This is a genomic window from Sphingobacterium sp. 18053 (genome assembly GCF_902706145.1).
Lineage (GTDB): Bacteria > Bacteroidota > Bacteroidia > Sphingobacteriales > Sphingobacteriaceae > Sphingobacterium > Sphingobacterium paramultivorum.
This window is the reverse complement of the sequence record NZ_CACSJW010000004.1, coordinates 230,686-461,371: the sequence shown is the minus strand read 5'-3', so window position 1 is coordinate 461,371 and position 230,686 is coordinate 230,686. Positions and strand designations below refer to the sequence as shown.

Annotated in this window: 172 protein-coding genes, 1 tRNA gene, 1 pseudogene and 1 riboswitch (2 of these 175 running past the window's edge); of the genes and pseudogenes, 99 read left to right on the top strand and 75 right to left on the bottom strand. The window is 41.0% G+C overall.

Going from position 1 to position 230,686, the window contains the following annotated elements; genetic code table 11:
• From GVK91_RS11715 to GVK91_RS11685, 7 genes are all read left to right on the top strand, one after another.
• Positions 1–46: the final stretch of a dihydrodipicolinate synthase family protein gene (locus GVK91_RS11715; protein ID WP_153848567.1), read on the top strand. 854 nt of this gene lie to the left of the window's left edge; only the last 46 of its 900 coding nucleotides appear in the window; the start codon falls outside the window, past its left edge; it ends in the stop codon at positions 44–46.
• Between the two features lie 170 nt (positions 47–216).
• Positions 217–1,674, top strand: a complete 1,458-nt coding sequence (locus tag GVK91_RS11710; protein WP_159728896.1) for an aldehyde dehydrogenase (NADP(+)) — start codon at positions 217–219, stop codon at positions 1,672–1,674.
• A gap of 35 nt (positions 1,675–1,709) precedes the next feature.
• Positions 1,710–2,708, top strand: coding sequence for a 4-hydroxyproline epimerase (locus GVK91_RS11705; RefSeq protein WP_159728893.1), 999 nt, complete (start codon positions 1,710–1,712; stop codon positions 2,706–2,708).
• 40 nt (positions 2,709–2,748) lie between these two features.
• Positions 2,749–4,011, top strand: a complete 1,263-nt coding sequence (locus tag GVK91_RS11700; RefSeq protein WP_159728891.1) for an FAD-binding oxidoreductase — start codon at positions 2,749–2,751, stop codon at positions 4,009–4,011.
• A gap of 31 nt (positions 4,012–4,042) precedes the next feature.
• Positions 4,043–5,815: a DUF885 family protein gene (locus GVK91_RS11695; protein ID WP_200845601.1), complete on the top strand. Its 1,773-nt coding sequence runs from the start codon at positions 4,043–4,045 to the stop codon at positions 5,813–5,815.
• A gap of 6 nt (positions 5,816–5,821) precedes the next feature.
• A complete protein-coding gene (locus GVK91_RS11690; protein WP_159728889.1) occupies positions 5,822–7,246 on the top strand; it encodes an APC family permease in 1,425 nt (474 codons plus the stop codon).
• Positions 7,233–9,464 carry a S9 family peptidase gene (locus tag GVK91_RS11685; protein ID WP_159728887.1) on the top strand — a complete coding sequence of 744 codons (2,232 nt, stop codon included), beginning with the start codon at positions 7,233–7,235 and terminating at the stop codon, positions 9,462–9,464. The genes GVK91_RS11690 and GVK91_RS11685 overlap by 14 nt, the downstream gene beginning before the upstream one ends.
• Before the next feature lie 252 nt (positions 9,465–9,716).
• Here GVK91_RS11685 and GVK91_RS11680 read toward each other — a convergent pair whose 3' ends face one another.
• The 3 genes from GVK91_RS11680 to GVK91_RS11670 all read right to left on the bottom strand — a co-directional run bounded on the left by GVK91_RS11680 (position 9,717) and on the right by GVK91_RS11670 (position 15,058).
• The gene (locus GVK91_RS11680) at positions 9,717–11,390 is read right to left on the bottom strand and encodes a M1 family metallopeptidase (protein ID WP_159728885.1); all 1,674 of its coding nucleotides are present in this window, start codon (positions 11,388–11,390) and stop codon (positions 9,717–9,719) included.
• 22 nt (positions 11,391–11,412) lie between these two features.
• Positions 11,413–13,587, bottom strand: coding sequence for a DPP IV N-terminal domain-containing protein (locus tag GVK91_RS11675; protein ID WP_159728883.1), 2,175 nt, complete (start codon positions 13,585–13,587; stop codon positions 11,413–11,415).
• 82 nt (positions 13,588–13,669) lie between these two features.
• Positions 13,670–15,058: an aminopeptidase P family protein gene (locus GVK91_RS11670; RefSeq protein ID WP_159728881.1), complete on the bottom strand. Its 1,389-nt coding sequence runs from the start codon at positions 15,056–15,058 to the stop codon at positions 13,670–13,672.
• Between the two features lie 504 nt (positions 15,059–15,562).
• On the opposite strand from GVK91_RS11670, the gene GVK91_RS11665 reads away from it, so the two are divergent.
• On the top strand, positions 15,563–16,447 hold the full coding sequence (locus tag GVK91_RS11665; protein WP_120334796.1) for an AraC family transcriptional regulator: 885 nt from the start codon (positions 15,563–15,565) through the stop codon (positions 16,445–16,447).
• Between the two features lie 647 nt (positions 16,448–17,094).
• Here the strand turns inward: GVK91_RS11665 and fabF are convergent.
• The 3 genes from fabF to GVK91_RS11650 all read right to left on the bottom strand — a co-directional run bounded on the left by fabF (position 17,095) and on the right by GVK91_RS11650 (position 19,657).
• Positions 17,095–18,333 (bottom strand): beta-ketoacyl-ACP synthase II, encoded by a 1,239-nt coding sequence (gene fabF, locus GVK91_RS11660; RefSeq protein ID WP_159728879.1) that lies wholly within the window; start codon positions 18,331–18,333, stop codon positions 17,095–17,097.
• A 61-nt stretch (positions 18,334–18,394) separates the two neighbouring features.
• On the bottom strand, positions 18,395–18,988 hold the full coding sequence (locus GVK91_RS11655; protein ID WP_075991866.1) for a TetR/AcrR family transcriptional regulator: 594 nt from the start codon (positions 18,986–18,988) through the stop codon (positions 18,395–18,397).
• Between the two features lie 84 nt (positions 18,989–19,072).
• Positions 19,073–19,657, bottom strand: a complete 585-nt coding sequence (locus GVK91_RS11650; protein WP_200845600.1) for a metalloregulator ArsR/SmtB family transcription factor — start codon at positions 19,655–19,657, stop codon at positions 19,073–19,075.
• 229 nt (positions 19,658–19,886) lie between these two features.
• On the opposite strand from GVK91_RS11650, the gene GVK91_RS11645 reads away from it, so the two are divergent.
• The 5 genes from GVK91_RS11645 to GVK91_RS11625 all read left to right on the top strand — a co-directional run bounded on the left by GVK91_RS11645 (position 19,887) and on the right by GVK91_RS11625 (position 24,527).
• Entirely contained in the window at positions 19,887–20,513 is a 627-nt protein-coding gene (locus GVK91_RS11645) for a superoxide dismutase (RefSeq protein WP_159728875.1), read from the top strand.
• A 1-nt stretch (position 20,514) separates the two neighbouring features.
• Positions 20,515–21,012, top strand: a complete 498-nt coding sequence (locus GVK91_RS11640) for a DUF2480 family protein (protein WP_159728873.1) — start codon at positions 20,515–20,517, stop codon at positions 21,010–21,012.
• Positions 21,012–21,566 carry an NADPH-dependent FMN reductase gene (locus GVK91_RS11635; protein WP_159728871.1) on the top strand — a complete coding sequence of 185 codons (555 nt, stop codon included), beginning with the start codon at positions 21,012–21,014 and terminating at the stop codon, positions 21,564–21,566. The genes GVK91_RS11640 and GVK91_RS11635 overlap by 1 nt, the downstream gene beginning before the upstream one ends.
• Positions 21,567–21,920: 354 nt before the next feature.
• Positions 21,921–23,888 carry a sensor histidine kinase gene (locus GVK91_RS11630; RefSeq protein ID WP_159728869.1) on the top strand — a complete coding sequence of 656 codons (1,968 nt, stop codon included), beginning with the start codon at positions 21,921–21,923 and terminating at the stop codon, positions 23,886–23,888.
• Between the two features lie 12 nt (positions 23,889–23,900).
• Complete coding sequence (locus tag GVK91_RS11625) at positions 23,901–24,527, top strand: response regulator transcription factor (RefSeq protein ID WP_159728867.1); 627 nt, start codon at positions 23,901–23,903, stop codon at positions 24,525–24,527.
• Between the two features lie 9 nt (positions 24,528–24,536).
• Here GVK91_RS11625 and cydB read toward each other — a convergent pair whose 3' ends face one another.
• Positions 24,537–25,613 (bottom strand): cytochrome d ubiquinol oxidase subunit II, encoded by a 1,077-nt coding sequence (gene cydB / locus GVK91_RS11620; protein ID WP_159728864.1) that lies wholly within the window; start codon positions 25,611–25,613, stop codon positions 24,537–24,539.
• A gap of 6 nt (positions 25,614–25,619) precedes the next feature.
• On the bottom strand, positions 25,620–26,957 hold the full coding sequence (locus tag GVK91_RS11615; protein ID WP_075991874.1) for a cytochrome ubiquinol oxidase subunit I: 1,338 nt from the start codon (positions 26,955–26,957) through the stop codon (positions 25,620–25,622).
• Positions 26,958–27,183: 226 nt separating this feature from the next.
• Here GVK91_RS11615 and GVK91_RS11610 point away from each other — a divergent pair, with 226 nt between their 5' ends.
• The 6 genes and pseudogenes from GVK91_RS11610 (at position 27,184) to GVK91_RS11590 (ending at position 35,969) form a co-directional block, all read left to right on the top strand.
• A complete protein-coding gene (locus tag GVK91_RS11610; protein ID WP_159728862.1) occupies positions 27,184–28,170 on the top strand; it encodes a hypothetical protein in 987 nt (328 codons plus the stop codon).
• 438 nt (positions 28,171–28,608) lie between these two features.
• Entirely contained in the window at positions 28,609–31,704 is a 3,096-nt protein-coding gene (locus GVK91_RS11605) for a TonB-dependent receptor (protein WP_159728859.1), read from the top strand.
• Between the two features lie 34 nt (positions 31,705–31,738).
• Positions 31,739–33,349 carry a RagB/SusD family nutrient uptake outer membrane protein gene (locus GVK91_RS11600; protein ID WP_200845599.1) on the top strand — a complete coding sequence of 537 codons (1,611 nt, stop codon included), beginning with the start codon at positions 31,739–31,741 and terminating at the stop codon, positions 33,347–33,349.
• Between the two features lie 43 nt (positions 33,350–33,392).
• A pseudogene (locus GVK91_RS11595) lies at positions 33,393–34,427 on the top strand (sulfatase-like hydrolase/transferase); the annotation flags it as partial.
• 68 nt (positions 34,428–34,495) lie between these two features.
• On the top strand, positions 34,496–34,561 hold the full coding sequence (locus GVK91_RS27750) for a RagB/SusD family nutrient uptake outer membrane protein (RefSeq protein WP_369073910.1): 66 nt from the start codon (positions 34,496–34,498) through the stop codon (positions 34,559–34,561).
• Positions 34,562–34,634: 73 nt separating this feature from the next.
• Complete coding sequence (locus GVK91_RS11590; RefSeq protein ID WP_235032897.1) at positions 34,635–35,969, top strand: sulfatase-like hydrolase/transferase; 1,335 nt, start codon at positions 34,635–34,637, stop codon at positions 35,967–35,969.
• Between the two features lie 85 nt (positions 35,970–36,054).
• Here GVK91_RS11590 and bglX read toward each other — a convergent pair whose 3' ends face one another.
• The 5 genes from bglX to GVK91_RS11565 all read right to left on the bottom strand — a co-directional run bounded on the left by bglX (position 36,055) and on the right by GVK91_RS11565 (position 47,662).
• Positions 36,055–38,331 (bottom strand): beta-glucosidase BglX, encoded by a 2,277-nt coding sequence (bglX, locus tag GVK91_RS11585; RefSeq protein WP_159728855.1) that lies wholly within the window; start codon positions 38,329–38,331, stop codon positions 36,055–36,057.
• 164 nt (positions 38,332–38,495) lie between these two features.
• A complete protein-coding gene (locus tag GVK91_RS11580; protein WP_159728853.1) occupies positions 38,496–39,881 on the bottom strand; it encodes a glucoamylase family protein in 1,386 nt (461 codons plus the stop codon).
• A gap of 76 nt (positions 39,882–39,957) precedes the next feature.
• Positions 39,958–41,388, bottom strand: coding sequence for a RagB/SusD family nutrient uptake outer membrane protein (locus GVK91_RS11575; protein WP_159728851.1), 1,431 nt, complete (start codon positions 41,386–41,388; stop codon positions 39,958–39,960).
• A gap of 20 nt (positions 41,389–41,408) precedes the next feature.
• Entirely contained in the window at positions 41,409–44,510 is a 3,102-nt protein-coding gene (locus tag GVK91_RS11570) for a TonB-dependent receptor (RefSeq protein ID WP_159728849.1), read from the bottom strand.
• 266 nt (positions 44,511–44,776) lie between these two features.
• Positions 44,777–47,662, bottom strand: a complete 2,886-nt coding sequence (locus GVK91_RS11565; protein WP_159728847.1) for a triple tyrosine motif-containing protein — start codon at positions 47,660–47,662, stop codon at positions 44,777–44,779.
• 327 nt (positions 47,663–47,989) lie between these two features.
• On the opposite strand from GVK91_RS11565, the gene GVK91_RS11560 reads away from it, so the two are divergent.
• From GVK91_RS11560 to GVK91_RS11525, 8 genes are all read left to right on the top strand, one after another.
• Positions 47,990–51,079 carry a TonB-dependent receptor gene (locus GVK91_RS11560; protein ID WP_228280304.1) on the top strand — a complete coding sequence of 1,030 codons (3,090 nt, stop codon included), beginning with the start codon at positions 47,990–47,992 and terminating at the stop codon, positions 51,077–51,079.
• 27 nt (positions 51,080–51,106) lie between these two features.
• The gene (locus GVK91_RS11555) at positions 51,107–52,675 is read left to right on the top strand and encodes a RagB/SusD family nutrient uptake outer membrane protein (protein WP_159728845.1); all 1,569 of its coding nucleotides are present in this window, start codon (positions 51,107–51,109) and stop codon (positions 52,673–52,675) included.
• A 25-nt stretch (positions 52,676–52,700) separates the two neighbouring features.
• Positions 52,701–54,146 (top strand): alpha-L-fucosidase, encoded by a 1,446-nt coding sequence (locus GVK91_RS11550; protein ID WP_317164622.1) that lies wholly within the window; start codon positions 52,701–52,703, stop codon positions 54,144–54,146.
• 35 nt (positions 54,147–54,181) lie between these two features.
• Positions 54,182–56,653, top strand: a complete 2,472-nt coding sequence (locus GVK91_RS11545) for a glycoside hydrolase family 2 TIM barrel-domain containing protein (protein WP_159728843.1) — start codon at positions 54,182–54,184, stop codon at positions 56,651–56,653.
• Positions 56,654–56,659: 6 nt separating this feature from the next.
• The gene (locus tag GVK91_RS11540; protein WP_159728841.1) at positions 56,660–59,230 is read left to right on the top strand and encodes a glycoside hydrolase N-terminal domain-containing protein; all 2,571 of its coding nucleotides are present in this window, start codon (positions 56,660–56,662) and stop codon (positions 59,228–59,230) included.
• A 17-nt stretch (positions 59,231–59,247) separates the two neighbouring features.
• The gene (locus tag GVK91_RS11535) at positions 59,248–60,435 is read left to right on the top strand and encodes an alginate lyase family protein (RefSeq protein WP_235032893.1); all 1,188 of its coding nucleotides are present in this window, start codon (positions 59,248–59,250) and stop codon (positions 60,433–60,435) included.
• 59 nt (positions 60,436–60,494) lie between these two features.
• On the top strand, positions 60,495–63,194 hold the full coding sequence (locus tag GVK91_RS27705; RefSeq protein WP_159728838.1) for a glycoside hydrolase family 88 protein: 2,700 nt from the start codon (positions 60,495–60,497) through the stop codon (positions 63,192–63,194).
• 62 nt (positions 63,195–63,256) lie between these two features.
• Positions 63,257–67,432 (top strand): two-component regulator propeller domain-containing protein, encoded by a 4,176-nt coding sequence (locus GVK91_RS11525; protein ID WP_159728836.1) that lies wholly within the window; start codon positions 63,257–63,259, stop codon positions 67,430–67,432.
• 262 nt (positions 67,433–67,694) lie between these two features.
• Here the strand turns inward: GVK91_RS11525 and GVK91_RS11520 are convergent, their stop codons facing one another.
• The 6 genes from GVK91_RS11520 to GVK91_RS11495 form a co-directional block, all read right to left on the bottom strand.
• Positions 67,695–68,888, bottom strand: a complete 1,194-nt coding sequence (locus GVK91_RS11520; RefSeq protein ID WP_159728833.1) for an MFS transporter — start codon at positions 68,886–68,888, stop codon at positions 67,695–67,697.
• A gap of 146 nt (positions 68,889–69,034) precedes the next feature.
• Positions 69,035–69,943 (bottom strand): AraC family transcriptional regulator, encoded by a 909-nt coding sequence (locus GVK91_RS11515; RefSeq protein WP_159728831.1) that lies wholly within the window; start codon positions 69,941–69,943, stop codon positions 69,035–69,037.
• A 172-nt stretch (positions 69,944–70,115) separates the two neighbouring features.
• Positions 70,116–71,177: a dihydrodipicolinate synthase family protein gene (locus GVK91_RS11510; RefSeq protein WP_159728829.1), complete on the bottom strand. Its 1,062-nt coding sequence runs from the start codon at positions 71,175–71,177 to the stop codon at positions 70,116–70,118.
• On the bottom strand, positions 71,177–72,199 hold the full coding sequence (locus tag GVK91_RS11505) for an NAD(P)-dependent oxidoreductase (RefSeq protein WP_088160970.1): 1,023 nt from the start codon (positions 72,197–72,199) through the stop codon (positions 71,177–71,179). Before GVK91_RS11505 ends, GVK91_RS11510 begins: the two co-directional genes overlap by 1 nt.
• A 7-nt stretch (positions 72,200–72,206) precedes the next feature.
• The gene (locus GVK91_RS11500) at positions 72,207–73,439 is read right to left on the bottom strand and encodes an Nramp family divalent metal transporter (protein ID WP_159728827.1); all 1,233 of its coding nucleotides are present in this window, start codon (positions 73,437–73,439) and stop codon (positions 72,207–72,209) included.
• 5 nt (positions 73,440–73,444) lie between these two features.
• Positions 73,445–74,965 (bottom strand): PQQ-dependent sugar dehydrogenase, encoded by a 1,521-nt coding sequence (locus GVK91_RS11495; protein ID WP_159728825.1) that lies wholly within the window; start codon positions 74,963–74,965, stop codon positions 73,445–73,447.
• A 376-nt stretch (positions 74,966–75,341) separates the two neighbouring features.
• Between GVK91_RS11495 and GVK91_RS11490 the strand changes: the two genes are divergently transcribed.
• The 6 genes from GVK91_RS11490 (at position 75,342) to GVK91_RS11465 (ending at position 85,151) form a co-directional block, all read left to right on the top strand.
• On the top strand, positions 75,342–78,527 hold the full coding sequence (locus GVK91_RS11490) for a TonB-dependent receptor (protein WP_159728822.1): 3,186 nt from the start codon (positions 75,342–75,344) through the stop codon (positions 78,525–78,527).
• A gap of 11 nt (positions 78,528–78,538) precedes the next feature.
• Positions 78,539–80,371, top strand: a complete 1,833-nt coding sequence (locus GVK91_RS11485) for a RagB/SusD family nutrient uptake outer membrane protein (protein ID WP_159728820.1) — start codon at positions 78,539–78,541, stop codon at positions 80,369–80,371.
• Positions 80,372–80,396: 25 nt separating this feature from the next.
• On the top strand, positions 80,397–80,792 hold the full coding sequence (locus tag GVK91_RS11480; RefSeq protein ID WP_046676362.1) for a hypothetical protein: 396 nt from the start codon (positions 80,397–80,399) through the stop codon (positions 80,790–80,792).
• Between the two features lie 8 nt (positions 80,793–80,800).
• The gene (locus GVK91_RS11475) at positions 80,801–81,793 is read left to right on the top strand and encodes a DUF4466 family protein (protein ID WP_159728818.1); all 993 of its coding nucleotides are present in this window, start codon (positions 80,801–80,803) and stop codon (positions 81,791–81,793) included.
• Between the two features lie 4 nt (positions 81,794–81,797).
• On the top strand, positions 81,798–84,446 hold the full coding sequence (locus GVK91_RS11470) for a hypothetical protein (protein ID WP_159728816.1): 2,649 nt from the start codon (positions 81,798–81,800) through the stop codon (positions 84,444–84,446).
• Positions 84,447–84,512: 66 nt separating this feature from the next.
• Positions 84,513–85,151, top strand: coding sequence for a GntR family transcriptional regulator (locus GVK91_RS11465; RefSeq protein ID WP_153848019.1), 639 nt, complete (start codon positions 84,513–84,515; stop codon positions 85,149–85,151).
• 33 nt (positions 85,152–85,184) lie between these two features.
• On the opposite strand, the gene GVK91_RS11460 is transcribed toward GVK91_RS11465, so the two are convergent.
• Positions 85,185–85,982, bottom strand: coding sequence for an SMP-30/gluconolactonase/LRE family protein (locus tag GVK91_RS11460; protein ID WP_159728814.1), 798 nt, complete (start codon positions 85,980–85,982; stop codon positions 85,185–85,187).
• Between the two features lie 160 nt (positions 85,983–86,142).
• On the opposite strand from GVK91_RS11460, the gene GVK91_RS11455 reads away from it, so the two are divergent.
• From GVK91_RS11455 to GVK91_RS11425, 7 genes are read left to right on the top strand one after another with little or no spacing between them, the layout of a single operon-like run.
• Positions 86,143–87,465, top strand: a complete 1,323-nt coding sequence (locus GVK91_RS11455; RefSeq protein WP_159728812.1) for an aspartate aminotransferase family protein — start codon at positions 86,143–86,145, stop codon at positions 87,463–87,465.
• 9 nt (positions 87,466–87,474) lie between these two features.
• Complete coding sequence (gene dgoD, locus GVK91_RS11450; protein ID WP_159728810.1) at positions 87,475–88,653, top strand: galactonate dehydratase; 1,179 nt, start codon at positions 87,475–87,477, stop codon at positions 88,651–88,653.
• A 16-nt stretch (positions 88,654–88,669) separates the two neighbouring features.
• Positions 88,670–89,437, top strand: a complete 768-nt coding sequence (locus GVK91_RS11445) for an SDR family NAD(P)-dependent oxidoreductase (RefSeq protein ID WP_228280296.1) — start codon at positions 88,670–88,672, stop codon at positions 89,435–89,437.
• A 3-nt stretch (positions 89,438–89,440) separates the two neighbouring features.
• Positions 89,441–90,832 (top strand): hypothetical protein, encoded by a 1,392-nt coding sequence (locus GVK91_RS11440; RefSeq protein ID WP_159728807.1) that lies wholly within the window; start codon positions 89,441–89,443, stop codon positions 90,830–90,832.
• Positions 90,813–92,378, top strand: a complete 1,566-nt coding sequence (locus tag GVK91_RS11435) for an SLC5 family protein (RefSeq protein ID WP_159728805.1) — start codon at positions 90,813–90,815, stop codon at positions 92,376–92,378. The genes GVK91_RS11440 and GVK91_RS11435 overlap by 20 nt, the downstream gene beginning before the upstream one ends.
• Positions 92,379–92,418: 40 nt before the next feature.
• Complete coding sequence (locus GVK91_RS11430) at positions 92,419–93,630, top strand: M20 family metallopeptidase (protein WP_227550279.1); 1,212 nt, start codon at positions 92,419–92,421, stop codon at positions 93,628–93,630.
• Complete coding sequence (locus GVK91_RS11425) at positions 93,623–94,594, top strand: Gfo/Idh/MocA family oxidoreductase (RefSeq protein WP_235032891.1); 972 nt, start codon at positions 93,623–93,625, stop codon at positions 94,592–94,594. The genes GVK91_RS11430 and GVK91_RS11425 overlap by 8 nt, the downstream gene beginning before the upstream one ends.
• Positions 94,595–94,607: 13 nt before the next feature.
• Here GVK91_RS11425 and GVK91_RS11420 read toward each other — a convergent pair whose 3' ends face one another.
• The 3 genes from GVK91_RS11420 to GVK91_RS11410 are packed head-to-tail and all read right to left on the bottom strand — an operon-like array spanning position 94,608 to position 96,751.
• The gene (locus tag GVK91_RS11420; protein WP_159728801.1) at positions 94,608–95,285 is read right to left on the bottom strand and encodes a YiiX family permuted papain-like enzyme; all 678 of its coding nucleotides are present in this window, start codon (positions 95,283–95,285) and stop codon (positions 94,608–94,610) included.
• A 15-nt stretch (positions 95,286–95,300) separates the two neighbouring features.
• Positions 95,301–96,239 (bottom strand): hypothetical protein, encoded by a 939-nt coding sequence (locus GVK91_RS11415; protein ID WP_159728799.1) that lies wholly within the window; start codon positions 96,237–96,239, stop codon positions 95,301–95,303.
• A gap of 20 nt (positions 96,240–96,259) precedes the next feature.
• Positions 96,260–96,751 (bottom strand): hypothetical protein, encoded by a 492-nt coding sequence (locus GVK91_RS11410; protein WP_159728797.1) that lies wholly within the window; start codon positions 96,749–96,751, stop codon positions 96,260–96,262.
• A 681-nt stretch (positions 96,752–97,432) separates the two neighbouring features.
• On the opposite strand from GVK91_RS11410, the gene GVK91_RS11405 reads away from it, so the two are divergent.
• The 5 genes from GVK91_RS11405 (at position 97,433) to GVK91_RS11385 (ending at position 102,324) form a co-directional block, all read left to right on the top strand.
• The gene (locus tag GVK91_RS11405) at positions 97,433–98,245 is read left to right on the top strand and encodes a ribose-phosphate pyrophosphokinase (RefSeq protein WP_159728795.1); all 813 of its coding nucleotides are present in this window, start codon (positions 97,433–97,435) and stop codon (positions 98,243–98,245) included.
• Positions 98,246–98,255: 10 nt separating this feature from the next.
• Positions 98,256–99,746 (top strand): nicotinate phosphoribosyltransferase, encoded by a 1,491-nt coding sequence (locus GVK91_RS11400; RefSeq protein WP_200845598.1) that lies wholly within the window; start codon positions 98,256–98,258, stop codon positions 99,744–99,746.
• The gene (nadE, locus tag GVK91_RS11395; RefSeq protein WP_075991911.1) at positions 99,736–100,518 is read left to right on the top strand and encodes an NAD(+) synthase; all 783 of its coding nucleotides are present in this window, start codon (positions 99,736–99,738) and stop codon (positions 100,516–100,518) included. Before GVK91_RS11400 ends, nadE begins: the two co-directional genes overlap by 11 nt.
• Before the next feature lie 186 nt (positions 100,519–100,704).
• Positions 100,705–101,616, top strand: coding sequence for a hypothetical protein (locus GVK91_RS11390; RefSeq protein WP_159728791.1), 912 nt, complete (start codon positions 100,705–100,707; stop codon positions 101,614–101,616).
• 3 nt (positions 101,617–101,619) lie between these two features.
• Positions 101,620–102,324 (top strand): NUDIX domain-containing protein, encoded by a 705-nt coding sequence (locus GVK91_RS11385; protein ID WP_153847393.1) that lies wholly within the window; start codon positions 101,620–101,622, stop codon positions 102,322–102,324.
• Positions 102,325–102,445: 121 nt separating this feature from the next.
• Here GVK91_RS11385 and GVK91_RS11380 read toward each other — a convergent pair whose 3' ends face one another.
• The gene (locus GVK91_RS11380) at positions 102,446–103,006 is read right to left on the bottom strand and encodes a hypothetical protein (protein ID WP_159728789.1); all 561 of its coding nucleotides are present in this window, start codon (positions 103,004–103,006) and stop codon (positions 102,446–102,448) included.
• A 48-nt stretch (positions 103,007–103,054) separates the two neighbouring features.
• Positions 103,055–103,612 (bottom strand): hypothetical protein, encoded by a 558-nt coding sequence (locus tag GVK91_RS11375; protein WP_159728787.1) that lies wholly within the window; start codon positions 103,610–103,612, stop codon positions 103,055–103,057.
• 174 nt (positions 103,613–103,786) lie between these two features.
• On the opposite strand from GVK91_RS11375, the gene GVK91_RS11370 reads away from it, so the two are divergent.
• From GVK91_RS11370 to GVK91_RS11360, 3 genes are read left to right on the top strand one after another with little or no spacing between them, the layout of a single operon-like run.
• Positions 103,787–106,264, top strand: coding sequence for an SEL1-like repeat protein (locus GVK91_RS11370; protein WP_159728785.1), 2,478 nt, complete (start codon positions 103,787–103,789; stop codon positions 106,262–106,264).
• A 25-nt stretch (positions 106,265–106,289) separates the two neighbouring features.
• Positions 106,290–108,839, top strand: coding sequence for an SEL1-like repeat protein (locus tag GVK91_RS11365; protein WP_159728783.1), 2,550 nt, complete (start codon positions 106,290–106,292; stop codon positions 108,837–108,839).
• Positions 108,840–108,842: 3 nt separating this feature from the next.
• On the top strand, positions 108,843–109,070 hold the full coding sequence (locus tag GVK91_RS11360; protein ID WP_159728781.1) for a hypothetical protein: 228 nt from the start codon (positions 108,843–108,845) through the stop codon (positions 109,068–109,070).
• 77 nt (positions 109,071–109,147) lie between these two features.
• On the opposite strand, the gene GVK91_RS11355 is transcribed toward GVK91_RS11360, so the two are convergent.
• Positions 109,148–109,678: a YfiT family bacillithiol transferase gene (locus GVK91_RS11355; protein WP_159728779.1), complete on the bottom strand. Its 531-nt coding sequence runs from the start codon at positions 109,676–109,678 to the stop codon at positions 109,148–109,150.
• A 203-nt stretch (positions 109,679–109,881) separates the two neighbouring features.
• Here GVK91_RS11355 and GVK91_RS11350 point away from each other — a divergent pair, with 203 nt between their 5' ends.
• Positions 109,882–110,547 (top strand): DUF2625 domain-containing protein, encoded by a 666-nt coding sequence (locus tag GVK91_RS11350; RefSeq protein WP_159728777.1) that lies wholly within the window; start codon positions 109,882–109,884, stop codon positions 110,545–110,547.
• A 112-nt stretch (positions 110,548–110,659) separates the two neighbouring features.
• On the opposite strand, the gene GVK91_RS11345 is transcribed toward GVK91_RS11350, so the two are convergent.
• Both GVK91_RS11345 and GVK91_RS11340 read right to left on the bottom strand, forming a co-directional pair.
• The gene (locus tag GVK91_RS11345; RefSeq protein ID WP_159728775.1) at positions 110,660–111,982 is read right to left on the bottom strand and encodes an NYN domain-containing protein; all 1,323 of its coding nucleotides are present in this window, start codon (positions 111,980–111,982) and stop codon (positions 110,660–110,662) included.
• A 407-nt stretch (positions 111,983–112,389) separates the two neighbouring features.
• The gene (locus GVK91_RS11340) at positions 112,390–113,184 is read right to left on the bottom strand and encodes an AraC family transcriptional regulator (protein WP_159728773.1); all 795 of its coding nucleotides are present in this window, start codon (positions 113,182–113,184) and stop codon (positions 112,390–112,392) included.
• An 89-nt stretch (positions 113,185–113,273) separates the two neighbouring features.
• On the opposite strand from GVK91_RS11340, the gene GVK91_RS11335 reads away from it, so the two are divergent.
• Entirely contained in the window at positions 113,274–114,482 is a 1,209-nt protein-coding gene (locus GVK91_RS11335) for an MFS transporter (RefSeq protein WP_159728771.1), read from the top strand.
• 84 nt (positions 114,483–114,566) lie between these two features.
• On the opposite strand, the gene GVK91_RS11330 is transcribed toward GVK91_RS11335, so the two are convergent.
• The gene (locus GVK91_RS11330) at positions 114,567–116,426 is read right to left on the bottom strand and encodes a CocE/NonD family hydrolase (protein WP_159728769.1); all 1,860 of its coding nucleotides are present in this window, start codon (positions 116,424–116,426) and stop codon (positions 114,567–114,569) included.
• Between the two features lie 637 nt (positions 116,427–117,063).
• Between GVK91_RS11330 and GVK91_RS11325 the strand changes: the two genes are divergently transcribed.
• The 6 genes from GVK91_RS11325 (at position 117,064) to GVK91_RS11300 (ending at position 122,805) form a co-directional block, all read left to right on the top strand.
• Entirely contained in the window at positions 117,064–118,392 is a 1,329-nt protein-coding gene (locus GVK91_RS11325; protein ID WP_153847405.1) for an inositol-3-phosphate synthase, read from the top strand.
• Between the two features lie 182 nt (positions 118,393–118,574).
• On the top strand, positions 118,575–119,285 hold the full coding sequence (locus tag GVK91_RS11320; RefSeq protein WP_153847406.1) for a sugar phosphate nucleotidyltransferase: 711 nt from the start codon (positions 118,575–118,577) through the stop codon (positions 119,283–119,285).
• Between the two features lie 13 nt (positions 119,286–119,298).
• Positions 119,299–120,183: a hypothetical protein gene (locus tag GVK91_RS11315; protein ID WP_227550282.1), complete on the top strand. Its 885-nt coding sequence runs from the start codon at positions 119,299–119,301 to the stop codon at positions 120,181–120,183.
• Positions 120,164–121,114 (top strand): CDP-alcohol phosphatidyltransferase family protein, encoded by a 951-nt coding sequence (locus GVK91_RS11310; RefSeq protein ID WP_153847407.1) that lies wholly within the window; start codon positions 120,164–120,166, stop codon positions 121,112–121,114. Before GVK91_RS11315 ends, GVK91_RS11310 begins: the two co-directional genes overlap by 20 nt.
• The gene (locus GVK91_RS11305; protein ID WP_153847408.1) at positions 121,107–122,096 is read left to right on the top strand and encodes a lysylphosphatidylglycerol synthase transmembrane domain-containing protein; all 990 of its coding nucleotides are present in this window, start codon (positions 121,107–121,109) and stop codon (positions 122,094–122,096) included. The genes GVK91_RS11310 and GVK91_RS11305 overlap by 8 nt, the downstream gene beginning before the upstream one ends.
• A 1-nt stretch (position 122,097) precedes the next feature.
• Positions 122,098–122,805 carry an HAD family hydrolase gene (locus GVK91_RS11300; protein WP_153847409.1) on the top strand — a complete coding sequence of 236 codons (708 nt, stop codon included), beginning with the start codon at positions 122,098–122,100 and terminating at the stop codon, positions 122,803–122,805.
• Here GVK91_RS11300 and GVK91_RS11295 read toward each other — a convergent pair.
• The 7 genes from GVK91_RS11295 to GVK91_RS11265 form a co-directional block, all read right to left on the bottom strand.
• Entirely contained in the window at positions 122,788–123,669 is an 882-nt protein-coding gene (locus GVK91_RS11295; protein WP_159728767.1) for a helix-turn-helix domain-containing protein, read from the bottom strand. The genes GVK91_RS11300 and GVK91_RS11295 overlap by 18 nt on opposite strands.
• 11 nt (positions 123,670–123,680) lie before the next feature.
• On the bottom strand, positions 123,681–124,361 hold the full coding sequence (locus tag GVK91_RS11290; protein WP_200845597.1) for a M15 family metallopeptidase: 681 nt from the start codon (positions 124,359–124,361) through the stop codon (positions 123,681–123,683).
• A gap of 124 nt (positions 124,362–124,485) precedes the next feature.
• Complete coding sequence (gene ppk1 / locus GVK91_RS11285; RefSeq protein WP_153847411.1) at positions 124,486–126,555, bottom strand: polyphosphate kinase 1; 2,070 nt, start codon at positions 126,553–126,555, stop codon at positions 124,486–124,488.
• 247 nt (positions 126,556–126,802) lie between these two features.
• The gene (locus tag GVK91_RS11280; RefSeq protein ID WP_153847412.1) at positions 126,803–127,180 is read right to left on the bottom strand and encodes a hypothetical protein; all 378 of its coding nucleotides are present in this window, start codon (positions 127,178–127,180) and stop codon (positions 126,803–126,805) included.
• Positions 127,181–127,189: 9 nt separating this feature from the next.
• Positions 127,190–127,768: a DJ-1/PfpI family protein gene (locus GVK91_RS11275; RefSeq protein WP_153847413.1), complete on the bottom strand. Its 579-nt coding sequence runs from the start codon at positions 127,766–127,768 to the stop codon at positions 127,190–127,192.
• A 78-nt stretch (positions 127,769–127,846) separates the two neighbouring features.
• A complete protein-coding gene (locus tag GVK91_RS11270) occupies positions 127,847–128,410 on the bottom strand; it encodes an NADPH-dependent FMN reductase (RefSeq protein WP_153847414.1) in 564 nt (187 codons plus the stop codon).
• Between the two features lie 188 nt (positions 128,411–128,598).
• Positions 128,599–129,546, bottom strand: a complete 948-nt coding sequence (locus GVK91_RS11265; protein ID WP_227550283.1) for a 1-aminocyclopropane-1-carboxylate deaminase/D-cysteine desulfhydrase — start codon at positions 129,544–129,546, stop codon at positions 128,599–128,601.
• 18 nt (positions 129,547–129,564) lie between these two features.
• On the opposite strand from GVK91_RS11265, the gene GVK91_RS11260 reads away from it, so the two are divergent.
• Together GVK91_RS11260 and GVK91_RS11255 are read left to right on the top strand one after the other, a co-directional pair.
• Positions 129,565–130,611 carry an RluA family pseudouridine synthase gene (locus tag GVK91_RS11260; protein WP_159728765.1) on the top strand — a complete coding sequence of 349 codons (1,047 nt, stop codon included), beginning with the start codon at positions 129,565–129,567 and terminating at the stop codon, positions 130,609–130,611.
• A 19-nt stretch (positions 130,612–130,630) separates the two neighbouring features.
• Positions 130,631–131,497 (top strand): aminotransferase class IV, encoded by an 867-nt coding sequence (locus GVK91_RS11255; RefSeq protein ID WP_159728763.1) that lies wholly within the window; start codon positions 130,631–130,633, stop codon positions 131,495–131,497.
• A gap of 33 nt (positions 131,498–131,530) precedes the next feature.
• On the opposite strand, the gene GVK91_RS11250 is transcribed toward GVK91_RS11255, so the two are convergent.
• The gene (locus tag GVK91_RS11250; protein ID WP_153847417.1) at positions 131,531–132,106 is read right to left on the bottom strand and encodes an NADPH-dependent FMN reductase; all 576 of its coding nucleotides are present in this window, start codon (positions 132,104–132,106) and stop codon (positions 131,531–131,533) included.
• Positions 132,107–132,319: 213 nt separating this feature from the next.
• Here GVK91_RS11250 and GVK91_RS11245 point away from each other — a divergent pair, with 213 nt between their 5' ends.
• Together GVK91_RS11245 and GVK91_RS11240 are read left to right on the top strand one after the other, a co-directional pair.
• Positions 132,320–132,862, top strand: a complete 543-nt coding sequence (locus GVK91_RS11245) for a hypothetical protein (protein ID WP_153847418.1) — start codon at positions 132,320–132,322, stop codon at positions 132,860–132,862.
• A gap of 270 nt (positions 132,863–133,132) precedes the next feature.
• Entirely contained in the window at positions 133,133–134,059 is a 927-nt protein-coding gene (locus GVK91_RS11240) for a polysaccharide deacetylase family protein (protein ID WP_153847419.1), read from the top strand.
• Positions 134,060–134,143: 84 nt separating this feature from the next.
• Here the strand turns inward: GVK91_RS11240 and GVK91_RS11235 are convergent, their stop codons facing one another.
• Complete coding sequence (locus GVK91_RS11235) at positions 134,144–134,725, bottom strand: alkylphosphonate utilization protein (protein WP_075991939.1); 582 nt, start codon at positions 134,723–134,725, stop codon at positions 134,144–134,146.
• A gap of 280 nt (positions 134,726–135,005) precedes the next feature.
• Between GVK91_RS11235 and GVK91_RS11230 the strand changes: the two genes are divergently transcribed.
• A complete protein-coding gene (locus tag GVK91_RS11230) occupies positions 135,006–135,875 on the top strand; it encodes a neutral zinc metallopeptidase (protein ID WP_153847420.1) in 870 nt (289 codons plus the stop codon).
• Between the two features lie 128 nt (positions 135,876–136,003).
• On the opposite strand, the gene GVK91_RS11225 is transcribed toward GVK91_RS11230, so the two are convergent.
• Positions 136,004–136,984 (bottom strand): acyl transferase, encoded by a 981-nt coding sequence (locus GVK91_RS11225; RefSeq protein ID WP_159728761.1) that lies wholly within the window; start codon positions 136,982–136,984, stop codon positions 136,004–136,006.
• 166 nt (positions 136,985–137,150) lie between these two features.
• Complete coding sequence (fabG, locus tag GVK91_RS11220) at positions 137,151–137,894, bottom strand: 3-oxoacyl-[acyl-carrier-protein] reductase (protein ID WP_075991942.1); 744 nt, start codon at positions 137,892–137,894, stop codon at positions 137,151–137,153.
• Positions 137,895–138,406: 512 nt separating this feature from the next.
• Between fabG (GVK91_RS11220) and GVK91_RS11215 the strand changes: the two genes are divergently transcribed.
• The 3 genes from GVK91_RS11215 (at position 138,407) to GVK91_RS11205 (ending at position 141,804) form a co-directional block, all read left to right on the top strand.
• Positions 138,407–139,906 (top strand): malate:quinone oxidoreductase, encoded by a 1,500-nt coding sequence (locus GVK91_RS11215; RefSeq protein WP_120334729.1) that lies wholly within the window; start codon positions 138,407–138,409, stop codon positions 139,904–139,906.
• Positions 139,907–139,920: 14 nt separating this feature from the next.
• Positions 139,921–140,065: riboswitch (TPP riboswitch) on the top strand.
• A 55-nt stretch (positions 140,066–140,120) separates the two neighbouring features.
• Entirely contained in the window at positions 140,121–140,738 is a 618-nt protein-coding gene (gene pnuC / locus GVK91_RS11210) for a nicotinamide riboside transporter PnuC (protein ID WP_159728759.1), read from the top strand.
• Entirely contained in the window at positions 140,725–141,804 is a 1,080-nt protein-coding gene (locus GVK91_RS11205; RefSeq protein ID WP_159728757.1) for an acyl-CoA dehydrogenase, read from the top strand. Before pnuC ends, GVK91_RS11205 begins: the two co-directional genes overlap by 14 nt.
• Before the next feature lie 212 nt (positions 141,805–142,016).
• On the opposite strand, the gene GVK91_RS11200 is transcribed toward GVK91_RS11205, so the two are convergent.
• A complete protein-coding gene (locus GVK91_RS11200) occupies positions 142,017–142,745 on the bottom strand; it encodes a DUF6796 family protein (protein WP_159728754.1) in 729 nt (242 codons plus the stop codon).
• Positions 142,746–143,484: 739 nt separating this feature from the next.
• Between GVK91_RS11200 and GVK91_RS11195 the strand changes: the two genes are divergently transcribed.
• Together GVK91_RS11195 and GVK91_RS11190 are read left to right on the top strand one after the other, a co-directional pair.
• Entirely contained in the window at positions 143,485–146,643 is a 3,159-nt protein-coding gene (locus GVK91_RS11195) for a SusC/RagA family TonB-linked outer membrane protein (RefSeq protein ID WP_159728752.1), read from the top strand.
• A 63-nt stretch (positions 146,644–146,706) separates the two neighbouring features.
• On the top strand, positions 146,707–148,269 hold the full coding sequence (locus GVK91_RS11190) for a SusD/RagB family nutrient-binding outer membrane lipoprotein (protein ID WP_159728750.1): 1,563 nt from the start codon (positions 146,707–146,709) through the stop codon (positions 148,267–148,269).
• A gap of 350 nt (positions 148,270–148,619) precedes the next feature.
• Here GVK91_RS11190 and GVK91_RS11185 read toward each other — a convergent pair.
• The 23 genes from GVK91_RS11185 to hutH form a co-directional block, all read right to left on the bottom strand.
• Positions 148,620–148,691: transfer RNA gene (locus GVK91_RS11185), tRNA-Arg, on the bottom strand.
• 201 nt (positions 148,692–148,892) lie between these two features.
• A complete protein-coding gene (locus GVK91_RS11180; RefSeq protein WP_159728748.1) occupies positions 148,893–150,182 on the bottom strand; it encodes a phenylacetate--CoA ligase family protein in 1,290 nt (429 codons plus the stop codon).
• Positions 150,179–151,846, bottom strand: coding sequence for a C45 family autoproteolytic acyltransferase/hydolase (locus tag GVK91_RS11175; protein WP_200845596.1), 1,668 nt, complete (start codon positions 151,844–151,846; stop codon positions 150,179–150,181). Before GVK91_RS11175 ends, GVK91_RS11180 begins: the two co-directional genes overlap by 4 nt.
• On the bottom strand, positions 151,800–153,341 hold the full coding sequence (locus GVK91_RS11170; protein WP_159728744.1) for an NAD(P)/FAD-dependent oxidoreductase: 1,542 nt from the start codon (positions 153,339–153,341) through the stop codon (positions 151,800–151,802). The genes GVK91_RS11175 and GVK91_RS11170 overlap by 47 nt, the downstream gene beginning before the upstream one ends.
• Positions 153,334–156,960 carry a 1-acyl-sn-glycerol-3-phosphate acyltransferase gene (locus GVK91_RS11165; RefSeq protein WP_159728742.1) on the bottom strand — a complete coding sequence of 1,209 codons (3,627 nt, stop codon included), beginning with the start codon at positions 156,958–156,960 and terminating at the stop codon, positions 153,334–153,336. The genes GVK91_RS11170 and GVK91_RS11165 overlap by 8 nt, the downstream gene beginning before the upstream one ends.
• A 1-nt stretch (position 156,961) precedes the next feature.
• The gene (locus GVK91_RS11160; RefSeq protein WP_159728740.1) at positions 156,962–158,134 is read right to left on the bottom strand and encodes a DUF2062 domain-containing protein; all 1,173 of its coding nucleotides are present in this window, start codon (positions 158,132–158,134) and stop codon (positions 156,962–156,964) included.
• A gap of 2 nt (positions 158,135–158,136) precedes the next feature.
• Positions 158,137–158,514, bottom strand: a complete 378-nt coding sequence (locus GVK91_RS11155; protein ID WP_159728738.1) for a 3-hydroxyacyl-ACP dehydratase — start codon at positions 158,512–158,514, stop codon at positions 158,137–158,139.
• A gap of 132 nt (positions 158,515–158,646) precedes the next feature.
• Positions 158,647–159,258 (bottom strand): hypothetical protein, encoded by a 612-nt coding sequence (locus tag GVK91_RS11150; RefSeq protein ID WP_159728736.1) that lies wholly within the window; start codon positions 159,256–159,258, stop codon positions 158,647–158,649.
• Positions 159,239–159,871, bottom strand: a complete 633-nt coding sequence (locus tag GVK91_RS11145) for an outer membrane lipoprotein carrier protein LolA (protein ID WP_075991961.1) — start codon at positions 159,869–159,871, stop codon at positions 159,239–159,241. Before GVK91_RS11145 ends, GVK91_RS11150 begins: the two co-directional genes overlap by 20 nt.
• Positions 159,861–160,631 carry a polysaccharide deacetylase family protein gene (locus GVK91_RS11140; protein ID WP_153847432.1) on the bottom strand — a complete coding sequence of 257 codons (771 nt, stop codon included), beginning with the start codon at positions 160,629–160,631 and terminating at the stop codon, positions 159,861–159,863. Before GVK91_RS11140 ends, GVK91_RS11145 begins: the two co-directional genes overlap by 11 nt.
• A complete protein-coding gene (locus GVK91_RS11135) occupies positions 160,625–161,620 on the bottom strand; it encodes a beta-ketoacyl synthase chain length factor (protein WP_159728734.1) in 996 nt (331 codons plus the stop codon). The genes GVK91_RS11140 and GVK91_RS11135 overlap by 7 nt, the downstream gene beginning before the upstream one ends.
• A complete protein-coding gene (locus GVK91_RS11130; protein ID WP_159728731.1) occupies positions 161,613–162,794 on the bottom strand; it encodes a beta-ketoacyl-[acyl-carrier-protein] synthase family protein in 1,182 nt (393 codons plus the stop codon). The genes GVK91_RS11135 and GVK91_RS11130 overlap by 8 nt, the downstream gene beginning before the upstream one ends.
• 3 nt (positions 162,795–162,797) lie before the next feature.
• Positions 162,798–163,055: a phosphopantetheine-binding protein gene (locus GVK91_RS11125; protein WP_075991965.1), complete on the bottom strand. Its 258-nt coding sequence runs from the start codon at positions 163,053–163,055 to the stop codon at positions 162,798–162,800.
• A gap of 3 nt (positions 163,056–163,058) precedes the next feature.
• On the bottom strand, positions 163,059–163,658 hold the full coding sequence (locus GVK91_RS11120) for a 3-oxoacyl-ACP synthase (RefSeq protein ID WP_145328533.1): 600 nt from the start codon (positions 163,656–163,658) through the stop codon (positions 163,059–163,061).
• A gap of 2 nt (positions 163,659–163,660) precedes the next feature.
• A complete protein-coding gene (locus tag GVK91_RS11115) occupies positions 163,661–164,815 on the bottom strand; it encodes a beta-ketoacyl synthase N-terminal-like domain-containing protein (RefSeq protein WP_159728729.1) in 1,155 nt (384 codons plus the stop codon).
• Positions 164,812–165,261, bottom strand: coding sequence for a thioesterase family protein (locus GVK91_RS11110; RefSeq protein ID WP_200845595.1), 450 nt, complete (start codon positions 165,259–165,261; stop codon positions 164,812–164,814). The genes GVK91_RS11115 and GVK91_RS11110 overlap by 4 nt, the downstream gene beginning before the upstream one ends.
• A 2-nt stretch (positions 165,262–165,263) precedes the next feature.
• Positions 165,264–165,704 carry a hypothetical protein gene (locus GVK91_RS11105; RefSeq protein ID WP_159728725.1) on the bottom strand — a complete coding sequence of 147 codons (441 nt, stop codon included), beginning with the start codon at positions 165,702–165,704 and terminating at the stop codon, positions 165,264–165,266.
• 155 nt (positions 165,705–165,859) lie between these two features.
• Entirely contained in the window at positions 165,860–166,741 is an 882-nt protein-coding gene (locus tag GVK91_RS11100; protein WP_159728723.1) for a lipid A biosynthesis acyltransferase, read from the bottom strand.
• Between the two features lie 14 nt (positions 166,742–166,755).
• Positions 166,756–166,992, bottom strand: coding sequence for an acyl carrier protein (locus GVK91_RS11095; RefSeq protein ID WP_159728721.1), 237 nt, complete (start codon positions 166,990–166,992; stop codon positions 166,756–166,758).
• Positions 166,993–167,001: 9 nt separating this feature from the next.
• Entirely contained in the window at positions 167,002–168,228 is a 1,227-nt protein-coding gene (locus GVK91_RS11090; protein ID WP_159728719.1) for a beta-ketoacyl synthase, read from the bottom strand.
• Between the two features lie 4 nt (positions 168,229–168,232).
• Entirely contained in the window at positions 168,233–168,964 is a 732-nt protein-coding gene (gene fabG, locus GVK91_RS11085) for a 3-oxoacyl-ACP reductase FabG (protein ID WP_159728717.1), read from the bottom strand.
• A 15-nt stretch (positions 168,965–168,979) separates the two neighbouring features.
• On the bottom strand, positions 168,980–170,095 hold the full coding sequence (locus GVK91_RS11080) for a WG repeat-containing protein (protein ID WP_159728715.1): 1,116 nt from the start codon (positions 170,093–170,095) through the stop codon (positions 168,980–168,982).
• On the bottom strand, positions 170,088–171,617 hold the full coding sequence (hutH, locus tag GVK91_RS11075; protein ID WP_159728713.1) for a histidine ammonia-lyase: 1,530 nt from the start codon (positions 171,615–171,617) through the stop codon (positions 170,088–170,090). Before hutH ends, GVK91_RS11080 begins: the two co-directional genes overlap by 8 nt.
• Before the next feature lie 127 nt (positions 171,618–171,744).
• Here hutH and GVK91_RS11070 point away from each other — a divergent pair, with 127 nt between their 5' ends.
• Positions 171,745–172,989: an NAD(P)/FAD-dependent oxidoreductase gene (locus GVK91_RS11070; RefSeq protein WP_159728711.1), complete on the top strand. Its 1,245-nt coding sequence runs from the start codon at positions 171,745–171,747 to the stop codon at positions 172,987–172,989.
• Here GVK91_RS11070 and xerD read toward each other — a convergent pair whose 3' ends face one another.
• Positions 172,990–173,892, bottom strand: a complete 903-nt coding sequence (xerD, locus tag GVK91_RS11065; RefSeq protein ID WP_159728709.1) for a site-specific tyrosine recombinase XerD — start codon at positions 173,890–173,892, stop codon at positions 172,990–172,992. It abuts the gene before it with no gap.
• A gap of 248 nt (positions 173,893–174,140) precedes the next feature.
• On the opposite strand from xerD, the gene GVK91_RS11060 reads away from it, so the two are divergent.
• Entirely contained in the window at positions 174,141–176,996 is a 2,856-nt protein-coding gene (locus tag GVK91_RS11060) for a pitrilysin family protein (RefSeq protein ID WP_153847447.1), read from the top strand.
• Positions 176,997–177,132: 136 nt separating this feature from the next.
• On the opposite strand, the gene GVK91_RS11055 is transcribed toward GVK91_RS11060, so the two are convergent.
• Positions 177,133–177,993: an RNA polymerase sigma factor RpoD/SigA gene (locus GVK91_RS11055; protein ID WP_028068906.1), complete on the bottom strand. Its 861-nt coding sequence runs from the start codon at positions 177,991–177,993 to the stop codon at positions 177,133–177,135.
• 390 nt (positions 177,994–178,383) lie between these two features.
• Between GVK91_RS11055 and GVK91_RS11050 the strand changes: the two genes are divergently transcribed.
• Positions 178,384–178,605, top strand: a complete 222-nt coding sequence (locus tag GVK91_RS11050; RefSeq protein WP_046675813.1) for a helix-turn-helix transcriptional regulator — start codon at positions 178,384–178,386, stop codon at positions 178,603–178,605.
• Here GVK91_RS11050 and fmt read toward each other — a convergent pair.
• Positions 178,602–179,519: a methionyl-tRNA formyltransferase gene (gene fmt, locus GVK91_RS11045; RefSeq protein ID WP_153847448.1), complete on the bottom strand. Its 918-nt coding sequence runs from the start codon at positions 179,517–179,519 to the stop codon at positions 178,602–178,604. The genes GVK91_RS11050 and fmt overlap by 4 nt on opposite strands.
• A gap of 150 nt (positions 179,520–179,669) precedes the next feature.
• Between fmt and GVK91_RS11040 the strand changes: the two genes are divergently transcribed.
• The 12 genes from GVK91_RS11040 to GVK91_RS10985 all read left to right on the top strand — a co-directional run bounded on the left by GVK91_RS11040 (position 179,670) and on the right by GVK91_RS10985 (position 194,693).
• Positions 179,670–180,887, top strand: coding sequence for an ABC transporter permease (locus tag GVK91_RS11040; RefSeq protein WP_159728707.1), 1,218 nt, complete (start codon positions 179,670–179,672; stop codon positions 180,885–180,887).
• A gap of 115 nt (positions 180,888–181,002) precedes the next feature.
• Complete coding sequence (locus GVK91_RS11035; protein ID WP_153847450.1) at positions 181,003–183,126, top strand: cation:proton antiporter; 2,124 nt, start codon at positions 181,003–181,005, stop codon at positions 183,124–183,126.
• Between the two features lie 25 nt (positions 183,127–183,151).
• A complete protein-coding gene (gene icd, locus GVK91_RS11030) occupies positions 183,152–184,414 on the top strand; it encodes an NADP-dependent isocitrate dehydrogenase (protein WP_153847451.1) in 1,263 nt (420 codons plus the stop codon).
• 55 nt (positions 184,415–184,469) lie between these two features.
• On the top strand, positions 184,470–184,727 hold the full coding sequence (locus GVK91_RS11025; protein WP_153847452.1) for a hypothetical protein: 258 nt from the start codon (positions 184,470–184,472) through the stop codon (positions 184,725–184,727).
• 186 nt (positions 184,728–184,913) lie between these two features.
• Entirely contained in the window at positions 184,914–185,984 is a 1,071-nt protein-coding gene (serC, locus tag GVK91_RS11020; protein WP_153847453.1) for a 3-phosphoserine/phosphohydroxythreonine transaminase, read from the top strand.
• Between the two features lie 144 nt (positions 185,985–186,128).
• Positions 186,129–187,076, top strand: a complete 948-nt coding sequence (locus tag GVK91_RS11015; RefSeq protein ID WP_159728705.1) for a D-2-hydroxyacid dehydrogenase — start codon at positions 186,129–186,131, stop codon at positions 187,074–187,076.
• Between the two features lie 125 nt (positions 187,077–187,201).
• Entirely contained in the window at positions 187,202–188,515 is a 1,314-nt protein-coding gene (locus tag GVK91_RS11010) for an aspartate kinase (protein ID WP_153847454.1), read from the top strand.
• Positions 188,516–188,530: 15 nt separating this feature from the next.
• On the top strand, positions 188,531–189,691 hold the full coding sequence (lysA, locus tag GVK91_RS11005; RefSeq protein ID WP_159728703.1) for a diaminopimelate decarboxylase: 1,161 nt from the start codon (positions 188,531–188,533) through the stop codon (positions 189,689–189,691).
• A gap of 137 nt (positions 189,692–189,828) precedes the next feature.
• A complete protein-coding gene (locus tag GVK91_RS11000) occupies positions 189,829–190,581 on the top strand; it encodes a prolipoprotein diacylglyceryl transferase (RefSeq protein ID WP_153847455.1) in 753 nt (250 codons plus the stop codon).
• 5 nt (positions 190,582–190,586) lie between these two features.
• A complete protein-coding gene (locus GVK91_RS10995) occupies positions 190,587–190,826 on the top strand; it encodes a hypothetical protein (RefSeq protein ID WP_046675824.1) in 240 nt (79 codons plus the stop codon).
• A gap of 11 nt (positions 190,827–190,837) precedes the next feature.
• A complete protein-coding gene (locus GVK91_RS10990; RefSeq protein WP_159728700.1) occupies positions 190,838–192,241 on the top strand; it encodes a radical SAM protein in 1,404 nt (467 codons plus the stop codon).
• Between the two features lie 115 nt (positions 192,242–192,356).
• Complete coding sequence (locus GVK91_RS10985) at positions 192,357–194,693, top strand: mechanosensitive ion channel family protein (protein WP_153847457.1); 2,337 nt, start codon at positions 192,357–192,359, stop codon at positions 194,691–194,693.
• Between the two features lie 55 nt (positions 194,694–194,748).
• Here the strand turns inward: GVK91_RS10985 and GVK91_RS10980 are convergent, their stop codons facing one another.
• Positions 194,749–195,579, bottom strand: a complete 831-nt coding sequence (locus tag GVK91_RS10980) for an AraC family transcriptional regulator (RefSeq protein WP_153847458.1) — start codon at positions 195,577–195,579, stop codon at positions 194,749–194,751.
• Between the two features lie 107 nt (positions 195,580–195,686).
• Between GVK91_RS10980 and GVK91_RS10975 the strand changes: the two genes are divergently transcribed.
• Positions 195,687–196,601: an AEC family transporter gene (locus tag GVK91_RS10975; protein ID WP_153847459.1), complete on the top strand. Its 915-nt coding sequence runs from the start codon at positions 195,687–195,689 to the stop codon at positions 196,599–196,601.
• A gap of 234 nt (positions 196,602–196,835) precedes the next feature.
• The gene (locus GVK91_RS10970; protein ID WP_075991990.1) at positions 196,836–197,282 is read left to right on the top strand and encodes a DoxX family protein; all 447 of its coding nucleotides are present in this window, start codon (positions 196,836–196,838) and stop codon (positions 197,280–197,282) included.
• A 38-nt stretch (positions 197,283–197,320) separates the two neighbouring features.
• On the opposite strand, the gene purL is transcribed toward GVK91_RS10970, so the two are convergent.
• Complete coding sequence (purL, locus tag GVK91_RS10965; RefSeq protein WP_159728698.1) at positions 197,321–201,052, bottom strand: phosphoribosylformylglycinamidine synthase; 3,732 nt, start codon at positions 201,050–201,052, stop codon at positions 197,321–197,323.
• A 510-nt stretch (positions 201,053–201,562) separates the two neighbouring features.
• Here purL and pheT point away from each other — a divergent pair.
• The 4 genes from pheT to rny all read left to right on the top strand — a co-directional run bounded on the left by pheT (position 201,563) and on the right by rny (position 206,558).
• Complete coding sequence (pheT, locus tag GVK91_RS10960; RefSeq protein WP_159728696.1) at positions 201,563–203,959, top strand: phenylalanine--tRNA ligase subunit beta; 2,397 nt, start codon at positions 201,563–201,565, stop codon at positions 203,957–203,959.
• 40 nt (positions 203,960–203,999) lie between these two features.
• Entirely contained in the window at positions 204,000–204,305 is a 306-nt protein-coding gene (locus GVK91_RS10955; protein ID WP_153846877.1) for a hypothetical protein, read from the top strand.
• Positions 204,306–204,359: 54 nt separating this feature from the next.
• Positions 204,360–204,650, top strand: coding sequence for a cell division protein ZapA (locus GVK91_RS10950; protein ID WP_046675831.1), 291 nt, complete (start codon positions 204,360–204,362; stop codon positions 204,648–204,650).
• 354 nt (positions 204,651–205,004) lie between these two features.
• Positions 205,005–206,558 (top strand): ribonuclease Y, encoded by a 1,554-nt coding sequence (gene rny, locus GVK91_RS10945; RefSeq protein WP_088161054.1) that lies wholly within the window; start codon positions 205,005–205,007, stop codon positions 206,556–206,558.
• Positions 206,559–206,853: 295 nt separating this feature from the next.
• Here rny and GVK91_RS10940 read toward each other — a convergent pair whose 3' ends face one another.
• Positions 206,854–207,504, bottom strand: a complete 651-nt coding sequence (locus GVK91_RS10940) for an HAD-IA family hydrolase (RefSeq protein WP_159728694.1) — start codon at positions 207,502–207,504, stop codon at positions 206,854–206,856.
• 141 nt (positions 207,505–207,645) lie between these two features.
• Between GVK91_RS10940 and GVK91_RS10935 the strand changes: the two genes are divergently transcribed.
• Entirely contained in the window at positions 207,646–208,173 is a 528-nt protein-coding gene (locus GVK91_RS10935) for an Mpo1-like protein (protein WP_159728692.1), read from the top strand.
• Positions 208,174–208,316: 143 nt separating this feature from the next.
• On the opposite strand, the gene GVK91_RS10930 is transcribed toward GVK91_RS10935, so the two are convergent.
• Both GVK91_RS10930 and GVK91_RS10925 read right to left on the bottom strand, forming a co-directional pair.
• Positions 208,317–209,642 carry an ABC transporter permease gene (locus tag GVK91_RS10930; RefSeq protein WP_159728690.1) on the bottom strand — a complete coding sequence of 442 codons (1,326 nt, stop codon included), beginning with the start codon at positions 209,640–209,642 and terminating at the stop codon, positions 208,317–208,319.
• Complete coding sequence (locus GVK91_RS10925; RefSeq protein ID WP_159728687.1) at positions 209,635–210,570, bottom strand: ABC transporter ATP-binding protein; 936 nt, start codon at positions 210,568–210,570, stop codon at positions 209,635–209,637. The genes GVK91_RS10930 and GVK91_RS10925 overlap by 8 nt, the downstream gene beginning before the upstream one ends.
• 306 nt (positions 210,571–210,876) lie before the next feature.
• Between GVK91_RS10925 and yihA the strand changes: the two genes are divergently transcribed.
• From yihA to GVK91_RS10910, 3 genes are all read left to right on the top strand, one after another.
• Positions 210,877–211,506, top strand: coding sequence for a ribosome biogenesis GTP-binding protein YihA/YsxC (yihA, locus tag GVK91_RS10920; RefSeq protein WP_159728685.1), 630 nt, complete (start codon positions 210,877–210,879; stop codon positions 211,504–211,506).
• Between the two features lie 16 nt (positions 211,507–211,522).
• On the top strand, positions 211,523–212,377 hold the full coding sequence (locus GVK91_RS10915) for a UbiA-like polyprenyltransferase (RefSeq protein ID WP_159728683.1): 855 nt from the start codon (positions 211,523–211,525) through the stop codon (positions 212,375–212,377).
• A gap of 80 nt (positions 212,378–212,457) precedes the next feature.
• Positions 212,458–214,134 (top strand): PNGase F N-terminal domain-containing protein, encoded by a 1,677-nt coding sequence (locus tag GVK91_RS10910; RefSeq protein ID WP_159728681.1) that lies wholly within the window; start codon positions 212,458–212,460, stop codon positions 214,132–214,134.
• Between the two features lie 93 nt (positions 214,135–214,227).
• Here the strand turns inward: GVK91_RS10910 and GVK91_RS10905 are convergent, their stop codons facing one another.
• Entirely contained in the window at positions 214,228–214,689 is a 462-nt protein-coding gene (locus GVK91_RS10905; protein ID WP_088163513.1) for an Lrp/AsnC family transcriptional regulator, read from the bottom strand.
• Positions 214,690–214,846: 157 nt separating this feature from the next.
• On the opposite strand from GVK91_RS10905, the gene GVK91_RS10900 reads away from it, so the two are divergent.
• The 3 genes from GVK91_RS10900 to GVK91_RS10890 all read left to right on the top strand — a co-directional run bounded on the left by GVK91_RS10900 (position 214,847) and on the right by GVK91_RS10890 (position 218,153).
• Complete coding sequence (locus GVK91_RS10900; protein WP_159728679.1) at positions 214,847–215,914, top strand: PLP-dependent cysteine synthase family protein; 1,068 nt, start codon at positions 214,847–214,849, stop codon at positions 215,912–215,914.
• A 99-nt stretch (positions 215,915–216,013) separates the two neighbouring features.
• Positions 216,014–217,699: a protein-disulfide reductase DsbD gene (locus GVK91_RS10895; RefSeq protein ID WP_159728677.1), complete on the top strand. Its 1,686-nt coding sequence runs from the start codon at positions 216,014–216,016 to the stop codon at positions 217,697–217,699.
• A gap of 310 nt (positions 217,700–218,009) precedes the next feature.
• Entirely contained in the window at positions 218,010–218,153 is a 144-nt protein-coding gene (locus GVK91_RS10890; protein ID WP_159728675.1) for a hypothetical protein, read from the top strand.
• A 69-nt stretch (positions 218,154–218,222) separates the two neighbouring features.
• Here GVK91_RS10890 and GVK91_RS10885 read toward each other — a convergent pair whose 3' ends face one another.
• Both GVK91_RS10885 and GVK91_RS10880 read right to left on the bottom strand, forming a co-directional pair.
• Positions 218,223–220,820, bottom strand: coding sequence for a DUF5686 and carboxypeptidase-like regulatory domain-containing protein (locus GVK91_RS10885; RefSeq protein WP_227550239.1), 2,598 nt, complete (start codon positions 220,818–220,820; stop codon positions 218,223–218,225).
• A gap of 301 nt (positions 220,821–221,121) precedes the next feature.
• A complete protein-coding gene (locus GVK91_RS10880) occupies positions 221,122–222,801 on the bottom strand; it encodes an RluA family pseudouridine synthase (protein WP_159728673.1) in 1,680 nt (559 codons plus the stop codon).
• A gap of 339 nt (positions 222,802–223,140) precedes the next feature.
• Here GVK91_RS10880 and GVK91_RS10875 point away from each other — a divergent pair, with 339 nt between their 5' ends.
• From GVK91_RS10875 to GVK91_RS10855, 5 genes are all read left to right on the top strand, one after another.
• Positions 223,141–223,614: a Dps family protein gene (locus tag GVK91_RS10875; protein ID WP_153846887.1), complete on the top strand. Its 474-nt coding sequence runs from the start codon at positions 223,141–223,143 to the stop codon at positions 223,612–223,614.
• Positions 223,615–223,831: 217 nt separating this feature from the next.
• Positions 223,832–226,222: a glycoside hydrolase family 31 protein gene (locus tag GVK91_RS10870; RefSeq protein ID WP_235032910.1), complete on the top strand. Its 2,391-nt coding sequence runs from the start codon at positions 223,832–223,834 to the stop codon at positions 226,220–226,222.
• 2 nt (positions 226,223–226,224) lie between these two features.
• Positions 226,225–228,183, top strand: a complete 1,959-nt coding sequence (gene glgB / locus GVK91_RS10865; RefSeq protein WP_159728669.1) for a 1,4-alpha-glucan branching protein GlgB — start codon at positions 226,225–226,227, stop codon at positions 228,181–228,183.
• Positions 228,184–228,218: 35 nt separating this feature from the next.
• The gene (locus GVK91_RS10860) at positions 228,219–229,631 is read left to right on the top strand and encodes a glycogen synthase (protein ID WP_159728667.1); all 1,413 of its coding nucleotides are present in this window, start codon (positions 228,219–228,221) and stop codon (positions 229,629–229,631) included.
• A 6-nt stretch (positions 229,632–229,637) separates the two neighbouring features.
• Positions 229,638–230,686: the 5' portion of a glucose-1-phosphate adenylyltransferase gene (locus tag GVK91_RS10855; protein ID WP_075992008.1), read on the top strand. Its footprint extends 235 nt past the window's final position; the window shows 1,049 of its 1,284 coding nt (coding positions 1–1,049); it begins with the start codon at positions 229,638–229,640; its stop codon lies beyond the right edge, outside the window.

The window sequence follows — 230,686 nt, the reverse complement described above, 5'->3', positions numbered from 1 at the left end:
TAAAAAAATTATTGCAGATTCAATCGCAACTAGACCACAATTATAGGAAATTTTCTGAACTTTCTGGACGAAGGTTCAGAAAATTTCCTTTTTAGGACCGGGTAAAAATAGGCGAAAAGGACCTTCTTATTATATTTAATGCCGCAAGGAATGAAGATATCGGGAAGGTTTTTTATTGATTTTTGAAGATAGATACTTACAATAAAAACAAAAGGAATGGATAGAGACGAAAATGAGATTGATTACGTCGTAAAACAGGCGGAGGCTGGATTTCAGTTTCTTCAAAAAACTGATGTAATTGAAAGGGCGGAATTGATGTATGCCATTGCCGCTGAAATTGAGGCATTGGGAGACATCTTGATTGAAACGGCCCATCTGGAAACGGCCCTTCCTTTGGGTAGACTGCAAGGTGAAAAAGCGAGAACGGTCAATCAATGGCGTCGATATGCCGATGCTGTGCGAACTGGTTTATACAGTGAAGTACGGATAGATCGTGACCCAAATGGCCAATTTGATTTACGGAAGTATAATAAAGGGCTTGGTCCTGTTGTGGTTTTTGGCGCAAGCAACTTTCCTTTTGCTTTTTCAACAGCAGGTGGGGATACGGCCAGTGCCATTGGTGCCGGCTGTTCGGTTATCGTAAAAGCACATCCCGCTCATCTTAAAACTTCGCAATTAATGGCTGACGCTATTGATCGGGCGATTTCAAAACAAGGAGCCCCAAGTGGCATTTTTAATCATGTGCTGTCGGATTCATTTGCTGCTGGACAACAATTGGTCCGCCACAGATTCGTAAAAGCAGTCGCATTTACAGGTTCTTTCCGTGGTGGGAAAGCTTTATTTGACCTGGGCCAGTCAAGACCTGATCCTATTCCTGTATTTGCCGAAATGGGGAGCGTAAATCCGGTTTTTCTTTTACCGGACTACTTAGGGAACAATCTGGAACCTTTTGCTAAGCAGTATATTGCCTCACTGCTTTTAGGTGTTGGCCAATTTTGTACCAATCCAGGTGTTTTAGTAAGTGTCGGCGGCGAACAACTAGATCGATTTAAAGCGGAGTTGAAGAAGGAACTTCAAGCTGCCGCTACCGGCAAAATGCTGCACGCAGGAATATTGGATAGCTACAACCGTTTAAAAGGGGAAATGGTTCAATACGATGGTGTCAGTATATTGGAAGAAGGGCAGGATAATACAGCGCAAGATTTTGCTCAGGCCCTGCTTGCTGAGGCGGAAGCAAGCCAAGTTTTGGCTAATCCTAAGTTATTGGAAGAGGTTTTTGGACCTTTTGGGCTAATTATATCCTGTGCGGACCTCAATGAAATGAAAAATGTAATGGAGCAGCTCGAAGGACAGATAACCATCACTTTTGCGGCATCGGCGCAGGACATCCACGAATGCCAGGCACTGTTTTCAATTGCACAGGACAAATGCGGAAGGCTTTTGTTTCAGGGTATGCCAACTGGGGTTGAAGTACAGTATGCTATGCATCATGGCGGACCTTATCCGGCAACCACAGATGCGCGTTTTACTTCTGTAGGGCCCGATGCGGTAAAGCGCTTTATTCGCCCCATTAGTTTTCAAAATTGGCCAAATGAATTTTTGCCTAAAGAACTACAAGACGGAAACCCACTACAAATTGACCGCTTGGTCAATCAGCAATGGACTAAAGCATAATAGAAACAAATGACCATATAAACAAGTGATCAGAAATGAAGAAGACTTTTTTTTGTATTGATTCGCATACCTGTGGTTGTCCCGTGCGATTGGTGGCAGGAGGAGCCCCATTATTACAGGGGAATTCCATGATGGAGCGCAGGTTGCATTTTATACGTGAGTACGATTGGATCCGTATGGGATTGATGTTTGAACCAAGAGGGCACGACATGATGAGCGGCAGTATGCTTTATCCGCCCTTTGATCCGCAAAATGATATTGGTGTCCTTTACATTGAAACCAGCGGCTGTCTGCCGATGTGTGGACATGGAACGATCGGTACGGTGACGATTGCCATTGAGGAGGGGCTCGTTCAACCTAAAATTCCCGGAAAATTAAGGCTGGAAACTCCGGCTGGACTTGTACATATCGATTATGTTCAAGAGGGACCTAAGGTGAAAAGTGTAAAGCTTACGAACGTCAAGTCCTTTTTATATGCTGAAGCCTTAACGGTCGATTGCCCGGATCTAGGCAACATCAGCGTCGATGTTGCTTACGGTGGAAACTTCTACGGCATTATTGATCCGCAGACTAATTTTCAAGATATCAGTTCCTATTCAGCCAGCCAGCTCATTCATTACGGAAAAATAATCCGTCAGCTGCTGAACGAAAAATATTCTTTTGTTCATCCTGAAGATGCTAATATACATGGATTGACTCACATCCAATGGACAGGGGATCCTAAACTCCCCAACTCGTCGGGACGCAATGCGGTACTGGTTGGCGACAATGCATTGGACCGTTCACCATGTGGTACAGGTACATCAGCCCGTATGGCGCAATGGTATGCTAAAGGGAAACTCAAGAAAGGGATGGAGTTTATACATGAAAGTTATATCGGTTCACAATTTACTGGTAAAATTGAGGCTGAAACAACCGTGGATGGCAAACCGGCCATTGTCCCATCCATCGAAGGCTGGGCACGGATAACAGGCTATAATACCATTTTTTTGGATGATGAGGATCCTTATTTTGGCGGTTTTCAGGTGATTTAATAGTTCAGGTGATTTAAAAAATTAATAAGACAAGAGCAACGTGAAAGAAAATAATAGAGGTACGGTTGTCGTCGTTGGTGCAGGAATTGCAGGACTTGCTTCCGCCTATTACCTTGTAAGAGACGGATGGGATGTGAAAATCCTTGAAAAAAACACCTTGGACAATAACTGTTCTTATGGCAATGCAGGCATGATTGTCCCCAGTCATTTTACGCCCTTGGCTGCCCCCGGTATTGTAGCGCAGGGGATAAAGTGGATGTTCAATAGTAAAAGCCCTTTTTATGTACGGCCTTCGCTAAATCCACGAATGATCAATTGGGGATTGAAGTTTTTAAAACATGCTAATCGCTCACACGTAGAACAGCATGCGACTGCAATACGTGATTTGAATCTCTACAGCAGCAGATTATATGATGAATTGGCGCAGGAGGAGGGGTTTGATTTTGAACTGAAGCAGAACGGGATCCTGATGATGTATAAATCCAAGGAAATGCAGCATGAAGAAATTGAATTGGCTCATCGTGCCCAGGATCTTGGACTTGATGTCGATATTCTGGAGGGGAATGCCGTTGAAGAACTGGAGCCTAATCTGAAGCTAGATGTTTTAGGTGCTATACTTTATCGCTGTGACGGAAAATTATATCCACCAAAGTTAATGCGGCAATTGATTCAATATTTGAAAGCCGCAGGCGTAGCTTTTTTCGAAGAAACTGAAGTCAATAAATTTATAACGGTCGGAAGTAAGGTGAAAGAGGCGATCAGCAACAAAGGAAGTTTTCAGGCGGATGCTTTTGTCTTGACTGGTGGCGCTTATTTGCCGCAGCTGACATCAAAGTTGCACGTAAATACACCGCTTATGCCAGGAAAAGGGTATTCTTTTATGTATCAGCCCGAGAAAGAGAATACATTGAATCATGCGGCATTATTATTGGAGGCTCGTGTTGCTGTAACACCCATGAATGGCCAGATCCGATTCAGCGGTACGATGGAATTGGGACCAGCAAATGACAAAATTTATGAAAATCGTGTCCGCGGAATTGTGGAATCCATTCCTAAATATTATCCGGAATTGAAGGTTGATTACCCAAGCGAAAAAATATGGTATGGTTACAGACCCTGCTCGCCTGACGGATTGCCCTATCTGGGAAGATTGAAAAAATTTGATAATGTCCTAGTTGCCGGCGGGGGTGGTATGATGGGCTTGAGCTTGGGCCCTGCCTATGGGAAAGTTGTTGCAGATTTATTGGCAGGACAGAAAATAGAGTCTGAAATCGCTGGTTTTAGGCCTGATCGTTTCGACTGATAAAATTATGATATAAACCAACACCCGAATTATGAATCGTTCTTTTTCTTTTAAAGCTCCCAAAACATTGTTTTATGGACTGCTCTTTCTATTCCCGGTCTCCATGCATGCACAAAAGATGAAATTATACGACCATACAACACCTATAGAGCCTTATATTGTACAATATGGGCATGATGTTGAGGCGATCAACTATTTTTATGGCCCTATGCCCAAAGGCTGGGGCAACCAGCAGGCTGCCGCTTCGCCCGAACAGTTAGCACGTCTTCAACGTTTGGATAACGAATATTTGAACAAGCTGGACAAGTTCCCCTATGAAGAACTCGAAACATCGGGGCAGGTAGATTTTATCTTACTGAAGCGCAAACTAAAAAGTGATCTCCTTTCATTGAAAGAAGATGAGTCGAATTACAACCGGTTATCCGTGTATTTACCTTTCGCACAGCGAATTTTTGCACTTGAAAAGGAACGCCGTAGGGGGAAGCGTCTGGCAGGAGAAGATGTCGCAAAAGAGCTGACGCTGGTTGCCGGTGAAATCGATCGGTCAATAGCTGCGCTGCAGGAAAAGACCAATATTCCTTATTCAGATGTTAACTTTCTGGTTGCCTTATTAAATTCGCTCGACTTAAGGCTTACCAGCACCTTCGATTTCTATAATGGATATGACCCTGAATTTACCTGGTGGGTACCCTCCATATTTCAGCAAGTGAAAAGCAAGCTGTCGGATTATAAGGAGAAATTGGCTGCAAAAAGTGATTGGAAAGTGTTTGATGACGGTAGTCAGATTGCTGGTTGGCCTATCGGGGAAAAAGAGATAAACCGAAGACTCAAAGCAGAAATGATCAGCTATACCGCTGCCGATCTTTTAAAATTGGCTGATCAAGAGTTTAAATGGTGTGAAGCGGAGTTATTGAAAGCGAGCCGTGAAATGGGGTTCGGCGATGACTGGCGGGCTGCACAGGAAAAGGTTAAAAACTCCTACGTACCCATTGGAGAACAGCCGGAGCTCATCATGAGATTGTATAACGATGCGCAGCAATTTATTGAACAAAATAAACTCATGACTATTCCTGAGCTGGCAGATGAGACTTGGGGCATGATCATGATGACACCTGAACGGCAACGAGTCAACCCCTTTTTTACAGGCGGACGGGAAATTAGCATATCTTATCCGACAAACACGATGGATCAGCAGGCGAAATTGATGAGTATGCGTGGCAATAATCCTTATTTCTCCCGTGGCACAGTCCAACATGAATTGATTCCTGGTCATCATCTGCAATATTTTATGAATAGGCGTTACAAGCCTTACCGCGAAGAGGCATTTAACACGCCATTTTGGACGGAAGGATGGACATTGTACTGGGAATTGCTGCTGTATAGCAAGGGATTTGCAAAAACTCCGGAGGAGCGAATCGGGATGTTATTTTGGCGCATGCATCGCTGTGCAAGAATAACCTTTAGTATTAAATTTCATTTAGGTGAGTGGACGCCGCAGCAATGCATCGATTATCTGGTAAACCGCGTGGGATTTGAGTCGGCTAATGCGCACGGTGAAGTAAAGAGATCGTTTGAAGGTTCCTATGATCCTTTATATCAGCTGGCCTATCTCGTAGGCGGCTTGCAATTGATGCGCATCAAAGAGGAGGTCGTAGATCAAGGGAAAATGTCATTTGCTGCATTCCACGACCGTGTGATCAAAGAAAATTATCTACCGATGGAAATGTTGAGAGCGATTATCAAGGGCGAGAGGTTAAAGCCCGATTACGAGACAAACTGGAAGTTTTATCATTTTAATAACTAGGTGTTTATGAGTGAGTCGAAACAAGATTTTCAAAAGTCTCTCGGGTTACTGGATGCCACTATGCTGGTGGTTGGAAGTATGATCGGTTCTGGGATTTTTATTGTATCTGCGGATATTGCGCGCAACACGGGGTCTGCAGGCTGGATGATGGTGGTATGGCTGATCTGTGGTTTTATGACATTGACTGCAGCGTTGAGTTATGGTGAATTGAGTGCGATGTTTCCAAAGGCAGGAGGACAATACATCTACCTTCGGGAGGCTTATGGGCCGGTATTGAGTTTTGTATTTGGCTGGACATTTTTTGCCGTTATACAAACTGCGACAATAGCTGCTGTGGGGGTAGCTTTTGCGAAATTTACAGCCTATCTCTTCCCTTTTATGGATGAAGATGTTTATTTGCTCGAATGGTCAGATTACCGGGTATCTGCAGCGCAGCTGCTGGCAATTGCCGTCATTATTGTATTAACCTATATTAATTCAAGAGGCGTAAATAGTGGAAAGCGCGTACAGACATCCATCACATTGATCAAGATCGGGAGTCTGTTGCTCTTGTTACTCTTTGGCTTCCTTGCTTTGAAACATGAAGTTTGGACTTGGAACTGGGACAATATATCTCTTTGGTCAATGCGTCGTTTAAATACGGATGGAACGTATGCATCTTATGACGGATTTTCAGCAATGGGCGCTTTCTCTGCGGCTATGGTCGGTGCGCTCTTCAGCAGCGATTCCTGGCACTCATCTTCCGCTGTAGCTGGCGAAATTAAAAATCCACAACGTAATATCGGGTTGAGTCTTGCATTAGGGACTTTACTGGTTACCGTAATCTATCTCCTGACTAATTTGATGTACACCGGCATATTGCCTTTAGAAGCTATGGTCAATGCACCAAAAGATCGTGTAGCCATGAGTGTCGCACAAGAGGTTTTTGGTCCTTTTGGGATTACTATTATAGCCATTATGATCATGATAAGCACCTTTGGTTGTAATAATGGGATTATCCTGGCAGGAGCGAGGGTGTATTATTCTATGGCCAAAGATGGTTTGTTTTTTAAAAGGGCGGGTAAGCTCAATGCGCATGCGGTACCTGCCTGGGCACTCTGGATACAATGTGTTGCTGCGTCAATATGGTGTTTAAGCGGAAAATATGGTGATTTATTGGACATGATTACCTGTGTGGTCGTTATATTTTATGTACTCGCGATTGCGGGTATTATTCGTCTCCGTATCACACGTCCAGATTTGAACAGACCCTATAAGGCATTTGGGTATCCTTTTCTTCCCATTCTTTATATTCTGATGGGACTTGCCTTTATTGGGTTGATGGTTATTTTTAAACCCAACTATACCTGGCCAGGCATTATCATTGCACTATTGGGTATCCCGATCTATTATTTAATCAATCCTAAGCGAAGAAAGTATGAAGTTTCTTAGTACAGCGGTTTTGTTGTTGTCGGCACAGTTTCTGTTTGGTCAAGGAACTTTGGCAGATTATACACGTGCACAAAACCTAAAAAAACAATTGACCAACAAAATTGAAAATCTGCCCGGCCAATTTTATTGGAATGATAAGGGGGATCTCTTTTGGTATGATCGAAATACGTTGCAGGGAAAAGAGTATATTTTGGTCAATCCCCAGGCAAAAACAAAAGAACAGCTGTTTGATCTGACGAAAGTATTTTCGTTAGTGGATGAAAAATTGGGAAAGAAAATCGAAAATCGTGTTATTTCCAATGATCAGATAAAATTGCTGGACGAGGATCAAGTGTCGCTCGATATCGCGGGCTACCTGTGGATCTGGAACCGCGGTTCCTCGCAATTGAGCCAGGGCGCTGCAAGTAGAAACAAAGATCGAAATACGCGATATTGGGGGCAGCGTGAACAGGGAAATGCCTATAGGGAAGTTGAGTCTCCAGATAAAAAACATGTGGCATTTATCCGCAATAATAATGTATTCCTGGCAAAAAAAGGAAACACAAACGAGGCGCGACAAATTACCTTTGATGGCAACACGGCAAATTATTATAGCAATGATATTCAATGGGCACCAGATAGCCGTAAGCTGGCTACAGTAAAAACTCAAAAAATAGAGATCAGGCAACTGACGCTTATTGAATCTTCTCCGAAAGATCAGCTGCAGCCTAAAATTCAGACACGCGATTACGTGAAGCCCGGAGATGAGTTGGCGCAAAAACTACCCATCTTATATGATCTTGAAAAAGATCGACTGTCGGTGTTTGGTGCCGCGCTCATACCAAATCAATTTTACCTTTCGGATCTTTCCTGGCGCGATGACAGCAGAGCATTTACCTTCGAGTATAACAAACGGGGGCATCAAGTCTATGGCGTTATGCAGATGGATGCAAATAGCGGTACCTCGAGTTTTCTGATTCAGGAGCAGAATAAGACCTTTATTGATTATAGCGGCAAGAAATACCGGGAGGATCTGGCCGATGGAAAGGAGATTGTATGGACCTCTGAACGTGATGGTTGGAACCACCTGTATCTCTATGATGGAATTACTGGGAAAATAAAGAACCAGATAACGAAAGGCAACTGGGTTGTTCGGAAAGTTGTGCATGTTGATACTGAAAAACGAACGGTTATTTTCGAAGGCAGCGGAATGAATGCCGCAGAAGATCCCTATTTGGTCCACTATTACGCTATCGGTTTAGACGGAAAGGGCTTAAAACTGCTGACCGAAGAAAATGCAAATCATCAAGCTTTTTTCAATAAAGACTATTCGCAATTTGTGGATACGTATTCCCGGGTCGATCAGCCGCCAATTTCAGTATTGCGCGACAAAAATGGCCGTCTTATCATGGAGCTGGAGAAAACAAACAGTAGTCTGTTAGAAACTGCAGGGTGGCGTGCACCGGAGGTTTTTAAAGCCAAGGGACGTGATGGCGCAACGGATATCTGGGGGATTATTATTCGGCCGACGAATTTTGATCCTGCTAAAAGCTACCCTGTCATCGAATACATTTATGCGGGACCGCATAGTTCTTTCGTACCCAAATCATTTTATAGCAACCCGAGCGGGATGTACGAACTCTCCGAATTGGGCTTTATTGTGGTACAGATCGACGGCATGGGGACGTCAAATCGTTCCAAGGCTTTCCATGATGTCTGTTGGAAAAATCTGAAAGATGCAGGCTTTCCGGATCGAATTGCTTGGATGCAGGCCGCGTCAAAACAATATAAATACATGGATATCGGCAGGGTAGGGATCTATGGCACATCTGCCGGGGGCCAAAGTTCAACCGGCGCGTTGTTATTCCATCCCGAGTTTTACAAAGTTGGCGTTTCCTCCTGTGGCTGTCACGATAACCGAATGGATAAAATATGGTGGAACGAGCAATGGATGGGCTGGCCTGTAGGTCCTGAATATGCGGCTAGCTCTAATATTGAAAATGCCGCTAAGCTGGAAGGAAATCTTCTACTGATTGTTGGAGAACTTGATGATAATGTGGATCCTTCATCCACTTTCCAATTGGTTGATGCTTTAATCAAAGCGCGTAAGAATCATGATTTTATCATGGTTCCTGGAATGGGGCATTCTTCCGGGGGAGATTATGGTGAACGGAAAAGAAGGGACTATTTTGTAAAACATCTTCTTGGCGTAGATCCGCCTGCCTGGAATCAGTATTGATCTTTCATCAGGACAATAATCCGCTAATGCAGACCTATTTCCTGTTTTTTCTGAACGAGTCTGATCTTATTGGCCAGAAAGGACCTTCGGTATGCTTTTTATTCCTGTTGGTGTCTGCGAAGTCATGAAGATTTTATTCGAATTTGGAAGAGGTATGAAGCTATAAGAGTGGCTCAGAAATACAGCGCCCCGGAAAGTAAATTGCTTTCGGGGCGCTGTGTTTATTTCATGTTGGTAACGTTGAAGCTGTTTTTATTCGACCAATACGCCGACATAATAGTTAAACGTATCAATATCGATATTCTCTTTCGTTAAACCGGCCACTTTAATCGGTCTGAAACGTTGGTCCAACTGGATAAGTTCTCTTTTTTGACCTTTTACGCCAATATGTATGGGCATATGGAAGCCTTTGACTTCGCTGATCCAGCGGCCCAATATTCTGCCTGAAGGATCTTGTTTGATTTCCAGTGTAGGAATGGCAGTATGCTTTACATACTGTTCAAATACTTTTAACAGGTCTAGACCGGACTGCTGGCTTACGTAGTTGACAACATCATTATAATCGACTTGTTGGTGATAAAACTTGCTGTTTAATCCCCGGAGAATATTCCGCCACTTTTCATCATTGTCGATCATCGTACGGATCATGTTAAGCATAACACCGCCTTTGGGATACATATCCCCAGATCCTTCTTTATTTACGTGGTAGGGGCCCTGGATGGGGCTATCATTTTGGATCCCGCTCCGGATACCATGGGCGTAAGCCTGGCTGGCTTCCTTACCATAGAAATAATTGATAAATAAGCCTTCGGAATAATTAGTGAAGCTTTCGTGAATCCACATATCGGCCAGATCAGCTGAAGTAATATTGTTGCCAAACCATTCATGACCAGATTCGTGGACCACAATAAAATCCCATTTATGTCCCCAGCCGGTTCCAGACGCATCCCCGCCGCGATAGCCATTCTGGTAATGGTTACCATAGGCGATGGCACTCTGGTGTTCCATGCCGGTATGGTAGGTTTCAACAAGTTTATAGCCATCTTCATAGAATGGATATGGACCAAACCAATGTTCAAAGGCTTCTAAGGTCTGGTTGGCGTTTTTTTGAAGATGGGCTTTTTTTTCTGCCGTATCATTTTCGCGCAAAATATAAAAGTCTATATCCAATGGTCCTTTTTCACCTTTGTATTTTTCCTTAAAATGAACGTAGTCGCCGATGTTGATGGCGACATTGTAGTTGTTGATTGGATTGGCAACTTTCCAGTGGTATTTGGTGTAACCATCCTTCATCTTTTCTACCTTGACCAAACGTCCATTGGATACATTCATCACCTCTTTTGGGACAGCGATGGAAATCAGCATACTATCCACTTCATCGGATTGATGGTCTTTGTTTGGCCACCAGACACTCGCGCCCATACCCTGGCAGGCCGTGGCCACCCATGGCTTTCCATTGCTATCTTTTTTCCAGTCAAAGCCGCCGTCCCAGGGAGCTTTGACCGCTTCTGTAGGATGGCCTTCGTAATACACCGTAAACTCTTCCTGTGTTCCTTTCTTGATAGCCACAGGAAATTCGACAAAGACAGCATTGTGTTCTCTGGTAAAGGAAAGTTCTTTCCCCTTATATACGACTTTGTCTACTTTGAGATTTGCAAAAAGGTCAAATTGCAGGCGATTAAAATCAGTTGTGGCCTTGAAACGGAAAAGGTTTGAACCCGAAATAAACTTATTGTCTATATCTACCTTAACATCCAAATGATAGTATTGGATATCGTAGCAGGTTCGCAGCGGTGACAGGTATCCGCGCAGTGAATCCGCTCTTGTGAATTCATTTTTTTCTTTCATCAGCTGCGCCGCTGATTGCTGTATGCCTGCGGTCAGTAGACCGCAGGTTCCCAATGCATATAATAGTATTCTTTTCATCTGTAAATGATAACTATTCGGTCTATCTTCCACCCGGAGGGCAATGTAATTTTAGATAGTTTGTAAATAATGTTTTTAAATGCTCATGTGTACCTTGTCCCTCGCTGATCGAATGGCTGCGGTTGGGGTAAGACATCAACTGGAACTGCACGTTATTTTTGATCAGTTCATTGATCAGGACTTCTGCATTTTGATAATGCACATTGTCGTCTCCGGTTCCATGGATATAGAGTAAATTACCTTTGATGTTTTTTGCATATTTCAGCGGAGAGCCGTTTTCAAAGTCTGCAAGATTTTCTTGGGGGAGGCCCATGTAGCGTTCCTGGTATACGTTGTCGTAAAGGAGCTGATTTGCTACAGCTGCAATGGCGATACCCGTTTTATAGATTTGAGGATATTGTCCCAGTAGGTTAAGCGTGCTTGATCCGCCACCGCTCCAGCCCCAGACGGCCACACGTGTATTGTCGACAAAAGGCCATTTCAGGATTTCTTGTGTTGCTAAAGCCTGGTCGCGAATATTGAGCTGTCCGATATTGCGGTAGATGCTTTTTCGCCACAAGCTGCCTTTAGGAGCAGGCGTTCCGCGATTATCCAAAGAAATATAAATGTAGCCATCCTGCGCCATATTTCCTTTATATAAACTGTTATAACCTGCACCAAAATTGTCTAATACAGTTTGTGATGCTGGTTCGCCGTAGACCATAAAGACGACAGGATACTTTTTATTGGGATCGAAATCAAGGGGTTTTACCATCCAGCCGTCTAAGTCAATACCGTCGGTTGTTTTAACTTTAAAAAACTCGGCAATACCATCGCTGACTTTCTTTTCACGCTTAAAATCAAAGTCTACGAGTACTTTGTGTGTCGGTAACTCAATAACGGCATTGTGTTTTAATGTTGCCCGGTTGCTAAAGCTGAAGATGGCAATTTTACCGTCTTTTGAAATATCATAATCGCAGGTGCCTTCGTATGAGGCCGGGGTCAGTCTTTTTGGAATTCCGCCTTTCGTCGATACACTATACAGATACTTCTGCGTTGCATTGCTTGGAGAGGCGGTAAAATAAATCGTTTCATTTTTCGGATCGAAAAAGTCAAGATTGATCATATCGTAGTCCGCTTTCATAACCAGCTTCTCGTTGCCCGATAAATCAATCTGATAGATTTTGCGCCAGCCGTCCTTTTCCGAGACCCAGATGAAGGCCTTGCCACCTTGAACCCAGTCCCATCCCGAAGGATCGTTGTTGTTCCATCGTGCTTTGATATCAATCCACGAGTCGCTTTGCTCCTGATGTATATTTTGCGCTTTATTATCGGAGAGAGCGACGGTATAGATTTTGCTCTCATTTTGTTTTCTGTTGAGCTGCTCTAGGATAACCTGCTTGCTATCAAGACACCATTCCATGCGGGGAATATAGTGCTGGTTGGGATCTCCCGGGATATTCAGCATGGTATTTTTTCCAGTGGCGATTTCATAGGTCCATATCGAACAGGCACTCGGCGATTGTCCAACTTTAGGATACTCCACGGGAATGGTATAGGAGTAGAGGCTATCCGTATTGTTGATCATCAGAAAATTACGGATGTTGCGGGCATCAAGCTTCCAATAAGCAATGGAAGCACCGTCCGGCGACCAGCGGAAACCATCTTTACAGCCAAATTCTTCCTCGTATACCCAGTCGAAAGTACCATTGATTAAACGGTCTGTTCCATCTTTGGTAACGGAAACGATGCTGCCATTGGCGAGATCTTCCACGTAAACATTATGGTCGGCTTTATTAACGTAGGCAACTTTATCTGCTTGTGGGTTAAACTTCGCAAACATCAGTTGTGAGGCCGGGAATTTTTGGCCTAGTTGCTGCAACTGATTGGTCTTCTTGTTGTAAACCCAATAATCGCCTCTTGTATTCTCGCGCCAAACTCTTTTGCTATTGGTATAGATCAAAATAAGCTCTTTGTTTTTGGAAATGGAAAAATTTTCGACTTTCAAGGCGACCGTTGCGCCTTTCGGAATAAGCGATTGCTGTGAAAGGAAGATGGAGCGCAGCCCATTTTTTGGGTTGACCATTTCTATTCCTTTGTCGGAAAATTCATAATATTGATCACCATGATCTGTCCAGAGTCGCTGCGCAAAAAGGGAAGCTGGAACCTGAAAAATCAGTATTAGAATAATAAAGATCGACTGTTTAATGCTGTTCATTTGTTTATCTGTTTGAGTTGACCCCAAAAGAATTTAAGTTTACTTTTTGGGTTTATCATTATGTTAGTTGTTCGTTAATTAATCAATCAATTGGATTGTCTTTTAGCTGATAGATCTCCTGGATTTCACGTTCAAGGTATTTTCCTAAACGACGGTATCCATCTGTTTCAATAAGATAATTATCTTCAATACGGACCCCGCCGAAATCGAGATGTTTTTTTAAGAAATCATAATTGATAAAGTCCTTGTGTAAATTTTGCTGTTCCCAAAGCTGCGTTAATTCCGGGATAATATAGATGCCGGGTTCAACGGTTAGTACATTGCCAGCCTCCAATTTCTTACCTAGCCGCAGCGATTTGATTCCAAAAGTCTTGGTATCTTTTGGCTCAGCTTCGGTATAGCCTACATATTGTTCCCCAAGATCTTCCATATCATGCACATCAAGACCGAGCATATGGCCTAGTCCGCATTGAAAGAAAAGCGCATGCGCGTGATTCATGACCGCATCTTGTGCGTTGCCTTTCATGAAGCCGGTTTGTATAAGTCCATCTACAAGCGCTTCACAGGCTTTTAAATGTATTTCTTTAAAACGTATTCCGGATGTCAGCAGCTGCTCTGCAGATTTAAACGCATGTAAGACAATTTGGTAAATTTCCTCTTGTAAAGCCGTAAAACGTTTTCCTACGGGAAAGGTTCTGGTCAGGTCCGAAGCATAGCCCATGGCCGTTTCTACGCCCGAATCATTGAGCAGGAGATCACCTTCATAAAGCTGGTGAAATTGCATGTGATTGTGCAGAATTTCACCTCGTTTTGTGACTATCGGTGGATAGGAGAAGGACGTTCCCTGATCTTGCGCAAAATGTTGCATGGCATTGCTGATCTGATATTCGTAAAGATCAGATTTTGTCATTCGCATAGCAATGCGGTGCATATCAACAGCAATATCTACGGCTTTCTCTAATTCGATAATTTCTTCTGCCGTTTTGATACTTCTCTGGGCAACGATAGCTTTAATCAAAGCCACAGATGGCTGGAGCTGATTTGCGGAACGGCCAGTTAGCTGCTCAAGTAATAACTTATTATGCGACTGATAAGGAGGAAGGTAGTGAATATCTTCCTGCTTTCCTTTGCTAAGGTAGTCGAAGAGTTGATTGAAAGGAAGGACCTTGCTGATACCAGAAAGATCTGCTTTTTCAGCTAAAGTCTGTTGTTGGCCCATCCACACAATATCGTCAATGGTCATTTCATCGCCGAATAGGATGGTCTCGTTTTTTTCAGTGTCAAGTACAGCCGCCAAACGTGGACTTTTGACACCGATATAATATAAAAAGCTACTGTCTTGACGGAAGGGATAGGTATTGTGCTCAAAATTGATTGGATTTTCAATGTTGCCTAACAAAAGAATTTTGCCAGTTGTGAACTTTGATAACAGATTATTTCGGCGATTAAGATATATTTCTTTTTTGAACATAAGTTTGGAAATTAAAGGAAGTACTGTTTTTGTTGTGCTAGAATCATGAATTGTTTGTAATCTGCTTCGGCTTGAAGTAGAATTGTCTACCTAGCGGGTTATTGTATAATACGAATATCGTAAAATTTATGTGCTTCAAAATGATTTATTTAAAAGGTCTCTCTTTAATGTGTAGTGTTTGTTCTTGTTACAAATGATATGCTCTCCGTTTTTATACTAACGAGAATCAAAAACGAAATTTAATAAAGTTCAATCTTTCTATTGAATAATAATTATCACAATTTATCAAAGTCTAATTGTATTTTAACCCATTTTTTTACTATTAAAGCGTTTTTATTATGAATTCTCAGTTTTGTGTGGAGTATTATTAAAGGATTATTAAATATTGTCGGATTCTAAACATATTTTAGTATAGTATTTTTATGTTTTATTTGAAAGTAGTGTTGTTGCTTTGGAGTTGTTATATTTATGTTAACTAAGCAGTAACATAAACTAAACAAACCTATGAAAACGCTCCAATTTAATGTGCCGACCATGCGAGGACAAAGTCTAACAATACAAGAAGATGTTTTGGAAACTTTTTATCCTCATTTTCATCGACATCAAGAAGCTCAATTAATGTGGATAAAAAAAGGTAAGGGAGTTTTGATTGTGGAAGATACCTTACATCCTTTTAAAGAAAATGATATTTTCTTTTTAGGGGCGAATCAACCGCATGTATTTAAGTCGGCCTCTCAGGACGGGTTTTCAAATGAATCTCGCTCTGTTTCCATTTTTTTCGACCCAAATGGAAAGCTTAAATCCCTATTTTCTCTGGAGGAATTTGAATCGCTGAATCAGTTTATTTATAACAACGCAAGGGGGTTTAAGGTCCCCGATTCATATTTTTCCCAAATTGCAGAACGGGTTTGTTTATTAAAATCTGCAGACCAAATGGACAAATTGATGCATTTTTTCTATCTATTGAGATCTTTGGCAAATATATCCCGGGAAACAGAAGCACTCTGTAATGAAAGAGTAGAAGTGATTTTTGATGGAATTCATGCTTCAAATCGAATTAATATTATCTGTAACTATATCCGGGAGCATTATCGGGACGAACTTACCCTGGAAGATGTTGCTGATCACGCTAATCTTACGCCTCAGGCATTCTGCCGATATTTCAAAAAACATTGTGGGGTTACCTTTGTCACCTACCTCAATAGAATAAGAGTCAAAGAAGTTTGCAACCAGTTAAATGAGGATCACTTGGATAGTGTTTCTTTTATTGCCTATAACTGTGGATTCAACAGCATCACTAATTTTAATCGGGTTTTTAAACAAATCGTAGGCTGCAACCCAAAGGAATATGTGCAGCAGTATAAACAGACACTCTACTCTGTTATTTAGCATAGGATTTCCGTAAATATGCTGGCTGCTTGGTCGATATAACAAAGGGGGCGCTCTTAATTCAAAGTTAAGAGCGGCTTCCCTATTGTGCCCTCTTAAAGCTGTTCCTTAGAGCTGCTTTACAGCTCCAGTACAGATAAAGCACACATTAAGCACGGATATAGCACTAAAGTTCTAGTAAGGGTAGGTGCATAACAGTGCTTTAAACGAGCTTGATGTGTCTCTGAAAACGGTATAAAATGACCGGCTTTAACTAAGGTGAACGATTTGTTTTATTTAACTTTTGGGAAATAATCTGTTTAATTAGCACTGCCTCGAACATAAGGTCAAATACTTCTTTTGCACAACGTATACTACACCTAAAAATAACGAATTGAATAATAGCTCGTTGGAACGATCAATTGGGCGTAGGATGGGAATGAATCAATAGAAGCGATGTTTCCGTAAGTGCCGGAACTGATTTGGATGCTGATAAATTGAATAAGTGGATTGGTATGTAGGTTTCCGTCAATTGGAATAAGGAAGCAAAAAAAAAGGTTTTCAAACGGGGAGAATGAAAACCTTAAATAACCAATTATAAACCTAAATTATGATACAACAAAGATAGTGTGTTTATTACACTTTGTCAAGAATTATTTCAAAAAAAATTAAATCTTTTTGAAAACGATGCTCGAATTGTGCCCGCCGAAACCAAAAGCATTGCTCATCGCAGTCTGAACAGTTTTTTCTAGGGGCTGATTGATCACAATATGAATTCCCTCGGGAATATCGGGATCGATATTTTCGATATTAATTGTTGCCGGAATTACATTATTATTGATGGATTTTATGGCAATGATTGCTTCGATAGCGCCGGCTGCCCCAAGTAAATGTCCTGTCATTGATTTGGTGGAACTGACCCATAGATTATTTTGGTTTCCAAAGGCACGTTGTACGGCTTTAAGTTCGGCAATATCTCCAACTGGCGTTGAAGTCGCGTGGAGATTTAAATAGTCGAGCTCACTGGTATTAATTTTAGCCTCCTCCAAAGCCAGAGACATGGCTTTTGCTGCCGCTATCCCTTCGGGATGGGGAGAGGTCATATGATAAGCATCTGCGGTCATCGAAGCTCCGACAAGCTCTGCGTAAATTTTTGCACCTCTTTGCTTGGCATGTTCGTATTCTTCCAAGATGAGAGCTCCGGCTCCCTCACCCATGACAAAACCATCACGATCCCGATCAAAGGGTCTGCTTGCAGTCTGTGGGCTATCATGCCGGCTTGACATGGCTTTCATGGCAGAAAAACCGCCAACGGAAGCGGGGGTAATGGGGGCTTCGGAACCGCCGCTTATAAAGACTTTGGCTTTGCCGAGCCTAATGTAATTAAAAGCGTCCATAAAGGCCGTATTGGATGTGGCGCAAGCCGATACGGTAGTGTAATTGATTCCTTTTAAGCCATACTTCATTGAAATCATGCCTGAAGCCATATTGACGATAAGTCTAGGAACAAAGAAAGGGCTGAATCGTGGTTTATAATCTCCTGTCACATATCCTTCTACTTCTTTTTCGAAAGTTTCCATTCCACCCTGACCAACACCCCAGATGACACCGATATCAAATGGATCCATGGCATCGAGATCTAGTCCCGAATCTTCCATTGCCTGCGCTGCACTGTATAAAGCATATTGCGTAAAGAGATCACTCCGTTTAATCTCATTTCTATCTAAATATTTTTCAGGTTGAAAGTGTTTAATTTCACTTGCAATCTGTGTTCGAAACAACGAAGCATCAAAACGGCTAATGAGCGTTGTGTGGTTTTCGCCCCGCAAAATGTTATCCCAGAATATATCTATGTTTTCTCCCAGCGGGTTAATTGTTCCCATGCCAGTTATTACAACTCTTTTCATCTCTTTTTATTTTAATATAAACCTGTAAATATACCAAATGGTATTTGTTTTTGTAAGAAAATTAAGCCTTAATCTCCCGATCCACCATTTCCTTCATTTTATCCAATACAATGGCAAGATCTTTTCCTCGGCCGGAAATCTTGGAAAGCAAGATTCCGCCTTCGACCATCGCCATAAAGGTGATGGCATAATTTTCAGCAGAAATATGCTGTTTAAATTCACCGCTGGCAACTCCTTCTTCAAGAATTAGAATTAACCGCTGTCTCCAAAGGTCAAAGGAACGTCTGACTTTGGGGGTTAAAAAAGATAGCGAATCATCGGCCTCCACGGCCGCATTCATCATGGGACAACCTCCTGAAGCTGCGATATTTTTGAAATTGTCCTTGTAGAAATCTAGAAAAGACAAAAGCTTCTTTAGCGATGTTTTTTGCTGTATAATCTGCTGATTAACAGCTTCTGAAATTTTTCTACTCTGATAGGTATAGACATGGGTAGCTAGGTCATCCTTGTCCTTGAAATTACCGTAGATACTTCCTTTTGTTAAACCTGTCGCTGTCGTAATGTCCGAGAGTGAAGTTGCAAAGTAGCCTTTTTTATTAAAGATGGGCGCAGTCTTTTCAATGATATATTGTCGTGTCTGTTCTGCTTTTGACATGTTACTCCTGTTCTTTTAATGCAAATATAAAAAATACTTTTTGGTATATTAATAATTTGTGCAGGAATGCCTTAGAAATTGGTTTTATTTCGCCTTTGAAATACGATAGGTACAGCGGGGGGCATTTTCGATGATGTATTCTGTTCTGCAGATACGATATGCCGGACCGATGAGTTGCTGAAAATTATTCAGTTCTGAACGGCAAAATCCCTGACATTCGGTTGCTGCTGCACATATGGGACAATGATTTTCAATGAGAAGATAATCGTCAGCCTCTTTTTTCCATTCTGCCATATAGCCTTCCTCCGTTCTTTTTGTGGCTATAACTTCAAGTTTTTTTTCGATGGATTCAATGTCCGATAATGCGTCAGTATATTTTTGATATACTTTAGACTCCCGATCACTGATAAGTAGATCCAAAGCATTCTCGCCAAGAACTTGTTTAATCGACTGCAACAATTGTACTGTAATGTCGGCGTGACTATCTGGAAATCTTGCCATGCCCTGTGGTGACAGACTGTAATAAGTCGAGGGGCGGCCTATACCTTCGCTCCTGGCATTGGAGACGATCAGGTTTTGATTCGCGAGGTTCAATAAATGTTTACGGGCCCCTTCTTTTGTTATAGCCAACTCGGTTGCAATCAAAGCAGCAGTGGCTTCTCGGCGCATTTTTAATAACATTAATATTCGATCAGCTGGATTCTTCTGCATTTGACAATAAAAAAGTTGTTTTATAGACTATCAGCAAAGATAGTATTTTTATTTTTTGTTCTAAAATGTGGTTCAAACGCAGGTATATTCTTTTTTATTTAGTTTTATGACTTTAATAAAACAACTATTTAGTTGTTTTATTAAGATTGATTCTCTAGTTTTGACTTATCATAAAAACAATAAAACTATGTACAAATTTCAATTACCCCAGTTACAATATGCCTATTCGGCGCTTGAACCATATTTTGATCGCGAGACCATGACGATTCATCATCAAAAGCATCATCAAGCTTATGTTGACAATCTAAATAAGGCATTGGAAGGAACAGCAAGCGAAGCTGATGATCTATTGGATATATTAACAAGCGTAAGTAAATATAGCCCAGCAGTCCGCAATAACGGCGGCGGTCACTTTAACCATACGCTATTTTGGGAAATTTTATCGCCCAATCCAAAAACGGTACCCACAGGGAAGTTAGCCGATGAAATAAACGCTGCTTTTGGTTCTTTGGAAGAGCTCAAAGCCAAGATCAAAAATGCGGGTCTTGGGCAATTTGGTTCGGGCTGGTCTTGGCTCTATGTAAAACATTCTGGCGCTTTAGATATCGTAGCTACTCCCAATCAGGATAATCCGTTGATGGATACACAATCGATCGGCAGAGGTTTCCCTATTTTGGGAGTCGATGTTTGGGAGCATGCGTATTATTTGAAATATCAAAATAAAAGAGCCGATTATTTGGATGCATTTTGGTCGCTTTTGGATTGGTCTGTTGTTGAACAAAAATACGATGCTGTGATTGTAGGCTTGGTTTGATATGTTTATAAATAAAGTTGAAAACACGGGTATATTGGCTTTAGATCTAATTGATTTTAAAACCGATCTTGCTATCCTAAGTTTTGACATCAAAACATTGTTGTATCAGGAAGCAATCGTTAAAGAAAAAGAATTCAGAGAAGCTTTGGCGGCGGTAGACTGGTCTGCTTTTCGAAATAAGACGGTTGCCATTAGCTGTTCTGTGGACGCAATTATCCCGCCTTGGGTCTATATGGCCCTGGCGGAAAAACTTCATCCTGTTGCAGCGTATTACGATTTTAAGGCGATGGAGGATTTAGAAATAGACCTATGGATGCAGGCTTTACAAGCGATGGATTTGTCGCATTTTCAGCAGCAAAAAGTTGTCATACGGGCCCGTCCTAATATTCCGGCGTCACTTTATATGTTAGCGACAGAACGTTTGATTCCTATTGTCCAGACGTTGATGTATGGTGAGGTTGGTATGCCAAAAGTTATTTTTAAAAAAGGGAAAGTATAATGAAAGCATTAATATTCAATGGCGCCTTGGAAAGAAGGCAAGAATCTACATCGGGAAAATTGTCACACTATTTTTCCGACCAACTGAACCAAAAGGGCGTTGAAAGTACTATTTTTAATTTGGCTGATAGCGGAATACCCTTATTTGATTTGAGCCTCAATCGGGTGCCCAATGCTGTCAAGATTATGAATAATTTATTTCTTGAGGCAGATATACATTTTTGGTTGTCTCCACTTTATCATGGAAGTATTCCCGGTGTCATGAAAAACTGTTTGGATTGGCTTGAAGTCAGCGCTAAAAATAAACCGGCTTACCTGACGGATAAACATATCGGACTGGTTTGTTGGGCCGATGGTGTGCATGCACTACAGGGCATTAATGCAATGGATGCTATCGCGAAGTCGCTCCGCGCCTGGACATTGCCCTTTAGTGTGCCCATCATGAAATCTGCGCTTTTTGAGTCCGACAATCCAAATGTGCTGTCTTCGGCTTACCAGTGTAAGCTGGACTTGATGATCGATATAGCTACGAAAAAGAGTAGTGAATCTCGTTGATAAAAAGGCCTCTCGGTAATTCGAGAGGCTTTTTTATCAACGAGAGATGTTTTAGCCTATATTTAAATAGATTAGCCAAACCCTATATGGAAAATTAATTTCAAAAAAGTAGAAGAATATCTTTAGCAATTCATCGCGGAGATATATCTTTGTTTTTTGGACCCGCCATTTGATTACGCGGTTTTCCGATCTATATTTTCTATTGTCGACTTTGAAGAAGCCTCATCGACGGCAAATTTAGAGGTAGAGAGAAGTCTTTAACCACCATAAGACTTTCTTATTACATATTATGAAACCATTGGCTGAAAAGGCCCCATTTAGTTTAATTGTTTAAATGATTAAGATATTGGATTAATGATGTTTCAGTTGAGAGAGTTAACGAAGATAATTGCCTTTTTTATAGTATACTTTACTGTACATGCTGTAGCTGCACAGAGTTTTTTGCCATTGGATGAAAATAAATATCGATCTGACGCGGAAAAATTATTGCTGTCGAGTTCGGAGGACAGTGTGAAAGCAATGCAGCATTTCTATTTGGCAGATTACTATAGATTTAGAGATACAACCAAATTTTGGGATCATATGCAACAGGGGGAGCGGTTAGCCAAACCGTTCCGGAGCTTACAGGCGATGGGGGCACTTTACAAAAGCTTTTATTATGGGCAATTTCTGGATAGTAAAAATGCAGGAGTTGAAGCGCAACGATGTGTAGACCTCCTTGGAAATGCACAAAAGCCTTTTCAGCAGGGGCTTTTGGCCAAAGCTTGGTATAATCTGGGCTTAATTCGATTTCCTAAAAAAGGATTTGCTGATTTTCTGGATATCCTTAACGGGAAGTGTCTGCCTTATGCGAAAGCACATGATCCCATCATGGAAGGTAGTATAAATACGATGATCGGCATGACGTTTATGTCGTCCAATCAGCTTGCAAAAGCTGATGAATACCATCAATTGGCCATAAAACAGCTCGAGCAGCAACCGCCGAGTGCTGCACTTGTGGTGGCTTATCTCAATACAGTCAGTAATTATTGTTATCAGGTGAAATCCAAAGAAGCAAGAGTACTGTTGGACAAAGTCAAACAGCTCCTGAACGATTACCCGAATTCTTCTCAATTACCCAACTACTATTACAATGAAGCGCTTTATTTTACCACAAAGCAACAAACTGATGAAGCCCTTCGCCTGTTGGATATCGGTTTGGATTGGGCGGTGAAAATGAACAATTGGAAATTATTTCAGATGATGCGGTTCAGAAAGTTTAATGTGTATCTCTTGCAGAAAAAGTATGCTGATGCTAAACTGCAGTTGGAGGAAATCGTGAAAAATGGATTATTAACGCGAGATCTCTACAACAGTAAAATTGTGTACAGTCAACTGGCGGGTGTGAATGAGCTGATGGGTAATTATCAGGATGCGCTGAAGATGTCCAATATGGCAAATAAACTATCCGATAGTATTCAGAAGGTCCAATTGCTGGAAAAAATGAATGAGATGGAGACGAAATATAAGACCGTTGAAAAAGAAAAAGAAATTTTGAATCTACGCGCAGAAAAGGACCGTAACCAATTTCGGATTTTTCTCGTTTTGGGTATTGCCGTTTTGCTTTTTTGTATTGTGCTTTTTGTTGCTTTTTTCTATCGAAAGCAACGGAATCTCAATACACAGATTCAGCTCAACCACGAAATCGTGTTGGACAAATTGGAAAAGGAAAAACAGCTGCAAATTTCGGAATCTATGCTCAAGGGGGAGCAGCAGGAGCGTCAGCGTATAGCCCAAGATCTGCATGATAGCATAGGAGGTATGTTAACAGGTCTAAAATTTAAGATTGCCGGCGATGTAGCAAGTGGTACACTCTTGACTGATGAAGTGCCGCAGAAGTTGAACGACATCTTAGGCGAAGTAAGACGGATATCCCATAATCTAATGCCCGAATCGTTGCGTCAGTTTGGATTAATAGCAGCATTGGAGCAATTGTGTATAACAATGAAAAATAGTCATGTTTCGATCCAATTTGAAAACTATGAACCTGAATTGAATGTGGATTTTCAAAAAGGATTGGCCATATATCGAATTGTTCAAGAGGCTATTTCAAATGCATTAAAGTATGCAAACGCAGATGCAATTATCGTTCAGGTAAGTAAATCGGACGAAGTACTGCATATCCTCGTTGAGGATAATGGCAAAGGCTTTGATTCCGCTGTGTTAAATTATGGATTGGGTTTAAATAATATGGTCAATAGGGTTAAATGGATCAATGGATCAATTGATATTCAGAGTAAGCTTGGATCCGGAACTCAAATCGAAATTGGTGTAACTGTTTAAATAGGCTGAGTCATGAAGATAATTGCAGTGTTAGACGATCATCCTTTATTGTTGGAAGGTGTTGCCTCTTTTCTTAATAATCAGGATGGGTATCTCGTATATCCCTTTTTGGAAGAGATTGCGTTAATTGAATTTTTAAAGGTCACGAAAGCGGATCTCATACTTATGGATATGCAACTGTTGCAGACAAATGGAGTAGATGTCTGTACTCAGGTGAGGAAACTGTTTCCTATGATTCCTATTGTTGCATTGAGCAATTTGGCCGATGGTAACCTTATTTTTCAGTTTATGCAGGCTGGTGGAAATGGCTATATCTTAAAGGATGTTACCAACGATGAATTCTTGGGCTGTGTACAGCTCGGGCTGGACGGCAAAGAAGCAATTTGTGATCGGGCAAACGAACTTTATCGTGGTGCAATTTCTACGATCGGCAATCTACCCAGGCTTACACAGCGTGAAAAAGAGATTTTGACTTTGATCTCCAATGGACTTACCACCAACCAGATTGCCGAGCAGTTATTTTTAAGTCCAGTTACTGTGGAAACGCATCGGCGCAATCTCCTGACTAAATTTAAAGTTAAAAATATGATTGAACTTGTACAGTTTGCGATGAAACATAAGTTGTTGGGATTCGAATAGAGACCGCTCTTAGTGTTCACCGTAACCGACGTCATCAAGCTTACCTTTGAAGACCCTAAATTGGATAATAAAATAAGCAACCACCAGAATTGCTGCAAATATAAACCAGCCTAAACCTACTGAAAGGCCATATTCGTGCGCTGCGGCATTTTGAACAGTCAAGGAAGGATTTATGTCATTCGTTGAAGGTAATAATATAGGGAACATGGAAGCAACGGTGGTGGCAAAGCTCCCCAGTATAAACAGGGATGAAAATAGGAAGCCAATACCATCTTTCTTAAAGGTCTTGATCCAAAATTGCCCAAGTAATCCAACGGCTGCAATCAAAGGGAATATCCACAGCCAATAATGATTTTGAAGATTGTTTAAGGAGATGGGTTTCACATAATGCCATACATAGGCCGATAGTATGACGAGAATAAGCAAGACAAAGTTGAGTTTAAAAACAATATTCTTTAATCTAGTATTTAGTGTGCTGGATGTTTTCAGAATGACCCAGCCTGCACCGTGGATTGTTAATGTAACGACGGCAACTAAACCTAATATGATGGTGAACCAGTCTATAATGCCTTGATGTTGGGCTAGTGGGTCAAATGTCGGATTCCAAAGTGCTAAAAAGAAATAATGTGGCTCTTGGGTCGATACACCATTTTCTACCATACCTAGGTTTACTCCGCGAACGACATTGCCTAGGGCAGCGCCAAAGAAAAGTGCCAGCAACAGGCTTGCTAGACCGAAAGCTTTATCCCATAAAGCCTCCCAAAGTCGATGGTGAACCTGACCTCTGAGTTCAAGACTTATCGCTCTAAAAATAAGCAGCCATAATACAAGCATGAGCGGCAAGTAAAATCCACTGAAAGAGGAGGCATAAAGTGTTGGGAAAGCAAAGAATAGGACACCGCCGGAAGCGATGAGCCAGACTTCATTGGCATCCCAAAACGGCCCAATCGCGTTAGTAACAGCTTTTTTCTCCTGTTCGGTTTTAGCAAAGAATAGATGGACAATTCCCGCCCCAAAATCGTACCCATCGAGTACGATATAAATTCCCAGCATGAAAGTTAATACGATAAACCAGAATATTTCCATAGCTAATTAGGTTAATGCAACTGTCGTTTCAGGACCTTTTCTAATGATCTTCAAGACTAACATCAGAAATAACAAACCCAAAAGAATGTATAAACCGACGAAGCCGAGAAAGGTAAATAATGTATTTCCAGAAGATACGGTAGGGGATACACCGTCTACCATGCGCATGAGATTATAAACTAGCCAAGGTTGTCGTCCCAGTTCCGCCGTATACCAGCCTGCAGTGTTCGCGATGTAGGGGAAAGGAATCATAAACATAATGATCCATAACAACCATTTCGTTTGATACAACCTGTTTCGCCAAAGCAGTAGCGCTCCAAGGACCATAATGCCAATGAATATGGTACCCAGACCTACCATGATGTGATAACTGTAATACAGTCCGGGCACGTTCGTTGGATGTAAAGATTGGTCAAATTCATTTAATCCTTTAATTTCTGCATCCCAACGCTGGTAAGTAAGGAAGCTCAATACATTCGGTACGGCTATCTTATTGTCCAATTTTTTGTTTTCCATGTCCGGTTGACCGATCAGAATAATCTCTGATCCGCCTTTCTCAGTTTTGAAAATTCCCTCCATGCCAGCAAAGGCTGCGGGCTGATATTTGACTACGTTTTTGGCTGCAAGATCTCCTGTAGGAAACGCCAGCATAACGGAGGAAATAGCGCCAAAAATAACACCGCTTTTAACGAATATCTTTCCAAATTTACTATGCCTGTCACTTAACAGATAGAATGCTCCAATAGAAGCAACGAAAAACGAGCTGGTCACCAATGAAGCGGCTTGATTATGTAGATAAGATGGCCATAACCATGGATTACTGAATAATGCACTAAAATTGTTCAGTACAAATTTGCCATTTTCGAGAATCTCATACCCAACAGGATGCTGCATCCAGGAATGCGTGGCGATAATCAGGAAACCACTGGCCCAAGATCCAATAAAGACCATGAGTCCGGATAAAAAATGGAGCTTATGCCCCAGCAACTTTTCTCCAAAAAGAAACATCCCTAGAAATGAAGATTCCAGGAAAAAGGAAAACATACCTTCCATGGCTAAGGTCTGTCCGATAATACCACCGGTAAGTTCAGAAAATTTGGCCCAGTTGGTACCAAACTGAAATTCCATGGGAATGCCTGTTACAACGCCCATGGTGAAATTTAGCGCAAAGATTTTCATCCAAAACTTGGAAGCATGGTTGTAGTCTTCATTTTTTGTTTGCAGAAATTTCCATTTGAAATAGACGATCATTAAGGATAAACCCATGGTCAATTGAGGGAATAAATAATGGAATGTAATTGTAAATGCGAACTGAAGTCGATTATAGAGAATCATATCTTCCATGTAGCCGAAGTTTTGGTTAAAAGACAGTTAAATATAGCCATTTTATTTGCGTATATATCCATGAAACTGTTTTATTTTTTGATAAAATAACTGGTTTTTTATTGTTTTCTGTCTTAAGTGTAAAATCTGAAAATCAACACAAGGCATCCACCGCTGTAATCTCTTTTTTATCTTATCTTCGTCCGAATTTAAGATAATGACGGAAGGGTAGAAGAGCATTAGGGAAATGAAAAAAGTGCTAATTTTGATGGGTGTTTTATTGATCCCCATACTTTTTATTATACTGAATAATACAGGGCGGGGAACAGTCGCTAAAGATAATATTGTGTTTCGGGATAAATTATCTGATTACAATTTATTCAAGGGCAAAATTGCTGATCTTGTTCCAAACGACCAGGGGGTCTCTTATGAATTAGCTTCAGCCCTATTTACAGACTATACCGATAAAAAGCGTCTCATCTTTCTTCCTAAGGGAGGAAAAATGATCGCGTCAGACGATGGTTTGCCCAGCTTCCCCGATGGTACCATCATTGCCAAAACTTTTTTTTATCCCCCGAGAGATGCGGTAGGGGACTCGAGACAACGGCTGCTTGAAACGCGGCTTTTGATTCATAAAGACGGACAGTGGAACGCAGCTACCTATCAATGGAATGCGACCCAAGATGAAGCTTTTCTGTTGATGGACAGTGCTTCCGTGCATGTCTCATTTTTGGACAACAAAGGTGTCGAGCGACAAACAAATTATATTATTCCTTCACGAAAGGATTGTATGTCATGCCATCGACAAGGAAATCATCTGCTCCCGATAGGTCCGAAGATCAGAAATCTAAACCGGATAATCGTTCACGATCGTGACAGCATCCAGCAACTAGTCCGGTTGACCCAGATGGAAGCGCTCGATCTGAAATCGTTGAAAGTTTCCAATAGTTTAGCTAGTTATGAAGATATTGGTCAATCGACTGCAAATCGTGCCCGAGCTTACCTGGAGATCAATTGCGCCCATTGTCACAACCCTAAAGGAACCGCTTATATGACCATGCTGGATCTGAGGTATGAAAGCCCGTTGAATGAAACTGGGATTTGGTTGAAACAAGCTAAGATTATTGGACGGATGTCTACATTGGGAGAGATGCATATGCCTCAAAAGGGAACTACTGTACTTCATGAGGAAGGAATAATACTGATTAAAACCTATCTAAAAACACTACAATAGAAGCTTCTTGCTTATCCCTAATCGATAATCTTTTAAGCCTACCAGCTCGCATTTATAGCCTCGCTGCATATCCTATTTATTTCTTTTAATAAAATCTATAGAATTGGTAGATTATATTAAAATTACTTCTATATTTGTGAGAAGATAACAGGTCGCGGTTGAAAACATGCATTACTTTCAGCGTGGCGAATTAACACATTATTATGGAACATATCAATATTAGTAAAAGCACATTTTTCGTAAGTATTACTGCAAAGTCTTTGAAGGCTAAATCCCCTTATGTAAGAAAGATGCGAATGTGCCATATAGGATAATTTCCCTTATCTTTTCTCAAACTGACAGCAGGGGAAGCGCTCGCTTCCCCCCATGTCTTCAAAATAAAAACAAGTTTTCGATTGGCGTTGGCACTTGTTCGTATTCACCATTAACACTTTATCTATGAAAAATCTTAGGGTACTCCGGTATTCTACCTTGTCGCTATGTTTACTATTATCTGGCGTTGGGCACCAGGTATACGCGCAAACAGATGTTAGACCAATTATCAACGCATCCTTATCGGGATATGTATATGATAGCCAGCTTAAACAACCTCTTGAAGGCGTAACCATTCAACTTGAAGCTGTAACTCACGTTGTTACAACAGATCAAAAAGGTTTTTTTCAAATTGTAACGGGACAGAAATTACCCTTTTCCATTACACTCTCGCGCATTGGTTATAAGAAAAAGACCGTGTTAGTTTCCGAATCTCCCACGAAAATTGAATTGGATCCAGTTACCCAGGACCTTGATGAGGTGGTCGTTGTTGGCTATGGAACACAGAAAAAAATCTCGTTGACCAATTCAATCGCCAGTATTGATGGCGATAAACTGACGAAAAGACCGGTTTCTAATACCCAGCAAGCTTTACAGGGCCTATTGCCGGGGGTAACTGTGCAGGACCTTGGTGGAAAACCAGGACAATCAGCTGCCAATATTCGAATCAGAGGACTGACTACATTTAATACCAATTCGAGCAGCACCAGTGGATATGATCTCAGCAAGAATAATGCTTTGGTCATCGTGGATGGAATCGAACAACCCTGGTCCAAGTTAAACCCCAATGATATCGCCTCAATTTCAGTCCTGAAGGATGCGGCTTCCACGGCGATATATGGATCACGCGCGACCAACGGCGTAATTATTGTAACCACCAAAAGTGCAAAATCTGGACATGTTGTGATTGATTATAATGGCTATTACGCTTTGCAGAAATCAATTAATAAGCCCAAGCAAATGGATGCCGTATCCTACCTCCAATTGCAACAGGACGCCTACCGTAATGCGGGATTGGCGGTGCCAGCGCGATTTAGCGACGAATCCATTACGGCTTACCAAACGGCAACTGATCGTGAAAAATATCCTTTACCGAATACATGGTTTGACACGCTGTTGAAAACAGCTCCTCAACAAGACCATGCCTTGTCATTCGCTGGTGGAAATGAGATCCTGCGCTCTAGATTGGCGGTTCGTTATAACAAGCAGGATGGTATTATTGAGCATTATGGTGCTGAATTGGCGGATATCCGGCTAAATAACGATTACAAAGCAACCTCTTGGCTTAATTTTACGGGAAGTATAAACTACCGATATAGCAAAGCCGCCGAGCCCGGACGTGATCCGATCAATAACTTTCTCCATGGCTCGATGTGGGTGGTGCCTAAATATGATGATGGTACCTACGGATTAAGTACACAAGGAAATAATCCTTTAATGTTGATTGAAAAAAGTGGTTTTAAAAAGGTAAATGAAAACTACCTAAGCTCCAATGTTAAAACGGACATTCAATTAGCGAAAAATTTGTTGTTTACCTCCCAATTTGGTGTTAGGGTAAATTTCAATAACAGCAAAACCTTTTTGAACGCTTTTGACAATAAAGACCGAAATACAGGGATAGTAAAGAGCTTTCCGATCAATTCTTTAACCGAAATTCGTGATAATAGCAGCGAGTATACATGGAACAACCTGCTGACCTATCAGTTGACGACTGGGCCAAATCATATCAAGGCATTAGCTGGATATTCACAGATTCACAATTACCAAAATTATCTTACGGCCTATCGCGAACGATTCTACAACAATGACATTACCTCTATTGGGCAGGGCGCTGACGACGCTACAAAGAATAATAGCGGCTATGATGTGCAATATGGCTTGCGCTCTTTTTTTGGTCGGGTAAACTACGATTGGAAGGGCAAGTACCTGCTTGAAGTGAACGGTCGCTATGATGGTTCATCCCGTTTTACGGGAGACAAACAATACGGTTTTTTCCCTTCGGCATCAGCAGGATGGCTACTATCCAAGGAAGAGTTTTGGAAACCCATAGGAAGTTGGTTCAACGAATTCAAGTTGCGTGCTTCCTGGGGAAAGACGGGAAACCAATCTGTCGACTTGTATAGTTATTATTCGGCCTTAATTGCAGCAGGATATGATTTTGGGGGTAAATCTGTACAGGGTTATCGGCTGGACAGTTATGCCAATCAGCAATTGGGTTGGGAGTCTACGACACAGTATGACTTGGGTTTGGATGCCGCTTTCCTAAACAATCGCTTGACGTTTACCTTGGATTATTATAACAAGGTTACCGACGATATTTTACTGAATCTGGATATTCCCGCCGTTTTGGGATTAAAACCTTCGCCCCAAAATGCTGGAACGGTACTGAATCGCGGCTGGGAATTCAGTGCAAATTATCAGCGAAGACCCAATGCTCCTGGGGCTTTTGCGTACCAGCTGAATGCAAATTTTAGTATCAACCATAATGAAGTAACAGATCTAAAAGGTACAGGACCCTATATCGCAGGGTCGGATATTGACCCAAGGTATATCATTGCCAAAGGACTCCCTATCAATGCCCTTTGGGGATATAAGACAGACGGTATCTTTCAGTCTGCGGAGGAAATTAAAGCTTATGGTGCTACGTATGCCACCAATACGAAGCCCGGAGATGTGAAATATGTGGATTTGAATGGCGACGGTATAATCAATGCAAATGACATGGCCGCCATCGGAAACTCCTTTCCCAAATATACCTTCGGAATTAATGGGAGTTTCAGTTTTAAAAATTTTGATCTTGATCTCCTTTTTCAAGGGGCGGCGAAAGTCGATACGCGATTGTCAGGTGCTTTGGCGGAGATGGGAAATCAGGAAGGGTTTACACATGAAATATTTACAGGCAATTATTGGACACCGACACATACCGATGCACGCTTTCCGCGTGTGGTCAAATATGATTTGCGCAATGTCGCAACGTCGGACCGTTTAGTGGTCAATGGTTCTTATCTGCGTTTGAAAAATATACAGGTTGGGTATACAATACCCCTAAATGCAATCGGAAAGACAGCAATCAACAAACTACGGGTATACCTATCCGCGACAAATTTATGGACAATTTCAAAATTGAACGAATGGAATTTGGATCCCGAAGCGGAATCTGGTCGAGCAGTATATTATCCGCAAACTGGACTTTATACACTGGGAGTTAATTTGACCCTGTAGTGTGATTGTTACTATACTATTTAATTGAAAACTCATGAATTTTTACAAATATCTATATCAAAAAGGAAACTGGATTTTCAGTTTCGGACTGTTTTCGCTTATGCTGATGGGCTGTGATAAGAATCTGTTGGATGCCGTACCAACTGATCGTCTGTCAGAAAATATATTTTGGAAGAGCCAAGCCGATGCGGAGCTTGCTGTAAATGCGCTCTACAATGATCTTGATGGAGCGGAAATCTTCTTTTCAGATGCATTGACGGACATAGCGCATGTCAATCAGCCTTTCGCTGTGGATGCGTATATCGAGCTTGGTACTTATGACGCTTCAAGCTCCCGATTGTATAATACCTGGAGTAGTGCCTATAAAGGAATCGGTGCGGCCAATTACTTTTTGGCGAATGTTGGTAAAATCGAGGGCAGCCGGGATGAAGCACTAATCGCCAGATTTATCGGCGAAGCTCGTGTGTTAAGAGCCTATCAATATATCAAATTGGCCTATTTATTTGGCGGGGTACCTTTGGTAAAAGCCCCGCTGACCTTGGAAGAGGGAAGGGCGGTACAACGCGCTGACCTTAAAGAAATTTACAATTTTATTGACACCGAATTGGAACTGGCTGCGGCAAGTTTGCCTGAAAGCTATTCCAGTAACGATATCGGGCGCATAACTCGTTGGGCCGCATTGGGCCTGAAAGCACGGTCAGATTTATATGCAGGACGATTTGCAGCAGCAGCAAAAGCCGCAAAAACGATTATCGATAGCAAACGATTTGAGCTTTACCCCCTGTATGCAAATCTGTTTACGTATGCGGCTGAAAATAACAAAGAGGTGCTGTTGGATAAGCAATTTCTGGAAAATATATACACGCAAAGTGTTTTTAACCTCTTAGCCCCCTATAGCCAGCAAAATGGGCAGAGTACCTATGTGCCTACCAAAGCCTTGACAGATAGTTACGAGACTTCCAGTGGGTTGGTAATTACGGATGCCAATAGTGGTTATGATCCCAAAAATCCCAATAAAAATCGCGACCCGCGGCTTGCTTTTTCAATTTTTTTGGATGGCGATCCGCTTCCCAATGGAGCTATTTTTCATCCGGCACCCAATAGTGGGACTGCTGATGCTGTGGGGAGTACTTATATTGCTTCCACAACAGGTTTCAATATAAAGAAGTATATCGATAAAAAAGATTTGGCAAACCCCTCAAAAAGTGGATTGAATATCATGCTATTGCGTTATGCTGAGATATTATTGACCTATGCGGAAGCAAAGATTGAGCTCGGCGAAATTGATGGCAGTGTTTACGATGCCATTAACCAAATTAGAAATTCACGAACAGATGTAAAACTTCCAATAATAAGTAATCAAGTAAATCAGGAACAACTTCGCCAGTTGGTTCGTCGCGAGCGTACAGTGGAACTGGCATTTGAGGGATTGCATCTCGCGGATATAAGACGATGGAAAACTGCTGAAAAGGTTGTTCCTGGTAAAGTGTATGGCATCACGTATCAAAATAATAACGGAGAGGCAGTTGTCGTTGAAGCAGCCTCCGAAAGCCGTGTTTTTGATGCGAAAAAGCATTATCTCTGGCCCATCCCACAACGGGAAATTAACCTCAATCCGAATCTAAAACAGAATCCAAATTGGTAAAAATTGTTATCTTGTGACACGATTCCAATTAACTCATACAAATATGATGCGATACACTAAACTTATGACCTCTATGGCTTTATTTTTACTGGTGGCTTTTGCCAATGCCCAGCAAAAAAAGCCTAATATTATCTTGATTCTGACCGATGATCTTGGTTATAGCGACATTGGTTGTTATGGAAGTCCGAATATCTCAACCCCTTTTTTGGATTCGATCGCCAGTAAGGGCGTGAGAGCAACAAACTTTATGGTTTCTACGCCCTCGTGTACACCGTCAAGAGCTTCTTTATTAACCGGAAGGTATGCTTCCCGTTATAATCTTCCCGCACCGATCGGTCCGGGCTCCAATTTAGGCTTGCCTGATGACGAGGAAACGATTGCCGAATTATTAAAAAAGGTAGGCTATAGAACTGCGTTAATTGGGAAGTGGCATTTAGGGGATAAACAGACTTACCATCATCCTAATCAGCAAGGCTTCGATTCTTTTTATGGCATGCTGTATAGCCATGATTATCGCGATCCCTATGTAAAAACAGACTCTGTCATTAAGATCTTCAGGAATCGGAAACCCGAAGTCGTTGCGCCTGATGATTCGGACCTGAGCTCACTTTATCACAAAGAAACAGTGAAGTTTATAGAAGACCAAGATAAAGATCATCCATTCTTTTTATACTATGCGCATAATTTTCCGCATCTTCCTTTGGCATTTGCCAACAAAAAGAACCGATTTGCAGATCAGCAAAATGCGGGCCCACTTGGTGCAGTGATGCAGGAGTTGGATCATAATTTTTCGGAGCTCTGGAAAGCGGTTGAGCGAAAAGGCCTCGCCGATAACACCATTTTGATTTTTTCAAGCGATAATGGCCCCTGGATATCCTATCCATCGCGGATGTCTGATGATCATGCCACAAAAAATTGGCATGTGGGTACCGCAGGTGTCTTCAAAGGTTCGAAAGCCGAAACAACAGAAGGTGGTGTCCGTGTGCCTTTCATTGTATATGGCAAAGGCTATGCGCAAGAAGGGAAAGTTATTCGGCAGGCAATTAGCAACTTGGATGTGTTGCCTACTATCGCCAAATGGACTGGTGCATCATTACCGAAGAAATCCATTGATGGCCAAGCTATCGATTCTTTGTTGAATGGTAAATCTGGCCCATCCCACAACGGGAAATTAACCTCAATCCGAATCTAAAACAGAATCCAAATTGGTAAAAATTGTTATCTTGTGACACGATTCCAATTAACTCATACAAATATGATGCGATACACTAAACTTATGACCTCTATGGCTTTATTTTTACTGGTGGCTTTTGCCAATGCCCAGCAAAAAAAGCCTAATATTATCTTGATTCTGACCGATGATCTTGGTTATAGCGACATTGGTTGTTATGGAAGTCCGAATATCTCAACCCCTTTTTTGGATTCGATCGCCAGTAAGGGCGTGAGAGCAACAAACTTTATGGTTTCTACGCCCTCGTGTACACCGTCAAGAGCTTCTTTATTAACCGGAAGGTATGCTTCCCGTTATAATCTTCCCGCACCGATCGGTCCGGGCTCCAATTTAGGCTTGCCTGATGACGAGGAAACGATTGCCGAATTATTAAAAAAGGTAGGCTATAGAACTGCGTTAATTGGGAAGTGGCATTTAGGGGATAAACAGACTTACCATCATCCTAATCAGCAAGGCTTCGATTCTTTTTATGGCATGCTGTATAGCCATGATTATCGCGATCCCTATGTAAAAACAGACTCTGTCATTAAGATCTTCAGGAATCGGAAACCCGAAGTCGTTGCGCCTGATGATTCGGACCTGAGCTCACTTTATCACAAAGAAACAGTGAAGTTTATAGAAGACCAAGATAAAGATCATCCATTCTTTTTATACTATGCGCATAATTTTCCGCATCTTCCTTTGGCATTTGCCAACAAAAAGAACCGATTTGCAGATCAGCAAAATGCGGGCCCACTTGGTGCAGTGATGCAGGAGTTGGATCATAATTTTTCGGAGCTCTGGAAAGCGGTTGAGCGAAAAGGCCTCGCCGATAACACCATTTTGATTTTTTCAAGCGATAATGGCCCCTGGATATCCTATCCATCGCGGATGTCTGATGATCATGCCACAAAAAATTGGCATGTGGGTACCGCAGGTGTCTTCAAAGGTTCGAAAGCCGAAACAACAGAAGGTGGTGTCCGTGTGCCTTTCATTGTATATGGCAAAGGCTATGCGCAAGAAGGGAAAGTTATTCGGCAGGCAATTAGCAACTTGGATGTGTTGCCTACTATCGCCAAATGGACTGGTGCATCATTACCGAAGAAATCCATTGATGGCCAAGCTATCGATTCTTTGTTGAATGGTAAATCGGAAGATTTAAAAACAGCACATAGACCGATATTTTTGGTGAATTATGGACATGTTGAGGCTGTTCGGTCAGGCGACTGGAAGTATCGGCGGGTAGCAGGCGGAGTCAATCAGATTTCGGGCAAACCCTATGATGCTATTGAAGAATTACATAACATTGCCTGGGATCCGAGTGAAAGAACAAATATTTTAAAGGATTATCCAGAAAAAGCGGCGGAATTGCGCGTATTGTTTGAAAGCTTTGATGGGAATATGAAATAGGTAGAACTAACAATGGTTAACAAAAAAACAAGGCGGCCCTTAGGAAATAAGGGCCGCCTTGTTTTTTTATACGGATGCAATAGATTTAAAGCAATTCAAATTCTTTTTCTTTTACATCGCGACTGTTCGGACCAATATAGACTTTGAAATTCCCTGGTTCAGCAACATAATTGAGGTTGTTGTCGAAAAATTTAAGATCGTCTACTTTGATATTAAAGTTTACGGTTTTTTGTTCTCCTTTTTTGAGGAATATTTTTTGAAACCCTTTTAATTCTTTTACGGGACGAGTAACAGAGCCAACTAAGTCCTGGATATAGAGTTGCACCGTTTCTTCCGCATCATAATTTCCGGTATTACTGATGTCGACACTTGCTTGAATAGTACCTTTTTCATCGATTGTGTTGCGGTCAAGACGGATGTCACCATAGGTGAAAGTTGTATAACTTAGTCCATAACCGAAAGGGTAGAGTGGGGAATTGCTTACATCGAGATAATTAGATTTGAATTTTTCAAAATCGCCCGAGTTTCCATAAGGCCTGCCGGTATTTTTGTGTGCATAATAGATCGGAATCTGACCAACATTGCGTGGGAAGGTGGCCGTAATCTTACCTGAAGGAACGACGTCCCCAAATAAAACATCGGCTACTGCTTTTCCTGTTTCCGTTCCACCAAACCAAACGTTTAATATCGCGGGCACGTGAGCGTCTTCCCAGGTGAGCGTTAGCGGCCTACCTGTAAACAATACCAGTACAACTGGTTTTCCTGTTGCTAATAGTGCTTTTAACAGATTTTGTTGATTTTTCGGAATATCCAGTTCTGAGCGACTGGAGCTTTCACCTGACATTTCAGACGCTTCACCAAGTGCGGCCACAACGACGTCGGATTGTTGGGCAACTTTCAGGGCATCTGCAATGATCTCTTCTTCTTTTCGGGAATCGCGTGCTATGGTGCGGCCGAACATGGTTGCGTGGTTTTGGTAAATCGGATCCTCCAACAGATTACTTCCGAGATGGGTAAGTATATTTACTTTATTGCCTAACACGACCTTCATTCCCTCCACTAAAGAGGCTGTTTTGTCCAATTCAGCACTGACACTCCAGGTTCCGGGCATATTTGAACCTGAATTGGCTAATGGGCCAATGACAGCAACTGTTCCTGTTTTTTTTAATGGAAGCACTTGGTTTTCGTTTTTCAACAAAACAAATGACTTTGCTGCAATTTCTCTGGCTTTGGCATGATTGGCAGCCGATCCGATCACAGTTTTTGCACGTTTTTCGTCACAATAGCGATAAGGGTCGTCAAATAAGCCTAATTTATACTTGGCTTCCAAAACAAAACGGCAAGCCCTGTCAATATCCGCAATTTTGACTCTTCCAGCATCCAAAGATTTTTTTAGCGTCGTCAGAAATCCTTCACCGACCATATCCATATCAACGCCAGCATTCAGGCTTAAAGCAGAGACCTGCTGGAGATCACCAAGACCGTGTGCCGTTAATTCGTTTACAGCAGTGTAATCGGTTACGACCAATCCTTTAAAGCCCCATTGCTTGCGTAAGACATCAGTCATTAACCATTTGTTTGCCGAGGCAGGGACTCCATTGATATCGTTAAAAGAAGTCATAATACTTCCCGCTCCAGCATCTAAAGCCGCTTTGTAAGGTGGTAAATATTCATTGTACATGCGATGGAGGCTCATATCGGTGCTGTTGTAGTCACGGCCACCTTCAGCGGCACCATATAAGGCGAAATGTTTGACACAGGCTATCATGGTGTTGTGTGCTGCCAGGTTATCCCCTTGGAAGCCATGGACGATGGCTTCGGCAACCCGAGAGCTTAGATAGGTATCTTCACCTGCACCTTCGGAAATACGGCCCCAGCGTGGATCGCGCGAGATATCTACCATGGGCGAAAATGCCCAATTAATTCCATCGGCGGTCGCTTCTTCGGCTGCTATACGTGCAGATTGTTGAATCAAGTTCATGTCCCAGGTAGCGGCAAGACCTAAAGGAATTGGGAACACCGTACGATACCCGTGAATAACATCCATCCCAAAAATGATGGGTATTTTTAACCGGGATTGCTTGATCGCTATTTCCTGTGTTTTGCGGATTTTCGCAGGTGTACTCATGCTGAAAATCCCACCGATTTGACCATTTTTAATTTTCGCTTCTACACCGGTGGATACTGTGGTTCCAGTTGTCGCTTCACCACCGGTTACCAAGTTAAGTTGACCAATCTTTTCGTCGACAGTCATCTTAGCCATAAGCTGATCAATGAACGTGTCCATTTTCTGATTGGATTGCGCTGGACTTGTATGCCAGGCGAGCAATGCAAGAAGGAAAGTACTTACTACTTTTTTCATCGTATTATTTTTTTGTGCGCATGGATTTTGCTTCCCTCGCTACATGGTAAGTTTATATAAAGCGCTCAAGATGACTCTTGAACCTCTTTGATGGGATGTCCTGTTGTTTTCGTGGAAGGAACCATTCTCAACGTGTGACGGATTGAAAATGATTCCACAGACCACTATTTTAAATAAGGACTTGTAAAACCGAGTTTCTTTAGCCCTTGTTGAATTTCTGGGGCCTGCATAAATAGCTCCCAGATTTTACCTGTTCTATAGTTTTCGATCATGACAATAATAGGCCCCTGATCGATGGCTAGATAACGTTGTGGATACCAATTTGCCGTTTCACTGTAGGCATCATAGTAGCCATATTTACCCCAGACTTTATTGCCGAGTTGTTTGTCTAGGTATTGTGCAAACTGAATGCTTTCATGTGGGGTGTAAGGCATGGATGACAAAGCTGCTGTCGGCGAGATCACGCCAGGGTCGTTGTCTGGGTGATGTGCATCGTAGCCGTTGATGGAATAGCTGGCCGTCCAGCCCCAGCCTTTATCCGAACCATAACCTTTATAACCTTTTGGGTTCAGATCTGCATAGGCCAAATTTATCTTGGCATGGTTGCTTGTCGCTTCCCAATAATCTGCATATTGGTCTTTTAATCCTTTGGGACTCAATCCTAAATAGGAGTAATGTTCCCAGAATAGCGGGCCCACTTCACCTTCTTTGGCATTGTGCTTCAGCACGAGCGGAATATCGTATTTTTTAGCGGAACTTTTAATGGCCCCAGATCTTGCCCAGCCCTCATGATACACTTGGGGGGCAATAGGGTAAGTAGGAGAGGAGGCTGCTAAAATATAGGTAATAAGACATTCGTCGTATCCTCTGACGGGATGATTTTGCTGGAAGTTAAATTTTGGACTCCAATGCCAATAAATAACATTTTGTCCATTTGTGTAATGATTCCAATTGATTTCTTTCCATAGTTTATCTGCCTTTTGAGAAACCAAATGGGCGGAATCACCTTTATCTTTTAGATATTCCCGAATGGCGATTAGGCCTTGGGCTAAGAATGCAGTTTCAACAATGTCGCCGCCATTATCTTTTTCACTGAAGGGTTTCGCTGTACCCAGTTCTCCATCGTACCAATGTGCCCAGGCTCCTTTAAACCGTTCGATTTTGCCTAGATAATCCATGATGTGATCCAGCTTTTGAACACCTTGTTCCTGACTGATAAACCCACGTTCCATGGCGACAATCATACCCATGAGCCCGAAGCCACTACCACCTATGGTCACGACATTGCGATCATTTTGCGGATAAACACCATCCATATGGATGCGTTCCCTGGCGAGACCGGAAGTAGGTTCGGCACCTTCCCAAAAATATTGAAATGTATGTTGCTGAATAGTTGTTAATAGCGAATCTTCATTGATTTTGCTTCCATCGGTTGAATCAATCTTTGAGGGACTGTCTGGACTGCTATTAGTAGCGTTTTGGCATGAACTGCTGAGAATAAGCGCCAAAGCTATACCGCTAAGTGCTGGATATGCTATTCGTTTTCTCATGGATATGTTGTTTAATTCTTGAAAAAATGTTCAAACGACCATAGGTCGTTTGAACGGAGTTATTTTGTATAAATGATTACCAACCGGTATTTTGAGGCATTTCTGGCGTTTGGATACGTTGATTCTCCGGAATTGGAAAAAGCATCATTTTATCCTGGAACGTTTTTCCATTGGCTGCCATGGCAGTTTTTCCCTGTTTTGTACGAATTAAATCAAACCAACGGTCGTGCTCAAAAGCTAATTCAAGGCGTCTTTCTTTCCAGATCAACTGACGGAGCTGTGCTTGGTCGGTTGTCGTTACATTGGCTAATTTTACGCGTGTCCGTACCATATTCAATGCATTCAGCGCTTCGTTGCTATTGCCAGCCTCATTAGCAGCTTCGGCCAGGATAAGATAAATTTCACCCAGACGGAGGTAACGTACGTTCTTATCACCATCTGCAGCTCCTCCATTTGCAGACGAATACGCTTTTTCATTGTACATGGGATTTTCTACACCATTGTCAATAAGACGGCCATCGTACAGGGTTTCACCCCTGAAAATAATCGTTGCATCGCGACGGATATTGTCTTTTTCGGCATTGAAGGCATCCAATAAGTTTTGACTTGGGATATTAAAACCCCAGCCTAAGTTGACCGCTCCTCCACGAGGTGCCTGTACTTGACTATATTGTTGGATACCATGTGCGATAGAGGTACCCCTTGCTTGAAATTCAAATAATGATTCGGGGCCATTTTCCCCCGCTAAACGCCAAATTGTTGCGTAATCCGGTTCGAGACTGTATCCTCCAGATGTGATGACAGTTTTCGCCATATCAGCAGCTTGTTGCCATTTGCTTTGATACAAATAGACTTTTGACATTAATCCTTGTGCAGCACCTTTGGTTGCTCTACCTAAATCTTTTGCAGCATAAGCAGATTTGAGTGGAAGATTGTCGATAGCAAATTGTAAATCAGCTTCAATATAAGCGTAAACTTCAGCTGCGGGTTCTCTTTTTATTAAATCACGTTCTTGAATAGGAACATCGCCCCATCCACGCACAAGATAGAAGTAGTTCAATGCACGTAGAAAACGGGCTTCGGCAATCAATCTGTTTTTATAAGCTTCGTCTGTCAATCCAAATTTTTCTGTGTATGCAATAGCTTGCGTAGCCCGCCCAATAGATTTATACCAACGTGTCCACATGGAAAGAAAGGAACCTGTTGTTGAAGTGTAAGTCAACTCGTCTAAACTTAGTTTATCACCACCGGCATCTGTAGCTGAGCTACCTTTATCCGCATTATCGGAAATCATGTCCGTGATACCGATGTAAGAGAAAGAATAATCCCAATCAGTAAACATTCCATATACACCATTGACAAATTGCTCGGGTGTGTAGATTTCTTCACTGTCTTCGGCTTCAACATATTCTTTAGAAGGTACATCTAAGAAGTTGTTGTCTTTACAGCCTTGCAATGCAATGCCCCCACTAAGAAGAATTGCTATATAAAGTTTGTTAATTTTCATTGTCTTCAAAACTAAGGTGATTAAAATTGCATGTTAAGTCCAAATAAGAAATTACGTGTCGTTGGATAAGCTGAAAGCTCAATACCAGAAGTTAAATTTGGACTACCGTCGCCTGCAAGTTCAGGAGAGAAACCACTATAATTCGTAAATATAAATGGATTCTGTGCAGTAACATATAATCTTAGTTTAGATCTCGAGCTATATAAGTTGTTGAAAGTGTATCCTACGGTGATATTATTGATACGGAAATAAGCGCCCGATTCAAGGAAATAACTGGAAGCCCAATATGCTCTTTCTGCACCAGGATGCTCATTGGTTGAACCTGCGCCAGTCCAGCGATTTTCAAAAGTTGACAACGCGATATTCTCACCCGCATTGGAACGAACACTATTTAAACCATTGTAAACCTTATTGCCTGCAACACCATATCCGGAGACATTAAAATCAATAGCTTTGTAATTAACACCAACATTGATACCATATGTTGAAGTCGGTAAAAATGATCCAAAGAAAACCTTGTCGCGGGAATCGATGACACCATCTTCATTTTGATCCTTGTACTTCAGATAGCCAGGTTTTGCAGCGCCAAACGATGGGTAATTTTTTACATCTTCAGCGTCTTGGAAGACACCATTTGCTTCAAACATCCACCAGCCATAGATCGGTTGTCCGACACGAAGTTGTTTGGTAATCTCCCCATTATTTAAACTACCTCCAGTAGCACGGTCATAGGCAGGAACCACTTCTGTTACTTTGTTTTTGTTGTAGGCATAATTGACGCCAACGGTATAACTGAATTCAGGATTAATGCTTTTGTTCCAATTTAAAGCTACTTCAACTCCTTGATTCAGCACTTTGGCACCATGCGCATAGAAATTTTTCTCTGAAGGAGAAGTGTAAGTTGGCGTTACATCAAGAATAGTATTGGTATTTAGCTTATGATAGTAGTCAATGGATCCTGAAAGCTGATTGTTTAGAAACGCAAAGTCTACGCCAGCGCCTGTTTCTCTGGTTACTTCCCAGGTTAGATTCACGGCAGGAGTACCATAAGCACTACCATAGACCATATTCTGTTCAGGACCGAAAACGTAGTTGTAATTTGAACTTTCTGGATTTGTTAAAATTGTGGATACATTTAACGGGATATCTTGGTTACCTAATTTACCCCAGTTTCCGCGCACTTTCAATAAATTAATCCAGCTGGCATCTTTCATAAAGCTTTCGTTGGTTACCGTCCAGGCCAATCCAACGGAAGGGAAAGTACCCCAATATTTTCCTGTATTACGGAATACGCTTGATCCGTCACGGCGCAAGGTAGCCGTTAAGTAGTATTTGCTATCGTAATTGTATTGTAGTCGACCAAAATAAGACGCTAATGCCCTTGGTGTGTAATAGGTTTGTAAAGAGACAATACCATAATCATTAGTGCCCTTGGCTAAGTTAATATTCCAATACTGCTCTTGTTCAGGCACATTATAGCCAGTTTGGCTATTCATGCTATTAATGTCGTATTTCTCACGTGACATCCCCACAACCGCCTCAATATGATGCTTGTCAAAATTCTTGTTGAAGGTCAAGAAATTCTCGATAGACCAACGGAATTGTTCCAAATTTTCATATTTCAGACTATTGTCTACATAGTCAAGGGCTTTTGGATTGTTTTCCTTTAATTTGATGAAATCAGATTCATTCAATAACGTATTTGCATTTAACCATTGATCTTTTACATTATTAAAAATCCGTTGTTTCGAATAAAATTTATTCCCGCCAATACGCGAATTGATTTTCAGATAATCCGTAATCTTGAATTCTCCCTCAAAACTTCCCTGTAGACGGAGCGTATTTGTTCTTTCATTTTGACGTAAAACCTCATACACTGGATTTCCAATTGAATTTAAGTTTCCGATGGCTTGCCCAGGAGCTGCCTCAATACCGGCAACACCAGTTGTTGTATTTACACGACCTAAACCGTAACGGCCATTATCAAACATCACGGGAGCCAGCGGTGACTGACGATAAGCCGTGGTGAAAGCACTATAGGGCTTGGGGGTTGCGTTTGTTAATGTAAGATTTAAATTTTGGCTGAACTTTAGGCGATTGTTTAAAAATTTATATACGTTGTTATTGCGTATGGTATTTCTTACAAATTTGGAGCCATCAAGAATACCATTTTCGGTATAATTGTTTGCTGATACGAAGTAATCAACTTTCTCAGTTCCGCCAGAAATATTAACGGAATTATTAAATACAGAACCTGTATTTAATAATTCGTCATACCAATCTGTATTATATTTTTGATTCTCTGCTAAACGGTACGATCCATTGGTCGAGGTTAGGTATTCATTGGCAAATGTTCTAAACTGATCAGCATTTGCCATTTTCACACGATTGAGGACATTTTTTATGCCTGCAAAGCTTTCATAATTGATGTTTGTCGTCCCCGTTTTACCTTTCTTCGTGGTCACGATAATAACACCATTTGCAGCCCGAAGACCGTAAATAGATGCAGAGGATGCATCCTTCAAAACATCCATAGATTCAATATCTGATGGGTTGATATTATTAATATCTGTTTGTGCAATTCCGTCGACAATATAGAGTGGATTCCGTCCTGATAATGCCGTTCCTAAGCCCCTGATAATTACATTTGGTGAGGAACCGGGTGCTTCATTTGCAATAATATTGATACCTGCAGCTTTACCTTGGATGGATTGCATTGCCGACATAGCAGGTTGCTTTGTGATATCGGATGATTTCAAGGAGCTGATCGATCCTGTCAGATCCGCTTTCTTTTGTGTACCATAACCGATAACCACAACCTCTTCCAATGCTTGATTTTGATTTTCTAGGAATACATTGAGTTGCGTTTGATTACCAATGTATACGGTTTGTGTGCGATAACCCAGAAAGTTAAAGACCAATGAGTCGGTAGGAGAGGCGTTGATTTGAAATTTCCCCGTTGCGTCGGTTTTTGTAGATACTGCTTTCCCTTTGATACTAATGGTGACGCCAGGCATGGAGATCATGCTTGTGCCATCTTTGACCACTCCTTGTACCGAAGTTTGTCCATAGGCAACCGATACGACCATGGATGTCAAAAATAATGCGGATAGATTCCTCATATCGTTAATTTTTGGTGTTTGTTTAAAATACAGTTGGTTATTTCCCTGAGGCAAATATGTTGATGTAGTACAACTTTGCCAAAGTTTAACATTTTCACATCACTACTACATGAAATTTCAGCTTGCTCAGTCTACCTTTTATTTTATTTTATATTTTTGATAGTCAGTTTTTTAGCTTGTTTTTTTTAACGAAATAACACGAGCTTTAGTGTGTTTTATACACTAAAGCTCGTGTGTGGTAATGATGTAGTGTCTGTGATGAGAATTTAACGTTCCATCAGGAATTCAGAGAGGTTTTTGTCTGTTGGAATGCCCAACTTTTTGCGTAATCGATAGCGTCTAATCTCGACACCGCGTGTACTAATGTTAAGTAATGAGGCAATTTCCTTACTCGACATATTGAGCCTTAAGTAGGCGCATAGTTTAAGATCATTGGGGACTAGATCAGGAAACTCTTGTTTCAATTTCTTGAAAAAATTCTCATGTGATTCGTTAAAGCTTCTTTCAAAAATATGCCAGTCACGATCGTCATTATGGGCATCATCGATGAGCTTGTTTATTTTTTTCAATTCATCCGAACTTAGTTTGTTGCCATCTGCATCTTTAAGTTGTTTGAGCTCGTCGTGTAAATTGTTCAACATCTCATTTTTGTAAACGATATTGAGTGCCGCATTGGCCAGTTCTTTATTTTTTAATTGAAGCTGATCTTCTAATTGCTGGTTTTTAAGTTTGATCCAGTCCTTTTCCTTTTGCTCGGTTTCGCGTTCCAAGGCAATCTTTTTCTCTTCTAACCATTTTCGCCGTATTTGAAACTGACGCTTACGCTCCCGCTGAAGACTAAATATATATGCTAAATAGATGAGCGTTATCAGGACTAGTGTATAAAATACCTTTGCCCACCAAGAAAGGTACCATGGATACCGAATAGTAAAGGAAAAAGCTTGAATTTCCGAAACCAAGCCCATATTGTCCTTCGCCCTTATTTTAATTTGAAATTTTCCATAAGGTAGATTCGTGAAATCTTGATAGGCAGTTTCACTCCATTCGGACCAATTGTCCGAGTAACCTTCGAGATAATATTGGTATTGAATCGGTGATGACGAATAAAATGGACTTGAAAAGCTAATTCTAAGATTATTGTCAGATGATGATAGTTTAAACGCTGAATCTGGAATAATAGCCTGTCCTGTTGTCAAGTTGATGAGTTGCGCTATTTGTGGAAGTGGCAACCTATATTTTTGTGATTTATCGGAATGACGATAGATCGCAAATCCATCATCTAAACCGATGAGATAGTATTGGTTTTCAATAGGGAGGATGTTTTCATAGTTATTCATCATTCGATCCTGTAAGGGACTGAGCAGATTGGAGTCAATATGAAGTTTGCCCTTACTGTCAAAATCTACTTTAGCAATTTTTGTCTTCTGAATAAACCAGTAGCTGTTTGTATTGATCGGTATGACCTTATTTGAATTTTTATAGGTGCCTAATGCTGTGTTTAATTCATCGGCATAGCTGAATCTTTTTACAATATTGTCGAATTGGAGAAATCCGCTGTCCGTCGCAAATACAAGATTATTTTCTAATGTGTAAATCCCCGTAAATTGCCTCTTTGAAGCGATACTGTCCTGTTTGGAGGAAAATAAAATATTTGCCTGTTGGAAATTCGCATCAAATCCGAGTAGTTGTATCTGTCCCCAATCGCCAATCCAAAAGGTATGGTTATCTTTTTGCGCCAAAAATCGAACTGGTTCTTTAACGCCCGCGAATTGCTGGACGAACTGAAGGTGTATACCATCGAAGCTAAATTTCGATAGGCCCGTATAGTTGCCTTGAAGAATATTTTTTGTTCCAAAAATAGGCTTGAATATCCAGCCGCCAGTGATCTGTGAAATCTTCTCGAGTCGCCCATTAACCAATTTGAAGGTTCCATCATTATGTCCACAAATCAACTCATCACCAAATAGCGCTAATGTCCAAACCTGACCGTTTGAATTGGGAATCTGGGAGAAATTCAATGAATTGTAATTGGTCAATCCTTTCCATTCACTTGAAAATAATCCCTTATTCGTTCCAAGATAGATTTTCCCCTGATAGATAATTGATGTATAAACCGTACCAATTTTTCCGACAAAATCTGTGTAAAATGATAATGGAGAATTGATTTCAATGCGGTCTATACCATTATCCAGTCCCACCCAGATATTCTTCTGATTGTCCTTGACAATACTAAGTACAGTATTGTTTTGGAGACCATTGTTTTTATTGATATGCTGAATGACCTGGCCATTTTTATTGATGACAATAACACCGTTTTGGATGGTGCCAAAAGCATATTGTCCGTCATAGAGGTATAAGCCATTGTTTATCTGTGATTGGCTCAAGAGCTGGTTTGCCGGAACAGACCAGGGTAGGATGGAACCATCGGCTTTCATCAGGTAAAGGCCATTCCGCGAGGTGGCAATAAGCGAGGTCGTTGCGTCGAAAGGTAAGATAGCAAGTACATTTTTATTTTTCAATACATCTTTTCCTTTTACAGGGATTAATTTATCCTGTTTAAATTCATGCAGACCACTTGGCAGCTGTTCGAAAAATAGCATGTTATTGAGCTGATGTGGAAATAAAAAAGGTTCACCTTTAGCCGTTAGTTGCCGTATACGATTGTTTTCCCAAATATAGGATTTGGAAAATGTATGAAAAAATACCCGTTGGTCCTCAACAATGATTTTCCAGATTTCTTCGTTTGGAAAATAGGTCTTGTCCTGCACAAGTTTAGAGAGACTGTGATAGGTCAAGTTTCCGAAAGGTTTGGAAGTCCAATAGCCAAATTCACCTCTTCCACCTGTGTAAATCTTTCCGTCTTTACCTATTGCAACACTTCGGACTGTTGAGTGATTTGGTAGTGGAAAGATACGCCAGTATTGTCCGTCAAATTGTAACAGCCCCTCGGTATTTGCACTATAAATTCGACCATCTTTATCGACTGCCAAAGACCAGTTCTGATTTCCAGCCTTGTATTGGTCTTTTTTGTATTGTTTTACAAAAGGTGTTCCTGTAGGTATGATTGTCTGGCAATAGCCAGGGTGCATTAAAAAAAATAAAATGCTGCAAAACCAAAAGATATAGACGTTACTATATTTTTTTGTTGTCATCGACTCCCTCACTTTAAACTGATTTTGGGGACAATATATCGATTTTATCGCAGAATTGATAATCTCCCTCGTCGTACGGAGCGCTGGTAGCTCCGGCAGATCTCCATCTTATTTTGGAGCTGAACCGACGGATTGATGGAAGAAAAATTAGAAGAAGCCAGGAGCTTTATTTTTATTTTTTTTAAAAAACCATTTAATCGTGTTGAAAATCAGGAATGAAGCTATTTATTCCACCTATTTGAACAAAAAATACTCCTTTTGCTGTGAACGATTTTTGATATTTGAGTTCATTTACTTCGTTAAATAACCAAATAAACCAAAACAACTATGATAACACCGATAACCAAAACGGTAGGGAAGGGGTTACTTTTATTTTCATTGATGAGCATGTCTGCACCGGTGGTGCTTGCCCAATCGCAAATAAAGATATCCGGAAAAGTAAGCTCCTCAACAGGCGAGCCTCTTGTGGGGGTTACAGTACAGATAAAGGGGGTGAAAAACGGCACTGTAACCGATGGGGCCGGCAATTATCAGATTCTTGCGCGAGATATTGATGTCCTGATATTTTCGCTGGTAGGCAAAGAGAAGGCCGAAGTCCAGGTCAATAAGAAAGATCACATTAATCTCGTTCTCCAGGAGTCCAGTAGTCTGATTGACGAAGTGGTTGTTGTAGGCTATGGTACCCAGAAAAAAAGTAATTTAACCGGTGCTGTTGCTGCTGTCGATGGAAAGGTGCTTAACAAACGTATCGCTACAAATCCAACGCAATTACTTCAAGGTCGCATGCCCGGACTTCGTGTTACCCAAGGATCAGGAGAAGCAGGGAATGAAAATGTGAATCTCCAGGTTCGCGGATTGGGGTCGTATGGGGCTTCTTCTGCGCCATTGGTTATCGTAGATGGTATCCCCGGGAGTTTGGAAAATTTAAATCCTCAAGCAATCGAGAATATCACCTTATTGAAAGATGCTGCCTCAGCCGCTATCTATGGGGCAAGAGCAGCAAATGGTGTTATTCTGGTAACGACAAAACAGGGTAAAGCTGGAAAAACACAACTGAGCTACGATTACAATGTCGGAATTACCAAAGCCTCAGCTCTTCCAGACCTCGTGTATAATTCCGTTGATTACATGAACCTATATAATCAGGCAAATAAAAACTCCGGTGTCACAAATCCAAATGCTTCTTTTAGCCAGGAGATGATTGATGCCTACAAAAATGCAACAGATAAAAAATTATATCCCGATTTTAACTGGTTGGATGCTGTCTTTAGAACAGTCCCGGTACAGACGCACAATTTAAGCTTAAGTGGTGGTGCCGGAGGAACAAATTACAACGTCATACTGGGCTACGTCAATCAACCTGATATTATGATCGGGACTTCTTTTAAAAAGTATAATCTACAGCTTAACCTAGGCTCTAAAATAAATGAACGGATAAGTTTTGGTTCAAGTATTACCTTGAATTATGGCGATCGGAAATACCCTAGAAATGGTAGTGAAGATCAGTTTTTGTCTACCATTAGTCAATCACCACTTTATGGACCTGTATTACCAGATGGTAGTGGTCGTTATACGTCTAGGGCATATCCTTTTCAGTCCCCAAATAAAAACCCTGTTGCAGTTGCTGAAAATGCATTTACAAGACTGAACAATTATTTTATGCAAGGCAATATTTTTTTAAATGTGAAAATATTGGATGGACTGGATTGGAAGACTAGCGGCGGATTGACGTATGGCTTTACAAAAAACTATACCAACAAACCTGTGATTAATCAATACATGTGGTTCGCCAAACCCGATGACCTACCCGCCAGACAGCTTGATGTCGGTGGTCAAGGGCTAGAAGTAACGGACGACAACAATGTGTACCCGGTGGGCTATACACAACTGACTTACGATAAGTCTTTTGGAAATCATAACATGAAAGTGTTGGCAGGAACCCAGGCAGAATATAATAAAACACAAAAATTGTTCGGAAGTAGGTTGCAGTTTCCCAACAATGATTTGCTTGAGCTTGATGGTGGCGGAGCTGGTCAACAGTCTAATAACGGTGTAACCAATGAGTGGTCATTAAGGTCTTACTATGGTCGATTAAACTACGACTACAAAGGCAAGTATCTACTCGAAGGTAATGCACGTTATGATGCGTCTTCACGTTTCCCTGAAAATAGAAAATGGGCATTTTTCCCTTCAATATCCGGAGGTTGGAAAGTTTCGGATGAGACCTTTTATGGGCCGAAATTGAAGACGGTCGTTAATGAACTAAAATTAAGAGCCTCCATTGGAACACTGGGTAATCAGAATATTGGTAACTACCCTTATCAGATTGTTTACAATTCTTCTTTTGCTTATCCTTTTGATGAAACACTCCAACAGGGGGCTCGCCAGGTAGCCATGGCGAATGACCGGATCAAATGGGAGAGTACCAAAGTCCTGGATTTCGGTGTGGACTTCGGGCTATGGAACAACAAATTGACCGCTTCTTTCGATTGGTATAACAAAGTAACATCAGATATTTTATCTGCATCTACGGCTTTCCCTTCTTATATTGGGCTGACTGCACCGACCGTAAATTATGGTGAATTGCGTAACAGAGGTATAGAGCTCGGTCTTCAGTACCGTGATAAAATTGGAGAGGTATCGCTGACCCTCAATGGAAATATTCAGGCCAATCGCAATAAGGTGATGAAATATGGAGCCGAACGTATCTCGGGCAATACCATTATCCGGGAAGGTTTACCTTATGGTAGTTTTTATCTTTTGGAGAACACGGGGATATTCCGTTCGAAGGAAGAGGTGGCAGCCTCTCCGGTGCAACAGATTCCAGCACAACCAGGTTATCTGAAATTTGCCGACGTAAATGGCGATAAAGTTGTGGACAATAATGATCGTATTGTCGTGCCGGGCGCTTATCCAGATTTCGATTATTCCTTTAATGCGACGGCTGTATGGAAGAATTTTGATTTTACAGCCTTTTTCTTCGGTTCTCAGGGACAAAAAATATTTGTAAGTGAGTGGGGAATAGTCCCTTTCAGGCAAGGTGGTACATTCACCCGCGACTGGATGGACGCTTGGACTCCAGAAAACCCCAATGCATCGCTTCCAATAGTTGGTGCTGAAAATACCCCTGCTGCAAATAATGTACGGACCACATCGACTTTCTTTTTAAAAGATGGATCGTTCCTGCGTCTTAAAAATATTCAGGTAGGCTATTCTATTCCACAGAGCACCTTGTCCAAAGCTGGTATTTCTGGCCTTCGCATCTATTTTGCGGCGGATAACCTGGTCACATTCTCCAAGTTCCCCGGTTTAGATCCCGAACGCGGCGTTTCATCAAGCGGTGGTGCAACATCAGGGCGTTATGTGACTCATCCTCAGAATAAAGTATTCGCATTTGGAGCGAGCATCACATTCTAATCTAGTGGTAACTAAAAAAAATTAAAGATGAAAAATAGCGTAAAAAAAACATATCTATACCTAAGCTTAGCTGCCCTAGCTTCACTAGGCAGTTGTACAAAAGATTTTTTAAATAAAAATCCAACGGATAAAATTTCGGAATCAACCTTCTGGAAAACGCAGACTGATGCTGATTTGGCACTATCGGGCTGTTATGAATTTCTTTGCCGAGGATACAATTCGACGTCTTCATCCAATGCACGCGGTGGTTGGGGGGGAGCAAGTATGTTTTGGGATGGGCTTTCAGACGATGCCTTTGTGTCCAGTACCTCCAATAACTTCAATATTATTTCGCGATCCGGAATCTCCTCGACAACCGGCGGAATGCAATCTGAGGGGTATGAGATTTCGTATCAGGCCATTGCGGCATGTAATAAATTGATTGCCAATATTGACCGCATTACAAGCATGAGCCAGCAGGACCGTGACCGATATAAAGCAGAGGCCCGTTTTATCCGCGCCCATTACTACTTTTTGTTGACCAATCTGTACGGTGATGTGCCATTGACTTTAGAGCCTCTGGGTATGGACGATGCGAGTATTCGGCTGGGTAGAACACCTAAAACCAACGTTATCGAAGCGATTTTAGCAGATTTAGATTACGCGAGTGAAAAACTGCCAAATACAGGATATAAGGGACACGCTGTGAGGGGAGCTGCATTAGGCTACAAAACAAAGGTATTATTGACTTCAAAAAAATGGGCCGAGGCAGCTGCAACAGCGAAGATTGTTATGGATGAAAACAAGTTTTCGATCTATCAGGGTGGTTATCGCGATCTGTTCCGAAAACCTGGACAAAATAATAATCCCGAAATCATGTTCTCCGCTCGATTTTTACCCCCCAATATGTATAGCCCAGCAGATATGATGTATTCTTATCTGAAGACAATACAACCGTTGGGGTATCTGGTGGATTCTTATTATGCCATCGATGGAAAAGATATTAAGGAATCGACGGTTTACGATGCTAAAAATCCTTACGAAAATAGAGATCCACGGTTGAAGTCGACAATTATGTACCGCGGTGTATGGCGAGGTACCACAGCATCTTCTGCTTTTGATCCGGTTGCCGAGGGAGTTTTGGGTGGTTTTTTACCGCGAAAGTATATCAACGAATCGAAATGGCCAACAAGTTACGCGACACAAAGCGATCAGGATTGGGTATTCTTACGCTATGCAGATATTTTATTGATGTACGCAGAAGCGAAAAATGAAAGTGCAGGGCCTGATCAGACAGCCGTAGACGCATTGAATAAGGTAAGATCCAGGGCTGATGTGAAAATGCCGCTCGTACAGTTTAGCGGTTCCTTGACAAAAAATGAATTCCGCGATATTATCCGTCATGAACGGAGGATTGAATTGGCTTTGGAAGGTCAACGTTATTTTGACTTGAAACGCTGGGGGATGATTAAAGAGGTGATGGATAAAACCAAGGATCCAGATGGAGCTCCACGATTATTTATGGCAAGAGATACCCTATGGCCTGTGCCTCAATCTGAGGTAGATATGGCCAAAAGTTTAGGTAATGACAATTTTAAACAAACCCCAGGTTTCTAAATTAAGAACTGTGAAAAATTAAGGTATGAAAGCTCTATATAAAATGTTGCTGGCACTTATCCTCATCATGGGAATGAGTAAGGGATTATTGTATGCGCAAGTAAACCGCTTGCCCGATAGTGTGCGCATGAAATGGTGGGAGGAAGCCCGGTTTGGCATGTTTATCCATTGGGGAGTATATGCGCAGTTTGGCGGCGTTTATAAGGGGCACGAACAGGCACGTGGTGGAGCAGAATGGATTATGAACCGCTCTAAAATTCCAGTTGATGAATATCAGGCGATGGCAAAGCAATTTAACCCCACGCAGTATAATGCAGACGAATGGGTACGCATGGCGAAAGATGCCGGGATGAAATACTTGATTATCACGGCCAAACACCACGATGGTTTTGTGCTCTTTGAAACAAAAGCGAGTAAGTGGAATATGGTGGACGCGACGCCCTACGGTAAAGATGTTTTGAAACCTTTGGCCGAAGCCTGCCGAAAATATGGCCTGAAACTTGGCTTTTATTACTCACAGGCACAGGATTGGAATAACCCTGGTGGATCGGCTGCTCGTAAATTAATGCGAGAAGGCTGGCCTAATCCAGATTCAACCCGTATAGATGACTACACACTAGCACATCATGGCCATTGGGATCCCAAACAAGAAACAGCGAGTTTTAGTGACTATATCAAAAATGTATCTGTACCTCAGGTCAAAGAATTGTTGAGTAACTATGGGGATATTGCTGTGCTATGGTGGGATACACCAACCAATATGACCGACGAAGCCGCAAATATGCTTCAGGAGCAATTGGCATTACAACCCAATATTATCACAAATGATCGATTGAAACGGCCTAATTTTCCCGGCGATACCAAAACGCCGGAGCAAAAAATTCCAGATTGGAGTGAACTCGAAGGTAAACATTGGGAAACTTGTATGACCATGAATGGCACTTGGGGCTACCGCACATCCGATCATAAATGGAAATCCGCCGAAACCTTGATCCGCAATCTCGTTGATATTGCTTCCAAAGGTGGAAATTACCTGTTGAACGTTGGTCCAAAACCCGATGGATCCTTTCCACAGGAGAGTATAGAACGTTTGGCTGTAATTGGCAAATGGATGAAAGCCAATAGTGAAGCAGTCTACACGACCAAGAGTAGTCCTTTACAGCCATTTGAATGGGGGAGATGTACCATGAAGGAAGATGGAAAGCGGACTTATTTGTATGTCTCTGTATTTGACTGGCCAAAAAATGGCCTAGTCGAACTTCCGATTGAAAATAAAGTTTTAAAAGCTAGTCTTTTAGCCAATAATCAAGTGTTAAAGGTAAAATCGAATTCCAATGGTATTCAGATTGGCGTACCTGAGCAGGCCATTGATCCTGTTGCTACGGTGATTAAGATCGAAGTAGCAGGAAAATTTAAGCGCGAAAAAGGGCCCGGAGCAAAGAACATGAAAACTGGAGCTTTGGACGAGTAAGGCCGAAGATGAAAAGCAGATACTAAAATAGCATAATGAAGAAAAGTAGATTGAATAGAATAGTTGCGTTGTTGTTGACTTTTGGAGTTGCTCAGCTCCACGCTCAGGAAGTTAAGCGGATTGATCAAGGCTGGGATTTCTTAAAGAGCGATCTGGGAGGAATCTGGGAAGCTGTAAGACCGGTGGGTACCGGTAATCCTGAGTCTGTTCCACTTTGGGAGCAGATAAATCTGCCGCACTGTTATAATGCGCTGGACGCTGTTGATCCAGCTATAAATTATTATCAGGGGCCAAGCTGGTATAGAAAATCGCTGGAGATCGATAATCCCTATTTAAATGGTCACACCCTTCTTCATTTTGAAGGAGCCGGACAAAAGACAGCTGTTTATATCCATACGATTAAAGTTGGGGAGCACGTTGGCGGATACGACGAATGGACTGTGGACATTACAGATGCGGTTGAAAAGTTTAAAGAAACAGCTGCTTTTAAAAAACAGTTTAAGGGCAAAATACCGCTTTCAATTCGTGTGGATAATTCGCGTGATCTCGAAATGATCCCTTCTGATCTGTCTGATTTTAACGTCTATGGAGGTATTTACAGACATCTAAACCTGAAATATGTTCCGCAGACAGCTTTGGAGCGTGTGTTTGTTGAGGCGTCAGTAGGGGGCGATGGTAAGCAGGGAGTGGTCAACGTTCGCGGACGGTTGATGCCATTTTCGGCTCAGACAAATTTTGAAGTCGAAACGCAGCTCTATGACCCTGCTGGAAAAATCGTGCAAACCCAGCAACCACAGGTTAATAAGGGAGCATTAAATCTTGAATTTGGACAATTCCTAGTCAAGAAGCCACAGCTTTGGAGTCCTGATCAACCGGCTTTATACCGTTTAGTTACGACAATCAAAAGCAATGGACAAGTATTTAAAGAAGAGAGTGTCTTTGGCTTTAGACATGTAGCGTTTAAAGAAAAAGGTCCTTTTCTGCTGAATGGGAAAAGGCTTTTGCTTCGCGGTACCCATCGTCATGAAGACCATGCCGGCGTTGCTGCAGCAATGACTGACGATCAGATCCTGCAAGAGATGACCCTGATGAAAGATATGGGGGTAAACTTTATACGCTTGGGACATTATCAGCAGAGTCGTAAAGTGCTTGAGGCCTGTGATAGTCTGGGCATTTTGGTTTGGGAAGAGATTCCATGGTGCAGAGGTGGATTAGGTGGAGAGGTCTATCAACTTCAGGGAAAACGGATGTTAACCAATATGATTGAACAGCATTATAATCATCCATCGGTTATTATCTGGGGGCTTGGTAATGAAAATGATTGGCCTGGTGATTTTACGGAGTTTGATCAGGCGAAGATAAGGGCTTATATGAGTGAACTCAATGGTTTAGCCCATCAATTGGACCCGAGCCGGAAAACAGCGATACGACGTTGTGATTTCTGTAAAGATATTGTTGATGTTTATTCACCCTCCATTTGGGCGGGTTGGTATAGAGGTGTTTATACCGACTATAAAACAGCGTCCGAAGAAGAAATGAAAAAGGTAAAACATTTCCTTCATGTGGAGTGGGGCGGGGATAGTCATGCAAGACGACATGCAGAAGACCCTGATCGCGCTTTAGCTAAAATCAAAGGTGATGGCACAACGGATGAACGGGCAGGCGATGCGTCGCTCATTGGTGGTGCAGCACGGGTTTCTAAGGATGGCGATTGGAGTGAAAGCTACATCTGTAATCTCATCGATTGGCACTTAAAGGAACAAGAAACAATGCCTTGGCTCACGGGAACAGCCTATTGGCCATTTAAAGATTTTTCAACTCCGGTACGACCAGACAATCCTGTTCCTTATGTCAATCAGAAGGGTGTTGTTGAACGGGATTTTACCAAAAAAGAATCTTACTACGTATTCCAGTCGTATTGGACCGCGAAGCCAATGCTGCATATTTATGGCCATACTTGGCCGATTCGTTGGGGTGAAAAAGAGGAGTCGAAAATGATAAAGGTGTATTCCAATGCCAGTGAGGTTGAGCTTTTTGTCAATGGAGAAAGTCAAGGATTAAAGAAAAGGAATAGCCAAGATTTTCCAGCGGCAGGTTTGCGCTGGATGGTAAAACTGAACGAAGGGAACAATCAGATTAAAGCTGTTGCGAAAAACGGACGGGAAATTCTAGTGGATGAAATTGAACAACAATATCAGACAAAAAAGTGGGGTAAACCTGCCAAATTACTTGTCGAACAGATTGCTGCGGAAGGCGAAGTAATCACTGTGCAAGCCCAAATTGTGGATGATACCAATACCCCCTGTCTCGATGCAAAGGATTGGATCTATTTTGGTTCAACCGGCGATGGTCAGTTGATCGTCGATCAAGGCACTTCTACGGGGTCGAAAAAAGTACAGGCCTATAATGGTCGTGCATTGATTAAACTTCGACTGCCTTCGGGGAGAGCAGTGGTATCGGGCCGGATGGAAGGATCAAAGAGTACCTTGTTAACGATAGAAAAATAACACAAGATGTTAAAAGCAACGAATCATTTGAACTTCTTTTTACTGCTCGGCCTCCTGGGGGCGATTGCTCCATGCAGTGCACAAAGCAATTCGCCGCAGCTGAAGCTTTGGTATAATCAGCCGGCTACACTGTGGGAAGAAGCACTGCCGCTTGGAAATGGCACAACAGGAGCGATGGTCTTTGGAGGGCTAAGTAAAGATCGGTTTCAAATTAACGATAATACGCTGTGGTCGGGTGAACCCGATGCTGGCAATAATCCAAACGGCCCGCAGGTCTTACCCCAGGTGCGCCAAGCCATCTTTGCTGGAAAATATGAAGACGCAGCAGTTCTTTGGAAGAAAATGCAAGGACCTTATTCTGCTCGGTATCTACCTATGGGCGATTTATGGTTGGATTTTCATCAGGACGAAAAAAAGGTCAAAGATTATAAACGGGAGCTGGATCTTGAACGAGCGATCAATCAGGTGAGCTATTCGTATCAAGGTGTTCGATACCAAAGGGAAAGTTTTGTCAGCTTTCCGGATAAAGCATTGGTGGTTCGATTGAAAGCGGACAAGAAAAAATCAATTACCTTGGATCTTTCCTTGACCAGTAAGCTCCGATATAGCATTTCGACCCAAGGGGATAATCAACTGACGCTTCAGGGAAAGGCGCCGAGTTTTGTCGCCAATAGGGATTATGAACCCCAACAGGTGGTGTACGATAGTGTTGGCGGAAAAGGGATGACCTTTGCGATACAGGTCAGTGTAAAAACTACCGGTGGTGTGGTAAAAAAAGAACAGGATAAACTTAAAATTATAGGCGCTGATGAGGTGATTTTATTTTTGACAGAAGCGACAAGCTTTAACGGTTTTGATAAGTCTCCGAGTCAGGAAGGTAAAGATGCCACACTGCTCGCAAAAAACCGGATGAATACTGTCTCCAAAAAGAATTTTCACACCTTACTTGCAAACCATCAAAGGGATTATCAAACGCTCTTCAATCGTGTAGCCTTTAAGCTGACCGGTACTTCTGCTCACGATAAATTACCTACAGACCAGCGTGTCATGCAGTTTTCCAAACGACCGGCCGATTTGGGACTTCTGACGCTGTATTATCATTTTGGACGCTACTTGTTGATTGCCAGTTCCAGACAAGGAGGAAGGCCTGCAAATTTACAGGGGATCTGGAATGATCATGTGCAGCCACCCTGGGGAAGTAATTACACAACCAATATCAATACAGAAATGAATTATTGGCTTGCGGAAAATACCAATCTTGCGGAATGTCATCAGCCTTTGTTTGATTTTATGGATGAGCTGGCGATCAACGGGGCTAAAACAGCATCGATAAATTATCATATCGATAAGGGCTGGGTTGTGCATCATAACTCCGATCTATGGGCCAAAACCTCCCCTCCGGGCGGATATGATTGGGATCCCAAAGGAATGCCACGCTGGTCGGCATGGCCTATGTCAGGTGCCTGGTTGAGCACACATTTATGGGAACACTATCGTTTTACGGGTGACAAAACTTTCTTGAAGGAGAAGGCTTACCCATTGATGAAAGGGGCGGCCCAATTTATGTTGCAATGGCTGATTGCAGATCCCGGAAATAAATATCTCGTGACCAATCCTTCCACTTCACCTGAAAATACAATTAAAATAGCAGGTAAAGAATATCAATTGACCATGGCCTCTACCATGGATATGGCGATCATTCGTGAGCTTTTTACAGCTGTTATTCGTTCATGTACGATATTGGGTGTTGATCCTGAATTTAAATCGGCTCTAGAAGGAGCGAAGGAAAAGCTTTATCCCTATCAGGTTGGCCAATACGGACAATTGCAAGAGTGGTTTAAAGATTGGGATGACCCAAAAGATCAGCATCGGCATATTTCCCACTTATTTGGTTTATACCCAGGCAATCAGATCAGCCTTGCGGAAAACAAGGCTTTGGCTGCGGCCGCTAAGCGTTCATTGCTCTTAAGGGGCGATGTCAGTACCGGCTGGTCGATGGCCTGGAAGACAAATTGGTGGGCGAGGCTTCAGGATGGAAATCATGCCTATAAAATCCTCAAGGATGCCTTAAATTTTATCGATCCTAAATTGGATCGTGCTCAGATGAGCGGTGGTGGAGCCTATCCGAATTTATTTGACGCACACCCACCTTTTCAAATTGACGGTAATTTTGGTGCTACGGCCGGAATGACTGAAATGTTGCTGCAAAGTCACGATGGAGCTGTTCATTTATTGCCGGCTCTACCTGATGAATGGTCTGCTGGGACGATTAAAGGAATTAAGGCCAGGGGAAACTTTACCGTAGACATTGCCTGGAAAAATAACGTATTGACCGAAGCAATGATCGTATCCAATATTGGAGGTGTTTGTCGTTTGCGTACACCTTTACCCGTTAAAGTTGTCGGCATCGAATCAAATCAGGCAGTTGTCACTGACAACACGCTATTATATAAACCGGAACAACTATCGTATACGATCGCTGATCCATCCAAATTGCCGTCGTTAGCAGCTACGAAAACATTCGAAGTTCAATTTGAGACCATAAAAGGGAAGCAGTACCGTATTGTTCCGCTATAAATCAAAATCCAGGAAAAATGAAATCTAAATCAATTGTTCGCATCATGGGCTGTCTTCTTGGGATCGCAATTTCCCCCTTATTTTTGAAGGCAAAAATTAAGGAAGGTGTTTTTGAGCAGGAGATCATCCAGACGCTGCGTCCTGTTATCCTAAAGCAGTCCAAATGGGCGATGAAGCAGAAACCATTGACTGTGACAGCATATAGCGCGGGCCGGAGTGCCGGGGGTATTCATGATTTTTATTCTGAAGGCGATTATTGGTGGCCCGATCCCAAAGATCCAGCTGCGCCCTATATCCAACGGGATGGGATGACTAATCCGGCCAATTTCGTTGAACATCGTAAAGCAATGATCCGCTTTAGCCGAATCGTGGGTGCACTGGCCTCAGCATATCGTTTGAATCCGGATAAAAAATATGTACAACAGGCACTTCGTCATTTAAAGGCTTGGTTCGTTGATGCAGAAACGATGATGAATCCGAATCTTCTTTATGCACAGGCTATACAAGGGCGTTTTACAGGGCGAGGAATAGGCATTATTGATACCATTCATCTGATGGAAGTTGCACAGGGCGTAAAGATATTTGAAAACGACCCCAATTTTCCACAGGCAACCAAGGATGCCATTCATCGCTGGTTTGCGACCTATTTACGCTGGCTTACAACGCATCAATATGGAATCGATGAAATGAATGCCGCCAACAACCATGGTACATGTTGGGTGATGCAGGTAGCCGCATTTTCGAGTTTAGTGCAAGACACTGTATTACTCAATACATGTGCATATCGTTATGCGCATGTGCTATTGCCGAATCAAATGGAGGCTAATGGTAGCTTCCCGAGAGAATTACAGCGGACAAAACCTTATGGATACGCGTTGTTTAATCTGGATGCGATGACCATGATCTGCCAGATTTTGTCCAAGACCAATACCCCCCTTTGGCAGTATACATTGTCTGATGGGCGGACCATAAAAACGGGGATTGATTTTATGGTCCCCTATATTGCAGCTAAAGAAAAATGGCCTTATCAGAAAGATGTCATGTATTGGGATCAATGGCCAATTGCACATCCGGCACTTGTCTTTTCGGCAGTGGCTTTCCAGAATAAAGACTATCTGCAGCTTTGGGAAAAGCTTGATCATGCACCCGAACAAGAAGAGGTTATTCGAAATTTACCCATTCGCAACCCAATTATATGGCTTTGATTTTCCTAGCCCCCTTATAAAATAACTTAACCGTTTCACCTTAAAAACCTACAGATAACATGAATGTTAATGCTACGTCTTTGCGAAGATATACCCTCTTTTTGCGCTTTCGAAATTTAAAAAGGCCATCCATTGCCAAAGTACTATTTTTGACTGGAATTTTGTGCGCTTTTCAACATGTTGAGGCACAGAGTACAAAGCAGCTGCAAAAAGCTTGGGGGCTTGCAGATCAACAAGCTCAGCTACTTTATAAAGAATTGCAGCTCTTGAAAAAAAGTGATTCATCCTTGGTATCGCCACGTACGCTTTCCTCAGATAACGAATTGGTTGCCGTGAAAAGGGGGGACTGGACCAGTGGCTTTTTTCCTGGAGTCCTGTGGTATCTCTACGAAAAATCGGGAAAACAAAAATGGAGAGATCTTGCTTCAGAAACGACAAGGTCGATAGAAGCGGAGCAATTTAATGGAAAGACCCATGATATGGGCTTTAAGATCTACTGTAGTGTAGGAAACGGTTATCGGTTAACCGCAAATCCACAATACCGGGAGGTGCTTGTTCAGGCAGCCAAAACGCTGGCAACCCGCTTCAATCCGACAGTCGGCTGTATACGTTCGTGGGATCACAATAGCCACCGCTGGGATTTTCCGGTCATCATCGATAATATGCTCAACCTAGAATTGCTGTTTGAAGCAACCAAACTTACGGGAGATTCTACTTATTATCATATTGCGGTGAGCCACGCCAATACAACGCTAAAAAATCATTTTAGGCCAGATTACAGCACCTATCATGTGATAGACTATAATCCGAAAACAGGAGCTGTGCAGCATAAAAACACCCATCAGGGCTTAAGTGATGAATCCACATGGTCGCGGGGAGAGGCCTGGGCACTGTATGGTTATACGATGTGTTACAGAGAAACAGGAGATCCGAAATATCTGCAGCAAGCCGAAAAAGTTGCGCAGTGGCTGTTTGCACATCCCAATATGCCGAAAGACTTGATCCCTTACTGGGATTTCGATGCGCCTAATATTCCAAATGAACCAAGGGATGTGTCGGCAGCGACAGTCATAGCGTCGGGGCTATTGGAATTAAGCACGTATAGCAACCAAGGGAAAGATTATCGTGCAAAAGCACAGACCATATTGGCGAACCTGATAGATAATTACATGTCGCCGCCAAATAAAAGTAAAGGTTTTATATTATTACACAGTACAGGATCGAAACCTTCCAATACTGAAGTGGATAAACCCTTGAGTTATGCCGATTATTACTTTTTGGAAGCACTGCATCGGCAAGAAGATCTACAGTCCGGAAAAGTTCAATCGGATCTGGTCCGGAAAAATCCAGCGGGACAACTGATCTATTTTCCAGATGAACAGGGAAACGTAATCCCCGACTTTAGCCATGTGGGCTATCATCAAGGTGATCAAAAGCTGCCCAATGTTCCTGTTGTGATTACTGTAAAACCCAGCGTAAATGGCGATGATCAACAAATTATACAACAAGCCATCGATGCTGTATCTGCAAAACCACTTGATAAAAACGGTTTTAGAGGTGCTGTTTTGTTAAAAAAAGGTCTGTACAATATACCTGGAAGCCTGGAAATTCATGCCAGCGGTGTCGTGTTGAGAGGGGAGGGTGATGCAATAGGGCAAACCTTGCTTAAAGCCACAGGCCAGCACCAACGCAGCTTATTGAAGATTTCAGGTACAGGCAGCTATACCTTGGACCAGGCTAGAAAACAGTTTGTCAAGGATGGATATGGACCTGTAGGGGCTAAATATGTCCTAATCGATCATGCGAAGGAAAGGAAAGTAGGCGAGCAGGTACTGCTCTCGTATGAGATGAACGACGCCTGGATTGAAGCGCTTCGAATGAACCAAATTGAAAAAAGAGAAGGGACGAAACAATGGACAGCGCGGGAATATAAGCTAAATTTTGAACGTACTATTTTGGCCATTAAAGGTGACTCTGTATTTTTTGATAATCCCTTGGTGATGGCGATTGATCCGAGGTATGGAAAAGTGGCTGTCATTCCTTACACCTTTGACGGACGTATAAGTGAAGTTGGAATCGAAAATATACGTTTCGAATCTGATTTTGTAAGTGATGAGGACGAAAATCACGGTTGGATTGCAATTGATATGGATAAAATAGCGAACGGTTGGGTGCGCAATATCACCGCGCGTTATTTTGGTTATGCAGCGGTGAGCCTTGGCGCTTTTGCCAAACAGATTACAGTAATGAAGTCGCGGTGTCTGGATGGAAAATCTCAAATTACAGGTGGCCGAAGGTATTCATTCAATAATGACGGTCAGCTTAATTTATTTAAAGAACTTTATACCACGGAAGGACGCCATGATTACGTAACAGGGGCTAGGACCCTCGGTCCAAACGTTTTTAGCCTTTCTAGCGCGGAGCGAACACATGCGGATATCGGTCCACATCATCGATGGGCTGTTGGAACCTTATACGATCAAATCGTAACGGATGGTGAAATTAATGTTCAGGACCGGGGTAACTGGGGAAGTGGACACGGCTGGGCTGGGGTGACACAAGTCTTATGGAATTGTACGGTCAAAAGTGCTGCAGTACAACAGCCCTGGGCTTCCGGACAAAATTTTGCCATAGGAGTAAAGGGAGAAAAAGTTGCTGGAAGATTGAAAAATAGAAATGCTGGTTACTGGGAAAATCAAAACAGAATAATGTCGATCGGCTCACTTTATGAGCAACAATTAAAAGATCGATTAAAGTGATTCTTGTTCGTATTTATTCAATGGAATGATTATTTTTATCATCCATTTCAATTATATACCTTATGATGCCATTACGTGTTTTTATGCGCTGTTTTTGCTGTGCGTTAGCTTTAATTTCTGTTTTGCGTGCGCAGGAAAAAAACTATCGTTTTTTACACTTGGATGTCAACGAAGGTTTGTCTCAAGGCAGCGTTTTCGCTATAGCCCAAGATCATTTGGGTTTTATGTGGATCGGTACCCGTGATGGCTTAAATAAATACGACGCCCGAAAGTTTACGATTTATCGCAGTAATCCGCAAGATAGCCTTTCCTTAGAGCACAACTTTATTCAAGCGATTACGGAAGATAACAAAAGGCGGCTTTGGATAGGGACAATGACAGGTCTGAATTTATACAATCGAGAATCAGACAATTTTATCCGTATACCATTACCTACGGTAGAGAGTAGCAGTGGGAAAATGGATGTCAACGTTCACCAGATTTTTCAGGATTCCAACGGCAAGATTTGGATTGCGACAAATATAGGCTTGTACAAGATTAAAGAGGGCCGGCATCCTGAAGCGGAGTTGGTCTTCAATGAGATTACCGTTGAAAGAAGCCAGGGAAAAGAGTACTATCGTAATTTTCGAACCATGTATGAGGATCGCAGAAAGCGATTATGGTTTTGTACCGATGATGCCATTGTACTCATGCAAGCCGCATCGAAAGATGGAAATAGCTTAAAGGTGCTACGGACTTACTTTAAAGAGAAATCGGCAGATAATAAGGTTAATCAACGGTTTCAGGCGGTTTTGGAAGTTAGTCCAGGTATATTTTGGGTAGGTACGAAATATAATGGTATTCGGATTATCAATGAGAATACAGGCGAAATATCCTCGTTAACCGAAGAGGGCAATCATTCAGGTTTGGCCAGTCAAGATGTGCGGTCCTTAAAAAAAACAGATGATGGAAAGATTTGGATTGGAACATTCAATGGCCTATACGTTTATCAAAACGGAAAATTGCTTTTTATCCAGGCAGACGACGGAAATCCCAATAGCTTAAGCAATAATTCCATTCGCCCTATATTTCAAGATAAGCGGGGGTCTATTTGGATTGGGACCTACTTTGGAGGGGTCAATATCTATGACAAGGATATTCCTAATTTTCAGAATTTCACCCATCAATCTAAGCGCAATAGCTTAAGTTACAATGTGGTGAGTGCATTTGTTGAAAATGCTATGGGAGAACTTATGATTGGAACTGAGGGGGGAGGACTGAATTATTTTAATCGGCATACGAATTCGTTTTTTAGTGAACGTCACGATAAAAATAACCTGAATGGATTAAGTCATAATAATGTGAAGTCTATCTGTTTGGATAGGGAAGGGAATTTATGGGTAGGTACTTATGATGGCGGGTTGAATTTAAGGCGAAAGGGGCAGCAAGGCTATGAACATTTTCGTTTCGATCCCAATGTAAGTAACGGCCTGGCAAATAATAACGTGTATGCGATCTTAGAGGATCGCAATGGTGATATTTGGATTGGCACGTTCGGCGGAGGGCTACAGGTACTTCGTAAAAACCAGAAAGCAGGAACTTTCCAGACATTTGATGTTGCCAGAAAGCAGTTGAGTTCCAATATGGTGCGCACTTTACTAGAGGATTCAAAAGGTAATCTATGGATTGGTACTTCCAATGGTTTAAATCTAAAATTAGCAGGGACCGATAAATTTGTTTCCTTTCTAAATGACAAGAAAGATTCCCTTTCAATTAGCGGAAATGATATTGTGAGTATCCATGAAGATCGAAAAGGACAGATTTGGATCGGCACCTATATGGGCGGGCTGAATCGCTATCTTCCGGAGAAGAAAGCGTTCAAAAGGTTTAATGAGCGAAACGGATTGCCGATCAACAATGTTTTTGCTATTCTAAGTGATCTGAAAAACAAATTGTGGTTGAGCACAAATACAGGGATTTCTTGTTTCGATCCCCTATCTGGTCATGTACGAACCTATACGAAGATCGATGGTCTTCCCGGTAACGAATATATTCAAAATGCAGCAGCAATGTTGCGGGACGGAAAACTTGCCTTTGGAAGTTTCTCAGGCTTCACCTTATTTAATCCGGATAGTTTAAGTGTCAATAATTACATTCCCCCCATTCAGTTTACGGAGTTGAAATTATTCAATAAAACAGTTCTCCCGGGCCTCGATGGTGTTATTCCTAAAGATATATCCATGATGGATGAATTGATTCTTGATCACAATCAAAATGTTTTTAGTTTGGAATTCAGTGTATTGAATTATGTTCATCCGGAGAAAAATCAATATGCTTATTATCTAAAAGGCTTTGACCAAGACTGGAATTATGTGAGCAATCCCGTGGCTACTTATACCAATTTAGACCCTGGCACTTACGAGCTTTGGGTAAAGGGAGCCAACAACGACGGGGTATGGAACGAAAAGGCAACGGTTTTGAAGATTAAAGTGCTGCCAGCGCCATGGAGGACATGGTGGGCTTATTGCGGCTATTTTCTTCTTTTTGCTGCTGCCAGTTTTTTGGTTATCCGATTTTTCCACGGTAGAAACAAACTGAAACAAGACCTTTTGATTCGGCAAATAGATTCGGAAAAACAGGAGGAGCTTCATGAAGCAAAACTGAATTTCTTTACCAATATCTCCCATGAATTCCGTACGCCATTGTCATTAATTATTGGGCCGTTAAATCAATTAAAAGACGATCGCTCGCTTTCAGCATATGCACAGGAGCACCTCGGTTATGCAACAAGAAATGCGGATCGCTTGATGAATCTGGTTAATCAGCTGCTTGATTTCAGAAAACATGAAGGCGGAAAGATGAAATTGTTTTGCCAAAAGGTTCATGTCGCTACATATTTGGAAAACATTCGCCAGAATTTTTACTTTATTGCCGAGAAAAATAATATTCAGTTTTTCCTGGATAATAAGGTAAGTCCTGATTATGTTGCAGGTCTAGATCCGGAGCAATTTGAAAAAGTCCTTGTCAATTTGATTTATAATGCGTTTAAATTTACGGACAAGGGGGGTAAAATAAAGATACAGGTTGAGCTAGAAGGGGAAGGCGAGTTGGAGAAATTGCTTGTTTCCGTTTGGGATTCCGGGCGTGGGATCCCACCAAAAGATATACCTTTCGTATTTGAACAATTTTATCAGGCCAATGCAAAAGGCCTGTCGGCTACCAGTGGCGGAATAGGTTTGGCACTTTGTCGTTCGATCATACATCTGCACGGCGGAAAACTCACTGTTGAAAGTAATATGGCCCAGGAGCCGGCAGACTTCAATACAGTATTTCGGATCAGCCTGCCCCAGGGGGATGTCCGTATCGAAGAACTCATGGTTTTAGACGGTACTGCAGCGACGGTATGCTCAGACGCAACAGATGCCAATATGCCACATGTGGATGCTATAAAAACAGAAATTGAGCCTTCTGCAGCGGATGAAGATAAGCCAATCATACTTGTTGCCGAGGACAATGTGGAGCTCCGCTGTTTTCTATGTGAAAACTTACGAAAAAAATATATTGTTTTAGAAGCTAATGATGGTATTGAGGCACTGGAATTGGTGCAAGCAAGACAGCCCGATATTATCATTTCAGATGTAACGATGCCCAACTGCGATGGAATCACACTTTTGCAGCAGATTAAAAATGATAGTAGTTCAAATCATATTCCTGTGATTCTTTTGACAGCCCGTACAGCCGATCCTTATATCACAGAGGCGTTTGAAATCGGTACAGATGATTACATTACCAAGCCCTTCAGTATGCCACATCTCATTCAGAAAATTTCAAACATCATACAGACGCGGAAACGATTGGAGGAAAAATTTGTACAGAATTATCTTCTTGGAGCACAGGGAACAGATCTGCCCGAAAGAACTCGTTTCTTGGATCAGGTATTGAAGGTTGTCGAAGAAAATCTGGGCTGTGAAGATTTTGGGGTGCAGGATCTTACAAAAGCCATCGGCGTGAGCCGCTCTGTTTTGTACCGCAAGATTAAGCAGCAAACGGGACTGAATTTGGTTGAATTTATTAATATGGTACGTCTTAAGAAAGCAGCCTATATTTTGGTGAACGATACTGGTTTGAGTATCAGCGAGGTGGCTTATCAGGTTGGGTTCAATGATCCAAAATATTTTAGCAAAACATTTAAGAAATTCTATAAGGAGAGTCCACGTACCTATGTTGAAAAATTCGGTATCAAGGAAAGCAGGAATTAAGAAAAATAAGCGAAGGTCTCCACGATTTGGTAAGCATCAGCAGCCCTAAAAGCAGCCCGAAGGTTTTTTTGGAGGCAAAAAAAAGGTTTTCAAACGGGGAGAATGAAAACCTTCAATAACCAATTATAAACCTAAATTATGATGCAACAAATATAGTTGTTTTTAATACTATTTTAAAAATAATTCACCTTTTAAGCTTTATTTTGTAGTTGGTCAGCTACAGGCTGTTGTTACCCTGTCGCTGGAAGAACCGGAGCATAGCTTATACGCTTTTGACCAGCTTACGAATAACGTATAAAATGGTCAATCCCAACAGCGCAAATATGCCATAACCTAATCCAATCTGAAACTGCGAAGAAGGATTTACCAAGCTTACGGTGATGTAACTGAGTGAAGAGGTAAGGAGGTAGGTAATTCCGCCAACTAATCCACCGGCGATACCTGCCGACAATGGAAACCTGCCCAAACAGTAGCTGAAATAATTGTTAAAAATAAACCCTGCAGTACAATGTACGGCAAATGCGAAAAATGTTAATGTATATAGGTTTGACAGGTAAGGTGAAACGATCAGCATACATATAATCAGGCTGATCTGAATAAAATTGGCGATTCTCAACTTTGGAACCAAGGCTCTTTTAATAAGGGCTTTACCAATAAAACCACCACACATCCAAGCTAAGCCCATAATAAGTGAGGTGTAACCGGTTGTAATCGCACTATATCCCAATTGATGTTCAATAAAAAAAGGACCGCTGAGATTGTAGAACATGACGAGACCGTAGGAGATGCCACACATGATTATACCGAACGTAAAATCATTGCTTTTAAGCATCATTTTAAATTCGCCGATCAGGTAGTTGATATGGAGTGGTTTTTTCTGTTTGATTGTTTCGCCAGAAAAGATCAGTTCAAGGATGAAAAGTACGGCACTGTAAACGGCCAGAACCATAAAGTTAGAACGCCAACCAAATTGTGTTTGGAGGTAGCCGCCAATAAAAGGAGCGACAATCGGCCCGATCGACCAGACGATGGTCATAATGCTGAGGTAGTGTTTGCGCTGCTCACCTTCATAGACATCCACAAAATAGGCTCGTTTTGATATGACCACAAATGCCGATAAAATTCCCTGAAGTATACGCATCAGGTAAATAACCCAAATATCTTGCGTGCTTGCTGTGATCCAGAAACTGACAATGAAAAGGAAAAGAGATATGAGGTTGATGCGATATCTTCCCCAAGCGTCAACTAATGCTCCTGTAAAGAACTGAGCAACACCATAGCTGATTAGAAAAAGCGAAAGTGTTAACTGGATTTTGCTTTCGTTCAAGCCAAGCTCCTGGGCCATTTGTGGCATCGACGGAAGATAAATATCGGTGGCAAGTCCTGTAATCGGAACAAGTGCAAATGCTAGTATCGTCGGGATAAAAGATTGCTGTGGTTTAGTGTTTTTTTCCATCCTGTAATTTTTTAAATTTCCCGTCTCTATGGACGTTCATGCTGCCAGCCACTTTTTTCTCTTTGGCCCTGTAAATATGATGTCGACAAAAGTAGCTTCATTGCCTGTTTTGAAAGATATAGAATTCAAACAAATTATTATGAAAATCAAACAGGCTTATTGCGAAAGGCTAAAGGGGGTACACCAGCATGTTTTTTGAAATAATTACTGAAGTTCGCCGGTTCTTCAAAACCTAAGGCATAAGCGATTTCATTGATATTCCAGCTGCTATGGTGAAGGAGTGCCTTTGCTTCCTGTGTGATACGCAGTGCGATGAGTTCTTGCGTGGTTTTTCCTGTATTTTGTTTCAAAGCCCTGTTTAGCGAATTGACATGGATGTTGAGCTGTTGCGCGTAATCCGTTGCATTTTTAAAACGAAGTAAATTTTCGGTGTCAATCGGAAATTGGCGTTCCAATAGTTCTAGGAAAAGATGGGAAATACGCTGATTTGCGTTTTGGTAAGGTGATATACCCTCATTTGGCGCTAGTTTTAACGTTTCTAAAACGAGCAACTGTAACTGATTCCGGATAATTTCATATTTGAACGAAAAATCAGATCGTAGTTCCGTATTCATACGCTGAAAAATGTGATCGAAAAGATGGACCTGCTCATTAGTTAAGAAATAGACTGGGCTACCACTTGGGTTGAAAAAATGACTTTCGAGAATGTTATGGTTATAATGTTTGTCTTCCTGAATGAATTTTTGTGTAAAAAGACAGAACCATCCCTTTTGATCAGGATTGTCTGTTTCCCAAGAGTAGGGGACGAGTGGACTTGAAAATACAAGTGCGGGACGGTCAATAGGGATCCATTGATCGCCATAGTGCAATTGACCCTGGCCGATCATGAGGGATATTTTGAAGTAATCTTTTCTATTGTAAGGTGATTTTAACGGACAATGCTCACGTGAAAATAAGTTAAAATGAGAAATTTGTTCGGGCGAGGAGCCAATTGGGTAATTGGATTCTCGAAATACCCGTTGATAGAAATCAATAATATTTTCGGAAGTTGTCATGATGCAAAGTTATAAAAATCAAACATTTCATGTTGGATACTGTTTCTCTTAGTCGGTCATTGATTCGTAAAATATGAATTGGAACAAAAAGAAAGGTCCCATCACGTCGTTAGCTATGACTAGCCCGGGTGATGAGACCTTATAAAAGGAAGCGACTATAAGGAAGCGACTATTAGGATCTCGATTTTAAAAATTCCTTGACAAATTCATCGTCGTTTAAGTCTGGGTAGTCTTTATATACACGATCAATTTCTTCTTGCTGTCCGATGGATAGATTTTCGTCGGGGTTTAGACACCAGATGCCTTTCATCAGACCTTGTCTGCGGAGCACCTCATGTAAGCCTGGTATACAGCCATGGAATGCATTTGCTGGGTCAAAAAAAGCTGCATTACTGTCTGTTACAGCAATCGCTTTGCTCAGGAGATGACTCGCATGGAGGTTGTTGGGGTCCTGTTTGTATGTTTTTATTTCCTGAAGGAGTTCAACAGCTTTTGCCGTCCAAACAGCCCAGTGGCCTAATAGTCCGCCTTTAAATTCTATGGCGACATTTTCTCCAGCTACGGGGAAATTATACACGCTCATCAGATCGTTGACAATATTGTCATCATTGCCCGTGTACATAGCAATTTGATCTCGCCGGCTGGAGTTGGCTATAGCACGCATAACGTCTAATGTCTGGTAGCGGTTGAACGACGCACATTTGATAGCGACGACGTTGTCGATTTCGGCAAACTGCTGCCAAAAGGAATAGGAGAAAATACGGCCACCAACGGCGGGTTGAAGATAGAACCCAAAGACAGGAATAATGGCTGCTATTGCTCTGACTCGATCTAATATGGCATTTTCAGTCCAGCTCTGCAGGCCGCCCATACTCAAAAGTCCGATATCATAACCGTATTTAAGTGCAGTCGTTGCCTCCTGTTCAGCTTGTTCTGTGGCACCGCAGATGCCTGCAATTTTGATAAATGGTCGTTGGAGTTCCGCTTTCTCGACTTCTTCGCTAGCCCATCTCAATACGGTTTCAAAAAGGTTGATCTCGGGGTCACGGATTTCAAATTGGGTTGAATGTACAGCTACGGCGATTCCACCGGCTCCACTGGCTATGTAATATTGAGTCAGGAGCCGTTGATGTGCCTCGTCAATGCTGCGGTCCTCATGTAAGGCAAGGGGGTGTGCCGGAATTACCGTCCCTTCCCAAAGCAACTGTTGTAATTTGTTGTCTAAAGTTTTCATTAGAATTTTCCTTTTCGTTCTTGAAAATGCGTGTCCTTATTCCATAGTTCGCCGCCTTGGGTCAACCATTTGGCTGTAATGTCTATCGCTTCGCGTATGGTTGTTTTCGGATAGCCAAATAAACGATGGCATTCGGACGCATTGTTTAGCAAAGCGGTTCCGGCGGGTTCATTTACAAATATCGGCCTTGTGTTGAAATGCTCAGCAAAACGCTCTGCGATCCATCGTGTAGAAAGGATTTCCGGTCCCGTGACATTCAGTATTTTGGCTGGAGACTGACAGTGCAGTAATGATCTTAAGGCAATTTCGTTGGCATCTCCCTGCCAGATGACGTTGACGTTTTCGGTTGTCAAATCTATCGGGAGCTGCCCTTTGACCGATTTGGCAATTTCTACTAGCACACCGTAGCGAAAATCCACCGCATAATTCAATCGGTAGATCAGGGTAGGTGTACCGTTTTTCTTCGAAAAATACTCGAATATACGCTCTCTCCCCAAACAGGATTGCGCGTATTCGCCGACAGGCTCCGGAGTTCTTTCCTCAGAAACGCCGGCATTGCTTATCGGTACAAATGGAAGTACGTTACCCGAAGAAAAAGCAACAATGTTGGAATCTTGAAAATGAGAAGCCACCATTCCGGGAAGATAGGTATTCATCGCCCAGGTAAAATCTTCATTTCCTGTGGTGCCGAATTTATGTCCTGCGAGGTAAATGACATTCGGAACCTGCGGGATCTTTTTGAGTTCTTCCTCATTCAGTAGGTCACAGGCGATTGTCTTTATGCCTAGATCCTCCAGTTCCTGTTGAAGTTCCTTGGTTGAAAAACGCGAAACACCAATGACCTTTTTGTCTATTCCTGCAGCTTGAATAGCCCGCATGGCTAGTTTTGCCATGCTTGGCCCCATTTTTCCGCCAATACCTAGGAAAAGGATATCACCTTGTATCTTTTTTATATCTTCAATTAGATCTAATGATGGTGCAAGCAGCTGCTGTTCCAATTCCGCTAAATTGTTATGGTCCATGTCTGAATTATTTGATTAAATTATAGAGATTACTAAAAGCAAGAAAAACGAGTAATATAAGTCCGAGTATAGCCCATAATCGCGTTAAGGGGCTGTTTCTGAGCGCGCCCATAATTTCTTTGTCGTTTGCGATCAGAAAGAGGATAATACCAATAAAGGGAACTAAAAAAATGGTGATGCTTTGCGCAAAAACAATAAGCTCCAAGGGAAGATTTCCGAAGATAAGCGCGATGGCAGATCCAAAAATCATGACCAAAGAAATAAACAGTTTCACTTTAGGGTGATTGAGATCGTTGCCGAAGCCAAAGGTGTCGCCCAGTAACGAACCGCCTAATACGGCATTGCCGATCAAGGAGGAAAAGGATGCACCGAAGAGACCGATAAAAAAGAGATGTGAAGCATAGGTTCCCAAAAGCGGTTCCAGTGCACGGCCCATCTCAGCGGCAGAATTTAACTTGATCCCTTGGGGGTGGAGCGTATTTGCGGCACAGACCATAACGGCTGCACTCATGATGCCAAGAATAATAATACCTATTCGGCTACCGATTATCTGTCGTTCAGTACGCTGTTTGTTGGCCGATAATTTTCTTCTTGATTGAACAAGATAACTTTGATAAAATGCACCCACAATCGAAAAGCACGAAGCCGTAAAAGCTATTATTAAGCCTACAGATGAAGGTGGGATGCTGGGAATAAAACCTAAGAAAAAGTCCTGTGCGGGTGTCTTTATCATAATCGCGGTGGAAAGAAAGGCAAATAACATCAGGATGATAAGTCCAAGCATAAGCTTTTCCAATAGCGCGTAGAAAGACTTGAAGAACAACAGTAGGATACCGATTACATTAAAAACGATGATCCATATTTGGGGGTTTGTCCCCGTGGCTTCTGAAACGGAAATAGAGACACCTGTGGCATTCCCCGATTGAAAGCAGGTTGCAACGAGGAAGATTCCAAGGCCAATGATGATGGACGTTGTTTTACCAAATTTCTGGCGAATTAAAACAAGTAAAGATTCGTCTCTCGCGATACCGATACGTGCCGCCATATTGGTGAAAACCATCATAAAAAAGATGGCGATGACGACAACCCATAATAGAGAGAAGCCATAGTCTGCACCCATTTTTGATGTGATGGTCATTTTGCTGGGCCCGAAAACCAGGGCGGCGGTAATGATGCCGGGACCCAAGATGGATAGCCAACTTTTCAATAAAGAAGGTTTTGGCTCGAGGTTATTTTCCATGAGATTTATCGTAATGAGGTTAAATGCTGTTGGTTGATTTTAGGGGCAGAATTTCCAAAGTGTGTGCGGATATAATTGGTGATTTCAATGACCTCTTCATTTTTCAGGAATGAAAAAGATGGCATTGCACTTTCGTATTTGACGTTGTTTATTGTTTTGTCTTTCAGTCCATGGAGGATAACCTGCAATAGAGGTGCTGGGTCGCCTTTGACAAGAGATGAATTGGCTAATGGGGGGAAGGTATTTGTCAGTCCCTTTCCATCTGCTTTATGACAAGATGCGCAATAGGCTTCGTATAATGCCTGACCACTTTTGGCAGGGGAGTTGACCGTGTTGGCTGCAAGGGGTTTAATCATTGGCGCAGAGGCTTTATCGGTAATACGGAGACGATAGATCACATCGTCATCGGGTTTTGGAAACCCCTTTTGCGGATTCCAGTCACGGTTGCTTGAACAGAAATAAATGTCGCCATTGGGTAAGGTCAATACGGATCTTAGCCGGCCAAGTTGATCTTTGAATAGGATCTTCTCATCGACGATCTGTTGACCATCGGCGGATAATTTTAGGATACGTAAAGACTGATTTTTTAAAGTCGCGAGCAATAGACTATGTTGCCATTCAGGGATAACATTAGAACTGTAATACGCCATACCGGATGGTGCAACGACTGGAGTCCACGATTTAATGGGCTCCTGTCTTGGGGAGTTTTTGGCAATAGCTTTTTCCTTTTCCGTGTCAATCATACCTTCGATCTGCGGCCAGCCATAATTTTTTAGGGGTTGGATCAGGTTAATTTCATCCTCGATTGCATCGCCATGTTCGGACGTGTAAATTAAGCCTTTTGCATCATGGGTAAGTCCCTGCATGTTCCGAAATCCCCATGCATAGACATAGCTGTTTGCAATTGGATTGTCTTTTGGGATGCTCCCATCGAGATTGAGGCGTAAGATTTTGCCATTTAATGAGGTGCTGTCTTGCGCAAAGGTATCACTTGCTGCATCTCCTGTAGCCCAATACACTTTTTTGTCTGTCGAAACAATAACTCTGGAACCGTTATGTCCGGTGTTTCCAGGGATCTGTAAAAGCAATTTTGGGTTTGACAACTTTCCTGCCGTATTATAATCGTAACGATATAAGTTGGAGAAAATGAGACTGTCCTTTTTGCTGGTGTAAGAAAGGTAAAGATAGGCCTGTTGCTGTTCGGGTTGATACAGCGCCATTCCCAATAGTCCCAACGTGCGCTGGTGGTAAACGTCGGTGAGGCTGTCCACCAAAGTAACAGCTTTTGTTTTTGTATCCAGTCTTCGTATACTTCCTCCGATTTCAGAAAACAGAATGGCATCGTTGATCCGGTCATATTGTAAATCCCATGGCACATGGAGTTTTGTAGCTTCTTTTGATAGCGATAGTATGCTGTGCTCCAGTTGGATGTTATTTATTGGCTTACTTTCTCTTTCCGTCTCGGAAGAACAGGAGGATAGTAGCGGGATCAGCGATACAAGCCAAATATAGGTTTGTTTTTTCATATAGGATCTACGGTTATTCCTTTGATTTATTTGGTTAGTCAAATGTAGTTGAATAAAAATAAATATACAAAAAATAAGTAAAATTGTATACAAAAATATTTTATCAGCCTAAGCTAAATACGATTTAGTTTATAATTACACAGCTAAAAGAGCGGTGTTGTGGAATTGTCACGAACTTGTTAGCCAGCCTATTTTTGTAAAAAAGTAAAAAAAATATTGAATTGTATACAAAAAATATATATTATTGTATTCACTATGATAGCGATGGAAATACAATTTAGACCATATTAGGGTCGAGCGTTATGTTTCCTGAAAAAATACCAATAAACTAAAGAGCTTATAAATCATTTATTTAACCACTTTAACCTGAGTATTCATGATACTAAAGCAGATTAAAATCCGGGATGTAATAAACAGGAGTTGCCTTTTGGTGGGGCTACCTTTTATTTCGATGGCTGCATTGGCAAATGTACCTTCTTCCCTTAACAATGGAAAGATTCCGATCTCGGATGTTTTAAACCCTTCGTCGGGTTTAGCTAAATTTCAGCAGCAGCTTGTCGGGCAGGTGCTGGACGCCAAAGGGCAGCCACTGTCCGGTGTAGAAGTGCGTAACCTTAAAAATGCAACTGTTACCGTTACGGATCAAGAAGGTCGTTTTAAATTAACGGGTTCCGTTTCAGATCAGATTCAATTTCGGTTAATCGGTTTTAATACAAAAGTGGTGTCGGGGAAAGATGTGCAGGCTTTGGTGCTTGATACGATCGAAAATGCACTGGATGAGGTTGTTGTGGTGGGGTATGGTAAGCAGAAAAAAGGCAACTTGACCGGTGCTGTGGCCAGTGTCAATTTTGATCAATCGACCTCGAGTCGGGGTCTTTCCAATGCCTCGCAGGCATTGCAAGGTGTTATTCCTGGTTTGGCCGTAAGTCAAAACTCCGGAATGGCCGGAAATAATGCAGCGGATCTTTTGATCCGGGGATTGGGGACGGTCAACAGTGCTGGACCGCTGATCGTGGTCGATGGAATGCCCGATGTCAATATGAACCGTGTGAATGTGAATGATATTGAAAGTGTGACCGTACTAAAAGATGCTTCTTCCGCTGCAGTATACGGTTCCAGAGCGGCCAATGGGGTTGTATTGATTACGACAAAGTCTGGTAAAAGAAACAGTAGGACGGCTATTTCCTTTAGTGCCAACAAATCGCTGGTGAAACCTACCCGCTCTTTTGATTTTGTCAATAATTATGCAAAAGCAATGACGGCTACTCAAAGGGCGCAGGCCTATAATACGGCCGCATCTGCATTCAATTTTAAGAATGGAACCATCGACGAATGGTTGGCTTTAAGTATGATCGACCCGAGATTATATCCAAGTACCGATTGGTGGGATGTTATTCTCCGCAATGGTCAAAGTGGGAATTATAATGTTTCCATTAATGGAGGGACTGAAAATAATAATTATTATTTGTCTGTCGGTATGCTGGATGAGAAGGGGATACAGATCAATAATGATTTTAAACGTTATAACGCTGCATTTAACTTCGAAACAAAAGTAACCAATACCATCGGTGCTGGGGTCCGGTTCTCCGGAAACTGGTCCGATTACCGTTATAACTACGAAGACGGTATGACTGCCAACTCGACAAGTGGGATGGATCTGTTTACCTCACCAGCAGGTATATTGCCTTATGATCCTATTACCGGTTTTTATGGCGGTGCAATGTCTTACAATGAAAGTCCGCAGGCCAATAATATTTATGCAGATTACATGACGCGCAACCAAAACCACATGAATCAAAAGCAGGCTTTGGTGAATGGTTATTTAAACTGGAAGCCATTTAAAGGATTTGAGGCTAAAGTGGATTATGCCCTAAATTATGATACGCGTTTTCAATGGAAGGCAGATATGCCGACAAAATTATATAATATCCGGACAGGACTGTCTATCCGGGATCTTGTACCGACAAATGATGGGATATATAATACAGACCGGAACAATTACAAAACCCAGCTGAACTTCAAATTGAGTTACGATCATAAGTTTGGCGCTAACCATGATTTCTCTGCTTTGGCCGTGTATTCAGAAGAATATTGGAATAATCGTGTTTTAGCAGGTAGTCGCTTAGATCGTTTGCACCCTAGTCTACATGAAATTGATGGCGCTTCTGAAGACGTGCAAAATGTGTCGGGATCATCATCGGCAGAAGGTTTGCGTTCTTATATTGGACGATTAAATTATACGGCCTTCGGAAAGTATATGTTTGAAGGGAACTTCCGGGTAGATGGTTCTTCACGTTTCTTGCCCGGTGATCAATATGGTTTTTTTCCGTCTGCGGCAGTGGGGTGGCGGATTTCAGACGAGGTATTTATGTCGGCATTTAAGGAAAAGATTAGGATGAGTTCGGCCAAATTTAGAGCTTCTTATGGTTCTTTGGGAAATAATAGTGGTGTCGGATTGTATGAGCAGAAGCAATCTTTGGTCTCTAGTCCTTATTATTTGATTGACAATAGTACAGGAACAGGGTCTGTTGTCAAAGGGTTGATCAATAAGAAACTGATCAACTATGACCTTACCTGGGAAAAGACACGTGTGTTTAATTTGGGTTTGGATCTTGGATTCTTTAAAAATAAACTGACTGCGGAGTTGGATTATTACGAAAGAAAGACGATCGGTATGAACAGGCCTTCGGATGTATCTATGCATCTGACGGGTTTATTCACTGCCCCCCGACGTAATATTGGTGATATGATGAATAAAGGGCTGGAAGCAAATGTTACCTGGAATGACCGAAAGGGGGATGTGGGTTACATGCTGAACTTTAATGTTGGGTATAACAAGAACAAGCTGCTGTCCTGGAATGAGCAGTTGCAAAGAGGTTCGGTATTTATTGATATGCCTTATAATTTTATCTATGCTTTCGAATCGTTAGGCATTGCTCAGTCTTGGCAGGATGTCTATAATGCTGTTCCTCAGGGCGCTTCTCCGGGAGATATTTTGTTGAAAGATGTCAATGGTGATGGCAAATTGGACGCGAATGACCGTGTGGCATATCCAGCTTATCAACTGGGTAGACCAAAGGTGAATTACGGATTCAGAGGTTCGGTGGACTATAAAGGTTTTGATTTTTCTTTCCTGTTGCAGGCTGCCACAGGAAGAAAGGAATTTTGGATGAACAAAGCGAATTCGAACTTTTTAGGAACGGCAAATCAGGCTATTACTGAGGACCAGTGGAATAATATGTGGAGCCTGGACAATCGCGATGCTGATTATCCTAAGTTACTTCCAAGTACATTAGGATCAACGAGTCCAAATGCGTATTTGAGCACATTTTGGCTGCAAAACATGTCTTATTTAAGGGTGAAAAATCTGCAGCTTGGCTATACTTTTAAGAAAGAATTACTGATTAAGCTGGGTATCCAGAAGTTACGTGTATTTGGTTCGGTAGATAATTTAGCGGTATTGACGAGCTTTAAAGGCTTAGATCCGGAGAAAAGTACCTATACCAATGATGCCTATCCGATGACGAAGAGTTTTGTGGTTGGACTGAATGTAGACTTATAATATTTGAACTTATGAAATCGATATATAACATATTGTTTATTTCTTCTTTGCTGCTTCTTGGTTTGTCCGCGTGTCGCAAAGATTTGTTGAATCAGAATCCAACAACAACGCCAAGCTCCGAAACGTTCTGGGTGGACGAAAATGACGCGCTTGCTGCGTTAATGGCGAATTATTCTATATTTAGGCCTTGTTTTGATCGCGACTATCATTTTGATGGACATGGAGATTACCTTAAAATGTACAATACTGGTGCGGCGCCTATTTCATTAACGGTCAATAGTCCGATGAATTATGGCTCTGGTGCATCGGCAATGTACAGAGCATTGTATGGATCTATATTCAGTTCTAACTTTGTGATCGAAAATACCAATGCGCGTTTGTTGCCCGTAGCAAAAACTGATGCTGTAAAACAAACCCTGGAAACTATTGTGGCGGAGGCCAAGTTGTTGCGCGCCATTGCATACTTTAGATTGATTTCCCTATGGGGTGATGTGCCTTATTTTTATAAATCGGCGCCAGCTCCCATAGAGGCTGATACGGTGCGGAGAATGCCTATTGGACAGCTGAAAGATTCTATTATGGCCGATTTGAACTATGCAGTGGACAAATTGCCCAACAAGGGGTCTGCAATTGGTCGTGCCGGTAAGCCTGCTGCATTGGCCTTTCGTGGTAAGTTTCAATTGTACTGGGGGTCGTGGAAGAAAAATGGATGGCCTGAATTGGATGGATTTGTACAATCTGCTGCAGAGGCTAAAACGGCATATACTGCGGCCGCTGCGGATTTTAAACGTGTAATCAATGATTTTGGAATCAAAATGTTTAGAAATGGTGATCCAGGTCAATGGGGTGAATTGGGGAAGGCTGATGTGCTCCCAAATTATTACTATATGTTTATACCTTCTACGGGCAACTTGAGCCAAGATGAGGAAATGGTCATGGTGCTTACCCACGGCGGTGTGGGAACAAAACAAAGTGAGGAGTACCAACGTGTATGGACGGGGCCATTGGTATCTTTAGGACAGAATCAAGCGATTCCGCGCTATGAATTGGCCGACCGTTACCAATCTACCGTTACGGGAGATTTCTTACCAAAGATGGTTCAGCTAGATCCGGTTAAAAATCCTGCAGCACGTACTACGGCAAATTCAGCGGTGAACCCTGAGTCGTACCGTAATCGCGATTATCGCATGAAAGCGACTTTGTTGTGGGATTACGAATTGATTATGAGTATGAGCCCTACGGAGACCACAGGTTATATTCCCTTTGTCTACAAAACTTGGGGAGCTGCGGTGACGGTTAACGGCGTCTCCTATAAAACTTCCTTTACCGATAATACCACAAATCTCTCGGGATTGCAATCGCGTAAATTTGTGCGCAATTATGGTGGCGTGGCGCGTAGTGATGGAAATTACAATTGGCCTTTGATGCGCATTGCTGACGTATACCTGATGTATGCTGAAGCAACCAATGAGATTGGTGGTCCACAGGCGGATGCAATTGATTTGGTTAATAAGGTCAGGCGTCGTGGTAACCTACCTGCGCTTGCTGGAGCTAAAACCTCTTCTCGTGATGCATTTTTTGATGCTATAGAGCAGGAAAGAATTGTTGAGTTGTTTGGCGAAGGGCAGCGTGCGTTTGACTTGAGGAGATGGCGTAAACTGGAAACAGTATTTGGCAAACCTTATGGTGATGGAAAATGGTTCCAGGATAGTTTTGGAAATAATTGGGAACGCTTTTTTTTCAATGAGTCTGAATTGACTTATCAAAAGTGTTATATCTATCAAATTCCGGAAACAGAACGTTCGCGGAATCCGAATTTAACACAAAATATACCTTGGAAATAATATGGTAACACTTGACTGTAATAAAATGAAATATACATTATTTTTAATCGGTATGCTGTTCGTTAGCTTGTCCGGTTGTAAGGATGATTATCCAATGGATGAGGACGGTTTGTTGATCACGACCAGGTCGGAATGTTATGTCAGTAGTTTTGAACTGTTGGGCGCCGATTTTCAGACGGTACGTACAAAAGCTGCGTTGGTGGATACCGTTGAGCAAACCATAAAAGTGGAGGTGCTCTTTGGTACGGATTTGAAAAATCTATACCCACAGTTTTCATTGGTCACCGATGCGGTGTTAGATCCTAAGATTTTAGGAAAACAGGATTTTTCCAATTTGGATACGCCACGTGAATGGACTGTCGTGTCTGGAAATAGAAAGGTTCGTAAGACGTATAAAGTTTATTTGACAGTACAAAAATAAGTAAGCTGATGAAAACAAATTATTTAAAAATAGGGCTGTTGTCCATCGGATTTGGGCTCTTGTTGTTCGGTTCTTGTAAAGAAGAAGCTTATGAAATTCCAACAGCAAAAGATGGTTTGCAAAACGATATTATTAAGCGCTCTTTAGGGCCTAATGTGGTTGGGGCTACCATAGATTTTGCTTATGCTGCGGCGATTTTGCCAGATCAGGGGAAACTTACATCAATTTCTGTAGAAGCCAGTATTTCGGGTGATGAGGGTACCGTGCTTGAAAACAAATCGTACTACACCAGTAGTACAGGGGCAGATATAGGTGTTGTTGTTGGCGACCCTGCTGCAGTAAATGGGAATAGCATGGAGGTGAAATTTACAAAAGATACCTCCGCTTCAACGCTGCGTTATAGCTACAAAATACCGGCAGCAGCAAAAGGTAAATCGGTCACTTTTACGTTCAGGGCGAGGTCCAGTAATGGGCAGGAAATTGCCTTGAAGACCGAAGCTTATGCGATTCGTAATATGGATATGGCTTTGGACTTGATCGGGAAAGACGGCGCGGCCTGCTTTTTTTCTGTGGCCGACCTAAAATGGTATACTGCTACCGAAGCGGCGGCAAACCCGGATAAGATTGATTTGATCTATTTGTACCGGGCATTGCCAACGGTGACTTATGCACATTCTTTGGTTGCTCCCACGACGGATGCCAGTTATTTGCCGAGCTTCACCTTGCCCGTGGGACTGACAAATAAAACGAAGATCGTGAAGGCTTGGACTGTGCGCGATCAACAGTTGGCGCGATTGCAATACAGTGTATTTGTGGACGATGTGGATTTGAAAGATAAATCGTTCGTAGATGCGCCAGATTTTGCGATTAATTTAAAAGCTGAATCAGGAATATGGCTGCAAACGGCTGATGGTAAATACAATGCTTATGTATTTGTCAATAGCGTCAATAATACCACGAAAGAAATGAAGATCAGTGTAAAAAGGTTGCAAGTAAAATAAAGATATGGGTGCAAGGATATGGCTAAAAGTTAAAGGTACTTTTCTGGGGATCGCTTTTATGGCGACCCTTGGAACGTCCTATGGGCAGCAGGCAAAGGTTACTTCGATAAAGGGAAATGGACAGCGCCTGCAGGTGCAGGTGGATGTTCCGACGGCTGGTGTCTATACCTTGGTTTCTGAAGGTGAGGTTATCGATTTGGATAAAATTAAGGCGGCAGATAAAACAGGTATGATGACGCTGTATGCAATGATTGATGTTCGCGCTGCACGATCGACCAAACGGATCGTATTTGACAGCTTTAAAGGTGCGAAGCAAGATCTTGGTAAATTTTATTTTGAGAAAGGGAAGCAGACGGTCGGTATGCAATTGCCAGCTTATTTTAAGATTAAAGCTGTTTCGATCAATGCCTTTGTGCCTCCGGTTGCGCCAGCTGCAGCAGAAAATTATAAACCAAAGATTGTTCCTCCCGCAGGTCACCCGAGGCTATGGGTTAACAAAGAATCATTGCCCGTCGTTAAGGGGCGGTTGGAAGAAGCGGAGCATCTGGAAGCTTGGGGGAAAGTGAAAACACTTGCGCAACAACCTGTTCAATTTATTTTTGATCCGAATAAGGAAATGTTTTACGATGAAAAGCTCGAGCGTGCTATTGAATCAAAAGCGTTTTATTACCTCATGTCCGGTGACGAAAAAATAGGCAGGGAGGCGGTAAGGCTGGCAGATCAATACTTGACGATGTTGGAGTTCGGGAATGTTTCCTATGGTGATATTACACGCGAGTTGGGACGTGCAATTTACACGGGTGCACTGGTGTATGACTGGTGCTACGCATTATTGGATGTACACGTTAAGACCAGTCTGCATAAAAATATGATGCGTCTGGCTCAAGATATGGAAATTGGCTGGCCTCCCTTTTTTGGTATCGAAAGTATTATCAATGGGCATGGGAATGAGGCACAGGTGTCGCGCGATCTGCTGGCAATGAGTATTGCTTTATATGACGAGGATCCTGTATCTTACAAGTATACTTCGTATTCTATTTTGGAAGAATTGGTACCCATGCGCAAGTTTGAGTATCAGTCTCCGCGCCATAATCAAGGTGTTGATTACGGTGGCTATCGTTTTGGGTGGGAAATGCATGGAGCCTGGTTGTATTATCGCATGCTCGGTTATCCGGTTTTTGACGATAATATCAAGAATATGCCCTATTATTGGCTGTATATGCGCACGCCTGACGGAAAAATGTTACGCGACGGCGATATGTTCAATGTAAAGTACAACAGCAGTGCTGATTTTTATTGGAAAAATCCACAGACCATGCTGCTTTGTTACGCCTATTCAGGCAATCCGGTAATTAAGGCTGAGTTTGTCAAACAGGGCGGTTTGCCTGACAATCCAATCTTGTTCCTCCTCTTGGATGATCCAAAATTGAAGCCTGATTTTGACCGTGAGAAAATGCCGTTGACGAAAGATTTTGGACCTATTTTAGGGTCTATGGTTGCCCGGACAGGCTGGAGCGAAGAGAACGGAAGTTCCGATGTGGTTGCAGAAATTAAGGGGGGCGGTTATCATTTTGGCAATCATCAGCATGCCGATGCAGGTGCACTGCAGATTTATCATCATGGTATTCAGGTTGGTGATCTTGGGCTGTATCTTTCGTATGGTTCCCCTTATGATTTTAACTTTAATAAACGGTCGGTTGCACACAGTATGCTGTTGGTGCGTGATCCTGCGGAACCGCTTTTATTCAGGACCAAAACAAACGATGGTGGGACTCGGTTTAGCCAGCGTTTTCCGCGCACGGTTGACGAGGTGTTAAATGATTCCTGGTACCATACCGGAGAGATCAGGGCATCCGCATTTGGTGACGATCCCATTCAGCCGAGCTATAGCTATTTCAATATGGATCTAACGGCGGCATATACGGCTAAAGTGAAATCCTATGCAAAAAGTTTCCTGTTCTTGAATTTAAAGAGAAAGGATGTGCCTGCTGTCATTGTCTTATTGGATGAGCTTAAGACCAATGATAAGAAATTCGAACCCTATTGGCAGATCAATACGCTTGAAAAGCCTGTACGAAGTGAAACAGGTTTTGTGTTGAGCAGTAAATTTAAAAACGCAGCCGGTTCTACTTATGTTGATTTGCTGAAGCCACAGTTAAAAGAGTGTGCGGTGAAGTTGTATTCGGGTGATTCAACTGCTTTTGTTTTTGGTGATCTTTATCAGGTCAAGTCTCCTTGGCCAGAGGCTAGGGGAACACGGATTATGGTTTCACCCAAGCAGGAAAGTGATCAGGCCAGTTACGCTTCGGTCTTTCAGATGACGGAGAGTGGCTCTTCAAAATTACCGGTGTATTCGGAGGAAAAAGCGAATTATTACCTCATAAGAGTGGCTGATCGTTTACTGGTGGTGGCCAAGCCAAATCAATATCTTGATGAGCCCATTGAATTTGTGGTACCGGGAGATCAACAGTATGAAGTTGTTGTGGTCGGTTTGAAAGATGGTTTCTGGAATATGAAAAGTTCATTAAAAAATAGTAGCTTTAATATAAATGTCCTGAAAGGGAATCATACAACCAGTTGGAAATCTAAAGCCGAAACTATTTATTTGTCGCCGGGAAGACAGTATGGAGCCCAAGAGGGAAAGATTAATTAAAGAATACATTGTTTAAATTTTTTTAATGATTTTGTATTCTTATTTTTGCATAAAATTGTATACAATATGAAAGAGGATTCGCTTGCCTATAAAGTTTATTTAGAAGTACGTAAGAAAATTTTGTCCAGTCAGCTGTCTGGCGGGGCAAGATTGGTGGAGAGTGCTTGGGCGGATAAGATGGCGGTGAGTAGAGTGGCTGTTCGTGAGGCTTTTATGCGTTTAGCAGGGGAGAGTCTGGTTGAGTTTGGTGAAAAAGGTGGCTGCTTTGTGAAGAAAATGACGGTCGAAGATGTGAAGGATATTCGTGAGCTGCGTGAGCTGTTGGAGATAGGCGCATTAAAGATTCTGTTTTCAAAGAAAAGTAAAGAGCTTATCGAAGATTTGGAACTGATCTGCAACGATTTTTCCGACATGGTCAGTAAAGGCTATTATGGTGGCGCTTGCGAGGCGGATGTTCGTTTTCATGAGCGGATTATTGAAGGAACTTGCAATTCAAGGTTGATTTCCATTTACAAGAATAGTAACATCCCCTTATTCCATATGAAACTCGGGGCTATTATGGGGCAGATGGAAGATTACCTGGATACGGAGAAGGAGCATCGCGCTATTGTTGATGCGCTGAAAGCGGATGATTGGAATAAAGCGTATACCACCCTGGTTCATCATTTGGATCGGGGCGAGCAAGAGGCGTTGGAACTGGTTTAATGTTTTTTTGGATTTTTATAGCGGGTCTATTGTTTACAATAGACCCTTTTTTGTGCTGTCCCACTGCAACAATTGCCCTTTTTCAGCTTCTGTAATCATAAGTCCCTGAATGCCTTTTGGGTCTAAAGCACAATTCGTTGGATTCTTCCCCGGTGTAGGTATTTTCTCGGTCGTCTTGTTTTTGGTATCAATGGATAGGATATGTTGCGATCCATAAATCGCTGCAAAAAGATAATTGTCGTGCGTGAGGGCTATGCCGTCCGGGCCGATACTACCGCCTGTTTCTATGAATTTTTCGATGTTTTCCACCTGTTGTGTCAAGCTGTTCCAGTGCATTTTCCAGATCCATTTTGTGCCTGTTTCAGCGACAAAAAGCGTACGGTTGTCTGCTGCAAAGGCCAATCCGTTTGGGTAAAAAAGGCCTGTGTGGATCTTCGTAAGCGCACCATGTTTATGTAGACAGCAGATGTAGCCTGTGCCATCTTCCAGGTCATTTCCCGGGCAGGAGAATAGTAGGTTCCCTTCGGTATCAAAACATAAGTCGTTGGGCATTTTTAATGGCTTTCCTGCGATTTCCGTGACTATTGTCGTCGTGGTTTTGTCGAAGGGATCATAGCAACGGATGCTGTTTTGTTGTGAGTCGCAAAACCATATTATGCCATTTTTATCGATTGCAATTCCGTTGGGATGTCCATTCACAGTTATTCTGCTATACTGATTGTCTTTGTAATAGATCAAGTTTCCTGCTTCTTTCTCCACAAGCCATAGGCCACCCTCCCGGTCGAAAGCGGGGCCTTCTGGAAAAAGAAGTCCTTCAATGAGAATGTTCATTTTTAAATATTTTAAAATTTATTTTAAATGTATACAAAAATATTGTAATTTGGTATACATAAAATAAGGTGTATTTAAATACAATTTATTGATGACTGCAACATGTGTGGCGGTGATCGTCCAATTATAACAATAACAAATAGCAAAACTTTTAATAGGCATGCAAGAAAATGAAAAATCAGCCGCGATACTGCGGGAGAATGCAAGATGGATACCTGGTGGAGTGGTATCGTTAAATCGGAAGTCAGATCCGAATATCTGCTTCGTCAAAGGGAATGGTAGTTTGGTCGAAGATATTGATGGGAACAGCTACATAGATTATCAGGCTGGATTTGCAGCATCCTTTCTGGGGCATAATGATCCTGACGTGAACGCCGCAGTGTTACAGACATTGCAGGAACAGCAGGTATTGATGGGGGCTGGGCCAACGTTACTGGAAGGTGAGTTTGCGGAGCTTTTTTGTCAGTCTGTTCCTTCGGTGGAGAGCGTTCAGATTACAACTACAGGATCGGAAGCGACTTACCATGCGATCCGTATTGCCCGTGCAGTAACAGGGCGTGATCATGTGATTGTTATGCAGGGGGGCTACAATGGCTGGCATAACGATGTGGCCTGCAATGTGATCAGTCAACGTGCAGATGTTGGCTCATATCAAAGTCCGGGGGAATATCCATTCGATTCATTAAGTGCTGGCGTTCCTAAAAATCACAGCGATTTAGTACACATTGTCAACTACAACGATTTGGAAAGTGTGCTGTATGTGGTTCAAAAATATGATGTTGCCTGTATTTTGTTGGAGCCTATTCTTCAGAATATCGGTATTGTGAAGCCAAAGGAAGGTTACCTGGAAGGCTTACGCAAGATGGCGGACGAGCATGGATTTCTGTTGATCTTTGATGAAGTGAAAACTGGATTTAGACATGCGCTGGGCGGCTATCAGTCGATCTGTGGTATTCAGCCGGATCTTTCAACTTTCGGAAAGGCGGTTGCAAACGGCTACCCATTGGGTGTTATCGCAGGAAAGAAAAAATATATGGATTACTTTGTAGATCCTGATAAGTCGAAGCGGGTGATGATTGCCGGTACTTTTAATGCTTTTCCTTTAACGACTGCGGCGGCAATTGCGACATTGAAAAAATTAGGCAGCTCCGAGCATCTAGTTTATGAGCACGTAGAAGCACTTGGTGCGCGTTTGGAACAGGGATATAACGAAATATTTCCTAAATTAGGCGTACCATTTTATGTCGCACGTCAAGGATCTGCCTTCTGTACATATTTTATGGACCATGCGCCAGTCAATTTTCATGATATTTTGGATAACCACAACTTTGAACTGGATACCCAATATCGTAAAAAGCTTATTAAAGAAGGGATTTTCAATTTCCCGGCACCAATTAAACAAGGAAGTATCTCCTTTGCGCATACGGAGGATGATATAGACAGAACGTTGGAGGCAACTGAACGCGTAATAAAAAGTTTGTAAACCCTAACTATGAAAATAACCGCTATTGAAACCTTTGTGTGCCATGCGCGCATGCGAAATTGGATTTTTGTCAAAATTATTACCGATCAGCCCGGACTTTGGGGCTGGGGCGAAGCCACCTTGGAATGGCATACGCAAAGTGTGGTCGGAGCAATCAAAGATATTTCTCAATTGTTGATCGGTGAAGATCCGCGTCGTATTGAATACCTGTGGCAGATGATGTATAGACAACACTTCTGGCATGGAAACGGGATCGTTCGTGGCACGGCCATCAGTGGTATCGACATCGCCTTATGGGATATTCTAGGTAAAATTCACAATGTCCCTTGTCACGAGTTGTGGGGAGGCCGTGTGCGTGATTATATCCGTTTGTATTGTCATTTAGGTGGAGGTCGCATGGAAGATTTTTATGAGACTGCTCCGGATGATGCCAAGCGATTTGGTGATCTTGCACTGAAAGCTGTTGACGAGGGTTTTACCGCTTTTAAATCGATGGCTGTCCCAGAGACAATGTCTTTGGAAGGTCTTCGTCCAATTAAATATGCTGAAGCTTGCGTGAAGGCGATGCGTGACGCTGTTGGCGACGATATTGATATTATGGTGGATTGCCATGCGCGGCCAAGCCCACGTATGGGGATGCAATTTGCGAAAGCATTGGAGCCTTACGGCCTGTATTTCTTTGAAGAGCCATGCTGGCCAGAGACCATGGAAGATATTGCCTTGATTCAACGGGCAGTGACGACACCTATTGCTTCAGGCGAACGTTTGATCGGAGTGCATGCATTTCGGGATATGCTCGAGAAGCGGGCAGTGAGTGTGATTCAACCTGATATTACCCATTGTGGCGGTCTCTCTGAAGCGCGTAAAATTGGAGCCTTGGCAGATGCTTACCGTGTATCTATGGCGCCACATAACCCTCAGGGACCTGTGAGTACGGCCGCCTCCATTGAGCTGGGATTTGCAACACCATCCTACATTATTTGCGAAAGTGTGCATAAGGACGTTGAATGGCGCCAGGACGTGGTTACCGAAGGGTTTACAGTTCAAGAGAAAGGGCGGATTGTTCTGCCGAATAAGCGCGCTGGTTTGGGTATTGAAATCAATGAAGAAGAGGTAAAGAAGCATCCTTTTCAACAGGAAATATTGCAGCGAACCTTCTATAAAGACGGTAGTGTAGGCGATTGGTAGTCTAAAAATAGCGATAATGGAGGAATATAAGAATAAAGTCGTATTGATCAGTGGGGGACTTGGTGATATCGGAAGGGCTATGGCTGAAGCATTTTTGACCCAGCAGGCAATTGTATGCATCTCGGATCGGTTTGAACCACATGTGGCGAGAGAGCGATGGTCCTTGTTGGATGACGCTGGAGCACGTTTGTTTTATGATCAGGTCGATGTTGCAGACGCCAGGCAGGTGGACGCCTGGGTGAAACGCATAAGGCAGGAGTTGGGCGCAATATCCATCTGTATCGCGAATGCTGCATGTGTCACTATTAAAGATTTCAGCACGTTAAGCAACGAGGAATGGAAGAATGAAATGGCCGTTAATCTCGACGGTTCATTCTTCCTGGCGAATGCCTGTGCGAAGTCATTTGTGGAGACTGAGCTTGCGGGCTCGATCATTTTTATGGGTAGCTGGGCTGCACACGCCGTACATCAAAATTTACCGGCCTATAGTGTCTCTAAGGCGGGCCTGCGTATGCTTTGTCAGGCCATGGCTCTTGAATATGCAGCATACGGAATTCGTGTCAACGAAATTGCACCAGGCTATGTCAATGCCGGGCTGAGCAAAGTGGTCTGGTCATCAAACGCCGAACTTCAAATGAAAGCAAAGGCTGTGGTGCCACTTGGCCAGATTATAGAAGCCGAAGAGGTTGCTAAACAGGTGCTATGGATCTGTTCGGACAATTGTAAACATATGACTGGTACCGCAATCGTGATGGATGGTGGACTGTCTTTGATTAGACCTTAACGTATGCAACAGAAAGACCTCTTGAAAGAAACGACGGGTAGTTTGTACGGACGATTTGGACTTAGCCAATGTGATATTACTCCACCGATCGGCATCTATTCCCGTAATTGGGGGGCGGCTGCATTTGACCAGGCAACGGCTGTTCATCAGCCTTTGATGATGCATTGTCTATATATGCAATCCTGCGATGGCTTGCCTGCAATTCTGCTAACCGCTGATTTAGGCTGGTGGAAAAATGCCGCTGATGAACAAAATTTACGATTAGCATTGCTCAGTCATTTTAATCTGGCTGAATCGCAGCTGATTTTTGCGCTATCGCATACTCATGCGGGGCCTAGTATCTGTTCGACAGATGCTGCGGAACCTGGAGGTGAACTGATTTTGCCTTACCTTGAATTCCTCAAACAGCAGGCGATATCTTGTGTTGAAATGGCACAAAATGGGCTATTTAAGGGAAGTCTAACCTGGAACTATGGTGTATGCGATTTGGCCAGCAACCGCGATCTGGAAGTGGATTCTCATTATCTGATTGGTTACAATCCATTGAAAGAAGCAGATACAACCTTGTTGGTCGGACGGTTGTATGATGAAACTGAAAGCTTAAAAGCGGTTATTTGTAATTATGCCTGCCACCCAACCAGCTTTGCTCACGAGAATGATCTGCTCTCGCCCGATTTTGTCGGCGAAATGCGAAATACCGTAGAGCGCTCGTTATCCGTGCCTTGTCTTTTTTTACAGGGCGCATCAGGTGATTTAGCTCCACGGAGACAGTATGTAAAGGATCCAGCACTGGTCGAAGCCAACGGAAAGCAGTTGGGTTATGCTGTTCTCGCGACGCTGGCGCAGGAACAGCATAGTCATAAAAACTGGGTTTTTAAGGAATCCTTGATTTCGGGGGCTCCACTGGCCTGTTGGGGATTTCGGAAACAGACCGCTCCAATCGATTTTAAGCAAAGGGTATTATCTGTTAAAGTGCCTTACAAAAAACTGCCTAGTCCCGAAGTAATTTTGAGTGAATACGAACGCTGTACGGATCGTGTTATGAAAGATCGCCTTTGGCGGAAATATAATACCCGTAAATCCATTGGAGATCAACAGGAAGCTATTATTCCGGTGTGGATCTGGAAAATGGGAGATGCCGTGTTGGTGGCGCAGGCCAACGAAGCCTATTCCTGTTATCAAATCGAAGTGAGAGCCGAATTTCCAGATCATACGATCGTTTTTATCAATATCGCGAATGGCTATGTGGGTTACCTCGCACCGAAGGAGCTTTATGATAAGGATATTTATGCCGTGTGGCAAAGCCCCTATGCCAGCGGCGGTCTTGAAATACTTATTGAACAAACTAAATTAGGAATTCAAACATTATTGACCGATGAAACTCGATTGGATTGATGTCGTTATTTTTGCCGTATATATTATTGGTATAGTGGTATTGGGCTTATACGCTTCGAAAAAAAACTCCGCCTCGAAGCGGGATTATTTTCTTGCGGGTGATAAGCTGCCCTGGTGGATGATTGGCGGAAGTATCATCGCCGCAAATATCAGTAGCCATCATCTCGTTGGCGCTATGGGGGCTGCTTATAGTCGCGGTTTTGTCGCGATTACCCTGGAATGGGGAGCGATTCTAATCGGTTTTAATGCATTATTATGGATCTTTCTCCCTTTTTATATCCGCAACGGTTTCTATACGATTCCTGAATACCTCGAAAAAAGATACGGTAACGCTACCCGCGTGTTGTACGCTATTTTGATCTTGTTTACCTATGTTTTTGTGGAGATTGGGGCCGTTCTTTATTTGGGCGGTCTGTCGCTGCACGCTTTATTCGGCATTCCTATTTTATACAGTATTTTTGGAATGGCAATTTTGACCGGTTTATATACCGTTTTAGGCGGCCTAAAAGCGGTGATATGGACGGAGATGGTACAGCTTGTCATTTTGGTGCTGGGTGGAATAGTGTTAACTTTTGCTACCATTGATGCGGCAGGAGGTTTTCAGTCTGTGGTAGAATCCTCCAAGGATTGGAAAATGTTTTATCCCGCATCTGATCCTGACTTTCCCTGGACCATGTATTTAGGCGGACTGTTGTGTATCAGCGTATTTTATTGTGCTACGAACCAATTTATTGTGCAGCGCGTATTGGCGGCAAAAAATGAATGGCATGGGCGCATGGGTGTCATCTTTGGTGACTATCTTAAATTTTTGGTTCCTTTGATTATTACTATTCCGGCATTGGTGGCTCCAAAATTCCTGCCGCATCTCGATCAGCCCGATTTGCTGTTTGCAACACTCGTGGAAACCTTATTGCCCAAAGGTTTGGTTGGTTTGGTGATGGCAGGGTTAATTTCGGCCATCATGTCCCATATTTCAGGAGCGATCAATTCCTGTACAACGATTCTGACCGTCGATATCTACAGCCAGTATATTAATAAAAATGCAAGTGACTACGAAGCAGTCCGTTTTGGTAAGCGCGCCGGAGTCGCTATTATCGTGCTCGGAATCATGAGTGCGGTTGTACTGATCAGTTATTCGGATAAACCAGTTTTCCTTTATTTGATGAATCTATACGGTCTTTTTACGCCAGGTATTGCAACGATGTTTTTAATGGGGGTGTTTTGGAAAAGAACCACATCGCAGGGTGCTTTGACAGCAGGTTTACTAACAATTCCCCTTTCTTTACTTTTGGAATACACCTTACCTGAAATGCCATTTTTTAATAGAACAGGTATTGTATTCTGGACTTGTATGATTGCTTGCGCAGTGGTCAGTTTGTTGACACCTGCGGTCTCAGAAGCAAGGTTAAAAAATCTTGTGTTGACGGGCGAGTCTTTTCAGGTGCCGGATCAAGATAAAGCCGCTTACCGTGGATTTCGAAATCCGACCTTATGGTGGATAATTATAACGGTGTTGGTGCTCTATTTTTATGTACGTTATTTTTAGCTTAACTTGTTGAAGTGTTATACTTTTAAAACTTACCCAGATGATCGACCCAATACTGAAAGAATTAAATGCCAAGATAGAGACCATTTTTCCGAAAATCGTTGCAATACGCCGACATATCCATCAGCATCCTGAATTGTCTTTTCAAGAATATGAGACAAGCGCCTATATTCAGCAACAACTCAGTGAGTTGGGTATACCATTTGAGATTGTCGCTCAAACAGGTGTTGTGGCTGTACTGACCGGTCAAAAATCGGCGAGTGATGATATTGTGGTATTACGGGCAGATATTGATGCTTTACCGATAGACGAGCAAAATGATGTGGGATATAAATCGAAGAATAGTGGTGTCATGCATGCTTGTGGCCATGATTTTCATACGGCTAATCTATTGGGGGCAGCGTCTATATTAAATGATTATAAAACGGAGTTTTCCGGTAAAATTGTTTTGCTATTTCAGCCTGCTGAGGAAAAGATTCCTGGCGGAGCGATTCAGGTTTTGGAATCCGGGATTCTGGAATCTTTTGGTGGAACGATTAAAGCTGTGCTGGGTTTACATGTAAGTCCTCGTGTTTCTGTAGGAAAAGTCGGTTTACGTTCCGGGCGATTTATGGCCTCGAGCGACGAGTTCTATTTCACTATTAAGGGACGTGGCGGCCATGCTGCGGAGCCACATCGGGCTGTTGATCCCATTATGATCGGCGCGCAGTTACTCACCACATTACAGCAAGTTGTCAGTCGGAAAGCCAACCCTGATGTACCGTCTGTATTGACCTTTGGTCGTTTTATTGGAGATGGTGCTGCCAATGTTATACCCGAGGAAGTCAAATTAGCCGGAACATTTCGTACAATGGATGAGGTATGGCGCAAGGAGGCGCTGGAAATGGTTGCTGAAATAGCGGCAACGCTTCCCGTGTCGCTTGGTGCAAAGGTAGAAGTTGAAGTCCGGCATGGTTATCCCGCGCTTTATAATGATCCCGCGTTAACGCAAAAAGTCAAAACAATTATCGCGGAGACGATGGGGAATAGTGTGCCACAAGATCTCGAAATCTGGATGGCAGCGGAGGATTTTGCTTATTATTCTTATCGTTATCCCGCATTGTTTATGTTGATAGGCACAAATAATGACGATTCTACCACACAACATGGCCTTCATAATCCACAGTTCAATCTGGATGAAAAGGCTTTCGAAACATCAATAGCTGTTTTGGTCAATGCAGCTATTTCTCTTTTGAATGAATCAAATGAATAGAAAAAAATTCTTGATGTCCTCCTTTGCATTTGGATTATCCTATGCCGTTAATGCGAATAACAAGGTGTTATCGAGGCATGATAACGTAAAAAAGATTGGGATCATTGGGCTAGACATTACACACGCTGTTGCTTTTACAAGAGCGATTAATACGGCTGCTAGCAATCATCCCTATGGAAAATTCAGGGTTGTTGCGGCTTATCCCTATGGAAGCAAAACAATTCCCTTAAGTATCGAGCGTATTCCGAAAATTACAGCGGAAGTGCAACAGCTCGGTGTTTCGATTGTATCAAGTATTGCCGAGCTATTGAAAAAAGTAGACTATGTGTTTTTGGAGACAAATGATGGAAATCTTCATCTGGAGCAGGCACTTCAAGTAATCAAAGCTAAAAAACCTTTATTTATTGATAAACCAATAGCGAATTCCTATAGGGACGCTTTCCAAATTTTTCAAGCGGCAAAAAACTACGGTTGCCCTGTTTTTTCATCAAGCTCCTTGCGTTATATTAGCGGTCTTCAGGAATTGGATAGGACTAAGGTAATAGGAGCAGACGTCTATTGTCCGGCAGTAACGGAACCTTCACATAAGGATCTGTATTGGTATGGCATCCATGGGGTCGAAATGTTATTTGCATTGATGGGACCGGGATGCCGCTCGGTAAAAACTATTCAGGAACAGGGTACTTCGTTTTATGTTGGGGAGTGGGCGGATGGAAGAATTGCCTCACTTCGGGGCATTCGTGAGGGGAAGGATGATTTTGGTGGAACGGTTTTTTTGAAAGATCAGATTGTCCATTTGGGACAATTTATGGGATACGGCCCATTGTTGGATAAGATCCTTCCGTTTTTCGAAACAGGTGTAAGTCCGGTTGACGAAATGGAAACCCTGGCAATATGCGCATTTATAGATGCAGCCGAAGAAAGTAAATTTAATGGTGGAAATGCCGTTCAGCTTCAAAAATAGGAGGCGAGCTCGCTTAATAATTACTCGTCACCGTAATCAACAATGGACTATTAAAAATTGAGGCGGGTGATATGACCGTTTCATTCAGCGGAACATTGTTACCATAACGTTCTTTCAGCTTAGTTTTCACTTCGGGGCTGCTTAAATCAAAATCTTTCAGTTTTTCAAGCTTCCCAACTTCGATGCCTGCTCCACGCTGGTATATTTTCCAGATCAATTCCGAGCAGTAGATCTTATCGTCTGACCATTCGAATGTCGCGTCGTAATTTTTTCCGAGAAAATCTTTGCCGATTGCTTTCATTTTGGCTAGTTTCGAATTGGTCAGTACCTGGTCTGCATTTTTGAGGCGCTTGACCGCGTAATGCTGCTTTTCGCCACGCTGAATCCAGTGTTCTAACTTAGTTACAGTTACGGGCTGTACGGCTTCCAGTACGTAAGGTTTGCCCTGCTCGTAAAAAATAATCCCACAATGGGAATACGGAGAACGCGTTGCTAATTGGATTGCCTTGCATTGCGGTGAAATAGAAGACTGAAAGATCATATCGCCATCGTTGAACTGGGGTAGTTTTGAATTAGCCTTCGATTGCTTAGGAACCACTGGCTTTTTTTGCCCATGAACTGGCAATGTCAGCGCTGCGGTGATCACAAGATAACTAACAAGAGATATCAGGTAAATAAGTGTCTTTTTCATTGTTTTATTTATGATTTACTGAAATAGTTTAATGATTTTCTTTGATTTGCTCCTTTCGGCGAGTTGAAAAGCAGATAATACGTCGGATTCATACTGATATACTTTCTCTTTGGCGGCACCTTTCTGCAAAAGATACTCTATGGCTATGTTGTTTTTCATTAAGATCGCTTTTCCTAGTAGTGTACATTGTGTGAAGCTATAATCCGCTTTAACTTCATCTATACCCAGACGGTTCAGATTATTTAAAGAGCTTTTACGGATAAAATCCATGTCGTTTTTTTCTATTGCCGCCTTCAGTATTTCGAAATCATCGACTTGTCTGTTTCTGGTCAGAAATAAGTGATGAAATTGTTTGGCAATAGCATACTGATCCTTTTCTAAAATCCGATGAATGGCATTGCTGCTAAATTCTTCTACCGTGGAAAATCCATGCAGCTGACTAAAAAATAAAAGTATATTTTCAAAAGGGAGCTTGGTTGCTTCCACCTGCATTAGGCCGTCCAAATCGTTCGTGTCGAATAAGTTCTCCATGTGTCTGAGACTGTCCAAAGCGATGAATTGAAATTCAGGTTGATAGTCCGCGAGCCAATTGGAGGATTTGGATATGACAAAGTTGTTATCAGTAACCCTATAGTTGATGGCGGTAGCCGGTTCGGCATAGTTGATTATTGTTATTGTGCTGTCTGATAGTTCATAATATTTTGAACGAAGATGCTCTGCCGTTGCGGTCGGGAAAAGTCTGTTGAGATTGACCTGTATAGCGTATACGCCCATCGTGTCGACAGGCAAATTATAACAAAGCGTCCCTTGGTCCGTAATGTAAAAAGGTAGTCTGTTTCCTGTCTGCTGCTGTGACTGAAAAGAGATCTTGTTTTGATATGCAAACAACGATGTTGCAAGACCGGCTAGTAAGTAAAGAAGGCAAAGACCTGTTTTTAACCCTAAGCGATTCATTGGATAAAATGATAGCATGACTAATCGTGGTATTGTTCTAAAAACTGATTGATCTGATTGGTTAATCCAAACGATTCGGTTTCCAGTAAGTTGATCTCAGCTTGTATCTCAAGTGTAGTCGGCGATAAGATTTGTTTTTGATAGACCTGAATATCCAGTTCCAAAACCGCTAATTGTAATGCTAGAAGCTGTTTGCCTTCTGTTGTATGGAGTTGTAGTTCATTAAAAGCATGTTTTAATCGTTCCAATTCAGCGATTGATTTTTGGACGTCATTTTCATCGGCCTTGCCAAAGTTTGGATAAGCTTCTCCTAATGTACGAAAAGCATCCAGGTATTCTTCCTCCGACATTTCGTAAATATTCGAATATAACATATTGTACGCATCGATGGCGTCATAGGTCTCCGCATCCATTAAGTCTTCGCGATAGTCCTCGACCAATTGTTTGATGTCTTGAGATTCAATCTGTAAAATTGACTCAATATCCTGTTTGATAAGATTGGCTAATTCCATGCTTTATGCTTAAGTAATTCAAATTCTTTGTTAGCACATTGTGGGCTGACAAAGAATTTTGTGACTTTGGTATAGACAAAGATCATGTTTTATCGCAAAATTTCAATCCCTATAATCAGCTAATTTTTATTGGAACTGTCTCTCAGCGGTTTTTTATCACCTGAACATCTCCTATAGGCCTGTGCAGTCAATATTTCCATCACATTTTTCTGTCTTGTAGGACGTGTTTTCTTTCTACCCGTTAATAAAACAAAGAGCGGGAAGCCGTAGTAGCAAACAGGGATCAGAGCGGTATCAAATTCGACCTTTTAACATTGTTTGTTCAGTGCTTGTTCAGTGATGGCTCAATATATACTGTATAATCAATGACTGATCACTGTCTAAGTATTGATTAAAAATTGTTATTAGATATGACTTGGTATGCGTATGTTTCGATCTAATACTTATCTTGATTAGCTATACGCTAATCAGGAAATCAGTTTCATGTTCACTATTTAGAAATGGGGGATGAATTTTGCGTTACGCAGTTTTATTTAAATTATTTAACTTATAATCAGTATTTTATGTATTGTTTTTTGATTTTATGAGTAAAAAGTACTCAATATATTTTGCAAGCTTAAATTTAATCTTCATATTTGTTGAGTAAAAAGTACTCAATAGTAGAAAGCAAAATTAAAAGCTATGATTGTATTAAATAAGCATCAGATAGTCACAGAGCAATTTCCAAATGGGGAAACAAAAGTGAAAGATTTTGATCAGTTGATCTTAAAGAACAATCTCATTGAATTTACTTATCAGGAGGACGGGGATTTAATCCGCTTGCTTTTTGTCAAAAAGCGATTGGATGAAACCGAAGCTGAAACTTGTCGGTTACTAATCCGTTATATGCCTTATAGCCGTATGGATCGCAAAATTGAAGGTGATTTATTCACATTGAAATATGTGTCGGAGTTTATCAATAGTTTGCAATTTGATACGGTATCTGTTGTCGAACCGCATTCCAATGTGACGCTGGAGCTACTGGCGAACAGTGGTGGGCTTTATCCGGCATTGGACTGGTTGCCACAATTAATGGAAAAACTTGATTTTTCGGAATCAGATCGGATTGTTTTCCCGGATAAGGGAGCCGCGGCACGTTATATCAACAGTGGCTATGAAAATAGCTGTGTTTTTGAGAAAAAGCGGAACCCACAAACAGGCCGGATCGAAGGGATGGAACTTAAGGCCGGAGATATTCCGCTCGGCGCAAAATGTATTATTGTCGATGACCTGTGTTCGGCAGGGGGAACATTTCTTTGGGCCGGGAAAATATTGAAAGAAATGGGAGCCAGTGCAGTCTATCTTTTGGTCACGCATTGCGAACCCCGAATTTTTAAAGGGAATCTGCTGGATGATGATTCACCGATAACCAATGTCTTTACCACCAATTCTATGATGAATACCAAGCACCCCAAAATAAATTATATCAACTTAACGACTGAAAGCTATGTTTAAATCAATGAGCATGAATCCAATACTTTGGACAGATGGTTATAAATTGTGTCATAAGGATCAATACCCTGCACATACGCAATGGGTTTATGAGACTTGGACGCCACGTATGTCCCGCATAGAAGGCATTAGTCATGTTGTATTTTTTGGATTACAGGGGGCCTTGGCCGAAATCACGAATTCATTTGATGCAAACTTTTTTGCTCAACCGGAAGAAGAGGTCGTGGCGGCTTACGAAGAGGCAATAGCAGCTGTTTTTGAAAATACAAACGTGAAGTTCGCATCGATGCATGAATCGAAACATATTCGCGACCTACATCGGCTGGGGTACCTTCCAATTAAAGTAAATGCTTTGCCGGAAGGTAGCCTGGTGCCTATTGGCGTGCCAATGTTTACCATTGAAAATACACATCCCAATTTTTTCTGGCTTCCGGGTTATCTGGAAACACAATTATCGGCCTATATCTGGTCACCGATGACAGCAGCGACAATTGCAGATCGCTATAAAAGATTATTGACGGGTTTTGCCGAGAAAACGGGCGACGTCAATAAAGTCTTTACCCAAGCTGGTGATTTTTCCATGCGTGGCATGGGCTCTCCTGAAACGGCTTATCGTACAGCTGGGGGGCATCTATTGAGCTTCGGTGTCTCAGCTACGCTTTCTGTTAGGGAATATCTGAAATCCTACTATCATGCAAAAAGTGATGTGATGATGTACACCCCGTCTACGGAGCACAGTGTGATGTGTTCCTACGGTGAGGATGAAGTGGAAGCATTTCGGCATCTGATCACCAAGGTATACCCAAGTGGAAATATTTCCATCGTATCGGATACATATGACCTCTGGAATGTAGTTGACAACGTATTGCCGAAACTGAAAGATCTTATTATGGCTAGGGAAGGTAAAGTTGTTATTCGCCCCGATAGTGGCGATCCTGTAAAAATTATCTGTGGTGATGTGGCATCTGATCGCAGTACCGTTCGGAAAGGTATCGTCGAACGTTTATTTGAACTTTTTGGCGGTACGACCAACAGCAAGGGGTTTAAGGAGCTGGATCCACATATCGGAGTGGTTTATGGCGATTCCATTACAGTGGATAGAGCCGACAAAATATGTCAAGGTCTGCTCGATAAGGGCTTTGCTTCCACCAATACCATATTGGGAATAGGCTCTTATACCTATCAATATGTTACACGCGATACTTTTGGTTTTGCGTTAAAAGGAACTGCCGAAATTGTCAATGGAGAATTTAAAGCAATTCAGAAACGTCCGGCTACAGATACGGGAAACTTTAAGAAGTCACAAAAGGGTATGGTGGCTGTGGTATTCGAAAATGATGAATTTCGTTTAATAGATAACCTGAATCCACAAACTATAGCTGAACTGGAAAGTAGAAACCTACTCCAAACCTGTTATTTGGACGGTGAATTTACACACACAACGCGTTTTGAAGAAATAAGGAATAGATTGAAAACTGAAACAATTCGAGTATATGGAAAATAGCGTAAACAAACCGTTTTTCATCCAGGATGAAAACGTTGCACAGTATGCACAATTGATGGCATCCTGGATTGCTCAGCAAGTGAAATCTGCAGGCCGTCAGGGACTTGTATTGGGGATGAGCGGTGGTATCGACTGCAGTGTTGTGGCCTGCTTATGCCGTCTGGCACAAGTAGATGTTCATTTGGTCATGATGCCCTATGGCAGCGATATGAATAATAGTAAAAGTCATCAGCATGCGATGGAGCTTATTCAGAAGTTTGATTTTCCGTTTCATGTGTTTGACATTCAGTCTGCTGTGGATGCGTTGGCAATTCATCAAGAACAATTTGTCGCAGAAGCTACAGCCGCTAACCGCGCCTTGAGCCTTGCAAATATTCGCCCACGTGTTCGCATGACGTATTTGTATCAATTTGCGCAACTGGGCAGCAGATTTGTTATTGGTACGGGAAATATGGCCGAAGCTACAGTCGGTTATTTTACGAAATGGGGCGACGGCGCCTACGATCTGAATCCGTTGGCAATGGTTACCAAACAGGAAGTATATACCTTGGCAAAATACCTGGGCGTACCCGAATCTATTCAGTATAAAAGTCCGTCTGCAGGCCTTTGGGAAGGACAGACAGATGAAGATGAACTGGGAATGACTTATGCGCAAATCGATGGGTTTATTTTGAAAGGTACATCGGGCAACCCGGTTATAGATGAACTTATTCGTAAACGTATACAACAATCTGCGCACAAGTTTGCAGCAGTGCCTACGTTCAAGGGTTAATTTTAACTAGTTAAGGCAATCGGCTAGTTATGGCAATCGACGCAAGCACTTCATAGCGGCTAACAGGAGACAAAAACTATGCTTTAATGAAGATGATTTTTAACTGGAAGAAAAGTTTAATGGCTTCATCGTTTTGCGTAATAAATGCGGCGTTGAAATAGATATTGATTAAATAAAATGAATAGCATGATAATACCATTTGATCAGATTGTCGATGTGCAGCATATTGCCAGCGGCAAAAGTGATAATATACCGGCAATGCTGGCATTGGCAGAAAAGGAGCAGGTCCGGCCTGCGGCTTTGGACCTGAAAAGGACGCTGCTTTTGGCAATAGATGTTCAGAACGATTTTATGGAATCTATTGGGAGTCTTGCGGTCAATGGTTCCAAAGCAGATGTTCAGCGTCTAACACAATGGATGTACCGTAATTTGGGCTCCCTGACACAAGTGATGTGCAGTCTTGATTGTCATTCGATGATGCAGATTTTCCATGCCGATTGGTGGCTGGATACGGAAGGAAATCATCCGGAGCCATTTACCATCATTCGCTATGCTGATGTCAGCGACGGTATCTGGCGTGCTGTGAATGGCCATACAGCCTTAGCGCTGGATTATCTTCAGCATTTGGAAGCCGAGGGAAAAAAACAATTGTGTATCTGGCCATATCACTGTCTGGAGGGGACCTCTGGCGCACAGCTTGAGAGTCAATTTACGAATATGCTCTATTTTCATAGTACTGTGCGTCAGGTAAAACCGATCTTGGTTTACAAAGGACAGGATCCGAATACGGAAATGTATGGTATTATTAAAGCCGAATATGATGGTAATAAATTCGTAAACCATGCTGTACTTGAAGCAATACGGGCACACGATGCCATTTATATCGCGGGAGAGGCATCAAGCCATTGCGTATTGGCTTCGGCGGTGCAGATTTTGGAATATTTTGAACATGATCGGTCCATCACCTCCCGTATTACCTTATTGATAGACTGCATGTCGCCAATTGCCGGATTTGAAGAGCAAACCCTCCTGCAGTTTGATGCTTTAAAAGAAAAATATGGGATACAGATCAAATTGTCAACCGAAGTAAATTTGTAGCACATGACTGCCTCTGTAAAAAAATATGTATATGAATATCCGAGGCCTGCGGTAACGGTTGACTGTGTGATCTTCGGCTTTGATAAAAACCAACTTAAGGTATTATTGACCAAACGGGCAATAGAACCTTTCTTGGGAAAATGGGCTTTTCCTGGCGGTTTTATTCAGGAAGAAGAAACCGCCGACGACTGTGCGCTTCGTAAACTGCAGGAGGAGGCCGGTCTAAAGGATATTTTCCTTGAACAGCTTTATACATTTTCAGACTTAGCACGTGATCCGCGCGGAAGAGTGATCAGCATTGCTTATTATGCGCTCGTCAAGCCTGAAACGTATATCTTGGAAGCGGGTGCGGATATTGAAGCTGTAAAATGGTTTGGCATTGATGAAAACAAAGACCTCGCTTTTGACCATAAACAGATCTTGAATACCGCCATCGAAAGGCTCAAAGGGAAAATACGTTATCAGCCGATCGGTTTTGAGCTTCTGCCCGAACAGTTTACCTTGCCCGATTTACACAATTTGTATGAAACTGTTTTGCAACGGTCAATTGACCGTGGGAATTTTCGAAAAAAAATCCTCAGCATGGGTTTATTGATCGACCACAGCGATAAGCAGAAAGATCGGCGTGCCAGGGCTGCGAAGATTTATAGTTTTGACAGGGTAAAATATAAAGAACTTACTGAATCGGGGTTTTATTTTGAAGTATAAGTAGAACAGGTGGAGCAGGCAGAAATGAAATAATTCGTATAAGGTCATTTATTAATAATCGGGATTGTTTTATTCTCCTGATCTGTTGCTATTCGTGAACAGCAACGAAATTAAGCCGGTGCTAACCCTGAAAATCACCACAATCATGTACTTCAAATTGATCGATCAAAGATTTCTGGGTGTAGTATTTTGCGATACGTTTATTCTTTAGCAACAACGAATCCCCTTTGATTTGTAATTCGAAAATAGGCTCTTTCTCTACTCGCTTGAAGATAAATTCATTGTGCTGGGTCTTTATGATTAGGCCTGTGTCGTTGCTGATAGCGGTAAATTCTTTAATCTGATAGATTTCATTGGAATCACAGACATTGACCAAAAGCAGCTGTTTTTTATTTATTTTGATTTCTGCAAGATCACAGGCATAACATATTCCTGAAAATTCGATACCATATTTCTTGAAACTATTTTTGCTCTCCGGCTGAAGAATATCAATCGGATAGAGCTGATTAAAAAGAGCCAAGTCATCATTGGATGTGGATTTCATCGCCTCCTTTTTCTGTAAAGTGTCTATACTGGCGGGGGTACTAACTGCAATGGCTGTTTTTTTAGCCTCATTCTTTTGTTGGCAGCTAAAAAGCAATGCTATACAGGGTAGAAAAATAGTTTTTATAGTGAACTTCATGGTTATTTTAGGTTAGTTGTACTTTTTTGAAATTGGTTATACTTGTTTTTATTCGATCTCGACCCATTTTTTTTCGAAATAGATCGTGCATACCGGTATATCGGTCGAATCGATGAATTTAGCTTGCACAAAATCACCCTTTGTGTCCACATATTTTAGTTTTGAGCCTTTACTGTCTAAGCCAGAGGTATCGTAATATGCACCCAGTTTGAGTTGAAATGGATTGTGTTCCACATCGTTGGTAAAGATGGAAAATAAAAGTAGTTTTTTTGAGCCTATATCTGCCTGCTCATAGCCAAAGAAGCGATGGTCTAAACGTATATTGGAATGTAGGCGTATGATGCTGTCTCGAGAAGTTAGGTTTACATAAGCTGTGGTGACTTCATCAGATTCCAGTACACTTTGCGCATTGGCATGGTCAATACTATCCAGTTTGGCGTGTTTTGGCAATGCGCTGTCTTTTAAGACAGTATCTTTGACTGGCCTTTCCGTCGTTTTTGCGGGTGCTAGGTGTGCTTCCTGTGGCTTTGATTTTTCCTGACAGGCAATTTGCAATGAAAGAAGTATCAATGCGCCGATATAATAACTGTATTTGAAATGATTCATTGTTCTTTCTGTTACAAAATCCAAACCAAAGTTGCCTAAAATAGGCTGAGAAAAAAATCCCTGTTTTCCGCTAAATGAAAAAATCGATAAATACGGTATTTTTACGGCATTCGCATGATTCTTGTCGTATGGGATGGATTAATGCGATACAACGACAAACAGAAAAAATAGGGCATGGCACATCGTATTTATATCTATAATGTAAATCTCAAAACCAAAGAAACATATCCTTCTTATCTGGCCGAATGGAATTATGAAATTCCTATCCTGATGCTACCTTTATTTTCTGCTCATATTCGTTCCAAAGGCTCACAGCTTTATGCAAACAAGGAAGATGGGATCGCACGACTGCGCTATTTTTATGCGTTGTTGGCTGATAGGTATCAATTGCATTATAAAAAAATATATTTTGAGCCTGTCAACCGGATGTTTGAATTTTTGGAAGAGCTACCTTTTGATGCCTTTCAGATCGATGGACGCGATGTTTTTACCATGAATGAAGAAAATGACGCGGAGCAGGCCAAAGATTGGGTGGCGGAAATAAGAATGAAGACCGCTTTGTATGAACAAGCGGTCGAAGAACAGTCCTTAGATCCGCTGGACCCGCTTGTGAAAGAATCTGGTTATACTTCTTTTTTAGATGCTCTTCAAACCGATTGGATTGATTATGGCTTGGGCTTATGGGCAGAAGGGCTTGTGCAGGAGAAAGGAGCAGAGGTTTTCGAAGCGGAAGGAAAACAAGGATTAAAAAATGCCAAAGGTGATATTTTGATTGAGGCGATTTACGATGAGATATTTGAATTCAATGACCAGGGGATTGCGGTAGTTCAATCAAATGGACAATATGGCTATATCAATGCTAGCGGCGCTGAACTGCTGTCCTGTCAATATAGCGACGCTTTCGATGCCCGGCATATCAATGGGAACAATTACGCTGAAGTAGAAGTGGCAGGAAAACGTGGGGTACTGCATATGGATGCCAAACAGCTGAGTATACCTGCAATCTATGATGAACTCGACTGGATCGCTTATGGTTTTATAAACGCAAGACAAGGGGATAGCCACATTCTCCTTTCGGCTGAAGGAAGATTGATTATTTCAGATCCTGCACCCGAGCCGTTTATGTATGACTATAACGAGCTGTTCTATAACCAACAAAAAGGAACGATAAAAAGGAAATATTACCGAATGGACGGTCAGTATTTAGGGACTTTTCTGGAAGGTAGCCTGGAGCCGCTAGCCAATCGATATTTTTGGATTAAACCCAATAAGCTACAGCCAAAAATTGCCGTCATTCAACCCGATGGCAATATCTTGGATGAAGGAATTGATCGGATTATAGTCTTGGATGGCTATCAAAGTATTGCCTATCTCAAAAATAAAAGATGGCAGATTTACTCGCTTGAGCAGGGGGTATTTCGACTGATGGATAGCCTGATAGATAAAGTAGCTGTAGATAGCATACAGCAATACCGTAAAGATATTTTTGTCGTAGGCTGTGCCCAAGGACAGGGGATTTATGATGCTCATCGAGGGGAATGGTTACTTGAACCTGCTATTGACCATCAGAAAATCGAACATTGCTTTTTGGATTTTATGCGCATACACTGTCCTGCGGGAATGCGCTATTTCGATACGAAGCTTAACTTTTGCAGTGAGCATTACGATTATATTTGTTCGCCTTTTCATTATCCAGCACCTGAGGCAATCTCAGGCGAACTCCTGTTGCTTTTTAAGGGAGAGAAGATCTTTCATCTCGACCTAAACCGGAATGTGATAGAGATACCCGAAACAGCATTCGGACATTTATATACAGAACGTTATCAGCTACAGGGGCGCGATCAAAGCTATTTTGTGCAATTTTATCAAGCCTGGACGAAACGCACGGGTGATGGATATGAACAGTATTTCGATAATGACACACTGCTTGAAAGGGGGAAGAAACTCGATGCTGAAGGGAAGGTCTCCGAAGCCATTCGGCTGCTCAAGATCGCGGCCGATCGCGGCAGTGCAGACTGCCAATATTTCCTTGGAAATATATATACAGATGCAGGCTACGATGGAATGGATATCGCAAAGGGAATGTTCTTCTATGAACAGGCAATGGCGCAGAACCATGCTCAGGCATGGAATAACTGGGCCTTTCTATATGCGACAGCGCATGGTGTTGAATTGGATATTTCGAAGGCCTTAAAAGGGTATCAGAAAGCTGTTGCGCTTGGAGAGGCGCAAGCCATGAGCAACTTAGGGAATTGGTATTACGAAGGAGCCTATGTGGAACAGGACTATGCCTTAGCTTTAGATTACTTTAAACAAGCTGAAAAAGCGGGTATCCCCAACGATGCGCAAATGGCAGAAATCTATTATCAAAAACAAGATTACGCGAACTTATTACGTTATTTAAAAAGGGATACCACAAATCAATTTGCCGCTGTCTATTATGGGATTTTGTATGAGGAAGGACTGGGTGTTAAACAAAGTTTGCCAAAAGCCATCCGTTACTATGAACAAGCCAATGAAGAAAACGTGTACGCCTATGCTGTCAATCGTTTGCTGCAGCTGTTTGCTGCGCATGGAGCTGCAGCAAACGCGGATAAATACGAGTTTTGGTTAAATTTTGCTAAAGAGAATACTGTTGAAATTGATCAATAGTAAGAGAATTATTATCGCATAGAAAATGGCTCATCGCATATATATTTACAATACAGATAAGAAGGATCAAGATTACTTTCCGCATTATTTAGGGGAATGGAATTATGTGATTCCGCCGCTTTTTTTACCCTTATTTGCTGCTAATCCGAAGGCAAAAGGTACCTTAGTTTATTCCGAAAAGGAGCCTGGAATCCGTAAGCTTCGCGCTTTTTATGATTTGCTCATTCATGAATATAGGTTAAATTCAGATGCGTTGGCCATGGCAGCTATCGGGAAACTGTTCGATTTTTTGGACGGTTTGCCCTTTGATTACTTCCAGCTGAACGCGAGTGATGTATTTAACATGAGCGATGTTAAACATAGTCAACAGGCAAAAGATTTTGCATTTGAAATCTATGAGAAGAATTTGCCCTATGAAAAAGCAATCGAAAAACAGTCCTTAGCTGAGCTCGAATCTATTTTGGCACCCGCTGGTTATACTTCTTTTTTAGCGATGCTCGAGCTAGAATGGGGCAACTATGGCTTGGGCTGGTGGAATAGCGAAGCGATTGATAGTCTGGATAATCAATTTTTTGAAGATCAGGGGTTTTGGGGGATACGCAATGCAAAGGGGGAGGTGAAGGTCGAAGCAAGCTATCAGGAAATTGGTGATTTTGACTATGAAGGGATCGCTGTCATAAAGAAAAATGATCTGTTCGGTTATTTGAATAGGGGCGGCGAAGAAACTATTCCCTGTATTTATTCATCGGCAGCGCCAGCCCAATATGGAGTTGGATCAACCGTTGGTAAGGTGAGCTTAGCTAAAAAATACGGATTGATCAACGTCGGGAACGGAGAAATAATCATACCGCTTGAATATGATGAACTCGAAGATTTTGCTTACGGTTATTACCAGGGAAAGAAAGATCAGCAATACTACATTATCGACGCCCAAGGTCAGTTCTTTAATGTTGTTGGTGCAGACAAGCCGTTTGACATAGATTATGATGGATTTATCTATCAAGATATTCCCGAAAATAAACTGCGTCACTATTATTCCAACAGAGGCATTTTACTTGGTGCTTTTGCCAGTGGTGCACTGAGCGAACTGCTGTTTGATTTTTATGCGGTCAATTTGAATAACAAAAAGAAAAAATCTGTTTTGTCTCCCGATGGAACTATCCTGGTCAAAGATGTTGATATACTCAATGCTGGAAACGGTCGAGGTGCATTATTCTTTGCCGATTCCGGTAGCATTCGTTTGTATAATCTGGAAGCCCGGGCCTATGTACTGCAAGACTTGGTAATGCAATCCGTTCAAGGGGGGACTGATTTCGGTAATGGTGCCTGGGATTGCTATATCATCGAAACAGCTGCCGGAAGTGGGATCTATCAGGCTGCTGAAAAGGCCTGGCTGATCCCGCTCTCAACGCACTATGTGAAAATTGTATATGCTGCTGTGATGGATTATTTTATTCTGAAAGACTATGCGGGAAGATATTACTATTTTGACGCAGTGCAAAGGGCCCTCAGCTCCGCCTACGATTATGTCTGTGCAAGCATTAATCACTATCAGGATCTGATGTTATTGCAAGGTGACCTCTTGTATAAAAAAGGCTACGATGGTGTGGAAGTAATTCAGGAAGAACAATATGGGCAATTTCTGAAGAAGCTGGATCAATTGTCAGGGGAAGATTTTGATGTATGTAGTCGTTTTTTTGAACGATGGAAGACTGCAAAGGGCGATAATTTTGAATCCAGCTATGATAGTTATACCTTGTATCATATGGCCTTAGACTGCTACCGGCAGGGCGATGTTGAAAAGGCGATGCGCTATTTTACCTTTTCTGCCGACCAGGGAAATGAAAGCAGCATGCATGAACTTGGGAATATCTTTACGGATACCGATAGCGAAGACAATCGTTTTTTAGATTTGGACAGGGGAATTCAATATTATGAACAGGCCGCCCAAAAAGAATATGCCCCTGCCTGGAATGCAATTGGCTACCTCTTTCAGTATGGAATCGGCTATAACAAAGACTTGAAAAAGTCATTTGACGCTTACATGAAAGGAGCCGAATTGGGAAATGGCTATGCTTTGTCCAATTTAGGTTACTTTTATTCAAGTGGGACCTATGTTGAAGAAGATCTGGAAAAAGCCCTCACTTATTATCAGAAAGCGGAATTAAAATTAGTTGAAAACAACAGCAATATAGCCTCTATCTATTACAGTTTGGAAGATTACGATCGTCTATTGGTTTACTTGAAAAGAGATAAGGAAAATAGTTATTCCAATATTTATTATGGATTGCTCTATGATCAGGGACTGAAATTTAAAAAGGACAGTAAAAAAGCGATCCACTATTTTGAGCGTGCCAATGACTACGGCGTTTACGAAAGTGCCACAGCGCGCTTATTGGATTATTACAAGAATGATCCTACATTTAGAAATCAGGAAAAATTTGTCCATTGGTTAGGTTTTGCAAAAACCAATGAACTGGATATCGAACAGGATTTATTGCAATGGGATAATCAGTCCGAAGATTCACATGCAAGTTCTTGCTTTTTTAGTAAACTATTTAAAAAGAAAAAGTAAATCATGTTATCATCAGCAAATATAGATTTTAGTGGCATTCTGATCGACTTGATCATGATTGTTTTTTTTGGATTTGGAACGATTTATACGTTAACGGTAGGTATTGTTCATTTCGTAAAGAAAAAAACACGAACCGTGGGGTATTATTTTCTGTCGTTTTTTCTGTCGGGCCTTATTGGACTCCTGATTGCAGGATTGCTGGCCTTTTTGTGGGCGATGTCATTGTCGTAAAGTGAAGGCAATAAAGTGAATTTAGCACAATGATCCTTTGACTGCCAGTCAAAAGATCATTGTGCTATGTGATTCCATCAATGGTTTTTGGCGTTGATAATATGCATGAGGTGGTGGTTACAATGCCATGCATACAGGCCTATATTGACCTTTAAAGAAATTAGTCTTTTGGTAACGGGGTGAATAAAACCCCTTTCAAGTTGTTCGGCTGAAAGGCTTTTCAGCAGTATGACCCAACGTTCATGTAGACCTTCAAGCAATTTTACCGAACTTTCTATGGGAATTATTTTGGCGTCGGGAAGTTCGGCCCACAATTTTTCTTCATATAATTTGATGGTTGGATCTTCTTCGGTTAGGGCCAATTTGAACCGGATAAAGCTATTCATATGGCTGTCGGCACAATGGTGAACGACCTGACGTATCGTCCAGCCGTCAGGACGGTAGCGCTTCTCTAGCGCACTGTCCGTAAGGTCGCCGACTTCGGATTTTAACCGAGCCGGAAAATCTGCAATTGTCTTGATCCAGTCATTCAACAGGGAGCTGTCAATTACATCGGGTATCGCGAAACGACCTATGGGGTATCTGAGTTTTTCTAATTCATGTTGCATAACCTAAAATTACTTAAAATAGATGCAAGGTTCCTAATCTTTATGTTCATGTTTTCGATGAATATTTTTTTTCGATAGGTTCTTGTGCAAGCTGTAATTTGGATGCGATAAAGAATTGTGTTAATTTCGGCAAAAATGCTAAGATCAATGATCCTCCCGTTTGTGTGGAGGATCATTGATCTTAGCATATAAAAGCACAAGAAATGAAAAGTCTAAAAGAACTGATTGATACAAGTAATTCGGGGTGGAAGCTGGTTGAGGGCTGGTTGAAGGAAGCGACAAATTCATATGAAGTGCTCCCTCAAAACCCTAAGCGGGCCGATGAGGAACTTTTAAGGGCACAAATTACGACAAAATCTCCGATGGGGGCCATTATTCATCAAAGCGGTGGTATACTGATCGATGGTGGCTGGTTACGGATTTTAGGCTCCGGTTCGCCAAAGCTGAATCGCGGAATTATGGAGTGGAATAAGGGTAAGAGCTTTGACAAGGAAGGCGAAAAAGGAGGATTTCTACTTATAGCTGATGATGTTTTGGGTGGTTATTTTGCCATCAATGCCGGCGCTCTGGGAGATGCTATTGGACAGGTCTATTATTTTGCTCAAGATACCTTACAATGGGAAAGTTTGGAATGTGGCTATTCGGACTTTGTTTTTTGGGCTTTGAAAGGGGATATCAGACAGTTTTATGAAACATTTAAATGGAAAGACTGGAGTGAAGACGTCAAATCCTTGACTGGTAATCAAGTTTTTTCGTTTTATCCTTTTCTATGGACTGAAGAAGCACGCGATTTTCGTAAAGTAGATCGCAAGCCAATGGCAATCGATGAGAACTACCACTTTACGATGGAATTTGCAGGCAGACGCTAATCGTTATTTCAATACGACAAACCTTCAGCTTAATGCTTTAATAAGGTGATAGGACAATATGTATATTGTTCTATCACCTTATCGTAGCGAGAAGAATAACCCTAAATAAGTGCTAAACGGATTTATTTTGAAGGCTAAAGCTAACTTCATTCAGTTTGATCAGTTGTATTTGTATTCCTTCTGCAAGACCAAGCTGCGTAGCGGCTTCTTTCCCCAGTTTAAGTACATGAAATCCTCTGCCTCGGTAGGTAAAATTGCATTCATATTCTCCGGCATTGATCATAATCCTTAATTTTTGGGATTTAGTGGGAAATAAAGGTTTAAATTCTTTTGTAATCCTTATTTGGGATTTCTTAACATCATCTGCAGTAATCTTGTTGCCCTCCGAAGGAAAAAGCATGTTTGTCGGTAGTGTCTGTACTGTGGAGGCTTGGGACTCGGCTTTTTGCTCCTGAATTTCCTGAACTTTTGGAGACTCATTTTGTATCGGTTCAGAACTTGTTTTATCTTGACGTTGCTTCTCTTGGCGCCCTTTCTTTCTATTGTTTTGATTTGCAGTTTTTCCCGCAGTTTCTGTAGGAGTTACGGAAGGAGTAGGACTAGAAGGAGTTTTGTGCTCGGTTTCCGCTGCTGTAGCCGGGCTGGTCATTGCTAAAGGCCGTTTAATGATATTGCGGATGTAGTAGTGTTTTATACGCGATTTGTCGGTGTTCCGCTCTTCAATTTCAAAATCTTCCTTGTAGGCTTTAAAAAGGTGGGACATCTTGTCGTATCCGTAATTTCGCGCATCAAAATCAGGTTTCCTTTTATTGAAAAGACTTCCGATTTCGCCTAGGAAAGCCCAGCCATTTTCATCAGCTGTATCATCGACAGTGTCTTTTAAAAGTTCCAGGGTTTCTTCATCCAGTACCGCTATACTTGCCGGGTTGTCAACCGGGGCAGGTTTGGGTTGATTTTGCTGTTTTTTCTTTGTGACTGTTTCTTTCTTTTGATTTTTTTCAAAAATTTCCACATAGATAAACTTGTCACAGGAGGCGATAAAAGGCTTAGGTGTCTTTTTCTCACCTATACCGATTACGAGCTTGCCTGATTCCCGGAGGCGGGTGGCCAAGCGGGTGAAGTCGCTGTCGCTCGATACAATACAAAATCCGTCCACTCTGTCCGAATGCAGAATATCCATGGCGTCAATAATTAATGCGGAATCAGTAGAATTTTTGCCTTGGGTATAACTGTATTGTTGTATGGGGGTTATCGCGTGGGTAAGAAGTTTGTCCTTCCATTTTTCAACATAAGGGTTGGTCCAGTCTCCGTAGATGCGTTTGATGGTTGGAATCCCGTATCTTTTGACTTCATTCAAAATCTCTTCGATCTTTCGATAAGATACATTATCCGCATCGATTAGTATTGCGATTTGCAAATCCCCATGTTCTGCCATATATGTTTAGATTATTTTTTTCAATATTTGAACTCTTTTCTATTCGTGTGACCTTTCTGATCTGAATATATTCGTTAAAAATACAGTATTGTTAAAGAATTTCTTGATTTTTTTAGAATTAATTTGAATGCTATTTTTTTAGAACATGCGATCAGCTGCTTTTGTTTGGGCGTAGGGAGGGAATTATTACGTTTGCGGAGCAGTGAAATGATTTGGGGGACGGTGAAAATAAAAAAAGGTTTTCAAACGGGGAGAATGAAAACCTTAAATAACCAATTATAAACCTAAATTATGATGATACAAAGATAGTGTAAATATTACACCTGTGCAAATTTCATTACTATTTTTTTAAAACGTTCTGAATTTTGTAGCTGAACAGCTACAGGTTACCTGTAGCTGTGCCGAAACTAGTCCATCATGAAGCTCGAAGGTCTATATTTCATCACAGCATAAAAGCTATTGGTGAACGCTTGCACGCTTTTATAACCGACTTTATATGCAATTTGGGAGATGCTGAATTGTTTTGTGCTAAGAAGTTCCAAACTCTTGATAATGCGGAGTAACTGCTGATATTTTGCAAGTGTCATTCCGGTTTCCTTTTTAAAAAGACGCTCAATAGTTCGGAGCGAAAGATTGGACAACATGGCAATCTCGTCTAATGTGAAGGCTGCTGTGTAATGGTCATGTAGGTGATTTAAGACGGCTTGAAGTCTATTCTCCTGAGGAAGGGTGATCCCAAGTTGGAGCAATTGTGCGGCGAAATAGGGGAGTTCATGGAGTAAAGCACCCAGGAAAACTTTTTCATGTTCATCTTCTTCAATCAATTTCGACCATTTTTCAGTATATAAAATCATTTCCCGTAACACTTTTGGGGCAGAAAATACCTGCACCTGACTGAAAAACAACTGGTCTTGTGCGCTGTCAAATTGTGGAGTATCAAAAAAAAGCACCATAAGTTTGATGCGCTCAGAGTGGGAGTTGGTCTTATGTAATGCACCAGAGGGAATCCAGGCAACGTGATTTTGGGGGAGTAGATACATTTTTCCTGCGACGGTAAGGTATTGGAAACCCTGTTCGACATAAATCAACTGACCTTTCCGATGATTGTGCAACTCGTTGTCGTGTATCCAGTTTTCTTCAAACCAGACAAAGGTTGATTTCTGGATACGTTCAATTGTCAATGTATGATTTGTTTGATCCATGTCGTTTTAAATTAAATTAATGGCAAATTTAATTAAAATTTCAGGTATATCTTTGCAGGCGATCATTACATGTATAGCGCGATTTTATTATGAAAGAAAATATAAAAGTATCCACAGCTGTTTCTTGGACCTGGTTATCCATATTGGTTGTTGTTATGGTCTCAACCAATCTGCGGTCGCCAATTACAGCCGTTGGCCCTGTACTGGGGCAAATCAGTGAAGATTTACAATTAAATAGTTTTCAAAGCAGCCTATTGACGGCAATCCCCCTTTTTATGTTTGCGAGCTGTTCTGTAGCAGTAAGTCGATATTCGCATAAACTGGGCATGCATCGTTTTTTATTGTTTGGTTTAATGCTGTTGAGTGTAGGGATTGTGCTTCGGGTCTGGGGCAATATGCCAACGCTGTTTGTGGGATCTTTTTTAATTGGACTTGGGATCTGTGTGGGCAATGTCGTTACACCTGGCTATATAAAAACCAGTTTTCCAAAGCAGATTGGGCTGATGACAGGGATTTTTGCGGTAGCAATGAATCTGACTGCGGCTTTTGCTTCGGGTTTTAGTTTACGATTGGGTGAATGGACTGGTCTTGGGTGGCAAGGCTCGCTGGGTGTTTGGGTGATTTTAGCCTTGTTATCACTTATTGTTGTTTTTTTTGATGGTTTAGGCCGAAAGAAGGCTCAAGGTATTACTGAAAATAGACAAACAACAAGTGGAATCGGGCATATCTTTAGGTCAAGATTGGCCTGGTATATCAGCCTATTCATGGGTATTCAGTCCCTAATTTACTACAGCTTGATTTCTTGGTTGCCCAAAGTATTGGTGGATTATGGTATGCCAAAGGAGGATACGGGCTGGTTGCTGTTTTTGATCCAAATTGCCATGATTCCCATTATGTTCATTGGACCTATTTTGGCTCATCGGATGAAGGATCAACGTTTAATGGCAACTGCTGTTGCGATAGGCATGCTCGGAAGTATATTTATATTCTGGCATTACAAGCTTCAGGGAATTTATGTTGCCGCCATATTGTTGGGACTTTCCAATGGACTGTCTTTCAGTTTGTCTATTCTCTTCTTTACCCTGCGGGCTAGATCAACGGCAAATGCGATCAAAATATCGGGCATGGCGCAGTCTGTCGGTTATTTCATTGCGGCTTTTGGCCCGCCGGTCTTTGGTAGGCTGCACGAAATAGATGCTACCTGGAATTACTCGTTCTACTTTTTGGCGGGGAGTATCGTACTTTTATTGTTTGCGGGATGGAAGGCCGGCGAAGATAAGTATGTAGCGGAAGATTAAAGATAAGGCTACATCAGGCATAGGTGTTTAGCTGATGTAGCCTTATTCAACTAGCTCTTAAGCGCTAGCTTTCGAATTTACCTGCTAATCTTTGAGGACAGAAAATTCGATGTATGTGGCATTGTTCACATCGTGAAAAATACGTTGGGTAGCTTTGCGGAAATCAGCTTTCGTAGCTGTATAAGGTGCTAAAAACACCTGTGGATTTCGTTCTGCCAGCGGAAACCACGAGTTTTGTACCTGGACCATAATGCGATGTCCTTTTTTGAAGGTATGCGCAACGTCTGGCATTTCAAAATTCACCTTTTCGACCATTCCTGAAGTCAAGGCCTGTGCTTTATCAAAACCATTTCGGTATTTCCCCGCCATGATCTCACCACGTACCATCATTTGATATCCAGCCATTGTTTTTCCTTGATAACTTGCGGCATCATTCGGGTAAACATCAATCAGTTTGACAACATAGTCCGCGTCTGTTCCTGTTGAAGAGACTTTGAGGAAGTTTTTGATTGGGCCTACAATAGTTAAGTCCTCCGTCAACGGTTCTGTTTGATAAACCATGACATCAGGGCGACTAGCTGCGAAACGTTGATCATCTACCATATATTCCCGTGTTCGGTTTTGAATTAACCCACCTTGATGCGGAACAGGTTTATTAGGGTCTGTTACATATTCATCCCAGGAATCTGTACGTTGAACTTTGTCAAATCCAAGTTTCCCCTGCGGTTGGAAGTATAGTTTTTTTGTCTCTACATTTTTTGGTGGCCACTGTTCGAAATGTTTCCATTCGTTGCTTCCTGAGACAAAAATGTTGGCTTCGGAAGGGGCGAAGTTTCCTTCATCTTTTAGGTAATATTTGAAAAACGGTTGTTCAAATTGTTCCTGATAAGTAATACTGGTTTTTTTCTCAAATTGGATATCACCTAGATAGTTTCCTTCTGCACGAACCCAGCCGCCATGATACCAAGGTCCCGCGACTAAAATCGAGTTGTTTTTTTTGCTTTTATCCTCAATCGATTGGTAGGTCTTAAATGTTCCATATGCATCTTCCGCGTCAAAGAAACCACCGACCACCATCACAGCTGGTCTTACCTCCTGTAAAGAATTGGTGATCACACGCGATTTCCAAAAATCATCATAGTCGGGATGTTTAAACAGGTCATTCCAAAATTGTACGGAGTCACCAAAATACTTTTCTTTGAGTTCCCGCGCTGTTCCTGCTTCTGCAAAAAAGTTATATTTATCGGCTTCTTTGATCTGAATTTTGCCCTTAAATTGATCCGGTGTGATGGGTTTTGGACGAGGGACACCAAAGGTTGACATGAATGTAAACGCATCCTGAAGAAACAATACGCCATTATGGTGGAAGTCGTCGCCGATATACCAGTCTGTTACGGGAGCCTGTGGGGAGACTGCCTTCAAGCTAGGGTGTGTTTTGACCAATCCGACGGTAGAATAGAAGCCTGGATAGGAAATCCCATAGAGCCCGGCTTTGCCATTATAGTTTTTGAGATTTTTCTGTAACCATTCAAGCGCATCATAGGTATCCGTACTTTCATCGATTGCTTTTTTATCTTTGCTGTACGTGGTCGGACGTATATCTTCAAAATCACCTTCGCTCATCCACTTGCCACGGACATCCTGGTAAACGAAAATATAGCCTTCATGCATCATTTGGGGGAAGTTTCCCAAGCTTTTTTTGTATTCGTTCTGCCCATAAGGAGAAACTGTGTAGGGTGTTCTATTGAGCAAAACTGGATATTTCTTGGATTTGTCTTTTGGACTGTAGATCGCAGTAAATAATTTTTTCCCATCTCGCATGGGGATTGCTACTTCGGTCTTTTCATAATGATCTCTAACATAAGCCGAGTCGGCAGCTGTTTGAGCATGTAACTGGCTTGCGCTTAAAAGCGCTAAAGTTAGGTACGAAATTGTATTTTTCATTCAGATAATTATTTGTTCAGTACATTCTTTGGTGTAAATTATAATTTTACACTTGGTTTCATTTTTTGCAATGCTATGGATACTCTTATGCACCTTGGGCTCTATGCGATACAGTTAAATTTGTCATCGCGTTATCGTTTGGCAGACTATTTCTCCAGCTACAGTGAGCGGATCAACAGCTGTTGGTTTATAAATTGAACGATAGATCCATTGCCTATATTTAGATTTAAGGCTAAAGTTAGTGCTACTAAAACCATTTTCCAATTTTATTGTCATATTTATAGCGAATAGAAAAAGAAAAATTGACCAATTTTTAAGAAAGAAAAACTTTTTTTGGATGGAATTTGGATTAGTTTTCGAATCTTAATATATTGAGTAAAATTAAGGAGAATTATTTTTGGGGTTAACAACTTTAGCTAAAAACGTTAAATTTCAATCAGATGGATTAGTAGAGCACTAAATAATAATTCATTTTCAGATTATTTCTTTAGGTTTCGAATGGGGTTTGTATTGGTATTTGTCACGATTTTATAAATTAAGTGGGGGGTGGTATGAAATATGTTTTTTTAAGCTAATTTTAAGAATTATTTTATCATAATACATCAATTAAATAACAATTTAAGTATATAGAATTAATATGGGACAACAAGTGAAAGATGCCAATGGAAAATTGGGTATTCTTATTCCGGGATTAGGTGCTGTGGCTACAACATTAATCGCTGGTGTGGCATCTATAAACAAAGGTTTTTCAAAACCAATCGGATCTGTTTCTCAATTGAGCAGAATCCGTCTGGGTAAACGCACTGAGAACAGAAATCCATTAATTAAAGATTTCGTCCCTTTAGCAAAATTGGAAGATGTTGTTTTTGGTGGATGGGACGTATATGAGGATAACGTATACGAGGCTGCATCAAAAGCAGAGGTATTGGAGAAAGGTCAATTGGATGCTGTTAAGGCCGAATTGGAGGCAATCCAACCAATGAAAGCTGTGTTTGACCGTAATTTTGTGAAAAATTTGGACGGAACGCACATCAAATCTGAAAAAACTCGCCGTGAATTGGCAGATGCAGTGCAACGTGATATTCGTGAATTTAAAGAGAAAAACGGATTAGACCGTGTTGTATTGGTATGGTGTGGATCTACTGAGCGTTATATTGAAACAAACGAAGCTTTTTCAACTTTAGCTAAATTAGAGGAAGCATTAGACAATGATGATCAACGTATTCCACCAAGTATGATCTATTGTTATGCGGCATTGAAAGAGGGAGCTCCGTATGTAAATGGTGCACCAAATTTAACATGTGACGTTCCAGCTATTGTGGAGTTGGCGCATCAAAACGGTGTGGCAATTGCAGGTAAAGATTTTAAAACAGGTCAAACATTGATGAAAACAATTGTGGCACCTGGTCTTCAAGCGAGAGCTTTGGGTGTTGAAGGTTGGTTTTCGACGAATATCTTAGGTAACCGGGATGGATTAGTATTAGATGATCCTGAAAATTTCAAAACAAAAGAGGTCTCTAAATTATCGGTATTGGAAGAAATTCTGGATGCGAAAAAGAACCCTGAGTTATACGGTGATCTTTACCATAAAGTACGTATCAACTATTATCCTCCACACGGCGATAATAAAGAATCTTGGGATAACATCGATATCTTCGGTTGGTTGGGTTACAAAATGCAGATTAAGATCAATTTCTTGTGTCGCGATTCAATTTTAGCAGCTCCGGTTGCGTTGGATTTGGCTTTGTTTATTGATTTGGCTCAACGTGCGGGTATGTCAGGTATTCAAGAGTGGTTATCATTTTACTTGAAATCTCCTCAGACAGCTCCGGGATTACCTCCTGAACACGATATCTTCAAACAATTGATGAAATTGCAAAATACATTGCGCCACATTATGGGTGAAGATTTAATCACACATTTGGGATTGGATTATTACCAGGAGCTAGTAGATAGTATTCAATAAACTGCCTTAATAAGAGAGGGGAAACAATTGTTTAAAAACAGTTTTTCCCCTTTTTCTTCAAAATCTTTACGATATTGAAGATTTGTGATATAACCCTCTGTAGACTTTTGCGCTTACGAACGCTGAGATAGTGACGGGGGTTTTGCTTTTTTATAAATGATTTTATTTTGCAATTAAAAGAAATGGAATTTGCAATTATAGCGGCGGGAGAAGGTTCTCGATTGCGAAAAGAGGGATTTAATTTACCGAAACCCTTGCTACCATTACATGGAGTTCCATTAATTGAGCGATTGATTCGCGTGTTTGTTAAAGAAGGGGCGCAAAGAGTTCATGTTATCATCAATAAACAATCTCCGGAGCTGAAATTGTTTTTGGAAAAAACAACGTTTGAATTACCTATTGTGCTAATAGAGGAAGATACTGCAAGTTCATTGCATAGTTTTGCCTTGCTTGTTAAAAATAACCCCGATTGGTCGTCCTGTTGTCTGACAACAACAGATACGGTTTTTAGACCACATGAATTTCATGCCTATTTGGAAGCATTTCAGCAACATCAACATGCAGATGCTTTTATGGCAGTCACACCTTTTGTCGACGATGAGAGTCCGCTCTATGTGAACACAAATTCACAGCTTCGGGTGGAAGCTTTTTTGGATACAGCGACCGCAGAAACGAAGTATGTTTCTGGCGGAATTTATTGCTTCCGAAAAGCAGCTATGGATTGTGCATTAAGCTCCGTTGAAGCAGGTAATTCCAGAATGCGTAATTTTCAGCGTGCTTTATTGGAAAACGATTTACAAGTAGAAGCATTTGTATTTGACAAGGTGGTCGATATTGATCATTTAAAAGATCGTGTCGTCGCAGAACAATTTTTGAGTGAGGAGGTTAGTTAGTAAAATGAGCGATATGATTTCTATTTTAGGCGTAACTCGAAAAAATCGCTTTTCACCCAATCATGTGGGGAATGATGCCGCTATATTTAATGAAGTAGTTTTAAAACTGACTGAAAAAGGTGCTTCGGTGGAGGTGTGTAATGAAGATGAATTTTTGTCTTCACCATCGGTGAAGCAGGATAATATTCTGACTATGGGGAGAACAAAGACTTTAGTTAAAAAGTTGCAATCTCTTCAAAATAATGGGATCAATGTTTTGAATTCAGGATTTGGAATTGAAAATTGCTTTCGGAAAAACATGACCCTTAAGCTTTTGGAAGGTGGAGTTCCTTATCCGAAGAGTATCGTGATCTCTACCGTTGCAGATATTCAATCTATTTTCGAAAAATTGAAAGGAAAGGGTGTATGGATCAAGCGTGGCGATTTTCATGCGATTCATAAGGAAGATGTTACCTTTGCTGCTAGTCTGAAAGAAGCGCAACATATCTTGAATGAATATGCACTTCGTGGGATTAAAGAGGCTGTGATTTCTGAACATCTTGCCGGAGACTTACTCAAGTTTTATGCCGTGCGGGGAACGGATTTCTTCTTTTATTTCTACCCATATGAACACAATCATCACAAATATGATTTGTATGAACAAATTAATGACGAGGTAGTACATTTTCCTTTTGATCTCGACAATCTAAAAGAAGTTGCTAATCGTGCTGCGGAAGTCCTGGATGTACATATCTACGGCGGCGATGTGATTATTGATGCAAATGGAGACTTCCATATTATTGACTTAAATGACTGGCCAAGTTTTGCGCCATGTCGGGCAGAGGCTGCTGAGGCCATTGCTCAAATGGTTTACCATAAATTTACTGAAAAGAACCACAATGCAGAAAGAACAAGTTAATGTAATCGAAGAAGATAATTTGAGTGCATTCGAACAATCTTTAAAATCTAATGATACAGAAGAGCGAATTGATATTTGGTTTTATCGACCTATAGGTTATCGCATCGCGCAAGTCTGTGCCAAAATCGGTATTACACCCAACGCTGTGACAATTATTAGTATTTTCTTTGGTGTTGCGGCGGGTATTTTATTCTATTATCCTGCATTATGGATTAATGTGATTGGCATGCTTTTATTGGTTTTTGCCAATTCTTTAGATAGTGCTGATGGACAGCTGGCAAGAATGACAGACAATAAAAGTCGCTTTGGTCGTATTTTGGATGGTTTTGCTGGAGATTTTTGGTTTGCTTCTATTCATATTGCGATCTGTTTACGCAGTATTAATGAAGGATGGCCACAATGGCTATGGGTATTCTGTGTACTTGCAGGTGTATCGCATATGCTTCAGTCGGCAATGGCTGATTATTATCGTAATGTACATTTGTATTTTATAAAAGGTAAAGCTGGAAGTGAGCTGGACAATACACGTGATTTGAAAGTTGACTATGATGCTTTGTCTTGGCGCAAGAATTTTTTTAGCAAATTTGTGTTGAATGGCTACATGGGCTATACACGTAACCAGGAAAAGCTTTCTCCAAAACTGCAAAAGCTGTTGCATATTGTGAAGAGTCGTTATAAAGATGAATTGCCAAAACAATTGATGGTCGACTTTAGAATTCAAAATAAACCATTGATGAAGTATACAAATATTGTACAGTTCAATACAAGGGTGATTTTCCTATTTGTCTGGTTGTTTATCGGTCAGCCTTGGATTTACTTTTTCTTTGATATGTTTGTCCTAAATCCGATATTGATATATATGTGTAACCGACAAGAAAAAGTAAGTGGTTATTTTGTTGATAAATTAACAAATGATCCAACCTATGGGTAGTAAGGTCTATAAAGTACTCTTTATGCTAATCGGTATAGGTACACTGGCCTATATGATTCATGCAATGGGAATCGATGAGATTTGGAACAACCTCGAAAAAATTGGCTGGTGGTTTTTGCCTGTACTCGGTAGCTGGGCAATACTCTACTGGATGAACGCAATGGCATTTAAGGCAATTATTCAGGAACCCGAATTGCCACAGACGGATGTACCCTTTTGGAAGGTCTTACAATTGACTATATCGGGGTATGCCATTAATTATATAACGCCATTTGTGGCGTTAGGTGGTGAGCCTTATCGTATTATGGAGCTTAAAAACTATGTCGGTGGTTCAAAGGCAGGTTCTTCCGTGCTGTTATACGGTGTCATGCACATCTTGTCGCATATTTTATTCTGGGTCGCTTCTGTTTTTCTAATTCTTTGGTTTGTTCCGGCAAGTACAATGGTTGATGTGGCCTGTGCTGTGATTTTTGTGATGGCTATCATTTGTACTTGGCTATTTACGAAATTTTATAAGAAGGGGATTACAGTTTCACTATTGAAAGCTTTGTCTAAACTACCTTTGGTAGGCAAGAGAGTCGGTAATTTACTGGAGACGAAGTATGAAACGTTGAATGACGTCGATCAGCAGGTGAAAAACCTCTTTCAAAATCGTCGCGATCGTTTCTATACGGCCCTTTTTTGGGAATTTGTAGCACGTGTTGTGGGCTGTTTTGAGATTTATTTTATTGGTTTAGCCTTAGATATTAATATTGATTTTATTGATGCTATGATCATTAGCTCCGGATCTTCCTTATTTGCCAATCTTGTTTTTTTCTTTCCAATGCAATTGGGAACGCGGGAAGGTGGATTAGCAATGGCTGTGATGAGTATAGGATTGCCTGCGAAAGTCGGTATTTTTATGGGTGTTGTGACACGAATTAGGGAAATTGTCTGGATTATGATCGGTTTGGGGTGGATGAGTTTAGTAAAAAAGAAATAACATGAATAAGTTTAATATTAAAGGGATTATTTTTGATTATGGTGGAACCTTAGACACTAACGGGGGCCACTGGGGAGCTGTTATCTGGTCGGGTTATGAAAAATATCAGGTTCCTGTAAATTTGAACGCTTTTCAGGAGGCCTATACCTACGCGGAACGTCAGATGGCTTTACAGCCTATCATTAAACCGCAGTTTAATTTTTTAGAAGTGCTTGAAGCAAAGCTCAATGTACAATTTGATTATCTTATTGCTGCAGGGTACGACCTAGATCGGTCATTAGCTCATAAAATAGCCTTTGACGGTTATTCGCTGGCAAAGAATACAGTTGAGCAGGTAAAACCACTGTTAAATTCACTTCATGCAAAATATCCAATTGTCATGGTGTCCAATTTTTATGGTAATTTAAAATCAGTACTTGACGATTTTGGTATCCTGCCATATTTTCAGTCTGTTGTGGAGTCTGCTGTCGTCGGTGTACGCAAACCTGATCCTGCAATCTATGCTTTAGGTGTGACTAAAATAGGTCTTCCTGCGCAAGATGTATTGGTTGTGGGTGATTCCTATAGTAAAGATATGGTACCTGCCAAAGCCGTTGGCTGCCAGACCTTATGGTTGAAAGGGCAGACTTGGGGCGAGGATAAATTGCAAGATACTTCAGCTGCAGACCAACAATTTACAAGTATCTTTGATTTAATCGACTTTGTTTAAATAAAGATTCTGACGAAATTCTTTAGGCGAGATTCCAACATTTCGCTTAAAGAATTTACCAAAAAAGGATTGATCCGAGAAATGCAATTTCACCGCAATTTCTCCGATGGAAAGCCCCTGGCAAAGTAACGATTTTGCTTCCTCCACTAAGACGTTCTGAATAAGTTCTATTGCTGATTTTCCGGTTAGTTCTTTCGTAATTACGGATAGGTGTTTTGCTGTGATACCAAGTTCCATCGCATAAAATTGCACCATGTGTTCTTTATGAAACGACTTTTTTAGGAGCAAATGGAAATTGGCAAGTATCTCTCTTTTCCGAGAGGGAATAGCTGGTGTATTTCGCATATTTTGGCTTCCTAGACGGGCTATTTCGCAAAATAATATTTCCGTTAATGACTTTATAATCTGATTCTTGAAAAGATAGCTAGACCCTTGTCGATCGTAATGAATAAACTGTTTAAATAAGTTGGATAAGTTAGTTGAATCTTGGTTCGATAGCGACCAGATGTAGCTGTCATTTAAGGCAAGAGACTTCTTGGTGACCTCGAAGAAATCCTCCTGGAAATCCAGTTTGAAGCTAAAATCCAGCGTAAAGAAAATCAAATATACCTCACAATCCCAAGATTTGACGACCGAAGAGCCATTAACTCGCGAAGAAGGATTGGTTAACAATAGGTGATTTTGAGCAACTTGTACCCGTTCATTATTAATGATGAAGGAAGTTTCACCTTTTTTTATTAAACAGAGTGAATAGAGCTCACCTTTTGATAAAATGTGCTGTTGCTCGGAACTAAAGACGGGTTTTGATTTGTTGCCTTTAAAATGAAAAACATAAAAGCCCTTGTGTTCGATGGAAGTTTCCATTACAGACATGTTTATTTTACGATAAAATCAAAATAGGTTTTACGATAGGGTTCATCTTGCAAGGTGTAATGCCACCATTCCTTATCATAAGCTTTAAAGCCAAATTTAGCCATCGCTTCTTTTAAGATCTTTCGGTTCTCTTTCTGTTGGGCTGTCAGATTCGCGTATTGGTGATGTGAGACTGCCCCGAAAAAATCAAAAGGTCCACCCATGTCAATCTCTTTTTGATCTTTTAAGCTAATGAGCGTTAGATCTACTGTACTGCCCCGGCTGTGGCCCGATTTGGACGCAATAAAGCCTAGATTGAACAAATTCTTCTTATTGATAAGCGGGTAGAATTCTTTTTTTGCGATCGTATCATTGGTGTTTAAGGACCATGTTTTAAAGTTGTCAACAGCACGTTGCGGGCGGTAGGCGTCGAATATTTTCAAGCCAAGACCTTTTTTATTTAAATGGTTCTCGACCTGCTGCAGTGCTAGCGCTGCGCGTTTAGTTAAAATAGCGACTGGTTTTTCATAACCTTGAATCGGCCTTCCGGTGAAGTTGTGACTGCCGAAATAACGCATTTCTAAGCTTATCGTAGGGATAATGTCCTTGACGTATACAAAATCTGAAGGCATGATCTTTTCCTGCCCACGGAGGCAAAGTGTGAAAAGGCTTAAGCCAAATGTAAGACACAAGTTGAATTTCATGGAATGAAGATACAACTTGTGTCTTAATTAATATAATAAAAACGTTGATTCTCGTCTGTATCAATAGGTATAAAACCCAGTTCGGTTTATTGATCAATTTGCGCTCCTATTGATAGACAGGCCACTAATGATCAGCTAATTTTTTTTTCAGGTAATTGTATATTTCTATCTGTGAACGACATGGGGCCTCTTTATTCTCGACGTAATGATTGCTCAGGGAATTATTGAGTATCCGCGCTTTGACATTATCTTTGAGCTGGATCTGAAGCATTTCTTTTAAATCCTCCTTGATTTTTTTGCTTGTTATTTTTACTGCTGCTTCAATACGATGATCCAAGTTTCTTGTCATCCAGTCCGCAGAGGAAATAAATAGCAGCTCTCGGCCAGCATTATAAAAATACATCACACGTGCATGCTCCAAATATTCATCCACGATTGAAATGGCATTCATTTGCAATTTAAACGTTTTTTGATTTGTTGCGCAGTAGATTCCCCGGATAATAAGATCTATTTTGACACCAGCTGTAGCTGCGTCATAGAGCTTTTTAATCATTTCTTTATCGCTGAGTGAATTTACCTTGACAATGATGTATGCTTTTCGGCCAGCCTTTGCTTCGGTAATTTCCTGGTCGATATAGTGTAGAAGTTCTCTACGCATATCCGTTGGGCATATCAAAAGACTTTTGCAATTTTTGATAATTTCAGCCGGATTTGATTTGGGACGTCTCAGGTAATTGAAAACCTTATTTATATCGGCAATAACATCCCTATTACTCGTTAAGAGGCAATAGTCTCCGTATAATTTCGCCGTTTTTTCGTTGATATTTCCTGTGCTGACAAAACCATATTGGATCGTTTTCATCCCAATACGTTTTTTTATCACACATAGTTTTGCATGGATCTTTTTATTTGGAATACCGGTCAGTACTTTAATGCCTTCCAGTTCAAGTTTCTCTTTCCAGTCCAAATTGTTTTCTTCATCAAATCTTGCACGAAGTTCAAGCATCACGGTGACTTCCTTTCCGTTGCGGGCTGCGTTAATCAAGGCATTTGCAATTTTTGAACTCGAGGCTAAGCGGTATGCCGTAATCTGGATCGTTTTTACATCGGGATCCATTGCTGCTTCCCGAAGTAAATCGATGATCGGTCTAAACTCATGATATGGAAAGGAGAGCAACACATCTTTTTTTAATATGGTATCCGTTACACGTTCGTAATTTTGGAAATAAGGATGTGGAAAGGACGTTCGTTCCAAGGGCTGATTGTAGGATTTAAACACATTGGGAAAATCCATGAAGTGTTTGAAGTTGTGTATTTTTTGCCCTGGAATGATGCTGTCTTTTTTTGAAAGGTTAAGTTTCTTGATCAGGAATTCTACCAATTTATGGTCCATCTCTTGATCGAAAATAAACCGGGTAGGTTTACCTTTTCTTCTGTTTTTTACCCCTTTGCTTATCTTCTCAACCAGCGTCGTGTTGATATCATTGTCAATGTCAAATTCGGCGTCTTTTGTTACTTTAAAGACATGTGCATTGAATACATCAAAACCGAAATAGGAAAATATTAATGGAAGATTAAACTTGATAACGTCCTCCAAAAGTATAATATGCTTTTCATCTTTTGGCGAAGGTAATTGTACGAAGCGTCCATTTTGACTGGTAGGGATTTCGATGAGCGCAAATTTGGTTTCATACTGCCATTCCTGTTTTCCCATCGCAATACCCAAGTAAAGGCTCTTATCCCGAATATAGGGCATAGGTCGTACATCGTCCAATATCAAAGGAATGACGTTCGATTCCACCTCATCCTGATAATAATCGCTCACAAACTTTTGTTGTTCGGGGTTCAGTTCCTCACTGGTCTTAATATAGACACTCTGTTTGGCCATATCTTTTTGGATACGATTCCACGTACTGTCAAATTTCTTTTGCTGCTTGATTACCCGGATATTGAGCTCTTCTAATATGAGCTGTGGATCTTCGTAGAAGGATTGGTTGGCACTTTTGTCTTTCAGGTCTATAGCCCGTTTTAGACCTGCAACACGCACACGGAAAAATTCATCGAGGTTATTGGAAAATATACCTAAAAATTTGATTCTTAAGGGTAAAGGGACCGTCTCGTCCGCAGCTTCCTGAAGTACTCTGCCATTAAAGCTCAACCAACTAACGTCTCTAGGAATAAATTTTTTCGCCATAGCTAAATATACGTAAATTTAAAAAGCAAAACTATAGCTCTACAGGGGATAATCGAACTTTTTTGTGTTAAAGAATTATTAAGTTATTTTTTGTTCATGTGTGTAGACCGGAATTTTAAAGGTGCATTTTTACCACTGCTCTTCTTCCCTGGCAATGACCGCTACAAGGTGTTGCACTGCATGGCAAAAAAAATCCCCCAAAGGTCTATTCAGACTTTGAGGGATATGTCATTATGTTTGGTTTCGTCTATTTCTTCTTTCCGTACTTTTTGGAAATTTGAAGAGCTTTGTATTTCGTCGTGTCAAAATGTGGCGTGTCAATTGACAAGCTTGTCGGATAAGGAGCACTTCGATCGAAGAAGTACACTGTTGTTGTACTTCCGTAATCATTAACAGGCATTAAATCAAGACAGGCAGAATAATCCGCATTCAACAGGTCGCCCACAGTAACGGCATAAATGCGTATGATACCACCTTTATTTTGTTCATTTCTGACGAAAGCGACTTCCTTAAAACCTCCAGGTAGATCTTCAATACTTTTCTGATTGAAGCTATCTTTTAAAATAAAACCCAACAGCACTAAAATCGGTATGACCAAAAGCCATAGCCTTTTATTCTTCTTCATTAAAAATACTTAAATTGTAATTGTTATACCTAATAATTTGTAAAACTCTTTTAAAATTGCCTGGTGTCCTGGCCAAGCAGGAGAGGTGACCAAATTGCCGTCTACGACCGCTTGATCCGCAGGGATGTTTTTCCATGTGCCGCCTGCTAGTTCAATGTCGGGACCCACAGCAACATAAGCTGTCAATGTGCGACCTGCGAGTACTTTTGCTGCTGTCAACACTTGGATGCCATGACATATTGCTGCCACAGGTTTATTGTGCTCAAAGAAGTGTCTCGTAATCTCCAAAACACGTTTGTTGAGTCGAATATATTCTGCCGATCGCCCTCCAGCAATATATAGACCGTCATAATCTTCGACATTTACCGCGTCGAAATCTTTATTGATTGCGAAATTATGCCCGCGCAGTTCTTTATAAGTCTGATCACCAGTGAAATCATGCACTGCTGTGGGAACTACATCTCCACTTTTGCGGTCCGGAGCAATTGCATCTACCGTTAATCCTATTGAACCCATTGCTTGAAATGGAACCATTGCTTCGTAATCTTCTACAAAGTCACCTACAAGTAGTAATATTTTTTTTGCCATATCAAAAAACCTCTTTTAATAGGTTTTCAATTTACATATTAAAAGAGGTATTCACAATGATTATTTGTTAATCTTTTGTTAACCTTGCACGGCTAATTTTTCGGCAAGTGCACGTTTTGTTTTACGCACTTTAGCTTCTAATTGACTTCTTAAAGTGGGATCGATAATACCTTTACCTTCTTCAAAGTTTTTGTGGAATTCAGGAAGGGAGAAGGAGTCTAATATATCGGCGCCATCCCAAGTGATTCGGTTTACTGCGGTGTTCAATACCGTGGCACCTCCCATTGGACCAGGGGCAGTAGCCAATAAAAAAACAGGCTTGCCATTGAATAATTTGCGGTTAGGAATACGCGAAACCCAGTCAACAATATTTTTGTAAGCTGTAGTATATGACCCATTGTGTTCGGCCAAAGAAATCAAAAGGAAATCTGCTGCGTCCATTTTAGCTGCAAAGTCATGCGCCAATTGTGGAATGCCCAACTCAACTTCTTTGTCGTAAGAATAGATAGGCATTTCAAAATGGTTTAAGTCTAGCAATTCGATGATATCGTCTGCTTCTTTATAGTATTTGGAAGTACTTGTGACGAACGTTTTGTTGATTGAATTTTTGTTGCTTGTTCCTGCAAATGCTAATATTTTCATCTTTATATCATTAATTTATGAGGTGTTGAATAGGGGCAAAACTACCCTATACTGACCTAGTTGTTGCCTTTAGAAAATCATGAATTTCGCATGTTTTCGCTATGTTTTATTTTAAAATCTGGTCAAACTTACGATATAATTGCTGAATAAATGTCAATCAAATGTCTCTGTACGGCGTTCTAGCGTATTTATTGATGTAGATCAATAAAATTGAAACGTTCGTACATACCAAGCAGGCCTGTAAGTCCGCCAGTATGAATAACGAGTACCTGATCTGCGGGGGTAAAGTAGTCCTTTTTGATCAGATCATCTACGGCATAAAGTAATTTGCCGGTATAGGTGGGCTCGATCATGATTCCTGTAGCAGCTATAAAATGCTGCACAAAGGCGAGCAAGTCGGTATTGGATTTTGCATAACCACCAAAATGATAATCAAGATGTAAAATAGGAGGGGTGATGTTGGGGTAAAGTTGATCGACTTCCTCCTGAATAAAGCCCCCATTTTTTAAAACAGGTATGCCGTGTACGCGGGTAAATAGATCTCGTTTTTCTATAGCATTGGCTATTCCAGCTAATGTTGTTCCTGTGCCGCAGGCGGTAAAAATATGCTGGTATTCATGTTGGAGTTCATCAACGAGTTCGGAGCAACCTTTTGCTCCTAGCATGCCGTAACCACCCTCGTGTATATAGAACGTCGTTGGATCCTGACCAAAATAGGTGTTGTATAAATTTTCTTTATCTCGGTAAGATTCGCGGTCGACGTAAATGAGCTGCATCCCAAAAAGGCGGCACATCGCTAAAACAGGGTTGTTAACCCCTTCTTCACCTCGAACAAAAGCGGTTGTTTTAAACTTGAAGGTAGCTCCGGCGCAAGCGGTAGCTAAAAGATGGTTGCTCCATGCTCCACCAAATGTAACAAGATGATTTTTCTGAAGCAGCAGGGCTTCTTCCAGATTATATTTTAATTTTCGCCATTTATTGCCTGAAATAAAAGGATGGATGAGGTCATCGCGCTTAAGTGTTACTTTAATATGCTTCTTCTCCCAGGCTGGGAGGCACAATTCAGTTTCGGGGCTATGGATTTTGAAGGGCAACATAACATTAAATGAAAACAAATTTAACGAAAATTGTTTCATTTGGTTTATTTTTGTAGCATGACAGAACAAATAGGATCGAAAGATCAGGAAGAACAAGAATTATTTGAGCATCTACGTATTGAGGTGGATAAGGGACAAGCATTACTCCGCATTGACAAATACCTGATGAACAGGGTAGAAAATGCTACGCGGAGCAAAATTCAGCATGCTATTGAAGCAGGTTCTGTCATGGTTAACGGTAAGGAGATCAAGGCGAGCTATAAGGTTAGACCTGATGATGTGATTACATTGGTGCTACCTGATCCACCACGGGATAACGAAGTTTATCCTGAAAACATTCCATTGGATATCAAATACGAGGATGACGACGTGCTGATTGTGAATAAAGAGGCGGGAATGGTCGTGCATCCAGGATATAATAATTATACGGGAACCTTGGTAAATGCATTAACTTATCATATACAGCAGCTGCCACAGCTCCCAGGAAACTCCGATCGCCCGGGGTTGGTGCATCGAATCGATAAAGACACTTCCGGACTATTGGTTATTGCTAAAAATGAAAAATCAATGGCCTTTTTGGCAAAACAGTTTTTCGATCACAGCATTACCCGTAAGTATATTGCATTAGTTTGGGGTGATTTAAAGGAGGACGGAACAATTACAGGTTATATTGGACGTCATCTAAAAGACAGACGCATCATGGCGATGTATGATGGTGAAGACAAAGGGCGTTGGTCAGTGACACATTACAGAGTTTTGGAGCGACTGGGCTATGTTACTTTAATAGAATGTCAGTTAGAAACAGGGCGTACACACCAAATTCGTACGCATATGCAATCTATTGGTCATCCGTTATTTAATGATGCAATGTATGGTGGAGATAAGATTTTAAAAGGTACCGTGTTTTCAAAGTACAAGCAGTTTGTGGATAACTGTTTTTCATTACTGCCGCGACAAGCCCTTCATGCGCAAGTATTGGGATTTATCCATCCTTCTACAAAAGAAAATATGTATTTTGAGGTACCATTTCCGGAAGATTTTCGTTTAGCTTTAGAAAAGTGGCGCGGATATGCGGCAAATTCAATGGCTATAGAAAATGATTAAAATTTAGAACAAAATTAAGATGCCAACAAACTATATCAATTTCAATGGAAGTGTAGTGCCGGAAGATCAGGAAATATTTAGCATTGAGAATAGAGGTTTCCGTTATGGGGATGGATTATTCGAAACGATGCTGTATAAGGATGGTGATATCCGCTTTCTAAATTTTCATGTCGAGCGTTTACAGAAAGGAATGGAGTTGATTCATTTGGATGATGCGAACCTGTTCGATGAATTTTTTATTCGTTCGAGATCCGAAGAATTAATCCGTAAAAACAACATGTTGGGGCAGCAGGTTCGTATCCGATTGATCGTGTTTAGATCTGGAGGCGGATTGTATAGTCCAACGAGTAATAAACCTGGTTTTGTTTTGCAGGTGCAGCGCATAGAACCTAATCTTCGCGATAAGAAGGTCGGTTTGATTGTAGGGCTGTACAGTGAATTCAAAAAACCGTATAGCGATCTTTCAAAGATTAAATCTTTAAATGCGCAGATTTATGTGTTGGCTGGCATCTATAAAAAGAAAATGGCTTTTGATGATGTATTGATTCTAAATCAGGAAGGTTATCTATGTGAATCCTTGATTTCAAATATCTTTGTCTATTATGAAAAGGTACTTTATACACCAGCGTTATCCGAAGGATGTATTGAAGGAGTAATGCGCCGGGTAGTTATGGACATGGCACAGGATGAAGGTATAGAGGTTGTTGAGGCACAGATAAGCCCCGAAATCATGAAACGGGCGGATGAGATTTTCTGTACCAATGCTGTACAGGGCGTACAATGGGTAATGGGCTATAAGCAAAAGCGCTATTTCAATAAGATATCGCGGATTTTGCAGGAAAAATTACAACATTGGAACTATGACGTCAGTGATGAACAGGACTAGAATAATTTGATTATACATACAAAAGGTCAGGATTTAATCCTGACCTTTTGTATGTATAATTCGCTCAGCCCATTGCTCAAAGGCATTTTTAAAGCTGCGTAGAAAATCTTTGGTTTTTTGTGATTCAATAGTCCCACTGGGACCAATACATGTTGTTATACTGCCCAAATAAGCTTCGGGTTGCTGCATCGTTAAGATATTGACGAAGACTAGTGACTGACGTAAATGGTGGTTGGCGCCAAAGCCTCCGTAAACTCCCGTTGATGAAGAAATTATTGCGCCAGGTTTACCATCCCATTTATTTTTTCCATAGGGTCTTGAACCCACGTCAATCGCATTTTTTAAAACTGCAGGAATAGAACGATTATACTCTGCAGTAATAAAAAGTACAGCATCCAGGGACGCAACCTCTTTCCGAAATCGCACATAGCTCGGAGGAGGATTTCCTACATCGTCAACATCCTGATTATATAGGGGAAGCTCGCTGATATCGATTATGCGATAGCCAAATTTAGATTCCTCTTGTTCAAGAATAAACTGCGCAATTTTTTTGTTGTAAGATTCCTTTCGTAAGCTACCAACCAATATTCCTACGTTATATATACTCATTGTGATTAGTTCATTAAAGTCTGTATGATCTGAACAACTGATCCTACTAAAAAGTTTGCGGTTTTATTGCTAACTATAATCATATTCAACCTGTTTAAAATGAAGCTCTTATTGTTGTGTTAACAAAAATTAACATTTGAACATTAATCTTTTGCACACTGTTTGTTGTCGTATTGTAAAGAAGAAATTACAAACTAGAGGGAGGAGCTACTTATGAAAAAATTGTTTTACGCGGCGGCGATTATTGCAGGCCTTTTTACAGCGGGAGCTGCACAAGCGCAAGTCAGTATTAGTGTCAATATTGGGAGTCAGCCAAGCTGGGGGCCAGTAGGTTATGATTATGCTCGTTATTATTATATTCCAGAATACAATATGTATTACGATGTACCCGCGAGATGTTACGTTTATTATGATAATGGCGGCTGGATAAGAAGAGCAAGTTTACCGAGGAGATACAGACATTACGATTTTTATCGGGCTCATAAAGTGGTTATTAACGATCGCACACCATGGCATCACCACGATCGGTATAGAAGCCGTTATGGCGGTTACCGTGGAAGACAAGTATCTATCCGTGACAACCACCACGGTGGTAGCGGGTATTCATTTGCCAGCGAGCGTAGTGTAAGGCGCGAACATTCATGGGGAGAAAGCCGTCGATACGATAGAGGAAATGGACATGGACGTGGCAATAACCAAGGGCATGGAAACGGACATGGGCGTGGTAACGGTCACGGAGGAAGACATAGAGATTAATCGAGTAGTTGAATAACATGATAAAAAAGGAATCTATATAAATATAGGTTCCTTTTTTTTGGCCAGAAATAACACGCTGTTTGCATTCGTAGCTTTGGGTGCTTGCGGAATCATGAAGCTTTTAGTGTACATGCACAATAAATTAAATAACATAACAGCTTGATTAATGAAAAATATATTAATTTTGCGCTACACGGGACTGAGGTCAGCCTATTTTAGGCGATTTTGAGTTTTTGGGAAATAATTGTAATGTGTAAGTTAATTTTTGTGATGAGAAAAGTGGTTAATTCGGGTGTTGTATGGGTAGGGTTAAGTATATCTATTTTTGGATTTTACTCCTGCAATCAAAGTGGGACAAATAAGGTGCAAAATGTGGGAGCTGTTGACTCTATGCCGCCAAAAAAGGATAGTTTGCTTGCTGTGCAAGATTCTATAAGTAAAGTGGATTCGCTGCGTAAAGACACCATTACAAAAATGGAAGAAAATGTGGACTACAAAGGGACTAAAGATACGACAGTATTGTTGACTGATACAGTTTCTCCACGTTATATTTATCTCACTTTTGACGATGGTCCACTGAATGGAAGCCAGCACCTTGATTCCATTGCGACTGCTAAAGGCATCAAAATTAATGCTTTTCTGATTGGCAATCATGACAAAATGAGTAAAAAATTACACAGTTTTACAGAACGTTATAAGAATAATCCTTTAGTGGATTGTTACAACCACAGTTACTGGCATGCGCACAATAAATACAGTACTTTCTATTCGAATCCACAGACGGCTTTTGAAGATTTTGAACTTGCTGAGCAATCACTGGGTTTAACACATAAAATAGTGCGGTTGCCGGGACGAAATATCTGGTATATCGGAGACCGTAAAAAGGTTGATTTGAAAAGTGGGGCTTCGACGGCCGAGTTACTACACCAGAATGGTTATAAAGTAATTGGTTGGGACTGTGAGTGGAAGATTAATGGTGTTACAGGGAAGCCAGACCTATCGGTGAATCAGTTGTATACCCAAATGAAGAATTTACTTCGTAAAGGTACCTCTTATACGAAAAACAATGTTGTGCTATTGACACATGATAATATGTATCAAACGAAAAAAGGACAGCGGTTATTATCGGATTTGATCGATAGTCTCAAACAACATCCAAACTATCGTTTTGAATTTGTGCGGAATTATCCGCAATAGTGACAGCTATCTATCTAAATAATTAAGGCTTAAACAGGAATGAACACCAGTTTAAGCCTTAATTATTTAGTCGAAAAGTCTAGTTTAATTTTGTTTACGGAGATATTTGGTCAGTATAACGATTGTTTGACCTTCAATCTTTCCTTCAATTTGTTCGATATTGTCTGCTACTAGTCGAATATTCTTAACCACGGTGCCTAAAGTCGCTTTTAAGGAGGAACCTTTCACGTCAAGCGTTTTTGTCAGAACAACAGTATCGCCCTCCAACAGTCGTTGCCCGATGCTATCTTCATGAAAAGAAACATAGCCATCATTTTCATGATCTCCAGTTTTCTTAGCTTCCAATAGTGTTTCATCGTCGAGATAGAGGATATCCAGTGCTTCAGACGCCCAGCCTTCATTTTTTAATCGGTTTAACATACGCCAGCATACAATTTGCACCGATGGGTTTTCGGACCACATCGCATTTGGAAGGAATTTCCAGTCGTCTGGATTTAATTGCTCCGTTTTGTTGAGCTGATTGACCAATGTTTCTGAAATCAGTAAAGTATTGTCCAAATTTGATGTTATTTCCGGTGGTAATGTGTAGGCAATTAAAGTAGCATCTTCGCCTGTCAGCTCACATTTCCCGCCAGCTCTCGCTTGTAATTGTTCTTCTAATTTCATGTCAGTTTTTTTGAAAGCCCAAACTTAGCCAAATTTGCTTTGATGTGCAATGACGAATATCACGACTTAGGGAAATAATTCCTGTTTTTACTCTTATAAAGCATTGTTTTTGCTTATGACTTTCATTTGTTTGCTGGTAGATTTATTTATATGATGCGGGCTATGAGGTAAAGTGAAGTAAATTTTTTCTTCAAATAAATTTACTTCATGTAGAACATTGGTACCGAATTTGTGTTTAACCAACATTAGAAAAGATTATTAACTGTAATATAGGAATACTATGAAATGGCAAGGAGGCAAGCAAAGTGGTAATTTTGAGGACCGTCGTGGAATGTCGGGGGGAGGAAAAATTGCTTTAGGAGGAATTGGTGGAATTATTGTTTTGGTCATTGGATTTTTGATGGGTGGAGATCCGATGCAACTCTTACAGCAAGCCCAAAATATGGGGGCGCAAACTGAACAGTCGGGACAGCCGCGTGAGTTAAATCCTGAGGAAAAAAGACTAACTGAATTTTCATTAACTGTACTTCAGAGTACCGAGGATGTTTGGGCAAAGCTGTTTAAAGAGCAGATGCAGAAAAATTATACCCCTACAACACTCGTATTTTACGATGGGGGAACACAAACGGATGGTTGTGGTATGGGGCAGGCTTCTTACGGACCTTTTTATTGTCCGGGTGATCAAAAGATTTATCTGGATCTGAGCTTTAGTAAAGAACTGTCGGATAAATTCGGTGCAAAGGGAGAGTTCGCTATGGCATATGTAATTGCGCATGAAGTTGGACATCATATCCAACAATTGGTGGGATTATTGCCGAAGACCAATCAAGCCCGAGGGAAACTGAGTGAGCGTGAAAATAACAGGATTTCCGTTATGACCGAGCTGCAAGCGGATTTTTATGCTGGTGTATGGGCGCATTACATCAATGAATTAACAGATGTAAAAATTGATTATAATGATATAATGGACGGGATGAAAGCTGCAGCTGCTGTTGGTGATGATAAATTACAGACGGAAGCACAGGGCTATGCTGTTCCTGAATCATTTACACATGGTACATCCGCCCAGCGTATGGAATGGTTTAAAAAAGGATATGACTCAGGGGATATGCGATCGGGCAACACCTTTGAAGATCCGAGTCTGAAATAAGGATCGTAATTCGAATAAAAAAACACCTGGCCGTGCATTAAGACCAGGTGTTTTTTATTGTGGTATAGGCAACTTGCCTTGAGGGAACCAAGCCGTTTGGCAAATGCCGCGCTGATCATGTTAGATCATTACTGAACCAAGAGATTACAACCACGAATATCACTTTGGTCAAAACGTCCCAATATTTCAAAAGATCCATCCTGATATACTTTGCCTAAATCTTGTGTGGCTATAAATGAACACGAGTAGCGATTGGCGAGGTCGATTACATTGATACCGCCAGTTTTATTCAAAGGAATCAGGCTTAAAGGATCATTGGTATCTCGAATCAAGATTTTCATCCATTTGGGAAGATAGAATATTCCCTGACCTGAAGAGTAGCCTTGTGAGAGTAACTCTGTCATGCCATATTCAGAATGGATACCATGGACAGAAAAGGCTTCTTCCAGGAGTTTATGGATTTCCTGTTTCACCATTTCCTTACGCTTACCTTTCATTCCGCCGGTTTCCATAATGATCAGTTCAGGAAATTCAAAGGCATATTGTTCAATGAAGTCGAGTAGGGCATACGTTACGCCAAAGAGGATGGTCTTTGTGCCTTTATTTTTGAGCTTAATAAGTGTATCGTAAAGCTCTTGGTGGTTATAGAGAAAATAATTGCTTTCAGGTTGTTCACTTTGCTTCATGAGATCATCAATCATATAGATCAGCGACGAACCACTTCGCTCTAGGTAGGATGGGAGCAATGCAAGGACGGCGATGTTGCTTAGCGGACCATAGAAACTTTCAAAAATCTTCCGAAAAGTTCGCTCATATATACTCCGGTCAGCGACCAGATGTTTTGAGGTGACCATACCTGTTGTACCCGAACTCGAGAATACGATTTCAGCCTCCATTCCTTCAGCAATAACCTGTTGAGTCTTAAAAAATTCGATGGGCATGAAAGGAATATCCGTATAGTGCTGAATAAGGTCTTTTTCTCGCCCAAGGAGTCTGATATAGTCACGATAAACTTTGCAATGCTGGCTTTGGAATTGGTAGGTATCTAAACAATGCTGATTAAAATCATCCTCTGTTTTAATGTCAAAAAAATCCTTCCAGTTCGTCATAGCATTTAAAAATTTGATAGACAAAATTAACTAAAATTTGGAAAAGAACACCGTTAATTGTGGCGTGTATAGGTGTTTCGTAGAAATAGATCAGGATAGGCCCTGAAATATAACTAGGGAACAGGCTTAGGTCAAGTTAAGAAAACTTAACCTAAGCCTGTTTATTTTATAACATACCACCATCAACAGGAAGAACCTGTCCGGTTACGTATGCTGATAAATCAGATGCTAAATAAAGACATGCATTGGCAACGTCTTCTGGTTCGCCAGCACGTTTCAATGGAATTCCGGCTTCCCATCCAGCCACAACTTTAGGATCCAGTACATCAGTCATTTCGGTACGTATAAAACCTGGAGCAACTACGTTTGCACGGATATTACGAGAACCTAATTCTTTAGCGATAGATTTTGTGAACCCAATAATACCAGCTTTCGATGCGGCATAATTTGCCTGACCAGCATTTCCTTGAACTCCAACAACTGAAGACATATTGATAAATGAACCTTTACGGTTTTTCATCATAATTTTCGAAGCAGCTTTTGTAACGTTAAAGACAGATTTTAAGTTGACATTTAATACATCATCCCAATTCTCTTCGGTCATACGCATTAACAAGCCGTCTTTTGTGATACCGGCATTATTTACAACGATATCTAATCCTCCAAAATCGGCAACGATCGCATTGATTAATTGTTCTGCTTCTTCGAATTTTGAAGCGTCAGAGCGATAACCAATCACTTTGGTGCCGAAAGCTTGAAGCTCCTGTTCCAGCGCCTGTCCTTTTTCGACAGAAGAAAGATATGTAAAAGCGACGTTGGCACCATGTTGTGCAAACACTTCCGCAATTTTCCTTCCGATTCCTTTTGATGCTCCTGTTACTAAAGCAATTTTTCCTTCAAGTATTTTCATCTGTATAAGTTATTTGTTCTTCAATTATTCACACTTGGGCATTTATGTCCATTTTCCACGCGCTGTCTTTCTCTCACAGCCCGTCTGTTATTGGAATTCAATACGAAACATGAACTCGTTTCCATTTGGTTTATCTTGGTTATACCACAGTGCTTGTGTTTTTTCGATGCCGTCGTATTAGCGAATAAATGATCTTGTTTTTTAGCTATTGTGTACACTATTGCCTTTCGATGTTCTGCAAAAATGTTAAAACTATATTATAACACAAAATCTTTCGATAAATAACGGTTTAAAATAGAAAAACATTGTGTGCTGACCTTGTGTTTATCTTGGAGTGGGGGAGTGTTTTCAGGAAACAATTTTAAAATTTTACGGTAAGCGATCGCTCACTTAGGATTATTTTAATAAATCAATGGTATTTTTGAATAAGTGGTTCTAAAAAGTACAGTTTTTTGACAAAAGACTTGGACGTTTACCAAAAACTATATTAAATTTGCATCAATCACAAAAACATGAGCAAAAAATCAAATAAAGAAGTTGACGTTGTTCTGATCGGCGCCGGTATTATGAGTGCTACTTTGGGTACTCTAATCAATGAATTAAGCCCAGACGTTAATATTGAAATTCTTGAGCGTTTGGATGTTGTGGCTGCTGAAAGTTCTGACGCTTGGAATAATGCTGGCACGGGTCACTCTGCCTTATGCGAGTTAAATTATACCCCCGAACAGAAAGATGGTTCTGTAAAGATTGATAAAGCAGTTAAAATTGCTGAGCAATTTGAAGTGTCTAAGCAATTTTGGTCCTACCTCGTTGATAAAGGCATTATTGCCCAACCTGAAAATTTTATCCGTAGTATTCCACACATGAGTGCGGTTTTTGGTGAAAAAGATGCTAAATTCCTAAAGACAAGATGGGAAACATTGACGACCCAAAACTTGTTTAAAGGGATGGAGTATACCGAAGATACGGCATTGTTGAAATCGTGGATTCCATTGATGATGGAAGGACGCGAGGCCGACGAAAAAATCGCTGCGACAAAAATGGATCTGGGTACTGATGTTAATTTTGGGTCGTTGACACGTGATTTGATCGCTAATCTTGAAAATAAAGAAAATATTTCGATCTCCTTAAACCATGAAGTAATCGACATCGAACGTGAAGAAGATGGCCGTTGGGAAGTGGAGGTCAAAGATTTAAAGACAGGAACAAAGAGAGAAATCAAAGCAAAGTTTGTATTTATTGGGGCCGGTGGCCACTCGTTGTTATTGTTGGAAAAATCTGGAATACCGGAAGCGAAAGGCTATGGCGGATTTCCTGTAGGGGGCCAATGGCTACGTTGTGTAAATGAAGAAATCATTAATACACATCATGCGAAGGTATATGGAAAAGCTTCTGTTGGAGCTCCTCCAATGTCTGTACCGCACTTAGATACACGTTATATTGATGGCAAACAAGCGTTATTGTTTGGACCTTATGCAGGTTTTTCAACTAAATTCTTAAAACAAGGTTCTTACTTCGATTTACCCGCTTCTATCAAACTGTCCAATATCCGTCCGATGTTATCAGCCGGACTTGACAACTTACCTTTGACGAAGTATCTTATTACTGAAGTCATGAAGTCACCAAAAGATAAACTAGAGTCTTTAAAACAATTTATGCCTACAGCTAAATTGGAGGATTGGGTTATCGAGAAAGCAGGACAACGTGTTCAGGTCATCAAGAAAGATGAAAAGAAAGGTGGAATTTTAGAATTTGGTACAGAGGTCGTTTCTAGTGCAGATGGTTCTATTGCAGCGCTATTAGGAGCTTCTCCTGGAGCTTCGACCTCAGTTGCTATCATGATCAGCCTGTTGAAGAGATGTTTCCCTGAACGTGCGAAATCAGATGAATACCGTAAAAAACTACGTGAAATGATTCCTTCACACGGGAAATCATTGAACGATGATGCGCAACTATGTAAAGAAACGCGTACGCGTACGCACAAAGCGTTGAAATTGATTGATATAGAATAATCAATTCGACAGAAAATATACTTATGGGGTGCTTGGAATGACCATGGTCATTCTCGGCTGAGATTATACCCAATAAAAGCGATTGTACCTCCTTGTACAATCGCTTTTATATACCTGATCCAGGTAATGCTGGCGTAGGGATTTAATTTCAATAAAAACGTCCGTTTTTCTCCCATAGGTTTATTATGAATTACACGAAATAATAAACAAGGCGATGACTTCTGAAACAATTTTCGAAGCTTTTATAAAACAGATCCAACAGGCCACCATCGCGGAGTGGCTAGGGGTATCCTTTGGTGTTTTACAGGTTTGGTTTTCCCGGCAAAATAAATCGATCAATTACATTTTTGGGATTATTGGTATCTTAATTTCTGTTTACGTATTATTCCATGCGAAACTATATGCAGAAATATTACTACATCTTTATTATTTGATCATGAGCATCTATGGCTGGATCTATTGGAAATATAGTAGTGATGTTGCAGCTCCCATAACGCATTGTGAGCCGAAAGAATGGTGGATAGTAGGGGGAATCTGCGCTCTCGGTTTTCTGTTGTTTTATTTCGGATTGGTACATTTAACGGATTCTGATGTACCACTTTGGGACTCTGCAGTTTCCTGTACAGCTTGGGCAGGGATGTGGTTATTGGCAAAACGGAAGATAGAAAATTGGATATTGTTGAATATCAGTAATCTGATAGCAATTCCTTTACTGATCCATAAAGGGTTATTTCTTTATTCGGGCTTGACTTTGTTTTTATTTGTTATGGCATTTAGTGGATATTTTAATTGGAGGAGAATAATAAGTGAAGAAAGATATGCAACTCAGTAGCGAAGATATTGCTATTCTGAAAGATAATCAAGCTAAGGGAATCCATCAGAAAACATTGTCGGATGGACAACTGAAACTTATTTTTCGTCGGAAATGGTTTAAGATTTGGGTTCCACCTGCATTGGGTGGATTGGGGTTAAGTCTACCTGAAGGGCTCAATTTATTGGCTGATCTGGCTTATTGGGATGGGGGATTAGCTTGGACAGTAACGTTATGCTCAGGAGCAAATCTCTTTGTCGGTTTTATTGATCCGGTTTTAGGAGATCAGATTTTCAAAACGGATCGGGTTTGTTTTGGCGGCAGTGGACAGGCATCAGGTACAGCTACACGTGAAGGTGAACATTATCGGCTCCGCGGTTTTTGGAGATATGCTACCGGTGCTCCTCATTTAACCTATTTTACCTTAAATGCTGCAATTCAGGAGGCAGGAAAACCCGTGTTGGACGAAAAAGGTGAACCACTAATAAAATCATTTTTTGTGGATCGTGACCATGTACTGGTGCATTACGACTGGGATACATTTGGATTGGAGGCTACGGCTTCGCATTCCTTTTCGCTGGAAGACATACTTGTTGATGGTAGGCAGTCTTTTGAGATTGATGCGGCAAAAAGTACACGTAGCGAGCTGTTGTATCAATATCCCTTTATGCCTTTTGCGGAATTGACTTTACTGGCCAACTTTACGGGAATGTATAAGCGCTTTTTGGATTTAATCGAAAAACTATTTGTGTTAAAAAGCAATCAATCCAAATGGGAGAAGACTGAAAGTAGAGAAGCGTTTAGGGTACTTGATGACTTTCAGCAAGATTATGTTAATCGGACGGAAGCAATAATGAATTTGGCCGCTCTTTCTTGGGAAAATCTTCATGATGGCAATGATAATGCAGCAATTTATGAACAGATAGGGATACAAAGTCGAGATTTTGTGGAATCTATCTTGACAAATACAATAAGACTCTATCCACATACCGGAATTTCAGGGGCCGCCATCGAACATGAAATCAATATAATCTTCCGGAACATTTTTACGGCTTCGCAACACAAGTTGTTGCAAAAGAGCTTATAAACAAAAAAGACTATCCTAGGATAGTCTTTTTTGTTAAAGGACAAATGAAGATTTCGGGAGTTTTGCCGATACAATTTAGGTGTTCAATTTGTAACCGAAACTAGTGCTACTATCTATGGGGATCCTAATTTGGAACGCCTTAAAAATCCTAATGGGGTGGAGATTGAATTCTTTTGTGTTCACTCAAAAGCCGTTATTATCCTAGTCAGCTGTTATTGTGATGTCTCTTTTTCCGAAGGTAGTTTGAAACAAAACAAAAGCAATAGAAAGAAAATCAAATAAGATATATTAAATGCAGCAGCTCCTATCCATCCTCTTAAGTCAGATGGAGGTAGGATTAATTTCAAAGGAAGCTGGTAAATGGTAAGAAATAGCGGACTGATCAATCCTGCCCATTTTGGTAGATTAGTTTTACCAGCAAATATAAAAATTGAAAATATTAAATAGGCGACTAACATCGTGATGATCGCTGTCCCCCATGTGATAAACATTGTTTTTTGAAAGCCAGCGGCGATTTTTAACAAATAGGGGTGGGCGACAGGATCGGTGTTATAGATTGCTTTGTAGATCTCTCCCGTAAAATAGAAAACAGCATGCCCCAAAGGCATAAGCATCACACTGATAACCAGTAAATAGTAGGTTCCCCTGGCATACCATGTATTCTTATCCAAAATGTATTGATATACCAACCAAACACCAGGTAGAAATAAAGTTGCTGTCATCGCAGCAATTAATGCCCCAAACATGAGGCGGTTGGTTGATCCTTCTAGCATTAAAGTCGCAAGTCCAACGTCAACCTTTTCGGAATATGTACTATAAAAAAGAGGATAGTTTTTGGGATCTACATCAAAGCCCGCGACATATATATCGCCCACAATCCAGCATATGGCGCCAGCTATGCCTGAAATAAATGCCCATTTTAGTCGTTTTTGGTAATTCATACGTTGATATTTTAATATTGAAATTCGACCACCTCACCGAGGTACTTGATCTCCAATCATGATTTGTTACAAAGAATCCGATGCAAAACTAAGAGACTCTTTTTATTTTGAGAGCTGTTATAAGGAATAAAGTATCCGCCAAAAGGAATAGTTTAACCATTGACTGTATGTGATGGTTTTTCCATTCAAACTACCTGCTTAAACATTAAATTGATTCAATAAATTATACCTTATATAGGTTGCGTTACTCTTCATCTTATTGAATCCGTGTATTTCTTTTATTTCTATTTAGGTTTTATTTCTGTAGAATGGGTATATGAATAATAGCTAATATTAAAATAATCTTTTGAAAGGTCCTTTTTAAAGTTTGGAGTTGGCTGTTTTACTTTAAATAGCTGATTTGTTTTTATTTTATGAGTTTTTTTGTCGTGTTAAACAAAATGGTTTTTTTAGGGTTATATAGGCAATGAATTGTATTTTTTAAGCCTGTTTAGATATACAGCAATTTGACGGAAGCAACCATGCTAATCCGGAGATACATAAGGGTATACAAGTGCCGACGAGCTGAATAAAATCGTAGCTAAAAGGTTTTAAAAGCGTAAAATTGACAATTAATATTTTGATGTATCATTAATAATACATTTATTTGCCTAATAATCTATTGCAACCGGTTGCAATTTTAAAAAAACTGCCGGTTTAAACGAATTATAAATCAAGTTAATCTATCATTATTAAACTTATGTGGTATTCTGACAAAATCAAACTGGTGACGGCTTCTAAAAAGTGGATTATTCCGCTTGTTGCTCTAGCGACCAGTTATACACAGGTCCAAGCGGCGGCCGCCTTATGCGCTTTAAAGGGAAATAGTAATTTCCTAAATTTTCAACAATCCATTTCTGGGGTAATTAAAGATGCCGCTACGGGAAATCCAATTAGTGGTGTAACAGTTTTAATTAAAGGAACGACTGTAGTAACGCAGACTGATGCAGCAGGGCGTTATACGATTGCAGCTAAGCCAGGACAGATCCTATTGGCTCGCTTTGTTGGTTATGACAATCAGGAGATTACTGTTGGCGAAAGCAAGTCTGTAAACATCCAGCTTACAGCTTCGAGTAACCAAATCGGTGAGGTTGTAGTGACAGCACTGGGTATTATGCGGGAAAAGAAATCTTTAGGCTATTCAACGACCTCTGTCAAAGGGGATCAATTTACCACCGCCCGTGATCCGAATTTGGGGAATGCTCTAAGCGGAAAAGTGGCAGGTGTGAGTGTAGCCGGAAACGCAACTGGACTTGGTGGAAGTAGCCGTGTGGTCATTCGTGGAAATGCCTCCATGACAGGTAACAATATGCCCCTATATGTAGTAGACGGTATTCCATTGGATAACCAGAATCAAGGCTCCGCAGGTCAATACGGAGGCATGGATATGGGAGATGGACTCAACAGTATTAATGCCGATGATATTGAAAATATTCAAGTATTAAAAGGTGCGGCTGCCTCTGCGCTATATGGCTATAGAGGTGGAAATGGCGTTATTATGATCACAACCAAATCAGGCAAAGGAGCACAGGGGATCGGTATCGATTTCAATAACAATGTGACTGTCAATACCATTTATGATTACCGTGATTTTCAGGATATTTATGGTCAAGGTGTACAAGGTACTAAGCCCACGACTGCCGCCGCTGCTAACGATACGTATAATCAAAGTTGGGGTGCAAAAATGGATGGCAGCCAAGCCGTCAATAAATTTGGCAGCAGTTATGCGTATTCGCCTATCGATAACTGGAAGAATTTTTACCGAAAAGGGCTAAGTAATCAAACTTCTCTAGCAGTTAGTGGAAGTGATGAAAAATCCAGTTTCCGACTTGGATTGAATAATGCTTATGAAGGATCTATCCTTCCTAATGCGAAGTCGAATCAACGCGGAGCAAATTTGAATACAACTTATAAAATCACACCAAAAGTACAGCTGGGTATCAATGCCAACTATATGTTTGAGTTTGTGAATAATAGGGCTAATCTTTCGGACGGTAATGGAAATACAAATGCCAGTCTTTTATATCTGGCAAATAGCTATGATGTTCGCTGGCTCGAGCCGGCCGTTGATGAATTTGGTAAAGAACTGCAGCCAGGGAATAATGTTTATTTTAACAATCCTTACTTTCTGCAATATAGAAAATTCAACGAGTCCACCAAAAAAAGACTTACGGGAGGCTTTAATTTGCGCTACGACATAACGGATTGGCTATACGTGCAGGGGGCCGCCACTCGAGATGGTTTCAACCTAACCTTTAAGCAGGTGCAGCCAAAGGGAGCCTCTGCCGATCCTAACGGTTACATCAATGAATACAATAAGGAATTTGAAGAAACCAATTTCAATTATTTAATAGGTTTTAAGAAAAAGTTGAGCGACTTTTCAGTCTCCGCAACTGTGGGTGGAAACAGCCAAAAAACGCGTAACCAAACCTGGGGCACTGACGGTGGGATACGTCCATTTATCGTAGATGGTGTATATAATACAGGCAATGTGGCTGCTGGTACACGTACCTTCAAAAAATTATATGATGAATATCAGGTGAGATCTATCTATGGAACAGCCGATTTTGGTTATAAAGACTTTTTATTCTTGAATCTTTCGGCCCGTAACGATTGGTATTCCACACTTAATCCCGAAAGTAACGGTTATCTGTACCCTTCTGTCAGTTTAAGTTATGTGTTTACAGATCATCTTAAGCTTCCAGATTGGATAAATATGGGTAAATTGAGACTATCGAGAGCAGCGGCTTCAAATGGGACAAAAGCTTATCAAACCGCATTGGCTTATCGGACTTTGTCTTATGAGTTACAAAGTCAGCCTGTTGGAACAATTAACAACGATGTGGTTCCTAACGCTAATCTAAAACCTGTTCGTATCAGTGAATGGGAAGCTGGGACAAATCTTGAATTTTGGGGTAACAGAATGGGGATCGACCTTGCTGTTTATCAAAAATCAACCAAAGATGATATTGTTCGCGTAACGACAAGTACAGGGTCAGGTTATTCAGTCGCAATTCAGAACATCGGTGAGTTACGAAATAAAGGGATTGAAGTCTTAATTTATGGTGATATTATCCGTGCGAATGATTTTAAATGGAAAAGTTCGGTAAATTTTGCATTCAATGATAGTAAGGTTCTTAGCCTTGGCAACCAGAAAAGTTTGAATTTTGAGGGCGGGGTATCAAGATCTGGAAATGCTTCTGTGCAAAATATCGTAGGCCTTCCTTATGGTCAGATTGTGGGTTATAAATATAAAACAGACGCTTCGGGGAATCGCATTTTCGATGATAAAGGATTACCTGTTCGTTCTGATGCGGTAGAGGTACTTGGAAACGGTGTTTATCGCTTTACAGGTGGTTTTAGGAACGATTTCACCTATAAAAACTTTAGCTTGGGAATGCTATTGGATGTTAAGTTAGGCGCAAAAATATTTTCAGGAACCAACCTAAACCTATACGGATCTGGTTTACATAAAGCAACACTTGAGGGGCGCGAAGGCAATATTGTTGGTAAGGGAGTAAACCTAAATGGTGGAACAAATACGACAGCTGTTGATGCTCAAACCTATTGGAAATATGTGGTTGATCAGTCTTTTACAGAGGAGTTTGTTTATGACGCGGGTTTTGTCAAATTGCGTGAAATTTCTTTTGGATATAGTTTGCCCAAACAGATGTTGTCCAAAACACCATTTCGGGCCGCTTCGCTTTCCCTGGTTGGACGTAATTTATGGACAATCCACAAAAATACACCAAATATAGATCCAGAGTCGGCTTATAATAATAGCAATGCACAGGGGCTTGAACTCAACGGTTATCCGATGACACGTAATATAGGTTTTAATTTAAATCTAAAATTCTAAGGTCGAAAACCTAAAAGAATGATAGAGATTTTAGAAATCAGTAAAAGGTAAAGAACTATTAAAATGAAAAAGAAATTATTATATCTTCTTGCTGCGCTTGGATTCGGATTATCCTCATGTAGTAATTTTGGCGACTTAAATGTCGATCCCGAGGCAATAGGAAAAGACAATATGGATTATAAATTGCTGTTTACGAATGTGCAGCAATACGGTTATGGAACGGAGTATGAGGCTTGGAGAAATGGACTGATTTACATCAGTACCATGATTCAGCATACGGCTTCGGTTGAAAGTTACTGGAATGGTGACAAATATACCTATAGCGCTGGATACAACTCGGCATTTTGGGATCGTTTATATCCAAATGGTGTACGTGATGTTGTCGATCTTATGGAAAACTGGAAGGATAAACAAGACTTTTTTCCGGAATACCAGATGGTACGCATTATGCGCGTATTGTTGTTTCACCGTCTAACGGATCTTTATGGTGATGTGCCCTATTCGGAAGCGGGGCTAGCTTACTATCAGGGGAAAGGGTATCCTGTGTATGATACGCAAGAATCCATCTATCTCGATATGTTGAAAGAACTCAAAGAAGCTGCGACTAATTTAAATGGAAAGACATCTACAATAGGCCAAGCAGATATTATTTATAAGGGTGATGTTGTCAAATGGCAAAAATTTGCGTATTCCTTGATGCTAAGATTGGGCATGCGTCTTTCTAAGGTAAATCCTGAAATTGCAAAAACTTGGGTAAATGCTGCGGTAAGCGGAGGCTTGTTTGCCAGCAACGATGAAAGCGCTTTGATTTTACACCCTGGTGCAGTGACAGCCAATAATAGCGCTGAGCCTTTTGGAAAGATTTATGTACACGAGGATCCAAACGCGTATCGTATGAGTGAGTCTTTTATTAATTTACTGAAAAATACGTATGACCCAAGATTAAGGTTTCTTGCAACAGTTGTTGAAGACCCTTCTATCAAAATAGACGATTCGAGATGGTCGAGAGGAGATACGACGGTCAGCAAGCAATTGGGCATGCCAAATGGTTATGATCAAACCACGACAGGTGCAACCTTCATTGGAAATTATGCACTTTATCCTGGGGCAATGAATAAGTATTCTGTAGCCAACAGATATACCTACGCTCGTTTAGACGCTCCGACGTTTCTCGTTACAAATGCTGAAAATCAACTTTTATTAGCCGAAGCAGCTTTTAGAGGATGGATTACAGGTTCGGCCAAAACCTATTATGAAGCTGGTGTGACGGCTGCGATGAAACAGTTTGCACAATTTGGAATTACAGGTATCGATGATGCAGCCATTGCCCGTTATTTAACGCAGAATCCTTTTAGTGAATCTAAAGCATTGGAGCAGATCAATACTCAATATTACATTAATACGTTTTCGGATGAATATGAGTCTTTTGCCAATTGGAGAAGATCGGGGTATCCAGTCTTAAAGCAGGTCAACTATATAGGAAATGCTACGAATGGAACAATTCCTAGACGTTTTACCTACCCGACTGAAGAGTCTACTGTCAATGCTGCAAATTATCAGAAAGCTGTAGCTAATCTGGATAAAGGAGATCAGATGACATCCCGTGTATGGTGGGATAAACAATAATAAGATTGAGGGGTACTAAATTTAGTACCCCTTTTTTATATACAGCGGAGATATACTTTGTAAAGTTTGGTTTTATTTGTCTTTGAATTGAGTATAGTATAGTGCCATAATTGTTTATTACCCATAGCGAAGTGTGAAGTATCTGCAGGCTTTTTGTTTCTTAAAATGGGGATTGGAGAGCAATACGTTCGCAATTGTTGGTCTAAAAAAACGTATCGAAATAGGGCTGTGGTCTATTGCAAGGGCTTTTTCCTATTTTTCACTTTGCGAAGTGGTTTTAAGCACTGTGAAGTAAAATTTTAGAAAAAACCCACTCTAAATCAGTTTAAAGTGGGTCTTATTTTAAAATGTGTCCCCGACGAGATTCGAACTCATATCGTCAGAACCGGAATCTGAAATTCTATCCATTGAACTACGGGGACGTGTCGCAAAGATATACTATTTTCTAGATCTTACAAATAATCTTTGCGATAAAATTCAATCTTTTAGCAGACTATTTTTAATGCCTTTTGTCGTCAGCATTTTTATGTTTCACACTCGTCAATTCTCTGTTTTTTTACACTGGGGCTAATGATTTGTATATGAATGCTTAGCATTCGGATGGTAGTACTGTGGGCTACTTACTATTCCCTTTTATCCACCAGATAAATGGGTTTTCTGCTGAGCGGATTATAAATCCGGCTGATCAAAATTTCTTCGCGTTCGAACTCCACATTGGGAATTACGCGCAGTTTCGCCTGAAAACTATCTTTAATTTCTTTTAATAATGCGCTGTTTTGTTGTTTGGAGGATATTAAAATCCGAATGTCGTCTGTACCGACCGCAGTGCTGGAGATCTCGATCTGATAATGTTCAATTGCGGTGTAGCTGGCCAATACATCAAACATAGCCGGGGGAAACAGTGTTGTACCCTTGTACTTAATCATCTGCTGTTTCCGGCCTTCAACAGGGCCTATTCTATAGGAGTTCCGACCACATGTGCAAGGGCCAGCATGTCGTCTGACCATATCGCCAGTTTTATAGCGCAAAAGGGGCATAGCCTCTATTCCTAAGGTTGTGACAACTAATTCTCCCAGTTGACCATCGGGTACAGGATGGTCATTATCGTCCAATATTTCAGTAATGATTAATGCTGGATGTTGGTGACCACCGGCAAAAGCTTCACATTCTGTGAATGCTGAGCTCATTTCGGTGGAGGCATAAGTGGAGTAGAGGGCAATATTCCATTTTTCCTGAATTCGTTTTGCCAGTTGGTTGTCCTGCAGTTCCGCAGTTCTGAGATTTTCACCGATACAAATGGCGACCTTTACAGAGCTACTGTTGTAGTCTATGTTATGTTCTTCGGCATAAGCAATCATTTTAAGCAGGAAGGAGGGTACGACAACAAGAAATTTGGGTTTAAACTGTTGGATTGAATCCCATTGCATTTGTGGTATGCCAGCCCCAATACGGAGTATTCCGGCTCCAATTTTACGTAGTCCAAGAAAGTAGGCTAATCCGGCCATAAAACGACGATCCAGGGTCGTCATAATTTGTACCCGGTCACCTTTTTTAATACCTACCCGTTGGAAGGAGATCATCTCATTATAAGCGAGACGCTCCAGGTCTGCGTCCGTTAATCCAAATACAACAGGTGTCCCCAGTGTACCGGAAGTTGTGGAGAAGTCGACAATCTCCTCTTCGGGGACGCACAGAAAATCCCAGTTAAACTGCTGCAGCTGTTCTTTGGAAGTCGTCGGCAGAAGGGGGAGATCCTGAACACCGTGGATACGTTGTAAGTCAACTCCTTCACGTTGAAAAAGACGTTTGTAGTAAGTTGAATGTGTATTCAAATAGTTTAAAACATATCTTAGCTTTTCATCTTGATAATGGGTTATTTCTTCAAGACTGGCTTGTTCTATCGTTGGGATCATCGATTATCTCCTTTCTTTTCAATTTTATGAATATATGAAGCAATTTTTTTGCGGTCAACCAAAGTGGTCACTTCGCAGGAGTCGGCCTGTTGCAATTGCTTTAGTGCTTCGTCATAGCGCTTTTGCTCAAAATAATACGTTCCTCTCTTGTAATAGACTGCCCAAAACAGGGGATTGAGCTTTTGATATTCCTGCCATTCCGATTCAGTAATTTCTTGGTCAGACTTCAGTTTGTGGTCTATTATTCGATCTCGTTTACGGTATTCCTCATAATCGCGGTAGGCTTTACTATTTAAAAACGTATCTTGAGGAATATTCAATGCTGTATTGGCCAATGTAGAAGCAGGCTGATGTGCCTTGTTGTCGAAGATTTTATTTAAGTCATAACAGACAAATTCCCCAAGCTGATAGGGGTTGGCTGAGATCCATACAAGGCGTTTTTTGGGTTGGAAAATGACGCCATGATGAGCCAAGAGCTGATTTAAGGCCTTTTCATTGCCATAGCCTATTTCCTTATTTTTTAGTCCATTGCGATCTCTTAGTATAGCCGCAACTTTAGGGGCAGTAAGCTTATCCTGCTGTTGCAACTGCTCTGTCAGCAGTTGGTGTCGATAAACACTGTGGCTTTCTTCAATCTGTTTTTGATTGCGCTTATCGGATTGATAGGTACTGCTCTGAAAATGATTTGTGCATAGCAAGTAATTTGCATTGTCTGATTCAAAAACAGCAAATTTATGTGGCGACATCTCAATTAAGATGGCACGGTCTTCATCTGCAGAACCGATCATAAGTGATTCTGAAATAAAAATAGGATGTTTTTTTGCAATGGCGATGGCTTCCTTAAAATTTCGGGCATATTGGAGTATTTCTCGGGCAACAATAGATATAGGCGTTTTTGCGGCCCAAGGAATAGACGATTTTCCTGCATTGAGTGTAACTGTCAGGCCAGCACTGTTCATGCCGGAGACGACACCAATCATGCCTGCCCAGCCCACGGAGAGAAATGAATAACCAGAATCGGGTTTCACAATAGTGATTAATTTGTTGTGACTAAAATCGTCGCCCGCATAAAAGTCAAAATTTCGCCCGATAATGAGCTCGCCATCTGCAGACTTTGGTCCCCATGCTGCTAAGGAAGAACAGCCAACCAAAGCGAGGTCCTGGAAAGCATGACCCAAGTCATGGGCCCCATGAAGAAAAAGATTCCGCTGATAGGGATCCATAAGGGAGTCGTAGCGAGGAGAAGCATACCGTGACAATCCAAAAATCTCTTTTCTATACGCTATCGGGATATATTTATGGATGTTTCGATTATAGACTTTAGTCAATTTCATCATCCATTTCTGCTTGCGCTGAGAGGGGATAAACTCTTGAATTTTAGAAAAGAAAGCCTTTTCTTGGTAGGCATAAAGCGATTGTGTCAGTATACCCGTTTTTAATCCGAGTTCAATCGGGTTACCGCTGACGTAGAGTTCCCATAAACCTTGTGCGTTATGAAATAGGAAGTTACTGCCTATGCTGAGATAATTGTCCGTAGAGTCGGTCAACCTTAATGTCGGAATCGTCTGCTGTTCGAATTTAGCTTTTTCTTTCAGGGCGCCATTTAGCGCACAAGAGCTAAATAGTGATGCTATCCAAATCGCCAACCAATACTTTTTCATCATTCTCTTTAAATAGATCATCTTCAAATTCTTTTCCAAGCATCATTAAGCAACAGGAGAAGGCTGTAATTGTAACCCCCAATACACCGTGCATCTTGACATTTTGGCCTGTCAGAAACAAGTTCTTAACTTTTGTCTTCGTGGAAATTAAGCTATTCAACGGATGCTTGTATTCTTTCAAATAGCCATACATATTACCTTCCTCGGCCCCGATAAAATCACGGTAGCTTAATGGACTGGACGTGTGAACAGATCGAGCGGCAGCTTTAATATTCGGAAACAATTGTTGGAGTTCTTCGATAATTTCTGCAGCCTTCGCAGCTTTAAAGGCTTCATACTCTTCACCACGGCTACTTAACTGCTGGATAATGGACCGATTGAAAGTCTCATTCCACTGTTGCACTTCGTCCGCAGTCATATAACACATCACGGTCATCGTGCTACAATAGCGTTGATTTTCGCTGTTACAGCTCATGGAAACGACTAAGGGAGATTGCTCCTGATTATACCAAACGGAAGCGATGTTTTTATAATGGTAAATATTATAATTTTGATAGGGGATATAACCTTCTTTACAAACAATGTAAACGGAAAAAACCGAAGGGCTCAACGGTAAGCCTTGTATACGCTTGACATAAGCTTGCTTTTGAAATCTTTCAGGCAGCATGGCAAAGGTATGCCGGAGATTGATATTCGAAACAAATTCCTTTGCATAAATCAGCTCCTGGTCATCGGTGCGTACTGCTTTGATCAGCTGATCGTCCATTTCTACAGCAATGACTTCTTTATTTTTGATGATGTCACCACCATATTTGCGCAATTGGCGGATCAATAACTTGGCAATTTGGCTACCGCCGTTTACACAACGCCAAGCGGACTGAATATAGGAGTTTATGGTAAGCGCATGTACATAGAGTGGTGTACTTTCTGCTTTGGCAACATAAAGGAAGTTCGAACCGACGAGTACAGCCTTAAGGAGTTCGTTATCGGTCAAATCGTCTAAAAAAGACTTCAATGAAATACCGAGTACAGCCTCATTGAATCCAAAACTTTTGCGGAGATTATACATGGGAAATGAATTACAGATGTCCTGTATTTTCTCACAATATACGGTTAAGGCCTGCTTTTCTTCAGGAAAGTAATGCAGCAATTGCTGCACAAAATTTTCATATCCTTGTGCATGTGGATAATTGATCGGATTTCCATCAAATGAAATTCGATCATATTCATCGATTCCCATGCGTTGGATCGATAGATCCTTCATAATCCCCAAATACTCAAAATATTTATACAGATTTTCACCTTCACCCAAACCACCAATGTAATGTACCCCTGTGTCTAAGATTTCTTTGTCTCGCACAAAAGTCTGCAGATTGCCACCATATTGATTGTTTTTTTCAATGACACATACTTTGCGTCCAAATTTAGCAAGGAGAACTGCGGTAACAAGGCCTCCTAGCCCTGAACCAATGATGACGCTATCGTAGACTTTATCCATTCGTTCTTCTTTTTAATACGCAACTGTATTGATCTTTAAATACTTCTTCAAAACCAATGTAATGCGGCTTTTCTAGGAAATCATAACATACAATAGTATGTATCGAATCGCTGATTTCAACCTTTTCATCGTTACTGCCCCAGATCAGTACATCGAAACGCAATGTGGTTTCGGTCGGCTGATTTAGATAAGTCAATTTACGTTTATGCTTTAGATACGTATTGGCCGCAATAGCACGTTTTTCGGGATCACGGATATAAGTCTCTACCTGTCGCTGCGCCTGTTGCATGGTCAACAAAAAATCAATATGACCAAAATCGTTTCCAATATGCAAAATTTTTGCATTTGCTGCAATGAAATTATTCCAGGTTGTATAAGACTCTTGATGAAGGTCAAAATCATTTAGGCTTAATTTTTCGATTTCCGTTTCTTTATACCGATAGTTTAAGCTTATTTTTTCTCTAAAGTAAGTCGGACCCTCAAATTGCTTTCTGATATCAGCGAACTGTTGTTTGAATAAGCGACTGATCGTTTTACAGCGTGCAGAATAATTGTCCCCAAACTGTTGGTCGGTAGGTCGAATTCTTTCGCCTATGACCGTACTGAGTGTTCCATCATAAATAACAAAATCTCCTTTTGGACAAACATCGGCAGCACCGTGTATATAAATAGGGAGTATATCCAACTGCAGCTGTTCGGCAATATAGAATGCGCCTTTGTGAAATCGTTGTACATCATTTGTTGCCGATCGCGTTCCTTCTGGAAAAATCGCAATCGAATACCCTGCATCGATACGTTGCTTTAAGATGTTTTTCGATTTTTCTAAATCGTCGTCGAGCATTAAAAAGCCTGCACGCCTAACCACACGACCAAAGACCGGTGATTTGTAGACCCATTCGTTCGTAACAAATACGCACTTTGGCAATAAACGCCCAATAAGAAGTGTATCTAATAGCGAATTGTGATTGGCTATAATAATCGCGGGTTTTTTGAAGTCTTCGTCGTGCGCGTTGAATTGCTGTTTCTTGACAAAAGGGTTGGACTTCAATACAGAGTCTCCAAAACGAGACATTACGCGTGTCATCCAAGCTCTATTAGAGATCAAACTAAAGAGAAGGCCTGAAAGCATACTTCCGATGATATAGTAGCTGAACGAAAACGCTGAAATCAAGCGCAGACGCAAACTAAGCGGAGATAAGCCTTGGGAAGGCCTGCGGCGAAATACAAACCTAAAAACGAGCGGGTAAAGAACAAAAGTGTTTAAAACCGCTGCTGTAACACCGAGTAGGGAAACTGCTGAAATGGACCTTAATGCCGGGTGTTTAGCGAAAATTAATGCACCGATGGCTAAAATTGTCGTTAATACGGCAAGCAGAATAGACGTGCGGTACGTAGGCATTTCATCTTTGCCGGTACTGTATTCTTTTTGCAGGGCTGCGGTCATAAATATGGCAAAGTCTACACCGTGACTGAATACAAGTGTGCAGACAATGGTACTGAAAATATTAAATTCGAGGTGAAACAGGCCCATGAGGCCCCCCGTAACCAAGCCTGTTAACACAATAGGTACCATGCTTATCAATGTCAGCTCGATGCGGCGAAATGACAACCAAAGAATAACAAATATGGCTACAAAGCTATAATTGACCAAGGTGTTGAAGTCATTGACAAGCTGTCCCAAAAAGGTTTCATTCATTTCTTTGCGATCAATGACAACGGTGCTGCCATTATTGAACTGCTTAATCAATTTTTCCCGGTTTCCTTCTGCCGTTTTTACAATGGTATTTGCGGTGAAAAAGCCATCTTTGGAACTGATATACTCGCTCAATATTCCATTGTTGAGTTTCTGATAATCATCCCATGTGACGGTCGAAAATTTTTGATCCAAAAGGGAGAAGAAAGCTTGATAAGCAGTTGGTTTGAAACCAAAAGCAGCGCTAGAACGGATAAGATTCTCCCGGATTTCCGTTTTACGGACATCTGTCCAAAAGGAATTCCACTGGGCAATTTTCGCCTCCTGATCCTTTTTCGATAGAACAATTTCACCAATGGAATTGATAGCGATCATGCCTGTATCTTGTTGTAATCTGCTATACAATACAGAATTAGCTGAAAGAACCTGGTCGATATTGTTACCATAGTTTATCAGAAATAGCGACTTATTTTGCTGTTGTGCTGAATTTTCAAGTTTGTATTCGGCTTCTTGCAGTTCTTTTGGGAAGAAATTTAGTGCAGATAAATCTTTGTTGAATCCGACTTTCCAAAAGGTAAACAAGCTCACTATCAACAACAGGTAGCTGAATATTTGTAAGGGTTTATTCCTTTCAAAACTGAATGCGGAAATCCGATCGATGAGATGGTTTTTATCATCCGAGGTTTTTATATTCGGTTTATAGATATGTGGGATAAGAATCAAAGAGAATACTCCCGAGAATAGGATGGCAATGAACGCAAATATTCCCAAATCCTTTAAAGCCTCCGAATTGACGAAGAGCAGGCAAAGAAAAGATACAGCTGTAGTGCCCGCACTCATCAAGATTGGCTTAGTGATTTCTTTGTAGAGGTGTTTGATATCCTGAGTTTGCTTGAAATGCGTCATGATATGCAGCGCATAATCTATGGTAATGCCAATTAATACTGCAGCAATGGAGATTGAAATAGCAGATATTGTACCCCGCAGAAAATAAAGAAATGCGAGCGCTAGTAAAGCCCCAAAAAGCGAGGGAACAAAGATGATGACCGGAATTTGCACTTTCTTGTAAAAGAGAATCAAAATAAGCATCAATAAACTCATCGAAATAAGGATGGTCGTTTGGATATCTGTTTTGATTTGCTTTGCATTGGCGACAGCAACCAAAGATGATCCGAAGTAGCTAAGTTTTGTTTTTTTTAAGTAGACCTCGTTTAACTCACTTTTCATTTTGTCAAGCCTGTCGACGAAAATCGCATTATGCGCTGTTTCCGAGCCTGAATATTTGGGATTAATAAACAATAACAGCTTGCTTGAATCTTTTGTAATAATGTAGCCATTGTAAAGTTGAAAATCGCCGGCAATACTGAGCTTTTGGAATTTTTTAAGCGCCATAAAGCCAATCCCTAGGGGATCTCGTTGTATAAAAGATTTTGCAACGATACTCGTAGGCGAAATTAATGCAGCATAATTGGCTTCAATTACTTGCGCTATGCTATCACCTGGCAGGTAGCTTGCTATGGTTTTGTAATCGTTCTCGTCCAATAATGTCGGCAAATGCTGGTATACAAACTGCATGGTACTTTCCATTTCCGCATCACTAATTTGCCCTTGTATACTATGATAGTAGGGGGCAAGCGATACGATGCTATCGGAAAAGGAATTAGCCATTTCAACCATATCGTCAATTGAAGCATCTTTTTCCCGTTCAATAATGACACTTATTTTATCCGAAAATTTAAGTTGGGTCAATATTTTGGCAACCTCATTTGTCCGTTCATTTTGAGGTATAATCCGTGTAATATCTTCTTCAAATTTTAGTTTTAGCGCGAAATATCCTGTTGCGACCAAAAAGAGCAGGGCAACTAACCAGGCGATATAAGGTTTCTTCTTGAAAAATAGATAAAGCTGATAAAAATAATGCTGCATATTAACGTCGTTGATTAAACCGCAATAGTGTAAAAGAGGAAAGTCCAAACAGGACTGCAGCCACTAAAGCCAAAGCGAGACTACCCAGTACATATTGTAAAAAATGTTCGGATATAGCTTGAAAATCGATGTGGCTATAATCCAACAAAGGTTTAGCACTGGATATAAATAACTTTCCTGTTTGTATCGATCCCCAAATAATCAATGGGATCATAGGGGGGATACTGACATTTGAAAAGGCAAAACAAAGACCTTTATTAAGCCTAAAGACAGAGGCGAGAAAAATTGATAAAAAAGACTGAAATCCCCACAAGGGGGCAATCCCAATAAACACACCCAATGCAATCGAAATGGATTTAATAAAATCCGAATCGTGTGTTCCTAGAATATCTTCTTTTAGAAAATCCTTAAAGCTTTTTTTTTTGAAACTTCGAAAAGCGTCTCTTGGAAATATATAGAGTAGACTAATCAAAACTAAGAAGGTGTTAAGGATGCTAATTCGTGTGAAGTCCTTAAATGGTCTAAAATGCGAAACTCGCTCTATCGGATCGTAAAGTATCTTGATCGGTACATTCTTCACGGCAATGTCTTTCCATGCTGAGCGTACAATTACTTCAATTTCTAGCTCGAATTTGTTGGTATATAGTTTTTTAGGTATGCGGTCAAGAGGGTAAAGTCTGTATCCTGATTGCGTGTCAGCAAGTTTTGTCCCTGTTTCAAACCAAAACCAAAAATTGGAAAACTTATTACCGAAACTGCTTTTTTTTGGTATGCCGGCTTGATCCATTTGGCGCTCACCAATCAATAAAATATTTCCGTCACTTTGGTTGAGTGCGTCTATAAAAGTTGGAATGTCATCGGGAAAATGTTGCCCATCCGAATCGATGGTGATTGCATACTGAAATCCCTGTTTTCTTGCCGTATCAAACCCTATTCGTAAAGCTTTGCCCTTACCTGAATTCTTTTCCAGGTGCAGCACCGTAATGGAAGGGTAATTTGCTAAAATCTTTGCTGTTGCATCCGTCGAACCATCATTGACTACAATAATCTGTGTGGTATAGGCCAAAACCCCATCTAAAACTCTTTTTAGCGTTTTAGCATTGTTGTAGGTGGGGATAAGTACACATACAGCTGTAGGAATAACAGATTGGCTGAAGCTTGGCGAATTGATCATGGTTATACAACAGGATAAGTGCGGCAAAAATTGAGTTCCATTTTAAGTGCAAGGGTATCATCGAAAGAACAATTGGCCTTGATCTGTATGGTTTCGGTTTCTTGAACCGCCAATTCCAATGTCAGGATGGGATGAACGGAAGGATCTATAATGGCATAAAAACGAATGTTTTTGGCAGACCGCATTCGGAGTTTTGCCTGCAGTAAATCTTCGGTTATATTTTTCATGATCTGTAACATACATACACCTGGTGTTACTGGTCGCCCCGGAAAATGCCCGTTAAAAATCGGATGATCGGGATGAATACCTATCTCAATTAAATATTTCCCATCTTCACGTACCTGACTATTGTGTATCGTATAAAAGTCTGTTAAAACCATGTTTCAAACTTAGATAAATTACCTTTTATATGCAATATAATAGCATAGCATAATAAAAGTAATTGAAGAACTTAATATAGCGGAAATACGGCTTTGTTTATTTTTTATATATAGTCTTATGTATCATGTCGCTTAAAATGGAATATTTACAAAATCCATTTTAAGCTTGATACCATGATGTTTTATATTAAAGCTGTCAAGTTTCCCCAGAGAATCTGGTTTGAATTGAATTTCAAAAGCTGTTTTGTACTTGGATGCCATTTCGATTTTGGTTAAGGTGCCTTGGTCATCTATCTTAAGAAAATATCGTTTGCCGTTATAGATACTTAAAAATTGATTGGTTATTGAGTTTTGATAATCAGGTCTATAAGTTGTTTGTGTTAAAGCTCTAAAATCCCTCACTAAGGTGTGAAGGATTATCTTTCTGTCGAGATCTTGCATGACATAATTGACCAAATGTTGGTCTTTGGAAATCGTTATATCAAATAAGGTATTCCCCAGATCAGAGGTAAGTACAATACGATGATCGTCCTGACTGATTCTTTTGGCGACAAACATTCCTGTCATCTCTTTTCCATAAAAGCGAATTGTAGCCCGATATAAGCGCTCTTCATTTAACCTGGCAAAATAGGGGTTTTGAACAAGAGTGTCGATTGCACCATAGTTTTGTTTACCATTTGGGTAGTAAACCTTACATCCTGTCAGAAGAACTAAAAGTAACAGACTAAAAACTGAATAACGCATCGCTGATTGGTTGGTTGATCTGCTTGTTTTTGAAAACTATTTTTGTATAATCTTTAGAGGGTTCTATCAACTGGACTTCCGAAACTGTAGATTGTTGATCATTAAAATACAATACGATCGTTTGAATATAAGCCGATAGCTCTTTTGTTTTAGGTGAAAGCTTCGCAATGCGTTGATTTCGATTTTTGTGAAAGGTGATCGTAAAGTCGTCGGCAGCAAAAAGATCTCCACTGATGCTGCCAATAATCATTTTATTGATTTTCTCGAACTTTTTATTGTTGCCAAGGTCGACCTTATTTTTTTTACCTTGATCATTTACCAATACTTTATTGTCTTTAAAAAGAATACCATATTGGATCGGTGTATTGTATTTCCAAAGCAGCTTGTTTGGGTTTTTCAATAACATGGATCCACTGGAGGTAATCTCTTTAGAAAGAAAATCCAAGTGCTTATATTGGACAAAATCTGTTTTTAAGGTTTTTATTTTTTGTGCTTCCGCTACAACGGTTTGTTTAAAACTAGTTATTTCAGCGCTTGACATAGCTGTTTCTTGTGCTTTGGTCAGCGCAATGTGAAATACAGAAACAAGGAGTAGAATGAGCTTAGTTTTCATATACTTTTTGATTTAAGAAATCTTCTAAATTTACGGCTTCTAATTTGTTAACCTTTAATGCTATTAATAAACTTTTAACGATATGTACTGTTTTCTCCGATGTATCATGTAAGAGAATGATACTGCCGGGACTTAGTTTTTTTGCAATGCGTGCAAAAATCTGATCTTCAGTTAGACTTAAAGTATCCAAGGAGCGGATGTTCCAACCAATGGATTTCAACTTGCAATCGTGCAATGCTTTTGCAATATGTGGATTGCTGACACCAAATGGAGGCCTGTAAAGCAATACTTTTTTTCCTGTTGCTGTTTCAATGGCATGATTAGCTTCATTTATCTCTGCAACAACTTGTCCGCTTGGCAGAAACCCCATCTTATTGGGATGATTCATGCTATGATTGGCAATGACATGGCCCCTTTCAATAATTTGCTTCGCTATCATGGGATACTTGACTACCTGTGTGCCAATACAAAAAAAGCTGGCTTTTGCTTGATATTGATCCAGTAAGTCTAATATTTCCAAGGTAAAAGGCGTAGGACCGTCATCAAAAGTGATCGCAACTTGCCGCACATTTTTTCTTACGCTTGTTGTCGATTGCATAAAGAAATTTAGGCGGAGATCAAATGCTCCCCAGGAAACTATTCCAACATACAGAATCAGCACAATAATCAAAGGAGAATACAGTTGATCGTTTTTCCAGATGAATACCGTCATCAGAAAAAGGGCAAGACTCACGTATGTTGTGTTTTTAAAATTTAGCATCTCGATAACAGCATTAGACTGTTTTGGTCTCCAAAATTACAAATCAGTACATGTTGAAAAACACCAGTCTTATTTTCAGTTGGACTCTCCATCGATCGAAAGGTTTGATTATCCAATTGCTTTAAAGCCAAATCGAATGCAAATACAATATCTGTGTCAAAGTATCCTACCTGCGATTGATAATTTATTTTAGCTAACTCGTCGAAGGCCTCAGCCTCCATTTCCGATGGGGTTTCCGGCTTTGCCGAACCATAAATGACCAAGTCAAGCTGCTCGGGAGATAGCTTGTTTTTTTTTAGAAATGTAGCTAGTTGAGTTTCTGGCCGTAGCTCTTCTGTTGGATGATAAATTACCATGTCAACCAATTCGCCAAGGGTATGTTGATTCTTTTGATTGGAGAAAATAAAGAAACCGGCACCTTCCGTCTGCGGGATTCCTGTTGTTGTCGGTTGATCTGTTGTATTGGCTATGGTCTCGCTGATGTCGATACTGATGTCTGAAAGTTCGTCAACGGCACCGACCAATAAAGTTTTCCGTTCGTTCAGCACAAGTTGTAGGTAGGCATCAAATACAGTCGATTCAAATGATACACGGCCCTGTGAATAGGTCATATTATAACCTGTATTTTTGATCAAAAGGGCAATTTGACCGGCAACGGTATTGTGCGTCGACTGGATAAATGCAGTCGGTGATAAAAACTCTTCTTGTTGAACAACAATGGACTGTAAGAATTTATCGGAGTCTATTAGACAGCCTTTTCCACTTCCAACGAGGATACCGTCCAGCTCACTGTGATCAATCTGTTGCAGTGCTTCCATAGCACATATAATTCCCATTTTTACAGCTTTGGACATTCGCCTTGCACTGTTGGGCGATAGGATCTTACTGTCTATTTTAGGTAGATCAACCTTGATCCAATTTTCTGGACTATTTGGTAGGCTAAGGTTGTTAACGCATATGCTTGCGGCATTAATATATACTTTATGCATGCGAAAAAATTAAGCTTGAACAATTGCCACCAAATCCAAAGGAATTGCTGAGTACATGCCGGATATACATACGCTGGTGTTCAGCGAGCGGCGGCAACGCAGGCTGTTCCATGATATTTTCAAATCTTAAATTAGCAAAGGCCAGTTGATGCTGAATGGCGAGTAGTGCATATATTGCCTCAATACCAGCTGAAGCTCCCAATGTGTGTCCAGTATATGATTTGGTTGAACTAAAGGGTGGTATCGTATCGTTAAATAATCGCTGTATCGCTGTTGCTTCTGTTCGATCATTATTTTCGGTCGCCGTTCCGTGCGCATTGATGTAATCAATTTCGCTAGGTATCAACTCTGCCATTTTTAGAGCCTCTTGCATAGCGAGATAAGCACCTTCACCGTTATCTGAAGTTGAGGTTTGATGAAAGGCATCATTGGCGTTGCTGAAAGCGTTCAGGTAACCTAATATGGGCTTCTTTGTGTTTTTTAAGGATCTTGTAGATTCAAGTACTAAAAAACCTGCACCTTCACCCAAGTTTAACCCCTTTCTATTGCTGTCAAAGGGGCGATTAAGTTGGTCGGACAGGAGCATTAAGCTGTCAAATCCATTGATTGTAAATTTTGATAGCGCATCCGATCCGCCTACTAAAACCCGATCTGCACGTCCCGAGCGCAAAAGTCGAGCCCCAAAGCCTATGGCATTAGCTGCCGAGGAACATGCTGTACTAATAGCCGTCACATAACCATTGCTGCCCAATATTTTGGCCAATATGGCACTTGAATCCCCAACATCCCGGCGTTGTATGAGTGTGCCGGTCTGTTGTAAATGCGGGAAATGCTGTTCAAAAATATCCATTCCTGCAACGGAAGTCCCCAGAACAATTGGCATATCAGCTGCTGCTGTAATACCAGCCTGAGACATGGCTTCTTTTGCAGCAATTGCGGCAAGTAGGCTGGTTCGGGAACAATAGTGGGGTACTTCAGTACCTAATTTTTCAATTAATGCTTCGTTCGTTAACGACACTTCACCAACAAGCGTGTGATGTTGATGTTTTCCCGAGATATGTTGAAGCGGTTTGATACCATGCTGTTTCTGGAGCAAAGAATGATAGTTTTGCGCGACATTATTTCCAATGGCGGTAATCATGCCCATTCCAGTAACAGCAATAGCATTTTTCATGTTTTATTTCGTTCTATTTTCTGAAATATAGGTTGCCAATGTTTCAATGGATTGAAAAATAGTCTTTCCGATTTTTGGATCAGTGACTTTAATACCATAATCCTTATCCAATAAAACAGTCAGCTCCAATGCATCAATAGAGTCTAGTCCTAGGCCATCTCCAAATAATGGCGCCTGATCTTCAATTTCATCTACGGTGACTTCTTCTAAGTTTAAGGCTTCAATGATTTTCGTTTTTAATTCCGATTTCAACTCTTCCATTCTTTATTGTGTTAGTTGTCTTACGACATTTAAATTATGTGCTACAATGCCTGTTTTTTCCACAAGATACAAAACCAATTTATAGTTTCCTTCCATATAATCGACCCAACCGCATAGTACCTTTTCCACTCTGCTGGAATTTAAGAGGTAATTGCAGTAATTTACTGCAAGTTGACTGTCGAATTGCGCTGAAACAAAAAAGATATTTTCCGTTTGCAGGTTATGCCTAATCGCAATTTCACCCATACAGACATTGGGAAGAGTATATACAAATATAGCAGGACTGGGATAGTACTGCTCCTTGTCTGCGATGGTATTGAGGTGCTTTAAGTCGGTATCAAGGCTACTGTGCCTATTCGACAAGACAATACCGATATTCTTTGTTTTTTCCTCTTTCAATAGTAATTCAGCCCCTAGCCAAGCTAATTTGCTGAGGTTATCCATCTTGAAAAACTTCGGGTAAGTCGTTTCTAGTGAATAGTAAAATGCTTTTGAAAAAGTAGCAAAATCTGAGGATATTGCTGCTGAAATCTGTTCACCATTAACATATACGCCTTGTGTATCGATGCGGCAATGCCTGCTGATTTGATAGTGTTGTTCCATGCTTATCGTAACTCCCTTTCAAATAATATGGCTGTATTTGTACCAGCAAATCCCGATGCTGTTTTTAAGCAGCGAATAAGAGGTTGGGGTTGTTCCAATAGTTCAGTGACAACCGCTAGAGGTAATGAAGTGCCTTGTTTTTGATAGCCTAAACTGGGGAGTAGTACATTATTTCGTAAGCATTCCAAGGAAATAATACTCTCGATGAGCCCAGCGGTTCCCAAGGTATGACCGAAGTACCCTTTTAAGCTATTGATCGGTTTAGTGGCTAATCCGGAATGATGTATGGCCATAGCTTCCATTTCATCGTTGTAAATTGTGGCTGTTCCATGTGCACAAATAAAATCAACAGATTTTGGTTCTAATTTGGCTTCTGCCAATGCAGATGCGATGCTAAGCCTCAGTCCTTCGCCTGTACGCGATGGTCCTGAAATGTGATTTGCGTCGTTGATTGAGGCCTCGCCGGCGATAAAGAATTCTTGATCTGTTAATTGTTGGCCCGTGACATGAATTGCTGCCGCTGCTTCGCCGAGATTTAGGCCCTGTCTAAATTCGTCATAGGGTTTACATACTGTGTTACTTAAGGCCTGAAAAGACTTAAATCCTGAAACGACAAATTCACTGACCAGGTCTCCAGCAACGATAATGGCATCTTTACAATAATCCATCTGTATAAGTCGTTTAGCGGTCGAGATGGCCTGTATACCCGATACACAGGCATTGCTAATGATTATCGGAGGCCGTTTAAAATCAAAAAAATCGGCTATTTTTTGAGCGAGTACCGGTAGGCTTGCTGCAACAATATCGTTTGCTCCGCCTGCGCATTGCGCGATATTGCCCTTGGTTGTTGAGACGATTAATTCAGTCTCTTGTGTAATAACAACTGCTTTGACAAGAGGTACTAATGCGGCTATCATGAGCTTTTCTAGTTTTGAGAATGCCGCATCGAAGGGGAGCTGTGTGTCCTGCAGCAACTTGTTTAAATGCTGATCCAATTGTTCTTCTTCAACAATAGCGGCGTAAACCTCTCTATGCAATTCAGCGAAGTCGGTCAACTTGATTCCTGATTTGCCGCGAATAAGGGCATTCCAGGTGTCTTTCAGATTATTACCTATGGGGGATACACAGTTGTATGGGCCTAAATACACCTTTTTCATTTGCTGACAAAATCAAGCCGATTTTTCCATTGCTGAAAAAAGTCCGGCGTATACAACTGTAAGTTTCCTGAAGAATCTAAAAATACCTGGATCGTTTCACCTAGGCAGACAACCTGATTGTTGTCATTTAGGATGCGGTAACGATAAATAATCTTTGCTGCTTTGGTATCCAATAGGGATGTTTCAATACGCGCATTGTCACCATATTTTAATGGGAGTTTATGTTCGCAGGTACTCTTCACGATCGGTGTTGTATAGCCATGGCCATGAATATCTAGATAGGTCATTCTGTGTTCCATGCCGAAAGATTCTCGGCCATCTTCAAAATAACTGATGTAATGGCCATGCCAAACTATCCCCAACGAATCGACTTCATTGAAACGTATACGTAAGGGGCTTGTCCAAGTAATTTGATTGACTTGTTCAGTTCGTTTATTTTTTGCCATAATCATGAAGAAGCTATTACACTTTTTATTTCAGCTTGAGCGATCTGTCGATCTCCTACAAAGCTTTCTACGGAAACGAGCGTAACCCCCATAAACTCTTGTAGAATCGTTGCTTTGGTCAGCAATTTGTCTCCAACCTGAGGGAAGGAATCTATTGAAATACTTTTTATTGTACCGAGATAACCTATAGGTGCAGTTTGTTGTTTGATATAAAAGCTATAGCCAGTATGTAAAGCAATGGATTGCGCCATGTGTTCAATAATACCCGCTTCCAATAATACACCATCTTCCACAAAAATATTATCTTCTTGAACAGTTAAACCTGCTGCCACTGTCTTTTCGGTGAAATCGTACAGGCAGTCAATCATAACCATCGGAGCACGATGAGGTAATAAATCCTGTAAAAATATGTTATCGACTATTGGAAATGGGGCAGCTGTCATTTGTCTAAAAAAGTTCCTCCAAAGGTACTAATTAAAAGATGAAATCATAGGTTTCAAGTAGCGCAAAATTGCTTTTGATCGGTTTTAGTACAGCGCCTCTGCTGTGTTGTTTTTTTGTTTCTTCAGATAAATAATGTAAACAGAACTGTGGATGTTTATTGGGAATAGTCCTTCCAGAAATCGTAGAAGTTAAACCACTGCATTGGATATTTTCTGATCATATAGGTTAGCGACTGACAATAGGTTTGTAGCAAGCCTTGAGCGTCACGGTGTTTCACTTCCACTTCGCGTGCATAGAGATGATAGTGGAGCTTAGGTTCTTTCATAACATAGACAAAAATAACAGGAACCCTGAGCCTGGAAGCGATTAAAAATGGACCAGCTGGGAATTGTGTGTTTTTGCCCAGTAAATCTGCCGAAAGAGTTTTTGTGCCTTCTAGATAACGATCACCTGTAAAGACAATTAGTTCATTGTTTGTAAGTGCTTCATTGATGGCAAATACGTGGGAGAGGTCTTCTTGGATAACGATGAATTTTACGGTCGATTTACGCGATACTTTTGCCAAGTATGATTTGATGGCTTGGTGTTCGCGGTCCGAAATAACCAGATTAATCTGATTCTCGATATTGATGTCTTCCAGGAAATAAGAGGCGATTTCAAAGTTACCAATATGTGCTGATAACAGGATACCACCGTTTTTTTTCTCCAAGGCGGATTTTAAAATCGCAATACCGTCAAATTCATAGCTGAATCTGTTGCGCATCCCCGCAGCTATGGCTGTTTTATCGATCAGGATTTGACCGAAAGTAAAGTAACTCCGGTAAAATCCAATGAGCGTTGAAGAAAGTGAATATTTTAGTCGATATCTTAGGTAAAAATAGATAGACCGGTTGCTACTCCAAGAAGTCAGGTAATAATAAAAAGCTACAAATACCAGCAGCAAATAAGCTGTACGGATTCCTAGCTTTTGAATACAGAATACAAAAATTCGATATCCTAAGACACTACCCTTCGATTGTCCTTTCCACTGACTCATTGGCAAACATTGACTTAGTTATGAGTTGTCTTGCGTTTGATGAGGTCATAAAAGTCTTGGAAGGTTTGGATGTTTGTGAAATCGGCCTCGACCAATTTGATACCAAAATTGGACTCAATGATAACGACAAGATCGACATAATCCAAACTGTCTAAATTTAATGTATCTTTTAAATTTAGATTCGGTTGGATTAAATCAACATCCACCTCAAACTCATCAACAAGTATTTCGTTAATCTTTTCAGAAATCATTTTTATAAGTTAATCGTTTATTTTTTTAATGACTAATGCAGAGTTAGTTCCCCCAAAGCCAAAAGAATTGGACAAATATAGGTCAAATTCTTTAAATACGGTTTGTTTAACGATATTTAATTTGGCTGAATGTTCGTCCGGATTTTCAAAATTAATGTTTGGTGCCATAAAACCATTTAACATCATGATGTTGGAATAGATGATCTCACTGGCGCCTGCCATCCAACATTCATGGCCTGTCATAGATTTTGTGGAGCTGACAAAAGGTTGGCTTTCACCGAATACCTGCAAAATAGCCTGTGCTTCATTGGTATCGCCTACAGGGGTGGATGTGGCATGTGCGTTGATGTAGGCAATATCGGAGGGTTTAACGCCAGCTTGTTTAATCGCTCGTTCCATGGCCAAGGCCGGTCCTTCGACATTTGGTGTAGAAATATGCCCCCCGTTGGATGAAAATCCATAACCTACGATTTCCGCTAGGATAGGGGCTCCTCTACGTACTGCGGATTCATAACTTTCTATAATTATTGTAGCGGCGCCGCCAGAAGGTACCAATCCGGACCGATCTTTGTCAAAGGGACGTGATACTGTTGTAGCTGGCAGGGTATCATTTCCAAAAACACCTAAACCGTCAAAACTTGCCATGGCATATTTATTGATTTCTTGCGCGCCACCACAGATAATCATATCTTGCATGCCACTTTTAATCAGGTTGAATCCAAGTCCCAATGAATGAGATCCGGAGGCACAGGCGGCGGATATCGTCATGTTAATGCCTTTTAAACGGAATATCGTGGAGAGATTCATGGTTACCGTGGAGTTCATTGATTTAAAAATCGCTCCGGAACCTATCAGGCTGGTATCCTTTTTCTCGCGTACAATATCAACAGCTTCAATAATGGCTTTGGACACCGAATCATTTCCATAGAGAATTCCAATTTCATGTTCATCGAGAAAAGTATCGTCAATGGCTGCATTTTTTAAGGCCTCCATAGTAGCCAAATATGCATACTCCGTTTCTTCGCCAATGGATATTCGCTGGCGGCGGTTCAATTCATGTTTTAAATTTGGTTGTGGAACTGCACCGGTTAATGCGGAACGAAATCCAAAAGTTTTTCGTTCTTCATCGAAGATAATCCCTGATTTCCCTTGTTGCAGAGAATCTTTTACTTCATCCAATGATGTTCCCAAGCAGGAATATATTCCCATCCCCGTGATCACTACTCTTTGCTCCATAGATTTACGAATAAATTCCTCCATTTATATTGATTACTTCCCCCGTAATATAGCCTGCTTTTGAAGAAGCCAAAAAGGTGACGAGATCTGCGACTTCCTCAGGTTCTCCAAATCTATTGGCCGGAATCAGTTTTTTTAGTTCCTTTTCGTCCATATCGGCAGTCATGTCACTATGAATAAATCCAGGTGCCACAGCATTGACCGTGATATTCCGTTTGGCAACCTCCTGAGCCAGCGCTTTAGTTGCACCTAGCAAAGCCGCTTTGGCCGCCGAATAGTTGGTTTGACCAGGTGTACCTTTTACACCGGATACTGAAATCATATTGATGATACGGCCATAACGCTGGCGTAACAGTTTCTGTATAAAAAATTGGGTAACATGATAGAATCCATTGACAGTTGTGTTGATTACCGAGGACCAATCTTCTGCCGGCATCCACATAAACAAGCCATCTTTGGCTATACCGGCATTGTTGACGATAACCTCAAGCTGAGCTTCGGGATGGCTCGATTCCCAGGTAGATAAGGCCTTGTCGACGGCGGATTTATCTGCGACGTCGAATTTTAGGAGCGAACCACTACCGCCGTTTGCTTCTATAGCAGCAAGTGTTTCTAATGCTGCAGTTTCATTATGCTGAAAGTTGATCAACACATGATAGCCCAATTCTTGAGCCAGTTTAAGACAAATTGCCCTGCCAATTCCCCTTGATCCTCCTGTAACTAAAGCGCATTTCATCCTACAATATGTATATTAATTTTGAAATAATTCTGCATTATCAAACCATTTGTTTCCTAAAAGGTTTCCTTTGGTATCAATAAATCCCCATTTGCCATTGAGTTTAACTCGCGCTAAACCATCGATAAATCCCTTCTCCTGTTTCTTAAACGTTAGCGCCGCAGTAATCTCATACTGAAAGGGGATGACAACTTTGGCATCTCTATCGATAAAGCCCCATTTGCCTTCTTTTACAGCAGCGAGACCTTCGGGAGAAAAGGAAAGCGCATCCTGATAGGCAGTAGGGATGACCATTTTACCTGTAGTATCAATATATCCCCATTTCCCATTTAATTTCACGGGCGCTAGACCTTCCTGAAAATTTCGCGCATCATCATAAGTTGCAGGTATCACCCATTTGCCATCCGATGCCATAAAACCGATTTTATTTCCTTGCTGAACAAGGACAAAGTCGGGGTTTTCAATATTTTCAATTTTTGAAATACCGGGGAGAGCAATTTCTTTTTGACTAGATACGAGAAACCAGTTGTTCTGTTTTTTTGCCCATACCAATCCAACATTAAAATCGCCGATATCATCATAATTTGGAGCGACGACCTCTTTTCCCTGATTGTCAATGACACCCCATTTTTTATTTTTGGCGACTTTAGCGTAGCCATCCTTAAATGGACGGATGACATCATAAGTTGGTGGAAGCACAACCTCTTGTTTGTTGTTGATGAGACCGACTAAATTGGTCGCATCACGATAAAAAGCAACACCATCATTGAATTCATAAACCCGCTTGCTAGAGATCGACTTCAATTCCTGCCCGAGAGAGTCGATGTAAAGCCAACCGCTTGCAGATTTCACCATCGCCATTCCCTGACTGAAGGATTTGGCATTGACGTATTGAGGTTGGATAATATAATTCGCATCTTTATCTACAAATCCCCACCTGCTACCATCATAAACAGCAATCTTTCCTTCGGATTGATCTTGAGCATTTTTGAATTGAGGTGTAATCTGAAACGATCCATCTTTATTGATAAATCCGACAAGTCCCTTTTCTTGTACCCGCGCCAATTGTTGCGCAGATGCGAAGGTGCATAATAGTATAAATAATCCGCCGAATGCGAGCCTTTTAATCATGATTTTTATTGATTAAGTATTCTTTTACTTTTTTAATGATCGGATACATCACTTGATCCTCGGCAAAGGCCGGAAACAAATTACGCAGGTCCGTATACCAAGATAGTGTTTCTTTGGCTAACTTTTCCTGACAACTTAAATGGTCAATTGCCTGTGCTAAAGTAATAAATTCTATCGCCAGCACTTCAAAGGAATTTTCGATGACCTGACTGCATGACATTGCTGCATTCGTACCCATGCTCACAATATCTTGGTTGTCATTATTGTTGGGAATGCTATGGATGTAGAGCGAAGTGCTTAGCGCTTGGGATTCCGCTGTTGTGGAAGTTGCCGTAAATTGGACACCCTGCATGCCAAAATTTAGCCCTAATGTGCCTAAATTTACGAAAGGCGGGAAAATCTCATTGATCTTGCTGTTGAGAAGATAATTCAATTGTCTTTCCGCAAGCATTGTCATCTTGGTCATAACCAATTTAAGTTTATCCATTTCCAGTGAAATATAGTCGCCATGAAAATTGCCGCCATGATACACATGTTGATCGTTTAGATCAATGATGGGATTGTCGTTGGCTGAATTTAGTTCATGCTCAAGCACGGTGCCCACATTGTTAATGGTATCCGAAACCGGACCTAATATTTGCGGAACACAACGGACGGAATAATATTCCTGTACTTTGTCTTTGAAAATATCCTCTAGATTTTCACCGGTATATAGGTGCTCCTCGCGTTTTCGAATCAACTTACTGCTTGCAAGGTGACTGCGCATCTTTTTGGCAATAGCTTGTTGTCCAGGATGCTTTTTGCTTTGATTTAACGCTTCTGAAAAATGATCGTCATAAGCTTGAACGATTTCATTGATTGCACAGGCTGCTTTGATGGACCAAGATAAGGCCTTTTGCGCATGGTTCCAGTTTAGTATCCCTATCCCTGTCATGACCGAAGTCCCATTGATCAGTGCCAAGCCTTCACGTAGAACAATCTGAATAGGGGCCAGGCCTTCGGCATCAAAAGCCTGTTTGGTTGGAATTCGTTCATTTTTATACATCACTTCACCCTCACCAATTAATACGAGCGCCAAATGTGCGAGCTGTACGAGATCACCACTAGCACCGACACCACCGTGTGCAAAAATAATTGGATAAATATCGCGGTTGATCAATTCTCTCATCAAAGCAATGGTGGATTTATGGACTCCTGAATAACCGAGGGTTAATGTATTTAAGCGTGCTAAAATCGTGCTTTTTACCTGAAGCGGATCGAGAAGTCGTCCTGTTCCTGAGGCGTGGCTGCGAATTAGGTTGTATTGAAGTTTAGTGCGGTCTTCGTCTTTAATCCGATATTGAGCCATGGGGCCAAAACCGGTATTGACACCATAAATTACTTTGTTTTCAGCAAATTTCTGAAGAAAATTGTGGCTAGCATCTACTTTTTCCCAAATATCGTCATCGATATCCAATTTTTCGTTTCCGTAGGTTATTTGGATAAACTGTTTTAAATCTAAATGGTTGGTGAGTAAGCTCATGATTTATGGGGTAGCAATTTTGAAAAACTCTCGAAATTGTTTTTTTTATTTTATTTTTTGTGAATAGATTTGGCAATTATTAATCAGGCACGAAATTAATATTTTTTTCTTTTAATCAAAGCGTATAATGAACGTTGAACAGGTTGACATTTTGATCATCGGGGCGGGACCTTCCGGTTCGGTTGCTGCTGGGTATTTACAAAAACAGGGGGCAAGGGTAAAGGTTGTCGAAAAAAGCCAGTTTCCGAGAATCGTGGTAGGAGAGAGTCTGATACCGCGCGTGATGGATCATTTTGATGAAGCCGGGCTGTTTGATGCGTTGGATGCACAAGGTTTCGAAAAGAAATTTGGAGCGCGGTTTATACGCGGGAAAGAAGTCTGTATTTTCGATTTTTCAGATAAATTTTCCGAAGGTTGGGATTGGACCTGGCAGATTCCGAGAGCTGATTTTGATCAGGAAATGGCGAATGAGCTTATGCGTAAAGGGGTAGATCTTTCCTTCGGTACAGAAGTAACTGACGTACAATTTGATAGTGCAAAATCGATCACTACGGTATGCGATAGCCAAGGTGTTGAAACAAAAGTAGAGGCAAACTTTCTGATCGATTGTTCAGGTTATGGTCGCGTTTTGCCTCGCATGCTAAATTTGGACCAACCCTCACGTTTAAGCCCTCATTCGGCGATATTCAGCCATGTCAATGACGTTAATCGACCGCTAGGGCAAGAAGGTAGTCTGATTTCTTTTGATATATTGGAAACGCAGGTTTGGTTGTGGGTAATTCCATTTTCCAATGGCAATACTTCTGTTGGAATTGTGGGGCCAACTTCGTTCATCGAAAACCTGGGCGAAGATACCACTACAGCGCTAAATAAGGCTATTCAGCTGTCCGATTACTATGTCAAGCGGTTTGGTGATATCCCTTTTATTTTTGAACCCCGTAAATTGAGTAATTATTCTACAGCGGTGAGCAAAATGTATGGGCAAGGGTATGCCCTGACCGGTAATAGTTCCGAATTCCTGGACCCTGTTTTTTCTTCCGGTGTGTGTTTCGCTACAGAATCTGGTATTTTGGCAGCGAAGTTAGCTTTAAGGCAGATCGAGGGTGAAACAGTGGATTGGCAGTCAGAATTTGAAGACTATATGAAAGATGGGATTGCAGTTTTTACAACATATATACAGGAATGGTATACAGGCAATCTGCAGGAGTTATTTTATCATCAACCCGAAAACCCGGAGGTGAAACGTAGCATTTGTGCAATATTAGCGGGATACGTGTGGGATAAAAACAATCCATTCGTTTTGAAACACGATCGTGTGGTGAAAAATTTGGCGCATCTTATCCGAATGTCCAAGCAGGAAAAATCGATATAGTTAAGATCTGGGGTGATATTGTGTAATAATGGAATGAAGGTAGTCCCTATCGATGTGTGTGTATATTTCGGTCGTGGTAATACTTTCATGACCGAGCATATCTTGTACAGCTCTTAAGTCGGCACCACCTTCCACCAGGTGTGATGCAAAGCTATGTCTAAAGGTATGTGGGCTGATGGTTTTTTGTAAGCCGATTTTTGAGGCAAGTTCCTTAATGATCAAGAAGATCATAACCCGCGATAATGCGGCGCCTCTTCTGTTTAGGAATACAATATCTTCATTTCCGCCCTTAATCTTGATATGTGGTCTGACCGTTTCTAAGTAGATGCGAAGGTGTTTAATGGCGTGTTGGCCAATTGGAATTAGGCGTTCTTTGCTTCCCTTGCCCTCAACTTTGATAAATTCTACATCTAAAAAAAGGTTTGATATTTTGAGGGTGACAAGTTCGGAAACACGGAGACCACATCCGTATAAGATTTCGATGATCGTTTTATTACGTTCACCTTCGGGTGAAGAAAGATCGATTGCCGAGATTAATTGATCGATTTCATGTATGCTCAAAACGCTGGGCAGCTTGCGTGCCAAGCGTGGCGCCTGAAGGAGATCGGTCGGATTGTTGACGAATTCATGCTCGATCATCAAAAAGCTAAAGAAAGTCTTAAGGCCAGATATCAACCTGGATTGTGTGAAGGGCGAAATATTAAATTCCTGCAACCAAGCCAAAAACTCCTGTATATTCTTTCTCGTTACGGTATTTAAAACCAAATGATTGTCTTCACAGTAGATCTGAAATTTGGATACATCATTTAAGTAAGCATCAATTGAATTAATGCTCAAGCCTCTTTCGAACTTTAAGAATTGTTCGAATTCCTTTTTTATATCACTCCAGTTTTCAAAATCCATTTGCAACAAAATTACAATTAACTGTTGTTCTTTTCGAAAGTTATTCTGTATTTTTAGGTGAAATTTTACAGATTATAAGTAACACAAAGAGATGTTCCCTAATGGAGGTACCCGATTCCTCCTTGGATAATGAAAAAAGTATTGATCTGTATTTTACTATTTATCGGGACAATTGATCTCCAGTTCCGTTTACCCTAATATAAAACAATTAGCAAAAATAACTGACTAAAAAAAAGATATTTTTTTGTATGAAATTCATTAAACCACTCGCATTAGCTTTTCTGTTACCGGCTACATTCTATATAGCAGAAGCAAAAAAGCCAACCACGTTAACCGCGGAAGCACGAGCGATTCTATCCCAAGATAGTTTGGCCCTGAATCAAAAATTACCCTTGGACAACGAAGTCATCACGGGGAAGCTGAAAAATGGATTTACATACTTCATTCGTAAAAATAGCGAGCCTAAAGGTCGTGTTACCATGTATTTGGGCATGAAGGCCGGCTCTATTCTGGAAAATGAAAAACAGCTTGGTTTGGCACATTTTTTAGAGCATATGAACTTCAATGGCCTGAAGCATTTTCCAAAGAATGAATTGGTTAACTATCTCCAGAAAGCGGGCGTTCGATTTGGCTCGGATCTCAATGCCTATACCAGCTTCGATCAGACAGTTTATCAGCTACCAATTCCTTCTGACGATCCTGAACTTTTAAAAAATGGTTTGCAGGTGATGCGCGACTGGGCTCAGGATGCTTTGTTGGATGGCGAAGAAATTGATAAAGAGCGGGGCGTTATCCTCGAAGAAAAACGTGGTGGAAGAGGAGTACAGCAGCGTTTACAGGATCAATACTTTCCGATGTTGCTCAATGGCTCCCTTTACTCCAAACGTTTGCCTATCGGAACTGAACAGATACTGAAGACATTTCCTTATACAGAAATACGCAAATTCCACCAGGACTGGTATCGCCCAGATTTACAGGCTCTAATCATCGTTGGGGATATTGATCCTAAGGAAATGGAAGAAAGGGTGAAAGTTTTGTTTTCCGATATGAAAATGCCCAAAAAAGCATTGGAGCGTAAAAAATATCGTGTTGATTTGTTAAACAAGAACCAGTTCTTGGCAATTTCAGATCCGGAACTGCCTTATACCGTCGCGCAGATTTTGATCAAAAGTGAAAAAGAAAAAGTTTCCACCGTAGGAGATTACAGAAACGAGCTGTTGAAGAGTGTTTTCAATCAGATGATCGCAGGTCGTTTTTCTGAATTGATGCAGCAACCGAACCCTCCTTTTATGCAGGCAGGTGGAAGTATCAGCGATTTTGTTGCTAACCTCAATACTTTTTCATTGCTGGTGGTCCCAAAACCGGGCGAGTTAGAATCCGGATTTAAAGCGATGCTAACAGAATTTGAGCGCATTCAAAAATACGGTTTTACACAGACGGAGTTGGATCGTGCCATCGCAGATATGAAAAAAGGTAACGAGATGTCTTTTATCGAACGTGATAAAAAGAAATCGGATAGTTACGTCAATCGTTATCTAAATTATTTTATTGATGATGAACCAGCTTTAAGTAATGAAAACGCTTATCGTTTGACTAAACAGCTGTTACCAACGTTGAAGCTGTCAGAAGTAAATGGCTTGGTAAAAAAATATTATACTGATCTGAACCGCGATGTTCTGGTTATGGGGCCAGAGAAGGATAAGGCCAGTTTACCGGCTGAGTCTACCGTAATGAGCTGGGTAAAAGCAGTTGAAGAGACTCCTGTGACAGCTTATGAAGATAAAGTTTCCAATCTTCCCTTGCTTTCAAAAGAACCGGTGAAAGGCGCTGTTGTATCGTCAAGAAATATTGACGCCGTTCAAGCGAAAGAATTGACCTTAAGCAATGGCGTTAAAGTGATCTTAAAGCCTACGGACTTTAAAAATGATGAGATACAGATTATGGCGTATAGTCCAGGTGGAACATCAGGCTATAACGATGCAGATTACTTTTCGGCCTCCAATGCATCCTCTTTAATTGATGCAAGCGGCGTTGGACAAATGAACAACGTTGAGCTTACGAAGTATCTTTCGGGAAAAGATGTTTCCATCTCTCCGTACATTTCTGAACGTTACGAAGGTATCTCAGGTAGCACAGATAAAGAAGGATTGAAGAATGCTTTTGAATTGATTTATGGTTATTTTACGGAACCTCGATTGGACGAGGATATTTTCCAGAGTACCATGACCCGGGCAAAAGGATCTTTGGAAAATAGATTGAGCAATCCAAATAATGTATTCTCGGATAAAGTGAAAGAAGTGCTTTATGGCAACAATGTCCGTCGGCAAAACCCAACAGTAGAAACGATCAATAAAATTGATCGGGAGCGTGCTTTGGCAATTTACAAAGAACGATTTGCGGATGCTTCGGATTTTGTGTTTACAATTGTGGGTTCATTTGACGAGAATCAGATCAAGCCTTATTTAGAAACCTATCTTGCCTCATTGCCGGCCCTTAAAAGAGGGGAGAGCTATAAGGATTTAAATATTCTGGAGCCGAGCAAGGGAGAGCGCGTGGTTGTTCATAAGGGAAAAGAAGAAAAGGCAAGTACGCAATTGGCCTACTATGGGGACTATACCTATAATGAAACTGAAAATGTTAATATGGAAGCCTTGGAGAGTGTTTTGACGATCAAATTGCTTGAAAGACTCCGTGAAAAAGAAGGTGGTGTTTATGGAGTGGGTGCTCGGGCTAGTTTTAGTAAGCTGCCAAAAGCGCGTTATGCTTTCTCCATTGGTTTTGGTTCCGCAGTAGATAAGGCTGATGCTTTAATCGCTTCAGCATTGGATGAGGTAAAAAAGATTCAGGAACAGGGCCCCGAAAATGGAGATATTGAGAAGTTCCTAGCAGAACAACAGCGACAAAATGAGTTAAATCTTCGTGAAAATGGCTATTGGCTGAATTACATATCAAGTTCATATCAGAATGATCTTGATCTTACGCGATATACACGAAGAATAGACAATTTGAAGAAGGTAACTTCAAAGTCGGTGCAGGACGTTGCCGGGAAATATTTGAAAAGAGATCGACTTTTTGAATTTATCTTGATGCCGGATTCTAAATAACAGGAGTCTTGGAAAATAGAAAAAGGGTTGCCTGCTCAGTAGGCAACCCTTTTTCTATTGGACAAAAAATTATGGACAAAAAAAATCCCAACCATTTCTGATTGGGATTGCCAAAATGTCTAATAAGTATCTCTTGTTAACCCAAATAGGATTTTAAGATTTTGCTTCTTGAAGTGTGTCTCAAACGCTGAAGAGCTTTATCTTTGATCTGACGAACACGTTCACGTGTCAAATTGAATTTCTCTCCGATTTCCTCTAACGACAATTGGTGATTGGAACCTAAGCCAAAGAAAAGTACGATAATTTCACGTTCTCTTTCTGTCAATGTTGCCAAAGATCGTTTGATTTCTTCCGATAGAGATTCATCAATCAAAGAACTGTCTGTGTCTGGATCATGGTTCTCCAAAACGTCCAAAAGTGTGTTTTCTTCACCTTGAACAAAGGGAGCGTCCATAGATACGTGACGGCCAGAGTTGCTTAGGGTATCCGAAACCTTGTCTACTGTGGTTTCAAGGATATCCGCCAATTCTTCTGGAGATGGTTCCCGTTCGTATTCTTGTTCTAGTTTTGAGAAAGCCTTACTGATTTTGCTCAATGAACCGACTTGGTTCAATGGCAGACGTACGATACGCGATTGTTCAGCAATTGCTTGAAGAATAGATTGGCGAATCCACCAAACGGCATAAGAAATGAATTTAAACCCCTTTGTCTCGTCAAAACGTTTAGCTGCTTTAATTAAGCCCAGGTTACCTTCATTGATTAAATCACCTAAGGTTAAACCTTGATTTTGATATTGTTTTGCTACTGATACTACGAAACGAAGGTTGGTTTTAGTCAATTTTTCCAAGGCAACTTGATCGCCTTCGCGGATACGCTGTGCTAATTCTACTTCTTCTTCTGCTGTAATTAAGTCTACTTTACCAATTTCGTGTAAGTATTTGTCCAAAGACTGTGACTCACGATTGGTGATAGATTGTGTAATTTTGAGCTGTCTCATTAATTTTTATTAATTCTCCTCTCTAAGAAATGTTTGCGAAAATACGAAAAATTTTTGAATTATTAATGGAAAATTGATTATCTAGCCACTCATATTTAATGAGTTAGGTTTTTTTGAGTTTCAATTTTTAATCATCAAAAACTATTCCATTTTAATATTTTTTTTCTTCTTATCTGTTGCTGTAATATTCAACTGTTTGATATTTAAAGTGCTAAAGGGTTTAAATTTTTTTTCTTATTCTAGACAATTTAACTCGGTAGTAGCTGATTTATTATGCAATATGCATTCCTCAAATTTATTTTAAAATGATAATTTTATGATAAAACAAAAAGATGGATCTTTTGTTTTATTAGTGACATTAAATAAATTTAAAAGAATAAAAATTATATTATGCCAATCTTAATTCACTTGGATAAAATAATGAAAGAGAAAAAAATGTCGCTTAACCAATTGAGTGACAATGTCGGAATTACCCTTTCCAATCTTTCAATCATCAAGAATCAAAAGGCGAAGGCATTGCGATTAGACACCCTTGAAGCGATATGCAAAGCGCTAGACTGTCAGCCTGGTGATCTGCTGCAATATTATGATGGTGGTGATGAAAAAGGCTAAAATCGATAACCTTTTAAAAAATCGACTACATTCATTCTTTTCTTCCCTTCGAGTTGAAGGTCAGAAATGACAATATAGCCGTCTTGCGCCGCAATTTTTAAGAAACTTTTCTTGTCAGTTTCTATGGTTCCCGGTATTGTAGCTGTATTGACAAGTTCTTTTTCTGTGCTATAGATTTTTAGGACCTTATCATTTAAGAGGGTAAATGCCGCTGGATAGGGGCTTAAACCGCGAATGAAGTTATACACTTGCGCAGTGGGCTGATCCCAGTTTATTTTACAGTCTTCTTTGAAAATTTTTGGAGCATGTTTGAGCGGCTCCGTTGTGAGAAGGACTTCCTGAGGTTTGGGCTGCAAGGTTCCATCCTTTAATTGCTGGATGGTTTGCAGGAGAGTTTCTGCTCCGGCCACCATGAGGTTATCGTGAAGATCACCGGCGTTGTCTGTTTCTTTGATAGCAACTTTTTTCGAAAATAAGATGTTTCCTGTATCGATTTCGTGCTGTAGTAAAAATGTCGTTACGCCCGATTCTTTCTCTCCATTGATGATTGCATGATTTATCGGTGCTGCACCCCGGTACTGTGGAAGGAGTGAGGCGTGGACATTGATTGTTCCAAATTTAGGCATATTCCAGACGATCTCAGGAAGCATGCGGAATGCTACCACAACCTGTAGGTCCGCCTGAAAACTTTTCAGTTCATCTAAAAATGCCTCATCACGGAGTTTCACTGGTTGAAGAACTGGGATGTTATGTTGCGTAGCAAATATTTTCACAGCAGATTCATGTATTTTTTGTCCACGTCCTGCGGGTTTGTCCGGTACCGTAACCACAGCGACAACTTGTTCGCCAGACTGAATCAGTGCTTCAAGTGAAGCTACAGCAAAATCGGGAGTACCCATGAAAATAATACGCATAATACTTGTAATTTTTATAAAACCCTTTAAACCAGTACAGGGGCCTCCTCGTTGAATAGCCTACTGAAAAACGCCTAATTATTTGTCATTTCAGTTTTGTAAATAACAAATTTTTATAACTTTGCGAAGTTACATAAATATATTGAAAGCTTGAATTTTCCTTATTTTTTAGCAAATCGGATCGCATTTTCTGGAAAAAGAACGTTCTCAAAATTGATCGTTCGGGTGACTATTGGTGCAATTGCTCTTGCTATTGCAGCGATTATCATATCTATTGCGGTATTGCGCGGATTTAAGGGAGAGATTATCAGTAAGCAACGGAGCTTTTTTGCCGATGTATTGGTTTTACGTTACGACCTGAATAAGTCTTACGAAAATTCACCCATAACACTTACACCGGAGGTTCGTAAGTCCATATTGGCGATTCCCCAAGTCAACTCAATCAGTTCCTTTGCGACCAAGGCCGGGATTATTAATGTCAACAATGAAGTTGAAGGAGTGGTTCTCAAAGGTATCGATTCCTTGTATAATCAGCAGCCCTTTCAGCGTATGCTGGTGGAAGGGAGCATGATAGACTTTAAATCGGATAATGCGGATAATCAGATTTTGGTGTCCAAGTATCTCGCAGATCGACTGCTCCTAAAAGTCGGTGACGATTTTATTATGTATTTCGTGCAGGATCCTATACGTAAACGTAAATTTGTCATTAAGGGCATTTTTAATACAGGCTCCGAAGAATTAGATAAGGTCTATGTGATCGGGTCTCTCAATGTCATTCGTAAACTGAGTAACCTCGATGATCATGAAGTAGGGGGCTATGAGATTCGGATTAAAGATTTTAGTCAGCTCGAACAGACAACGAACAAGGTTGAAGATCTGTTGCCTATCGATATGCAGGCAATCAATATCAAGGATCAGGTCCCTGATATTTTTCAGTGGCTGGAATTGCTTGACATGAACACCAAAATCATTTTCATACTGATGACGGTCGTTGCTATTATCAATATGATCTCCGCCTTGCTGATCACCATTCTTGAGCGGACTTCAATGATCGGTATCTTAAAGGCGTTGGGGTATCACAATGCCGGGATTCGCCGCGTCTTCATGTACAGTGCCCTGTACCTCATCGGTCTGGGATTATTAATCGGTAATCTTATTGGCTTAGGTTTTTACTTTTTTCAAGATTTTACCCATTTCTTTAAATTGGATGAGAAGACCTACTATATCTCCTATGTGGCCGTTCAACTTCAATGGTCTGATGTGATTTTGGTCAATTTGGCTGTCGTGTTTATCGGAATGATCTCATTATTTATTCCGTCAATGCTAATTACCAAGATTAGTCCGATCAAAGCCATTTCTTTTAAGTAACACTACTTTTAGGCTTCGCTTTCTTGAAAAAATCGTATTTTTAGTGCTGTTAACTATTTTTCGAGCTGTATAGAAAAATAAGTATATACATATTACGGCTAGTATACAAGCACTTATGAATAAAACTTTTGAGCATATTTCCCACGCTTTCGAAGCGCCTTTACAAAATCCTGTACTTATATTTTCGCTGGTACTTTTTATTATCCTGTTATCACCGATCGTACTGCGACCGATAAAGGTTCCGGGTATTATTGGATTGATTATATCTGGTGTTATTATTGGACCACATGGACTCAACTGGTTGGAAAAAAACTCGGCTATCACACTGTTTTCAACAATAGGCCTGCTCTATATCATGTTTATTGCCGGTTTGGAGTTAGATATGAATGAGTTTAAAAAGACCAAGAATAAGAGTTTACTTTTTGGCTTTTTAACATTTATTGTTCCGATCAGTATTGGCTATCCTGTTTGTCATTTTTTACTGGGCTACGGCGTTTTACCGAGTTTGTTGATATCAAGCATGTTTGCTACCCATACGTTGGTTTCTTATCCCATCGTAAATAGCTATGGTATTTCTAAAATGGAGGCTGTTGCGATCACGATAGGTGGAACAATCCTGACGGATACGGCCGTGCTGATTATTCTTGCGGTGATTACCGGCGTTTCCCAGGGAAATATTGGCAATGAATTTTGGATTACCCTGACGATTTCCTTTGCTATTTTCCTGTTTATCATGTTTGGTGTTATTCCAAGGATTGCAAAATGGTTTTTTGAACGCTTGGGGAGTGAGAAGACGTCCAATTATATCTTCGTGCTCTCTGTCGTATTTTTTGCTGCATTTTTAGCGGAAATTGCCGGCCTTGAGCCTATTATTGGGGCTTTCGTTGCCGGTCTAGCCCTCAACAAACTGATACCACACTCTTCCGCTTTGATGAACCGAATTGAGTTTATCGGCAATGCGATTTTTATTCCTTTCTTCTTGATATCTGTGGGGATGATTGTCGATGTCAGCGTGATTTTGAAGGGGCCGCAGGCACTTATTATTGCTGGAACACTGACCGTTGTGGCTATCGTCGGTAAATATGTGGCCGCATGGTTGACGCAGCTCGTTTTTAAATATAGCCGTGGTCAGCGCAATCTGATATTTGGTTTAAGTAGTGCTCATGCTGCTGCAACACTAGCTGTAATCATGGTTGGACATAAGAACGGTATTATCGATGAGAATGTGCTTAATGGTACGATTCTGTTGATTTTGGTTACCTGTATTGTCGCTACAGTGGTTACCGGAAATGCCTCGCGTAAAGTGGTTATGGATGGTGAACAGGACGAAGAACATACAGATGTGGTGAAGGAAAAAGATGAAAACATCTTGATATCTATCGCTAACATGGATAATATGGAGCCTATTTTGGATTTTTCAACCTATATTAAAAGTAAGAAATGTTCCTATCCAGTCAATATCGTGTCCGTTGTGAAGGATAATGAGCAGGCTCAATTAAACATGTCAAAAGCACGGAAGAACCTGGATAACATGGTCAGGTATGCTTCGGGTAGTGAAACAAATGTTAATATCAGTGCTACAATAGATTTAAACATTGCTAGCGGGGTTGCACGGTCGGCAAAAGAAGTTTCTGCCAATTGTATTGTTTTGGGCTGGCCGAGTGCGGCCAATTTTATGGATAAGTTTGTTGGAGAAAAAACGGAAAGTATCTTAAACAGAACCTCGGCTAATGTGATGTTATGTCATTTTAAAAAACCTTTTATTTCTAATAAATCCATTGTCGTTTTTGCACCACCCATGTGCGAGGCAGAATTTGGGTTCGAGTATTGGCTGGAGAAGGTTGTTAAACTGGCGCAGGAGCTATCTGTTCCAGTAACATTTGTTGTCGATGAACGCTCTGCTGCCGCCATTAAAGAACATCTTGTTGAGCTGAAAAATTCTGTTCCTGTTACCTTTGAACATTACGATGCCTGGGACAATTTGCAGGGCCTTAAAGCGTTTAAGGAAGAAGATGCGATGTTTATTTTTGTTTCGGCCAGAAATGGAGAAGTTTCCTATCGTGATTCTCTGGATGGGGTAGCAAAGAAATTAGATCGTATTTATGCAAACGAAAATCTTGTTTTAGTGTTTCCTAGTAGAGTGGAAAATGCACACATCGATGAGTATGAAGATGTCGAAGCAGCTCCAATCTTTAGAAAAATTAGCAAAGAGATCGGAAATATGTTTAATAAGGGATAGTAATTGTCCGTTAAAATTGAAGGTTATGTCAAATAAGATTACAATGTCAAGTGAAGGAACTTTACAGGTTCCAGATTTTCCAACAATTCCTTTTATTATCGGCGACGGTATTGGTCCTGATCTTTGGCATGCGGCAGTGCGTGTTTTTGATCAAGCGGTGGAGAAAGCGTATGATGGAAAACGGAAAATAACATGGAAGGAGGTGCTGGCAGGTGAAAAAGCTTTTAACGAAACAGGCGAATGGCTACCAAAAGATACCCTAAATGTACTAAAAGAATACCTTGTTGGAATTAAAGGGCCACTAACCACGCCAGTAGGCGGCGGAATCCGTTCTTTGAATGTTGCTTTGCGTAAGGATTTGGATCTCTATGTATGTCAAAGGCCGACAAAATGGTTTGTGGGCGTACCTTCACCAGTCAAACATCCGGAATATGTGGATATGGTGATTTTTCGTGAAAATACGGAGGATATTTATGCTGGAATAGAGTTTCAGGCGGGAACAGTTGAAGCCAACAGGTTTCAGGATTTCTTGCATGACGAGCTTAATATTGATTATAATTTCTCGGCCACGACAGGAGTCGGTGTCAAGCTGGTTTCTGAGGAAGGGTCGAAAAGACTGGTCCGTGCGGCAATAGAACATGCTATTCATCACAATTTACCTTCAGTGACGATTGTTCACAAAGGAAATATCATGAAATTTACGGAGGGTGCTTTTAAGATTTGGGGGTATGAGGTTGCTGAAACGGAATTTGCTGACAAAACGTATACCTGGGGACAATGGGAGCGAACGAAAGCAGAAAAAGGTGCGGAGGTTGCCAACCAGGAACAAAAGGCGGCCTTGGATTCAGGTAAAATTTTGATTAAAGATATTATTGCCGACAATTTTTTACAGCAGATCTTACTTAATCCACGGGATTTTTCTGTTGTGGCAACTTTAAATCTGAACGGTGATTATATTTCTGATGCGCTGGCCGCAATGGTTGGCGGTATAGGGATCGCACCGGGAGCTAATATCAATTTTAAAACAGGGCATGCTGTTTTTGAAGCTACTCACGGTACAGCACCTCGTTTTGCAAATACCAATACCATGAATCCTTCGTCGGTTATTTTAAGCGGTGTTATGCTACTCGAATACCTTGGATGGACGGAAGCTGCGGCGGCAATTGTTAAGGCCTTGGGCGAAACCATAATTGCCAAGACCGTGACCGTAGATTTTTACAATTTGATGGATGATGCTACATTAGTCAAAACAAGTGAATTTGCCGATCGAATTATCGAAAAAATATAAGAATTTTATTTTCTGAGATATTAAGCAGAAATTTGAATAAAATTTCTGCTTTTTTATGGATTACAATCAGCTTCCTCTTTTTATAAGGGAATCGAATATTTTTACGGAAAACGAGAAAATTAAGTTGGCTCAGATCGAACGTTTACCCACTCCACATGAGGTAGATGATATAACTAGTCTCCCTGAAATTTACGAATTGCTAAATGCCTTTATTGGCGATCAATCCGCCCGTAATACCCATCTTCAACTTAAAGCTAAGGAGTATTTACAAGATAATCAGATAGATATGGCGTGGAAAGTGCTGCTTATTTGATGTTTTTTGCATTGAACTAGGTGTTTGTTGTGCGATCTTTTTATTGAAATCATTTAGAATTTTATAAATTTTCAATAAAAAAACAGATTAGTTGAAAAATATATAATTTTATTTTACCTTTGGTTTTTAAACAACGGATTGCTTAGCTAGGGTTAAAGAATAGCAATCAAACAAACTATAACATCAATGAAACATAATTTTGGAGCAGGTCCATGTATTCTGCCAAAGGAAGTATTTCAACAAGCCTCAGAAGCTGTAATTGATTTTAACAACACCGGTTTATCAATTTTAGAGATCTCTCACCGTTCCAAAGAGTTTGAAGCAGTGATAGATGAGGCCACACAATTAGTACGCGAGTTATTGTCAGTACCTCAGGGATATTCGATTCTTTTCCTTCAAGGAGGGGCTAGTTTGCAATTTGCAATGGCGCCGTTGAATCTTTTACCTGAAGGAGGTAAGGCTGCTTATTTGGATACTGGTGTCTGGGCTACAAAAGCATTAAAAGAAGCTAAAAAATTCGGTACAGTAGATGTTGTAGCTTCGTCGATTGATAAAAATTATTCCTACATCCCTAAGGGATATGCCATCCCAACAGATGCTGCATATTTTCATTATACAGCTAACAATACCATTTACGGTACTGAGGTTTTTGATAAGCCTGAAACGGCGTTGCCAGTAGTTGTTGATATGTCTTCTGATATTTTCTCACGTGAGATCAATGTTGCTGACTATGATTTGATCTATGCTGGTGCTCAAAAAAATATGGGCCCTGCAGGTGTTACACTCGTGATTGTTAAAGATGACATCTTAGGTAAATCAGGACGTGTTCTTCCGTCGATGTTGGATTATCAATTGCATATCAATGGTGGTTCAATGTACAATACTCCACCGGTATATTCGATCTTTGTATCGATGTTAAACCTTCGTTGGTTAAAAGCAAAGGGCGGTGTTTCTGTATTGGAGCAAGAGAATATCATCAAAGCACGTGCTTTATACGATGAAATCGACCGCAACCCATTGTTCAAAGGTACTGCAGCTGTTGAAGATCGTTCACGCATGAATGTTACTTTTGTAATGGATACACCAGAGTTGGAAGCTGAATTTTTGGCTTTGGCAAAAGAGCGTAATTTGATCGGAATCAAAGGTCACCGTTCTGTAGGTGGATTTAGAGCTTCGATTTACAATGCTTTACCATTAAGCAGCGTAAATGCGTTGATTGATGCAATGAAAGAATTTGAGGACACGCATACGGCCTAAGGGACTGTGCATGTTGCTGAAATTTAGTAGTTGACAAACAGATAATTAGTTAGATTAAGAATTATAGAGGTCGTATTGTATTCACCTGGTTGGATCTTCCGATGAGTTGAACGGCACTGATACCTTTAAAAACGAATTATAAAGATGAAAATATTAGCGAATGACGGTATCGATCCACTAGGAAAGAAAATGCTGGAAGATGCAGGTCATAGTGTAGATACAACTCATATTCCACAAGAAGAGCTGCTAGAAAAACTCCTTGCTTATGATGCAATCACGGTACGTAGTGCAACTAAAGTACGTCAGGCCCTGATTGATGGCTGCCCTAACTTGAAAGTTATCGGCCGTGGTGGAGTAGGCATGGATAATATTGATGTAGACTATGCCCGTTCAAAAGGGATTGCTGTTGTCAATACTCCTGCGGCATCTTCTTTATCAGTTGCTGAGCTGGTTTTTGCTCACCTATTGAATGGTGTACGTTTCTTATACGATTCAAATAGAAAAATGCCTGTTGAGGGCAATACAAAATTTGGCGCCCTTAAAAAAGCTTATGGAGCTGGTACTGAGCTTCGTGGTAAAACTATCGGTATCGTTGGATTTGGTCGTATCGGTCGCGAAGTTGCCAAAATCGCCATTGGTCTGGGGATGGATGTGGTTTACACGGATTTGTTCGAAGGACCAAAAACATTAACCATAACACTTTCAGGTGGTATACAAGTTGAGGTACCTATTCAACAAGTGGAGATGGACAACTTATTTAAAGTTTCAGATTTTATCTCTTTACACGTTCCATTTTTGGATAAACCAGCTATCGGAGCTGCAGAGTTCCCATTATTGAAAGATGGTGTTGGCTTAGTTAATGCCTCGAGAGGTGGTGTTATTGATGAATTGGAATTAGTGAAAGCATTGGATTCGGGTAAAGTTGCATTCGCCGGTTTAGATGTATTCGATAATGAACCTACTCCACGCGAGGAGATCTTAAAACATCCAAAAATTTCGTTGACGCCACATATTGGAGCGGCAACCAATGAAGCTCAAGAAAGAATCGGCGAAGAATTGGCCGGTCTACTGATCGAAAACTTGAAGAAGTAATTCTTCCGCATAACATCTAAGATATGCGGCACAAAACTTTCATGATTTTGTGCCGCATTTTTTTTAATATAAATTCATGAATTGCCTATATTGGCACACAGAAATTTAATAATTGTAACTTCAGTATGAAAGTTTTAAAATTTGGTGGTACTTCCGTGGGGAGTGCAGCACGTATCAAAGGGTTGTTGGATATTGTAAACCCTGCTGAACGTCAGATCGTCGTATTGTCCGCGGTTGCTGGAACGACAAATGCTTTGGTTGAAATAGGTCAAGCTTACACAGGAGGTAAGAAGGACGAAGCTAAAGATTTGGTCAAGAAGCATAAGGATAAGTACGAAGACCTCATTAAAGAACTTTTCAGCACTGAACAAGGATATAAAAATGGTAAAGAATTGATCGATTACCATTTTAATCTGATTTCTACCTTAGCCAATGAGTTATTTACACCTATTGAAGAAAAAGTTATTTTGGCGCAAGGTGAATTGATGTCTACTGCTTTATGGCATTTCTATTTGAATGAAATCGGTATAAAATCCGCGTTGTTACCAGCCCTGGATTTTATGAAAATTGATGAAGATAATGAGCCTATGGTGGAATACATTGGCGAAAAACTAAGTCGTATTTTGGCACAGAGCCCAGAAAATACGTTATTTATCACACAAGGTTTTATTTGCCGAAATTCATTTGGTGAAATCGATAATTTGCGCCGTGGCGGTTCAGATTATACGGCTTCATTGATCGGCGCAGCAATCCGTGCCGAGGAAGTTCAGATCTGGACGGACATCGATGGGATGCACAATAATGATCCTCGTGTTGTCAAAGGAACGACACCGATTGCACATCTAAGCTTCGATGAAGCTGCGGAGCTGGCTTATTTTGGTGCTAAAATTTTACATCCACAATCGGTATTCCCAGCGCAAAAATATAACGTTCCAGTTCGGTTATTGAACACGATGGAACCCAATGCAAAAGGGACTTTGATCAGTAAGGACGGTGCTCAGAAAGGTTGTATTCGCGCCATTGCCGCGAAAGACGGTATCACGGCAATTCACATCCATTCATCGCGTATGCTACTTGCCTATGGTTTCCTACGTCGTGTTTTTGAAATATTCGAGCGTTATAAAACACCAATCGATATGATCACAACTTCGGAAGTGGCGGTATCGTTGACCATTGATGATACAACCAATTTGGCTGATATTATCAAAGAAGTGGAGGATTTTGGTTCTGTAACAGTAGATGGTGATCAGACCATTGTATGCGTTGTAGGCGATTTCGGTTTGAATAGCCACGGTTATGCTGCTCGCGTACTTGACGCTGTAAAACACCTTCCAGTTCGTATGATTTCTTACGGTGGTTCAGACTTTAACGTGTCGATTCTATTGAATTCAGATCATAAAACAGAAGCATTACGTTCATTGCACAATCGTTTATTTTAAGAAGTAGGTTTTTATATGATAAATACAGGTATCGCGGCGAAGTTTGCAGAGAAAGAAACGCCGTTTTATTATTATGATCTGAATGTGTTAAACAAGACCCTGGAGGCTGCGCATGCTGCGTCCCACAAACGGGGATTTCATGTTCACTATGCATTAAAGGCCAATTTTAATGACGAGTTATTGAAGGCGATTCAAGAGATCGGCTTTGGTGCGGATTGTGTGAGTGGCAATGAGGTAAAGAAAGCCATTGAATGTGGCTTTGATTCCAAGAAAGTCACTTTTGCGGGAGTTGGTAAATCTGATAAGGAAATCAATTATGCGCTCGATCAAAATATTTTTGCTTTTAATGTGGAATCCATTCAGGAGCTTGAGGTCATCAATGAGCTTGCCTCAAAAAAAGGTGTAAAAGCAAATGTGGCCTTAAGGATCAACCCAAATGTGGATGCACACACCCATCATTATATTACAACAGGGCTTGACGAAAACAAATTTGGTGTGCCCAATGCCGATTTGGAAAAATGTGCAGCCGTGCTTAAAAAATGTGAATCTATTGAATTGGTTGGTCTTCATTTTCACGTAGGTTCACAGATTACGGATATGACCGTATTCAAAAGCCTGTGCGTGAAGGTTAATGAATGGAAAAACTGGTTTGAAGAACGCGGTACACAAATCCGTGTATTGAATGTCGGTGGCGGATTGGGGATTGATTATAAAAATCCTGATGGAAATACAATTCCTGATTTTGAAGCCTATTTTGATATTTTCGACCGCTTCCTGGAGCGTACAGCACAGCAAGAAGTGCACTTTGAATTGGGGCGGGCTTTGGTCGCACAATGCGGAAGCCTTGTTAGCCGCGTGTTGTATGTTAAAAATGGTGTCAAGAAAAATTTCTTGGTATTGGATGCTGGAATGACTGAATTAATGCGCCCGGCCTTGTATCAGGCCTATCATAAAATTGAAAATATCAGCGCGACAGACAGCGCCGAATCCATTAACTACGATGTGGTTGGGCCAATCTGTGAATCGTCCGACTGCTTTGGTAAGGAAGTGCCACTTCCGGTTTCAAAACGTGGCGACTTAATTGCCATTCGTTCTGCAGGTGCTTATGGCGAAGTGATGGCCTCGTGTTATAACCTACGTGAGGAAATACGCTTCGTGTATAGCAATCAGCTATAAGCTCCCGTTTTTAAAATATTTATTTAAAAGCCAGTCTGTTCTTCAGACTGGCTTTTTGGTTTTAATAGTTTTGTCCTATATGCAGAAACTTTTGTTTATCATTTTTTTGATCGTCTTTCGTATACTTGTTTATGCTTATGGCGATTGAATTTCCGGTTACGATAGATTTGTTTGGAAAAACATTTCTCTTACATCCTTTTATGGAAGGATTGGGGATGTTTATTGGTATGCGTTATTATCAGTTGCTCAAATGGAAGGATCAGGAAAGTTTAGGGCATACCAATTCCCTTCTTATTGTTATTGCTGCCGGCCTAGGGGCTTTAATCGGCTCACATGTCATCGGTTCCCTCGAGCGCCCGGCTGAATTGCTCAATGCGACACACAAATGGGCTTACATTTGGGTGAACAATACGATAATCGGTGGTTTGGCGGGAGGTCTGGTTGCCGTGGAAGGGATGAAAAAGATCATGGGTAAAAAAGAAAGTACCGGTGATCGGATGGTCTTTCCCTTGATTAGTGCAATTTCCATTGGTAGGGTAGGTTGTTTTTATACGGGTGTATTCGAGCAGACCTATGGTTTACCCACAACGTCTCCATTTGGGATGTATCTGGGGGATGCTTATAAACGGCATCCTGTAGCGCTGTATGAAATCGCATTTTTACTGCTCTTATTTGTAGGACTCCAACTTTTTAAACGACGATACAATTATCGAAATGGTGTGTTGTTTCAGCTTTTTATGCTTAGTTATTTTAGTTTTCGTTTCCTGCTGGACTTTATCAAGCCACGGGCAATTATACTTTTGGGGCTAAGTACCATACAAATTACCTGCATCGTGGTGATAATTTATTATATTTATTTATTAAAAAATGAACGTTTAATCAAAAAATAGAAATTATGTATTTGCTTGAGGGGTCATTTGGATCGGAAAGTACCGCGATGTTGGGACTTTTTCTACTTACTATAGGTGCTATTGTGATCGGTATTGCACTTTTGGTTATTATTATCGGCTCGATTATTAAAGCTGGAAATAAAGAATCAAAATTCAATGTCAATCCCTGGCTTAAAGTATTGTTGGGCGGAATTGGAGCAATGTTGGCAGGGGGACTTGCTTGTGGACTTACCTTTATGAACTAGAGATCAGCTTTATGCCAATTAGAAACTATACATACTACGATTACACCATCAGCCTATGTCCAACATGCCTTTCGCGTGTTGGTGCCAAGATTATTATCGAGGATGAACAGGTATTTATGACAAAAAACTGTCCTGATCATGGCTTTTTTAAAACACTGATTGCAACTGATGTTGACTATTATAAGAACATTCGGAATTATAATAAAGCCTCAGAAACACCTTTGAAATTTGATAATGAAGTACATTATGGCTGTCCCTATGATTGTGGCTTATGCGTCGATCATGAACAGCACAGTTGCCTTTCTATCATCGAGGTGACCGACCGCTGTAATTTGACCTGTCCAACCTGTTATGCCATGTCGTCGCCCCATTATGGACGACATCGCTCGCTGGAAGAAATTGAACGGATGTTTGACAAAATCGTCGAAAGTGAAGGTGAACCGGATGTGGTTCAGATCAGCGGTGGAGAGCCAACCATACATCCTGATTTTTTTAAGATTTTAGACATTGCGAAGACAAAGCCTATTAAGCATCTCATGCTCAATACGAATGGGATCAGAATTGCCAATGATCCTGGTTTTGCTGAGCAACTCGCGACGTATGCGCCTGAATTTGAAATCTATCTCCAGTTCGATTCCTTTCGCCCATCGGTGCTTGAGAAATTCCGGGGCAAAGATCTTACAGATATCCGTAAAAAGGCCATAGACAAATTAAATGCACTTAATCTAAGTACAACCTTGGTTGTCGTCCTGGAAAAAGGAACCAACGATGATGAAATAGGGGAAATATTGGATTACGCCTTACAACAGCGATGTGTACGGGGGATAACCTTTCAACCGGTTGAAATTGCCGGTCGAAATGCGGCCGATGCACAGCAACATAAAATGACATTAACGGAGGTACGTCAGGAAATCCTGAATCAATATCCACTATTGGACCCACATGATATTATTCCTGTTCCTTGTAATCCTGATGCTTTGGCGATGGGCTATATACTGAAAATAGGTGCGGAGCGTATACCTTTGACCCGACATATTGATCCTGCTATTTTGTTAAATAGCCAATCGCGCAACACCATTGTATATGAACAGGATAAAGGTGTTCAGATGCAATTGCTGGATATATTTAGCACGGGAATTTCTGTGGATAAGGTAAGGCCAAAAGTAAACCAGTTGCTTTGCTGTTTACCCGAAGTCTGCGCACCTGATCTTGATTACGACAATCTTTTCCGAATTATCATTATGAATTTTATGGATGCCTACGATTTTGACGTTCGTGCAGTCAAAAAATCATGTGTCCATATCGTCAACAAAGACTTGAAATTAATTCCTTTTGAGACGATGAATTTATTTTATCGTGACGATAAAATAAAACGCTTGGAAGAACTAAAACTATCGGATGCTATTCGATTTTAACAGGAGATAAGTTATTTTTGTCGAAGAAATACCTTTGGTCCTTTCTTTGCAAAATGTAGTGTTCATTGCATTTGGCTACACATTGCCAGGTAAGGAAATCAACAAAATTAGAAGTATGAAATTGGGCATTGTTAAGCGTTTTATTTTTGTCTTAAGTCTCTTGGCTTTTCAGTTGCATGTGTCTGCACAGGATTCAGTTCAGGTTAGAAAAAATCAGAGTAACGATCGAACCGCGGCACATGTTGGCTTCAATAAAAGGTCAGCTGTGGATTCCACACGTGTTGGCAATGACTCCTTACGTAATGACCTGAAGAAGGTCAATTTGACTTTTCTTGCTAATATTCGAACAGGTTCAATGGCGGATTTCGTTGCCCAACTGAATGAGAAATCCAATACGTATACTGCGACCAATACAGGATCGGCCAAAGACAGTATTGCCGCAATTAAAAATAGTATTCACGAAGAAATTAAGCAGCTGAAGTCTATTAAGGGCAGTATCAGTAATTATTCAAACAGTCTTAATGTTACCCAGGATCAGATCAGGAATTTGGTCAACCGTTATGATATTAGTACCAGTAATCATAGTCGAGCATACCAATACCTTGATAATGCTCAGCTCAAGCTGTCGTCAAAAATGGATTCTCTGGAGGCAATCAACCGGACGATAGATGAACTTATCGCCAAGAACCAACGCCATTTGCTGCGTCTGGATGCTGTGCATGAAGTGAAAAATGTAAGTAAAAAGGTCGATTCTACGTCGAGCAAAAGTTCGATCTGGAAAGCGAATACGGCGGCGATTTCAAAGGATGTAATTTTAAACAATATACGGAGTAATTATAGTAACAATACAGCGATAGACAAATATGTTAATCGGACCGATTGGGCGAGCCGTATCCTATTGATTGTATTGGGATTGGGCTATTGCTACTGGATTGTGCGGGTGTCCTATATCCTTCGACAGAATGATCCTGAACATAAACTTGCGATTGACGCTATCGTTGGAAAAACAATTATTTTTCTCTTGACACTGTTGCCTTTTGTAAACTTCTTTACACCAAGTTTCATTCTGCAGGCTTCCCAATTGGTCATTATGTTAATCTTCATGTTTTTGCTAAGGCATCGCATGAGCGGGTTACAGCGTAAAATTGCCATTATCCTCATTGTATTCTACATCCTGGACGTATTTGTCAATATGATCGTAAGCGATGACCTCTTTTTAAGGATCGTCTGTATCGCCTTTAATCTGATCGCACTGGGACTTGTTAGCTACACAAAGCGACGAATCAAAAATGCAGATAGTCCGGGGTATATCAGCAATTTTATTTATGTCGTTTTCGCTATCCTCAATATCACGGCAATTACCTTGAATGTGATTGGCCATGTTGAGCACTCGCGGAGCTTTAGTATTGCCTGTGCTGTTGGTTTAGTCCAATCCTTTACGTTGCAGTATTTTGCAGACATGATTAAGGCTGATGTACGTAATCAGTTTAAAAAAGATCGACTGACTGCAGGATTCTGGATGCGTTTTAACGAACAGCGTACATTGGCTATCATCACCGAAATTCTTCGGATCGTATGTGTGCTTTTGGCCATTATTGTGTTGGCAAACAACTTACAGTTTATAGAAACACTATTGGCAGCGAGCGAAGTCTTTTTTGGCAAAGTGCGCAGCATTGGAAGCATATCTTTTACACTCGGCAACCTTGTTGTGGCTGTTTTACTGCTTTTGGTAGCCAACTGGTTTCAAAAAAATATCAGTTTGATTGTTCTCGGCGGTGAAGACGGTCAGCTTAGCCAGGTCTATAATCAGAAGATGACCCTATTTCCGCTCTTTCGGTTGGCGATTATTCTGATTGGTTTTTTTATGGCAATCTCTGCCCTGGGAATGAGTTTGGATAAACTTACCGTTGTCATCGGAGCGCTGAGTGTTGGTATCGGTTTGGGCATGCAGAATATCATCAATAATTTTGTGTCTGGTATTATTTTAGTTTTTGACAAGCCATTTCGGGTGGGCGACCAAATTGAACTTGCCGACAAAAAAGGGCGGGTCAAAGAAATCGGTATACGTGCCAGTGTCCTCAAAACTGCAGATGGTGCCGACGTTATCATCCCAAATGGCGATTTACTCTCTGGAAGAGTCGTCAATTGGACTTTATCACAGGAATACAGCAAAACAAGCTTTGTGCTCCATATCGATCGACAGGCCGATCTGGAAAAAGCGAAAGAATGGATTAAAGATGCGATGATGTCCAGCCCACATTATATACAGGATAGAGATAGCGGGATCAGCATACAGGATATCAGTGCGGAGATGATCTATCTAAGTGTTTACTGCTGGGTAAACGCCGCAGCCAATGCCTCGTCGCTTAAAAACGATGTGCTGCTTGTATTATACAAAAAGTTTGAAGCGGAGGGCCTGAAATTTTATAGTGTCATTCCACCCAAAAATTAGTTTATCAATTGACTTTTTCTGACGAGTATGCATAATGGATTATCGGGAGGGCTTATTATTTAGTCAGATGGGTTCGGAAATATAACGGGCTGAATCCCTTGGCGCGTTTGTAGAAATGGGAAAGATGGCTCTCGTCGGTAAATCCGAGTTCTGCAGCAATTTGTTTCAAGGTATAATCTTTGGATTTAAGTCTGTTCTCGATGAGTTCGATCCGGTAGCTGTTGATATAGGCTCTCAAACTAGTGCCGAAGTTCTTCTTAAAGTAGATTCCAAAATAGGATGGAGCAATATTAAATTTCTGAGCCAGCAGGCTGACCTGAAGTTTTTCGGGCGAAAAAATATAGCGATGAATATAAGCCGAAATCGATCGGTCAACATATAGTTCATGCTGCTGGGGTAAGCGTTGTGTTTCTGATATTTCTTTGTAGAGCCCAAAGATCGCAACGAGTTGGTCAAATAGCCAATCAGAACGCTCGTTGACAGTGGCATTACTATACAGTCGGACAGCTTCCAGGATATGTGAATAAATCAGGCGATGGTGCTCGTCCATATACAGTTTGCGTTCCTTCAATCCTTTATCGTTCATTAGCTCCATAATCCAGGCATAGCGCTTGAGATTACGTTTATTCTGCAGAAAGTAGGTGTCTGTAAATAAAATAAACAAAAAATGGGTCTTTTCTTCAATGTTAAAATAATGCTTGTCTTCCGGACTAATTAAGAACACATCGCCAGGTTCATAATTCAGTTCAAATTTGTTGATCACATGGGTTCCTTTGCCCGAACGAATATAAACAAGCTCATAATAATTTTGCTCGTGTGGAGGCAAATGAAAACTATCCTCAATAAATTCACTGATCCGTAAAGGTTCAAACTGTTTTTTGCGCATTGCTCTCCTGATATATATCTTTAAATGTACATAAAAATAATGTATTTGTACATGTTATTGCCTGCTCTACTATCGCACCTTTGTGTCGTATAAAATGATAAGAAAACATGATTAATTTTATAATGATTGCATTTTGCATCGCAGCGGGGATGTTGTTAAGGCGAACAAATTTAATTCATTCCGAGGCACATAAAGGGATCAATACTTGGATCCTTTATTTTGCCCTGCCGGCGGTGTCTTTCAAATATATTCCCAAGATCGTATGGTCATCACAATTACTGTTTCCCGTGTTTTCGGCAATCCTCGTTTGGGCAGGTAGTTGGTTATTTATGGAAGTATACTGTCGGCGTAAAAATTATAAGCAGCGCTCCCGCAGTAGCTTGGAATTGGCCGCAGGTTACAGCAATACGTCCTTTATAGGCTTTCCATTGATCATCGCCTATTTTGGTGAAGCCCAGTTGCCGATTGCGATTATTTGCGACCAAACTACATTTATTCTACTTTCTACAGCCGGAATCATCAATGCACTAAAAGCGAATGTCCAGGATGGCGAAACCATCGATGTCAAATTTATGCTTCGAAAGCTAATTAGCTTTCCACCCCTGATCGGTTGTATAACAGCCTTAATGCTGTCTCAATTTGTTGACCTTTCAGTTGCCGAGCCTTTTTTTGATAAGTTGGTGGCCACGGTTGGACCATTGGCCTTATTTTCTATTGGTTTACAGTTGAAGTTTGATGGTTGGCGACAACAGATTTCGCAGATCAGTACAGCGATGAGTTATAAATTGATTCTTGCCCCAGCATTGGTATTACTATTTGCATTACTACTTGGTGTGAAGGGAGCTGTTGCGCGGATCAGTATATTTGAAGCAGCTATGCCAACCTTGGTCACTTCGGGGATCATTGCCGAACAATACCATCTGAATACCAAGTTGGTCAATCTGGTTATCGGTTTTAGTATTGTTGTGGGGCTGCTAACAACTGCATTTTGGGATTTTGTTATTCGACTTTTTTTCTCCTAACCTACGGTTGCATTGATTGATTGATTGATTGATTGATTGATTGATTGATTGATTGATTGATTTTGAAAACAGCGTAGGCCTGATTTGGCAGGGATTTGTCTTATCTGAAGTATTGTGTAGGCGTGGGGATGTATTCACTTCGTAACATTTTGATAGTGAATCATCTCATGCGAACAACTTTTTTGCTGTTCAACTGTTATTAGGCTATAACCATCTATAAAAAGGAGGTATATTATGAACCTGATACACAAAATTGAACATTGGGGCGATGCTCATCACCCACAATGGATTGATTACCTAAGAATTGCTTTAGGGGTCGTTATTTTTGCCAAAGGTGTAAGTTTCGTAAATGATAGGGATGTTGTTCAACATATGATTGAACAAAGTAGTTTCCACTTATCATCATGGGGTGCTGTTCACTATGTGGTTTTTACCCATTTGGTGGGAGGGTTGTTCCTAATTTTAGGTTTTCAAACCCGTTTGGCCTCACTACTGCTATTTCCGGTACTGGTAGGGGCTGTATTTTTTGTTAATATCACCCACGGCTTTAGTTATTTGAATTCCGAATTGTGGCTTTCTATAGTCGTATTCTTTTTGCTGATCTTTTTTATGGTCATGGGTTCTGGAAAATACTCCCTAGACCAAATGATGAACAAACCAGGATACAAAAGGGATATCTAAAAGAAAAGCTCCTTCATACATGAAGGAGCTTTTCTTTTTTATTTGCCTTGCTCGTCAATCCATTGGCGGGCATTAACGAATGCTTCAATCCAAGGAGAAACTTCGTCCTGACGACCTTTTGGATAATTTGCCCAATGCCATTGGAACACCGAGCGCTCAATATGTGGCATAGTAGCCAAATGGCGGCCAGTCTTATCGCAAACCATTGCTGTATTATAGTCCGAACCATTTGGGTTATGCGGATATTGCTCATACGCATATTTTGCAACGATATTGTATTGCTCTTCAGCATATGGAAGGTTGAATTTTCCCTCCCCATGTGAGATCCAAACACCCAATGTACTTCCCGCTAGTGTCGATAACATGACGGAATTGTTTTCCTGAACTTTTACAGATACAAAGTTTGACTCGTGTTTTCCGGAAGTATTGTGTAGCATTTTTCCGTGGATTTCATGCTCAGGATTGATCATCTCAAGTTCCATAAATAGCTGACAGCCATTACAAATACCAACCGAAAGTGTGTCCGGACGAGCAAAGAAATCGGTTAGGGCTTTTTTCGCTTTTTCATTGTAAAGGAAAGCTCCAGCCCAACCTTTTGCCGAACCCAATACATCTGAGTTCGAGAAACCACCTACAGCACCGATAAATTGGATGTCTTCTAATGTCTCGCGACCAGCTATTAAATCGGTCATGTGAACATCTTTTACATCAAAACCTGCCAAGAACATGGCATTAGCCATTTCGCGTTCGGAGTTGGAACCTTTCTCACGAAGGATCGCAGCTTTCGGACGTACCTTAGTTCCGTCAATGTTAGGTTTCTTACCATCAAATTGACTTGGGAAAGTAAAGGCTAGGGGTTGATTTTTATAATTATCGAAACGTTGTTGTGCTGTTCCATTTTTAGACTGCTTTGAATCCAAAAGGAATGATGTTGTAGACCATACATCACGTGTTGCTGCGACATCAAAGCTGAATACAGCTTCATGATTTTTAATCGTTACCGTATTACCTTCGATCACCTGACCAATTTTAACCGCGTCCACAGCAGCTTCTTTGACAATCGCCTCAAAAGCAGCATCGTCTTTCGCTTGCAGGACAAGTGCAATATTCTCATTAAAGAAGGCTTTTACGCTATCAGATTCATTTAATGCTGAAAGGTCATAGTTGGCGCCGAGATTAACATCGGCAAAGGTCATTTCCAATAAGGTGGTAATCAAGCCCCCCGATCCGACGTCGTGACCAGCTTCGATCTGTCCTTCGTTAATTAATTGCTGTACGGTATTGAATGCTGTTTTGAAATAAGCAGCATCTTGAATGGTCGGTACTTCAGTACCTAATTTATTGATGATCTGCGCAAATGACGAACCGCCTAATTTGAACTGATCTTTTGATAAGTTGATGTAATAGATCGATCCGGCCTTTTTGTTCAGTACAGGTTCTACCACTTTTGTGATATCAGTACAATTTCCTGCGGCAGAAATGATCAATGTGCCTGGGGCAATGACGTTTTCGCCGTTTGGATATTTTTGCTTCATCGACAAAGAATCCTTTCCCGTCGGGATATTGATTCCCAATGCAATGGCAAAATCCGAGCAGGCTTTAACAGCTTGGTATAAGCGTGCATCCTCCCCCTCATTATTGGCTGCCCACATCCAGTTGGCCGATAGGGAGATTCCTGCGAGGCCATTTTTGATTGGCGCAAATACGATGTTGGAAAGCGATTCGGCAATAGCCGTTCTACTTGCCGACGCTGGATCCACCAAGGCAGCAACAGGGGAGTGACCTATTGTTGTCGCAATACCTTCTTTACCTTTATAGTCAAGTGCCATAACACCGACGTTGTTTAACGCCAATTGCAATGGACCTACACATTGTTGTTTGGCAACACGGCCACCAACACAACGGTCTACTTTATTGGTTAACCAATCTTTCGAAGCAACAGCTTCCAATTGTAATACTTGGTTTAAGTAGTTTGGAATGTCGGCTGCATCATAAGCAAGATCCGCATAATTGCGAACCACGGTTTTATCGCGCATGAAAGTTTTTGGCGATGAACCAAAGAAATCTTCAAGGGCGTAATCCATTGGTTTTTCACCTGTACTTTTCGATTCGAAAGTAAAGCGGTGGTCGCCAGTGACATCACCTACAGTGTACATTGGTGCACGTTCGCGATCTGCAACACGTTTTAACGTGTCAATATCATCTTCAGCGATCACAAGTCCCATACGTTCTTGCGATTCATTACCGATAATTTCTTTTGCGGATAGTGTAGGATCTCCTACAGGAAGTGCATCTAGGTCAATTAAACCTCCGGTCTCTTCAACAAGTTCAGATAAACAGTTTAAGTGGCCGCCTGCACCATGATCATGGATCGAGACAATTGGGTTATGATCGGACTCTACTAAGCCACGAACAGCATTCGCTGCACGTTTTTGCATTTCGGGATTGGAACGTTGAATCGCATTAAGCTCAATTCCAGAACCAAATGCTCCCGTATCTGCAGAAGATACAGCAGCTCCACCCATTCCGATGCGGTAATTTTCACCACCTAGGATAACGACTTTATCACCAGTTTTTGGCGTATGTTTTTTCGCTTGATCTAGTTTTCCATAGCCAACACCACCAGCTTGCATAATGACTTTGTCGTAACCAAGTTTACGGCCATCCTCTTCATGCTCGAAGGTCAATACAGAACCCGTAATTAAGGGCTGACCAAATTTATTACCGAAGTCAGAAGCACCGTTGGAAGCTTTGATCAGGATGTCAACTGGGGTTTGGTATAACCATTGACGCTCTTGCATCGCATTTTCCCACGGGCGAGTTTTGTTGAGTTCCTTTGCCGGCTCAGTTACTGTTCCTGCCTGAAGGTCCAATTTATTTTGTTCCAATCGCGAATAAGCAGTCATATATACGGCTGTACCCGCCAATGGAATCGCTCCTTGGCCACCGGCCATACGGTCGCGGATTTCACCACCTGACCCGGTAGCAGCCCCCGAAAATGGTTCTACCGTAGTTGGGAAATTGTGTGTTTCTGCTTTTACTGATAAAACCGAATCAAATGCTTTCTCTTCGTAAAAATCAGGTTTGTCGGCAGATTTAGGCGCAAATTGTGTGACACGTGGTCCTTTAACAAAGGCAACGTTATCTTTATAAGCAGAAACAATCTCGTTCGGATTGGTTTCAGAAGTCTTTTTGATTAATTTAAATAGGGAAGTGGGCTGCTCTTCGCCATCAATGATAAAGGTACCATTGAAAATCTTGTGTCTACAGTGTTCAGAATTTGCTTGTGAAAAAGCGAATACTTCCGAGTCTGTAAGCAGACGGCCCAACTTGGTCGAGAGATTATTGAGGTAGTCTACTTCTTCTGGATTTAGCGCAAGGCCCTCAGATTTATTGTAGGCCTCGATGTCTTCAATTTCCAATATCGGTTCAGGTGTGATGTTGACGGTATACATGTCCTGTGTCAACATACTGAACTTTTGTGAAATCATTGGATCGAAGTCATTGAAATCCGCTGGTACCGGTTGAAATTCTTCTATACGAACAATTCCTGCAATGCCCATATTTTGTGTGATTTCTACGGCATTGGTACTCCAGGGAGTAACCATCGCAGCTCGTGGTCCTACAAAGTAATGGTTAAGGTTTTGGTCGTCTAGTTTTTTGGCGTTGCCGAATAGCCAGTTGAGTTTAGTAATGTCTTCTTGTGATAAAGAGTTTACGCTTTGAACACCATATACGGTGTTCGATGGGTTCTCAAAGAAATGAATCATTATAAATGTTTGTTTTGAACGTTCTTCAAATTAAAGCACAAAGTTACATATTTATTTTGATGGAAATGCTTGAATTTTCATTAAAAAATAGGCTCAGGTTGCGTTTACTGGAAAAGGCCAACATTGCTGTTTTGTGTAAATAAGTGTAAAGTTGTGTTAATTCATGTAAATAAAAGTTATAATTAATAATTGCATTCGTTTCGTTCGGGGAAAGCCCCTACATTCGCAGCATTCATCACCTATGAATAAATATGATTATCCTTGGGAAGGGGTTTATGAACTCCTTCATACGATCTCTTCCTTCGGTATAAATCTAAGGTCCAAATACCTAACTTGGTTCTATCCTATCAACTTTCCAAAAAAGATAAAATCGCTTGCTGCCTAGCTTAATGAAGTCTTTTGAGGAGCCTACCTACTGCATTAAATTCAGACCAACTGTTGATGAAGGGTAAATTGACGTTGGATATAAACTCAAATTTATCTAAGTTTGTGCATCAAATCAAATTCGAGATGAATATTTCATATAATTGGTTAAAACAACACGTTAATATAGATTCGACACCGGAGGAACTATCGCTTATCTTGACAAATACAGGATTGGAAGTAGAAGCTTTGGACGTCGTGCAGAGTATCCCAGGTGGATTGGATGGTTTGGTTGTTGGTGAAGTGAAAACTTGTGAACAGCATCCTAATGCCGATAAATTAAGAGTAACTACCGTTGATGTCGGTGGACCGGAGTTATTGCACATTGTATGTGGCGCACCGAACTGTCGTACAGGATTGAAAGTCATTGTTGCTACAGTGGGCACGACATGCCACCCGCTTACAGGAGAGCCTTTTAAAATTACCAAATCTAAAATTCGTGGTGAAGTTTCCGAAGGTATGTTATGTGGAGAAGATGAAATCGGTTTAGGAACATCCCATGCCGGTATCGTTGAATTACCAGCTGATGTTGCCGTGGGGACCTTAGTGAAAGATCATTTCAATATCCAGGATGATTACCGTTATGAAATTGGTTTAACACCAAATCGTGCAGATGCAGCTTCGCATTTAGGCGTTGCAAGAGATATTGCAGCACATTTTCGCATACAATTGTTAAAAGCAGATGTTTCTGCATTCAAGGTTGCTGAGGCTGAGGGAACGACAGTGGTCGTTGCAGACGCACAGGCGAGCCCACGTTATAGTGGCATCAATATTACTGGTGTTCGCGTTGGAGAATCTCCAGATTGGTTAAAAGAGAAATTAAATGTTATCGGTGTTCGTCCGATCAATAATATTGTCGACGTCACAAATTATATATTACACGATTTAGGTCAGCCACTGCATGCTTTTGATGCTGATAAAATTGCGGGAAATAAAGTCCTTGTTCGTCTTGCGACTGAGGGCGAGAAATTTGTTACCCTGGATGGTGTGGAGCGTACCTTGTCTGCAGAGGACTTGGTGATTGCCGATGCTGAAAAACCGATGTGTATTGCGGGGGTTTTTGGTGGAGCACATTCTGGTGTATCAGCCGAAACGACCAACGTATTTTTGGAGTCGGCTTATTTCAATGCTGTTTCTGTACGGAAGACCTCCAAAAGACATGGTTTAAAAACAGATGCTTCTTTCCGTTTCGAACGTGGTACCGATCCTAATATTACTGTTGAAGCATTGAAGCGCGCTGCTTTATTGATTCAAGAAATTGCAGGTGGAACGATTTCATCTACCCTAAAGGATGAGTATCCTGTTGTGATTAAACCGTTTTCATTTCACGTGAGCTATACGAATGTGGTTCGTTTGATCGGTCAGGCGATTCCAAATGAAGAAATTAAATCCATTATTGTCGCTCTTGGCATTGAAGTCACTTCAGAAACTGAAACAGGACTTGATGTGTTGGTGCCGGCATATCGCGTCGATGTCACACGTGAGGTAGACGTTGTGGAGGAGGTGTTGCGTATTTACGGTTATAACAATATTGAGTTGAAGTCACAAATTAAGGCATCTTTAAATACGGTTGAAAAGCCAGATAAGGAAGTTGTCTTAAATCAATTGGCAGATCTATTGATCGCAAATGGATTTCGTGAGATTCTGTCCAACTCCCTAACAAAGTTGGACTATGCGGATGATAGCGAAACGGCAGTTAAATTGTATAATCCATTGAGTTCGGATTTGGATACGATGCGTCAAAATATGGTTTTTTCTGTTTTGAGTGCGATTGAATATAACCAAAAACGAAGAAACTTTGATTTGAAATTCTTTGAATTCGGTAAGACATATGCGCTGGATGGTGAAGGCTATAAAGAAACGCAACACCTGGTTTTTGCCATGGCGGGTAAAAATGAAGCTGAGCAATGGAATAGCAAAAAAGATGCGGTTAATTTCTATAACCTTAAAGCAGCCGTAGATACCCTTATTAAACGCTTGAAAATTGAAGGGATTCAGATACAAGATGCTGCAAGTTCGCATTTTGCCTATGGTTTGAACTATATGAAAGGGCAGAAATGTTTGGTTTCATTTGGTGCAATTGCAAACGCAGATTTGAAAAAAGCAGATGTTGAAGGTCAGGTTTTCTTTGCTGATTTTGACTGGGATGTTTTGATGAAAATCATTCGTAAGAATAGCATTCAATATAAAGAAGTTTCTAAATTCCCGGCTGTACGCAGAGATTTGTCGCTCTTGATCGACGAAAATGTGAGCTTCGATAAGCTACAATTTGTCGCTCAGAAGACCGAACGCAAGCTTTTAAAGGAGGTAAATGTGTTTGACGTGTATAAAGGTGATAAAATTCCGGAAGGGAAAAAGTCTTATGCTCTGAGCTTTATCTTGCAGGATGAAGAAAAAACACTTACTGATAAGCAAATTGATGCGATAGTTCAAAAATTAATTGTTAATTTTGAGAAGGAACTAGGCGCGGAAGTGCGTGGTTAATTAGAGATACAACATTAATTGGTAATATTCAATTTTTATTATGGCAACATTGTCTTCACAAATGAATCTGATCGTTGAGAAAACGAAAAATTTAATTCAATTGTGCGAAGTCTTGCAAGAAGAAAATGATTTGCTTAAATTAGAGGTACAATCCTTAAAAGTGGCTTTCGATGCGAGCAACGATAAGAGCAAGCAATTGGAAGAGAGGGTCAAAGCGCTGGCAGTTGCCCGTACGTTAGATTCTGAAACGGATAAGGAAGCAATTAATGAAAAAATACTTGACACAAAACAAAAAATTAACGATTTTGTGCGGGAAATAGACAAGTGTATTAGTTTGTTGAAATAGTTGGGAGAAGTGTTATCGGATTCAAACTAATACAACGTTAAAAAGCTCAAAGAAATGGGAGAGATTTCCATAAAAATAAATATCGCAGATCGTGTTTATCCCCTTCGGGTGGAGAGCGCGGAAGAAGAAGTAATTCGACACGCTGCGAAATTGATAAATGAAAAAGTAAAGGAATTGCAGGAAAACTATACTGTGAGAGATAAGCAGGATTTGTTATCCATGTGTGTATTGCAATTTGCGACGCGTATGCTTAATGCAGAGCGGCAGTCTCAAAACCACGAAGTGGGTTTGGAAAATTCAGTACAGGAACTTGATCAGTTGTTGACGGATTTCTTTAAAAAATAAATTTACGTTCTTTATATTTAGAGCTTAAACGACGAATTTGCCGCAATTAAATTCGGGTTGTCACTATTTTAAACTTAACGCTTCAATATTACAGGCGCAAAAAGATATAGGCCATTTTGCGAAAGCCATCTGGGTCATAATCTAAGCCTAATTATGTAATCACGAAGTTTAATAATACATGAGACCTGTTTAAATTTAATTGCGGTTTTTTTTTGTCATGAAGCCTTGATGCGCTTATCGGGATCGCTACAGAGTTGGCGCATACCAAAGGTAAGGGAGTAGGCTGATTGATGATTTTACTGGAATTTGAACATAATTAATAAAAACAAACATAAATAATACAATTATACATACATGGACATCGCAATTTATAGCATAATTTCTCTGATTGTTGGTGTTGTTATAGGTCGTTATCTATTGGTTCTGTTATTTAAAAAACAAGAGCAGGAAGCCAAGGATAAGGTAAATAGCATACTGAAAGATGCAGAGCAGGAAGGGGAACACATTAAAAAGAAACGCCTGTTAGAGGCCAAAGAAAAGTTCCTTCAATTAAAATCTGAACACGAAAAGGAAGTCAATCAACGTAACAATACCATCAACCAAAAGGAAAATACGTTAAGACAAAAAGAACAGTCAATTAACCAAAAGCTTGAAAACATCAATCGCGATAAGCAAGATGTGGATACCAAGAAAAAGCAATTGGATAAATTGGTTGAACTGAATGAAAAGAAATCTGAAGAAGTAGAAACGCTCAAATTACAACAGATTAAGCAATTGGAAAGTATCGCTGGCGTAACTGCTGACGAAGCAAAAAATCAATTGGTGGACTCGTTGCGCGAAGAAGCCCGCTCACAAGCGATGATTCAAATCAAAGATATTGTGGATGAGGCCAAATTGACGGCAACAAAAGAGGCGAAAAAGGTTGTTATTCAGACTATCCAACGTACTGCTACGGAATCTGCAATCGAAAATACCGTTTCAATTTTCAATATCGAAAATGATGAAATCAAAGGTCGTATTATTGGTCGTGAAGGTCGTAATATTCGTGCATTGGAAGCTGCAACAGGCGTAGAAATCATTGTAGACGATACACCTGAAGCAATTATCCTATCTGGTTTCGATCCCGTACGTCGCGAAATAGCGCGTTTGGCTTTACACCGTTTGGTAACAGATGGTCGTATCCACCCGGCACGTATTGAAGAGGTTGTCGCTAAGACGCGGACGCAAATAGAGGATGAAATCGTTGAAATTGGTGAACGTACCGCAATCGATTTGGGAATCCATGGTTTGCACCCCGAATTGATTCGTATGGTAGGGCGTATGCGTTACCGTTCGTCTTACGGACAGAATCTTTTACAGCACTCGCGTGAGGTAGCTAATTTTGCAGCAACAATGGCGGCAGAACTGGGCCTGAATGTTAAACATGCGAAACGTGCTGGATTACTACACGATATTGGTAAAGTGCCTGATGATAATCCGGAGTTGCCACACGCTATTTTAGGTATGCAACTTGCAGAGAAATACAAGGAACACCCTGATGTATGTAATGCAATTGGTGCTCACCATGATGAGATCGAAATGACTGCCTTAATATCTCCGGTTGTTCAGGCTTGTGACGCGATCTCTGGTGCACGCCCGGGCGCACGCCGCGAGGTTGTCGAAAGTTATATCAAGCGCCTAAAAGAGTTGGAAGATTTGGCTTTATCGTATCCTGGGGTTGAGAAGACCTTCGCGATACAAGCTGGCCGTGAGCTACGTGTCATCGTTGAGAGTGAGAAGGTGTCTGATGCGCAGTCGGAAATACTAGCTGCTGATATCTCTAACCGTATTCAAACGGAAATGACTTATCCAGGGCAAATTAAAGTAACTGTAATTCGTGAGACAAGATCAGTGTCTTACGCAAAATAGATCCTAAGGATCCATCTTAAAAAAAGCTCCAAACGAAATGTTTGGAGCTTTTTTTATGCAATTCTACACGTTTCCCTCAACTTGATCATTTCAGCTATTCCATTCTTCAAAGGATGGACTTGACTTGAATCGACTCAAATGACTTGACTTGAATTGAATCAACTTGACTTGAAGTGCTCGAATTGACTTGACTTGAATTGAATTGAATTGAATCGGCTTGACTTGACTTAAATTGAATCAAATTGTAGCCAATAGATAGGTCGGATCTTTTGGATACCCTTTTTATTATCGCTAATTATCGGAAAAATTCCATCAGATCTGTCACTGTAGCCAATAGATAGGTCGGATCTTCCTGTTCGAGTTCGGCTTGGCTACCATAGCCATACAGTACACCAACAGCATCCATGCCTGTTTCTCGGGCACCAATCAGATCATGTTTGCGATCTCCGATCATGAGGCAGTCTTGTGGACTTGTTAGCTTGGCCTGTTCCATGACATATTGGATGACGCTGGTTTTGGTCGGTCTGGAATCGTCCAAAGCGCTTCCGCCTGCAAAATCAAAATAGGTATTTATTGCAAAGTGCTGTAATATTTTGTGGGCAAAAATTTCGGGTTTAGAGGTCGCAAGGTAGATGTTGTACCCTTTTGTTTTCAGCAATGCTAAAAGCTCAGGTATGCGATCAAACAGGATATTCTCATACAGCCCTATGGTTGAAAAGCGCTCCCGATATTTTTCTACACAGGCAATTGCTTCGCTTTCCTCAAATCCAAAGGTGTGTATGAAAGAATCTTTAAGGGGTGGGCCGATCAAGGGTTTGAGGCTATTCAGATCTGCTGTATGGATGCCTTTGGATTCCAAGGCATAGGCAATACATTTCGTAATCCCTTCTGCGGGGTCGGTCAGGGTTCCGTCCAGATCAAATAAGATATGTTTGTAAGACTTCATGCTGCAATATTACGGAATAGAATAGGAGTAAGCGAGTTTGTGTACTCTGAAAGCATATAATGACGTGCAGCAGACCAAAAAATAAGGAATATTATCATCTTTAAGGCCTAAGGCATGCCCAATATTTGTTAAATTTGCCGAATGAAACAAAAGAAGAAAGTTCAAGAAGTCGAACCTTTACGCCCCGTAGATAAGTATTTTGCGGAGCTGGATGCTAATTTTCAGGATCCGACCAATCGTCTGATTCAAGCCATCTTTTTACCATTATTGTTTTTTGGTATCATGGGCTGCATCTGGATGATCCCATTTCCACAGTTCGAGTTCTTGGTCAAACTCAATTGGCATACTTTTTTGAATTGGGGCTCTTTCTTCATCGCTATTGTCATTTATTATTATTTAAAGCTGTCTGCAACGTTGTCCTATGCGATATTATTCTCTATCGGGGGCATGAGTTTCTTTATTGTGCAATTGGAATACGCACAAAAGAATGGTGGCCCGGCTGTCATCTGGGTGTGTTTGGCGATCGCATTGCTAGCTATTGTCGCACTGTTTATCGGTAAGGGAAAGGAAAAGAAGAAAATCACAGGACAGCAGTTTCTACAGTTTTTACTTGTCGGACCGATATGGTTGTGGCATTTTGTCTTTAAAAAATTGAATTTAAGATATTAACTGAGTGGTTTTTAGGTGCTGAGCATACTATTTATGATCGTAGCCTAATCGGGATGCTTGTATATAAAAGGAAAGGGCCAAATTGCTTGCAATTTGGCCCTTTTTATGTTGCTGTAGTTATGCACAGCTGGTTCAGAATACGGCTAGCTTTTGTAATTGAACCATTTGATGATTTCTTTGAGACTTGCTTTTTTACCATAGATCAAAATACCGACACGATAGATGCGGGCAGCAACCCAGGTAACAAATAAGAAGGTCAGTATGAGCAAGGTCAATGAGGTCAGAATCTGCCATAGGGGTACACCAAAAGGTATGCGAACGAGCATAGCGATAGGCGAGGTGAATGGAATAAAGCTTAACCATGTTGCAATCGGTCCATTGGGATCATTGATAATGACGCCAAAAGAAAGAATATAGGTCAATAGCAAAGGCATGGTAATGGGCATTGAAAACTGATTGGCCTCTGTTTCATTGTCGACAGCTGAACCAGCAGCAGCGAAAATAGCACTATACAGCAGATATCCGGCAATAAAAAACAGAAAGAAGAAAATGATGACTTCCGTGAAGTTAAAGCTTTGGATCGAAGTAAGGATAGAAGCAGAATCATTCTGGGCCATTGCTTTTGATACAGTACTCATATTACCCGCTCCAGGTTGGCTTGCGGCAACCTCCTGCATATCCTGAGGATTGACAAACAGGAGCGTTGCTGTGATAAATAAGCCTCCTGTAAGCACAAGCCACATGACAAATTGCGTCAGTCCAACCATACCGATCCCAACAATTTTACCCATCATGAGCTGAAAGGGTTTGACCGAGGAAATAATGACTTCGATGATACGATTGCTCTTTTCCTCGATAATACCGCGCATTACCTGGGCACCATAGAGAAACAGGGATAGGTATACTAAGATAGCCAAAGCGACACCTAGGCCCATTGCAATGGCTGTATTGCTGTTCTTTTCTTCACCGTCTGCTGTTATTTCTTTTGCATCGATGCTGACTTTAGGCTTAATGGACTGGATGATCTGCAGGTCGATTCCTTTGGCTTTATATTCCTTTTCACGGATGATTTCTTCCAACTGTCCACTAATGATCTCCTGTGTGACAAAACTTGTCTTGCCGCCGGTAATCAGTTCGGCTCTTTCACTTGTTAAAATATCTTTTGGAATATATAGGATCGACTTTTTTCCTTCGCTTTGTGTAAGCTGCGCTTTTTGGGCCTGGAGGTCTAATTTGGATACCGTATAACTTATATTTTTATTGCTTTGGAGTTTGCTGGCAAAGTCGCCTTGCTCATCTAAAATAAAGACTTCGGTGTGCGAATCTTTGAAGCTCTTTTTTGTCAGATAAAACATGCCTGCATACAGTGCGAAAAAGAACAGGGGCACGGCGAAAGTCATGACAATAAAAGATTTTTTCTTGACCCGTGATAGGTATTCCCTTTGGATGATAAGTAATATTTTATGCATGATCTTGAGATAGGGGTGAGACTTGTGTGACTTTTTGGATGAAAATATCCGCCATGGAGGGAACGATTTCGATCAATTGATTGAGCTGTATTTGGGGTATATATCGCATTAATACATCATTGATATGATTGTTGTTATTTAGCTGAATTGTAGTGATGTATGTTTTTTCATGCTTTGTTGACGTTATGACCTTAAATAGGGTGTCGTCGGACAGAAGAAAATTATCTTCGTTTGCTGTATATTCCAATCGATAGGTTTGATTTCGGTATTCTTTTTTAATCGCTTGTACAGAGCCATCCAGTATTTTTTTGGATCGGTTGATGAGGGCAATATTATCGCAAAGCTCTTCCACAGTCTCCATGCGGTGTGTGGAGAATATAATGGTCGCACCTTCTTGATTTAAGCGGAGAATCTGTTCTTTTATGATATTGGCATTTACGGGATCAAATCCCGAAAAGGGTTCATCTAAGATAATCAATTCTGGTTGGTGGATGACTGTGGCGACAAATTGCACTTTTTGCTGCATACCTTTACTGAGATCTTCTATTTTTTTGTCCAACCAGGATGTGATGTCCAGGCGCTGGCACCAATCTTGGATGCGTGCTAAGGCTTCTCGCTTGGAAAGTCCCTTAAGTTGTGCCAAATACAACATTTGATCACCGATTTTCATTTTTTTGTACAAACCCCGCTCCTCGGGTAAATAGCCGATTTGAGCAATATGCTGTGGGCCCAATGCTTCGCCATTAAACAGAATTTCGCCGGAATCGGGAGCGGTAATTTGGTTGATAATACGGATCAGGGATGTTTTTCCAGCTCCGTTTGGCCCCAATAGCCCAAAAATTTTACCCTTTGGGATTTGAATGGATACATCGTCCAACGCACGGTGATTGGCGTAATCTTTGGTGACATGATTGATTTCGAGTAACATCTATTTTAAGGTTTAATTTATTCTTTCTTTGGTTTTGTAAGAGCATTCCCTCTTTTTCCAAAGACTGACGTTTATTTATGTGATTAGTATCTTGTACAGCTGAATTGTTACAGCACCCCTGAAAAATTTTATGCATATTTTCGCTTCGGAATGCGCTTAGTCGTTTGACTAATCGTTTGTAATGAAAGTTAAAAATAATTAGGGACATTTTATTATCCTGCCCATAAAATCGGAAGTGAAGCTTTTTTATGGAATAGAAGGGGTACAAATCTTGTCAAAGGGATTCATTTAACGTACCTTTGTTCCATGGAAGTGAAAAAAGCCGAATTCGTGTGTAGTAACACGAGAGTTGACAAATTACCTGCACCCAATTTGCCGGAGTATGCGTTTATCGGACGTTCAAATGTCGGTAAATCATCGTTGATCAATGCAATGACCAACAAGAAAGGACTTGCCAAGACCTCCCAAAAGCCTGGTAAGACTCAGTTGATCAATCATTTTGTCATCGACGATACATGGTATTTGGTGGATTTGCCAGGTTATGGTTTTGCTAAAGCCTCTAAAACAAGTCGTAATGAATGGGAAAAGTTCATCCGTCGGTATCTTACCCATCGGGACAATTTGCAATGTGTTTTTGTGTTGGTGGATAGCCGTCATGAACCACAAAAGATTGATCTTGATTTTTGCTGTTGGTTGGGCGAATGCGGTTTACCATTTATGTTGGTTTTCACCAAGGCCGATAAGCAATCGACTGTCAAATCCGACGCGAATATTGCGAAATTTAAAAAATCATTGCTCCAATGGTTTGAGGAGGTGCCACCGATTTTCCTAACGTCAGCGGAGAAGAAAATGGGCCATGAACCTATTTTAGAAGCTATCAATGAAGTTAATGGCCGATTTGTTCGCCCTGAACTCAACGGAAACGAACAGTTTTAGCAGATTTTAAGTTCAGATGAAAAAATACTTGTCCTTAGTTTTATTTGCTCATAGTGTATTTGCATTACCATTTGCCTTTATCGGCTTCTTTTTGGCATTGCACACAACGGATTATGCCTTTTCGTGGAAATTATTGGTTTTGATGCTCGTGTGTATGGTGACGGCCCGTAATGCTGCCATGGCATTCAATCGTTATCTGGATAGAGATATTGACGCCATTAATCCAAGGACGGCCATGCGTGATATTCCTGCTGGAAAAATTTCCGCTAAAAATGCGTTGGTTTTTACGCTGGTAAATTGTCTGATTTTTATTGCTGCGACGTATTTTATCAATTCTCTTTGCTTTATGTTGTCGCCCATTGCACTTTTTGTTGTGCTTTTTTACTCCTATACAAAGCGCATAACGCCCTTATGTCATCTTGTATTGGGAGCAGGGCTGGGATTGGCTCCAATAGGTGCATATATGGTTATTACAGGGCAATTTGCGACCGTTCCAGTGCTTTATGGTTTCGCCGTGTTGACCTGGGTTAGTGGCTTTGATATTATTTACGCTTTGCAGGACGAAGCCTTTGATCGGGCAAATCATCTTAATTCGATACCCGTGTGGTTAGGAACGAAAGGAGCTATGCGCGTTTCGGAATGCCTGCATGTGCTTTCTTTTATATTTATTTTAATACCAGCATTTTTGATGCCGGTAGGTTGGATTTATTATTTAGGTGTGGCCTTTTACGGGGCATTGCTGATTTACCAGCATACCCTGTTTTCATCGACTAATTTAAGTCGGGTCAATCGCGACTTTATGACAACCAATGGTTATGCCTCGGTGATTTTTGCGGTATTCTACCTCTTGGATATCTGGTTGATCAAATAAACGTTTTAGCATAAAATAAGAAAGGCTTTAGGAATTCCTAAAGCCTTTCTTATTTTTGCATCTAAACCAATACACATGCTATGAAGAAAAGTATTCTTTTTACGTCTATTTTATGTTTGTCATTGTCTTCGCAGGCGCAAAAGCTGTCGAATTATGTCATTCAATATAATCAAAGTTTCAATGGGAATACAGCTGCCAATCAAAATGCCATTCTAGTCTATGCCAATGAAAAGGAGACTTTTGTTAGTTCGGCGAAAGAAATGAACGGACAGTTGGCGCCGCCATACGAACGGGTTGTGGTGGAGCGTGCTGGAGGCAATTCCTTACTTAAAATTGCTAAACTCAAAGACGGGTCAATCATTCTAACCAAAGATTCGCTCGCGCTTTCGAAGCAAAAATTTAACGCCACAAACGAGACTAAAACAATCTTGGGCTATCCCTGTAAAAAAGTGGAGACGAGCATCAATTCCAATAAAATAGAAGTTTGGTATACCGATAAATTAGGGATAAAAGGTGCACCCACGGAACTTGGTCAGGACCTTGGTCTGGTGCTCGAGGTAATCCGCAATGGGAATACACGGACTTTTGCCACCAAAGTAGAAAAGGTAAAGACTATACCGGATCAACTGAAGCTAAAAGGAAATGAAAAACCTTACGATGAACTTTCCTATAAAGATCTTATCTGGAAGAATCGTTTTATCCAAATACCTGTTTTTCGGAAGGAGAGCATACGTTTTTCGGGCGATGTAAAGTCGGATTCTATTTTGCGTTTTGCTAATGGGACAGTTTTGGTAAAAAAGGTGAAAATCCCAAAAATAAAGACAAGCGACAATGTATTTGTGCAGTTGGTCGAACAATCGAAAGGTGATGCCTATGATCGCACTGGATCAGTTTTTATCATCCCGACCAACAAAGCGCAGAGCTTTTTGGATGGTATGAAAAATGGTATGGGTACCCTTCCTAAGTATGAAAATGGCAATGGTAAAGCCTATCAAGGGGTTGTAAAAACAGCATCCTTTGAGCCTATTGTTGAATTGATGCGTTTCTTTACACCTTTTGGTGTTAAGCAGTTTAACTATCTTCAGTTAAAGGATAAGGTTTGGCAAGACTCGGTGCTGTACCGTCAGGACGTAACCGAATTGGCAGGTATGTTGAGCGAGCAGGAGGTGTATGTGGGCGCCTTCATTGGCAACTATGATAAAAATGGACATGAGGTTAGTGTTGAGCTGACGATACATCCGGGCTTCGATGCCGAGTCAAAAGGCAGCCTGAAAAAGACGATGTCTTTGTTTACGACGACCAATGTAATGGAAATGGGCGGTCAGGAGTACGGATCTATGTTTGATAAGGAGAAAGGCCTTACTGTTTCATTTCATTTGGACCAGGATGCTAAAAACGTGCAATTACGCTACATTACCACAGGGCATGGAGGCTGGGGTAACGGTGATGAATTTGTGCCTAAAGAAAACCGCATTTTCCTAAACGATTCATTGCTCTTTAAATACACCCCTTGGCGCAATGATTGCGGTTCGTATCGTTTGTCGAACCCAGCTTCAGGTAATTTTGCTACAGGGCTGTCTTCATCCGATCTGAGTCGCTCCAATTGGTGTCCGGGTACAGTAACACCACCGATCTATATTGATCTGGGGGATTTAAAAGCTGGAGACCATACGATGCAGGTACAGATCCCACAGGGAGCGCCTGAAGGAACAAGTTTCAGTAGCTGGAATGTGACGGGTACCTTGTTATTCGATTAATTATTTTTTCATTGTTGTCATGTGCAATAGTGTTATCGCACATGGCAGCAATCTTCTCTCGTTTTAGATATTCTCTCGTTTTTAAGACAAAGATTAAAGGGGATAAGCCGTCTCGCTTTTTGTCTCCGATAATACAAAGTAGGTCTGTACGGTGTTTACTTGAGGTAATACAGCCAGTCGATGCCGCAGAAAAATATGATAAGCATCCATATCTTTGGTTGCTATACGTAACATAAAGTCGTAAGAGCCTGCCATTTGGTAGCATTCCATAACCTCGGGAAATTTAGCCACCTCTTTTTCGAATTCATTCAACACCTCAAACGTATGCGCCTTGAGAAAAACCTGGGAAAATGAAATTAACCCAATGCCTATTTTGTGGCGGTCCAAAATTGCCACCGTTTTTTTGATGTAACCCAACCGCTTTAGCTTTCTAACACGTTCATGAACAGCTGCAATAGATTTGTTGAGTTCAAAGGATAGCGCTTTATTACTCATTGAGGCATCTTGCTGTAGGAGACGCAATAATTTTACATCTATTTCATCCAATTCCATAATTTGAATATTTTCGGTACAGCTGTAAAAATACGCTATTGTTCTGAATTATTTATTGGTTTTTATGTCTTTTAATTTAATTTTTATTGAAATTATAGTCATGTGTTGAATATTATCTTGTCAATGGCCAATTTTGCAACAGAATAATCATTTATAAGAAATGGCTGAACAAGAATTATTAAGTGCGTGTTTGTCACCTGCATTGGACAAGAGATTTAAACATCTGTGGCGATTAGTCGGAAATACACCGATGTTGGAACTACAGTATACATACAAAGGTAAACCCGGACGAATTTTCGTAAAATGTGAGAACTACAATCTGACCGGTAGCATTAAGGATAGGATGGCTCTTTATATTTTATATAAAGCGTATATGAATTGTCAGATCCGCCCAAGTGATGTTGTTATTGAAGCTACAAGTGGAAACACGGGGATTGCTTTTTCAGCAATCGGTAAAGCGCTTGGTCATCAAGTAAAGATTATTATGCCCAACTGGCTGAGCAAGGAGCGTACCGATATTATTCGAAGTATGGGAGCCGATATTCAGTTGATAAGCAAAGAAGAAGGTGGATTTTTAGGAAGTATTCGTTTAAGTGAGGAGCTTGCTGCAAAGGGCGGTGTTTTTCTTCCACGGCAATTTGAGAATCAATATAATGCCGAAGCGCATGAGAAAACTACAGGTTACGAGATTGTAAAGCAACTGGAAGAACAGGGCTTAGTAGCTGATGCTTTTGTTGCTGGTGTGGGAACTGGTGGTACGGTAGTGGGTGTGGGGAGAAGCTTAAGAAAGGTAAACCCAAATGTCCGTGTACATCCACTGGAACCGGCAGAAAGTCCAACCTTGACTACAGGACATAAAGTAGGTTCACACCGTATTCAGGGAATATCTGATGAATTTATTCCTGCTATTGTGGATTTAGATGAACTCGATACAGTCGTTTGTGCAAATGATGGCGACTCCATTATCATGGCGCAGAAGCTGTCACGTCAATTGGGATTGGCTGTTGGTATCTCTTCCGGAGCAAATGTAATCGGGGCGATTAAATTACAACAGGAGCTGGGTGATGAAGCTGTCGTGGTGACGCTACTTTGTGATGATAACAAAAAATACCTAAGTACTGATTTGGTGAAAGACGAGCCGGTAAAAGAAGGATATCTTTCTACAGACGTTGATTTTTCGGGTTTTCAACCTATTTGCAGATTGGCAAATCCAGTATTTGGAGCCTAAAAAGATTTAGTTTCATATGTTTATAGTTAACTCGGGGAGTCTCTAGCTCCTCGGGTTTCATTTATTCAAAAACCAATATATACCTAAGAATAACACAAAATGAAAGTCAATTTCAAATTATTTATCCTTCTCATGTTGCTGATAGCGCCTGTGGCCATGTTTGCCCAAGCGGATACAACAACAAACAAGTTGGAGGGGCTTGAGTTTACGGATGGTGCGATAAGTCCCGATTCACTATCTTTTGAGGAATCTCCGGATACCGCTACCGTAAAGGCCGACTCGAACAAGACCACAGTAGCGGCAGTAGCAACAGGTGAAAAAGCTGCTGGGGCAGAAAAGAAATCATTGTGGAGTATCTTTATTGCAGGCCTTATAGGCGGTTTTGCAGCATTATTGATGCCTTGTATTTTTCCAATGTTACCCCTGACAGTGAGTTATTTTACCAAACAGGCGGGGAGTCGTGCCAGTGGTATCAGTAAAGCCCTGTTGTATGGATTATTTATTATTGTGATTTATGTAGCCTTGGGGATGATTATCACGATTGCATTCGGATCTGATGCACTCAATGCGCTTTCGACTAACGGCATCTTTAACTTCATTTTCTTTTTGTTGTTGGTTGGATTTGCGGCTTCATTTTTTGGTGCATTTGAAATTACTTTACCAAGCTCCTTTGTCAATAAAATGGATGCCAAATCGGATAAAGGTGGTTTAGTGGGCTTGTTCTTTATGGCCTTCAGCTTGTCATTGGTCTCCTTTTCTTGTACAGGTCCGATTATTGGAACATTATTGGTTGAGGCAGCTTCGAAAGGCGAAAGATTAGGTCCAGCAATTGGGATGTTGGGATTCTCCATTGCCCTGGCCATTCCTTTTGGTTTGTTCGCCATGTTTCCTTCTATGCTTAAATCCTTACCGAAATCCGGTGGTTGGCTGAATAGTGTAAAAGTAGTCTTGGGGTTTTTGGAACTCGCTTTAGCTTTGAAATTTTTATCCAATGTCGATTTAGCTTACCACTGGAACTGGTTGGATAGAGAGGTGTTCCTGTCGCTATGGATTGCTATTTTTGCTTTGATGGGTCTATACTTGATCGGCAAGATAAAGTTCTCCCACGACAGTGAGCTGAAATTTCTATCTGTTCCCAGAACGATCTTGGCAATTGTTGTTTTTTCTTTTGTGGTCTACATGGTGCCCGGTTTATGGGGAGCACCTTTAAAATCGATTTCTGCTTTTTTACCGCCATCGGCAACACAAGACTTTGATCTTTCTTCGGGCGTAAGTGCTGGTGCTGCTGCACATTCAGACGGAAAGGTGAAAAAATATGCTGAAATTTTTCATGAAAGAGGCACGCCAAAGGGATTTGATCCTTATTATGATTACGACCAGGCATTAGCTACGGCTAAAGAATTAAACAAGCCCGTTTTAATAGATTTTACGGGTTGGAATTGTGTCAATTGTCGTAAAATGGAAGCGAATGTTTGGACAGACCAAGCGGTGGGCAAATTATTAAAAGAAGAGTTTGTTATGGCCGAACTTTTTGTGGATGATAAGACCGAGCTGGCTGCCAATGAACAATTTGTTTCCAAATATAGCGGCAAAAAGATCAATACAATCGGTAAGAAAAATAGCGATTTTCAAGCTGCTACATTCGATAGCAATTCACAGCCACTGTATGTAATTGTTGATCCGACGGGCAAAAAACTGGTGCCTCAGAGTGGTGCCAACTACAATGTAGAAGAGTACAAGGCGTTCCTGCAAAGTGGTGTGGATGCATTTAAACATAAAAACTAACCATCGTCATATTCTAATTTTGTCCTCCTTGTTATGTGCAAGGGGGATTTTTTTGTTGATAAGACATCGCTTTTTGTGTCTGCAGGGCTAATGCAGAGGGGCTTTCTTCATATTGTCTTCGTATTGTGTTCGTACCAGCTTCGGACGGGGACAATCTTGCAACATATATTGACCAAACCCTGATCAGATATTTCCTGTTCGGGGTCTGTTCAACAACTGTACAGCACCTGTTCAATATCTGTTGCTTGTCCGAAGCAGGTACGAACCTCGTCCGAAGCAGGTCCGAATCTTACCGCGAACCTTATCTGAGGTGAATGTGCCACCCCCACCAAGTAATCCAGGTTTTTCGCCGTCACGGCCTTCATATCCGTCACTACCATTTTATCTTCCTACTTATCTTCCAGGTGGCGATGGTGGTGGTGGTGGTGGTGGTGCCGATGTTGCGGAAGCATAAGGCAAAAAAAGAAGCCCTGTCATTTGTATGAACAGGGCTTCAAATTATACTATAAATTTATGGAAACTATTAAAAGTCAAATTTGACCCGTGCACGAATACCCCAGGCTGGTGCATCGACGTGATCAAGATAATTTAGACGTTTTACGTAGTCTACACGTAATATTTTAAAGATGTTGGATAGACCGATACTGGCTTCCATATAAGGTTCTGAACCGAACGTATAGGAGCTTTGTGTGCCATCTGCATTATGCTGCCAAGTGAATACCTTAGATCCATAATTCGGGTCGTCAGGATTGTTTTCTTTACGCAGTCCACCATATACCCCCTTGAAACTAAATACTTCGCGTAATTTAAGCTTTTTGATCAACGGAATCTTATTCAACAGAAAACCGTTCATGTAGTATTGTACATTTATTGACGCATTATGATCACTGACAAATTCAAGGAAGTTCATTAAGTTGTATGAATTTAATTGATAAGCATAGGTCTGATTGGCACGATGGATCGTCAAGAAAGGGAATGGGATCTCTTTCCCTGCAATATAATTCCCTTCTGCGGTCACGTCGGCATAGCCAAATTGACTCAAATAAAAGCGCTTGAATGCACCAACATTAAAGTTGTGGTAATTGTATTCACCCTTCGCTAATCCTTTGATTCCAGCGGTATAATTGAACGTGAAGATCGGATATTGATTGAATATAGGTGTCCGGTAAATCTTTCCTTGATAAAACTCTTCATGTGGAGCATATCTGAAATTTACAGACACTTCGGTCGAGTTCAGTTCATTGAACAGTCTACTTTCATTGTTGGCATCGACCATCTGGTAAGTCAGACTTCCAGCAGGTGTTTGTCTGTTGATATTGAAAGCAGCGCCAATAGCCAGGTGATTTAAAAATTCCTTTTTATACTCTAAGCCATAATTTGTCTCATAGATGTAACGGTCATTATCTCCGCGTTTGAAAGATAACAAGAAGTTGTCTTCCTGAATAAATTCCAGTTTTTGTCCCGGAATCTTCGTATCCTTTTTATAAGAGGCCCTGATGTAGTGCATCGGGAAGGAGTAGACTGATTTGTTGTTGAACGCATAGGTGCCGCTGAAAAAGTATTTCCACTTTTGATCTTTAAAACCATAGGCAGCATAAGTTTCAGCATAGAAACGCTTGCTTAACGATTCTGTCGTACGTCCGCCGACACGTAAACGGAAACCTTCTACGGGATTAAAGCTATAGAATGTATTGACTGGGCCGATTTCAACTGGGCCAGCTTGTTTGTATCCTGACAGCAATAACGCAGCGATATCCATGAACGAACGGAATGAAGGGATCTTTTGTAATGTATCAATATTATGATAGATATTCAGTTCGTTTTGCGCAAGGGCAAGCGGACGTTGTGTTTCAAATAAGGATTTTGTCGCTTTCTTATTTTCGACGTTATAGGCAATAACCGTAGACGGACCATCATAGGTACTGTCAGGTTGCTGGATGCCGACCTTGTAATTATTGTAATCCACTGTTCGGCTTCCGCGTATTCCCATGCCTTTTTCTGTTAAAGAAAAATCAATACCCAGGGTGCTTGTTTTTAGGTAGAAGCGACTTTTGCTGTCTTTCTCAAATTTAAGCTGTATCTGAAGGTCACGTACAAAGTTTAGATTAATGTCATCTGCAACAGTCATATTGGCGCCTTGAACAGCGTAGTTGCCGTCTAAAGTAACGTACAGTTGACCTTTGAATAACATGTCTGCCTTGTTGCGTGGAAAGAAGCTTAATTCGACCAACCAAGGTTGTACAGTCTTAATGGTATCCGTAATATAAAACTTATAAAAAGTAGGTGCGGAGTTTGCAATCGGACTTAAAAACTGATTGGTAACCAATGAAATGTTGTTGTCATAAATATCAACTTGTTCGTACAGTTTATTGAAGTAGGCTGTCAAACCATCGTTGTCAATAAATCTAGGGTCAAATTGTGCCCGTTGGTCACCAATGATATACTGTTTGGTTTTGCTTGGATCTTTACGGTAATATACCTTAGACATTTTTTCTTCAATGAACGCTGGCAAAACATATTTGTTGGCTGTTTTAGCCGAGTCGTCCGTTTCAAAAAGAAATTGATAGTTTTTGAATATTTTTTTATTGACAAATTTCTCCGAAAGATTGCTTAGTCCTAAAGACATCTTCTCGTATTGGTCAAATTCAGCATATTGTTGCCCTGAAAGTCTATTTTTTTCCTTATTCTCGATGACTTTTCGGATCAATGCGACAGCAGGATTATCTTTGTTGCTGTATTTTTTCTTTTTGGCCTTGACGACAACTTCTTCCAGCATGTTGTCCTGTTGATCCATCAGAATTTCTTTTGTTTGCGTGGCATCATTGGTAACAAAAGCATCTTTGCTGTCATACCCAATGTAGCTTGCTCTGATTTTCACATAAGATGTTGGAAAGACAAGTTTGTATTCACCATTTGCATTGGTCGATGTTGTGGTTCCAGCAGAAGCCGGGGCGCCAACAACGGCTACGGTTGCATAGGGTATAGGATTCTTGGTCTTTGCATCTCTAACTGTACCGGTTACGGTTTTGTTTTGGGCAAAAGCCATGGACACCGTTAGCACGAGCGTTATCGAAAAAAAGAGTTTAGTTATGAAGGTTGTTGCGTTTATTTTAGCTCTCATTATATTGCTATAATCTTGAAAATTCAAAATTGTTTTCCTGTTTTTACTTTATTTTTGACTTTATAGGTATTAAAATCAAAAATTCAGTGAACAAAGGAAACAAAAAATTAAGAATAATTAAAATTTTATTGTAATGTAATAAAGGAAAGTAATTGAATTACATTCCCATATAAATAACTGTTTATTAGTTTCTTATGTTAAATTATTGATTTGGGTCAATAAATTTTACATTACATTTTGACTTGGCGATGATTTTCCGTTGCTTTATTTACTGACTTTTGTAACGATATAGTCAGCGCTATCAAAAATCTGGCTCGATTTCGAAGGTCATTTCTTGCTTGGAACGAGGATGAATAAAGGTAATTGAAGCCGCGTGGAGGTGTAATCTATTGGCTTTTCTGCCATAGAGATCATCACCAACGATAGGTGTATTTAGGCCATTTGGATGTACGGCATGCATGCGCAACTGGTGGGTGCGGCCAGTCAAGGGGTAAAACCTGACCCTCGTTTGATTATTCGCTATCGCAATTTTTTCCCATTTTGTCTGCGCTGGTTTGCCATAGGTGTAGCAGACCATTTGCCGGGGTCGATCGTCCAGGTCTACGCGAAGTGGGAGGTCGATCAAACCTGATGAGGCTTCGATAATACCATCCAGTAAAGCAATGTATGTTTTTTTGATGGTATGTTGTATAAATTGATCTTGAATAAATTTATGGGCCTCTTTGTTTTTGGCAACAACCAACAAGCCGGATGTAGACATGTCCAGGCGGTGGATAATAATCGGTCCTGCCTTTGGGTAGCGTTGGAGAATACGGTTGTAGACCGAATCCTTTACATATATTCCCGGTACAGACAGAAATTCAGCCGGTTTGTTGATGATAATAATATCCTCATCTTCATAAATTTGAGGAAGTGCTATATCCAAAGTCGTTTCCTGTTGCATGGGATTGGGATCTACAACTAAGCCTTCGAGCATATACCCTAAAATTGGTTCACATTTTTTGCGGCAGGCAGGGTAATAGTTTTTGTGCCTGCGTATTTCAGATGCAGGTGAGCAGCCCCACCAAAATTCGGCCAAAGCAAGGGGTGTTAACTGGTTTTCATAAGCATATTGCAGCAATTTTGGCGCTGCGCATTCCCCCGATCCGGCAGGCGGTGTTGTGCGGTCAAATTCATCGAATATGCCGACTACATTTTTGTGTTGCCCTTTCGCATTGCGAAAATTATATTGTTCGAAAAGCTGTTTTTGAAGATTTCCCGAGCGCATTTTGCGTTCCTCTTTTAGCGCAGTAATCGTCGATAGCAATTGGTGTAAATGGTTACTTTCTGTCTCCAGGGCCAAATGCATTTCATATTGAAAGCGTTGAAGCTGTTGTTTGTCTTTTAAACTCTGGCTCCGCATGTCTTCCATCAATAATTCATACTCCGCATCCGATAAACTGACCTTCAATTTTGTACGGGTTTCTTTGCGTTCCTTCTTTTGAATTCTCAATTTCGATTTTAGCTCATCGAGTGATTTATCCCATCCGTTTTTTAATAGACCAAGATTACGTTGAGCATTTGCTAGCTCTTCACTTGTTTCAAGATTTTCTATTTTTCGGTTCAGCGCGTTGAGATGCATCTCTTCGTTTAGGAAAAAACTGTTTTCTTCCAACATATCGAAGATGGGGGGTACAAAATGCCGGTGTTTATTGCTCCCGGCCAGTTTTCCCGAAACAGCGGCAAGGTAGCCAAGCTCATTGTGTTGGTTTTTGACAACCAGAACACCGAACATTTTTCCAATAGCGAGTCCCTCCACGGCGGCGTCTAGGCCAAAATTGTGGGACCAATCGTCTTGGGTTTCGATGTAGTGTTGGAGTTCTTGTGCGGCGGTGACGGCAAGGGGGTGCGGTTCATAGCAAAATGGGAAAGTAAATCGTGTCGGAAGTTCAATAGCTGAAATATCCTGTTTGAATTGATGAAAATATGTATTGTTGTCCATTTTGTCCGCAGCGCTCCCTCAAAATAAAGATGTCCGCAAAAATACAACATTATGTACTTTAAATACTAGCTTGATCGATTTTTGTTTAAAATGTTTCGTGCATAAGGAATGGTCTAGGTTTTAGTGCGGTCAACAAAGATCAAGGTCACTGCAGCTTCGGTATTTTCATTTTTTCAGTATAGCAAACTCTTTGTAGCTATACGAAATGCAATTCAGGTTGGGTACAGTGGGTTGAGGTAATTGTTGTGAATTTGAGTGGCTTTTTATTTGGTTTTTACCGCATTTTTGGGTAAATTTAACTAAGCATTTAAAACATATAGTTAACAAAAGAATATACATATGAAAACTTCAATTGGAATTAAAGATGCGGACTTGAAAAAAGTTGCAAAGTTGCTAAATGTGCTGTTGGCAGATGAACACATTATCTACATGAAAACGCGCAACGCGCATTGGAATGTGGAAGGTGCGGATTTTCATGCTGCTCACTTATTTTTGGAATCACAATACGATGAACTAGCTGAAGTGATCGATGAAGTCGCAGAACGTGTACGTACTTTAGGGCATTATGCGGTAGGTACCTTTGATAAATATTTGAAATTGACTCGTTTAACGGAGTCTACTTCAGAAAAAACCGACAGTCAGTCCTATTATAAGGAATTGTTGGCTGACCATGAATCTATAGCGATGTCAATTCGTGCCGATCTTTCCGTAGTTGAAGGAACAGCGGATAATGGTACGGAGGACTTTTTGGTCGGATTATTAGAAAAGCATGAGAAGATGGCTTGGATGCTTCGTGCGCATTTCATTAAGTAGGCTGTAGAAGTTTATCCACAGGTATTGAAAAAAATTCCGTCTATCCCAATAGGCGGGATTTTTTTTTGTGTTTTGTTGTCAGCGCAGGATTAATTTTCTATCTTAAAGAGGAATTAAGCCTTCAGAAACTTTTTAACATATTACAACTATGCTTGAAGACGACAACCTAAATCAAACCACACTAAATGAGGAGGAAAATGATGGTACTTTGGAGAGTATGCATCATGTGAATAATCCGGTATTGGATTTACCTAAAATTGAAAAGAAATACCTTGAAACCATAGTAGCCCACAATCAAAACGATAAGTCCTATTATTTTTCTGACGGCAAAGCCAAGGTAGAAATTAAGATCGTCACGGACGAGATTGTCAGGGTGAGGCTGGCTCCACAAGGAACTTTTTTGGAGGATTTTTCTTATGCCTTGGCCAAGAAAGATCATCGTGTCAGTATACATCAATGCAAGGAAGAGGCTGACCATTATCTGGTTCATACGAATACAATTTCTTGTAAGATCAATAAGAATGACTTTTTGATTTCTTTTGCTGATCGTTCAGGTAAGCTGTTTAACGCTGATTTGGCACCGATGCACTGGGAAGAAAATCCCGATTTTGGAGGTTACTATGTCTATAGCACAAAAGTGGCCTTTGAAAATGAAGCTTTTTATGGACTTGGGGACAAGGCCACTAAATTGAATCTGAGAGGTAAAAGACTTAAAAACTGGAATTCAGATACCTATGCTTTTGCTTACGATCAGGATCCACTTTATAAAACTATTCCGTTTTATATTGGTTTAAAAGATGGTGAAGCGTACGGCATATTCTTTGACAATACTTTTAAAACGTATTTTGATTTCGCTGCGGAAGATCCGGGAAAAACAAGCTTTTGGTCCGAAGGCGGGGAACTGCAGTACTATTATATCCATGGTCCGCATATTATCGATGTTATCCGTCGTTATCATACGTTGACAGGTACGCATTACCTGCCGCCGTTGTGGGCAATTGGTTACCACCAGTGTCGCTGGAGCTATTATCCCGAAGCGAATGTCAGGAAGGTTGCTGAGGAGTTTCGGAAGCGACAGATTCCATGTGATGCTATTTACCTTGATATCGATTACATGGAAGGGTACCGCTGTTTTACCTGGAATAAGCAGTATTTCCCCAATCCTAAAAACATGATCAGCGATTTGGCCAATGATGGTTTTAAAACCGTGGTGATGATCGACCCGGGTATTAAGGTTGATGAGAACTACTGGGTGTTCAGGGAAGGGAAAGAAAATAAATATTTTTGTCGTCGAGGGGACGATTATTTTATGGAAGGATTTGTGTGGCCCGGACGTTGTCAATTTCCTGATTTTACCAATCCGGAGGTTCGCCAATGGTGGGGCACATTATACCAGGGGCTTGTGGAAGATGGTGTTGCCGGCTTCTGGAACGATATGAATGAGCCGGCGGTATTTGGCCGCGGAACATTCCCCGACGATGTACGTCACCAATACGACGGCCATCGGGGTTCACATCGTAAGGCACATAATGTCTATGGCATGCAGATGGTTCGAGCCACCTATGATGGCTTAAAGAAATTGTATAAAAATAAGCGCCCATTTACCATTACCCGAGCGGCTTATGCGGGTACACAACGCTATTCTTCAGTTTGGACCGGCGATAATTTGGCGAGTTGGGAACACCTCAAGTTGGGGACCTTGCAATTACAGCGTCTATCGACTTCGGGGATGTCCTTCTGCGGAACGGATATCGGTGGATTTACGGGCGAACCCGACGGTGAGTTATTTACGCGATGGATGCAATTTGGCGTTTTCTCGCCCTTTATGCGTGTGCATTCTGCCGGCGATACCCGCGATCGCGAGCCCTGGAGTTTTGGGGAGGATTGGGAAAAGATCAATCGGAAATTTATCGAACTCCGGTATAAGTTGTTGCCGTATATCTATACCTGTTTTTGGGAGCAGACCAAGTATGGTTTTCCAATATTACGTCCGATTTCCATGGTCGAGCAGCATATAGCGACCAATTGGCAACGCGAGGAGGAATTCTGTTTTGGGGATAAAATATTGGTGTCCCCGGTATTGCAGCCAGGACAAAAAAGCAAGATTGTCTATCTACCTGAGGGCACTTGGTTCTATTATTTCAATAATGAAATCTACGTGGGCGGTAAGGAACATACCATCGCTACGCCGATTGATGAAATGCCGATTTTCATTCGCGGGGGATCTGTTATCCCTGAATATCCGGTGATGCAATATACTGGTGAAAAGAAAATTGAGGAGCTACAGCTCAATGTTTACTTCGCTGAAGGAGTAACCCGTTCGTATGTGTATTCAGATCATGGCGACACCTTTGCGTATGAACAAGATATCTATCTTGAAAAATGTTTTACGGTTTCAGGGCTCAAAGAATCCTTGTCGATCAAACAAACCAGAGATGGGCTTTTTACGGAGCGATATGAGGAATATAAACTACAGTTGATCGGCCTGCCTTTTCAAGTGAAGAAGGTGAAGACCGATGGTGTTGATACAAAAGTACAAGTAGATGAAAAGGGGCGGTATTGGATTAATGTCGCACGAGAATTTGATAACATATTGATAGAAGGTTAAACATGGCCAATGAAGTAATTCCGCATAGTCTCTTTTCTGAATTTGATGTCGCCTTATTCCAGTCGGGTAAGCACTTCAAATTATACGAAAAGTTCGGTTCGCACGAACTGGAAGTCAACGGTGAAAAAGGCGTTTATTTTGCGGTTTGGGCTCCAAATGCAAAATCCGTCTCCGTAACCGGCAACTTCAATTTTTGGGATAAGGAGCATCACGCGCTCTTTGTGCGCTGGGATGGTAGCGGAATCTGGGAAGGGTTTATTCCGGGGCTTGGCAATGGAGAGACATATAAGTATGTTATCCAGACCTATACAGGTGAGCAACTCGAGAAAGGTGATCCTTTTGCCTTTCGGTGGGAAGTTGCCCCAAAGACTGCTTCCGTTGTTCATTCGACCTGGTACGAGTGGCAGGATAAGCAATGGATGCAGGAGCGTGCTGTTAAAAATAGGCTGGATCAACCCTGGTCGGTCTATGAGGTACATTTAGGGTCCTGGTCGCGGGATCCCGAAAGTCCGGATACTTTGCTCAATTATCGGGAAATAGCCGTGCAGCTCGTTTCTTACGTGAAGGAGATGAATTTCACCCATGTGGAGTTTATGCCCTTAATGGAGCATCCCTATTATCCTTCTTGGGGATATCAGATAACAGGTTATTTTGCGGCGAGTTCGCGTTATGGTTCGGCACAAGATCTTATGTATCTGATTGAGGAGCTGCATGCCGCCGGAATAGGCGTATTGTTGGATTGGGTTCCTTCGCATTTTCCGGGTGATGCACATGGTCTTTATCGTTTTGATGGCACGAGCTTATACGAACATGAAGATCCCAGGAAAGGGTTTCATCCCGATTGGCAATCCTATATTTTTAACTATGGGCGAAATGAAGTGCGTTCTTTTTTGATCAGTAATGCATTTTATTGGTTGGATCGTTTTCATATCGATGGACTTCGGGTAGATGCGGTAGCTTCTATGCTGTATTTGGATTATAGTCGAAATGCAGGCGAGTGGATTCCCAATGAATTTGGAGGAAATGAGAATCTCGAAGCGGTACAATTTTTAAAAGAGCTGAATGAAGCCGTTTACGGACATTTTCCAGATGTGCAGACAATCGCCGAAGAATCTACTTCTTGGCCGAGTGTCAGTCGCCCAACGTATGCTGGTGGATTGGGATTCGGAATGAAATGGATGATGGGCTGGATGCATGATACGTTGGATTACTTTAAAGAGGATCCAGTTAATCGCAGTTATCATCATGATCGACTCACCTTTGCGACAGTATATGCTTTCCATGAAAATTTTATGCTGCCGTTGTCACATGATGAGGTCGTTTACGGAAAGCAGTCCTTAATTTATAAGATGCCAGGCGATGAATGGCAAAAGTTTGCCAACTTGAGAGCTTTGTATCTCTTTATGTATACTTTTTCGGGAACAAAATTGCTGTTTATGGGCGGTGAATTTGGGCAGACTTCGGAGTGGAATGTAAACCAATCGCTTGATTGGCATCTGTTGGAGTTTGCGCCCCATCAGGGTATGAAACAATTTGTAGCCGATCTGAACGCGGTTTATAAAGCTCAACCAAGTCTTTACCAAAAGGCTTTCGATGCTGCAGGTTTCGAATGGATAGATGCAGGTGATCGTGAAAATTCGATTGTGGTCTATTGGCGAAAGGGTTTTGACTCCTGGGATGATACGGTTGTTGTACTTAACTTAACGCCTGTTGTTCGCGAACATTTCCGTATTGGTCTACCTTATGCCGGTGAATGGGAAGTGCTGCTGAATTCGGATGATTTGACCTATTTCGGTTCCGGAATACATAATCTGCATATCCATAGTGAGCACCTGCATTGGATGAACCAAGTACAGTCTGCACAACTTCATTTGCCTCCGCTTGGCGGATATATTCTGAAAAGAAAGAGAGCGGTAGAGGAAGTCAATCCAATTAAACAAGGCGAGCGTATCCCTGTATAAAATCTTGTTATTAAATCTCATGCTGTAAAAGAAGAATGAAAGTATTTCACTTGAGTGTAGAATGTTATCCCGTGGCCAAAGTAGGTGGTCTCGCGGATGTCGTGGGAGCGCTGCCCAAATACCAAACCAAGCTGGGGTGGGAGGCGGCGGTTGTCATGCCCTGGTATGATCGTCCTTTTGTTAGGGATCATGCTTTTAGCCTAGTTCATGAAGGTACTTTTTATCAAGGATCTGAATTGCTGAGCTACGGCGTTTATAAGGAAGATCATCAGGTACTCGGTTTTGAGCTCTACTTGATTAAGATTCCAGGGAAACTCGATCGGCAGGAGGTGTATTGTTATCCCGATGAAGGCGAACAGTTTATCGCTTTTCAACATGCTGTATTGGCTTGGTTTAAGGATAAAGCTATAGTACCTGATATTGTGCATTGCCACGACCATCATGTCGGTTTGATGCCTTTTTTGATGAAGTATAGCAATGACTATAATTTTCTTGCCGATGTTAAAACGGTAGCCACCGTGCACAATGGGCAATATCAGGGCTGGACACATTGGAGCAAAGCCATTCTGTTGCCTGCTTTCGATAGCTGGAAATGGGGATTATTGGATTGGGATGGTTTAATTAACCCGCTTGCGGCCCTAATTAAATGTTGCGATGCTTACACAACGGTCTCTGAAGGCTATCTGGAAGAGCTTTATGTGGAAGCAAATGGCTTACAGCATCTATTTTATGATGAGCGAAATAAATCCATCGGTATTGTCAATGGAATTGACTGGGAAATCTGGGATCCCAAAATTGATTATACCTTGTTCGAAAACTATGATGTTGTACAAGCTTTTTCTGGCAAATTGAAAAATAAGGAGGCTTTAGCGAAGCAGTATAAAATCAATCCAGATCGACCACTGCTTGTTTTTATCGGCCGATTTGCAACAGAAAAAGGAGCGGATTTACTACCGGAGATAATTTTGGATTTGACGGAGAAATATCGCGATAGATTAAGTATATTTATACTGGGTGCCGGAGACCCAGCGATCCAGTCGCGTGTGAAATCGCTCGTCGATGATGGAATTGATAATTTTGATGTGTTCTTTGGTTATGATGAAAATCTTGCCCATTGGCTTTATGCCAGTGCGGATTTTCTTTTAATGCCTTCCCGTGTTGAGCCCTGTGGGCTTAATCAGCTCTATGCGATGAAGTACGGAACATTGCCGATCGTGCATCAGGTGGGGGGATTAAAAGATACGGTAATCGATCTGAAAAATGATGGTTACGGTATAGGTTTTGATAGTTTAACAATCACTGAAATTAGTGCAGCGATTGTTCGGGCTATAAATTTTTACGACAGTAAAAAGCAGTTTGAGGAGAATCAACGTAAAATGATGCAGTTGGATTTTTCTTGGGATAAATCTGCAGCGAAGTATATAAGTCTATATAACCAAATAATGTAATTTGATATGTCACGTCATAATGTAGTAGCTATCGTCTTAGGCGGAGGAAGGGGCTCACGTCTGTATCCATTGACCGATCAACGGTCTAAGCCAGCGGTTCCCATTGCCGGGAAATATCGCTTGGTGGACATTCCCATCTCGAATTGTCTTAATTCGGGTTTTAACAAGATTTTTGTGTTGACACAATTCAATTCTTCGTCACTCAACTCCCACATTAAGAATACCTACAACTTTAGTATTTTTAGTAAGGGCTTTGTTGATATCCTGGCTGCTGAACAGACCAATGATGGCGATAAATGGTTCGAGGGTACGGCAGATGCCGTGCGGCGATCGTTTCGGAAGCTGGCTAGTATTGATTATGACTATGTATTGATTTTATCGGGGGATCAGCTGTATCAAATGGATTTTGATGCCCTGGTTGACTTTCATGTCGAAAACGAAGGCGACCTGACCATCGCGACTATTCCAGTAAACGCCAAAGATGCCACTGGTTTTGGAATACTGAAATCAGATGAAAAGAATCACATTACCTCCTTTATTGAGAAGCCGAATAGTGAGCAGCTGGTGGACTGGAGTTCAGAAGTGAGTGATCATTTAAAGGGTGAGGGTAGGGAATACCTGGCTTCTATGGGTATTTATGTTTTTTCAAAAGGCGTCCTGAAACGTATGCTTGAAGAGAATCGCGGAATGGATTTTGGAAAAGAAATTATTCCCGATGCAATTGATACGAATAGGGTGCTTAGCTATCAATTTGAAGGCTATTGGACAGACATCGGTACCATAGGGTCTTTCTATGAGGCCAACATTGGTTTGACTGATAATATTCCGGCCTTTAATCTGTTTGATAAAAATACGGTTTTCACCCGTCCAAGGATGTTGCCGCCTTCTAAAATTTCGGGTACAACATTAATCAATTCTGTCATTTCGGATGGCTGTATTATCCAAGCAGATAAAATAGACCGTTCCGTCGTGGGCGTTCGTTCGCGGATTGGTACAGGATCTGTGGTGCGCGGTACATATATGATGGGGTCTGATTATTATGAGGATCTCGTCGA

What these genes read in the sequence shown, in the direction of transcription:
- GVK91_RS11710 (WP_159728896.1), top strand. Translation starts at nt 217, where the DNA reads ATGGATAGAGACGAAAATGAGATTGATTACGTCGTAAAACAGGCGGAG.
- GVK91_RS11425 (WP_235032891.1), top strand. Translation starts at nt 93,623, where the DNA reads ATGAATAGAAAAAAATTCTTGATGTCCTCCTTTGCATTTGGATTATCC.
- purL (WP_159728698.1), bottom strand. Translation starts at nt 201,052, where the DNA reads ATGATTCATTTCTTTGAGAACCCATCGAACACCGTATATGGTGTTCAA.
- yihA (WP_159728685.1), top strand. Translation starts at nt 210,877, where the DNA reads ATGGAAGTGAAAAAAGCCGAATTCGTGTGTAGTAACACGAGAGTTGAC.
- GVK91_RS11665 (WP_120334796.1), top strand. Translation starts at nt 15,563, where the DNA reads ATGAAAACGCTCCAATTTAATGTGCCGACCATGCGAGGACAAAGTCTA.
- GVK91_RS11375 (WP_159728787.1), bottom strand. Translation starts at nt 103,612, where the DNA reads ATGAATCATTTCAAATACAGTTATTATATCGGCGCATTGATACTTCTT.
- bglX (WP_159728855.1), bottom strand. Translation starts at nt 38,331, where the DNA reads ATGAAAAAAGTAGTAAGTACTTTCCTTCTTGCATTGCTCGCCTGGCAT.
- GVK91_RS11640 (WP_159728873.1), top strand. Translation starts at nt 20,515, where the DNA reads ATGTTTATAAATAAAGTTGAAAACACGGGTATATTGGCTTTAGATCTA.
- GVK91_RS11455 (WP_159728812.1), top strand. Translation starts at nt 86,143, where the DNA reads ATGCAAGAAAATGAAAAATCAGCCGCGATACTGCGGGAGAATGCAAGA.
- GVK91_RS11465 (WP_153848019.1), top strand. Translation starts at nt 84,513, where the DNA reads ATGAAAGAGGATTCGCTTGCCTATAAAGTTTATTTAGAAGTACGTAAG.
- GVK91_RS11385 (WP_153847393.1), top strand. Translation starts at nt 101,620, where the DNA reads ATGACTGCCTCTGTAAAAAAATATGTATATGAATATCCGAGGCCTGCG.
- GVK91_RS11415 (WP_159728799.1), bottom strand. Translation starts at nt 96,239, where the DNA reads ATGAATCGCTTAGGGTTAAAAACAGGTCTTTGCCTTCTTTACTTACTA.
- GVK91_RS11645 (WP_159728875.1), top strand. Translation starts at nt 19,887, where the DNA reads ATGTACAAATTTCAATTACCCCAGTTACAATATGCCTATTCGGCGCTT.
- GVK91_RS11315 (WP_227550282.1), top strand. Translation starts at nt 119,299, where the DNA reads ATGATTTCTATTTTAGGCGTAACTCGAAAAAATCGCTTTTCACCCAAT.
- GVK91_RS10930 (WP_159728690.1), bottom strand. Translation starts at nt 209,642, where the DNA reads ATGCATAAAATATTACTTATCATCCAAAGGGAATACCTATCACGGGTC.
- GVK91_RS11015 (WP_159728705.1), top strand. Translation starts at nt 186,129, where the DNA reads ATGAAAATATTAGCGAATGACGGTATCGATCCACTAGGAAAGAAAATG.
- GVK91_RS11670 (WP_159728881.1), bottom strand. Translation starts at nt 15,058, where the DNA reads ATGTTCAAAAAAGAAATATATCTTAATCGCCGAAATAATCTGTTATCA.
- GVK91_RS10895 (WP_159728677.1), top strand. Translation starts at nt 216,014, where the DNA reads ATGAAAGTCAATTTCAAATTATTTATCCTTCTCATGTTGCTGATAGCG.
- GVK91_RS11270 (WP_153847414.1), bottom strand. Translation starts at nt 128,410, where the DNA reads ATGAAAATATTAGCATTTGCAGGAACAAGCAACAAAAATTCAATCAAC.
- GVK91_RS11125 (WP_075991965.1), bottom strand. Translation starts at nt 163,055, where the DNA reads ATGGAAGAGTTGAAATCGGAATTAAAAACGAAAATCATTGAAGCCTTA.
- GVK91_RS11655 (WP_075991866.1), bottom strand. Translation starts at nt 18,988, where the DNA reads ATGTCAAAAGCAGAACAGACACGACAATATATCATTGAAAAGACTGCG.
- GVK91_RS11650 (WP_200845600.1), bottom strand. Translation starts at nt 19,657, where the DNA reads ATGCGCCGAGAAGCCACTGCTGCTTTGATTGCAACCGAGTTGGCTATA.
- GVK91_RS11000 (WP_153847455.1), top strand. Translation starts at nt 189,829, where the DNA reads ATGGCGATTGAATTTCCGGTTACGATAGATTTGTTTGGAAAAACATTT.
- serC (WP_153847453.1), top strand. Translation starts at nt 184,914, where the DNA reads ATGAAACATAATTTTGGAGCAGGTCCATGTATTCTGCCAAAGGAAGTA.
- GVK91_RS11070 (WP_159728711.1), top strand. Translation starts at nt 171,745, where the DNA reads ATGAACGTTGAACAGGTTGACATTTTGATCATCGGGGCGGGACCTTCC.
- GVK91_RS11300 (WP_153847409.1), top strand. Translation starts at nt 122,098, where the DNA reads ATGAATAAGTTTAATATTAAAGGGATTATTTTTGATTATGGTGGAACC.
- GVK91_RS11260 (WP_159728765.1), top strand. Translation starts at nt 129,565, where the DNA reads ATGACAGAACAAATAGGATCGAAAGATCAGGAAGAACAAGAATTATTT.
- GVK91_RS11200 (WP_159728754.1), bottom strand. Translation starts at nt 142,745, where the DNA reads ATGAATTACCAAAAACGACTAAAATGGGCATTTATTTCAGGCATAGCT.
- GVK91_RS11695 (WP_200845601.1), top strand. Translation starts at nt 4,043, where the DNA reads ATGAATCGTTCTTTTTCTTTTAAAGCTCCCAAAACATTGTTTTATGGA.
- icd (WP_153847451.1), top strand. Translation starts at nt 183,152, where the DNA reads ATGTCAAATAAGATTACAATGTCAAGTGAAGGAACTTTACAGGTTCCA.
- GVK91_RS11150 (WP_159728736.1), bottom strand. Translation starts at nt 159,258, where the DNA reads ATGCGTTATTCAGTTTTTAGTCTGTTACTTTTAGTTCTTCTGACAGGA.
- fabG (WP_075991942.1), bottom strand. Translation starts at nt 137,894, where the DNA reads ATGAAAATACTTGAAGGAAAAATTGCTTTAGTAACAGGAGCATCAAAA.
- GVK91_RS10870 (WP_235032910.1), top strand. Translation starts at nt 223,832, where the DNA reads ATGCATCATGTGAATAATCCGGTATTGGATTTACCTAAAATTGAAAAG.
- GVK91_RS11080 (WP_159728715.1), bottom strand. Translation starts at nt 170,095, where the DNA reads ATGATTAAAAGGCTCGCATTCGGCGGATTATTTATACTATTATGCACC.
- GVK91_RS11115 (WP_159728729.1), bottom strand. Translation starts at nt 164,815, where the DNA reads ATGAAAAAGGTGTATTTAGGCCCATACAACTGTGTATCCCCCATAGGT.
- GVK91_RS11240 (WP_153847419.1), top strand. Translation starts at nt 133,133, where the DNA reads ATGAGAAAAGTGGTTAATTCGGGTGTTGTATGGGTAGGGTTAAGTATA.
- GVK91_RS11410 (WP_159728797.1), bottom strand. Translation starts at nt 96,751, where the DNA reads ATGGAATTAGCCAATCTTATCAAACAGGATATTGAGTCAATTTTACAG.
- GVK91_RS11215 (WP_120334729.1), top strand. Translation starts at nt 138,407, where the DNA reads ATGAGCAAAAAATCAAATAAAGAAGTTGACGTTGTTCTGATCGGCGCC.
- GVK91_RS11140 (WP_153847432.1), bottom strand. Translation starts at nt 160,631, where the DNA reads ATGCTAAATTTTAAAAACACAACATACGTGAGTCTTGCCCTTTTTCTG.
- GVK91_RS10915 (WP_159728683.1), top strand. Translation starts at nt 211,523, where the DNA reads ATGAAAAAATACTTGTCCTTAGTTTTATTTGCTCATAGTGTATTTGCA.
- GVK91_RS11305 (WP_153847408.1), top strand. Translation starts at nt 121,107, where the DNA reads ATGGGTAGTAAGGTCTATAAAGTACTCTTTATGCTAATCGGTATAGGT.
- GVK91_RS11445 (WP_228280296.1), top strand. Translation starts at nt 88,670, where the DNA reads ATGGAGGAATATAAGAATAAAGTCGTATTGATCAGTGGGGGACTTGGT.
- GVK91_RS10925 (WP_159728687.1), bottom strand. Translation starts at nt 210,570, where the DNA reads ATGTTACTCGAAATCAATCATGTCACCAAAGATTACGCCAATCACCGT.
- GVK91_RS11170 (WP_159728744.1), bottom strand. Translation starts at nt 153,341, where the DNA reads ATGGATAAAGTCTACGATAGCGTCATCATTGGTTCAGGGCTAGGAGGC.
- GVK91_RS10880 (WP_159728673.1), bottom strand. Translation starts at nt 222,801, where the DNA reads ATGGACAACAATACATATTTTCATCAATTCAAACAGGATATTTCAGCT.
- GVK91_RS11705 (WP_159728893.1), top strand. Translation starts at nt 1,710, where the DNA reads ATGAAGAAGACTTTTTTTTGTATTGATTCGCATACCTGTGGTTGTCCC.
- GVK91_RS11175 (WP_200845596.1), bottom strand. Translation starts at nt 151,846, where the DNA reads ATGATGAAAAAGTATTGGTTGGCGATTTGGATAGCATCACTATTTAGC.
- GVK91_RS11390 (WP_159728791.1), top strand. Translation starts at nt 100,705, where the DNA reads ATGATAATACCATTTGATCAGATTGTCGATGTGCAGCATATTGCCAGC.
- pheT (WP_159728696.1), top strand. Translation starts at nt 201,563, where the DNA reads ATGAATATTTCATATAATTGGTTAAAACAACACGTTAATATAGATTCG.
- GVK91_RS11380 (WP_159728789.1), bottom strand. Translation starts at nt 103,006, where the DNA reads ATGAAGTTCACTATAAAAACTATTTTTCTACCCTGTATAGCATTGCTT.
- GVK91_RS11180 (WP_159728748.1), bottom strand. Translation starts at nt 150,182, where the DNA reads ATGATCCCAACGATAGAACAAGCCAGTCTTGAAGAAATAACCCATTAT.
- GVK91_RS11480 (WP_046676362.1), top strand. Translation starts at nt 80,397, where the DNA reads ATGAAATATACATTATTTTTAATCGGTATGCTGTTCGTTAGCTTGTCC.
- GVK91_RS11090 (WP_159728719.1), bottom strand. Translation starts at nt 168,228, where the DNA reads ATGGAGCAAAGAGTAGTGATCACGGGGATGGGAATATATTCCTGCTTG.
- GVK91_RS11675 (WP_159728883.1), bottom strand. Translation starts at nt 13,587, where the DNA reads ATGAACAGCATTAAACAGTCGATCTTTATTATTCTAATACTGATTTTT.
- GVK91_RS11600 (WP_200845599.1), top strand. Translation starts at nt 31,739, where the DNA reads ATGAATTTTTACAAATATCTATATCAAAAAGGAAACTGGATTTTCAGT.
- GVK91_RS11360 (WP_159728781.1), top strand. Translation starts at nt 108,843, where the DNA reads ATGTTATCATCAGCAAATATAGATTTTAGTGGCATTCTGATCGACTTG.
- GVK91_RS11110 (WP_200845595.1), bottom strand. Translation starts at nt 165,261, where the DNA reads ATGGCAAAAAATAAACGAACTGAACAAGTCAATCAAATTACTTGGACA.
- GVK91_RS10985 (WP_153847457.1), top strand. Translation starts at nt 192,357, where the DNA reads ATGAAATTGGGCATTGTTAAGCGTTTTATTTTTGTCTTAAGTCTCTTG.
- GVK91_RS11555 (WP_159728845.1), top strand. Translation starts at nt 51,107, where the DNA reads ATGAAAAATAGCGTAAAAAAAACATATCTATACCTAAGCTTAGCTGCC.
- GVK91_RS11575 (WP_159728851.1), bottom strand. Translation starts at nt 41,388, where the DNA reads ATGAAAATTAACAAACTTTATATAGCAATTCTTCTTAGTGGGGGCATT.
- GVK91_RS11225 (WP_159728761.1), bottom strand. Translation starts at nt 136,984, where the DNA reads ATGACGAACTGGAAGGATTTTTTTGACATTAAAACAGAGGATGATTTT.
- GVK91_RS11055 (WP_028068906.1), bottom strand. Translation starts at nt 177,993, where the DNA reads ATGAGACAGCTCAAAATTACACAATCTATCACCAATCGTGAGTCACAG.
- GVK91_RS11205 (WP_159728757.1), top strand. Translation starts at nt 140,725, where the DNA reads ATGCAACTCAGTAGCGAAGATATTGCTATTCTGAAAGATAATCAAGCT.
- GVK91_RS11365 (WP_159728783.1), top strand. Translation starts at nt 106,290, where the DNA reads ATGGCTCATCGCATATATATTTACAATACAGATAAGAAGGATCAAGAT.
- GVK91_RS11400 (WP_200845598.1), top strand. Translation starts at nt 98,256, where the DNA reads ATGAATCCAATACTTTGGACAGATGGTTATAAATTGTGTCATAAGGAT.
- GVK91_RS11165 (WP_159728742.1), bottom strand. Translation starts at nt 156,960, where the DNA reads ATGCAGCATTATTTTTATCAGCTTTATCTATTTTTCAAGAAGAAACCT.
- GVK91_RS11135 (WP_159728734.1), bottom strand. Translation starts at nt 161,620, where the DNA reads ATGCATAAAGTATATATTAATGCCGCAAGCATATGCGTTAACAACCTT.
- GVK91_RS11155 (WP_159728738.1), bottom strand. Translation starts at nt 158,514, where the DNA reads ATGGTTTTAACAGACTTTTATACGATACACAATAGTCAGGTACGTGAA.
- GVK91_RS11520 (WP_159728833.1), bottom strand. Translation starts at nt 68,888, where the DNA reads ATGGAAAAAAACACTAAACCACAGCAATCTTTTATCCCGACGATACTA.
- GVK91_RS11525 (WP_159728836.1), top strand. Translation starts at nt 63,257, where the DNA reads ATGATGCCATTACGTGTTTTTATGCGCTGTTTTTGCTGTGCGTTAGCT.
- GVK91_RS11095 (WP_159728721.1), bottom strand. Translation starts at nt 166,992, where the DNA reads ATGATTTCTGAAAAGATTAACGAAATACTTGTTGATGAGTTTGAGGTG.
- GVK91_RS10900 (WP_159728679.1), top strand. Translation starts at nt 214,847, where the DNA reads ATGGCTGAACAAGAATTATTAAGTGCGTGTTTGTCACCTGCATTGGAC.
- GVK91_RS11475 (WP_159728818.1), top strand. Translation starts at nt 80,801, where the DNA reads ATGAAAACAAATTATTTAAAAATAGGGCTGTTGTCCATCGGATTTGGG.
- GVK91_RS11330 (WP_159728769.1), bottom strand. Translation starts at nt 116,426, where the DNA reads ATGAAAAATACAATTTCGTACCTAACTTTAGCGCTTTTAAGCGCAAGC.
- GVK91_RS11230 (WP_153847420.1), top strand. Translation starts at nt 135,006, where the DNA reads ATGAAATGGCAAGGAGGCAAGCAAAGTGGTAATTTTGAGGACCGTCGT.
- GVK91_RS11130 (WP_159728731.1), bottom strand. Translation starts at nt 162,794, where the DNA reads ATGAAAAATGCTATTGCTGTTACTGGAATGGGCATGATTACCGCCATT.
- GVK91_RS11430 (WP_227550279.1), top strand. Translation starts at nt 92,419, where the DNA reads ATGATCGACCCAATACTGAAAGAATTAAATGCCAAGATAGAGACCATT.
- GVK91_RS10975 (WP_153847459.1), top strand. Translation starts at nt 195,687, where the DNA reads ATGATTAATTTTATAATGATTGCATTTTGCATCGCAGCGGGGATGTTG.
- GVK91_RS11345 (WP_159728775.1), bottom strand. Translation starts at nt 111,982, where the DNA reads ATGGCAGAACATGGGGATTTGCAAATCGCAATACTAATCGATGCGGAT.
- GVK91_RS11630 (WP_159728869.1), top strand. Translation starts at nt 21,921, where the DNA reads ATGATGTTTCAGTTGAGAGAGTTAACGAAGATAATTGCCTTTTTTATA.
- GVK91_RS11570 (WP_159728849.1), bottom strand. Translation starts at nt 44,510, where the DNA reads ATGAGGAATCTATCCGCATTATTTTTGACATCCATGGTCGTATCGGTT.
- GVK91_RS11035 (WP_153847450.1), top strand. Translation starts at nt 181,003, where the DNA reads ATGAATAAAACTTTTGAGCATATTTCCCACGCTTTCGAAGCGCCTTTA.
- GVK91_RS10860 (WP_159728667.1), top strand. Translation starts at nt 228,219, where the DNA reads ATGAAAGTATTTCACTTGAGTGTAGAATGTTATCCCGTGGCCAAAGTA.
- GVK91_RS11145 (WP_075991961.1), bottom strand. Translation starts at nt 159,871, where the DNA reads ATGAAAACTAAGCTCATTCTACTCCTTGTTTCTGTATTTCACATTGCG.
- glgB (WP_159728669.1), top strand. Translation starts at nt 226,225, where the DNA reads ATGGCCAATGAAGTAATTCCGCATAGTCTCTTTTCTGAATTTGATGTC.
- lysA (WP_159728703.1), top strand. Translation starts at nt 188,531, where the DNA reads ATGATAAATACAGGTATCGCGGCGAAGTTTGCAGAGAAAGAAACGCCG.
- GVK91_RS11320 (WP_153847406.1), top strand. Translation starts at nt 118,575, where the DNA reads ATGGAATTTGCAATTATAGCGGCGGGAGAAGGTTCTCGATTGCGAAAA.
- GVK91_RS11550 (WP_317164622.1), top strand. Translation starts at nt 52,701, where the DNA reads ATGAAAGCTCTATATAAAATGTTGCTGGCACTTATCCTCATCATGGGA.
- GVK91_RS11405 (WP_159728795.1), top strand. Translation starts at nt 97,433, where the DNA reads ATGATTGTATTAAATAAGCATCAGATAGTCACAGAGCAATTTCCAAAT.
- GVK91_RS11235 (WP_075991939.1), bottom strand. Translation starts at nt 134,725, where the DNA reads ATGAAATTAGAAGAACAATTACAAGCGAGAGCTGGCGGGAAATGTGAG.
- cydB (WP_159728864.1), bottom strand. Translation starts at nt 25,613, where the DNA reads ATGGAAATATTCTGGTTTATCGTATTAACTTTCATGCTGGGAATTTAT.
- pnuC (WP_159728759.1), top strand. Translation starts at nt 140,121, where the DNA reads ATGACTTCTGAAACAATTTTCGAAGCTTTTATAAAACAGATCCAACAG.
- GVK91_RS11340 (WP_159728773.1), bottom strand. Translation starts at nt 113,184, where the DNA reads ATGGATCAAACAAATCATACATTGACAATTGAACGTATCCAGAAATCA.
- GVK91_RS11100 (WP_159728723.1), bottom strand. Translation starts at nt 166,741, where the DNA reads ATGAGTCAGTGGAAAGGACAATCGAAGGGTAGTGTCTTAGGATATCGA.
- GVK91_RS11615 (WP_075991874.1), bottom strand. Translation starts at nt 26,957, where the DNA reads ATGGAAGATATGATTCTCTATAATCGACTTCAGTTCGCATTTACAATT.
- rny (WP_088161054.1), top strand. Translation starts at nt 205,005, where the DNA reads ATGGACATCGCAATTTATAGCATAATTTCTCTGATTGTTGGTGTTGTT.
- dgoD (WP_159728810.1), top strand. Translation starts at nt 87,475, where the DNA reads ATGAAAATAACCGCTATTGAAACCTTTGTGTGCCATGCGCGCATGCGA.
- GVK91_RS11500 (WP_159728827.1), bottom strand. Translation starts at nt 73,439, where the DNA reads ATGGAAAATAACCTCGAGCCAAAACCTTCTTTATTGAAAAGTTGGCTA.
- GVK91_RS11580 (WP_159728853.1), bottom strand. Translation starts at nt 39,881, where the DNA reads ATGAGAAAACGAATAGCATATCCAGCACTTAGCGGTATAGCTTTGGCG.
- GVK91_RS11440 (WP_159728807.1), top strand. Translation starts at nt 89,441, where the DNA reads ATGCAACAGAAAGACCTCTTGAAAGAAACGACGGGTAGTTTGTACGGA.
- GVK91_RS11625 (WP_159728867.1), top strand. Translation starts at nt 23,901, where the DNA reads ATGAAGATAATTGCAGTGTTAGACGATCATCCTTTATTGTTGGAAGGT.
- GVK91_RS11460 (WP_159728814.1), bottom strand. Translation starts at nt 85,982, where the DNA reads ATGAACATTCTCATTGAAGGACTTCTTTTTCCAGAAGGCCCCGCTTTC.
- GVK91_RS11635 (WP_159728871.1), top strand. Translation starts at nt 21,012, where the DNA reads ATGAAAGCATTAATATTCAATGGCGCCTTGGAAAGAAGGCAAGAATCT.
- GVK91_RS11325 (WP_153847405.1), top strand. Translation starts at nt 117,064, where the DNA reads ATGGGACAACAAGTGAAAGATGCCAATGGAAAATTGGGTATTCTTATT.
- GVK91_RS11510 (WP_159728829.1), bottom strand. Translation starts at nt 71,177, where the DNA reads ATGAAAACTTTAGACAACAAATTACAACAGTTGCTTTGGGAAGGGACG.
- GVK91_RS11495 (WP_159728825.1), bottom strand. Translation starts at nt 74,965, where the DNA reads ATGAAAAAACAAACCTATATTTGGCTTGTATCGCTGATCCCGCTACTA.
- GVK91_RS10940 (WP_159728694.1), bottom strand. Translation starts at nt 207,504, where the DNA reads ATGAAGTCTTACAAACATATCTTATTTGATCTGGACGGAACCCTGACC.
- fabG (WP_159728717.1), bottom strand. Translation starts at nt 168,964, where the DNA reads ATGAAATGCGCTTTAGTTACAGGAGGATCAAGGGGAATTGGCAGGGCA.
- ppk1 (WP_153847411.1), bottom strand. Translation starts at nt 126,555, where the DNA reads ATGGCGAAAAAATTTATTCCTAGAGACGTTAGTTGGTTGAGCTTTAAT.
- fmt (WP_153847448.1), bottom strand. Translation starts at nt 179,519, where the DNA reads ATGCGTATTATTTTCATGGGTACTCCCGATTTTGCTGTAGCTTCACTT.
- GVK91_RS11605 (WP_159728859.1), top strand. Translation starts at nt 28,609, where the DNA reads ATGAAAAATCTTAGGGTACTCCGGTATTCTACCTTGTCGCTATGTTTA.
- GVK91_RS11565 (WP_159728847.1), bottom strand. Translation starts at nt 47,662, where the DNA reads ATGACAACAAAAAAATATAGTAACGTCTATATCTTTTGGTTTTGCAGC.
- GVK91_RS10910 (WP_159728681.1), top strand. Translation starts at nt 212,458, where the DNA reads ATGAAGAAAAGTATTCTTTTTACGTCTATTTTATGTTTGTCATTGTCT.
- GVK91_RS11195 (WP_159728752.1), top strand. Translation starts at nt 143,485, where the DNA reads ATGTGGTATTCTGACAAAATCAAACTGGTGACGGCTTCTAAAAAGTGG.
- GVK91_RS10995 (WP_046675824.1), top strand. Translation starts at nt 190,587, where the DNA reads ATGTATTTGCTTGAGGGGTCATTTGGATCGGAAAGTACCGCGATGTTG.
- GVK91_RS10875 (WP_153846887.1), top strand. Translation starts at nt 223,141, where the DNA reads ATGAAAACTTCAATTGGAATTAAAGATGCGGACTTGAAAAAAGTTGCA.
- GVK91_RS10970 (WP_075991990.1), top strand. Translation starts at nt 196,836, where the DNA reads ATGAACCTGATACACAAAATTGAACATTGGGGCGATGCTCATCACCCA.
- GVK91_RS11190 (WP_159728750.1), top strand. Translation starts at nt 146,707, where the DNA reads ATGAAAAAGAAATTATTATATCTTCTTGCTGCGCTTGGATTCGGATTA.
- GVK91_RS11275 (WP_153847413.1), bottom strand. Translation starts at nt 127,768, where the DNA reads ATGGCAAAAAAAATATTACTACTTGTAGGTGACTTTGTAGAAGATTAC.
- GVK91_RS10935 (WP_159728692.1), top strand. Translation starts at nt 207,646, where the DNA reads ATGAAACAAAAGAAGAAAGTTCAAGAAGTCGAACCTTTACGCCCCGTA.
- GVK91_RS11590 (WP_235032897.1), top strand. Translation starts at nt 34,635, where the DNA reads ATGGCTTTATTTTTACTGGTGGCTTTTGCCAATGCCCAGCAAAAAAAG.
- GVK91_RS11160 (WP_159728740.1), bottom strand. Translation starts at nt 158,134, where the DNA reads ATGATCAATTCGCCAAGCTTCAGCCAATCTGTTATTCCTACAGCTGTA.
- GVK91_RS11025 (WP_153847452.1), top strand. Translation starts at nt 184,470, where the DNA reads ATGGATTACAATCAGCTTCCTCTTTTTATAAGGGAATCGAATATTTTT.
- GVK91_RS11120 (WP_145328533.1), bottom strand. Translation starts at nt 163,658, where the DNA reads ATGGAACAACACTATCAAATCAGCAGGCATTGCCGCATCGATACACAA.
- GVK91_RS10885 (WP_227550239.1), bottom strand. Translation starts at nt 220,820, where the DNA reads ATGAGAGCTAAAATAAACGCAACAACCTTCATAACTAAACTCTTTTTT.
- GVK91_RS11485 (WP_159728820.1), top strand. Translation starts at nt 78,539, where the DNA reads ATGAAATCGATATATAACATATTGTTTATTTCTTCTTTGCTGCTTCTT.
- GVK91_RS11540 (WP_159728841.1), top strand. Translation starts at nt 56,660, where the DNA reads ATGTTAAAAGCAACGAATCATTTGAACTTCTTTTTACTGCTCGGCCTC.
- GVK91_RS11680 (WP_159728885.1), bottom strand. Translation starts at nt 11,390, where the DNA reads ATGAAAAGAATACTATTATATGCATTGGGAACCTGCGGTCTACTGACC.
- GVK91_RS10980 (WP_153847458.1), bottom strand. Translation starts at nt 195,579, where the DNA reads ATGCGCAAAAAACAGTTTGAACCTTTACGGATCAGTGAATTTATTGAG.
- GVK91_RS11515 (WP_159728831.1), bottom strand. Translation starts at nt 69,943, where the DNA reads ATGACAACTTCCGAAAATATTATTGATTTCTATCAACGGGTATTTCGA.
- GVK91_RS11010 (WP_153847454.1), top strand. Translation starts at nt 187,202, where the DNA reads ATGAAAGTTTTAAAATTTGGTGGTACTTCCGTGGGGAGTGCAGCACGT.
- GVK91_RS11490 (WP_159728822.1), top strand. Translation starts at nt 75,342, where the DNA reads ATGATACTAAAGCAGATTAAAATCCGGGATGTAATAAACAGGAGTTGC.
- GVK91_RS10990 (WP_159728700.1), top strand. Translation starts at nt 190,838, where the DNA reads ATGCCAATTAGAAACTATACATACTACGATTACACCATCAGCCTATGT.
- GVK91_RS11545 (WP_159728843.1), top strand. Translation starts at nt 54,182, where the DNA reads ATGAAGAAAAGTAGATTGAATAGAATAGTTGCGTTGTTGTTGACTTTT.
- GVK91_RS11310 (WP_153847407.1), top strand. Translation starts at nt 120,164, where the DNA reads ATGCAGAAAGAACAAGTTAATGTAATCGAAGAAGATAATTTGAGTGCA.
- GVK91_RS11105 (WP_159728725.1), bottom strand. Translation starts at nt 165,704, where the DNA reads ATGACAGCTGCCCCATTTCCAATAGTCGATAACATATTTTTACAGGAT.
- GVK91_RS11535 (WP_235032893.1), top strand. Translation starts at nt 59,248, where the DNA reads ATGAAATCTAAATCAATTGTTCGCATCATGGGCTGTCTTCTTGGGATC.
- GVK91_RS11610 (WP_159728862.1), top strand. Translation starts at nt 27,184, where the DNA reads ATGAAAAAAGTGCTAATTTTGATGGGTGTTTTATTGATCCCCATACTT.
- GVK91_RS11255 (WP_159728763.1), top strand. Translation starts at nt 130,631, where the DNA reads ATGCCAACAAACTATATCAATTTCAATGGAAGTGTAGTGCCGGAAGAT.
- GVK91_RS11690 (WP_159728889.1), top strand. Translation starts at nt 5,822, where the DNA reads ATGAGTGAGTCGAAACAAGATTTTCAAAAGTCTCTCGGGTTACTGGAT.
- GVK91_RS11295 (WP_159728767.1), bottom strand. Translation starts at nt 123,669, where the DNA reads ATGGAAACTTCCATCGAACACAAGGGCTTTTATGTTTTTCATTTTAAA.
- GVK91_RS11420 (WP_159728801.1), bottom strand. Translation starts at nt 95,285, where the DNA reads ATGAAAAAGACACTTATTTACCTGATATCTCTTGTTAGTTATCTTGTG.
- GVK91_RS11245 (WP_153847418.1), top strand. Translation starts at nt 132,320, where the DNA reads ATGAAAAAATTGTTTTACGCGGCGGCGATTATTGCAGGCCTTTTTACA.
- GVK91_RS11370 (WP_159728785.1), top strand. Translation starts at nt 103,787, where the DNA reads ATGGCACATCGTATTTATATCTATAATGTAAATCTCAAAACCAAAGAA.
- GVK91_RS10950 (WP_046675831.1), top strand. Translation starts at nt 204,360, where the DNA reads ATGGGAGAGATTTCCATAAAAATAAATATCGCAGATCGTGTTTATCCC.
- hutH (WP_159728713.1), bottom strand. Translation starts at nt 171,617, where the DNA reads ATGAGCTTACTCACCAACCATTTAGATTTAAAACAGTTTATCCAAATA.
- GVK91_RS11060 (WP_153847447.1), top strand. Translation starts at nt 174,141, where the DNA reads ATGAAATTCATTAAACCACTCGCATTAGCTTTTCTGTTACCGGCTACA.
- GVK91_RS27705 (WP_159728838.1), top strand. Translation starts at nt 60,495, where the DNA reads ATGAATGTTAATGCTACGTCTTTGCGAAGATATACCCTCTTTTTGCGC.
- nadE (WP_075991911.1), top strand. Translation starts at nt 99,736, where the DNA reads ATGGAAAATAGCGTAAACAAACCGTTTTTCATCCAGGATGAAAACGTT.
- GVK91_RS11265 (WP_227550283.1), bottom strand. Translation starts at nt 129,546, where the DNA reads ATGAAACAATTTTCGTTAAATTTGTTTTCATTTAATGTTATGTTGCCC.
- fabF (WP_159728879.1), bottom strand. Translation starts at nt 18,333, where the DNA reads ATGAAAAGAGTTGTAATAACTGGCATGGGAACAATTAACCCGCTGGGA.
- GVK91_RS11435 (WP_159728805.1), top strand. Translation starts at nt 90,813, where the DNA reads ATGAAACTCGATTGGATTGATGTCGTTATTTTTGCCGTATATATTATT.
- GVK91_RS11355 (WP_159728779.1), bottom strand. Translation starts at nt 109,678, where the DNA reads ATGCAACATGAATTAGAAAAACTCAGATACCCCATAGGTCGTTTCGCG.
- GVK91_RS11505 (WP_088160970.1), bottom strand. Translation starts at nt 72,199, where the DNA reads ATGGACCATAACAATTTAGCGGAATTGGAACAGCAGCTGCTTGCACCA.
- GVK91_RS11470 (WP_159728816.1), top strand. Translation starts at nt 81,798, where the DNA reads ATGGGTGCAAGGATATGGCTAAAAGTTAAAGGTACTTTTCTGGGGATC.
- GVK91_RS10955 (WP_153846877.1), top strand. Translation starts at nt 204,000, where the DNA reads ATGGCAACATTGTCTTCACAAATGAATCTGATCGTTGAGAAAACGAAA.
- xerD (WP_159728709.1), bottom strand. Translation starts at nt 173,892, where the DNA reads ATGGATTTTGAAAACTGGAGTGATATAAAAAAGGAATTCGAACAATTC.
- GVK91_RS11250 (WP_153847417.1), bottom strand. Translation starts at nt 132,106, where the DNA reads ATGAGTATATATAACGTAGGAATATTGGTTGGTAGCTTACGAAAGGAA.
- GVK91_RS11350 (WP_159728777.1), top strand. Translation starts at nt 109,882, where the DNA reads ATGAAAAGTCTAAAAGAACTGATTGATACAAGTAATTCGGGGTGGAAG.
- GVK91_RS11290 (WP_200845597.1), bottom strand. Translation starts at nt 124,361, where the DNA reads ATGAAATTCAACTTGTGTCTTACATTTGGCTTAAGCCTTTTCACACTT.
- GVK91_RS11685 (WP_159728887.1), top strand. Translation starts at nt 7,233, where the DNA reads ATGAAGTTTCTTAGTACAGCGGTTTTGTTGTTGTCGGCACAGTTTCTG.
- GVK91_RS11335 (WP_159728771.1), top strand. Translation starts at nt 113,274, where the DNA reads ATGAAAGAAAATATAAAAGTATCCACAGCTGTTTCTTGGACCTGGTTA.
- GVK91_RS11050 (WP_046675813.1), top strand. Translation starts at nt 178,384, where the DNA reads ATGCCAATCTTAATTCACTTGGATAAAATAATGAAAGAGAAAAAAATG.
- GVK91_RS11560 (WP_228280304.1), top strand. Translation starts at nt 47,990, where the DNA reads ATGATAACACCGATAACCAAAACGGTAGGGAAGGGGTTACTTTTATTT.
- GVK91_RS11280 (WP_153847412.1), bottom strand. Translation starts at nt 127,180, where the DNA reads ATGAAGAAGAATAAAAGGCTATGGCTTTTGGTCATACCGATTTTAGTG.